Below are 230,686 nucleotides of genomic sequence, written 5' to 3'. Positions count from 1 at the left end.
CACGACATGGCGCTCGGCGGTCAGGGGGCTCCGTTAGTGAGCATGTTCCACCAAGCCTTGTTTGCCAAAGGCGATTTGCCGGCTTTGGTGCTCAACTTAGGTGGGGTGGCAAACATCACCTGGCTCGGCCCGAACAACGAAATCATCGCTGGCGATACCGGTCCTGGCTGTGGTCTGCTCGACGAATGGGTGCAGGAAATGGCTGGGCTGCCACACGACAAGGATGGCGAACTGGCCAAGCAAGGCCAGGTGCATCAGTCACTCGTCGACGAAGCACTTTCGACGGAGTTCTTCCAGAAGCCACTGCCGAAGTCGGCCGACCGTTTCGACTTTGATCATGTCGACGTTTCGGGGCTGAGCGTCGAGGATGGAGCAGCTACGCTGTGTGCGGTGACCGTGCAGGCCATTGCCAAGGCTGTTGCTCTGATGCCAGCTCCCCCCACGCAGGTGTGGGTCACCGGCGGCGGTGTTCATCACCCCGTGATGATGGAGCAGTTCACCGAGTACTTCAAAGTAGTCAAGTCGGTCGATGAGCAGGGCTTCAACCCTGATACGCTGGAGGCCGAGTGCTTTGCCTGGTTGGCGATTCGCCATCTGAGGAAGCTGCCGCTTTCGATTCCCGAGACAACCGGTTGCAAGCAACCTGCGTTGGGTGGGCTCTTAGCTTGCTAAGCGAAGCAATGGCGATGCCTTGCTAACTTTGAATACTGAATGGGGCGGCAAATACTTGGCGATCAAGTAGTTGGCGACAAGCGGTCATGCTGCAGTCGAGTTGTTCGACGGGACCGTGATGCCCTAGCACTTGAAGGGCTTTTTCGAACTTGCCCCAGACCACCTCGCCTGCGGTGAGGATGCCGCCGGTTCCGGAGATGCTGATCGTCTCCCAAGGAGTATCCACCATCGACGCCGCCCGCCGAGCCAGGCTGGCCAGCGACGTCGCAGCCCGGTCGAGAAGGTGATCGCACTCGGGGCTTCCGGCCGCCTGTAACTCGATGACCGTACGCGCCACGGCGGCAATCGATCGTCGGGGAGGTTCGCCACCGTAGACGTAACGTTTGATGTCGGCCGCACATTTGGCCTGCACCATCCCCAGCACTCGATCGGTGAGCGGCGAGATCGGCACGCCCGTCTCCAGTTGCATGAGAGCCAGACGCAAGGCTTCGCGCCCAATGGCGTAGCCACTGCCTTCATCACCCAGCAGGTAGCCCCAGCCCCCCACCAGGGAGTAGGTGTTAAGCGACTGGCGAGCGATCGCTACCGAGCCTGTGCCGGCGACGACCGCAACCGATTGCTCCACATCTGGCCCGTGAAGGGCGTAAGGCAGTACATCGGGAAACACGCGGCAGGCCTTCGCCGGAAAGAGCGCGGCCAGTTGCGTTTCCAGTTGACTGCGGATGGTGTCGTCCAGGGTACCGGCCACAGCCAGGGCGGCTCGATCGATTGCTGAGAGATCGCTAATGCCTGCCTCGGCAGTCGCCTGGCGAATCGCAGCCAGAATGGCCCGACCCGCGGCTTCGATACCTAACTCGGCGGGATTGCATCCGGTCGTGCTGCCGACTCCCAGCACCTTGAACTCCGCTCCCTGTTGCCGAAGCATCTGGCAATTGGTCTTCGTGCCCCCTCCATCTACCACCAAGCAGAGGCTGCTCTCCGAATCACGAGAGGTGTCGTCGGTTGGGTTTTTCAAACTCGCAGAATCCATGCAGAAAGCGTTGTGGTTGCTCGCCCTACTTTACAGCGACACCATTGGTCGACGAAGCGGTGCTAATCGCGTGTTGCAGGTGTCCGTCGTTGGCAGCCAGCAGTTCTCTCGCCTTTTCGGGAGAGTGGTTGGCCAACGAGGCCAGGATGGCGGTCTTCACCTCGCCGTTGCACTCGTCGAGTAGTTTACCAGCTTCTGACTCCGATAGATTGGTCGAAGTCGCGACGATTCGTTTCGCGCGGGCCAGTAGCTTTGAGTTGGTGGCTCGCAGGTCGACCATCAGGTTCCCGTAGGTCTTACCGAGTCGGATCATCACTCCAGTGCTGATCATGTTGAGCACCATCTTCGTCGCGGTGCCAGCCTTCATGCGGGTAGAGCCGCTAATGATCTCGGGGCCGACCACCGGAATGATGTTCAAGTCGCATCGCGTGGTGAGTTCCGCATCGCGGTTGCACGCCAGGCCGATGCAGTAAGCACCAACGGTTTGGGCGTACTCCAAACCGCCTAAAACGTAAGGAGTGCGTCCGCTGGTAGCGATTCCGATTACCGCATCGTTGCTCGACAGGTTCAGATTCTCCAGGTCCTTGGCTCCCAGCGCGGGGTTGTCTTCGGCACCTTCCACCGCAGTGGTGATGGCTTGCTTACCGCCAGCGATGAGACCGATCACTTGCGACGGATCGGCATTGAACGTCGGTGGGCACTCTGCAGCATCCAACACGCCCAAGCGGCCGGAGGTGCCAGCGCCGAAATAGATCAACCGCCCGCCGTTTGCTAAACGGGGGGTGACCATTTCGATCGCCTTAGCAATAGACGTAGCTTGCTCTGCGACCGCCGATGCAACCTTGGCATCCTCGGAACTAATGAGCTGCACAATCTCTAGGGGCGAGAGAGAATCGAGCATCTCAGATGCAGGATTTCGTGCCTCGGTTGTTAGATGATCCAGCATGCCAAACGATTTCTCCGCCTGGAAGATTGTAAAAACTGTCGAACGTGTCTCAGTGTAAACAAATAATCGAGAGCGTTCACTGCCAATGCGCAAAACAGATATACGTTTGCGCTTGCTCAACTATGGACCCGGCTCTGGCACCCTTTTATGTTGGTCCTAAGTGGGACTCAGCCAAAGGGATAGGGCGAGTCCCTTGGTGCAGTGAGTTCCGGCGACACTGCGAGGAATGTTAACCCAAAGTCTCGACTGCCATCTCCTGGGCTGTTTGCCGCATGCATGCCATTGATTACTGGGTTATCGCTCTCTATCTGCTCTCGACTACGGGGTTAGGGATTTGGCTCGGGCGAGGGCAAACCTCGCAAACCGACTTCTTTCTCGGGGGACGCGAGTTACCCGCGTTTGCCTTGCTGCTCTCGATCGTTGCAACCGAAACCAGCACCGTGACTTTCCTGAGTATTCCGGGAAAGTCGTTTGTAACGGGGGGAAACCTGTTTTACCTCCAGTTGGCGGTTGGCTACATCGTCGGCCGTTTAATCGTGGTGGCCATCCTATTACCTCTGCATTTTGCAGGACGACCGGTCACCGCCTACGCGATTTTTGAACAACGCTTTGGTGTCCGCACCCGTCAGGCAGCCTCGGCGATTTTTCTGCTCGCCCGCACCGCTGGTGATGGACTGCGACTGTTCCTCACCGCTTTGGCGTTGCAGCAGACCATCGGCTGGCCAGCAGAAGTATGTGTTGCTGTCATCGCGGTGGTCACCGGCTGCTACGCCTTGTTCGGCGGGGTGAAGAGCGTGGTCTGGAACGATTGCCTGCAGTTTGTGGTTTATACGATCGGAGCACTGATTGTGCTCGGAATGATTGTAAATCGAGTTCCTGGCGGTCTATCGGAGATCGTCCAATTCGCCAACGAGACGGGCCGCTCTCGGCTGCTCGATTTTTCGTTCGATCCGAATGCTAGCCATATTACGTTCTGGTCGGGGTTGTTCGGCGGAGCCTTTCTGACCTTGGCTACGCATGGGGCGGACCAATTGATCGTGCAGCGATATCTTTGCGCCAAAAATAAACGCTCCGCTGGCTGGGCGCTAGCGCTCAGTGGTCCCTTGGTGATGGTACAGTTTGCGGTGTTCCTTTGCGTCGGTATCGGGCTGGCCTGTTACTTCTCGCACTTCGATTCCGCGCGATTAAATCTTGCCGGCGACCAGGCACTTGCCAACTTCGTAGTGAACGACGTCGGCATCGGTGTGCGTGGAGTGATCCTGGCCGCGGTGTTTGCGGCTGCCATGTCGACTCTTTCGAGTTCGGTGAACTCGTCGGCCAGCTCTCTGCTCGACGATCTAGCCGCGCCTTGGACTCGCGGAATGTCCGACTCAGCAGGGCTCATGGCGGCTCGCGTGACGACTCTGTTCTTCACGATCGCTCAAGCGGGAGTGGCCCTGCTGGCTTACTCTTGGGTAACCGACATGGCGATTGTCGACCAAGTGTTGGCGATCGCCGGATTCTCGGCCGGATTGCTTTTAGGCCTTTATTTCTTGGGGCTTTCGATGGGTACGGCCAAGAGTTGGCAAGCCATCGCAGCGCTGGCCGTAGGGGGCTGTGTGACCGGAACAGCCCTGTTTAATGGAGTAAACGGATTCTGGTTTCCTGTCATTGGCAGTGGAACCACTCTGCTAACGGGCGTGCTTTTAATCAAGCTTTCGCCTTCATCTTCGGAGACAGTTCAATCATGAACCAATCATATAGACGACGCCCGCTACATTGGGCGGCAGCAGTTGCTGCCTTGTTACTCGTAAGCTCCCAAGCCAGCGCCGAACCGCTGCCGCAAGCGGCTGCTTCGGCCGTGGCCATGCGACCAGGCTTTTCGGCCGACATCGATCGCGCCGTCGCCGAGCAGCTAGAAGCGAAGAAGATGCCAGGTTGTGTGGTGGTGGTCGGCCGCCATGGCAGCATCGTTCACAAGCAGGCGTACGGTAACCGCAGCCTGCAGCCTGAAGTCGAGCCGATGACGCTCGACACCGTGTTCGATATGGCGTCGCTCACCAAACCAATTGCGACCAGCACTAGCATCATGCGATTAGTAGAGCGCGGCGATGTGCGACTTCGTGACAAGGTCACCAAGTACTTTCCCGAATTCGCAGCCCACGGGAAGGATGACATCACGGTCGAGCAATTGCTGATCCATGCTGGTGGGCTGGCGCCGGTGATTGCTACCGACAAGTTCACCGACGACACCATGGAGTCGATGCTCAAGATCTGTGAGATGGAGCCAGTCGCCGAACCGGGCGAAGTCTTCAAGTACTCTGATCTTGGGTTCCTGATGCTAGGAGCAATTGTCCAGAAGGCGTCGGGCCAGCCGCTCGACGAGTACTCGCGAGAGCAAGTGTTTCTGCCGCTCGGCATGCAAGAAACCATGTTCAATCCGAACGAGCAGCTCTGCCAGCGGGCGGCCATCACCGAGCAAGTCGATGGCACCTGGTTGCAAGGTGTGGTGCACGATCCGCGGGCTCGCAAGCTCGGCGGAGTCGCTGGCCATGCAGGGCTGTTCAGCACGGCCGACGACTTGGCCATCTACGCCCAAACGTTGCTTAACAACGGCCAACGTAACAACGTGAGTGTCGTGTTGCCACAGACCTTACGGGAGTGGACTACCCCTCGCGAAATTGCTGGCAACAAACGTGGCTTGGGGTGGGACATGGGCAGCGTCTACTCTCGCAATCGTGGCGAAACCATGAGCCCCAAAGCGTTCGGCCACGGCGGATTCACTGGCACCTCGATGTGGATCGACCCCGAACTCGATTTGTTCGTCATCTTCCTTTCCAACCGGGTGCATCCCAACGGCAAGGGCGAGGTGAACGACCTGGCTGGACGCATCGGAACGATTGCCGCTTCGGCCTGCCTCAACTCCACCCCAGAAGCACCGGCCGAGTCTTCGGAGGGCAAAGTGGCCCAGGGGCCGGTAAAACTCGGGATCGAGGTCTTGGCCGCTAACCATTTCGACGTGCTCGAAGGAAAACGCGTGGGATTGATCGCAAATCACACGAGTTGTGATTCGCAGCGGAAGTCGACCATCGAGATTCTGGCCGAAGCGCCCGAGGTGAATCTGGTCGCCCTCTTCAGCCCAGAGCATGGATTGAAGGGAGTCGAAGATCACGCCAACATCGGCGACACCACCCACGAGGCGACCAAGTTGCCGGTTTACAGCTTATATGGTGAAACCCGAAAGCCGACCAAGGAGCAGCTCGATGGAGTCGATGTCATCGTGTTCGACATTCAGGACATCGGTTGCCGGTTCTACACCTATCTCTCCACCATGGGGCTGGCCATGGAGGCCGCAGCCGAACAAGGCAAGACGTTAGTCGTGCTTGATCGCCCGAATCCCATTGGAGGCAAGTTGGTCGAAGGGCCAGTGCTCGACTCTGGCAGCGAATCGTTCGTCGGGTTTCATCCCATTCCCGTGCGTCACGGGATGACCCTCGGCGAACTGGCACAAATGATAAAATCGGAAAAATCGATCGACGTAGAACTCATCGTCGTAAAGACCGAAGGCTGGCACCGCGAGGACTATCAATACTCGACCGGTTTGCCGTGGATCGATACCTCGCCAAACATGCGTTCGCTCACCGAAGCAGTGCTGTATCCCGGAGTAGGGCTGTTCGAAACCACGAATGTTTCAGTTGGCCGAGGCACTGACACGCCGTTCGAAGTGCTCGGTGCTCCCTGGATCGACGGCAATCAGTTGGCCGAGAAAATCAACGCTTACCAACTCGCCGGAGTGCGGGTACTACCGGTGCAATTCACTCCCACGGCCAGTAAGTTCGAGGGAGAAAGCTGCGGCGGGGTGAACTTCGTCATCACCGATTGGGACGAATTTCGCCCTGTCGATCTGGCTTGGGCCATTGGATCGAGCCTTGTTGAATTATACTCGGAAGATTGGGAATCCAAGCGATTCAATCGTCTGCTCTCCAATCGGGCGGTGCTCGATGCACTCGTCGGCGGCGCAGGTCCACAAGAGCTCAAGGGTATTTATGAGGCCGATTTGGCCGAGTTCCAAAAACGACGTTCACAATTTCTCGCCTATTGAATCGCAAGGTCGAACCGTGATTTTTTCGCACTTGAAAACTCGATTCTTAGCTTGGATGACTAACTCAACTTCATTGGTATTTGCAATCGCGATTTTAGGCGGATCGTGGATTGCAGCAGACAAGGCACTTGCCGACACCTTTACGGGGTCGAAATACGTGGTTGCGACGGTGAACCCCATCGCGACCGATGCTGCGACCGAGGTGTTCGAGGAAGGTGGCAATGCCATCGATGCGGCGATTTCCGCCGCGTTAACACTTGCCGTGGTCGATGGTCACAACTCGGGCATCGGCGGCGGGTGCTTAATCCTCATTCGCACAGCCGATGGCAAGCTTGTCGCGATCGACGGTCGCGAACGCGCGCCCGGCAAGGCCTCGGCCGATATGTTCATGGTCGACGGAGTCCCAAATGGCGAGGCGAGTCAAACAGGCCCGCTCGCAGCAGGCGTGCCCGGCGCGCTGGCGGCCTACGACAAGGCCCGCTCGCTACATGGCACAAAGCCCCTGTCGCGATTGCTCGAGCCAGGCATTGCTGCGGCCACCGATGGCTTTGTGATCGACGAACATCTGGGAGAAGTGCTGCGAGCCAAAGAAGCCAAGCTCAAGTTATTCGAAGGCACTCGGCAAGTCTACTTCAAGCCAAACGGCCGAGTCGTTACTACCGGCGATCACTTCAAGCAGCCCCAGTTGGCTCACACCATGCAGTCGGTGGCCGACCATGGAATCGAGTGGTTCTACAAGGGAGAGTATGCCGAACAAGTCGAAAAGTGGATGGCCGCTAACGGTGGAATGCTCTCCGCGGCCGACTTCGCCAGCTACGAAGCGGTGAGTCGCCCGCCAGTCATGTCGACCTATCGCGACTACAAGGTCGTCGGTTTTCCGCCGCCGAGCAGCGGTGGAGTGCATGTTGCTCAGTCGCTAAATATGCTGGAGGAGTACGACCTGAAGGCAATTGAAGCACGTTCGGAAGTCGAGAAGATTCATCTGGTATCCGAGGTCTTCTCCCGGGCGTTTGCCGATCGCGCGTATTGGCTCGGTGATGCCGACCACGTGAACGTACCCAAAGGCCTGATCGACAAGCAATACGCCAGCGAATTGAGTGAAACGATTGATCTCGACAAGGCGGTAGCCGTACCGAGCCATGGCACACCCCCTCAGTGGCGGCAGGATTTGTTCGGCAGGCACACGACTCATATCACCGCGGCCGATAGCGACGGAAACTGGGTCGCAATTACCGCAACCGTGAACACGTCGTTCGGCTCTGGCGTGGTAATTCCCGGTACCGGTGTGGTGCTGAATAACGAGATGGATGACTTTTCCATTCATCCAGGCGAGCCCAACGCGTTTGGCTTGCTTGGCTCAGAAAATAACGCAATCGCACCCGGCAAGCGACCACTTTCTAGTATGAGTCCGACTATTCTGCTAAACCAAAAAGACGAGCCCGTGATGACGATCGGCGCGGCCGGTGGTCCGAAGATCATTACCCAAGTGGTTTTGGGGATCATTCGTTTTGTCGATTTTCAGTACCCGGCCGAGGAAATACTCAGCGAACCTCGATACCACCACCAATGGCGTCCCAACCAATTGGGAGTGGAAGACTCGATGCCACGTGAATTGGTAGAGGAACTTGCCAACCGTGGTCACGAAATCCGGACACTTCCCAGCGGGGGAGTTAGTCAGGCCATTATCAAGAACGGTCGAGGACAACTTACAGCAGTTGCTGATCCACGCGTGCCTGGAAAGGCAGCGGGCAAGTAACGAGCAACAGCGATAGAGGCGGCGAGAATGCGGTTCCATTCACTGAGTCCCCATAACCTGATAGCGGAAGCAATGCGGCGAACCCAATTGCTGTTCACGACCATTTGCCAATCAATGGCAATTGTGGTTTCCTCTCTATTTACCGTTGGTTCCACTACTAGTGCTGCAGGGTCGAGAGATCGAAAGCCAACGATCGAACCATTGGAGTCGCGTTTGGCTCTCTCTGCACTCGGGGTGACAGAGACTGCCTATACTCCCACCGGCGGTCTCGATGGCAAGATTGTCTACATCCACGGCGGTCACGGTTACACCGACGATGGATCCGGCTGGGGATTTCAGCGCCCTGAAGAAGTTAGCATCGGTGGTGGTACGGTCATCGATTCCGAGATGATCGAAGACCTCGGCAATCAGGATCAGATGACCCTGTTTGCGAACTACCTGTTCAATGCGGGAGCAACCGTCGTACCGCTGCGACCAATCGGCAACCAACCGAACGAGGCAGTACTCGACAACGACGACGCTGGCGTGTCGTTCATCGGCACCTGGACCGATTCCAACTCATCTGTCTACTACGGCGATGCTGGCGACGTGCCGTATCGGTACGCCTACACCAGTGAATTCGAGACCTCCGTCGCCCGCTACCAGCCCGATCTTCCCGAGTCTGGTTATTATCCGATTTACACCTGGGTGGTCGCTTCGACAAATCGCGCAACCGATCAGCTCTACCGCATTCATTACTCCGGCGGCGAAGCGGAAGTTACCGTTGATCACAGTCGCGTTGGGAGTGGCTTAGTTTATCTTGGCACGTACTATTTCGAAGCGGGATCGAGCGGCCATGTGGAAATCAGCAATCAGTCGAGCGAGCAGGGAAAAGTAGTTGTCGCCGACATGATTCGCTTCGGCAATGGAATGGGGGACATCGACCGCGGGAATGGTGTTTCGGGTCGATCACGGGAAGACGAAGCGGGACTGTACTGGGTGGAATGGCACGTCGAACGCAGCCAGGGCATCCCAGAGAGTGCTTATCGAGCGTCTTCCTCCGATCGGTCGGCCAGTGTATCGCTGGCACCACGTTACGCTGCGTATATGAACAACGAGGATGTTGGCACATTATCCGATCGTGTCTTCGTAAGCTTCCATACCAACGCCGGTGGAGGGAGCGCGCGTGGAGTCATCGGACTCTACAATGGCAACAACAGTGCGAGTTCAGAAACTCCCAACCAGTATCAATTAGCGTTGTCGCTGGCGTCGGAAATCAACGACGACCTCGTGTCGCTCGATGGAGAGTTTGAACACGATTGGTACGATCGTGGGCGTAGCGTAACGCTCGATCGTTCCGACATTGAATTTGGCGAAATCAACAACAACTACATCGACGATGAGTTCGATGCGACGATCGTTGAAACGGGATACCACGACAACGAATTAGATATCGAGTTATTGCGCGATCCGAATGTTCGTGACGCGATTGCTCGGGCGACTTACCAGGGGTTGGTAGAGTATTTCCGCACGGTCGATGGTAACTCCACGTCCGCCACCGTGTTGCCGGCAGCGGTCGATGGAGTATGGGCCACCAGCGACGAGGCAGGCAGTGTCACAGTGCATTGGAATGCCGCGGAAGTATCGCAAGCCCTCGGCGACGCAGCCACCGGGTATCGTGTCTATGCTTCGAGCAACGGTTATGGCTTCGATGGCGGAGTCTATGTTTCTGGTGGTAATACGCTCGACTACACCTTCACGGGACTCGACCCCAAGCAAACGTACTACTTCCAAGTCGTAGCGGAAAACGAAGGTGGAGCCTCTCCTGGCTCACAGGTGGTTGCTGCCAAACCGCTGGCTGCAGAAGAGCGGGTGCTCATCGTCAACGGATTCGACCGTCTGGGGAGATCGCAGAATCCCATACAAGACTCTCCGTACACCGACTCGGTCCAGCGTGTACGCCCCCAAGAGAGCAACTCCGGCGACTACCTGGTCACCGTAGCTTCAGCCATTCAGCAAAGTGCAAGTACGCTGGCAATCGATTCGACCAGTAACGAAGCAGTGATCTCTGGCCAAGTCGATCTGACCGATTATGACGCGGTGATCTGGATGTCGGGCGAAGAATCGAGTGCCGACGATACCTTCAACCAGACAGAGCAAAACCTCGTATCGCAATATATCGCTGGTGGTGGGAACTTCTTCGCTTCAGGCTCCGAGATTGCTTGGGATCTCGATTGGCTCAACAATGGACGCGACTTTTTCGAGAACGTGCTGAGAGCTTCCTACGCGGCCGACAATGCGAATACGTACGTCGCCTCTGGAGTTGCCGGGGGATTGCTCGACGGTCTGGACCTGAGCTTCGACGATGGCTCGGAGTTCTACGATGTCGACTACCCCGACGTGCTAACCACCAGCAGTGGATCGACCTTGATTGCCACTTACTCGACTGGTGGGGGAGCTGGCACCTACGCAGCAGGTTCCCGAGGTTCCGGCGACGTTGTCGTGCTTGGCTTCCCGATCGAAAGCGTGATGTCGGCAAGTGATCGCACCGAAGCGATCCGTCGAATTCTCGCTGCGTTTGGGCTATCAACCGTGGCCGATCAGCAGTTTGAGGAGTCGCTCGATAACTCGAGTGCCAATCCCGAGTTCACTTCGTCTGGAAGCTGGTCGACAGTGCGTTCGTCGCAGGCAGTCAACGCGACTTTCCAGTCCGCCGCGGCAGAGCCTTCGAATGCGGCGACCTGGCAATTCGATCTCGACGCTTATGGGCAGGCGGAACTGTTGGTCCGTTGGGTCACCACCAGCACCAGTACGACGCAGGCTGTCTACACGATCGATACGGGATTCGGCCCTCAGATTTTTTATGCCAATCAGTCGATACAAAGTGGGCAGTGGGTCTCACTGGGATCATTCCCGATTGCCGCGGGCCTACACGAAGTCACCCTAACAGCGACTTCGACCGAGTCGGGGAAGACTCTCTCGGCCGATTCGGTGAAGTTGGTCGTCTCTGGAGCCACGACTTCGCTGGCCGACTTCAACGACAATGGTACCGTGGGACTCGGCGATTACACCGTGTGGCGCGACCAGCTTGGAAGCATCGTGGTACGAGGCGACGTTGCCGATGCGAACGGCAACACCATCATCGACATCGAGGACTACGAAATCTGGAAGAGTCAGATTGGCATGGTCATCGCTCCGCCAGCCAGCGTGGCTTCGCCTGTAGTTAGCGGAACCCAGGCTGGAGACGAAGAGCAAGCGGTGGTCGACATCGCCGAGGATAGCGACTCGCAGCAAACACCAGTTGCACCATTGTCAGCCAATGCCGCGCCTGAGGCTCCAGTTCCCAGCCTGGCGGTGAGTACAAACGCAAGCAAATCCACCAACAGCTCATCTCAGCCTGCAGCAGCATGGGCTTCTATCGCGGGTGTCAAAAGCCGCAGGTTGTTTTCCGCTTCCACCCAGGCTGGGGATTCCGAGCAAGATGTCGCATCAACGCGGAGTGCCGCGGTTCGGTTGGAGGTGCTCGACGCGGTTTATTCCACTTTGGCAACAAAGCGCGACTCCATCGAACTCGTATTGGAGAGTGATTCAGGGAAACAGATCGAAGCGGAGCACGCTACAGTGGATTCACCTCTTGCCAGCCCGTGGAGAATAGAAAATCAGCTTACTTCAGCGATGAAACGCTTCTCTATGTAGTCGGCGTAGAGGTGCTTTTCCCGGATAATCCTCCCTGGAAATCCCGATGGTTTCGACACCGATCATGGCCGGCGGTGTCTCTTTCAACCAGCAACTCACGAAGTGCGCACTGCTGCATGGATGCGGTGTAGCGCATGCTGTAAGAGTGATTCCACCAACAAACTGTCACAAAACGTGACTCTCGCTGCTCTGCGCAACACCAAGTATTTAAGACTTGTGACGCAAGATAAAGTGTTGCTTGAAGAGGCTGGAAAGCGACCGATCAACACCAAAGTCACAACGGCAGCAACCCGCAAGGAACTGCAGCAATCCGTGACTATTCGTTGTCTGGCATGCGGTTTTTACTTAAGGCTTACCAGGGGAATGCGGTCAACCTAGGCCCGCCCTAATGTTTTGCGCAAAACAGATAAACTAATGCGTGAGAAGTGGTGCTTATTCTGTAACGTTGCGATTATTCTAATTTACATGTTCGGTTGGCGGGCGTCCTATTAGTCGTTCACGGCTATCTGATGCTACTGAACACACAGGCATAGCTGAACCTCCGTGATTCTGTCTTGTCGACTTCTCAATTCTTAGACCATCATCTAGAAGGGACGACCCAATGAAATTGAGTTACTTTCTCTCTGCGCTGTCGGTTGCAGTGCTTAGTTACTTGCCCGCCTCGGCGGAAGTGATTTTTACCGACTCTCTCGATGCCGAGGGTAGTTGGACTGTTAATGGAACTGCTGATACCGCTTACGAATTCGGCTACGACTATAGTGCCGATGGCATTCCTGAAGCTCCCAACAGTGTTGGTGGAGCTGCTACCACGGGCTTGAAACTTCAGGCAAACATGAGTGCTGGTGCGGCTAACATCGTTGCAGCCAGCCCTGGTCTCTCGCTGAGTGGTAAGTACACCGTTCAGTTCGATATGTGGATCAACGCGAATGGTCCTTTCCCCGGCGGTGGCGGCGGATCGACCGAGTTCATCGGTGGTGCAGTCGGTCACGATGGCACGACAGCCGGTGTGGATGGTGCCTCGTTCCTAGCCTCCGGTGAAGGTGGCTCGAGCAGCGACTGGCGTCTGTACAAAGAGGGCGCATGGCTCGATTACGACTCCAGTTCTCCGGAAATTACTGCTACTTACGGTCCTTTGGTCACTGGCGATAACAGCGCCAGCGATCCTTTTGTAACGGAGTTCCCTGGCGTTGCACCTCCTGCGTTGCAGCAAGCCAATTTCGCTCAGCAAACTGGTTCTACTCAGGACGGTGCGGCAGGCTTCCAGTGGCTTACTGTTCTGGTCACTGCTGACGCTGACGCGGGAACTGCCAAGTTCGATATCACCAGCGAATTGGGTGGTTCGGTAACCCTGGGGACGATCGATGCGAGCATCGGCGATACCGTTTCGACTGAAGGCGATCTGGCCCTGCTTTACGCTGACCTGTTCAGCTCGGTGTCGGACAATGCCGCTTTGTCGTTCGGCGTGTTCGACAACGTAGTGGTCAACACGGTGCCCGAGCCATCGTCGGTAGTCATGCTGTTGGCCGCTGCCGCTGGTACGGTACTGGCTTACCGTCGCAGCTGCTAGTTCGCGTGTGATAAGACCCGCATGTTTTCATTCCAAGGGCCTGTGGCCTGGGTAAAACCTAGCTGCAGGCCCTGGTTTAGAAAGCTATGTGAGATTTTGTGTGCGCAATGCCGAGAAATAATCACGCATTTTACGAGAGCGGTTTTTGAACGGACAAGATACACTGGAAGTTGAAACAGGCGCTTTGAATCGATAGCTACAACCAGCCCGCTCTCAACCAGCTAGGCGAAGGAAGTTATGACGAAACACACGCTTGATTCGCACGACGGTAGAAATGGATCGCCCGCCGGATTCACGCTGGTGGAACTACTTGTCGTCATCGCCATCATTGGCATTCTTGTCGCATTGCTGTTGCCTGCGGTGCAGTCGGCTCGCGAAGCGGCTCGCCGCGCTCAATGCCAGAGTAATCTGCGGAATATCTCGTTGGCTGTGCTTAACTACGAGTCAGCCAATGGCCACCTTCCCGCCGCCATGGAGTTTCCGAACGTGGTGGACGGTCTCATTTCACCCAGCATTCAATCCAATACAAACTTCGGCGAGAGTTGGGTGATCTCAATCTTGCCCTACATGGAGAATCAACCGCTGTTCGACTCACTCACACTTCGCGACGATTCGACGGGTGAAGTCGTACCGATGAAGTCGGCGGTGAATTTGCAACAACGGGGTACCGAGATTCCCGTCATGCTTTGTCCATCGGACTCTGGCAACAACCGCACGCTCTATATCGGTCATGAAGGTAACTGGGCACGTGGCAACTACGCTGGCAGTGTCGGGCTGGGGCCGCTTTATAAGGGCTCGGTAAACGCCCAGACCAATGGTCAGCTGATCACAGGACCCAATAGTCCCGGCTGGAATGGTCGCAACAGTGGCAAAGGACCGGAAGAATCGATCCATCACCTTGTGCGAGGCGTCATGGGACCCAATGCTTCGATCAAATTGCGCCAGGTGACCGATGGTACCTCCAATACGATCATGGTTGGCGAAATTCGGGCCGGCATTAACGAACGCGATCCTCGAGGTGCTTGGGCTTTCGGGCACGCCGGTGGCAACCTGGTAGCTCACAACGGATTCAATAGCGACGACTCAGGGCCAAACTACTGTGGCGGAAACGCCGACGACATTGCCGGCCAAGGTTTCAACTGTAGTAGCGCCGAGGCCTTGAACGAGTGCATGCCCTGTTATGGTGGGAGCAGCACCGATGCCATCGATCAAGCGACTTTCCGCAGCTTACACACAGGCGGCGTTTTTGTAGCTATGGTGGATGGTTCAGTATCATTCGTCGAAGACACCATCGAAACGAAGGCTGGCATTGGCTCGCGTTGTTGCTCGCCTTGGGATCACATGGTCGCCAGCGCCGATGGAGGAGCCAGCGATACCCAAACCGTAGTGGTTCGTCCTCGCCCTGGCGGGTAAGCGAATGCTCAGAACTGTTTTGGATAACGCCAGTTTATTGCGGTAATTGTAACTTATGCGAACAATCAATTGTCTACTAATGCTGACGCTAGTTGCTGCCCTCGGTGGGTGTAGCGACAACCCCATGGCCTCCGTTAGTGGGCAAGTGAAGTACGCCAGCGGCGAGCCCATTACGGGAGGAGTCCGCATGGTTCGCTTCGAGCCAACGGACGATTCGCCTGCGGAGATACGCAAACCGGCTACTGGCGAGATAAAAGATGATGGAACTTTCGAAATGTTCACGCTCCGACCAGGAGATGGGGTGTTTAAAGGGAAGTACAAAGTGGTCTTCACCGTAATGACTTCCCCCATGGGAGGTGAATGGTTGATTGCTCCCGAATATCGGCACGCCGAGTCGACTCCTTACGAGATTGTGGTCGACGGACGGCAAACAGAGTTGGAATACGAAATTAAGAAGCTTGCATCTCAGTAGTGCTTGGTCGAGATGCTTGGCAGAGTCATTTGTTTGTTTGTGATTGGAATGGATGTTCAGTGAGCGTGTAGATAGCTCTGAATGAAATTCGAGGCGGCGTTCAGATAAACAGGCTGAACTGGCAACAAAAATAGATTTTCGTCTTAGTGTTTTACATCGGAAAGGTCATGTGTCATGAAACTCGCCTCATTTGCTAGTGCGATACTCTTAGTATTGAGTGTATCTCAAGTCGCGAACGCACAGGTGCTGTTTCGCTCGAATATGGAAAGCGACGCAGCTTTTGGTCAAAACAATCTGATTCGTTCCAGCAGCACTGCCGATCCGTTGAACAATGGTGCCACGTTTGGTCTCGATTACAGCGCGAGCCCTTACTTTATTCCCGAAGCACCGAATACCCAGCCTGGCGACGCCCCTACCACTGGATTGATGCTCGAAGCGAATGCTAACTACAGCCCAAACTTTGACTTCGGTGCAGCAAACGCAATCTCAGTGTATCCCTTGGGGCAGTCGTTCTCGGGTAATTTCTCCTTCCAGTTTGATCTGTGGATGAATACTGTTGGACCTTTCCCCGCCGGTGGTGGTGGATCGACCGAGTACGCCGGTGGTTTCATTGGTTATGATCCCAATAACGACAACGACAACGATGTAGGTACCGACCCTGTCGCTCTCGACGGTGCTGGTCTGCTGGTTAGCGGCGAAGGTGGTGGTTCGCGTGACTGGCAAATGTATGGCGATGATGAGCAACAATGGTACACAACCCATAACTTCCCACTGACTCTTACAGGCGACCTCAACGGTGACCGCAAGGTAGACCTGGGGGATTACACCCTCTGGCGTGATAATCTTGGCACCGTCGTTGAAACCGCCGGTACTGGATTCGATTTGGATTCGAGTGGAGTTGTCGATGCCGGAGATTACGACATCTGGAAAGAGAACTTTGGCAATACTCAGGTGAATGATCTCTACTACGAAGAGCTATCGACTGACAATGCGGACACCAATACTTATCTCGAAGAGATCTTCCCCGGTGTAAGTCCTCCAGCGGGACAGACCAACTTGTTTCCCGACAAGCAAACCGGTACCACGAAGGATGGCACACTGGCATTCCGCTGGGTCACCTTTGAGTTTACCGTCGACACCGACGCGGGTACTGCATTGGTCGAAGTGACGGATGCCGATACCGGTGTGACCGCTCAAATTGGTACCTTCACCTACGACAACACATACGTGAATCAAGATTCAATTACGGAGAAGATCGTTACCGACTTCAGCGGCAACGTTGCTCTCACGTATATGGATCCCTTCAACTCGATTGCCGAGACTGTGGGGCCAAATGGTAGTCTCGTGTACTACTCGTTTGGACTTTTCGACAACATGGTTGTTACGCAGCTCTCCGGTGGCCTTGCTTCGGCCAATGTGCCCGAGCCAGCTTCGGTATTGGTCTTGGGTGGATTCTCGCTGCTCGGTTTGGCTGTGGTTCGCAAGGCCCGTCAAGCCAAGTCGTAGTGCTTTAAGTTTTGAGAGTTGTGGGTGGTCATCTCGACCCCCCACGGCTCTATCGTTTTTTAACTTGTGTTCAAGCATCGCGGCGACGCTTAGCCCCGCGCAACTCGGATGCAAGTGCCGCGAGTGATAGTAGAGGAACGTAATGGATAGAAGACGGGGAAATGACCTGCGTGGTTTCACTTTGGTGGAACTGTTGGTCGTGATCGCGATCATTGGAATCTTGGTCGCGCTGCTGTTGCCCGCTGTGCAGTCGGCACGCGAAGCAGCACGGCGCATTCAATGTTCGAATCAGGTCAAGCAGCTAGCACTCGGATGCTTGTTGCACATGGATACCCACGGCGCCCTCCCTTCGGGTGGTTGGGACTACGACTGGACCGGCGACCCTGACCGTGGCTATGGCGAGTCGCAACCCGGTGGCTGGCCCTACAGCATTCTTGCTTACATCGAGCAACAATCGTTGCGTGATTTGGGGAAAGGACTCACCGGCAACAGTGGTCAGTGGCAGCCGATGAGCATTCAGTTGCATCAAACTCCTGTGGGCACTTTCAACTGCCCTTCGCGTCGTACCCCTCGCCTTTACACATCGCTTTGGCTTTCAGTTCGCCAGCAGAACTGGTTGGCCTCCATCTCGCAAACCCAAGGCGTCGCCAAAAGCGACTACGCTGCGAATGCAGGCACAAGCCGGTACACGGATGGTCAAACCTATACGTCTTACACCAGTAGTGGGGGCGAACCGACCATTCGGCCGACCACTCGCTGCACCCCTCCTACTTCGCCTCGAGATGGTAACGCGTCCGACTATCTTAACTGCCAACGCGGGGTGATTCACATCGCCAGCGAGATCAAGCCCGCTCAGATCACCGATGGTACTTCTAATACCTACCTGATCGGCGAGAAGTTCCTCGATCTCAATGCTTACGAAGGATCAGGCACCGACACTGCCCAGCTGGACTTTGGTGATAATCAATCGCTTTATGTGGGCTTCGACTGGGACACGATTCGAGTCGCCTATCGAGAGAATGTGAGCGCCGCTGCGGCTGCGAATTACCAACCAACACAGGATGCAGCGATCGGCCGACACAGCCCGCAGTATCGGTTCGGTAGTGCTCACCCTGGCGGCTTCAACGTGTCGATGTGCGATGGATCGGTGCAAACCATCGCGTATGATGTGGAGCCGGTGATCCACGCGAACTTGGCGGAGCGATTCGATGGTAATCCTGTCGAAATGCCCTAAGTTGGCGAGGCCAGTTGCCTAATGCTGGCTGACCCTCAATGATATCCATGACCAGCAGGGCTTAGCTTCTTCGGGAGCTGAGTCCTGTTTTTTTGTTGACGCTTCTAGGAGTCCTCAGTGCTGATTGATGCAAGCATTGAGTCGCCCCATGTAGCGGTCTCGTCATTGCAGGCCACCGTCAGGGGCTTGTACCTACTATTCGCGTTCGAGCTAACTCGAACGCCAAGCAACCAACAAGAAAGGCGGATCTGCTTCTGGAGGAAGCAGATCCGCCTGGTTGTGTTTTAGCCAGGGGCGGCTACTTGCCACTCATGGCTCGAATTGGATGTCGACCAATGTTTCAACTAGTGGGAACCGAATTAGTTCGTGAGCTTGTAGTCCAAGAAGTCTTTGCCCAGGCCCTCAGCGTTAGGGCCGATTTCTTGTCCCAAAGTCGTTTCGGTGTTGTATTTCGCGGGAATCGTCTCTTTGCCATTCACCACTTTCGAGATTTTTACTTTATAGAAACCGACTCGCAGACCGCCAAACAGTGGGTTGGGAAGATCGGCTTCCGGCAGCGACGGATTGGCAATGCCATTGGCATCGGTCACCGCACTGCCTGCTTTGATCGCCCCGTCGAAGATCGGCTCGGGCTCAAACGTCACGGTTGCATCCGATAGTGGTCGGCCATTTTGGGAGACTCGACAGCGAAGGCTCGAAAGACCAAGCTTCGAGCTAGTCCACTCGCTGACGCGACTTGAGATCTCGCTCTTGCTTACGGCCCCATCGCCATCCTTGTCCAGTTGGGTCATCGCCGCTTTGATGCCGGAGGCTTTATCGAGTTCCGCTGCTTCGAGACTGCCGCTGCCATCGCTGTCGTACAGTTCCATCGCTTGTGAAGCGGCGCCAGAGGCACTCAGGCTAGGCGGTCCGATTTGGGTTTTACCCGACCAGCAGCCCGCGGAGAGGCTTAAGCTTGAGAGAATGCAAACGCAAGAAATGGGCAACCTAAGCGACATTCGAATACTCCTGAAAAACAATGGTAAGCACTACCTTATACACCATTTCACGCGAATCGTTCTGAAAAACAAGGGCCAGTGCCGAGGTCCGCAGGAATTATAAGTGTTGGATTGTATCTCTCCCAATCGTCTGCGCAGGGGAGTGGAAGGTATGCGCAAATGTCATGGCATCGTCGTGGCGGCCTTGCTAGGATGCTGAACACCTGACAGGGATTTGCATGTGAGGCGGGCAAATCCATTCGCGGCCATCTTATTGAATGGAGTAGCGTCGATGTCTGCACGACCTCGCCTCAGTTCTACGAACCGATCTTATCCCAAAAATCGACTTTCACAACGCCAAGCGTTTACGTTGGTTGAACTGCTGGTAGTGATTGCCATTATTGGCATTCTTGTCGCTTTGCTCCTGCCCGCTGTGCAGTCGGCTCGCGAAGCAGCCAGGCGTGTGCAGTGCCAAAGCCAGCTACATAATTTAGCGCTAGCGGTGTTGAGCTACGAATCGGCCACCGGAAGAATGCCCCAAGCGACCGACGCAGAAGAGAACGGGCGAGGGGTCACTTTGCGTTCCGGTACGCAGGCGAGCTGGATGGTGAGGATTCTTCCCCATCTTGAACAGCAAGCCTTGTTCGATCAATTCGATTTGGAGTTGCCAATTTTCTCGCAATCGGAAGCTGCCCCCCAGTTGGCTCAGCCTGAAGTGCTGCTGTGCCCTTCCGATCAAGCACGTGGGCGGACGTTTGTGATCAACGGGCCTCGCGGATCGACGACTCCAGTAGCCATGCTGGCAAAGGGCAATTACGCAGCCTACGTGAGTCCCGAGCATGCTGAGTGCATGAATGTCGCCAAGGGAGCGATGATCCATAAGCAGCAGCCGCTAAGTAAGATCGACGATGGCACCTCGAACACGGTGATGATCACCGAGGTTCGCACTCGCGAGAACCAGGAAGATCAGCGTGGCGCCTGGGCCATCGCCTGGGTCGGGGCGAGCATCCTGGGAGCCGACGTGCATGGCACCGATTCCAACGTTCGCATCTGCAACCAGGGGTCGTCGCCCCCCAGTTACTTTCCGAATCCAATTTGGGCCAGGTTTGCGTTGCCTCCCAACGCAGGTGTGTCGCCTAATATTCCGCGTGACGACTTGTATGCTTGCCCAAGTTCAGCCGAAGCCGATCTCGAGGGAATGCCTTGCTGGACTCGTGGCGATACCACGGCCGCTCCTCGTAGCCAACACATCGGTGGCGTGAACGCTGCGAACGTCGATGGTAGTGTTACCTGGTTGGCCGACGAAATCGACGCGGTGGCCCTAGGAAGCCGCGTCTGTATCAACGATGGATTGGTGGTGAGCGAAAGCAACTAGTTCACTTCTTCTGTATTTCATTTCCCCCTGCTTCTCGGTGTATATGAAGACGCTCTTACCTCCCATCGCAGTGATCGTAGGCATTCTTTTGTTGGTTCTGAGTTTCCTCTGGGGCACTCTGGCGTCTGGCAGTAGTGCTTGGACCGAAGAGAAAAGCCAGCAACTCTCCGATCTCGGAGCAGAGACAAACATGCTGCAGTTTCAAATCGAAGCGGCCAAGCAGAACCCTACTAGTGACCCTCGGCAAAGCCCTGAGTATCTACAGGCTCAGTATGAGAAGAAGCTTGAAGAATATAACCAGTTGAACGAGGAGTTTGAGAGCGCACGAGATTCGCCCGGAACGATTTCGGCGATCATGCGTTACAGTTCCATCGCATTGATTGGTGTCGCGGTGGTCGTTTTATTGGTCGCCCGCAACGAAGAGTAGGTAGTAGGGCAGGGGAGGCTACTTGGTAACGGAGTGGTCTGAGTGGCTTTGCCTGGCAATTGCTACTAACGTAATCAGCAGGGTTGCCAGCGCTAAGCTTTGCGGTTCAGGAACATTGGCACCTGCTATTGCCGTGGTGCCATCGTCCGCGCGGTCTCGCCACACGACATAGTCGGCGAGATTCACCACGGAATCTCCATTTCCGTCTGCACGCAAGTCGGTGGCCGATCCAAACGACTCCTTCCAGACATCGTAGTCAGCCAGGTTCACCAACCCATCGCCGTTGTAGTCGCCTTCGATGGCAGGGATCACGAGACTGCCAAATGGATTGAACGCAATCGTATCGAGATAGATCACAGCGTCGCCGGTTCCAAAGAACTGAATGGAGTCCAGCGTGGCGGTTGTTCCATCGATCGTGCCATCTCCTCCGACCCATCCTGTCCATTGTTCTTCGTCGGAGAGATCCCATTCGTAAAGGTGCCATTCCCCGTCGGAGAGAATCGCCTGCTCGACGCCCCGCTCTCCGGTTCCTGGATCATCGAATACTGGTGCGACCGTAAGTCCGGGGGCGTCGGTCTTTAGCCAGAAGCCAAAGAAGCCCTCGGTCGGAATTGGCGTGTTGGCCGCAGGAGACCCCACGCCTGAGAGATGTCGCACGAACCAATTCTGCGAGCCAGCACCATCAATCACGAGTTGCTGCGAGTATTGGCCGAGATGAGCTTCGGCGTCGGTGCGATCGGCGGTCGCCGAGTTCACTCCGGTAGTGCTTCCCGACAGTGTGGGCGAGGCGTCAAAGGTGCCTTCGTCCAGTTCAAAGTCGACCAGGATGGTTGTGTTGGGTGAGAGCGAAGTGGGGCTCTCCGGGATTAGCGAGTCGTAGAACACCGAGATCGCCGTGCGGCGTTCACTCGCCAGCGGATCGCTGCCAAACAGCGAGGAGTAGGAGAACATCGAAGCCCCGTCGGCCCCGTTGTCGTAGAGTCGTTGGAGTTGCGAGATGGTTAGCGGGACACCACCGCTGGAATCGTCGTGAAGGTAAACGCCCAATCCCGGAGCCACTCTCGTGTTGCTGTTGATATCAAGCGTATTGAGCAGGTTGGGAAGAAACAGGTGGTCGTTCGATTCGGTCAAATAGATCATCGGCATTACGATGTCGAGCAACTCGTTCTCCATCCACGTGCGATAATCTTGCAAACGATCCGATTCCGCAACATCGGGATCACGCCACACTGCGGCCGACAGGTCGATCGACCGCCCGGTATTGGTTTCTACTGAGTCGATTGAAGTCTTTAGTGAACCGACCAGATCGGTGATCCGATCTTTGATGAAGTTGCGATAAGTGCTGGAATTGCGCGAGTTGCCGGCATCGAGACCAGACGAGTCCAAGAACAACTGGTGCGATTCGGCATCGTGCGGAAGCGTATCAAACGTTTGGCTACCGATCCAGCGAATGTAGTCCAAGTGAACGCCATCCACTTCGTAGTTCGAAGCGATATCGGTGATCACGTTGTTGATGTGATCATGGACCTCCGGCAGTATCGGGTTGACACTGGCATACTCACCATTCGTGGGATAGGCCGTGCCATCGGTTGGGCTCTCGTAGTTGCCATCGATGTCCTGGCGACGAAAACTCGGATCCGTATTGTAGTAGGGGTGGTTCGAAGAGTCTGGCAGCGAGGAACCTCGCCAGAGCGGCATCGTGTTGACCCAGGCGTGCAACTTTAGCCCGTTGGAATGAGCTGCAGTGACTGCTGTATCTAGTGGGTCCCAGCGACCAGTGAGTCGCTCGCTGCGCGGCTCGAAACTGCTGTTGTAGTAAGCGTCGGATTGCCCACGCACCTGAAACATCACATCGGTGAACCCGGCGCTGGCCGCGTTGGCCATGATCTGCTCGACGCTTGATGGATCCGACATGCTGTATTCGTAACGCGATACCCACAAGCCGCGAAAGTCCGAAAACTCTGCTCGCGCGTTGAACGCCGGTAACAGCAAGAGAAATCCAAGAGGCATCGACTGCTGAAGAATACCTCGGACGCGATCACTGCTAAGTACGCGAACAAGCTGGTCAACAACTTTCTCTATCATCAAAATCTCAAAGTCGCAAAGAGTCGAAACATCGGGCGCGAATTGTCTTCTTGGTTTGCACCCTGTTAGTCCGCAACATAAACGCTAGAAAGCAAAAACGTCCCGAACACTCAATGGGAGTGCTCGGGACGTGCGATATGTGCCAGAAACCCTTGAAAACTAGCTCTTTCGCGAGCGAGCCAGGGCCAGGGCCGAGCCACCAGCCAAGAGCAACAGGGCAACGCTGCTCGGCTCGGGAACCGGCTGGGCGGTCACCAACGAAATGTTATCGAACGAGGCCCCGCCACCTGCGGACGACAGACCCGACGCACCACCGAAACGGAGGTCGACGAACGGAGTTGCCGAAGGGCTACCAACGGAAGTGATCGAACCATCGATCGTGCCGTCGGCCCCTAGTACGTCGTCCCGGAAGTCATTTCCTATAGAGTTCAGGGAAGACGCGTTTGGCGTCTTTTCGATGGAAGGTCCAATTGATTTTGATTTTCTTCCGATTGCGGTCGCGTGAACAGTGGGAGAGTTCGCTTTGAACCTTGTCGAGCGAAGCCAACCGACGTCCCAGGCATTGTCGCTGTATGGCCGAGATTTCGATCTCGGCCATGTTGAGCCAACTGGCATGCTTGGGGGTAAAATGCCACACAATCCGCTCCAGCATTGGCCGAGCCGCCTCCTCGCCAAAGGTTTCGATCAACGACTTCTCGTTGTGCGTGTTGAGGTTGTCCATCACCAGATGAACCCGCTCTGCGTCGGGATAGCGCTTCAAGAGGTCGCGGACGAACCGGGCGAAGTCGGCTCGCTTGCGGTGACGCTTGGCCTGAACGAATCGCTTGCCCGCCTTCGGCTCGACCGCCACGAACACGCTGCAGGTTCCGCAGCGGCGGTACTCGTAGTCCTGCTTCGCGATCTTGCCGGGTGCCGCGGGCTCGGGCGGCCGCGCGTCGTCGACCCTCTGATAGGGCTGCTCGTCGAGGCAGACGACCGGCTCGTTCGGGTCGAGCGGCTTCTCGTACTGCTCGAGGACGTCCTCCATCCGCTCACAGAACTCGTCGTTCAGCTTGGGCACGCACCAAGTTTTTTTCGCCACGGCTTCAGGTCGTGTTCCTTGAGCCACAGCGAGACCTCCGTCACGCTGAGCGAATCGACGAAGCCTTCCTTCACCGCGTGCTCGCACAACAATTCCAGCGTCCAGCGAGCCCGTCCCTCGGGCGGCTCGCTGCACGCCAGGGCGATTACCTGTTGCTGCTGCCGCTTGGTGAACTCTGGGGGGCGGCCCGAGCGAGGCGCATCGTACACCGCCCGCTGGACGCCCTCTTCGCAGAACCGCTTTCGGACGGCTCGGACGTTGCGCGTCGTGCAGCCCACATGCTCGGCGATCTCTTCGTCGGTGCATCCCGAGTCCGATTTCAATAATATCTGGCAGCGACGCACCACTTGCGCCGCGCGGGCGCCTGAGCGTGCTAGCTGCTCCAAACCTCCACGGGCCTGGTGGTCCAGGCAAACAATGTGCTTTTTCATTCCGCAGCATATAGCAGCGGAATGGATTTCAGGAAAGACGTACTAGGTCGATCGTCACGGTCAGGCTGGTATCAGTGAAAGTAGCTTCGTACCGGTTCCACCCAGCTGGTTGTCCGGAGGATGCGATAAGACCGTCCGAGATAGGTACCCAGCCTTCGTTGCCATACATGTTCAGAATGCGAACTGAATAATGAGCACCGGAATTGTAGTGGCCCATTTCAAACAATGGATTGGCACCATTGCGAAGTCCAACGGTCATCCGTTCGTTGATGCTGGTGCCATCGTCGTAGATGTCGGCCGTTAGTACGATCGATTCATCGGCAGTTGGCGTAAGCGAGAAAGCAGATTGCCAGCTGCTTACGGCACCACCTGTGTGCGAAGCCGATTGGCCAGGATTGCCGGTTACTGTATCGAGAGTGGCGGTTTCGTTGACGCCCCAATTCGCCTGCATGGCAGCCGTATCGGCATAAGTCTCGAAGTCTTCCATAACGATCGTTGCAGCGTTCAGCGAACGCGGCATCAGCACCGAAGTGCAGGCAACTGCACCGAGTGCGAGTAGGGTCAATCTCAGTAATCTCATGAGGCTACTCCTGCTAATGAAGCTCTAAACAAGATGATGGTGACTAATAATCGATAACCAAGAAGTGACTAGTGCTACAAGGCTGTTGATGCGGTGGAACTAGTCCCCTCCCCATTAGCCAACATAGCCAAGTTGTACTTGGAATGGCATTTAATATTGCGGGAAGTTTGCTCCGTTTTGCGTAGAGCGTACTCCAGCCATGCGATAGTGCTTGAACGCGCAGGTTGTACAGACATGAATGATGTTTGCGCGAAACGATGAAAAAGGTGCGCCAAGTTTACTCGGAGCAAATGACGGAAGTAGTTACGATTGCTGGTGTGGACCGATCACTTCGGTTCTCAGTAAGCAACGCAACGTCACCCTGCTGTTTCTTCGCTTGCTGTACTGTCGATCGTCAGGCCTTTCGTCTCCGCTTGGGGTAATGTCATGAGAACCTCTTTGCTTTATGCGTTTCTAGTACGTCGTCCCGGAAGTCATTTCCTATAGAGTTCAGGGAAGACGCGTTTGGCGTCTTTTCGATGGAAGGTCCAATTGATTTTGATTTTCTTCCGATTGCGGTCGCGTGAACAGTGGGAGAGTTCGCTTTGAACCTTGTCGAGCGAAGCCAACCGACGTCCCAGGCATTGTCGCTGTATGGCCGAGATTTCGATCTCGGCCATGTTGAGCCAACTGGCATGCTTGGGGGTAAAATGCCACACAATCCGCTCCAGCATTGGCCGAGCCGCCTCCTCGCCAAAGGTTTCGATCAACGACTTCTCGTTGTGCGTGTTGAGGTTGTCCATCACCAGATGAACCCGCTCTGCGTCGGGATAGCGCTTCAAGAGGTCGCGGACGAACCGGGCGAAGTCGGCTCGCTTGCGGTGACGCTTGGCCTGAACGAATCGCTTGCCCGCCTTCGGCTCGACCGCCACGAACACGCTGCAGGTTCCGCAGCGGCGGTACTCGTAGTCCTGCTTCGCGATCTTGCCGGGTGCCGCGGGCTCGGGCGGCCGCGCGTCGTCGACCCTCTGATAGGGCTGCTCGTCGAGGCAGACGACCGGCTCGTTCGGGTCGAGCGGCTTCTCGTACTGCTCGAGGACGTCCTCCATCCGCTCACAGAACTCGTCGTTCAGCTTGGGCACGCACCAAGTTTTTTTCGCCACGGCTTCAGGTCGTGTTCCTTGAGCCACAGCGAGACCTCCGTCACGCTGAGCGAATCGACGAAGCCTTCCTTCACCGCGTGCTCGCACAACAATTCCAGCGTCCAGCGAGCCCGTCCCTCGGGCGGCTCGCTGCACGCCAGGGCGATTACCTGTTGCTGCTGCCGCTTGGTGAACTCTGGGGGGCGGCCCGAGCGAGGCGCATCGTACACCGCCCGCTGGACGCCCTCTTCGCAGAACCGCTTTCGGACGGCTCGGACGTTGCGCGTCGTGCAGCCCACATGCTCGGCGATCTCTTCGTCGGTGCATCCCGAGTCCGATTTCAATAATATCTGGCAGCGACGCACCACTTGCGCCGCGCGGGCGCCTGAGCGTGCTAGCTGCTCCAAACCTCCACGGGCCTGGTGGTCCAGGCAAACAATGTGCTTTTTCATTCCGCAGCATATAGCAGCGGAATGGATTTCAGGAAAGACGTACTAGCAGTCACTTTGTCCGTCTACTCAAGCCAGGCGATTGCTGTCGTGATCGTCGACGAAGACTTTGAGTCGTACGCGAGCGACGCCGAGTTTCATAACAATTGGGTTGGCGTAGCGGGTACCTATTCGCCTGGCACGCAGACCGAAGTCGAGGCTCAATTTCAGCTGACACAACTTAATGATCCCAATGCCGACTTTAACGGCGACAGCATCATTAATCTCGCCGACTACACGATCTGGCGCGACAACCTTGGTGCGACGGGTGCTAGCCAAGCGATGGGCGACGCCAACCTCGATGGCACCGTCGACTCAACTGACTACACTGCCTGGAAGTCGAGTTTCGGCAGCGGACCTCCGCCAACTGGGCAGGGCAACGTGGTCGAGCATCTGATCAACTACAGCAACACGGATTCTTCTGCTGGTCCTACAAAAGTGCCGGATGGCATCGTTGTTTATCAGCAGACTCTCAATCCGAACAATACGGTGGATGGGTCCGTTTATCCATCAGAGACCGAGCCTGTAGTGGTTGGCGTCGACATGTTTGTCGATTCCGGCTTGCAGCGTAATACTCTCGGTCTGCGCAATGTTTATGAAGGTTCCGGCGATCTCGATTTGGTGGAACTTGGTTTATACAACAGCGAAGGCCGTGGTTTTGCCATGCGTGCCGCGCTCTGGCAGGGAAGTAGTCCTGGTTGGCAGTACTTTGATTTTGACCCTTCCTACGATCTAAATGAAGATGGCACGGTCACTCAGTCGGAGATTCGCTCTGAATTTGGCGATGCCTGGCATCGCTGGGAAGCGACCATCACCGCGACCTCGATCACAGCTACGGTGGACCTAAACCGCGACGGCATTAACAACGCTACCGGAGAACCTGGTGTCGATGCAACGCTTGTCTTTGATCAGGAAACCAACGCTGGTTTTGCCTTAAATTATGGCTTTAACAACCTGCGTTTTGGTGGTCCTTCGTCGCTCTACACGACAGCCCACACCTACTTCGACAACATCTATCTGGAAGGTCCCCAGGATGAGCTGACGGGCGGAGCGGTCGTGGCCAACGTGCCAGAGCCCTCCACGATAGTTCTTTTGGCATTGGCTGTCGGCGGAATATGGATCGGCCGTCGACGGTCGTAGTCTTCCGCGTAGTCCATCCATTTTCTTCCATCGAGGTAACCTGTGCACAGAACGCCAAAGGATTCTGTTCGACGCTCCTTGGGTTTCACCCTGGTTGAGTTGCTTGTAGTCATTGCGATTATTGGCATTCTGGTAGCGCTTTTGCTGCCAGCAGTGCAATCGGCTCGCGAGTCGGCTAGACGCATCAGTTGCGTGAACAACCTAAAGAATATCGGACTGGCTTGCCTCAACTACGAATCGGCGAAAGGGCATTTGCCACCTGGTGGAGTGAATGCTGCAGGTCAGCAGCAGAGTGGATTGGGCTGGCCGGTCTGGATTCTCCCTTATTGCGAAGGGAGCGTGGTAAGCGAAGATGCCATCGACGTGTTCGCCGCCAGCGGCGACGCATATGGATCGGCCATGGATCAGCTTAATGCGTTGATTATGCCGATGTACTACTGCCCAAGCGATGGAGACATCAAGCAGCAGCAGGAGAAGTACCTCACCGCTGATCGCCGGCAAATGAGTTACGCCGGGGTTTCAGGTTCCTACTACAGTCGCACCGGCGAGTGTTTCAGTAGCAAAAAAACGGGAGCTTATTGCGTTGGTGTTTCGGATCCGACCTTTGCTCAAAACAATTACGATGGTTTGCTAATTCAGGACTGGCCCGTCAAGTTGCGCCAAGCATCGGACGGGTTAAGCAACACCCTAATGATTGGCGAGCGTTGGTACGGTGTTCGCGCTTGGATGATTGGTTCCTATTGGCGAAGCCCCACCGACCCGCCGCAAGGTCGCAACCGGGCGGCCGGTGCACCCGATGGACCTCAGCCGACGACCGCTTTGTTTGCGATGAAGAACATCACTGCAGCGGTTCCACTTAATCACGACTTAAACATCAGTTGTTACGTGGGACACAACAATGCAACCGATCGACCCGATGTGCTTGATACTTCGGCGCGTAGCATCTCGGTGAACGACCTGCCGTTCGGTAGTTTCCACCCAGGGGGGGTGAACTTTGTTTACGGAGATGGCAGCGTCGCGTTCTTGCCGGATGAACTCGATCTGGATGTGTACGTGGCCCTTGGCTCACGGAACGGCGAAGAGGTTGTCAGTGAGTAGTCGCTTAAGTCTGTTCTGTTATCTGCTTTCCTTGACTTTGCTGGCTGGCTGTGGGGCCGATAGTGCTTCGACCAAAGTGAGCGGCACCATTAGCGTATCGGGGCAGGCGATGGGCACCGGAGCGGTGACGTTCTTTCCCACCGACGAAGGGCAGCCAATCGGCGTGCCTGTCGACGCGTCGGGCAGCTATACCGCCTCGGTACCGCCTGGTTCTTATAGCGTGGTAGTAGTCACTTCAACGCCACCGCCGGAGGGTTGGAAGGAAGGTGACCCACTGCCACCTCCACCGGTAAAGGTGCCAAGCAAGTACACCCAGCCACGCTTCACCCCGCTAAAGCTTACTGTGGGGCAAGAGAACCTGAGTAAGGACTTTAACTTGGAGTAGTCGAAGGGTGTCTTCTTGATGGCTATCGTGGCGGAGGCTTCGCGCGGTTTCTCATCATCTATCTCTATGGATAGCTTTTGCACGATACAACTCTCTGTTCGGTAGTGCTCCGGGTGCCAGTTGGGGCATACTCTTTTCTGCATTCGTAGCGAACCTCCACTGGTGCCCGTGTGTCAGTCCCGTCGTGTCGATGAACCGGCCTTTTGCGTACCAAGAAAGTGAGGTGTGAAATGTGCTCCTTTCATTCATGCGAAGCATCCTTTCGAGATCATGAGCAAGCGACGCCGCGGCTATCCTTCCGAGACGAAGGTTAAAGCAGGCGTGCGAATCGTACGTGGCAGCAAGCTCCTTGAGGAGAAGCTCGGCCGCAACGATCTCTGCCCCTGCGGCAGCAGACGACTCTTCAAGCGTTGCTGCATGCAAAAAGGCCGCTTTTGACGGCTCGAACCGCGACCACTACTTTTAGAGATGAGTAGTGGTAAATAACGCTGACTAGTCTGAATTGGATCGGTAGCGGCAAAATGCGGGCGCCTAGTCTCCTCGATTCCCAGCAAGTCAAAGGTCTGCCGATTGATCTCGGTGGACCTTTCTTTTGTATCTTGCTGTGGGACTGGAATGAGCCATCCATAGCCTCTGCTTTATTGGAAATTCTCTGGGACACTGTGGATACTATGGGCCGCATCGCAGAGTGGACTTGAACAACCTAGTTGTTGGGCTTCTCTTTAGGACGCTGTTTGAGAATCTGGACAAATGGGGATTGCCTTCTAAATGCGGCACCGGGTAGATCGGGCGACCGCCGACATGCAGGGCGTTAAGGTGTAGCCAAGAGGGATGTCCGTATTTCTGAAGGACTAGCGTGTAGATCATCTTGCTGAATAGTCCTGATCTCGCGGAGAACTACATCTTGTGATTGCCAGCGTTGAATGCCCATATTATCTGCAATCAGAGACTCATCTTGGGAGGCGTCTCATCCAGAGCACGCAACTATGTTTGACATTCACTGTTGAAGAGTCGCAATATAAGAGGCTGATTCGATTGTATGTGGAGAAGTGAAGTTTACAATTAGCTGATCTGGGGGGCATGTTGCCTCCATAATCCGCCCCTACCTTCGAAGATTACTTACAGGAAGAAGTGAATGGTATTTCTACCTCGACTTAAGACTGAAGGCTCTCGGATTGTCGATTTGGACGGCAACGATATCGTGCTGAAGGGCGTCAACATTGCTGATCCAGAAGTTATTTATCGGGATCGGCACAGAGTTAGTATCTTAGATGTTGTCGATCGGGTTTTCTTCAACCTGGGGTGCAAGGTGGTACGCATCCCCGTGACTCCTGAGGACTTTTACGGGTACGGGTATGGGTTTCTCCACCAACAAGACTTGTATTATCACCGCTATCTCAAGCCTCTGGTTGATTACTGCGTTGAAGTTGGTCTCTACGCAATCATTGACATGCACTACGTTGACGGTGAACCTCTTGTGGATGGTAACCCATCCTTTGGATACTTGGACAAAAAGAGTCAGGCCTTCGAATTCTGGGATTATATAGCGCCAAAGTTCAAGGATTACTCCAACGTCATCTATGATATCTACAATGAGCCTGTTCAGCCGCTTCCAACCGATTTATGGGAAGGGCCGTACGACTGGCTGATTTGGAAGGATGAAATGGCTCAGCCACTCGTCAATCGCATTCGACTTCACGCTCCCGAGAATCTCATACTAGTGGGTGGCCCGAACTACTGTTTAGAAATGGCCGGGGCGGCGTCACATCCTGTACAGGATCCGGTAAACGATCCACCTTCAATCGCATATATTACGCACACTTACCCGGGCCACGACCGAGGACGTAGAATCGCCGACGTCCTCGATCCTATTGTCGATCATGTCCCCGTATTCGTATCAGAGTGGGGATTTGAGCAAGGGGCTGATCGCGTCGTACACGGCACGGCCGACGAGTTTGGTACTGAACTGATCGAGTACGTGGAGAGGCACAAGCTGGGATGGACAGCCTGGGTTTTTGACAACGTTTGGACAAGCCGCATGGTTAATGCAAAGTGGTCGCTGCTTGGCGAAGTAGGCCCAAATACGGATGACACCGAGGTAAACGGCAGAATGGGTGGGGTTGTTAAACGCCATTTATGACATACGCGAACACCAGCACCCGTAGTACAGCAGCGCCGCAGTGGTTCTTTCTTCTCTATTCTTGCGACAATGCATTGCTCACGCACCAGCGGCTAACTTCTTGACATCTTCAGTGCTCAGTGGATTGCCACCGATGCCCCAGTCGCCGCTTTTTACTTCTTCAACTACTACCCACGTAACAGGACGCATGTTCTCACCTTCGATCGAGACCATCGCATCTGTGACCTTGCGAATAATGTCCTGCTTCTGTTCGGTGGTAAAAACACCTTCGATTACTTTGACGTTTGCGATAACCCAAGACTTTCGGACAGTGGCGGGAGCCGGAATAATGGTTCCCATAGGAGGTCCGAAATATGGACGAGCAAGCGAAGCGGCAGCGGCCGACGTATAGCGATGAGTTCAAGCGAGACGCGGTGCGACTGGTAGTTGAGGAAGGTTATTCGTTCAAGGCAGCCTGCGAGGCGGTGGGGGTATGCGATGCCACGCTGCGGGCCTGGCACGCCAAATTGGCTCCCCCGCCGGAGCCGTGCGGTGACGACGCCACGGTCGAGGAGATGCGAGCCGAGATCGCTCGGCTCCGCAAACAACTCAAGCGGACCGAACTGGAACGAGAAATCCTAAAAAAAGCCACGGCGTACTTTGCGAAGGAGTCGACATGAAGTACGCCTGGATTAGCGAGCACCGCGACTCCTTTCCGGTGGCCCTGATGTGCCAGCTCCTTCAGGTCAGTCGATCGGGCTACTACGACTCGGTCGACCGTCCGCGAAGTAAACGCTCCGAGCGGACGGCCAAGATTCACGAGTCCGTACGGCAGGTCTTCGAGGCAAGCGACACGATCTATGGTCCCCAGAAGATCGCTCACGAACTCCAGCAACACGAGGAGTTGGAGACGGCCTGTCGTAACACGGTGGCTTCTGCGATGAAAGAAATGGGCCTGAAAAGCCGAGTCCGTAAGCGGTTCACGCCGACGACGACCAAGGCGGATCCGTCCAAACAGCAAGCGCCGAACGTCTTGGATCGGGACTTCGATGCGGAGCGTCCGAACCAGAAATGGGTGACCGACATCACGTACTTGCCGACGCTGGCTGGTTGGGTGTACGTGGCGGTCGTCGTTGATCTGTTTAGCCGCAAGGTGGTAGGTTGGTCGATGAGTCATTCGCTGGCCACCCCGCTGGTGAGCGATGCGTTACGTCAAGCCATCGAGTCACGACAACCACGTACTGGCGAACTGCTGCATCACAGTGATCGCGGTTGTCAGTACACGAGTGAGAGCTATCAACGGACCTTGCAGACACTTGGCATCGAGTGTTCGATGAGCCGCCGGGGCAACTGCTACGACAACGCGGTTGCCGAGAGGTTCTTCTGGAGTCTGAAACATGAGTGGACGAAGCACTATGAGTACGCCGACCTTGAGTCAGCACGCCTGAGCGTATTCAAGTACATTGACATGTTCTACAATCGCCAGCGACTCCACCCGTCGCTGGGTTACACCCCCCCTGAAGCATTCGAAACCGATTACGCCCCGACCGTAGCGGCGTAACAGAATATGGCTCCCGCCGCTGTCCGAAAGTCTTGGGCTATCGCAGTTCACCAATGGCATTCGAGGTCTCCCCAGCTTCGATAGTGGTGTGTAATTGGAATAGGAGCGTAAGCCCTTCGCAGTATTACGCTGCAGTAAGATATGAAACATAGTAGTAGGTTGCAAGCATAAAGCGTGCAGATGGTCTTCTCGCTATTCTCGTATTTGGACAGCAAGTGAGAGAGTTGAAGAAAGGGAGGAGGGCTCTTCACTAATTTTGCGACCGCTGAAGCTGGGCTCGGCTAAGTATCGCGGGCATCGAAAAGAAGGCTGCGGGCTGTGTGTCCCGCAACCTTCCTTTTGAAGGCGACTGCAATCAGGTTCTTGCCGGTCACGCCTGCCGAAGTTGGCAGGAAGCCCGGTCGAGCTCCTCGTCTCTATCGCTTAGAGTCGCGATGATGCGAGACAATGCAGGTCTGAAAACAACTCAAGTGGAGGCGGCGGGAATCGAACCCGCAGACGGAGTGCCACTTCACCCTAGAAAACAAGGGCTTTTGTGCTTCGCAAAAGGGGCTGGCAGCGGACTGGCAGCGGTCCGATTGTCAGTCTGGCGAGTGCCCCGATACAAGCCTCGAACTGACCTGGGAACTCCATCAACTCCATCTGGCATGGCCAAATCTACCTGCCGAATCCCGACGCGAGATTCTTAATTCCATCAAACTCATCATGTGCCTTTCGTGACCGAGCCCGACACGAGGTTCGAACCAGACCTGTTGTGCATATAGCAAGACCTTGCTCTTTGCGGATTCGAACCGCAGCAGTTTCGGTCGCCTAGTCGGATTAACGGGCTGACGAACTTGGGGCATTTGTTGCCTCCGGTTCGTGCTACTTCTCAGCGATTCAGCAGCAAAGGAGCCATCATGCCCTTCTGGTCCGGAGTTGACGTATTAGCCGGGTTGCCCACGCCCTCTCCTCCGTCCAAGCTTCCCGACAATAGCAACCCTTCCATAAGTGCCTCCGCTGTCCGTAAGCGTAGTACGGCGTCCAGGTAGTTGCTGTTGGTTTGGGCGAATGTACGCTGGGCAGTGAGAACGGCAACGAAGTTGGATTCGCCTGCCTGGTACATCTTGCGGGAGAGCGTGAGGGCTTCATTAGCGGCGGGGAGCATTATTTCTCGATAACGTTCTACTTGATTGCGGGCCACGGCATACGTCTCGTAAACCGCCGCCAGTCGTTGTTGCAGGCTTAGCTCCACTTGGTCGATTGCATTGCGAGCCGCCGCTACTTCACGCTCAGCTTGTGCAATCGCACCTTGATTCCGATTGAACAGTGGTATGGGAATCGAGACCGCCACGCCGCCGTCTGGCTTGCCGCCGATGCCGTTGTCTTGCCAGTTCACCAAGCCGAGCACCGTGACATTGGGAATCGGTTCGGCTCTTGCTCTATCCACCGCGAATCGGGCACGCTCCAATTCGGCAAACGCCGCACTCACTTCAGGGCTCCGGTTCTGCAACTCGGTAAGAACGGCCTGGAACTGCATTTCGTTGGAGACTGCCGCGGGGTTACCAAGCAAGGACTGTTGGTTGAGATTAGGCTCCCCAATGACCGCAGTCAGAGCTCTCCATGCGGACTCGTATCGATTCTTTGCGGCGTGGAGCGTTATCTGTGCCTGCTCGGCTTCTAACTGTGCTTGGAGGATATCGACTCGCCCCACCTCAGCGGCCTTGTACAAAGCATCAACAGCACGTGTCCCTTCAGCACTCACACGTATCAGTTCTTCGGCCAGATTGATTTGTCGTTGAGCGACGAGGACCTGGTAGTAAGCGAGCCGAACATCCGTGAGTACACGTTGCCTTTGGGCGGCGAACTGCTGCTCAGCCAACTCGATACGTTTCCGGGCGACTGCACGACTGAGGCGAAGCTTGCCACCGGTCACAATCTCCTGCCCGAACGCGACACCGTGCTGCTCGGCCAACCCTCCACTCCCAAGTTGCTGTCCGTCATAGCCGAACGATGGATTCGGGCCTAAGCCCGCTTGAACGAACGCACCTCGTGCAGCTCCCACTAAATCGGCAGCACGGGCGATGGAGGGGTTCCGCGATAGAGCAATCGCTTCCAAATCTGCTAGCGTCAGACCCTTCTCTGAGGCATCGACGGGAATGCTATCATGGGGTGGAAGCCTCTCGATTGGCGAAGGCGTCATGCCCAGCGGGTTTTCTAGCCGCAAGGGTACGTCCTCAGACTGCCCCCAAGCAGGTTGCACCACTGCAGTAGCCAACAGCACGGCAACGAGCAGCGTCCGCCGCCGTAGGCGGTCTTGATACTGGTTCTTATTCAAAGGTGGGGCTCCTTCCCCTTGTACGCATTACACCGCTTCTTCCTTGTGTATCGACGGTATCACTTAATCACGCACTAAAAGCGAGCCAGCTTCCGACTGTAATAGCTGCAAGGACTATTCCGGCTAGGAAGGCGGCGTAAAAATTCCAGCCGTAATGGGAAGCCAGAGCCAGCGGAACGAATAACGGCAGCCCGAGCGGCACGAGAATCAGCGTGTCCTTGGCGAGCTGTGAGACTGACACCAAGTCGTGATGCTGCTGCCAACTAAAGCCGAGAGCGAGAATGCTGGTCAGCGGTAGCGATAACAGCAGTGCACCATACCGTGGATGAGTTTTTGACAACTCCGATACTGCCACGATGGTGACCACCGCTATCGCTACCCGCAAAATGTACCCCATCATATTGAGCTGCCTCTCAATGAGAATGCCCCTCCCCATCCGCGTGCGTATGGGGCACTAGCGTGAACTGCTCTGACGTGTAATTTACGCCGTCGGCACTCAAGGAAACCGTCACTGCCGACTTGAACTGCTTCCCCATCAACCAGCTCGGGTCTTGCCCGGAATCGCCTGGGAAGATGAAGTAGTTGGTCTTGCCGTTTCGCAGATTCGGAGTCCCGTCTTCGTCTTCATTCTTTTCTTTGTTTCGCACGCTTAGCGTGACGGTCTTGTCACCAAAGTCCGCAAAAGTGACCTGTACTTCGGTATCCACTGGGAGGTCCATGGGCTGGGTGATTTCGCGGTCCTTTGCGAGCCAAAGTTCCAAATCCCCTTTGTCGTCGTGCAACTTCAGTTCGACGAAACCAACCGTGGAACCGGCCTCATTGAGCAGAGCCGCGACCATGCCGTCGTGTGGGGTGTGGGCGTGCCCATGCCCTCCACTCGCACTTTCGTCGAACTCGCCGCTGGCGGGCTTTCCGTTGACCTGGCCAGAAACCTTCCCTGCAAAATCCGCGACATTCGCGATTCCGGGGTCGGTTCCGATAAACTCAGCCGCTTTGCCATCCACCGGGTCGACCGGTTCCACAATGATGGTCATTGGTTCCACAATCGTGCCGTCGGCGGTTTTCGTCTCGGCAATACGCACCACAAACTCGGATGCGGCAACCGGCAAAGGGGTTTTCTCATCGGGTCCAAGGATGAGAAACTTGCAAGTCTGGGCATCGTGGTCGACGGTAAACTCAACGTGATGGCTGCCGAGGTCGAAGACCACGCCGCCGTTCGGCCCAGCACCATGCGTGTGCTCCCCTTCTGGTTTGGATTGCGTTTGGGCGACAGGTCCCGTCGTGGGGGGCGTCGGGGTATCAGGCGACTTGGAACAGCCCACGAATGCAAGCAGACCAACTGCTAGGGCTAACGAAACTGACATGCAAAATCGCTCCATTTTCTCACTCCTTCGATTAGAGGAAACAAACATCTAGGTACATCGATTGCACCATTTCTCATTCCGAGTCTCGTAATAGGTCGGCATCGGAGCCTTCACTTCGCACCAATCGCTCCGCATCTTTGCCACTGAACTTCCAGAACAAGCCGGGGTGCAGGAAGAATTCACAGAAGGTCGAAGTCAGCAAACCGCCGACGATTACCGTGGCTACCGGATAGAGGATTTCTAAGCCCGGTTTATGTCCACCTAGCACTAATGGAAGAAGTCCAATGCCAGCTGTAATCGCAGTCATTAGCACGGGTGACAATCGTTCCAAGCTGCCGCGTAGAATTGTCTCGCGTGAAAACGGCAGCTCTTCTTCCTTCAATAGGTAGAAGTAGTGGGTCACAAGCAGAATGCCGTTGCGTACTGCGATACCAGCAAGCGACACAAATCCGACGAGACTGGCAACGGTGACCGTTTGCCCGGTCACCACGAGGGCCATCACGCCCCCGATGAATGCCGTTGGCACTGCGTTGAGGACTTGAAGCGTGATACGAGTGGAAGGAAACAGCATCATCAGTACAACGAAGATGCCTGCCAGCGAGACGCTGGCCAGTCCCGTAATCATCAGCGTCGCTGACCGCTGTGCCTCGAACTGCCCGCCGAACTCAACAAAGTAACCTTCTGGAAGGTCGATGCGTTGACGGACACGCTCTTCGATTTCGTCGACAGCACTCGCTAGGTCGCGACCGCTGACATTGCAGCGAATGACTTGCTTACGCTGAACGTTCTCGCGGTTGACGAGATTCGGTCCGCTAGCCGCTGCGGGGAAGTCGGCGACGTCCTTCAGGCGGACTTGTCCCTGCCCACTGGGAAGGTCGAGACGCAACTCCTTAAGAAACTCCGGGTCGGAGTGGTAAGGTTCTTGAAGGCGGACGACGAGGTCGAATCTCCGCTGCCCTTCCAACACCTGTGAAACCGCTTCGCCCTTGAGGGCCGTCTGCACAAACTCAGCAACGTAGGCACGGCTCAGCCCATATACCGAAAGGTCGTCGGGACGCAGAACCACGTGCAACTCGTCGACACGTTGCTGCGGGTCGACAATGGGCGGGGTGACTCCTTCAATCTCTACAAGAGCATCGCGGGCCTCCTCTGCCAATTCCCGCAGCTTATCGAGGTCAGGCCCGAAGAACTTAATCGCTATCTGGGCGTTGACCCCGGAGAGCATATGACTGATGAGGTGCGAGAGAGGCTGCTCCGCATCGATTTCCACTCCCGGAACTTCATTTCGCAAATCTGCGATGACTTGTCGCAAGAACTCGTCGCGACCGATGCCCGAATGCGGGTTCATCGTGAGGATATACTCCCCAACGTTGACCGGCTGGGCGTGTTCGTCCAACTCGGCTCGGCCCGTGCGACGGGCGAAATGCAGCACCGGTCCGTCAGGATTCTCGGGCGACTTCTGCATCGCCATGAGTTGCCGGTCGATGACCGCCGCGACATCATTCGACGCCTTGAGTGAAGAACCGCCAGGGAGTGCCACGTTGATTTGCACGCTTCCTTCGTCGAATTTGGGCAAGAAGTCCGCACCCAACTGAGTAAGTTGCCACGCACTAAAGCCAACCAGCCCCCAGGTTACGACGAGCAAAATGCCCGCGTACCGCATGCTGAAGCGAATCAGATAACTCGCCCCCCACTTCAGCACGCGGAGAAGTAAGCCATCTTGGTGACGATGAGTGGCCCGCGATTGGGGGAGCAAGTAGTAGGAAAGGACCGGCGTGACGGTCAACGAGACCAGAAGCGAAGCGAGAATCGAAGTGATGTACGCCAGTCCCAAGGGAATGAAGAGCCGACCCTCTACACCAGAGAGGGCGAACAACGGCATGAACGCGAGAATGACCACTGCCGTACCGAACACGATGGCGGAGCGGATTTCTCGGCTCGCCTCGTAGACGACAACGAGCGAAGGACGTGGATTTTCTCGGGCGTTGTTCTCGCTCAACCGACGGAAGATGTTCTCGACGTCGACGATGGCATCGTCCACTAACTCGCCCATCGCAACGGCGATGCCGCCCAGCGTCATGACGTTTATTGACAGTTCTGTATCAGTGAGAAAGCTAATCAAACGAAACACGATGGTCGTCATTACGAGCGACAACGGAATCGCCGTGAGCGTGATGAAGGTGGTGCGAAGATTCAGGAGGAATAAGAACAAGACGATGACGACTAGCACCGCACCAACTACTAACGCTTCCTCGACATAATAGATGCCACGGTCTATGAAGCTCTTGAGTTGAAACAGGTCTGTATTGAATACGACGTTAGCCGGAAGAGTCGACTCTGTTTCGCGTAGTGCGGCTTTCACTTGGTCGGTCAACAGACGTGTGTCGGCGTGCGGCTGCTTGACAATGGTAATGACTACTCCTGAGTGGCCATCAATGCTTGCGTCACCCCGCTTAGGGGCAGGCCCTTCGACCACTTCCGCGACATGGTGAAGCAGTACGGTCCGGTCGGCGTTCGGCTTGACCGGGATTTTTAGCAGCTCGGAAATCACTTGCAGCGGAAGCGGACCGAGGCGACCGATGACTCGCACCGGGCGTTCACTTTGACCTTCTTTCAGAAATCCACCGCTCGTATTGAGGTTATTCTCCTTTATCGCCTGCTCTACTTCCTGCAGCGTGACGTCATATTCCTGCAATCGACGAGGGTCGATGAGCACTTGGTATTGCTTCACCTCGCCCCCCATGATGATGACCTCTGCGATGCCGGATAGCTTTCGCAACCGCGGACGGATGACCCAGTCGGTCGTCGTCCGCAGGTCCATCTGTGACTCAAGCGGTGTCTGAAACGTCGCGGTAAGGGGAGAGTTGCGGACAACGAACCTCGCCGTTGGACGTTCAGCAGTCCCCTCCCATTGCAGCTGGTCGTAAGAGACCCGTTCCCAAGTAGCAAGGTCGTCCCGCTCAAGTGGATTCCAGACCGATAGCTCACTCTCGTCGGTAAGCTCGGCGAGGAGGTCGGTCCCCACAATCGGCGTCAAACGACCTCCCTCTGGTCCGTCTCGGTGGTGAACACCAACGTGCAGGATTTGTCCCATAATCGAAGCGGGGGGCGTCATCTGTGGGCGGATGCCCTCGGGCATCGGCACCGTGGCCAACCTCTCCATGACGACTTGTCGTGCCGAGCGAATTTCGGTCCGCCAGCCAAACTCGACGTAGATAACGTTCATCCCCTGACTCGACTGGCTACGCACCGCCTCCACCCCGGATGCTCCCAGCAGGGCCGTTTCGATGGGGTGAGTCACCAGCGTTTCGACTTCCTCGGGCGAAAGGCCAGGGCACTCGGTGAGAATCACGACGCGGGGTCGGTCGAGGTCAGGAAAGACGTCGATAGGAATCGTGGTGGTTAAGTAGCCACCGTAAACCAACACCCCTATCGCGATGACGAGCACGAGGGTGCGTTGACGAAGGGCGGTACGAATGATTGCGTTGAGCATAGGTGTCCTTACCGGTCCTCGTCTTCGTTCTTGTGGAGGCTGCCGTCGGCGTGGATATGATATCCAGGGGGCAAGCCATCCGATTTTGTCTTGGTCATACGATTCAGTTGGGCTGCTGCATTCTGAGCGACTGCGGCGAACGTCTTCTGCACACCATCCCGCTCATAGGTCTCCAACGCTCCATCGTTGGCTATCACCACAGTTTCGCGGTCTCGATGGAGAACTCGCACACTGACTTGCTCGAACGTGTTCACGTTTTGCGTGAAGATGTAGTTCTCCAGCCCGTCGGCAACAACAGCATCAGCGGGCACGACAAAAACGTCCTCCATCTTTTCGACGCGAACTTGAAGCAGCACCTTTTGTCCAGGACGGAATCGCCATAGCAGTCGCGAACGCCCATCCCGCTCGACAACCTTGTGCTGATTCTCTAACAACGCCAGAAAGCTGAATGTCCGATTGACCGGGTCAATCGAGTTGTCGATGTAGCTGATGGGAAGTAGCGGGTCGAAGGTGGGCCAAGCCGTCGTTGCTCCTTCGCGAAAATCGACTTCTACCGGCCAGCCTTCTTCGAGGCTTCGCTGTAGCAGGGCTGTCTCGTCGCGAAACGCCTTTCCTTCGACAGCGAGAAGTTGGTGGTTGGCAAGATTACAGAGCGTCGCCCCCGCCTGCACCTGCTGACCCATTTCTACTAGCAACTCATGCAGCTCAAATCCCAAAGCTTCTGCCGACTTGGGTGCATCGCCCGCAAAGTCGAGTCGCGGGGCAACAATCGAGAGTTCGCTTAGTAATTTGCCACGAGCAATGCCGTCGATTTCGGCGTTGGGGAGACCGCGATTGAGCAACTCTTGGCGATACCCTTGGACGGCAACTTTGAGGCGAGCGATTTCGCTTTCCGCTTCAATGACTCTTGCTTGTGGGATTCCCTCGCCACCCCTCACTAGACGCTGCCGCTTGGCCTCGGCCAGCTTGATGTTCTCGCTGGCCTTGAATAATTCGGCCTGAGTCTGCTGAAGTGAGTCGCTGGCAAGTCGAATCGTGAACAGTCGCTCGCCCGGCTGCACCAAGTCACCCGGCACGTGGTAAATCTGAGTGACGACTCCAGCGGCGGGCGTCACCACGTCGCGGTCGCTCGTGCCGGGGCGGTCGACAATCATCCCCGGCAGCGTGATGGTTTTCCAGTACACGCGGGTCTCCAGCGGCTTGGCCGTGAGTCCCAAGTTTAGTTGAGCACGGTCGCTGACGATGACTTTGCCGTCTTCGGTTTTCACGGCACCCAGGGACGCCTCCTCGACCGGTGATGAAGCTGCGGGTTCCGACTGCCACTGCTGGTAGCCGAACCAGACCCCTACGCCCACCGCTGCGATGGCACACAATGCGGCTAATGAAACCAGCAACCTACGAAACATCACACTCTCCAACGAAGAATGCCCAAGCGGATATGGCCGATAACCAGCCAGAGAATCGACTCAGAACCTAATGCAGACGTCTCACGAAAGAGTGTGAGACGAACGAGCAGTCGTAGGCGTCGACCTAGATACGCAGAGTGCGTAGCGAAAGATAGAGAGCGCAGCCGCCAGCCCGGAGCGGTGGTCTATTCTCAGCAAACCAAGGTTCCTCCGCCAGCTGGGCAGGAACTTGCAATTGGTCGAGCGATATCAACATCACGGTTGCCGCAAGCCAATTAACGCCAGCGTCATCTCGCAAGGTTGTCGTCGTTAGATTGGGCAGGTAGACGGCATCGTCATCATGCTCAGCCGAACTGGCTGCAACGCTAATCGAACCGAGTGTCTGACTGTCCGGTGAGTTCGCAGCTACCTGGTCGGCTTCGTGGCTATGCCCACCATCATGGTAGTGGCCTTGATGAGAGTGGTCGTGTCCGTGGCCATGCTGACGATGACTATCATCAGCTAGCGAGGCCAAGTGTATGTGGGGCGTTGACCCATGATTGTCGCTCCAACCACCTTCGTGTGCGTGCGGTAACGCTGCCCATTGGGCACCGGCATAGGCCGCAAGTACAAGCAAGGATATGGAACGACGGAACATCGGAGCTTTACGTAAGACCAGGCGAACTGACAACTTAGGGAATATTAGTGCGGTGGACCTCGACGGTCAACAGCAGCCCAGCAGGAAAGGGCGGCCCTATCCCCTTCGGTATCGGCAGATTCAGCGTTAACTCTGCAAGAAACGATTGTCGGTGATAGCAACCGGAGACCTATCAGGCGACACCTTGGTCCGTTGCGTCCATAAGCTTCGCTGCGTGCCCAAACTAACCCCCTCAGTCGTGAGCAGCCTACGCAAATCGCTTGTTCACTGCGTTCCAGTCTATGTGTTCGATGAACTTCTCGACGTACTCGGCCTTCCGATTTTCGTAGTCAATGTAGAAGGCGTGCTCGTAGGTATCGATGACGACCAGGGGAACTGCCATCCAGAGAATGCCCATCGCGTGTTCGTCACTGACGACGTTGTAAAGCTTCCCATTTACTGGATGTTTGACCAACATCGCCCAACCCGCGGCCTCCTTGGCAGATGCGATGAAGTCTTCCGCCCATTTTTCAACCGAGCCGAATCTGGCATCGATTGCTGAACGAACGTCAGCAGCCGGTTCCATGGTGGTCGGCGTCAATCCGTCAAAATACATCTCATGCAGTACGACGCTATTGCCCTTGCTGTTGATGATTCGCTTCAATGCTCCATAAGCCGCCGCGTCGAGTTTTTCGCCGCTCTTGACGGAGGCTTCAATGGTCGCATCCGCAGCTGTGTAACCCTTCAGTGCCCCACCATAGTGAGCTGTGTGATGGGGAGCGATTTGCTCTGCACTGAGAAAGCCCGGAATCGACTTATGCTTCAGTGGCTTCGGCTGCCCCGTGACCAGTCCTGAATGCGAGAAGTAGAATCCCTCAGCGTGTGCCTCTTCCGCCGTTGCAAGTCCCGGCAGGACCATATTTCCAATTGCCGCGCCTGAGGACAGAAACACGAAGTTGCGTCGTGAGAAGTGGCTCATCAGAGTGCTCCGTCGGCAAGGGAACGATGACTGATTTATTCGATTATTATCCCCACTCCCTCCAGCGGCTACAAGCATAGCTCGGAACTCCCTACCGCCGCTCTTGCGTAGTGGAAACGTAAGAGGTTAGACAACCCGACGAAGAAGAATCGTTGCGTGCCGAATTGCACGCGATAAAGTAAGACCTCGGTATTTTCGCGACCATTCCGGAGACAACGCTGAAGCCTCAAAGCCAGGGCTACGGGTTTCGTTTCCCGCCGCCGAGAGTGAGGACTTGGGGCAAACAAAGAGAATGCGTAACGCGATATTCACCTGCTCTAATACGCATTCTAATTTAAACCTGCGCGTTTGAGCCGCCATCAACATACGGGGCGGCACAGACGGTTTTGATGAGTTCTTCGTTGAGCACGGCGGTCCGCCATGCGGTCATGGCCGCTTCTTCCAAGTCATCGTAGTCGTCGTAGGCCCGGTTGCTCCAGAAGTGGCTTTTGAGGTAATGCCAGAGGTTTTCGATTGGGTTAAGTTCAGGGCTGTAGGGCGGCAGTTGCACCAGCGACACGTTTTCTGGGACCTGAATTGCCTTGCTGGTGTGGAAGCCGGCGCCATCCCAGATCATCACGGCGTGCTCGCCCTCGGGGATCGTTTCGGAGAACGATTCCAAGAACGAGTTAATGATCTTCGTGTTCAGTTGCGGGCTCAGCAGGCCCTCGGCGTGTCCGGTTTCCGGGCAGACCGCCCCAATCACCCACAAGTATTCGTATTCGGTTTGACGGACGGCGGTCGGTCGGGAGCCCCGCTCGGCCCACAGGTTGGTGTTGGTCCCCTGCTGTCCGAACCGTGATTCGTCCTGGAAGTAGACCCGCAGCTGTTTATGGGGATGCTCCGCGGCGATCTCCTTGATTCGCTCAGGCCACTCCCGCTTGAACGCCTCGATCTTTTCAGGGTCTGCTTTGCGATGACGCGGCCTGGGACGCAGGTAGCTGTAGCCCAATCGGTGTAGCAGCCAGTACACCGCAGGCAACGACCGCCTCACGCCGAACTCCTCGGCCAAGATGCGTTGGAAGTCCTTGCCCCGCAACGAGCAGACAAGGTCTTCGCTCGTTGGCCCTGCCGCGAGACGCTCACGAAACGTCTGCTCTTGGTCGGCTGTGAGTGGCAGGTTCAACGACCCACCGCGGTGGTCGTCCAGCCCCGCCAGCCCGTGTCGATTGTATCGGGCGACCCACTCCTGGCACGCCCGTCGCGATAGCCCAACAGCGGCTGCCACAGCGGGGGCCGTCCAGCCCTCGTGACCTAAGATCAGAATCCGCAACCGCTTGGAGCGATTGACGTTCTTCTCCACACGCTCCAATCGCTTTAACTCCGCAAGCGGAAGATGCCCCGCCACTTTCATCGCGACCTCCATGTTCTCGGAAAGTCGCATTATGATGGGGGGAATAGGAAAGCGCAATAGAAAGCGCGCAGCTCTTCTTTAGAATGCGTATAATAGAACCCGCAGTCCGCCACGCATTTCACCCTAAAAAACAAGGTGTTTTGTGCACCCGAAAAAGGGCTGGCAGCGGTCCGATTGTCACTGTAGCGAGTGCTCCGATTTCGACCTGCAAATCATCCGCGAGCTGCACCTGCTTCACAATGTTTGGCCGACGCTAGACTCGAATACCAGGCACGCGATGTTGCACGTAATTCAGGCATTCAAATGGCCTTGTTGAACAATTAGTCACAAACCTCCGTAAAAACTAACGTGGAATGGAACCACGTACCTTTTTTACGGAGATCGAACATGGCTACGAAAGAAAAACGAACCTACAAAGTCACGAACTGGAAGGAGTATAACAAGTCGCTCATCGAGCGTGGAAACATCACTATTTGGTTTAGCGACGAGGCGTTGGAGAACTGGGAACATCCTAACGACCAGACAAAAGTCGGTCGCCCTTTTGTCTTCAGCGATACGGCGATCGAGTGCTTGCTGACGATTCGCGAACTGCTGAAACTTCCCTATCGGCAGACTGAGGGATTCGGCCGCTCGCTGGTGGCGATGTTGGGCGTCGAGGCAGCGATTCCCAATTATTCTTCGCTCGCCAAGCGAGCCAGCAAGCTGAATGTTTCGCTCGATATCGCTAACAAGAGGGGCGACATCGATATCGTGGTGGATAGCACCGGCATGAAAGTGTTTGGCGAGGGCGAATGGAAGATGCGGACGCATGGCAAGTCGAAGCGGCGGACATGGCGGAAGCTGCATTTGTCGGTGAATCCTGACACCCGCGAGATTGTGGCGGAGATTTTGACCGAGAACAGTTGCCACGATGCCGATGCGGTTCCCGAAATGCTGGAGCAGGTGGAGCAGCCCGTAAAAAAGTTTCACGGCGACGGTAGTTACGACAAGTGGAAGGTTTATGAAGGGCTGGAATCCGAAGGCATTGAGCCGGTGATTCCGCCGCAGCACAACGCCAAGATCAAACAACATGGCAACTCTGCGGAGGAGCCTTTGCCCCGGGACGAGGCAATTCGTCAGATTCGACGCAAGGGGCGTAGGAGTTGGAAAGAGGAAGTGGGCTATCATCGTAGAAGCTTGGCGGAAACGACCATGTACCGAGTGAAACAAAGCTTTGGGAGCCATCTCAAAAACCGAGTATTCGAAAACCAACAAACGGAAGCCCGCTTGCGCTGTAAAATCATCAATCAATTCACCCAACTCGGGCTTCCACAGTTCGAGTGGAGTTAGTCAACAAGGCCGATTGATATTGAAAAACTCTTACGGCACAGTCACATCCGTCGACACGGTGAATCGTGCGTACGAAGTGAAGTTTGACGGCAGCGAAAGAACGCACCGCGTTACCGCCGACGAGTCACCCGACATTGAGTTCGCGTACGCCATATGGAAGAAGAAACTCCGCCGCCGCAGGCACCAAGAGGCCATCGGAGACAGCATTCTCGTCAATCCGTTGAACTTCGAATCAGAAACAAGACCTCGTGATTCATCCCAACCGGATTATTTTCAATGGCAACCATCGCAGCCGCAAGCTCCCACCATTCATACGCCTCCCAACCAGGTCTACACTGGTCTCGATGGCTTGTCGCTGTTTCCTGCCACTACAACACACGTCTTCCAGCAATCCAATCCAATGACGCAGCATCAGGCCGCGTGGCACCAGCAAGTCCATGACATCAACCTGAACACACACTGGTCGCAACGCGAGGCACAGTACCTTCAAGAAATCGGCCAGTCGACTACGCAAACCCAAGTCGACGCACGGCATGTGCGTCGGGACGTATGGGGGAGTTAGCATTGCTCTATAAGCTCTCGAATGAACACGGCAAGCCTTACGATTACGGAGACACCGAGTTTTGGGAGTCACTAGGAGTCTTCTCTGAACCGGCACAGGCTTTCGCCGAGGGTTTTCCAAACTACTGGCGTGACGTCGCCGGGTGGTATAGCAAGAAAACGCGAGAACTGGCTGCAGCTCAACGCCAAAAGAACTTCTTCAAGCTGGCACACACAAGAATATGCCCTTGTGCGGTCACGAATTCGCTTGTCCTTCCCTTCCTCAAGAACAAACGCCCCAGGTTCAGATTCGAACGGTCCGCCACGGACCATACGAACCCGCAACGCAACCCGTTTGCCTTCGCCTACCAAGGAGGAGCTGAACCATCGATGGAATTATGGAATGCTCTGGCGGACTGCATCACCGAGAGCCTCCAAGACGCGGACATTCCCAAGACTCCGCTGCCTCACGGATATAAACAGCGAGAACGACTCCCCAACGGGGATGTCTTCTGCAGCGGCTCTAGGTTGGCTCAGCAAGAGATTCTCGAATTCTCCTCAGAAGCTTCCCCCGATGACGGCATCCGTTGGGGACCGCTACGCTACCGATTGTCCGATGCACGGAAGAGCCATTTTCTAGTGACGGGGACGACCAGAAGTGGAAAGACTACCATCCTTCGACTCTTCCTACAAAGCATGTTTTTGAACCCAGCGGTCCGCACGGTTGTCTATGACTTCAAGGGCGACCTGCTTCCGCTGCTTCACCCCTCCAGCAAACGAAAGACAGCCACGCATTTCTATTACCTGCTTAACGCCTACGACTCGCGTGGAGTTGCCTGGGACATTGCCAAGGACGTCGATGCTGAATCGGCGAGCACCCTCGCTGGTATCTTGATACCTGGTGACGGTCACGCACGACGTGACTACTTCCTGCAAACGTCGAGGCAGCTTCTCACGGCGGTGATACGCACTCTCATTGAGTGTGCTGGTGACCGCTGGACGTTTCTCGACCTCATGCTTTCCATCAAGCGGGAGAATATCCGCTCGGTGCTGTGCTCCACAGACGAAGGACGAGGTCAATACTTGACCCACATTCAAGGAGATGGCCAGACTCAGCAAAACGTTCTCAGTGACCTGGACGCGTGCTCTCAACGCTATCTGAACGTCGCCACGGCATGGTCCAGAGCCAGTGCTCGACTCAGCTTGAGTCATTGGGTCAACCATCAATCCAAAGGGCTAGTAATTGGCAACAGCCTTCGCAATCACGCGGACCTGCAACCCATCAATCAGGCAATTCTCTATTTCTTGTTCCATGAATTGCTCGACAACGCCCGCACCCGAAAACACCACACTTTCATGATTCTCGATGAGTTTGCACGGCTTGGGCGACTTCCCGTCATCGAGCACGCCTTGGAGACTGCTCCCGGCCTGGGCCTCAGTATCGCCCTGGGCATTCACGACATTGCGACCCTGTCGGACATCTACGGCAAGTCGGCGAACGGCATCCTTGGGGCATGTGGGTTCCGAGCCTACTTGCGTGTAAAAAGTGCAGAGACGGCACGATGGATGTCCGACCAAATCGGTGCCCAGGACGTTCTAGTCGAACTCACTTCAACTTCCGAGTCTCGGTCCAAATCACCCGCGATTGAACAAGACGCTCCTTCCAGTCACAGCGTTGGCACTTCAAAGACGAAGTCTTTCCAACGACTAACTCGACCTGCCGTACCAGCAGAAGTATTTATGCAGCTTCCTTTGGCATCCGCCGACCGGGAAGTACCGCAATATGAAAGTGGTGTGTTTGGTTACTTCGATGTACCTATGCATCCGCCCTATCGGGGCCATTTGCCGCGTGACGTTTACTACGGCAACACCCAGTTCCATTCTCCCAAGCAACTCGACGAACGCTTGTGGAGTGCGACGGAGATTTGCTACAAGGTCGCCGGTCAAACGTTTCGCTTTTCAGAAAAGGACGTCTATCCTACTCCCAAAGGCCGGTTCCGCCCTCCCAGGGACTTGTTTGGCTCTTTACAAGCACTCGGCTTTCAATTCGATGGAGACGACCACACCAGACCTCTCCCTCCCAAAGCGACTTCAACTCCGCCAGCCCCTGCGGCGGCACCTCAACCTGAAAGCCCCGTCAGTCTTCGCGGAGGAGAAGCTGCTACTCCTCTCCGGCCTCGTCCCGCAAAGCCGAACGAGCCAGAGACGCCCGAGCACCAAGGCCGTGAAAAGAAGCATGACCTCAGCAAGATGCTCTGGGACGATGAGGAAGAGACCTTCTATCTACCCGACCAAGACGATGAGGGCGATGAGAACTGATGTTACTCCCCCGCCCTCATCTTCTTGCTACGCCTCCTCGGCTATAGCATCGCAAACTCCTCCACGTAACCAATGACAATGGCCGCTTTGCCCTGCTCATCGCAAAGCTCGACCCGCAGCGGCTTGACGCATTCGCTGCCCCAGTCGTCTTCGGTCGGCAGGAAGCATTGGAAGTTGGCTGCGTCTTCACCGACTTGTCTGGCCCGGTGCATCGCGTAGGCCGCGAGCCACAACACGTCATTGCCGCGACCAACTACCGTTTGCCACACCTTGGCCAACGGTGAGATTCTCACAATGGTCTTCCATAGCCTAGCGGTCACGGCGATTTTCACGTTGTAGCGGCTGGTGCCAAAACCCATCTCGTGCCGCACCCAACTGGTCACATTCACCAGCAGCCCATTGGCTAGGGCTTCTTCGAACGAGTATTCGCTCACGTGCTGGGAGAGACGCTCTTGGGAGAGGTCGATAGCCGAGTTGTCGAACTTGCGAGTTGTCATGGTCGTTTCCTCCATTGATAAGTCCGTCCGCGAATCGTTCAGCGGGCGGCTTTGACGCTTTCCCGCCGGCCACCCGGCCCGCTGCGGCAAAGCCGTGCCCGCCTGACATCTGAGCGGACCTTCTCTCGGGGCGAGGATGCGACCTAGCAACATCACGTTCGGCCTCTACCCGCCCATAACCTCTCGAAACGACCGAGGGGGACCAGGCATGAGACGATACAAACGCAGAGAAATCATCAATACTCACAAGCGGTTGCAGACCGCCCGCCTCGCGGGCCGTCTTATTGACTGTAGCGACGTCGCTCGCGAGGCAGGGTTTCGTTTTCGTTGTGAGGTCAGCGTGGACTTGTGGAACAGCCTCTTCTGGAAATACCCGTCGGCGAGAGACCACGATTGCGTTGACCTGGTGAACGTGCTCAATAGCACCGCGATGCGGGACCTGCTCGAAACGATAGACAATCCGTTTGAAGACAAGCGGAAGTTGCCCCACCACCTCTTTGTGCGGCCCCCGAATTCGCCCTGGTGGGTTGGACCTCGCTTCTTCGTCAAACTGTTCTTGCTTTATCGACGCGGAGAGCTGGACCTGGTGGTCGTGGTGCCCGAGACCGCGACGCTCACCACCCTGTTCTCGAATTATCAGCCTCCATTGCCCGCGACCCTGTTAGTCAAGCTGCTGTTGGCGTGTCGGGGCCTGCACCTCATTGCTCGTCAGTCAGAGCACGTGAGCATCAGCTCGCTTCAGGACACGGTCTTTGAAATGCTACGGATGAGTCCCTTGCTCGATGAAATCAAGGAGTACCACGAAACGCTCGACCAGCCGGTTGTGCCCGCTGGCTTTACGGTTGAGGAATATCGGGAAGTCTTGTGTCGCGAGCTGTTTGAATTGCTGGGAATCGCCACCGCCGTGGCGGAGATAACGAAGACCGACTTTCGCATGTCGGCGTGGAGTGTGCTGCGTTTGTTGGCCACTCTGGTGAGCATGATGCCGCTGCAGGCGGCTACGACGATTGCTCAGAAGACTGCCCTCTTACACTAGACGCATTGTGAACGCACCATCGTGTCCAGGTGGATGTTACTCACCAGATGTCTACGCCCGGCGAACTTCAATCGGCTCGTTCATGCACTCAACGTAAAGATAGTGCCGACCACCACGGCGAATGACCTCTGCCTTGGGGCGATACTTGTACCGGTAGCGATATCGGTATCGCGTTTGCTCCCAGCGTTGTCCGTTTTCGAGTTCGTAAGTGCCGTTGCCCTTCCAGCCCTCGAAATTGCCGCGAATGCGACTCTTTGCTACTACACTCATCGCTTCATCCTTCTAACCAATTGTGAATTCCTTCCAGCGAACTGCATCGAGCGGAACGTTTTCCATAAACTTCGCGATGTCTTGACGACCGTAATAGGTCGGCGTACCACGAGAATCCTGAGCCATCAGAATCACCGGCATCCCGGCGAAGATTGGGCGGCAGGCCTGAATCGTCTCATCTGCGGTAGTGTGGTTCTGCACGACGTTCTGCTTGACCACGACGATGGCGAAGCGAACGCCCTGCTCCTCAATAATTGCACCTTGTAACTTCATTTCAATAACTCTCCTAAGGACCGGAATACAGCCCGAACCACCCCGACTCTGTCGGGGCAGGTCCGTTCTGCGTGGAGCGAGATGGCTTCTCCAGGCTACGGCTTGGACCGCTTGTGCGGTCTCACGGGCACAGTCTTTGGCCCAGGTTTCCCTGGCCCATGACACGTTTTTCCCGGCGTCGACCGCTTGTGCGGTTTGACCGGGACCGTTCTTGGGCCGGTAGCTGGTTTGCCACCACAGTGCTTTTTGGCCATATTTCAGGTCTCCAATAAAGGGATACTTTGGAAGGCAGCCGGTCTGCTTTCCCTATAAGTGATACTGCGACACCTTAACTCGGAGCCGTTGTTTTTTGGGGCGAGACCCCGTACTCGGCGAATTCATTGTTCGTGATACTCGGGACCTTAACTGGAAATCGCTTCTCCAGGCCGGTTAAGGTGCGATGGTATCACCATCGGAGGCCTCGAAATGCGACTACAGTTGGCAAAATGGACATGACTGACGACGAAGAAGATGACCTCCGAATCATGGTCAATCTTACGGATGACCTAGACGAAGTGAGGGACGACGCGATACGCGACCTACTCCGCAAGCATGGCGGGGTCGTAAAAGGAATGCTCCGAAAGGTATTTCGGAACACCTTGACGGAGAACGAGGTCCAGGAAGTTCTCCTCAGGACTGCAACCAAGGCATGGAAGCACGCAGACAGCTATGACGATGCCAAAGCGAAACTCAGCACTTGGCTCGTCGCGATTGCCCTCAACGAGGCGAGAGACCTCATTGCAGAGAACCGTGCCGACTTTGCTCTGGTTGATGAGGAATTCCTGGCGGTGCAGTTTGCCAAGGCGGAGAGCGAGGACGAACCCACCAAGCAAGAAAAAAAGGTGGTCCGCGACTTCAAGGTTGTCCTATCACGACTGCCAAAGCTGCAAAGGGCCATCATCGAAGCTGACCTAGCCTGTGGCGATATCGCTGACGGCGAGAGACTCGCGGAATTGCACGGAACCTCGAAAAACTCGATTTACGTCTCACGCAACAAAGCACGAGCGACGATTGAGCGAGAATTGAAGAAAATGGGTCATTTTGACCCTCAGCATATAGCGGAGTGAACCATGAGCGAAAAGCACAACTCAATTTGGCGTGAGCTTGTCCGCAGATATCAACGTGTCGAAAAGACATTTCCTTCTGCCGCTGAATTGGAGCGGCAGATTGAGGCGGTCCAGCCGGAGCCACTTACTGAGAATGAAATAGACGCCATTGTGCATGCTGTTAGCAGTGGCGAAAGCCATGCTTCTGAGCCAGAGCCTCTGTTCGATTGGCTTGCTGATGTCGACACGTCGAGCGTTGAAGAAGGGGTGCTTCAACTTAATCGCAACAAAGGGGACAGCGACGAAGAAATCAAAAAACGGATGGATGAGTTTCGCAAGAAAGCACTTGAAGAACACGACGATGACGAAAACGACTTGGAATCTGATTAACTCGCGACTTGGGCACGCGGAACGGAAAGGCGAAGAAGTCGCGGAAGTGGCACATCAAAATGGTTTGCCAATAGACCCGTTCGCCATTGCTCGCTCCGAGCACCCTTTGCTCAAGTTCACTCTAGGCGACTTCCACGACGCCTTTGACGGACAGCTTGAGTATCATCGCAAGCACAACCGGTTTCTAATCTTCTTGAACACTAAATACGACATAGGCCAATTCCCCGGAGAACACCATCCACGCACTCGGTTTTCGATGGGCCATGAACTTGCCCATTATTACCTTGAACCACACCGTGCTTATCTAATTGGTGGCGGTAATTCGCACGGCTCAGAGTCCGAATTCAAGAGCGACGAACTTGTCGAGCGGGAAGCCGACGCATTTGCCGCAGGACTCCTCATGCCGAACTGGCTGTTCTCCCCAAGGGTAAACAAGACCGAACCAAGCTTCGACCTCATCCAGCAGGTAGCCTCAGAATTCCAAACATCCATGCTGAGCACTGCTATTCGTACAGTGCAACTATCTCATTTTCCTTGTGGACTCGCTTGCGTCCGGCAGTCGTCACTTGCCTGGATGTTTTGCTCCACTCCGCTCATCGAAGCGGGCTGCTATCCAGGTGAACGAGGTAGCAACCTGCCTGAAACTGCATTATTGGCTTGGAAAGAGCATGAGAATGGTAACTTGTCAAATCGCACGAAAGACGGCGTCGTCGGAGATTGGTTCAGAACCTATGACGCAACAAGCCTTGAGTCGACGTATGTCTGCGAGCACTACTTCTCGATACCGGTGATGAATAGCCTGCTCGTGCTGCTCACCGTCGATGAAGATGACCTCGCCGATGAAGAAGAGTGACGACAATCTTCAGTCGATGTCTACGGGGCCAAATTCACCTCTCGTGACGATTTCACATGACTTGGCTGACGAGGACCTGCGGGACTCGCGAACGACAAAAGCAGGGGGTGGCAGGTGTATCCGCCGCCGCAGTCGCCGTCGGTCCCAGACGTAGGGTGAGGACCAACGGCGACCGGGCGGCGGAAGCAGAAGCCGAATCAAACAGAGCAGTAGCGGCAACTGCAGGACGGGTTTGGCACAGAATATGCGGTACATCTGTATACGTAGTAATCTGCCGCCATTTTGGCAGACACGATGAATCTGAAGCAAGGAGCGTTTCATGGTCCTCAAAGAGTACAAATGCACACGCTGCGGATGTCGGTTCGAGAAGGAAGTATTCGAGGAAGGAGAAGCCGAGCGGCTTGTTCTTCCCACCGCACCCGTCCGTTGTCCTGAGTGTCACAGCGAGTACATCGAGCCAGGCCGAATCCTTCGCCACGTGGCACGACGCATGTAAAGCCCCGCTAACCAGGTGCTCCACGGAGGGAACTCTCCAGATGAATGAGAAGAATGTTTTCATTAGCTCTGTGATGAGGGGCTTCGCCGCAGAGCGGGCAGCCGCTCGCCGGGCTGTCGAGACCCTCCGCCACCAGCCGGTTATGGCAGAAGACTTTGGTGCCACCGCCTCCACCCCGCAGACGGCATGCCTGGAGGGAGTACGCCGGAGTCACATCTACGTCGGTATCTTCGGTCAACGATACGGCAATCGCGTCGAGTCGGGGCATTCTCCCACAGAGGAAGAGTTTCGCGAAGCAGAGAGGCGAGGCCTTGATATGCTCTGCTTCGTGATGAAGGGAGCCCTGGACGACGACCAGAAACAATTTGTCGACTCCATCAAGAGCTATGAGCATGGCAAGATGCTCGCATTCTACGAATCGACCGACGAATTGAAGGACTTGATAGTCCAGGCTCTCAACGACCTCTCGCTTGCCTCCCTGGGTGGTGGGCTTGATGCGAGCGTCGCACAGAAGAAGTTCGAGTCAAGAATAAGTAGCGACGAATCGAGCCGTCGCAGTGAGCCTGAATGCCGCTTGGCCATTATCCCCGAACGGCAGGTCGACGAGTATCTTTCACCGCACGACTTGAGTGAAGCCTCCTTCCGCGAAAAGCTCGAACAGCTTCTTTTATTTGGACCACAGCCGCGACTATTTGACCGTGAGAAAGGTGTTCGATGCCGTGAAGGCGAGGATTTCCTCTGCCTGTGGCAGGGTCGCGACGAATACGACTCTCCTGACACATCGGTGTCCATCTACGCAGACGGCACTATCATCCTTGCCGATTCCCTGACTTCCCAGCACCAGCGGGACCGCTTCTCGCATGGCTTGCTACGGAGTTTTGTCGTCGACGAGCAGAATGTGTTGGACCGTGCATCGGGCTTCTTCGCCTTCTCTGAGAGCGTTTACTCCTCACTCGAAGCCTTCAGGCAGGCTTCCGCCTTCTTCACCTGGTTACAACTCGCGAACATGCGTGATAAGTCGTTTGGTCGCATCCCGTCGTCTGAGCCAAACAGCTTTCAGATGCCAAGTCATTCATTGGATGACCCGGTCTCCTCTCCGCCGGAGCCGCAACGTATCGTCCGCAAGCAGTTGTTGGACCATCAGTCGCTCGCCAACGACCTCATTTCCCGGCTTATTCGAAGATTTAAGGCCGCCGGTGGCTACTACGAAAGCAGTGAGCGTTTGCATTGACGCTGTCTTATCAAGCTGCCTGCCGCTCTGCGACCAGTTCAGGCAAGCGAATCAGTTCTAGCGACGTGCCCAGCACTTCTTGCACGTCGCGATGCACCAGTTTCCAGTTGTATACCGGCAGGACCTCGCCGCTGCTGACCACCGAGAAGATTCCCTGCAGATAGGCGATGCCTCTTTCCAATTGCAGAGCCAGGCGAGCAATCTTTGGCATCCGTCGTGATTCGGCCCCAAACGTCTCGTCGATGTCGCGAATCGAGCGAATGTCTTCCACCACCAGGTCCAGCAAACCCGAGTACTCCGCCAGCATCGCGACTGCCTGCTCCCGGTCAACGCTGAGTTTGCCGTCGAGCCGGTCGAGCATCTCGGCCACCTCTTCGGCCCGTCGCATCAGGCGACTACGCTGCTCCTCGCGGCGTAGTTCAGCGGCGTATTGAGCCATCTCACTATCGAAGAGGTCGACGACCTCGCAGTTAGCTTGTTTGTTCTCGATTGCTATCGTTCCCATGTTTGTCCTCCATTATGCGGCTAGTCGAATACTCACAGGCTCGAATGGTTTTACCGCCTTCCGTTTGACTCGCACGCAGGAGCGAGGGACGGGCGAAAGCCCAGCGGTCTTTCGAGCTTTGTTTACCGCCTTCAGGAGGGCGAACATCTGTCGCGTCACGCCCCCGTAGGATTCAAAAGGAGAGCGGCGGAACTCTTGCTCCAGCCGGTCCGTGGTGCGATGAAGGCAAGCAACTTGAAGAAACTGCTCTTTCAGTTCCCGATACGCTCGGCGACTAAGACGCACCGACGCTTTGCCATTATGGCCAATGGTGTATCCACCGAACACAACCGGCGTCTGGCGAACGTCTTGATACTGGCGAATCGTGGCCAGCCCGCCAGGTGCAAGTTGGACGTGTTCCTGAAAGAAGCGATGATAGCCCGCTGTGGACAGTAAGACCCAGAAATCGCGATAGCGAATGTATTGCACGTTGGCCAGCGGTCTGCCGCCCGGACCGGTTCGCTTCGTTCGTCGGTACCGTGACCATTTGCTGATTGCCACGCCATACTTGTCGAGCAACCGTGCGTCGTGCTCTTGAGGCGTAAGACGCTTGGGAACGCGACCACTAACATAGAAGAAGTAGCGGCGGGCAACGTAGCCCACGGCGAGTTGTTGAATGAAGCCTTCGAGCGTCGTGGCTTCGCACTTGTAGGTTGGACCTCTTTTTTGCACTCCTAACATCCCGTCATGCCATCGCGGCATTTGGCATGTTATGGAGCATCTCCAGCAGATGTTGCACAAGAGTGTCAGCCGCTCTGAGTGCCGGGAGCCACGACTGCGAAATAATCACCTACGTGTATGTTCATTGTTGGAAGTAGCCAGGTAGAAAAGGTAGCGGCCGATTGCCCCGTAGTCGGAGTTTGGAATGCTAATTGGAAACTACTGGAAAGGTACGTTATCGTGACGAACACGAGAAAACCAGACGATTGTCGTACGACAGAACGCATCACGTCGTGTGAACACACGGTCAAGCTCCGATTACATGTGCCTGGACCTCAGTACCCTCGCCGCAAACACAAGCAGTATCGACTATTGACCGTCGAAGGCGAAATCACTTTGCCCTTCGTCCCGTACTCCGGACTATACCTGACGTTCTCCAAACCGCATTGGAGGAAGAAACACAAAGACCCAGTAAAGCTGCACCTCCGCATTCGCACGGTTGAATGGCAGGTCTCTGAGCGATACTTTGAGTGCGTCGCTGATGAAACCTTTGCAAGTGAGCCGGGCTTTGAGCTACAGGAAGTACGTGGTGCCCCACAAATCGAGAAGCATTTCGTCGAATTGCATAAAACATTCGAGCATCTAGGATTCAATGTATCAACTGAAATGAACGCAACCCTGTGGGCACTGCACAAGGAAGCAGATGGAACCGAGGTTGGCTCGCGTGAGGACTATTTCGACCCACGATAGACCTTGAACTCGTTCAAGACCCACGCATGCTCGTCAAGAGGATGATTTGTTGTCAGGCACAAACCATCCGAAAAGCCCGCTAACCTTGGAAGACAAAACCGTGCGAGAACCACTTCCCTAGGGAAGTCGCCCCTATCACTGCCTTCAACCCGCTAGCCGTGTCGCTGCAAATACGTCACACCAGCAGCGGCCAAGCCGCTCGTGTGACGTTAGCACCTTGAGCTTCCACCCAAGGAAGTGGCGGCTTGCTACCAAAGTAGCCAGCCACCGCGACTTTCTTGGACAGGCACAAAGCCCGTCGCCGCTTTCGTCGTTGGCCTGGTCTCTTGCGAGACCCCTCGGTGGTTACCAGCCACCAAATTCCAAACGAGCCCGTACTGCCTTGCACGGAAGATTGTCGAGGCAATCTTGATGGGCCTTCGCCCGTCGCATCGCTCCGCCCGAGGGCAGACTACCTACTTGCGGCACACTCCCACTCTTGCGGTTTTCAAGCACCTGGTTGACGAAACCAGACACCGGGAGCTAATCCCCGGCCCCGCAAGAGCTTCCCTCTTTAGCTACAGACATCGACACAGAGTCACGTTGGTGAGCGGCCCGCAGGCCGCCGCTTCTCAAAGCTACGTGCCCGCCGCCAGGCGGGTCGCAGTTTCCAGCTACTTCTTTGGAGTAGCTGATTTCCCCGTACGAACATACAAGCTCAGGGTATCCCGCTTTGAAAAGTTGTCCCGGTTCGGCACCGTCTCTCTGTTGACTTACGAGCAAGCGATTTCTCGCCTTTCATGGTTGAGCTATTCCCCGCCTGGTTTCCCAGGACGCCGGAGCTTGTCATCACTCCGATGCCGCGTGTCGCCACGCAGCAGGTCCCCACGCTCGCGACGTTGCACCGTCCGCCAATGGCGGAATCAGGCCCCGTCGACGGGATTTGCACCCGCTTTGCCTGCAGCAACCCAATGTGAAAAAACACACCAGGCTTTTCAGAGTCGCCCCTATTCAACGCCTAGCATCGGATAGAACCGTGAGATTACTCTGCTGTGTGGCGACGTTCGATACAAAGGAACGACGCACACGACAGGATTACTTCACGGAGCCTCCGTCGTTCCGGACAAACACCTCTCGGCGTATCCGGCTCTACGGACAGGCAGCATGAGAAAAGCAACGTTCTCCCCTTAGCGTGGTTGGTAAGGCCACGTTTACCGGGAGCTACCTCCTATCCAAGAAGTCGCTCTGCAAGGTTTGCAGTCGGCGACGAGATTCTTATGGCGACCGCTGCTCCCCGTGTGACACAATCTTGCCAAATTAAGTCACGCGAGTAGGACGCCCCCCATAACAGGCGAAATGCTCACACGAACGACATCGTCAGTCGGCAGCCGCGAGTGAGGAAGTGCCGCTGTCGACCGGCGATGTATTTTGCTCAACAACGATGGAGAAGCAACTATGTCACAGTTACCTTGCAAACGATTCTGGGAAGGCCCCGTGGGAATCACGTTGATGCCGAGAAAACAACAGAGCGGCGAATATTTTTGGACGTTCGCGTTCACGCGAGCCTTCAAGCGGACGGGCAAAGACAGTTGGGAATACACCGAGTTCTTCGGGCAGAAGCATGCGTCCGCGTTGGGCAAGGTGATGAGCCGGGCGATTCAATTCATGGAACAGAACAATCCCGGAGAGTTCACCGAGAAATGGATGGAGCAGCACGCCGTTGCAGAAAGCAACAAAGCCTCGCCACCCAGCACGGATTGCAATTTGGCCGAGGCTCACATTCGGCGAGCCGCTTCGGCAGCAAACTGACTTCGCTTGCTCTTTCCCAATTCGTATCGAGTAGAAGGTCACCAGTCCACTGGCCGCATCAGGCGAGTCGCTCGCTTGATGGGACCGGTGGTGCAGAGGCTCAAGCGAAGGATTTTCATCCACGCACTCTTTCCAAGTAGAGAGGAGACTCAAAATGGTGAATTTGACCCGAGCGAGTCGAGAGTTGTTTAGTCGCACTCCCGACGAGCGGTTCAATTCGTTCGACAGCTTGCTCGCTCACTGCCAAGCTAGGCGTGAGCGGTCGAGCGAACACTGGCAGCTTTCGCAGCAACTTTGCATTGAGCACACGCCTGAGGGCTTGCGGATGCAACTGGAAGATGCGGAAACTCCCAATCTGTCCCTTAGCGACTGGAGCTTTACTCAGCTCTGCAAGTTGTGCGGGGTCCAAAAGGACACCGTCAACAAACTCACTTCCGAGACGGCGTCGCGTGTCTTTCGAGACACGATGCCCCACTCCCGGGAGCCCCTGCAGGTGTACGCCGCAGCCGACACCGCCTTGGCGGTTCACAGCTCGACGTACTCGCGTCTGTTTGACGCGGAAGTTCTCCAGGCGGTCCGCGAGGCCGCCCCCGATTTCACGCCCCCGCCCACTGGCATGGGTGGAGCCACAGGACTCTATGCGGGCGAACAAGATATGTTCGCCTTCGGCATCGACCCCGACGGCTGGGTAGAAATTGGTGGAGAGAACTTCGCTCCGGGCTTCTTTGTGTGGAACTCGGAGGTAGGCCGCCGCAGCGTCGGCGTCCAGACGTTCTGGTATCAAGAGATTTGCCAGAATCATATCGTCTGGGACGCCATCGAGGTGGTCGAGCTGAAGCGTCGCCATATCGGCAACGTCCAGGATGCCTTGGACGATGTCCGGTTGGCGATTGCCCAGTTGGTGAAGAAACGCGACGAACGTCGCGACAGCTTCGCCAGCGGCATCCGCCAGGCGATGGCGACACCCTTCGGCGAGGACGCCGAAGAAGTCCACAAGCTCTTGGCCAAGCAAGGCGTTAGCTCCCGCATCGCGGAGCAAGTCGTGCAGTTGGCCGGTGAGCGGACGCCGTACACCGTGTTCGGCGTGGTGGACGCACTGACGAGGATTGCCGGTCGTTATGAAAACGCCGGTGACCGACTTGTTATGGACCAGAAAGCGGCGTCGTTGTTGAGCCTCGCCGCCTAGGTCCTGTTTGTTCCGTTATTACTTTGTGACTCAACGAGTCAGAAAGGAGATGATACGATGGCCGAAAATAATCGACCCGTTCATCAAGTCCGAATCGGACGCATCAAGGCCGCCGTCTTTGAGAACGGCGACAACGCTCCTCGCAAGGTCCAGTTCACCGCCCTCTACAAGGACGGAGATTCGTGGCGAGGTTCGGCGAGTTTTGCTCGCGAGGACCTGCCGCTCCTCATCAAGGTAGCGGACCAGGTTCACTCGTACTTGTACGAGCAGAATGGCCAGAACGGTTCTTCCGAGGCCGAATAAGGTTCCTTGAGGCCGACCTGCACCACCGGCCTCCCAGCCAACGCGATAAGCGGTGGCAACCAGCGACTGCCCTCCAACTCTACGTGACGAAGATGGACTTCCTACGGAATGTCCGTGCTGGGAGAGCGATACCCGAACCAGGAGACCTGACCGAGGGTCTACTGCATACGGACAGTAATGAACCCGCAGTTGTTTGCCTGTACAGATGCCTGAGAATCCCGAACTCACGACTCAGCAAGCAGCCGAACTCATCGGAGTGTCTCACGCGTTCTTGATTCGGCAGCTTCACGCCATTCCCTGCAGACACAGAGGGAAGCATTGCGTTGTCTTCTACAAGGACCTCATGGAGTACAAGCACAGCATCGACCGGGAACGCAAGCGTTCTCTCGATGAGCTGGCACAGCAGGCTCAGGAACTCGATATGGGCTACTGAGAATGCCCATAAGGCTAATCGCCCTCACATGCTTTGCAGCCGTCCGCTTCCTCTTCGAGTTCCGCTCCGCACCGGCTGCAGTGCGGCACTGTTAGGTCGGCCTTGCAGACCTTGCATTCAAGTGCATCCACGGCATTCCAAAGGCCGCACACTTGGCAACGCATGAATCCAGCCGGTGCGTCCGCATTAGCATTTACTGACGCCTCACCCGCGAGCCTTCGTTCTTCCCAACCCTTCTCAGGGTCGAAACTGTATTCCCAATTGCCTGTGTCTTTCGAACTGAACACGACCTGCGTTGGCCATTGTCCGCGAGCGAACTGCATCTTGCCGCCCCAGAAAGTCATTTCCGAACCTGCGAGAATCAGGTTAACAATAGCCCTGTCATCGTCGAGCAGGCAGAGTTGCCCGCTTCCATCGGATTCTATAAACCGCCCCTCTGGCAACCGGATGTTCCCCCCCGGCAACAGCACAAATGGGCCGATGTCGAAAGGCAGCCTTTCTGTGGGGAATCGCCGGTACACCTCGCCTTCGACTGCATCCGGTACTCCGTCATAGAATGGCGAATGACGAAGATACTTTATCAAAGAGTCACTGTCGTAGTGGTAAATGAGCCGAGAGACCAACCTCGGCACCACGATATCATTCAACGAGCCGTCGAATAGCACGTAATGCAATATGTCGCCAGCTCCATGAACCCATCGGAATAAAAAGTAATCGGCAAGCTCGTCACCGGCTTCGAAGGCGTGTATCGTGAGTTCTTCACGACTGTCATGCTGTACGTAGTCGTTCTGATGGTATTCTTCAACCAAATGCCGTGTCGCGAATAGGGGCATGCAAAGCTTGCCTGCCACTTCCTTTGAGAATTCAGTCAGGTAGACTTCTGATTCCTCGCGGTAGCCACTACAACCTGCGAAGCAAGGGAAGGTAATTTCCGAGTCATAGTCGGCCATGCTCACATTCTCTTCCCCCTTCATGTCTCGCGGCGAACGTTGCTGCCCGTCCAGCCAAAGCTCGAATTGCTCTTCATGGCCGAGCAAGCAGAACACTTCCCGACACAACTCCTCCGGGGTCACTCCGAGTTTGGCGAGCACTTGTGTTGCAAGACAATCGGGTAGACTGCATATCGCCAAGATGCAATGTTCGGTGCCCGCGTAATTGTGGCCCAGCCAGTCTACCTGAGCTAAGCAGCGGGACTCGAACTCCTCCAAGGAAATGTCGGTGCCTTCGCGGTGCTGTTCGCAGGCTTCACGTACCTTGTTGGCATCGACGTCCTCGTGTTTCAGGACGCAACCGGCGACGCCACTTCCTTCACGAAGCATGCCAAGCAGCAAGTGGGCTGAGTCGACGTAGTCGCAACCTAATTGCGTAGCTTCTTCCCTGGCGAAGTCGACGATGCGGCGGGCACGTTCTGTAAACTTGTCGAATGCCATCGAAAGAGCCAAGATGAGCGGTTCAGGGAGCGTTGTACTCCAAGTCGAACAACGCTTCGCTCATTGTAGCGTATTTGGCCGCTCGTCGTTCAACCCGTTGCCTGCAGTTTCTCTGCGGGATTCAGGAGAACACCATGCAGCAGAAGCGATGGATGACTGTTGAAGAGATACGAAAAGAGCAGCGAATGCGTCGCGACACCGTAGTTGCAGCCATGTTGGCCGGAGAACTCCCTTACGAGCAGCGGGGACGCATCCGCTATGCCCGCCGGTGTGACGTCGAGGCATGGGAGTTGTCTCGGCTAAAGCCGAAGCAAGAGAAAAAGCGGATTCTGATACATCCCGCCCTCGCCGATTTGCTGTAGTGACAAACCCATCGGGCGAGTGCTACTGTGACTCTGAACTAACGCGTGCGGCGGATGCACATTCCGTCGCCAACAATTGGAGTCACTTATGAACAAGTAGCGTCGACCGCCACGACAATGGTCAACACACTGGCAAATGCGTTGGAACGACTGTTCCGGTATCCCTAAACCGACAGTAGCAGGAATCTCCACGCATAGTCAACGGTCAAACGGCACAAGTCGTACAAGACCGGTGCGTCTCTTGTAAGGCGGCACGGCGAATCGCATGGAGAGTCATGGCACGAGGAAAACGAAACAAGAGCAACATTCGCTATTGGCAGTTTGAAGGTGGTTACGCCCGAGTCGAAGAGACGCAACTTCGAGCCCTACTCGAAGGCTACCGCTTAGGCATTTTTCGCCGCAACGAAGTACGCGTATTTGCGGCACGCCTAGAGTTTGCCGCTCGTCATCCCAACAGCAATCGGCTGCAACTTGCTCGCATTCTGAACTGGAACTCGCATCGCAAGGGGAATCGCCGTCTTACGGCTGGTCAAATCGGCGACGCAGCCCGAGCACTCAATCGGCATCTTCCTAGGCTCCAGCTAGAGTTGAACTCCCAGTCCGAGCACCCTGCCGCGTCCTCCCATGAAAAGCCCGTCGCCCGCAAGGTGCTGCGTCATATCGCTTCAGGTGGAGCGACCACCGTTGAGGCGTTGCTTTGCTTCGCCTATTTCATGCGTCGCATCCCGCAACGCAAGCCAATGACCAGGCTAAAGTCCGAAGAACAATACGCCCGTTTCACATACGCTCAGTTTCAGGAGTGGACCGGCGTTCACCGTGCATCGCAATGCCGAATGATGCGTCGACTGATAGAACGCGGTTTTCTGAATACGGTTCCCGTCGTGAAACAGAATGAGAACGCCTACGGCCAACTATTTGTCGACGGCCAAGCAATCTCTTTGGTTCGTCGCGACCAATCGGTGCGTCGGACTCAAGCCCGACGGTCATGCTGCAACAAAAAATCAACGCCCGTCCGAGGAAAGGTCAACGCTCCCAGGGTGAAAAAGTCAACGCTAAGAAACGTAAATCCTAAAAAGGAAATCGAAGAACAGGAAAGATTTGTCTCGGATTTGAAATCGGGCTACTTGGGACGTCACGGCGACCCGGCACTCAGCCGTATCGCAGCAAGAGCCGCTCAGATGGTCGAAAACTGTCTCCGGCAGGCGGCGTAGCCGTCACCACGGCTTGAGTTCGTCGAGCAGGTCGGTGAGAGCAATCGCCCGTATCTTCTTTGCCATGTCGAAGGAATGCTCGCCCGCGTGGACGACGAACAGGCGTTGAAGCTTGAGGTCCGTCAAGGCAGTTCGCATCGACGGGGTGATGCTGGGAGACGAGGTCCGCTTTATCTCAAACCCCCAACGCTTTCTCCCTCGCACAACCAGCAAGTCGAGTTCTGCCCCCGCATGAGTCGCCCAAAAGAAGCACTCGCTTGGCTGAACATTGAGCAAGGCTGCAACCTGAGAGATTGCGAACCCTTCCCACGAAGCTCCCAGCTTGGGGTGCCCCTCGATGTCCGCCTTGGAGTTGAGTCCCAGCAAGGAATGAAGTATCCCGCTATCTGTCAAATAGACCTTGGGAGATTTGACCTGACGTTTCTTGAGGTTCTCGTGCCAGGGTTGCAACTGACGGACGACGAAGGCGGAGGAGAGGATATCCAAGTAGTTTCGCACCGTGTTGTCGGCGACGCCAAACGACCGACCAAATTCGGAGGCATTCCATACTTGGCCGTGATAGTGGGCTAGCATGGTCCAGAATCGCCTCAAGGTCGTGGAACTGACTTGGATTCCTAGCTGAGGAATGTCGCGTTCAAGGAATGTTGAGACGAACTGCTGACGCCAAGTCTGGCTCTTCGCATTGGACGTCGCCAGAAACGAATCGGGGAATCCGCCCCTCAGCCAGAGTTTCTCATGGTTCGTCACGCCGACTTCGTCTAGCGAGAACCCGCCAAGCGAGTAGTAGGCGATGCGTCCCGCAAGCGATTCGTTTCCCTGCCGAAGCATGTCTGGGGACGCACTGCCCAGTATCAAGAACCGTGTGCGTATCGGTCGGCGGTCGGCGAGAACTCTCAACTCGGGAAACAGATTGGGGAGCCGCTGGATTTCGTCAAGGACCACAAGGCCTTTGAGAGGGCCGAGGGCCAGTTCGGGGTCCGCTAAGCGTCCTACGTCTGCCTGACGCTCCAGGTCAAACGAATGACACGGCCTTTTCCAGCCCTTTTGAATCGCTCTGGATAGGGTCGTTTTGCCAATCTGCCGGGCTCCTAGGATGCCAACGACGGGAAATTGGCCTAAGAGGCTCGTGATTCTAGCTAGATGGGAGGTGCGTTGTATCATGCTTCAAACCTACCTTGAAAAGTGGCAGGTGACAATCGAGATTTCAAGGTGTAGAATATACCCGCTGGCCCCTCCGCACGCCAGGAACCGCTCCGCCGACCTAACCGGAGCCAAACTCCGTCGCTAGAATCAAATCCACCGTTGCCATTCCGACATTGCGAGCCGACGAGGCCGTTATGGCAGAGAATCGAGAACCTGCACACGAGCACAACGACGACTCGCTAGAGCGGGCTACGCCGGATTCGCTCCAAGATGCCCCTATGATGATGACAGCGGAAGAAATTGCCCACTGCCTTCAGGTATCGGTGCGGACGATTTGGCGTCTCAAGGCGAAAGGCGATTTACCCAAATCGGTCAAAGTAGGGCGTGCCGTCCGTTGGCGGCGGAGCGATATTCTTACGTGGATAGAGCAAGGTTGTCCTGCAACCGACTCTCTCATCAACAAGCTGATGTATGCCGTGTTCACGCGGCCTTTGTACAAGCTCATGGGGAGGTTGTAGAGATGGCATCCGTATTCAAACGAGGCCGTGACAAAGGGAAGAAGAACGCCGTCTACTATTTCTCGTACGATGACCACGAAGGTAAGCGGCGAACCAAGAAAGGATACACCGATAAGGGGCTCACGCAGCAGCTTGCAGCGAAGTATGAGCGAGAGGCGATGCTTCGCAAACGCGGGCTTATCGACCCAGAAGATGAGCGGCGACTGAAAGTCAAAATGTCGCCTATCGAAGAGCATCTTCAAGAGTTTGAGGAGAGCCTATCAGACAACACTCCCAAGCACGTCAAGCTGACCATAGGTCGCATCCGTCGCGTAATTGAAGCGGCAAACGCGACAACGCTTAGCAGCCTCCGAGTCGACACCATCGCGTCGGCTCTTCGCCAAATGAAGCGAAAACAGAAGTTTGGTAACCGCACATACAACCACTACGTGCAGGCCATCGACGGCTTCTGCAACTGGCTGGTCGATATGGGCAGATTAGACCGCAATCCGCTGGTCGCCCTGGAGCGTTTGAACACGCAAGTCGACGTACGACACAAACGGCGGGCACTCACTCCGGATGAATTCGCCAAACTCCTTAAATCTGCCCGTGAAAGCACAAAGACCGTCCAAGGCTATCCGGGACCAATGCGGGCACAGGTTTATCTTTTGTCCTATCTGACAGGCCTTCGCAGAAAGGAGCTTGCCAGCCTGACCAGCAGGAGCTTCGAACTTGAGGTCGACCAGCCCGTCCTGCGAGTCGAGGCGGCTTGTTCCAAGCACCGCCGCGAAGATGTCCTCCCGCTGCATCCGGAGTTGGTCGCATTGCTAGAGGTTTGGCTCGATGGAGTTGAGCCTGATGCACTGTTGTTTCCGAATCTCGACCGCAAGAAGACCTGGCTCATGGTCAAAACCGACCTTGAGGCGGCAGACATCCCGTACACGAACGAACAGGGGACAGCCGACTTCCACGCGGCGGGCAGACACACCCACATCACCGAACTGCTTCGCAACGGAGCTACGTTGGCCGAGGCCCGAGAACTGGCCCGTCACACCGATGTTCGGCAGACGATGAAGTACACCCACATCCGGCTCCCAGACCAAGCGAAGGCACTCTCGAAGCTGCCACTTCCAAATGTCCCGGAGGAAGCAACCGAGGGAAACTGGCAGCGGATTGGCAGCGGAACAGGCGTCTCTTCGAGTCAACCAGTGTCAAATAGTGACAATGGCGAAGATGAGGAGGATGAAGAGGGTGAATTAAAAAACCCCTGCGATTGCAGGGGTTACGTCATCTCGCGACAGCCAAAGTCATCCTCTGGCACGCAAAATGATAAGTGGAGGCGGCGGGAATCGAACCCGCGTCCCGTAATATCTCCACGCAAGCTTCTACGTGTGTGTCCTACGAGTTTTGATTTCGCACGTTGGGCGCCTCGCGGGCAGGGCTACCAACGCACTAGCCAAGAACTTATTTAACCGCGAGCGTGCTCAGCAATGACTCGCAGCGGTCCGGAGGGGGTTATACGTTCGGTCAGCTGCTTCCGGCGAGCTGCTGGCAAACGGGCAGCCTAAATCTAGGCAGCCAAAGCGTAGTTACCTTCGGCAATTGAAGGTTGCGATCGGCTTTTTACGTGGGCCACCGATCAACCACGACACGCCACTTACGCTTCGCCTATCCGGTCGAACCCTGTTCGCCCCCAGTAAGGTAGAAGCCCTCGCACATGTGCGAGCACTGTATTCTATGCCATGAAGTGCGTTGGGGAAAGGCAATAAAAAAGCTTGGAGCAGTGGGGATACCACTGCTCCAAGCGTGATTTGCAGTCTCTTGTGTTGGCAGATGCCAAAATCGCTTAGCGACGCAGGCCGCGGTAAGCGAGGGCCAAGCCACCCAGGCCTAGCAGCACGATGCTCGAAGGCTCAGGAATGTTGTTTTGGTCAACGGTTTCGCCGCTGATGGCGAAGATACCAGTCGCGGTACCCGCGTTGGCGGGACCGGAGCGGACGAACCACATCGAAGCGATTTCCTTCGAAGGATCAACCGGGACGATGGTTTCGAACAAGTCGGGGTTTCCAGCAGGATCGTCGAACGATGAGCTGCCGGCCACAGCCTGAACGCGGCCAATGCCTTGCAGGGCGTAGTCGTACTCGTTGCCAGCACCAGTGATTCCACCGGTTCTGTTGAACCAGTCGGGGGCACCGTAGTCGCTCACCATGGCGGAGCCATCGGTGTACATCACCACCATCGAACCCATGGTACCACTGTTGGTCGAACCAGCCAGCACGTGAATCGAGGTGTAAGCTTCAGGGGTATCGAGCATCAACTGACCGACTGGGAACGTCGAAGTCAGCAGCAGGGCGTTGTTTTCGCTGTAATCGGCCATCTGGAACGAAGTGCCGTAAGTGTCGCTGACGAAGCTACCACCAGCAGGCAAACCAGCAGAACCGCCAGCCAGGCCCGACTCATACAGAGCCCAGTTGTTGGGCACGTCGAAACCAGATGCATCGTCGTCGAAATCGGGAGTAGCGGTCGCTTCCACTACTACGTCGGCGTTGAAGCCGGAAACCGATACAGGGATGGTCGCACCAGTCGCGGTGCTACCGGAAATCGCGGAGAAGAATAGAGCGCTAGCCATGCTAAGGAACATGGCAGATAGATTGCGAGTCATTAGTCTTACCTCAAAGTTGAGAATCTAGCGGTTGCTTCCAAAAACTCCGGCCGACAACCGTATTAGTGCAAAAATCAAAGGTGAGTTGGGTGGGCGGAATGATCCCCCTCCCCCAACTACAGGTGGCAGTAATATCTCATATCTTGCCATAACTGTCCATTCTTACAAAGTGAATAATCGGAATTATCAACTATTGTGCGGCAAGCCGCTGCTAGCGGGTCGCAAGCTGACAGCCGGCCCGGGGCTTCCACTACTCTTCCGACCCTGGCTGCATCGCCGAAAAGCTACTGTATTTACCGTAGTCTCCGACGCCCTGTCCCCCGGGTAGCCCTAGGCTCACGATTGCCGTCCGCCACGAGGTGCAGGCGGAAAATAAATCGGTCATGGATCCCCTCTGAGGAGGGGGGGTGTAAAGGCGTTTTGGGCTGGCCGAAATCTGGATTCCCGCGAAAGCGGGCCTAAGTCGTCGTCCGGGGGAATAGATTCCCAATTTACCCACCGATGGGAAAATTGAATCGGCACGCACGCTACAAAACCAGTGGTTTTCGCACCCGAATAGATTCCCATTCTCCAAAACGCATCGAGTGGGAATCTATTTTTGCGGTGGGAATCAATCGCAAGTCGTTTGACAGTAGTGAGTTGCATCAACACCTCCGCGATAGTTGCCCAAAATAGATTCCCATGGGTGGGAAACTATTTCCGGAGGAGACACGATTGGGGATTTGGGATTGCGGATTGCGGAATGTCATCCTGACGGGAGCTTCCAGCGACCGAAGGATCTAGCCCACCGCTTTGAAACCGCGCAGCAGCGAACGCCAACACAAAGGCCATCGCGGTCAGAGACCGCTCCTACAGCGCGCTTGCGTGGTAGATGGTTTCAGCGAATTTCATGTTCACTCGGTTACATCTTTCCATCCTCCAACAACGGACTACTGACGACTAACAACGGACAACACAACACCTGTCCATTAGAACACCGCAGGTGGCCAATTCCCAGCGAAAACTGGTGATATAAGAAGAATCGTTTAGCCCGCAGCCGAAGGCGTCGGAGAATGTAGCACCACTCTCCGAGTGGTATGCAGTACGCAGCGGCCTGGCATACTTAAGGGCTCTGGATGCAATGCCTCGCTCAACTTCCGACGATTCGGAGAATCGTGCTACGATGGCTCCCGCCAGCATCTGACAGGCCTCCATGACGAAAGGTGGGCGAAGCCAAACAGGCTAACCCATCCGTGATGATCGGTGTTCGTCCGTGGCTAGAAACCGCTACCCACGTCCTAGACTACGCGCTACCGCAGATCTGTAGCCGGGGGTTGTTGGCTGCTCATTTCTTCGAGTGTCGTGACGCCCCCCACCAAACATCCAACACACTGCTGGTCATTGGGTAACGTGGCGGATCATGATCGTGCCGTTGATCCTGCCATGCGATCTGGCAAGGTCGTCCGCGACAAGCCAGCAGTGGCACTCAAAAATGAATGGCTAACAGTGCCACCCAGCCGGTGGTATACACTCATCAGCTTATTGGAAGGTGTATAAGATCGTTGATGGAGTAAAAACCGTCTTTGGACGTATTGCTCCGAACGGCTTCATGAACTTTGACCAAATTATTGACTCTCCGGTATTCGTCGGCGGCCAGTTAGTTAACTAATGAATAGCGAATGGCCTTGTTGAACAATTAGTCACAAACCTCCGTAAAAACTAACGTGGAATGGAACCACGTACCTTTTTTACGGAGATCGAACATGGCTACGAAAGAAAAACGAACCTACAAAGTCACGAACTGGAAGGAGTATAACAAGTCGCTCATCGAGCGTGGAAACATCACTATTTGGTTTAGCGACGAGGCGTTGGAGAACTGGGAACATCCTAACGACCAGACAAAAGTCGGTCGCCCTTTTGTCTTCAGCGATACGGCGATCGAGTGCTTGCTGACGATTCGCGAACTGCTGAAACTTCCCTATCGGCAGACTGAGGGATTCGGCCGCTCGCTGGTGGCGATGTTGGGCGTCGAGGCAGCGATTCCCAATTATTCTTCGCTCGCCAAGCGAGCCAGCAAGCTGAATGTTTCGCTCGATATCGCTAACAAGAGGGGCGACATCGATATCGTGGTGGATAGCACCGGCATGAAAGTGTTTGGCGAGGGCGAATGGAAGATGCGGACGCATGGCAAGTCGAAGCGGCGGACATGGCGGAAGCTGCATTTGTCGGTGAATCCTGACACCCGCGAGATTGTGGCGGAGATTTTGACCGAGAACAGTTGCCACGATGCCGATGCGGTTCCCGAAATGCTGGAGCAGGTGGAGCAGCCCGTAAAAAAGTTTCACGGCGACGGTAGTTACGACAAGTGGAAGGTTTATGAAGGGCTGGAATCCGAAGGCATTGAGCCGGTGATTCCGCCGCAGCACAACGCCAAGATCAAACAACATGGCAACTCTGCGGAGGAGCCTTTGCCCCGGGACGAGGCAATTCGTCAGATTCGACGCAAGGGGCGTAGGAGTTGGAAAGAGGAAGTGGGCTATCATCGTAGAAGCTTGGCGGAAACGACCATGTACCGAGTGAAACAAAGCTTTGGGAGCCATCTCAAAAACCGAGTATTCGAAAACCAACAAACGGAAGCCCGCTTGCGCTGTAAAATCATCAATCAATTCACCCAACTCGGGCTTCCACAGTTCGAGTGGAGTTAGTCAACAAGGCCATAGCGAATTCTAAATGGAACTACAAATTGATTTCACAGCACCCATCTTACCTGGGTGTTCAGTTGCTAACATCTGCATCGGTGACGACCTTCAGATAATTCTCGATCGATTGGTTTCCCAGTCCATGCGCTATGAACAATCTTCTTATTCGACTGGCGGACAGTGGTTTAGCCATGTGATAGTGGAAGGCGGAACGATCGGAATCATTGCAAACGATCTCAAACATATTGTCCGACTCTGGTGTAGTCCACCCTACTCTGGAAAATGGAAAGGTAGATATTTGCCAGGAATGACTGTGGGGGAAGTAGTGCAAGCCTCACAAAAGCAACTTGCTATACATGGTGTCCTTGTGCTCGATGGTGTATTGGGAATCGGCTTTACCATTCCAGAACAATACAATGGAAGATGGTATGATGACATTGATTCAGTCGAGCAACTACCAATGGATATGAGGCTAGACGAACTAAACGTGCTTGAAGACGAGTGGTGGAGTTAACAGAGCCATCAAGATCTAACGCTGGCGACGCCACCCGCCGCAATAACACTCGCCGACAGCAGTACCATCGAAAGAATTAGGTAGTGGCGATTCATGTAGTTCTCGTAGGCTTTGGAATGTTTGTCATAACAGTGCTTTCCAGTCCCGGGCTGAACCTAGATCTCAATCTACCTTCAGCAGTTCTTGCTCTTGCACAAGCACTCCCTCTGTGTAGGTTTCAATCGCTGTGCGCCGGCCTTCGCGATCGAACACCCAGCCTTCCCCATGGGCCAGCATCCCCTCCATTTGTACCATACGATGGATACTGCCATCGTCGTAGAGGTAGTATTCGATGCCTTCGCCGGTGTCGCCCCAATGCGTGGTGGCCACTTTCGTTCCATCTGGCTTGTACCATTGCGACTTCGATAGATGCCCCTGGTCGTACCAGTCGCGACGCTGAATGTGAGTCGTTCCATCATAGGGGTAGCTAACCGCACCTGTTCCGTGGTACTCGCCATCGGGAGTCTGAGACAGTTGCTCCGTGCTGCAACCAGCGACACACACAACGCTTCCCACCATGCAGGCAAGAATCCATCGAGATCGATTGGGCGCATGTCAAAAACTCCAGATTGGCACAAGAATTATTCTGTCATGGTGCGTACACACTACCTAAGTGTATAGGGGCAACTGCAGTTCGACCAGACTCTCCGCGCGACTCCCCGCTAATCTCACTGCAAGAGTGCCTGGATGGTGAGCAGGCAGCCGACGAGTAGTACGATGCACCCGGTGCCAGTGCGGACCCAGCGTTCGGTGGCGGTGATCGCGTTGAACGTCTCCCCCAGTTTCTTCGAGCCGAGGGCAATCAGCAAGGCGAAGCCGAGCACCGGCAGGGCGGTGCCGACGCCATACAGCATCGGCAGCAGCACCGTGGAGCCGACCGTGAGCGAGGCGACGATATTGCCAAAGAACAGCGCGGCCGACGTGGGGCAGAACGCGAGGGCGAAAAGCACACCGAGGAGCAGGGCGCCCCAGATGCCTAGTCGATCGACCCGCTGCTTGACCGACTCGGAGAGGCCCTGCCCGCCGAAGCGGAGTTCGATGAGCCCAAGCAGGAACATGCCGACCAGTACGAGCGTCGGCCCCAGGATCAAGTGCATGTACTTCTGCAAAAACTGCGCGACGCTTGGCACCGACAAGGCGGTCTGCAGTAGCAGGCTCGCCAGTCCGACGTAGGCAGCCACCCGCCCAATGGTGTAGAGCAAACCGGCCAGCAACACGTGTCGCGTGTTATCGATGCGACGACCGATGTAGCTGATGGCGGTGATGTTTGTCGCGAGCGGGCAGGGGCTTATCGAGGTCAACACGCCTAACCACAAGGCGGTGGCAGCGGCAACAAGGACCTCCGTCATTTCTCCGACTCCAATGACTTCTGATATTCCTGCTCGGCGTCTTCCTGCGACTGTTTCAGGTAGCGAGTCACTCCGTCGCTGACGTATTGCTCGAACTCGGCTGGCTTGCCAATCAGTTGCCAGACCTTCGGCATGGCGGTCCAGCAAGCGGTCTTGCCTTGGTGCACGTTGACCAGCACCAGCGTTGGCGAAGTAATATGGTAGCCCTTGGCAAGCTTCGCGTTCTTCTTGTCTTGGAAGTCGACGTACTGGAACCTCACCGCGCCGGTCGCTATCTCCTTTGCGAAGTTCTGGTCCACGGCACCTTCGGCGAGCGAGCCAATCCGCTTGCAGGTAGGGCAGCGCTGGGTGCGATGGAAGTAAATGGCCACGACTTCGTGCTCCGCGACCTCGGTGGCTGGTTCTTCGGTATTTGGCTCTTCGGCGGCCGGCTCGTTATCGGCTGGAGTCGTATCGGTCGGGGCGTCGGTAGCCACCGCGCTTCCGAGTGCAAGAAGGAAGGCGAGTAGAAGGGATGTCGGCATAGTGTTATTTCCTTGTTAGATCCCCGGATGGCAGCTCGACGAGGGGGCGAGCATGTTGCGGGTTTCGGCGACGACGTACTCGGTAAACGCTTCGCGATCGCCGACCAGTTCCCAGACACGCACCAGGTTTTGCCAGTCGGCCACTTTTCCATCAGCGGTACGTACCAGGACCACGGTCGGCGATACGAGTTCGTATTCGGTCGCGAAGTGCGCGTTCTCCGGCAGTTCGTAATTGACGACTTGCCACACCACCGCGTCGCTCGCCAACTCTTCATCAAAAGTGGTGGTTATCGCATCGTGTGAATAGCTTTCGATGCTTTCGCAGGTGGGGCAGCGGATGTTGCCGTGAAAGTAATAGACCACCAGCGCGTTGTCAGGCAGCGACGCGGCGGCCGCTGGCGACTCGCCCGGCGAGGACGACAGTTCCTTCGACACGAGCATCACCACCGAGCTGGCGACAAACAGTAACAAAACGACCGTGATGATCGACTTGAGTTTCATCGGTCGATCCCTTTCAGGTGAGGGGCTATGGATGCAAGCTGGCGAACATCACGGGTGCGACTCGTCGATGTCGTGGCACGTTTGGCAACTCATGTGGCCGTTGGCGTTGGCCATGTCTTCTTTGCCATGGCAGGCGACGCACGAGGCAACGGCGGGGCTAAGCGTGGGGGCCGGCGCGGCAGTGCCTTGGTGCGCGGCGTTGAGCATTTCGACAATCTTCTTCGCCCCGTCGGCGGCCAGGCGTCGGCAGCGTTCTTTCTTTTCGGGCGAGAAGGCTTCGCAGCCGCTCTCCTGACACCACTTGGCGACCGACACGTGACAGAGCACCGAACCCGAAACCGCCTTGGGCACCGGGCAGTCGAGCAATGGCTCGGCCGGCGAAAAACTCGGCAGCGCGGTGCTCTCGTACCACTGGCAGAACTCGCTGGCCAAGGCCTCGCGGCGGGGCTTCTCTTTCTCGCTGCAGAACATGCCCGCCAGTGCCATGGCTCCGTTCACGACCCCGCAGAGCGAGCCCCATTCGCCGACCCCGCCGGCCCCGTAACGCATCATCTCGCAAGGAAACGAACGGAACGGCTCGCCATGAAGTTCCGCTAGCTGGCGAATCACGCTGGTGACCACCGCGTACATGCAACCACCATCCGCGTAATACTGATAGGCGAGGTCGCTCGTGGCTTGCGGATCGAGCGGGGTGTAGTGCCAGGTGGGGGACGAAGCGTCGGCCGGCTGACTGTCGGCCCCACCGGCGCCTTGGTGCACTCCGAGCGCGGTCGCTCCGCCGGCGATGCCGAGCGTAGTGAGTAGGGTGCGTCGATCGATAGTCTTCATAACAACCTCACGAGAGAGCGCGATGCAGTGAACGGAACGCGCTCGAAAAGTGAAAACAAACGAGAGTACTGATGCCGGCTTTAAGGCGCATCAGGCAATCGCGGCTTTGATTTCCTCGGGCGTGGCGACTTTGCCCACGATCTTTACTTCGCCATCCACGGCCAACGCGGGGGTCGACATGACGCCGAACTGCACGATGTCGTTGATGTCGTCGACTTTCACGATGTTGGCTTCGATGCCGAGTTCGGCCACCGCAGCTTCGACGTTCTCTTTCAGCGAAACGCACTTCTTGCATCCGGTGCCGAGTACTTGAATGGTGATCATCTGCTTGTCTCCAAGGTTTGAGTGGTAGAAATCGTTGTCGCGGCCAGGGTAGGGCCGTCGGTGGGCGTGGTGGGATAAAGGCTGCCGAAGCCGGCGCCGGCGATCGTTGCCATGACAATCACCAGGGCGACGAACACGGCGGTCTTCGCGTTGCCGACCACGCTGCGAATCACCAAGATGCTCGGCAGCGAAAGCGCGGGGCCGGCCAGCAGCAAGGCGAGCGCCGGCCCGTTGTGCATGCCGTTTCGCATGAGGGCTTCGAGAATCGGGACCTCGGTAAGCGTGGCAAAGTAGAACAAGCAGCCAACGACCGAAGCAATCAGGTTGGAGAGCAGGCTGTTGTCGCCCACCAGCGTCGCGACCTGCTTCTCGGGAATCAAAGCTCCCAGGAATCCAACCACGAACACGCCGCCAAACAGGAGCGGTACGAGCTGCTTCGAGAACTCCCAGGTGTTGCCCATCCAGTCGGCAAAGTCTTGGCGACTGAGCCATGCCAGGCTCATCGCAGCGACCAGCACGCCCATCGCTCCCGCTAAGTACCAGCGATAGTGGTGGATGCGAGTGACCCAGGTATCGACATCGTCGATGCTGGCAATTTCGGTCTTCGACAGTCTGACGACGTCGGAGCTTTCGTGACCAAGCACCGCCTGCTTCAATCGCAAGTCGTAGCTGGTTTCGGTTTCGTACTGCATCACCGCGGCGAACTGCTGCCCGTCGGCGAGCTGCACGATCTTGTCGCCAGGGTTGAACCAATCGCTGAACACGAGCAGCGCCAGCATGGCGGTCAGCATCAAGGCGTTCTTCCACAGCGGGCGGGACGACGCGGGGGGGCTGGGCTGGGCGAGCGTGATGGTGCTGCGCTCCTCTTCGCTACGTCGGAACAGTAGCGCCATGAGTAGCCCGATCACGACGCCGAACACCATGGCACCGATCACGCGGGCGACGCCGAGTTCGAAGCCGAGTACGCGGGCGGTGAGAAAGATGGCCAGCACGTTGATCGCCGGCCCGGCGTACAGGAAGCAAGCAGCCGGTCCCAGGCCTGCGCCGATGCGGTAGATGCCGGCGAACATCGGTAGCACGCTACACGAGCAAACCGCCAGCACCGTGCCCGCAACCGACGCGACGCTATAGGCTTCGGCCTTGTTAGCTTTGGGCCCCAAGTGTTTGAGCACCGCTTCTTTCGACAGAAAGGTAGTGATCGCACCAGCAATGAACAACGCCGGCACCACGCAGGCGAGCGTGTGGTTGCGGGCGTACCATTGCAGCAGCAGGAAGGCCTCGACGATGGCCGCGGTGATCTTGGCCGCCAGCGGATCGGCCTGGCTGTCGAACTGCGGAGTCGCGAGCGGCACAAAATACGCGAACAGAAACACGCCGAGAAACGCGGCAAAGATCCTCCACTCTCGATTCATGTCGCCACCTGTTCTTGCGTATTTGTGGGATTGTGCAAGTGTTGGTTTAAAAAAATGCTGGGGTCCTACGAGAGCACGTTCAACTGCTTATCGACGTTGCACTTCACCACCGACTCGATGCAGCCGAACAGGCTCTTCAGGCACTTCACCCGCAAGCGGTAGAAAACCATCTGCCCCCGCTTGTCGCTCTCGACGATGCCGGCGTTCTTGAGTTGGGTGAGGTGTCGCGACACGGTCGACATGTCCATGCCGATGGTCTCGGTCAAATCGCAGACACACACTTCCTCGTGCTCGGCCAGCACGTCGACCAGCTTCAAACGCGCCGGGTGGGCGAGCGCCTTGAGCACCTTGGTGCGTGTTTCGTACTTGTCGCGTTCGGCTCGGTTCATGGGGGATAAAGCGTGCTCTTGGGTATTTGCAACGTTATGCAAGTATAGGTCGGCATTCACCCGCGGTCAAGTTAGTGATAGTCGCGAAAAGAGGGTGCTAGCTGCCAACCGCCTGATCAAACTCGAGTTTAGCCAGGCACAGGCGGTAGCAATGATCGAACTCCTCGCACGCCAGGCAGTCGTCCCACTCCTGTTGGTCGACAAACGTCTCGCGCTTGGCCGCGCAGATACCGATCGGCGGTTGGCTCTCGTAGGCGAACACTTTGCCGCTCACGCGCCGATCCGCGGGCGGGTTGTCCATGTCGGAGGGAAACATCTGGCCGTAGCAAGATTTGTGACTCATGGCTTCGACTCCGCTTGTTGCTCGGCAGCGAAGTACCGCCGTTGAAACCAAAACGCGACACTCACCAGGCCGATCATCACCGGCACCTCCACCAGCGGGCCTATCACCGCGGCAAACGCCGCGCCCGAATCGATGCCGAACACCGCCACGGCCACGGCGATCGCCAGCTCGAAATTGTTGCTCGCGGCCGTAAACGCCAGGGTAGTGGTCTTCGAGTAGTCGGCACCAATCTGTCTCCCCATGAAGAAGCTCACCAGGAACATCACAACGAAGTAAATGAGCAGCGGGATCGCAATCAGGAGCACGTCGCCTGGGATGCGGACGATCTGCTCCCCTTTGAGACTGAACATCACCAGGATGGTAAACAATAGCGCGATCAACGTGAGTGGACTGATCCGCGGAATGAAACGCTGCTCGTACCACTCTCGCCCCTTGGCCTTGAGCAGCACCAAGCGTGTGATCATGCCGGCGAGGAAGGGGATGCCGAGGTAGATGAACACGCTCTGGGCGATTTGGCTCATGCGAACTTCCACCACGCTTCCTTCGAGCCCCAGTTGCGGAGGAAGCCAGGTAATGAACAGCCAGGCGTAGACGCTGTAGAACAGCACTTGGAACACGCTGTTGAACGCCACGAGTCCGGCCGCGTACTCGGCGTCGCCTTTGGCGAGGTCGTTCCACACGATCACCATCGCAATGCATCGGGCGAGGCCAATCAGAATCAGCCCGGTCATGTACTCCGGGTAGTCGCGTAGGAACAGGACCGCCAGCACGAACATCAGCACCGGGCCAATCACCCAGTTCTGCACGAGCGAGAGCCCCAGCACCTTCCAGTTGCGAAAGACGTCGCCGAGTTCCTCGTAACGCACCTTCGCCAGCGGCGGATACATCATCAGGATCAAGCCAATCGCAATCGGTACGTTGGTGGTGCCAATCTGAAACCGATGGATAAACGGCTCGACGCCCGGAGCGAAACGCCCGATCGCTACGCCGATGGCCATCGCCAGAAAGATCCACAAGGTCAGAAACCGGTCGAGAAAACCAAGCCGACCTGGCGGGCAGGCTGCTGCACTGCAGCTTTCGATAGGGTTGGGGTTACTCGCCATCGCCTGCTTCCTGCAGCGACTCGGGCAGCGTCGCAACGTAGTCGCGAATCTCATCCCGCACCCGGCGATAGTGCTCAAGGGCTTCTTCCTCGGTGGCGGCGTCGCGAGCCAGTCGCGGTGGATCGTCGAACGAGTGGTGCACTACCTTCGCGTTGCCACGAAACGTTGGGCACGACTCGGCCGCGTTGTCGCACACGGTCACCACGTAGTCGAACTCCACATCGGCCAATTCGTCGACGAGCTTCGAATGCTGCGAGGCAATGTTCACGCCCGCTTCGTTCATCACCGCCATCGCGTGAGGATTCATACCATGGGTAGCGATCCCTGCGGAGAAGGCGACGATCTCGTCCCCCTTCAGGTGTCGCGCCCACCCTTCGGCCATTTGGCTGCGGCAGGAATTACCGGTGCAGAGAAAAAGGACTTTGATCATTTGCAGCTCGCCTGTTTGCGGCAAAGTTCTTCGGGTTCCAGCTTCAGCACCTGCTTTAGCTGTTGTTGATCGGCCTTGGCCTGCTTGTCTTGCTTCACGCTGGCCAGCACCAATTCGAGGGCCTGCAACGCTTCGCTCGGAGCGTCGCTGTCGGCAAGCCGAAAGTAGGCCCACCGGCCCTCCTTGCGCGACTCCACCAACCGGGCGCGAGAGAGAATCGACATGTGCTTCGACATGGTCGAAGGAGCAAGCGAGAGCACCTCGACAATCTGGCACAAGCAAAGCTCCCGCCCCTGCAAGAGCGCAATCGCCCGCAGACGATTTTCATCGGCCAGGGCTTTGGTGATTGCTAGCAGGTCTCGCATGGTCGCCGGTCCATTACGTCATTTCGCCATATAACGAAATGTAGGAGTTAGCCGGAGCCTTGTCAACTCAGGCTGCGAGCGCGATAGCCATCGGGATAGCGGGCTAGGGGCTCGGCAATAGGCACGTCAGAAATTTGACAATGTACCTGCCAATTCGGAAATGAGCAGGGAACAAGAACGCCAACAAAGCCGCTAGCGCAATGGTAGTGCTGTAGCAGGCCAGCAGTACCGAGCCACCTAGCTGGATGCCGAAGCCAAGGAGGTTGGTGACAATTAAAACGACCCATATCGCCATGGCCAGCGTCGCACCGATCGTGAAAAAACTGGTTCGACAAGCAAGTCGGGCGAGCGTGGAGAGTCCCGACTCCTCCTTTGCCAGGCGATCGAGCGAATCACATAGTGCGCAGAAGCAACCAATTACTGCAATCACCAGGCTCGAAACGAAAGTCGCTTGCGATAGAGCGGCCAGAGCGACCGCCGATAGCAATATCCCCAGCATCAACTCCTGCATGCCAAAGCGATAGGAAGGATTGTTGGAGTTCATTCGGGGATGGGGAGTGGTGCCAGTGCCCGGGGAGGCTGGGCGTGATTGAACGACAGGTAATTTCAACTGTTCAGCTTACAGCAAAGCGGTGGATGCTTTGCACCCCGATACTATACACTAAAAATATCTAACCGCACGCGCCGAGTTGTTCGGCCACGCATCACTGCGGTTCGTTTGTTTCATCGTACTCGGTAGTCGACCGGATGCAACGATGCATAGCGTCAACAGGGGAAACTAACATGGAGGAGAGGCCAGCCAATCACCGCCAAGCTGTTGGGTTCATCTGCCATGTGGGGCGGAAGGTCACCTTAGCCATCGTGCTGTGCCTCGTGGTTATTGGTGGCTGTAACCGTAGCAGTACTTTTTGGGGGCAACTCGGCCTGCGAGCATCGGACTATTTTGAAGGGGATGCTGACCTCGCTCTATGCAAGGCGATAGAGAACAGCGATCTGCATGCCATCGATCAGGCGATCGCTAACGGCGCCGACGTAAATGCGATTGGCAAGGATGGGGTCACGCCACTCATGTGGGCGTTTCCGGATTCTTCCGCTGAAGTCTTCGAGAAGCTCCTGAAACTGGGGGCGGATCCCAATGTCCTCTACACCGGCGAATCGCTACAGACTCGCAAGCTGGCCTTCGGTCAAGGAAAAGCCGTCACTCACCAAGTAACTATTTATGGCGGCAAGAAGTTCTATCTTGTGTTTGAGCATGGTGGAGATGGCAACTTGCCCGCAGGGCCCAACAAAATGGGGATTTCCGGAAGGCCACCCATTGCTATGCTTACAGGTGTGCATTCAGGAGAGAGTTCCGAGGAGACTATCAAACGTCTTCAGGTACTGATTGACCATGGGGCTGATATGAATCCCGCAAGGTATTCAGACGGCTTCTTGCCGGTCGAGGGACAGTGCTATGGCCACAACTTTGCCGTTAGCCTCGCAATGCTCAAAGCGGGGGCGGACCCCCATCGGCGAAACCCCCTGACAGATCGCGATTACTTTGATGTGCTTAACTTCGCGTCCACTGGCAGTAATGGTAAATGGATCAATGCCGAGCAAGCAAAGGAATTGAAAGTACTGCTCGCGTGGCTCCATGAACAGTATCCCGAAGAATCGAAACGGTTGAAAGTCGATGGATCAGCGGCGGTATTTAAGTAACGAGAAAGCGAACTCGCATGCATAGGAAGAGTTTATTCCGATTCATCACTCGTCGAATGGTTTGGTATCCCTGCTTGCTCTGCGCTGGATTCGCGATCGCCGGTTGCGGCAAACCTGGTTTCCAGATCGAGAACGGCAAGCCGGTCATGGTTGAAATGAATGCAGCTGTTGGTAGAGAGTCTACCCCGATTCCTGGGGCCGACCCCAAGACATTCAAGCCGCTCGAATATGGCAAGAACGTGAACGCGATCTATGCCATCGACGCCAATCAAGCCTATATTGGGTACATCAGCAGAGCGATGGCCATTCCCCTATCGGATCCCGCTACTTTCAAGATTATCACGCCAAACGGTGACTATGCCGCGGATGAAAATCGGGTGTACTGGTATGGTGTCGAAGTGCCAGGCGCAGATCCGGCATCGTTTCGGATTCTTAAAACTCCCTGCGCGGTCGACTCGCAGCGCGCCTATATCGGCCTCAAGCCACTAGAGGTTCATTCTCTCGACCATTTCGAGGTGCTGCAAATCGATTTCTGGAATATGCCGATTGGCAATGCCAACGGAAGGTTAATGGCTAAAGACCTAAGGGAGCACTGGGTACCTGCGTGGTCGCGAGATGGTGTTGCTTATTACTGGGAAGCGACAGAACTCGAAGGGGCTGACTACGAGTCGCTGAAGATACTGAATGACGTCTATGCCAAAGACAAGGCAACCGTGTACTTCCAGGGAAAACCTGTTCGTGGTGCCGATGCCGAAACATTCGTGGTGGGAGTCGGAATGAACGGAAGCGACAAGAACCACGAGTATAACACAGGAAGGCGTGTTCCAACGAAGAGCCCTAAACGGTAGACGAGTCGGGAGCTCGGCGAGAGTTGAGAGCGGTCATCGCCAGGTATCCTCATTTCCAGTTTGTAGTCTTGTTGTGCCAGGGCCAATTCTACGGCTGGCGGAAGCCAAAGCGGCACGATTCTCCGAATCGCAGGGTGCAGAAAGGCGTCGCTTCTTTTGCCTTTAGGCATGCCAAGCCACTCCGCCTCATCTAGCCACTCGGAGAGTGGTGCTGCGTTCGGCTGCGGGCTTGCCCGATTCTCTCCACTTTTCGCTGGAAAATGGCCACCGGGGGTGTTCTAATGGACAGGTGTGTTTGGTCCGTTGTTTGTAGTCAGTAGTCCGTTGTTGGAGGATGGAATGGTTTAGCCGTTTGTGAATTCACTTGATTGCCAATTTCGACACGCAGGCGAATGGTTGCTGGCGTGGGCGCTGGCTGCTGCGCGGTTGTCAAAGCGGTTGGTGGGGCTGCGTCGCTGGAAGCTCCCTCAAGATGACATCCGCTTACCACTATTCCGCATTCCGAAATCCCCAATCCGAAATCCCCCAACTCCCATCCCAAAATAGTTTCCCATGGGTGGGAATCTATTTTGGGCATCTATCGCGGAGGTGTTGATGCAACTCATTGTCTACCAACGACTTGCGATTGATTCCCGCCGCGAAAATAGATTCCCACTCGATGCGTTTTTGGGAATGGGAATCTATTCGGGCGCGAAAACCACTGGTTTTATAGCGTGCGTGCCGATTCAATTTTCCCATCGGTGGGTAAATTGGGAATCTATTGCGAACGAGGGGATGCCCGCAGTGCGGATGGGTGCTGCTTGACGCATTGAAAGTGGGAGTCGCACAATCGGGTTAAGCTATTCCTGTTTCTCAAAAAGCTGTGGAAGTCATGAAGTCGTTCAAATTGAGTGCGTTGCATACGTTGGAGTCGATGGAAGTACCGGCGCCGGTGATCGAGCGGGGAACCGATGTGTTGGTACGCATCGGGGCGGTCGGCGTGTGTGGCTCCGATTTGCATTACTACACGACCGGGCGGATCGGCGATCAGGTCGTGGAGTACCCGTTTACGGTGGGGCACGAGTGTGCTGGAACGGTGATTCAGGTGGGCTCGGAGGTCACCCGCGTGGCGGTCGGCGACCGCGTGGCGATTGAGCCTTCGCTGTCGTGCGGCAGTTGCGACCAATGCGTTGCGGGGCGAGAGAACACTTGCCGGAACAATTTGTTCCTCGGTTGCCCTGGCCAGGTCGAGGGGGCGCTCGCTGAGTTGATGGTGATGCCTGAGACGAATCTGTTTCGCGTTGGCGACGAAGTCGATTTCGGCATGGCGACGTTTTCCGAGCCGCTCGCGATCGGCGTCTACACGGTGCAGCAGTCGCAGCTTCGCCAGGAGCACGCGATTGGTCTGTTGGGCATGGGGCCGATCGGTCATAGCGTGATGCTGCCGGCGATTGACCTGGGGTGCCGGGCGATTTATTGCACCGAGAAGGTCGACGCGCGGTGCGACAAGGCGGTCGAGGCCGGAGCCCACTGGGCGGGCAACGTCGATCGCGACGACGTCGTCCGCGAGATCCTCTCGCGCGAGCCGGCGGGGCTCGATATTGTTTATGAGTGTTGTGGCGACCAGCGTGCGCTCGATCAGGCGGTGGAGCTGCTGAAGCCAGGTGGGCGGTTGATGATCGTCGGCATTCCAGAGTGCGACGAGGTGAGTTTTGCACCGCACGTGATGCGACGCAAAGAGATCACGATCGTGAACGTCCGTCGGCAGCGCGGCTGCGTACCGGCCGCGTTGGAGTTGATCGCCAAGTACCCGACGCATGTCGACCGGCTGCTGACCCATCGGTTTGCGTTCGCTGATACGGAAGCCGCGTTTGATTTCGTCGAACACAAACGCGATGGGGTCATCAAGGCGATTGTGGAGTTTGCGTGAGATACAGTGATTCAGATCTGACGCAGCTACTGGCCAGGAATCGCCTGGTCGACTTGCTTGGTAAGTCGCTCGACGAGGGCTGGATGCTGGTCGGCGACGTTGGTGGTTTCGCCGGGATCGGATTGGAGGTCGAACAGCTGCACAGGGTCGGTATCCCACTCGTGGGTCACCCGGTAGCGGGTGCTATCGAGCCCGTGATGGCGGAGCAGCAGCTTCCAGCGATCGCCGACGCACCAGCGGTATTGCAGGGTTGAAAGTGTATCGCCGACCTTGGCATTGTGAGTCGACCAGATGCCGCCGAACACCAGCTTGCGACTCGCGACCGCTTGCGGATCGAGCAAGTTGATGCCAGGTAGGTTTTCGGGCGGCGAGATGTTGCAGGCGGTGAGCAGCGTCGGCATCAGGTCGAGCGAGCTGGCCAGGTGCGGAGATTGTTCAGCCGCCAGGTGTTTGGGCCAGGCGATCATGATCGGAGTGCGAACGCCGAGCTCGTAGGGCGAGGTCTTGGTGCGGGGAGCGTAGTCGAGCCACCAGTCGGCGGGTTGGTCGGAGGAGTCTCCTTCGGCGGCCGGCGCCCAACCGTTGTCGCACAGATAAACGACGATGGTGTTGTCGGCCGCACCCGACTGCTGCAGGTGGTCGAGCAGCTCGCCGCACGATTCGTCGAACCATTCGCACATGGCGTAGTAGCGGGCAACGTTCGCGGGCCGACCCTCCTGGCGGTACTTGTCGAGCAACCGCGCGGGCGGGGTGTGCGGCGTGTGCGGCATGAACGGGGCGTACCAGAGCAAGAACGGTTTCTGCTCAGCGACCGCCTGGTCGATGAACTCGGTGGCTGGCTTCAGCGTGTTGCGACCGATCTTGAGCCCGAGGTCGCCATGCCGGCCGCCGCGCTGCGGATCGCCATGGGTCATGCCGCCGGTGAAACCCGCGTCGCGCCAGGAACCTTCCCACCATTTGCCAGTCTGAAACGCAAAGTAACCATGAGCAACGAGCTGTTTGATCAAACTCGGATGACGATGAAATTGCTCGCGAAGCGCGAGGTCCGACTCGTCGCGGTTCGAGCGATCGACATCATTGCAAACCACACCATGCTGATAGGGGTAGAGTCCGGTGACGATTGAAGCGAGCGACGGCCGGCACAGCGAAGTCGGTACGTAGCCGCGCGAGAATACCAGGCTGCGTCGGGCGAGTTGGTCGAGGTTGGGCGTTTGGATTTCGGGGTGTCCCATGAACCCGTAGTCGGTCCAGCCTTGATCGTCGGAGAGGATGATTACCACGTTCGGAGGTAGCGGTGGTTCGTCCGCCTGGCAAGCCGATGTGGCTACTGCAAACGACAGCGAAACGAGTAATATCGAAGGAAGAGAGTGTGCCATGATTCGGTACTCAAGCTGTGCGAGAACGAAAAGCAACCGCAGCAACTATCGCGGAGCGGGTTGCTGATGCGATATAGTGTAGCGAATAGCGAAGCGTGTTTGTTCATCGAAGCAGGAGGTATATATGAGTCGTCCCTTGGCCGATCAGCGGATTCTATCGTTCGTTGGAGACATTTACGAAGATCTGGAACTCTGGTATCCCAAGCTGCGAATGATCGAAGCGGGAGCCGAAGTGGTGCTGGCCGGGCCGGCGGCGGGCGTGACCTATCAAGGCAAGAATGGCTACCCAGCCGAGTCCGACATCGCCATCGCCGACGTGAACCCCAGCGACTTCGCGGGACTGCTGGTGCCGGGTGGGTTCATGCCCGACAAGCTGCGTCGGGATGCACGGGTGCTGGAGATTGTGCGGGAGTTCGACGCCGATGGCAAACTGATCGCTGCGATCTGTCATGGCGGGTGGATCCCCATCTCGGCCGGCGTGTATCGCGGGGTGCGGGTGACTGGTTCGCCAGGCATCAAGGACGACCTGGTCAACGCCGGTGCGGTATGGGAAGACGAAGCGGTGGTGATCGACCGCCATTTTGTCTCGAGTCGCAAGCCGGACGATCTGCCAGAGTTCTGCCTGGGGATGCTCGAAGTGCTTTGCCGGCAGTGCTAGAAAAAACGCCGCGCCGAGCAAGTCATTAGCCTGCTCGGTACGCGCGCGTTGGTTTCAAAAGCAACAGAGTGACTGCTTACTCAGGCAGTTTCACTTCGAACTTGTGCGTGCCGGGCGGAAGCTCCATTGTCAGGCGGTCCCCCTCGGTGACTTCGATGCGATCCTGCACCGTGCGAGCGGTGATCGACACGACGTCGGACGCTTGGTTCGTCGGCGGCAAGAACGTGGCCGACGTGTTCGGCGGCACGACAATCGTGATCGTCGCTTTGCCGTCTTGCTTTTCCCAACCGCTCGAAGCGAGCCCGTAAGGAGTTTCGAGCGTTGCTTTGGCCGAGTCGAGCGGGCCGACGATCAGCGGTTCGACGATCATGTGCTTGTAGCCGGGGTGCTCGGCATCGGGCGCCAGGCCGGCGACGCGTTCGTACATCCACTGACCAATGGCCCCGTACGCGTAGTGGTTGAACGAGTTCATGCCAGCGTCGCCAAAGCCATCTTTATGGCTGTAGCTGTTCCAGCGCTCCCACACGGTCGTGGCACCCTGGTTGATCGAGTAAAACCACGAAGGATAGGTTTCCTTCAGCAGCAACTCGTAAGCCAGGTTCTGGTGTCCCGTCTTGTCGAGCACCTGCACCAAGTGGGCGGTGCCGAGGAAGCCGGTACGCAGGTGGTTATCGGCTTCGTGCACCAGGCGAACCAGGTTGTCGGTGGCTTGCGGGCGGATGTCGGCCGGAATCAAGTCGTAGGCCAAGGCCAGCACGTAGGCGGTTTGCGTTTCCGGAGCGTTTTGCAGCTTGCCTTCGTTGTTGAAGTAGTGCGCGGCAAACGCCTTGCGAACTCCGGCCGCCTCCTGAGCGTACTTGTCGGCCAGATCGTCTTTGCCGAGCACGCGGGCCGAGTCGGAGAGGAGCTGAGCGCTACGGGCGTAGTAGGCGGTGCCGATCAGCGCGGCCGGCGTGTCGCCGCGGGTTTCCTTCGCGTAAGGCTGCAGCCAGTCGCCGAACGCAGGGATCTCGGTAATCAACCCATCGGTCGCACGCGAGCGATAATGGGCGATCAGCTTCTCCATCATGTCGAGGTTCTCGGCCAGCACTTCGGTGTCGCCGGTGCGAATGTAAACCTCCCATGGCACCACGGTGGCCGCGTCCATCCAGCCAGGGCTATTGCCATCGAACAAGCAGTCGGGAATCACGTGCGGAATCCGCCCGTCGTCGAACTGGTCGTCGCGCATCGAACCGAGCCAGCTCTTCCAGAATGCATGGCAGTCGTAGTGGAACATCGCGGTCGGGCAGAACACCTGGGCGTCGCCGGTCCAGCCGAGCCGCTCGTCGCGCTGCGGGCAGTCGGTCGGGATGTCGAGGAAGTTGCCTCGCTGGCCCCAAATGGCATTGCTGTGCAGTTGGTTAAGCTTGGCATGCGACGACACGAACTTGCCTGTGCGGTCGAGGTCGGTGTGCAGCACAACGCCGGATACCCAGTCGAGTTGCGGCTCCGCATCTTCCGGTACGCCGGTAATCTCGACGTAACGGAACCCGTGAAACGTGAAGGTCGGCTCCCACTTGGCGGTGCCGGTTTCGGCCGCGGTGTAGGTGTCGGTCGACTTGGCCGAGCGATAGTTTGTGGTGTACATGGTGCCGTCCTGGTTGAGCATTTCGGCAAAGCGGAGGGTGACGGTCTTGTCCTTCTCCGCCGGCAGGGCGATGCGGGCCCAGCCCACCATGTTCTGGCCCAGGTCGAATACGTAGTGCCCTGGTTCAGGCTGCGTGATCTTCTTGGCGGCCAGCGTCTCGGTGACTCGCACCGGGGCGAATGGCTTCGGCACCAGTTGGGCCGCGCCGAGTTCGTCGGACACTTGCACGTCGCCCCAGTTACCAACCTGAATGCGGGCGTCGTAGTGCTCGCCATCGTAGATGCTGGAGTCGACAATCGGACCTTGCCAGGTGGCTTGCCACGAGGCGTCGCTGGCAATCACTTGCCGTTGGCCATCGTCGTAGGTGATTTCGAGTTGGGCGAGCAACTCGGGATGATTGCCAAAGATGCCATACTTGCCGGCGAACGCCAGGTGACCTGCGTACCAACCTTTGGCCAGTTCCACTTGCAACGTGTTGTCGCCCGACTTGAGCATCGAGGTCACGTCGTAGGTCAGAGTGTCGAGGCGATTGGGATACGAAGTCCAGCCGTTGGCGAAATGGTCGTCGCCGACTCGCTGCCCATTCACGCTGGCTTGGAACAAACCGCGGGCGGTAATGTAGAGCCTGGCAGTGGTCACCTTGCGGTTGCTATCGAACTGCTTGCGAAGCCAGGCGACCGGCTCCTTGTTGGGATCGCTGTCCTGAGCAGGGCGGATCCATTTGGCTTGCCAGTCGTCGCTCGAGAGCAGGCCCAGCTCGAAGGTGGCTTTATCGCTCGCGCCGGCCTCTTTGCCATCCTGGTCGCGGAAGTTCACTTGCCAGGTGACTTTGTCGCGGGAGGTGAAAGGTTTGCCACCATAAGGAACCAGCGTCGATTGATCCGACTCGACCCATCCGCTATCCCAGGTGTTGTCGCCGGCGGTCGTCGTGATGCGATAGGCCGTCTGTTTCTTGACGCCGACCGGCAGCTTCCAACTGAACGTTGGGGTCGGGTCGTGAAAGCCAAGGGGATTGGTAAAGCCTTCGCTAACAGTGAGTTGGGTGGCCGGCTTTGCCTCGGCCGATGGCATGCCGATTACCGCGCAAACCATCAGCGCAACACCACAGCGGATTGGTCCAAGCATCTTCGTCCTCTGCTGGTACGTGAAACAAGAAGGCAGCACGACACCAAGCGGTCGTGCAAGCTAGTGCAAGTTGCCCATTCCTATGCTTGCGCGGTGGCCGTTCATCCCGCGGTTCACCTGCAACTAGCCGGAATGGCAACGTTGAAACGCGCTGGTGTGACCGCCGCCCTCGGTAGGAATGACGCTACTATCGTAGCACGCGGCGGGACTGGATGCGCCACCCACCTAGGGGATCGAGATTTCCCCAGGTGGGTGGGCATGTCGTTTCATCGATAAGGTCGGCTCAGCAGAGTGCCTTGCAGGTTACCGAGGGGTGAAGTCGGCGTCGGCTGCAATGCTCAAGGCAAACTCAGCGAGCAAGTCGGCACAAGCATCGAGGTCGTCGAGCGAAACCACTTCGACCGCGCTGTGCATGTACCGGTTGGGAACACTCACCAGGCCGGTGGCGACGCCGCCGCGGGCGAGCTGCATCGCGTTAGCATCGGTGCCGGTGCCGCGACCGATGGCTCCCCACTGCAGGTCGATCTTGGCCGAGTCGGCCGCCGAACGCAGGTGGTCGACCACCACGGGATTCATGTTGGCTCCGCGATACACCACGGGACCACCACCAATCTTGATGTCGCCTTCCTGGAACTTCTCAATCGTTGGGCAGTCGGTCGCATGGGTGACGTCGACTGCGATACCAACGTGAGGATTGATGCCATAAGCACTGGTGGTTGCACCGCGCAGGCCGATCTCTTCTTGAACCGTCGAGGCGACGTGCACGCCGACCTTCAGGCCGCCGCGCTCCTTGGCCCGCTTGGCTGCTTCCACACAAACCCACAGGCCGGTCTTGTCGTCCATGCCGGGCGAGTTGGCGATGTTGTTGCGCATTTCCTGGTAGCCGAGTTCCAGCGTGACCGGATCGCCGATGGCAACCACTTCTTGGGCTTCGGCTTTATCCTTCGCACCGATGTCGAGCCACAGCTCCTTGGCCTTCACTACTTGCTTACGCTCTTCGGGCGAGAGCAAGTGAATCGGCTTGCGAGCAATCACCGCTGGCACGGGGCCATTCGCGGTATAGATCGTCATGCGTTGGCCGATGAGCTGCTGGGGATCCCAACCCCCAACGGTGTCGGTATAGATGAAGCCATTGTCGTCGATGTAGGTAACCAGCAACCCAATCTGATCGGCATGGCCTGCGAACATCACTCGCAGTTCTGCATCAGGATTGCACGAGGCAAGCACGTTGCCATGCAGGTCGGTGCGAACTTCGTCGGCAAACTTGCCAACATAACTGCGAACGATGTCTTGGACGGGAACCTCGTAACCCGAAGGACTCGGGGTTTCGAGGATTTTAACGAGGAAATCTTTAGCGGCTTGGTCCATGGCACCTTCGACGGGGTAAAGGGCAAATGTTCGGGAAAACCCGATTATCCCCCGGGCCGCCTCGAAAGCAAAGGGGCAGAGCCCACCGCGGCACGGACCGATTACCGCGGCGCGATCCGAGTGAGATCCATCTGCTCCACGTCGGGCCACTCGCCGAGTTCGAGCAGATTGCCATCGGGATCGTGGATAAAGAGCTGCCGGTAGTTGTGGTCGGGCAGGCGTCGCTGGATCACCGGCACCTGGTGCTCGGCCAGCAGCTCGAGCGTGCGATCGATGTCGGCAACACGAAATGCCAGATGGCTGCGGCGGGTGTTCTCGCGCTCCGCGATCGGCGTGAAGCGATCGTCGTTAATCAGGTGCAGCATCATGCCGAGGCCCTCGCTGTAGAGCCAGCTTCCCGCAAACGAAAAGCTCGGCCGCGGCACTTCGTAGAATCCCAATACCTGGGTATAGAACGCCACGCTAGCAGCGACGTCCGACGCGTTGACCGCCGCGTGATTGAACCGGGAAACCGCGATCGATTCGGGCATGATTCACCTGGTGTGGGGAGTGCAATTGGTCGTTTCCCGTCGATTGTACTGATTTTATCAATCGACGCGGGGGGGCGTGACGATACAAACCACGAAGTATCGGTCCGTGGGGGGCGTAACGATTGCGCGCTTGAGGGCCTAGCCATTCCGATTGACTGTACCAACGAAGGGTGCCACTGCTATGTCTGGCCTCCGTGCGTTTTACGCTACCTGCGCTTCGCTCGTCATGATTTTATCCGTAGGTTGCCAAGCTTACGTGGGAGGAAGTTGCGGTAGCATCGTTGGCTGCGGTTCGGACTGCGGCTGTACTGCCCCGGCGACGTGTGCGGCCGATTGCGGCTGTGCGGCTGAACCTGGTTGCGGATGCGGCGACGCCTGCGGCGGAGCTTGCGGACGTAGCTACGCGTTCCAGCGGTACCAAGGCAACTGCGACTACAAGCCGTTCCGCCTGCGAGCTTGCACCGGATCTGCCTGTAGCGACGTTGGCCCCGGCTGCGGTTGCGAACCAGGCTGCGTTGCCGAGCCCGCTTGCGGCTGCGGACCAACCTGCGGCGATCCTTGTGATCCCTGCGACGGTTCGGTGCCCTGCGAACGCTGCGGCGAAGGCGTCGTGAACTTCCTGGGACGCTTGAAGCACGACCTGTTCGGCCCCGCCTGTGCGGGATGCGACGGCGAGCTTTACTGGAGCGAATGGCACAACGATCCTCCGCAATGCACCGATCCCTGTAATCGCTGTGGCACCTACGTGGGACCTTCCAGCTACAGCGGCTACTCGGCAGGCGGATGCAGCGAGTGCCAGGGCGGTTGCTCGCAGTGCCAAGGCGGATACGCCGGCGAGCAATACACCTCGCCCAACACCCGCATCGGCCAACTGCCGAGTACCGATAGCCCCCGGCTCCGCTAGTCTCTCATGCGATCTTTAGTGCAAGGCTCTTTGTTCATGCAGGCTACTCGTCGATTGCCGTTGGTACTGATGCTGCTGTTCCTGGTAGCAAACGTTGGCTGCGTAACGATGGAACAGCGGTTGTCGGGCTACACCTGCGACCGCCCCGCGAAGGTGATCGATCCGCGTGGGGTGCCGATTGAACCCTGCTGCCATTGCGAACCGATGGCTCCGCGTTGCCGCGATACGAACGCGTGTTGGCAGCTGCAACGAACGCGCGAGACCTTCTTCGACTCGCTGTACGCGTTGATTTGGGAATGCAACGTTTGGCCGAATAGCGATTGCTGCCAAAAGTGCAACTAGAGCACGCTTTGCGTAGTTGAAGGGCGCTCTAAGCTTTGTCGATGCCAAACAAACGCTTTGCATTGGCCGTGGTGGCTTCGGCCACTTTCATCGGCGTGGTGCCGAGCACCTCGGCCAGGCAACTACAGGTATGCACCACGTGGGCGGGCTCGTTGCGACGAATCTTGCGCATCGGCTCCGGCGACAGGTACGGCGAATCGGTCTCGATCAGCATGCGATCAAGCGGTACCGTAGCGGCCACCTCGCGTAATTCGTCGGACTTCTTGTAAGTGACCATGCCCGCGAAACTAACATAGAGCCCCAGCTCGATCGACTCGGCCGCTCCCGCAGCGGTGCCGGTGTACGAGTGCATGACGCCTGCCAACGGCCCACGGGCGGCCGCTTCGCGGAGCATCTCGAGCACGTCGGCCTCGCACTCGCGCATGTGCACGATAAAGGGTAACCCCGTCGCTTGCGAATGCCGCAGGTGCCGGTCGAAGTAATCTTGTTGCACGTCGAAGGGGGCATCGTCCCAATAGCGGTCGAGGCCGGTCTCGCCGAGCGCGACAACCCTAGGCTGCTGGGCGAGTTGCACGATGCGGTCCCAGTCGCCAGGGTCGGTTTCGTGGACGTAATTCGGCTGAATACCAACCGCTGCGTACATTCCGGAATACTGGCTGGCCAGCTCCACGCAGCGGGCGCTCGACGCGGCCGAGACTCCCATCGCCAGAATGTGCGTCACGCCGGCTTGATGCGCGCGGGCGACGACCTCGTCGCGATCGTCGTCGAAGTTGTCCTGGTCGAGATGGGCGTGGGTATCAAAATACACTTGGGCAGGGTCCAGTATCGTTGGGGCCAAAGGTTGTCAGCAGGGCAGGGCACACTAGTACGTCGTCCCGGAAGTCATTTCCTATAGAGTTCAGGGAAGACGCGTTTGGCGTCTTTTCGATGGAAGGTCCAATTGATTTTGATTTTCTTCCGATTGCGGTCGCGTGAACAGTGGGAGAGTTCGCTTTGAACCTTGTCGAGCGAAGCCAACCGACGTCCCAGGCATTGTCGCTGTATGGCCGAGATTTCGATCTCGGCCATGTTGAGCCAACTGGCATGCTTGGGGGTAAAATGCCACACAATCCGCTCCAGCATTGGCCGAGCCGCCTCCTCGCCAAAGGTTTCGATCAACGACTTCTCGTTGTGCGTGTTGAGGTTGTCCATCACCAGATGAACCCGCTCTGCGTCGGGATAGCGCTTCAAGAGGTCGCGGACGAACCGGGCGAAGTCGGCTCGCTTGCGGTGACGCTTGGCCTGAACGAATCGCTTGCCCGCCTTCGGCTCGACCGCCACGAACACGCTGCAGGTTCCGCAGCGGCGGTACTCGTAGTCCTGCTTCGCGATCTTGCCGGGTGCCGCGGGCTCGGGCGGCCGCGCGTCGTCGACCCTCTGATAGGGCTGCTCGTCGAGGCAGACGACCGGCTCGTTCGGGTCGAGCGGCTTCTCGTACTGCTCGAGGACGTCCTCCATCCGCTCACAGAACTCGTCGTTCAGCTTGGGCACGCACCAAGTTTTTTTCGCCACGGCTTCAGGTCGTGTTCCTTGAGCCACAGCGAGACCTCCGTCACGCTGAGCGAATCGACGAAGCCTTCCTTCACCGCGTGCTCGCACAACAATTCCAGCGTCCAGCGAGCCCGTCCCTCGGGCGGCTCGCTGCACGCCAGGGCGATTACCTGTTGCTGCTGCCGCTTGGTGAACTCTGGGGGGCGGCCCGAGCGAGGCGCATCGTACACCGCCCGCTGGACGCCCTCTTCGCAGAACCGCTTTCGGACGGCTCGGACGTTGCGCGTCGTGCAGCCCACATGCTCGGCGATCTCTTCGTCGGTGCATCCCGAGTCCGATTTCAATAATATCTGGCAGCGACGCACCACTTGCGCCGCGCGGGCGCCTGAGCGTGCTAGCTGCTCCAAACCTCCACGGGCCTGGTGGTCCAGGCAAACAATGTGCTTTTTCATTCCGCAGCATATAGCAGCGGAATGGATTTCAGGAAAGACGTACTAGGCGATGCTGCAAGCGGGCACCAGCCAGCATCATAGCACGCACTTGCGAGAGAGACATCGCTCGCCGGGCTAGCGAGCCAGCACCGCGGTGAGATCTTCCAGCGACTCGAGATGGGCTTGAGTCATGCCGCGGATTTCGTCGACCAGCGAACGGAGCGACGCCTGGCGGGTGAGTTGCTCAGCAATTGCGTCGAGCTTCGCCAGGTCTTGCTGCGTGTGGCGAATCGCTCGTTGCAGCAGGAACTCGATCGACAAATCGTTGGTGTCGGTGAACGACAGCGGGAACTCGATATTCGGAATCGGGCAGCCGGATGCTTCCAGACGCTCGGCCACGCGATCGGCCAACAGGTCCTGGTCGGCCAGGATGTCGGTAATCACATCCGTGATTTCGCTCGTCGTTGGCATGCCATACGCGTGGGCGTATCGCAGGTATTGCACGAACGACCGGCGAAGCAGCACTAGCAACTCGGTCAACACAGCTTTCGGAGTGACAACTTGCATGCTAAGGCAATACTCCTGAGGCAGCGGCTTGGGCCAGGTCGGTGAGTGCTGAAGGGAAGATGAACAGCAGGAACAGCGGCAACGTCACCAGCACCACGAACGAGACGGGGGCCAGCGAGATTTCCACCGGACCGCGGCTGATTGGTTCGGGGCGAAGCACCATGGTTCGCACCACTCGCCAGTAGTAAACCAGCGAAACCACCGTGTTCAAACCGGCGACCACCAGCAACGTAAGCATGAGCGGTGTGCCAACTTTCGCCAGCACTGCGAACGCGGCGAACTTGCCGAGGAAGCCAGCCATGGGAGGAATGCCGAGCAGGCTCGCCATGGCAACCACCATGCAAACCGTGATCGCAGGAGCCGAGCGAACCATGCCCGCGTAGTCGTCGATGTTTTCGCTACCGGTGGCGTTTCGCAGGAAGGCGACGATTGAGAACGCGGCCAGATTCATGAACAGGTACACGCCGAGGTAAACCAGCAAGCTGGTGAGCGCCTGCGCGGCGCCGGAGGGCTCGCCGGTCAATGTTACGAGCGCGGCGACCGGCATCATCATGTATCCCGCGTGGGCGATGGTGGAGTAGGCCAGCATGCGTTTGATGTTGGTCTGACCATACGCGGCCAGGTTGCCGAATGTGCAGGTCACCAACGCAACCACGGCAATCAGTGTGGTAAGGTACGTGCGGACCGGCCCGAGCGGATCGGTCGCTTCCGAGTCGGCCACGGTGGTCGCTGCTGTGTTGTTTGCCGCTGTGGGGTTCGAAACGGTTACTACTTGCAGTTGGGTGGGCTGTTCGGCTACCACGGGGGCCGTGGTGTCGATCGGCAGGCACGTGGCCATCACCACGCGCACCAGCAGGGCGAGGGCAGCCGCTTTCGAAGCCACCGACAGGAAGCCCGCGACCTCGGCCGTCCCCCCTTCGAACGCATCGGGGCACCAGAAGTGGAACGGGAAGGCGGAAAGTTTAAACGCCAGGCCGACACCGATCAGCAGACCAGCCAGTACCAGCGCGGCCAGCACACCAAGGTCCTGACCGCCGGCGATCAGCCCCGGCAGATCCAGTTCGGCAAGTTGCCACCCGATAGTCGGCAGGTGAGCGGTGCCCAGCAAGCCAGCCAGCAGGCTAATGCCATACAGCATCATGCCGGCCGCACCTGCTCCGTACACCGCGTATTTCAGGGCCGCTTCGCTAGCGCGGCGATTGTTTCGTACCAGACCGACCAGCACGTACGACGGGACGCTCGCCATCTCGACACCCAGGAAGAGTGTCATCAGATGGTTGGCCGACGCCATGATGCACATGCCGAGCGTCGCGCCGAGCATCAATACGTAGATGTCCTGGCCATCGAACTTGGCGGTAAGGTCGGTAAGCCGGCAGAGCAGCACCATGAGTACTGCGAACAAAAGCAACGCGAGTCGCAGGTAAACGGTCACTCCGTCGTACACCAGCATGCCGGTGAATAGTTCGGTGGAGGGGAGCGTGCCCAGGCTGGCGAAGCCATCCACCGGAGCGGCCGCGGCCAAGGCCAGGCCGGTGCCGATCAAGGCTATCACAAACGGCGGCAACACCAGAGTCAAGCGATCGAACATCCGAACCAGCAATAGCAGCACGATCGTGGTGCATAACACCAGCTCAGGGCAGTAGAGCGGAAGGCTCACGCCAAAGGTGTTGGAAACCAGGTTGTCAACAATCGATTGCAAGGCTGCGGCAGGGAGGTTCGAGGGGAGAAATAGTAGTTAACTGGCCATATCGCTATGAGTCGTTGCAGCGATTTCGGTTTCGGCAGGTTCTTCCGCCTTCTTGGCTTCGAACTTACGCGTCATGGGAGCGAGTTGCTCCACGGTGCGACTCACCGAGGGCTCCATGTAGTCGAGCACTACTCGCGGATACACGCCGAACAAGATGGCCAAGGCCAACAGCGGAGCAGCGATGCGGAACTCGCGGGAAGTAAGCGGGGTAAGGGCTTCGGGGTGCGGACCATTGTAGTCGGCTCCCAGGTAGACGCGTTGCAGAGTCCACAGGATGTAACCTGCGGTCAGGATCACTACCGAAGCGGCAATCACGGCCAGCACGATGCAGTACTTCCAGGTGGAGAGCACCACCATCACTTCGCCGACAAAACCGCACAGCCCCGGCAGACCGAGACCAGCGAAGAAAATGCCAACGGCCAAACCGCTATACACTGGCATGCGGCCAAAAATGCCACCGAACTTGTTGAGGTCGCGATGATGCACTCGGTCGTAAAGCACGCCGACCATAAAGAACATGCCGGCCGAGCTGACACCGTGAGCGATCATCTGGAACATGGCACCGTTCATGCCCCACCGCCAGTAATCGGCATTGTAGTCGGGCGACATGGCACTCCACACACCCAGGCCGAGCACGACGTAGCCCATGTGACTCACCGAACTGTAGGCGACAAGTCGCTTGAAGTCGGTTTGCGCGAGTGCGGCAAACGCTCCGTACACCATGCTGACCACGCCCAGGCTGCAGACCAGCCAAGCCAGATCGTACGCGGCTTCGGGACAAATGGGATAAGCGATGCGGATAATACCGTAACCACCCATCTTGAGCAGCACGCCCGCCAGGATCATCGAAATCGGCGTTGGTGCTTCCACGTGGGCGTCGGGCAACCAGGTGTGCACCGGCACGCTCGGCACCTTAATCAGGAAGCCGATCAACAACAGCAGGAAGGCCCACCACTCGTAGGTCATGCCGGCCAGTTTGCCTTTGAATTGGTCGGTGGTCTGCCCCAGCTCTTGCAGGGCCATGATGCTAAAGGTGTGCTGCGGAGTGGTCGCTTCGTCGATCGCTTCGATCTGAGCGGGGCTGAAGCGGAACTCCTGCAGTTTAGCGGTAGGCAGGTCGCGAACGTCGCTCGAGAAGTAGAGCATCAGAATCGCGATCAGCATCAGCACGCTGCCGAACAACGTGAACAGGAAGAACTTGATGGCGGCATACTCGCGGCGGGGGCCACCCCACACGCCGATCAAGAAGTACATCGGCAGCAGCATTACTTCCCATAGCACGTAGAACAGGAAGAAGTCGAGCGCGAGGAACACGCCGATCATGCCGGTTTCGAGCAGCAGGAACAACACGCAATAAGCCTTCACGTGTTTTTCGATCGGCCAGCTGGCACCCATCGCCAGCATCGAGATAAACGTGGTCAGCAGCACGAGCGGCAAGCTGATGCCATCAATGCCGAGGGCAAAGTAAATGTTGAACGAGGGAATCCAGTCGACAGAGAACAGGTGCTGCATGCTGTCGACACCCGCTTGGAACTGAATGCCTGGCCAGCCGAAGAGCATGCCGATCGACAGCAGGAACGTCACCACGGTGGTCCAGAACGTGGCTTTCTTAATGACTTCGGGATTATCGTTCGGAGCAAAGCACGCAATCGCTGCTGCCGCCAAGGCGGGCAGGAAGACGAGTAGGCTCAGGAAGATGGCGGGGTTATCAAGATTCATTTTTGTTTAGTGCCGTATCACGTTCGGTTCGGCCCGGCGTTAGCCGGCCAAGGCGTATTTCCAACACAGGCTGGCCGCCACGAACAAGCCGAGCGTACCGAGTACCAGGAACAACACGTATTGCCGTAGTCGGCCTGTTTGTAGTCGATGTAGCGAGTTGCCCAGGTTCCAGGTCTGCGAAGCCAGCCCGTTGAGCGAGCCGTCGACCGCACCGCGGTCGACCACTCGATCGAGCAGTTTGGCCAGTACCGTCAGGGTGCGGGCGATGCCGTTGGCCAGCGGGTCGATCACGTAGCGATCGATGCCGGCAAAGAACTTGCTTTTCAGCAGGGCTGTTTTCACAAACATCCAATCGTAGATCTGGTCGAACCACCAGCCGTTTGACAGCAATCGATGAATGGGAGCGAACGAGTCTTGCACTTCCTCGGCTCGCAGCCATCGCCAGACGTAGGTCATGGTTGCCAGCAGCAAACCACCCAACGCACAGCCAAACGCGGCCCAGCCAGCAGGTTCTTTGATCTCTGGAGCGTGACTCATATGCTCGTCGGGAATCGTCAGCCCTGTGAGCCAGTGACCACTCGTGGTTTCGAGCGTACCCGCGGGGCGGGCTTGTTCGAGCACCGCGGGGAGCGACAGCCCGCCGGTGAAAGGTATGCTCCAACCAGCGACCACCGCCAGCGTGGCCAGCAGTACCAGCGGGGCGACCATCGAACGGGGCGACTCGTGCGCGTGTTCGTACTTCTCGATGTTGGCCGGCTCGCCGGTGAAGGTCATGTACCACAAGCGGAACATGTAGCAGGCGGTAATCGCAGCGCTAATTAGCGGCAACCACAGCAGCAAGCTGTAGGTCGGCGACGGGCTAGCGATCGAGAAACTCCACGCCTGCTCGATGATCGAGTCCTTCGAGAAGTAGCCCGACAAGCCCCAGCCCCACATGGGGAAGCCAGCACCGATGATTGCCAGGCAGCCGACCAGCATCGTGTAAGCGGTCCATGGCATCTTGTGCCGGAGCCCGCCCATCTGACGCATGTCGTTGGTATGTACCGCGTGGATCACGGAGCCGGAGCAAAGGAACAGCAAGCTCTTGAAGAACGCGTGGGTCACCAGGTGGAACAGGCCAGCAAGCCAGCCACCCAATCCCAACGCGAGCATCATGTAACCAAGTTGACTAATGGTAGAGAACGCGAGCACCCGCTTGATGTCGTAAGCGGTGATGGCGACCGTCGCGGCCAGGAACAGCGTGATGGCCCCCACGGTCGCGATTACCAGCAATGCTTCGGGCACGAAGATGGGATAGCAACGCCCCACCAGATACACGCCAGCGGCGACCATCGTGGCCGAGTGCACCAGCGCCGAAACCGGCGTGGGGCCTTCCATTGCATCGGGCAACCAGGTGTGCAGCGGGAACTGGGCACTCTTGCCGACGCAACCGCAGAAGATGCCGACGCCGCCGACGAAAAGCAATAAATAGCCAGGCTGGCCTTCGCTCGATTCTTCGGAATCCGCGTGGGCGGACTCGTTGGCCATTTCGTGTGCGGGCGACTCATGCGTTGCCGACTCGCCCACCATGGCGGCGGGGGCTAGTTCATGATGATGTGCAGCCGGGCGAAGCTTCGAGAACATCCCTTGCTCGGCGGGCGTATCGCCAAACTGCAAGGTGCCGAGCGACGACCACAAAGCCATCAGGCCGATGAGCATGCCGAAGTCGCCGACGCGGTTCACGATAAACGCTTTGTTTGCAGCATTCGAAGCCGACCGGCGTTCGAAGTAAAAACCAATCAAGAAGTACGAGCAGATACCCACCAGTTCCCAGAACATGAACACCATGCCCAGGCTGCCAGCGATCAGCAGGCCGAGCATGCTAAACGAGAACAGCGACAGGTACTGATAGAAGCGATGGTACCGACCGGCGCGATGCAGGAACTCGCCGCCGTGGGTGGCGACCTCGTGATCGGTCACGTCGTGCAGTTCTTCATGCATGTAGCCCATCGAGTACACGTGCACGCAGGTGCTAATGAGCGTGACCACGGTAAACATGGCAACGGTCAGCGCATCGATGTAGTAGCCGATGGTCAGGTGCAGATCGCCGATGGAGATCCACGAGTAGAAATCGCCCGAGTAAGCGATGCTGCCCGCGTGCCCGTGGGCGTCGGCTGCGATGGGGTGGTAGGCCAGCCAGATAATGAGCGAGATCAGGCTGAGCACGAAGCTGGAACCGATCGCTCCGATGGCGATATAAGCCGCCCCCTTTTGCACTCCGTAGCCGGGGCGTTTGCCCGCCAGGAACGGAAGCGAGAAGCCGATCCATAGCATGGCGAACGACGCCAGTGGCAAGAGCCAGGCGATGCCGAGTAGCAGTGGAAGCAGGCTTTCAGGAGTCATATCGAAAACAGGACGCGGAGCGCCTTAACCTTTCAGGTCGTCGGCTCGGTCGATATCGATCGAACCAAGGCTGTTATAAAAATTCAAGGCAATCGCCAGTGCCACGGCGGCTTCGGCCGCTGCGAGCACGATCACGAACATGGCCATCAACTGCCCGTCGAGTCCCAGTGATCCCTCACTACCACGCAGGTAAGGGCTGCCGAGAGCCACTAGGTTGACGTTGGCCCCGTTGAGCACCAGTTCGATGCCCATGAGCACGCCGAGCGCGTTGCGCTTGGTGGCCATGCAGATCACACCGCAGGTAAACAGCACTGCTCCCACCACCATGTAGTGGCTCACGCCAATCGGTTCGGTAAGTAGGCTGGCGAGCAGCATCATCCGCGGACCTCGCTCGGGAAATTGGTAACGTCGTCGTTAGCTGCCTGTCGAGCCCGCGCCAGGTAGGCGGCTCCGACCAGCACGACCAACAAGTGGACCGAAACGATCAGGAAGGGGAACAAGTAGCCCGACATCCCTTGGCGAAGCTCGGCGTCGGGTTGGTCGAGTTGATCGACACGGTACCCTTCGAGCGCCATGCCGATCGGGGCGGCCGTAACGACCGGCGTATTCCGCTCGACGGCCGGGGTGTTCGTGGGTTGCCAGGCGGGCACGTTCGTCACGGTGAACGCGAGCACGAACAGCAGCACTCCCCCCACGACCAGCGCGGTAAGCAGTTCGCCGCTCGAGGTCCGCATCGCCAGGAACGGCGTTTGGGCGGTGAGCATCACACCAAACACCAGCAGCACCAGGGTGCCGCCGACGTAGATCATCAACTGCATGGCACCCACAAAGTCGGCACCTGCGAGGAAGAACAGCCCTGCGGTCGCGGAGAGCGACAGCACCAGGTAGAACGCCATGCGGACGATGTTGTTCGACAACACCACCGCGATCGCGAATCCACCAGCCAGCAGGCTGCAAAGCAGGAACAGGAAGCTCGACCAGATCATGGTTGACCCTCCTGCGAGTGATTGGTTTCGTTCTTGGCGATCAACGCTTCCTCGGCTGGCGGGGTCGCGAGCTCGGGCTCGACGAGCGGCTTTTCGGTCACCATGCGATTTGCGGCCGGGGCTTGCAGCAAGCCGAGGAACACGCGGTCGGGCATGGCTACGTGCCAGAGAGCCGCGCCGACGAACATCGCTGCGGCAATCGGCGTGCAGTACTTCAAGCAGGTGGTCATTACCTGATCGATACGCAAGCGAGGCAAGGTCCACCGCACCCACATCATCACGATCACCAGCAGGATGGCTTTCACGAGCACGTTCACCAGGCCGATCAAGTTGCCGATATAGCCGAGCACCGCGATGTCGTTGCCACCGAGACCGAGGAGGTCGCCGATTGGGATCGGACCGTTCCAGCCGCCTAGGAACAGAATCGACGCCAGCAAGCTAACTGCGAGCATCGAACCGTACTCGGCCATGAAGAAGAAGCTCCAGCGGAGACCGGAGTATTCGGTATGGAAACCAGCCACCAGTTCGCTCTCGGCCTCGGCCAAGTCGAACGGGGCGCGATTCACGCTGGCGGTTGCACAGGTGAAGTAAACCCAGAACACCAGGAAGGTGAACGGATCGTGCAGCAGGTACCAGTTGGTGAACCAGCCTTGTTGCTTGTCGCCGATCACGACCAGGTCCATCGAGCCGGCCAGCATCACCGGTATCACCACGCAGAGTCCCAGCGGTACTTCGTAGCTCACCACTTGGGCGGCCTCACGCATGGCTCCGAACAGCGACCACTTCGACGCCGAACCATACCCGGCGAGGATCACGCCGAACACTTCGAGCCCCATTACTGCGAGCACGAAAAACACGCCGACGTTCAGGTGTTGAGCGACGAACGGAAAATCACGCCCGGCAAAAGGGATGGCGATGAATCCTGCCAGCGACGCACAAAAGCTCACATAAGGAGCAATGCGGAACATCATCTGATCGGCGTCGCCCGGCACCAGGTCTTCTTTGGTCAGCAGCTTCAAGCCATCGGCCAACGTTTGCAGCCAGCCAAACTTGCCACCCACGCGAGTGGGGCCCAGGCGGTCCTGGATGCGACCCGCGACTTTTCGTTCGAGCCAGATGAACAGCAGCGATGAGCTGGCAATCAGGCCCAGAACCAGCGATACGTACACCAACGCAGCCAGCACGTATCCGATGGGATGGTTTAGAGGTACAGCTCCTCCAAACCAGCTCAGGATCCAGTCGAATAGTCTGTTTAGCGGCTCAGCCACGATGCTTTCCGTGCCGGTAAGTTGTCAGCGATCAGGTCGCTGATTAAAGCGAAGTTGTCAGTGAATATCGCACACGTTGTATCGAGTGTCGAGGGATTGCTGGTGGTGTTCGAGGTGGACCGAAACAAGACCTAGCGGTCTATTTCTCCCATCACCAAGTCGAGCGAGCCCACGATCGCCGGGACGTCGGCAATCAGGCAGTCGCGACATAGTTCTGGGACCACCGACAAGTTGGCGAGCGAGCTACTACGAGCCCGAGCACGCCAGGGAATCGCATTGCCATCCGAGACAATGCCGAATCCCATTTGGCCGCGAGGACACTCGGTTTCGAGGTAGGCCTCGCCAGCGGGTAGTTTCTGGGTAAGTTTGATCGGCTCGCCGATGCTGCCTTCGGTGGTGCGATACTTTTCGATCGCTTGGCGCACCAGGCGGATCGACTGCACTACTTCGAGCATGCGAACGTAGAACCGATGCCAACAATCGCCGAGCACCGCTTCGAGCGGCACCGCGGGATACTCTTGGTCGGCAGGGTACTGGCCACGGCGCTCGACCACGATCTCGTAGTCGTAGCCTTCGTACATTTTGGTGAAGATCGGTTCGCCATCGCGGCGCAGGTCCCAATCGACTCCGCTGCCACGCAGCACGGGGCCGCTGCACCCGTAGTTGATTGCCAGTTCTGGCGACATGATACCGATGCCCGCGGTCCGTTTGATGAACACCGCGTTGCTGGTGAGCAGCGTGTGGTACTCGTCGATCACCGGCACAAACTGGTCGAGAAACGACAGGCACTTCTCCATCCAGCCCGGGGGCAGGTCGCCGGTTGCACCGCCGACGGTGATGTAGCTATAGGTGAGTCGGGCGCCGCAGACGTCTTCGAATAAGTCGAGTATTTTTTCGCGTTCTCGGAAGGCGTACAGGAACGGGCTGAAGCTCCCCAGGTCGAGCCCGTAGGCGCCCATGCCGACCAGGTGGCTGGCAATGCGGTTCAGTTCGGTGATCAAGACCCGCAGATGGCGGCCCTTTTCGGGCACTTCGATGCCCATCAGCTTCTCGACCACCAAGGCCCAGCCGAGATTCATGTTCATCCCAGCCAGGTAGTCCATGCGGTCGGTATACGGAATGTACTGCCGGGGGGTGAGGTTCTCGCCGATCTTTTCGGCACACCGGTGCAAATACCCGATGTGCGGCATCACTTCACTGACGACTTCGCCGTCGGTTCGCAGCACCAGTCGCAACACACCATGCGTGCTGGGATGCTGTGGTCCCATGTTGACCAGCATCTCGTCGGTACGAACATCGAGTTCGATGGTGTTGGTTGCCGTGGTGTTGGACATGCCGTTGCTTTTCGAAGTAACTCGCGAAGGGATGAACTGCCGGTGAAAGGTGGGGGCGACTCGTGTGGATGGCTAACGACCGCGAATGCCGTGGTACTCCAGCGGCATCTCGTAGTCTTTGCGAAGCGGATGGCCTTGCCAGTCTTCAGGGCAGAGGATCCGCCGCAGATCGGGGTGGCCAGTGAACTCGATGCCCACCAGGTCGTAGACTTCCCGCTCGTGCCAGTCGGCAGTCCGCCAGATGTTCGAAACGGTTGGCACTTGCGGAATCATCTCGGGCTCGTCGTTCTGCCAGCGCGGTAGCATGAGCTTCACGACGAGTAGGTGTTTGTGCTGCAAGCTCGTCAGGTGGTACAGCAACTCGATGTGAGGTTGCCACTTCACCTTCTTTGCTTTCTTCTCATCCGGTTCGCAGTAGTCGACCCCGGTGATGCAGTTCAGGTAGTTGAACGCGAGCGTTGGTTCGTCTTTTAGGAACTGAGCGACGCGCGGCCAGTCGTCGACGCTTACTTCGATCCATGGATCGACCGCCTCGGACACCGCTTGCATCGTGGCGCCCGGGAAACGCTCGGTGAGAACCTTGTGGATCGTAGTGAAGTCAGCCATGGAATCGACGAAAAGTGGTTGAAAGGCGGGGCTCAGGCAGCCCGTATTTGGGTGGAATTGTTCGTGGTAGGCACCGAGCGAACCGCCCGCACCCAGTCGAGGTCGCCCCGTTTCCAGACGTAGGCAAAGCCGACCATCAATACCGCGAAGAACACCGCGATGTCGACGAGCGACGTCCGCACGATGTGCGTGGCCATCTGCTGGGTCGCGGCTTTGGTCTGACCGCGAGGGTCGGTGGTTAGCTGCAACGCTTCGGCTTGTTCGGCGGTGAGCGTCGGCGACGTCGGATGCCGGATGCCAAGTTCGCGAAGCTTCTGCTCCGCAAAGGGCGACAGTTGCGTGGCTGGGGCATCGTAGTTGTCCATGTCGGCCGCCACGATCGGAGCACTGGTGGCCGCTAGTTCGTTCGCTTTGCCAAACACCGTGGCCCAGGGAAAGAAGAAGGCCACTTCGACATCAAAAATGATGAACAGCAACGCGACCACGTAAAATCGGAGGTCGAACTGCACGAAGCTCGAGCCAATGGTCGGCTCGCCGCACTCGTAGATTTCCAGCTTTTCTTCATTCGGTTTGCTGGGCCGGCAGAAGTAGCCGATCAGCAAGTTCGCGAACAAGAAGACACCACCCACCAGCACGAACAGGGCAAGGAAGCCAACGATTTCGGTAGGAGTTGCCATGGGATGTTCGGGGGACGTTTATGAAGCGGAGGTTTGATTCGGCCCGCCGTGGACGGGCGCGATGACTTGTTTGGATTCGTGCACCGCGGTGGGATTGAGCGTGGCTCGCCCCCAAGCGACATCGAGCGGCAACCGCGAGAAGTCCACCAGGCAACCATCGCGCGAGTAGCAGCTCAGGTCGTGGTTTGCCCCCATGAAAATGCAATCCACCGGGCAGGGTTCCACGCAGAGTGCACAGAACATGCACTTGCTGTAATCGATGGTAAAGCCGGTGACCTTAAAGCCTTTGGCTCCTTCGACCCGCTCCTTGCCGATGTAGATGCAGTCCACCGGGCAAGCTTTCGCGCACTGATCGCACGCAATGCACGTGGTCAGGTCGAAGCGGTGGAATCCCCGATAGCGGGCCGAAACAGGCACCGGCAGCTCGGGATACTCGAAAAGCTCGGTAAAGGCTTTACGCTCAGGGCGTAGGGTCCGCACCCACATGCGAAGCGTCACCCACAAACCGTGGGCAACGGTGCTGACCGTCTCGATGATATTCCCTAGCCAGGGCCAGGATTTTTTAATTGCTGTGACCATGGTAGTCCTGCGACTTCCTTGTGAAGTCGGCGATTATAGGGCATGCAAGGCCTTGCCTAATAGCCCCGGCGGGAACGTGCAAAATGGCTGTCGTGAATGCGGGTCTCCGCTGATTCTGGGCCTGGTGGACGCAGGATCCGGGGAATCGGCGTTACCGGCATGCAAAATACACGCCAATCTCTTGCCGTTCGCTTGACTATTGACTAGCTGCTCGTAGAGTGAAGGTAGGAAAAATGTCGTCAAGGGGGGATTCGTCCTTCCGCAGTTTGGGACGGCATGCGTGTAAGACATGAGAGTCGGACAGGTGGCCTACGAGCCGACCCCGGCCACCAAAATGAAGGAATCGAACCATGTTAGTGCTCTCGCGGAAGAAGAACGAGAGTATCGTTATCAACGACGATATCACCATTGTGGTGGTCGAAATCCGTGGCGACAAAGTACGCCTGGGGGTTGAGGCTCCCAAGGAAGTACCGGTACACCGTAACGAAGTGTACGAGGCCATCCGTCGCAGCCAAAATGTTGAGCAGGCTCAAAATGTTGAGCAGACCGGCGATTCGTCGGCCGCTGCTGAGTAGTTTCCTGCCATTCGGTAAACACCGCTCAAATTATTGCAGCGGTTGCTCAATTCTTTTGTGGTTAATTGCCGATACCTGTAGTTCAACCTGCTGGGGTGGGTTGACGATTGGCCGTTAGCTTTCTATACCAAGTTGCTTACCCGAAACGTGGTAACAACAGCTAAGCGGGCACCGGCCTTTCTTAGCGAACCTCCCCGGGTGCAAAAGCCTCTCTTTTGGGGCAATTGCGAATAGACGGCCCCTTCGTCTAGTGGTCTAGGACTCCGGCCTTTCACGCCGGCAACACGGGTTCGAACCCCGTAGGGGTCACTTTTAGTGGAAGCAGACCTCGGGAATCGCAAGATTCCCGAGGTTTTCCGCTTTCTGGGCTGTCGCTTGGTTTTGCACCGCAGTTTCCGGTGCCTTCTTCAGCGAATCTTCAGTGCTAGGTTCCGAGGTCGAAGTCGATATCGAGAGTCTGACGACGGTGCTGGACCGCTAATTGTCTGTTTGAGGATCTGCGGTATCTGTTGCTGGGAATTCATCACCGCCTGCGTTTTGGGCGGACTGCTCGTTTTGGCCTTGAGGCTCTTGGTGCTGGCGGTCGCGAGGAAAGGCAGAACGCAGGCCGTCGATATGTTCGTGCAAATCGGACCGAATGGTGGCCCACATTGGGTCCAGGATAAAGTCAATTCCTTCGCGTCTCGCAAGCTTTGCTGCTGGTACGAAATCGCTATCTCCAGAAACTAGGACTATCTGATCGACCTGCTTCTTGTAGGCCAATGAAGCGATGTCCAAGCCAATCCTGATGTCAACACCCTTCTGTTTCGCATCATAGACAACGTCTTCGTCCTTCAATTCGCTAAGTTTCGTCGAGCCGCGAAGTAGTTTGGTGAGTTTCTTACCACTCAATTTCCACTCCGCCGAATCACCATTAATGTAGCCAAGTCTGATTGCTACTTTTCGCTTCCGTTTTAGCAACTCAAAAAATGAGGTTCGCCAAATCGCTGTTGCGCTCTTACCGAGATCGATTCCCTTTTTCGAAACAGGGTTTTGGATCCTCTTGGTGAGTGGAGCACAGTCGTAATAGAAAATGCGGTACAGGGAGCGTTTTTTGCTACTACCCTTCCCACCCGTCGACGGACTCCTGTCTCGTAGGTGTTCGTTGCACATCCAGACCATGTCTTTCGCTACTTGGTCAGGTGTTGCCGAACCCCGGAGATAGCGATATCGCTTAAGAAAGAAGCTACCGTCTACTAGAATTGCTGTCGGCATAAAAAGAACCCCCTGGTTTCAGCCACCCCGCAATAGATTGGGAGCGCGTACTAGCAGGGGGTTGTTCTTTGAAGTTGGAGTCAATGGGTAATCCCATCAACATACAAATTATGGCATCGTTATCGTCAAATTTCAAACAGTATCCTTTGCTTTGTAGCAAATAATTCCATAAATAGTTGGTGGAAAAGGGTTTGCGTCATTTTGTGCGTTTCGACAGTTGGTGTTTGATACTTTCATTTATTCATGTGACGCTCGCAATTACCACCACCCTAGCCCCCTCCGTAAAGCCGCCCGATTAACCATTTTTCGCTTCGAAATGGCCACCTCATCTGCTATAACGGAGTGGGGTACAAGTGTATATGTGTTGGTTTGGTTTTCGGTGATTGGTTAGGTAAAAAAACAGGGGGAGTCGGATGGATTGCAAGCGTCGATTGCTGAGTGTGAGGCAACAGCGTTCGGCATGGGGCACTTACCCGCCATTTGCCCCCACTCGCTGCCGGGGTGGGGCGAAATGGTGGGACGGCGGTTTCGGGGCGCGCGAAAAAGTGTCGGTAAAACAAGCTTCTATGTGAAGTCCGCCAGGCTGGTGAAGCCAGAATAAAGCCCCCACGAATCGATTTCGCGGTTTTGGGGGCAAAACTCCGGAGCCCTTCACCGGCCCCCGGCGAGCGACTCGCTGCGGGTGTTCGACGGCCAACTGAATCGCTAGAGTGCAGTGCTGCCCCCCCCGTCGCTGGGCACCGCGTATTGATAGGCTCCGTTCCGCGGAGCATGTTCATCTTCGTTCCTCTCATTTCATTGCATCGATCCATGTACGACGCCTTGCTACTGGTTTCGTTCGGAGGCCCCGAGGCACCCGACGAGGTCATGCCCTTTTTGGAAAACGTGTTGCGGGGCAAGAACGTGCCTCGTGAGCGGATGCTCGAAGTCGCGGAGCACTACCAGCACTTCGGCGGGGTCAGTCCCATCAACGAGCAGAACCGGCAGTTGATCGCTGCGCTCAAGGACGACTTTGCTGCCAACGGAGTGGAGCTACCGATCTATTGGGGCAATCGCAATTGGCATCCACTGCTGCCCGACGCGCTGACGCAGATGAAGCAAGACGGGGTGAAGCGGGCGCTGGCGTTCTTCACCAGTGCGTTCAGCAGCTACAGCGGTTGCCGGCAGTATCGCGAGAACATTGCCGACGCGCAGCAAGAGGTCGGCGACGGCGCGCCCGAAGTGCACAAACTGCGGATGTTCTTCAACCATCCTGGGTTCGTCGAACCGATGGCCGAGAACGTTCGCAACGCTTACGCGTCGATCGACGAGGAGCGGCGGGCCGAGGCCAAGCTGTTGTTCACCGCGCACAGCATTCCCATGTCGATGGCCGAGAACTGCAAGTACGAGTTGCAACTGAACGAAGCGTGTCGCCTGGTGGCCGAGCAGGCCGGAGTCGGGGCGTGGGAGCTGGTGTACCAGAGCCGCAGCGGCCCGCCGATGCAGCCTTGGCTCGAACCGGATGTTTGCGACCACTTGCGCGAACTCAAATCGCAGCAGCCTGAGTTGAACGATGTGGTGATCGTGCCGATCGGGTTTACGTCGGATCACCTCGAAGTGCTGTTCGACCTCGATACCGAAGCCAAGCAGGTGGGAGAAGAGCTGGGCGTGAACGTCGTGCGGGCGGCCACGGTTGGCACCCATCCTCGGTTTGTCGCGATGATTCGCGAGCTGGTGCTCGAACGCATGCAGCCGGAGTGCGAGCGTTTGGCCCTCGGCGAGCTAGGCCCGAGTCACGATGTATGCCCGGAGGATTGCTGTCGCTATACGCCGCGTCGGCCGCCAGTGGCCAGTTAGGAATTCAGCCGCCAGTTAGGAATTCAGTAGCCGAGTAGATTATTCGCTGCCAAGTAGGTTGCAAATCGATTGTTTGTGAGGAGTGTGTGATGCCAGTCGAAAGTCGAAAGTTAGGCACCTCGGGTTGCTCGGTGGCTCCCATTGCGCTGGGGTGCTATCCGATTGCCGGAGTCACGACGCTCGGAGCCAACGAGGCCGATAGCATCGCGACGATCCAGGCTTGTTTCGATTTGGGAATCAACCATCTCGATACCGCTTACGTGTATGGCGAGCATGGCGAAAGCGAGAACCTGATTCGCCAGGCGATCGCCGGGCGGCGCGACGAGGTGGTGATCGCCACGAAGGGTGGCATCCACTTCGAGTCGGGCAGCATGGTCAACGACGCCCGCCCCGAGACGTTGCTCCGCGAGTGCGACGAGAGCCTGCAGCGGCTTGGGACCGATCGGGTGGAGCTGTATTACTTGCACTCGCCCGATCGTGAGCGGCCGATCGAGGAGTCGGCCGCTGCGATTGCCAAGCTCATCGAGCAGGGCAAGGTGCTCTCGGCCGGGCTGAGCAACGCGACGCCGGAGGAAATGGAAGCGTTTCACGCGGTCTGTCCGCTGTCGATGGTGCAGCTTCCCTACAACATGCTGCAGCGGGGGATCGAGCAGCGGACGGTCCCCTGGTGCCAAGAGAATGGCATCGGCATCGCGGTCTACTGGGCGCTGATGAAGGGCCTGCTCGCTGGCAAGCTGCCGCGCGATGGTCAGCTGGCCGAAGGGGACTCGCGGCGCAAGTATCCCATGTTCCAGGGGGAGGAATATCGCAAGAATCTCGATTTTGTCGATCGCTTGCGGGAGATCGCCGAGCCGGTCGGGCTGTCGGTCGCTCAGTTGGTGGTCGCCTGGACCATCCGGCAACCTGGCATCACCGTGGCCCTTTGCGGGGCGAAGCGTGCGTATCAGATCACCGAAACCGCGGTCGCCCAGCAGGTGGAGCTCACGCCCGAGGTGCTCCAGGCAATCGACGACGCGCTAGCCGAGCGGGGCGAAGCTTTAACGAATCGGCAATTTGAGTAACCTCACTCGTTTTCAAAGGGGGAAAATATTTGCGATCGCTGGTGCTTAATTTGCTGGCAAAATGCCAAAATGGCGACTAGGCTTTCACTATGCCCAAAGTGCTCCTAACCGCCTATGCACCGTACGACGATTGGTCCGCCAACGCGAGTTGGATGGTATTGCAGGAAGTTACCCGCGACCTGCCGGCCGAAATCGAACTGGTTACCCGCTTGTACCCCGTCGATTTTGCGGAAATGACCAACCGGCTCGGGCAGGATCTCACATCGGACATCGACATCGCGATTCATCTCGGGCAAGCGCCTGGCAACTCGCGCATCGATCTGGAGTCGGTCGCCATCAATTGCGGCAAGCTTCGCGATCAACGACCCGAAGAAGCCTGGCCGCTGGTCGAAGGTGGCCCAGTCGCTTATCAGTCGTCGCTGCCGTTGGCCGAGTGGGCGCGTCAGATGCGGAGCGAGGGAGTGCCAGCCGAGGTGTCGCACCACGCAGGTACCTACCTGTGCAATGCGATCCTGTATATGTCGCACCATCTTTCGGTCGAAAACGCGTTGGGCGTGCAGTCGGCGTTCATGCATGTGCCGGTTGCTCCGGAGCAGGTGATCGCTCGCCGGATGGATTTGGCGTCGTTGCCGATTGCCGAAACGGCCCGCGGCTTGCGCGTGGTGCTGGACGACATTGCCGCTCGGGTGCCTGCACGGTAGGCTGTCGGGATGAGCAAATTCACTGTCATCCTGCCAGCAGCTGGTCGTAGCCAGCGGTTCGGCGATAAGAACTACAAAAAGCCGTTTGCCCCGCTGGCCGATCGGGCGGTGTGGCTGCACACGGTCGAGCGATTCGCCAGTCGCAAGGACGTCTGTCAGACGATCCTGGTGATTGCCGAAGAAGATCGCGAGGCCTTTAACGCCAAGTTCGGCGCGAACCTGGCGTTCATGGAAATCGACGTTGCCATCGGCGGCAACGAGCGAACCGACTCGGTGGCTGCCGCTCTTGAAAAGGTAAGCGACCAAGCGGAATACATCGCCATCCACGACGCGGCCCGCCCGTGCGTGGAGGATAAGTCGATCGATGCGGTATTCGCAGCGGCCGAGAAGTCGGGCGCGGCGATCCTGGCGACCCAGGTGGCTTCGACCTTGAAGCGTGCCGAGGGATCGGGCAAGACGCCGGCGATCGCGGAGACCGTGTCGCGCGACGGACTATGGGCCGCGCAAACGCCGCAGGTCTTCGCCCGCCAGCTCATCGAGCAAGCTTACGCCAATCGAGGTAGTGAGCCGGCCACCGACGACGCACAACTAGTCGAGCGACTCGGTCACCAGGTGACGCTGGTGCCTGATTCGCCGCTGAATATCAAAATTACAACACGACGCGACCTTCGCTTAGCCGAGCTAATACTGAAGACGGCCGCCCCCAAAAAGCCGGATGGCATCGCCCATCCCTTCGCGGGCGACGACCTCTGGCGGTAACGAAGGTCGGGCATCCATTCATCGTTAGATTCGAAACCAACACACAACGAGTTATGACTTTTTTAGACGATCTTCGCTGGCGGAATCTTGTTCACCAAACCACCGACGACGAGGGACTCGGCGGGTGGTTAGAGGAGAAATCTCGCACGGTGTACGCCGGGTTCGATCCCACTTCCAATAGCCTGCACGTGGGCAACCTCGTCGCGTTGATGCTACTCCGCCGGTTCCAGCGGGCGGGGCACAAGCCGATTGCCTTGGTGGGCGGCGCCACCGGCATGATCGGCGATCCCAGCGGCAAAAGCGCCGAGCGTAACTTGCTGTCGCGCGAGGTACTCGAGCAGAACGTCGCTGCGATTCATACGCAGGTCGGCAAGTTCCTGGACTTCGAGTCGGGCGACAACTCCGCCGAGCTGGTGAACAATCTCGATTGGATTGGCAAGTTCAGCTACATCGATTTCCTCCGCGACATCGGCAAGAACTTCCCGGTGAACGTGATGCTGGCCAAGGACTCGGTGAAAGGCCGCCTGGGACGCGACGACGCTGGCATAAGCTACACCGAGTTCAGCTACATGCTGCTGCAAGCGTACGACTTCGTTCACCTGAATCAGGCGTTTGGATGCGAGCTGCAGATCGGCGGTAGCGACCAGTGGGGCAACATTACCGCGGGTACCGACCTCGGCCGGCGGATGCACAGCCTGCAACTCCGCGGCATGACCGCTCCGCTGCTGCTGAAGTCGGATGGCTCGAAAATGGGCAAGAGCGAGTCGGGAGCCGTGTGGCTTTCGGCCGAGCGGACGAGCCCCTACCAGTTCTACCAATACTGGTTGAATGTCGACGATGCCGACGCGGGCAACTGCCTGCGGGTGCTCACCGAGTTGCCGCACGACGAGATCGAAGCCCTCGATGCCAAGCGGGAAGAGGCTCCTGAGAAGCGCGACAGCCAGCGTCGGCTCGCCGAATCGCTCACCGAACTGGTGCACGGCGCCAGCGGGCTGACCTCCGCCCAGCGGGCGACCGAATTCCTGTTCGGTGGCGAGATTTCCGATGTTAGCGATGCGGAGCTTGGTTCCATCTTTGCGGACGTGCCGAGCTGCGAGGTGCCAAGGACCGACCTGGCGGCCGGCATCGGGCTGCTCGACCTGTTGGTGGCAACTCCCTTGGCCAAGAGCAAAGGCGAGGCCCGCCGCACCGTGCAGCAGGGGGGGGCCTACGTGAACAACCGCCGGGTCGAGCAGGTGGACGCCGTGCTGACCGAGGCCGATTTAGCCAGCGAAACGGTCATGGTTCTCCGCAGCGGCCGCAAAAAATACGCCCTGGTCCGATTTGTGTAATTCGTTACCTGACAACGGCTTGGGCCGGTTGCTAGCCCGCCAGCCACGATTTACACTAAGTGGTTTGTCGCGTAGGTAACCGGCCAGCATATTCGGTTCGCAATTGTTCGCGAACCATGCTATCGCCGGGTGCGTATTGCATACCGACTTTTCAGGCGAACTGTCTGAGCTTCTCGCCCCGTTCGGGCGAAGCGGCTCATCCCACGATCCATCACCCCCATCATCGGCCACTCTGACGAGGATTCCCGAATGGCGGACAACGACAACGTAGTGGTCGAAGCGCGTGCCCTCTCCAAGGTTTACCGCGACTTCTGGGGCCGTCAAAAAGTGCGGGCGCTCAAGGCGCTCGACCTCGAAATCTACAAAGGCGAGATTTTCGGACTCCTGGGTCCGAATGGCTCGGGCAAGACAACCACGATCAAGCTGTTGCTTGGCCTGTTGTTTCCCACCGAGGGCGAAGCCCTGGTCTTGGGACAGCCGGCAACGAATGTTACCAAAAACGAGCGAATCGGTTACTTGCCGGAAGAGTCGTACCTGTACCGCTTTTTGAATGCGGAAGAGACGCTCGACTTCTACGGCCGCCTGTTCAACATCTCGCCAGATGTTCGCCGGGAGCGCATCGACAAGCTCATCAAGCAAGTCAAGCTCGGCGACGCTCGCAAGCGTCAGCTCCGCGAATACTCCAAAGGTATGACCCGCCGCATCGGTCTGGCGCAAGCGCTGATCAACGAGCCCGATTTGATTTTCCTCGACGAACCAACCAGTGGTCTCGACCCGATTGGTACGCGGGAAATGAAGGACTGGATTCTCGAGCTGCGAGATCAAGGCAAAACCGTCGTGATGTGCAGTCACCTGCTGGCCGACGTGCAAGACGTGTGCGATCGCATCGCCATTCTGCATCAAGGCGAGCTCAAAGAGCTGGGCCGGGTGGACGACCTGCTAAAGGTCGAAGACGTCACTCAGGTCTCGGCTCGTGGCCTTTCGCAAGATTGCCAGAATGAGATTCGCGACGTCATCGCCCGCCACAATGGCGAGCTATTGTCGATGGAGAATCCGACGACCACGCTCGAAGAGTTGTTCCTGTCGATCGTTCGCGACAGCGAAGCTCGCCCTGGCCGCCGTGTGGTGAAGCAAGACCCGGAGAGCCCACCGGCCGATTCTGCCGCGTCGAGCGACGCCAACGCTTAATTCGTGACGAAGTCTTACTCGTCGGTCCCGCATTTTTGGCCCTAGTTCCCGACCCGCAGCAATGATTCAAGAAAAGCCGCTTCTGCCGTTTGAACAGTGGCTGTTGCAGTTCGATACGGAGCGCTGGGGCGCTTTGTGGCACTTTCTCATAGTGCTCGTGGTGCTTGGTGCCTTGGCCATGCTGCTGGGCCTAGCCATCGGCACCGTGCTGTACGGGCCGGTCAAAGCTGGCGAACGCGTTTACCGTGTGGTTGCCAACGCGCTGCACGAGCTGTTCTACGTGTCGCCCCGCCGGGTGTGGGCCATCGCCCGCGTTGCCATGCAGGAAGCCCTTCGTCGCCGCGTGCTGGTCGCCATGGCGGTGTTTTTGCTGTTAATGCTATTTGCAGGCTGGTTCCTCAAGACCGATCGCGAGCCGGCAAAGCTCTACCTCAGTTTCGTGCTCACCGCGACCTCGTACCTGGGGTTGCTGATTGCGCTGCTGCTGGCGGTGTTCAGCCTGCCGAACGACTTCAAGAGTCGCACCATCTATACCATCGTCAGCAAGCCAGTGCGATCGATCGACATCATCGTCGGTCGTATCCTGGGGTACACCCTGGTCGGCACCGTGTTGCTGTTAATCATGGGTGCCAGTAGCTACGTGTTCGTCATCCGGGCGCTCAACCACACGCATACGATTGCGGTGCAGGAAGAGCTACCCGAGTTCACCAGCTACGACAAAGGGCATCGTCACCTGCTGGAGAAGAACGAAGTCGGCGAGGTGATTGCGGTCTATGAACACGACCACGAGCATACGGTTACCGAGAAAGATGGTCGCTACGTGGTGTCGCCTCCACTCTCGACGATGAAAGCCCGAGTGCCACTGGGCGGAGATATCCGCTTCATCAATCGACAGGGCATCGAGGTCGAACGTGGCGTGAGCGTTGGTAAAGAGTGGGGCTACCGCAGCTTTATCGAAGGCAGTACGCAAGCCGCGGCAATCTGGCGATTCAAAGGAATCGACGAGAGTGTGCTGATTGAAGATGCGGAGGATGGAAAGTATCTGCCAATCGAGCTGATTGTGCGAGTGTTCCGTACCTGGAAGGGCGATATCAACAAGCCGATCGAAGGTATCATTCAACTGCAGAGCACCGACGGCACCGTGAAGACCGAGCCCGAGTTCTTCTACGCCAAAGATGGCTCGATCGATACAAAGTACTTCCCTCGCGAACTCACCGATACGAACAACCAGCCGGTCGATCTGCTCGAAGATCTGGTCGACGACGAAGGGCAAATCGATGTTGTCGTGCAATGCATCGAGCGGGCGCAGTACTTTGGTTTTGCCCAAGGCGACTGCTACATCCACTTGGGGGATGCGTCGCCGGTGTGGAACTTCTTTAAAGCCTACCTGAGCATTTGGGTGCAAATGGTGTTGGTGATTTCCATCGCGGTGACGGCCAGTACCGTGCTGAGCGGTCCGATTGCGATGCTCTTCACCTGCTCGTTTATCCTGCTGGGTTTCTTCCGCGACTTCTTTGTCGGCGTCGCCCAAGGCACCCAAGAGGGTGGCGGTCCCATCGAGGCCCTGGTGCGTATCGTTACGCACATGAATCTGATCTCCGATTTCCGCGATAAGAATATCGCGATTCAAATCATGCGTTGGATCGACGATGGCTTGCAATTCCTGATGGTCTCACTTGCCAGCGTGCTACCCAATTTCAATGATTTCAACGTATCGAATTATGTCGCCTACGGATTTGATATCCCCGCCAATCTGGTTGCCCAGCAACTGGTAACGTGTCTGGCCTACGTGATCGGGCTGGCCGTCGTGGGATACTTCCTGTTGCGTAATCGTGAGGTAGCGAAATGAACAAGCAGGCTTCGTTTCAACGCAAAGTGGCCTACTTTTTGGGCATCGTCATCTTGCTGTTTCCGCTGGCTTTCCTCAGTCGGCCGGCCACCGTTACCGAAGGTGGCGGTTTGCTTTCGCAGAAAAAGCAACAATATGGCCTAAGTCAGGCAAGTTTGGGCGAGATCGACCCGGCCAGCGAAACCATGAAGCTCGCTACGCTCGGGCTCCGCGGCTTGGCGGTGAACCAACTGTGGCGCAAGGCCGACGAGTACAAGAAGAAGGAAGACTGGACCAACCTCACCGCAACGCTTGAGCAGCTTGCTCGCTTGCAACCGAACATCATTACGTTCTGGAAGTTCCAGTCGTGGAACGTTAGCTATAACGTCTCGGTGCAGTTCGACGACTATCGCGATCGCTACTATTACGTTCGCGAAGGAATCGAATTCCTACAGCAAGGTGTCCAGAAGAATAAAGAAAATCGCCAGGTTCCCCAGCTATGGTGGGATCTCGGATGGTTCGTTGGTCATAAGATCGGTCGGGCCGACGAGTCGGTGCAGTACCGCGAGTTGTTCAAGAACGATGACGAGTTCCACGGCGACGATCCCCCACCCGGCAGCGACGAGCGCGACAACTGGCTCGTATCGAAGAAGGAATACAACAACGGCATCATCTCCGTGCAGGAGTATGGCAAGAGCATTGGTAAGAAGAGCGAAAAGATCTTCTATTCCAGCCCGGCCAAATCGCAGATGAGCTATGCCGAAGCGATCGAGAACGAAGGCGAGTTTGCCAAGGGGCAAAATGCTTGGAAGGTGGCTTCCGACGACTGGAGTGAGTTTGGCGATCGTTGGATCGAGCACTCCACTGGACGTCGCTTGCAGTTAGGACACGAGGACGAGCTTGCAGCGCAAGTAAAAGAGTTGGAGGGACAGCTGTCGGATCTGGCTCCCGGACTGCGAGACAAGATGGTGGAAGAACGCCGCGCGCAGTTGAGCGAAGCCCAACGCACCGCGCTCCACACGCCAGAAGATAAACGTACCGATGAGCAATGGGCTTTGGCTGGCGAGGCCGAGCAGGCGATTCAAGTCAACGACCTGCAACTAGCTAAGCGTCTGGAGTCGGAGCATCCCGAGCTTCGCAAGCAAGTCGGCATCCTGGTGCAGAAGTTGGCCGACATGCGGACCAATCTGATCTTTACCGATCGCTATAAGAGCGACGCCAACTACGACTACTGGAAGCTGCGGGCCGAGTTTGAGCAAACCGACACGGCGGTGGAAGCACGTAGCAAGATCTTCGAGGGCAAGAAAGCTTGGAAGGAAAACCAAGACACGGTTACCGCCAAGAAGTTGTACGACGAAGGTTTTGTGTTGTGGAACGAAGTGCTGCAAAACTTCCCAGAGTTGCGAGATCCCGACGGCACGACCGGCGATGATCTGATGGTGTTCATTGTCGACTATCGCGACCTGCTGAATGCCAAGGGGGATGCGTTCCCCGATGATTTCCTGCTGTGGGACATCATCGAGAATTTCGATGTCGAGGACCAATTCTCCGAAGAGCTGGCCCAGCGTGAACGTCGCAAAAACAAGCCCGCTGAAGAGTCGTCCGATGCGGAGCAGGAGTCAGCTCCCGCCAGTGAGGACTCTACCCCAGCAACGGATGAATCGGCTACCGAACCCGCTGCTGAAGAGGAGTCGACTCCGGCCGAAATGACCGAAGAGTCTGCAGGCGAAGAAGCGTCGGCGGAAGAGGCTCCTGCTGAGGAGCCAGCAGAGGAAGCCACTCCGACAAAAGAACCTGGTGCTGAAGCAGCCGAGCAGCCATCGACCGAGGGCGAACAACCCTCAGAATCCGTAGAACCGTCTGACACCGAGTCGGGCGGAGAGGCCGAGGAGGACTCGTCGGCGGGCGAAAATAGCGGCCAATAATCTCTTCTTTTGGTCGAACAGATCTCATGGAAGCGTTTGTTTGTAACGTATTTTTTCCGAGAGATTTTCCGTCCACGCCTGCTTGGGGGGTGGCCCCGTTGCGTTGATACTGCGTCGCGACTACCGTTGTGAATTGTTGCAATCGCGGTATGTACCGCAAACCGAAACCCACGCCATAGGTTGAAGGAATGCGAATTGTTGTGTTGGGAGCCGGAACCGTAGGGTACTCGGTCGCTGCCATGTTGTGTCGCAATGGACACAGCGTGACCGTGGTCGATTCGAACGCTGCCAACATCAAACACGTGAACGAAACCCTCGACGTCCGTGGCCTCAGCGGCTCGGCTTCGCAATCGAGTGTGCTCTTTCAATCGGGCGTGATTGGTTGCGACCTTTGCCTGGCCGTGACCGGCGACGACGAGGTGAATCTCGTTTCGGCGAGCATGGCCAAAGCGATGGGCGCACGTCGAACCGTCGCCAGAGTGTACGCGCCGGTTTTTCGCGATCTTAGTACCTTCGATTACCAGCGGCATTTCCGCATCGATCGGCTCATCAGCCTCGAGCATCTCTCCGCCATGGAACTGGCTAGAGGTATTCGCCATCCAGGGTCGGTCGTGGTCGAAAACCTCGCCCGCGGCGAGATTGAAGTGCACGAAATGCTCGTCTCGAGGGCAGCGAAATGCGTGGGCAAAACCATTCGGCAGTTGGAACTGCCAGGTCGTGTGCGGGTTGGTTCGATTACCCACGAAGGCACGAGTCGCATTGCGTCGGCCGAGGATCGTATCGAAGCAGGCGACCGACTCACCGTGATCGGCGCCCGCAAGGAAGTAGATGGGATCAAGTCGCTCTTTTGTGGTGACTCGCGCGGCAAGCTCAGCGTAGTGATTGCTGGTGGTGGAGAAACCGGTTATCACCTGGCTCGCATTCTAGAAGCACAGCGGTTCAATGTGACGTTGTTCGAGTCGGATCGCGAGCGATGCAATTTTCTGGCCAGCCAGCTGCAAAGCACCACGGTGGTGAACACCGATGCGACGCGTCGCGATAGTCTGCAGGAAGAACGCGTCGGAGCAGCCGATGTGTTTGCTGCCTGCACCGGCGACGATGAGAACAACATTATGGCAGCGGTCGAGGCCCGCGACATCGGCACCAAACGAGTGATGGCCTTGGTGAGCCGTCCCGACTACGCCCACGTGGTCGGCAAGTTGGGCATCGATATCACAGTGAGCCCTCGTGAAGTGGTTGCCAAGCAAATCCTGGGGTATTTGAACAGCGGTCCATTGATCTCCCGCACTTCGCTTGGCGATGGCGGTATCAGCGTGCTTGAGATCGAAGTGCTCGAGAAGGCAGTGATCACCGAAAACGTGCTTGCAAACCTTAGTTTGCCGGAACGCTGTTTGATCGCCGCGGTGATTCGCAGCGAGTTTGCTTTCGTCCCAGGTGGCGACGACCGACTGAAGCCGGGCGACACGGTCGTGGTGATGGTCGACGAAGAGCACGTGGATGCGACCGTACGAATGTTTGGTGACGAATAATCAGGTCAGGTTCCTCTCATGAACTATCCGCTGGTTGCCAAACTGCTCGGCGTACTCTCCTGGCTCATCGGTTTTACGATGCTCGGAAGCGTGCCTTGGGCCTTTGAGGCCGTGGGAGTTGCTCAGCATTTTGAACGTCGGGGGTGTTTTGCGCTGTTGGCCTCGATGCTCATCTGCTTGCTCGTTGGTGCCGTCTTACGCTGGCTGGGACGTAACGCCCAGATGACGCTGTATCGCAAAGAGGCCATGGCCGTGGTCGGACTGAGTTGGGTGCTGGCCACCATTCTTGGTGCGTTTCCTTATTTGCTAAGCGGCACCGCACGGCAGCGAGTCGATGGTGAACCGCTGCAAATGACCGTGGCCGATTGCCTGTTCGAGTCGCAATCGGGCTTCAGCACCACGGGAGCCACGGTGCTTAACGATATCGAAGATCCCGAGTTGGTGCCGCGTTCGATCTTGTTTTGGAGGTCGAGTACGCACTTTCTCGGAGGGTTGGGCATTATCGTGCTGTTCGTCGCCGTGCTGGGGCAAGGTTCGGCGGGGAAAGCACTCATGCGGGCTGAGATTCCCGGTCCCACGAAAGAGGGATCGCAGGAACGCATGCAGCATACTGCCTGGAATTTTGCCGCCATCTACGTGGGCTTGAACATCCTGCTAACGTTTCTGCTGATGGTGGAAGACGTGCACATGTCGTTGTTCGATGCGCTGTGTCATGCGTTTGGAACGATGGCCACTGGTGGATTTAGCACTTACAACGCGAGCGTCGCTCACTTCGACAACGAGCTTGTTGATTACACCCTGTCGTTGTTCATGATCATCGCTGGCATGAACTTCTCGCTGATCTATCTGGTATTGATCGGTCGCTGGGGGGCAATGTTCCGCGACATCGAGTGGCGGACCTACATCGGGGGGATCGCCTTCGTTACGTTGATCATCCTCATCCTCTCCATTGGACAGTATCACGATTTTGATACCGAAGGCCGCATCCCCGTGCTCACGGAGTTGCGAATCGCCTTCCGACACGTGTTGTTTCAAGTCGTTTCGATAGTCACGACCACCGGGTTTGCGACTCATGACTTTGACAACTGGCACGAACTCGCTAGAGCACTACTGTTCCTGCTGATGTTTGTAGGAGGCTGCGCCGGCAGCACCGGCGGCGGGCTGAAGGTGATTCGTCATGTACTCTTTGTGAAGATCCTCCGCATGGAGGTCGAGCGATCGTATCATCCGACGGTTGTCCGACCGCTGAAACTAGGCGACAACGTGACGACTGATTCGGAACTGAAGAATCAGATTCTGCTTTATTTCGGACTGGTGACCTTCATCTTCATGGCGAGTTGGATCACGCTGGTAGCCATCGAGCCCGAGGATACTTGGACGATTGCGGGCCATCCTGTCGAGAACAAGCTCATCGATTCGGCGAGTGCGGTCGCAGCGACCATGAATAACATCGGTCCGGGACTCGGCACCGTGGGTGCGAAGCAGAATTACGCGAACTTCAGTGGTTTCTCCAAGCTGCTGTTCGTGTTTCTCATGATGCTTGGCCGGCTGGAGTTATTTGCCGTGCTGGTGCTTATTTTGCCAGGATTCTGGCGAAGCCATTAGGTGTGCTGGCCTCTAGGTTCCCTCAACCCTCGCTATTCCTCACTCTCCGCGCTTTTCCGCTGCAAGCCATCGAGCTTGATGGCCGATAGTGGAGAGGAGGAAATGTCTCTACCGAGGAGCCTGCGCGCATGGATGCGAATAACAATTCACGACGAAATCAACGAGTGCTAGCATTGCTGGTGATTGCTAGCAGTTGGTGTTCCTGGACACAGGCGGTGGAAATCCCGTCGATTGCCCCTGCGCGGGTGATCCCCTTTGGCGATCCTGACGCGCTGGATGCAAATCCACAACGCAGGACCGCTGTGGTGACTGCGGTGGTTTTGTCGCCGGATAATTCGCGATTAGCGGCCGCTGGCGATGATCACAAAGTCCGGTTGTTCGATACCGCCTCCGGAGAACTTATCCAAGAATTAGATGGTCACCACGATTGGGTGCGGGGACTGAGCATCACCGGTGATGGGGAGACCATCGTTTCGGCCGGTGCCGACTGTTGCTGCCGGTGCTGGAATATCCACACTGGCGATTTGCTTCACGTCACCCAGCAGGGGCACGGTCCCATGCGATGCGTTGCGTTCCATCCGAATGGAGTGCAGTTTGCCGCTGCTGGATTCTGCTGCCCACCGAGCATCTATAACTATTCGGCAGGCAACAGCCAGGAAACACGTATCGCGATGCAATCGCCGGCAACGAAGTTCGATCACACGGCTGTCGTGTTCTCCCCCGATGGTACCCTGTTGGCGGCCACGAGTGCCGACGGAACTTTACGAGTCTGGCGCGTGGCAACAGCTGAGTTGCTGCACGAGATCAAAGCCGACTCGCGTCGGTTGCGGGCAGTAGCTTTCTCGCCAAATGGTCAAACGATTGCCACCGGCGGCGACGGAGCGAAAGTGTGCTTGTGGGACCTGCAGTCGGGCATTCTGCAGCAGGAAATCCCGATTCGCCCAGCAAAAGTCTTTTGCATGAGCTTCGTGAACGACGCCGAACTTGCGGTCGGCGGTACCGACAATCGCGTGCAGGTTTGGCGAGTTGATAGTGCGTCGTTGCTGAAGATTCTTGAAGGCCATTCTGGCACCATCACCTCGCTCGCTGTGGATACTACCAGCAAGCTATTGGTGACAGGCAGCTTCGATACCACCATTCGAGTATGGCATCTGGATCGGATGGCCGAAACGAAAACAGCCACCCGCCCCGTCGAGGCGACAAAGTAATTTCAGACGGTCAATGCGAACGGAATCGCGTTTGGCGTCTACTACGGAGCAGAGCGCATTGTCGCTAACAAGGAGGTAAGCACGTGGGACTTATTCATCATTTATTTGGCCGTCGCCATTCGTCGACCGGTTCCACAAAGCACTCGCGCAAGAAGCAGCAACGAGGAGCCGTTCGAGGGCAAATTGAGTCCCTGGAACCTCGTCAGATGCTATCGGCCGATGGGGTGGTTCCCGAGGTGCTACTCGGAAGCGTGTACTTCGAAGAAGCCACCGGCGACGATAGCCAACCCGACGTCATTCAAGTAACCTTTGTCGGTGGTGCCGAAGGTACCACGCTGAATCAACTAACCATCAGCGGCGACAAACGACTCGATGGCCTGACCGATGGCGATATCTTCTTCGACACCGAAGATGGTGGCAGCGGGGCGTTCAAGGCGGTTGGTCTCTCGATTGTGGACGCCACCGGCATCACCATCGATAGTGTTTCGGTCACCGATGGTGGCACCGACATCGTCATCACCTTCAGTGGGTTCGAAGCAGGAGAGTCGCTGAAATTCTCGGTCGATGTCGACGAACTCCAGTTCGCTGACCCGGAAGGCGATAGCGTAAACTCTCTGGTCGAAGGCGCGGAGTTCGAACGAAGCAAGCTCACCGGCCAGTTCTCTGCCGAAGGGTACGTCGATCTACAGCTCGAAGCCACTTACTGGGATGCATTCGATACGAATATGGCGACTGCTGAGTCGGAAACCGGACTCGATCTCGGTCTGCCGGCCGATGCCTATTCCACGGTTCATGACTACAGCGACCGCACGGCCGGGGCCGTGGTGCACGAAGCGCAGATTCCCCTGGCAACTCTATCGGGCTGGGTCTACCACGATGCTTCGGACGACGGAGTGTTTGATCCCGCGACAGAAGAAGGCATTGGGGGAGTTACGCTCGAATTGCTCGATGCGGCTGGCAATGGAACTGGCATTTACACGACCACCTCTTCCGAACCAGGCAAAGTAGGCTACTACGAGTTCCTCAACCTGCCGGCCGGCACTTATGGAGTGCGTGAAGTGCAGCCTGATGGTTGGCTCGATGGCAAAGACACGGTTGGTAGCCATGGTGGCACGGCTGCCGATGAGTCGACTGGCATCGCCGACAAGATCACTGGTGTCGTACTTGCGTACGGTGACGATGGTGTGCAGTACAACTTCGGCGAACTGCTGCCCGGTAGCATTAGCGGTCGAGTAACGGTGTCGTATGACGAAGCTTGCCACTTCGACCAACCGCAGGACGTGCTCGAAGGCGTGCAGATCGACCTGCTCGATGCGGCAGGCAACGTGCTGCAAACAACTTACACCGACAGCGAAGGTCGCTACTCGTTCACCGACCTGGCTCCCGGAGAGTATCAGGTTCGCGAGCACCAGCCGACCGACTTCTACGACGGCGGCGAGCGGATCGGCACTTCGGGAGGAACGAAGTCGGACATCGGCGACATCTATAGCCTGTTCTCGAACATCCTGCTCGGCTCGAACATCGACGCGACGCAGTACGACTTCTGCGAGCACGTAGGTCCTTCCCTTTCGGGTTGGGTGTACCACGACGAGTCGAACGAGGGTAGCTTCGACCGTGATACCGAAGTCGGTATCGGCGGAGTGGTCGTTGAACTCTTGGATGCCAACGGAGTACCGACTGGCATTACAACGGTCACTTCCACCGAAACGGGCAAGGTAGGTTACTACGAGTTCACGAACCTCGCACCCGGCACCTACGGGGTGCGAGAAGTGCAGCCGACCGGCTGGATCGACGGTATCGACACCGCCGGCACGCACGGTGGCACCGCGGCCGATGAGACCACCGGCACCGTGGATCGCATCACCGGCGCGGTGATCAACTTCGGCGATGTCGCAGAAGAGTACAACTTCGGCGAAGTGCTGCCAGGTAGTATCAGCGGCCGGGTGACAGTGTCGTACGACGAAGCTTGTCACTTCGACCAACCGCAGGACGTGCTCGAAGGCGTGCAGATCGACCTGCTCGATGCGGCAGGCAACGTGCTGCAGACAACTTATACCGACAGCGAAGGTCGCTACACGTTCACCGACCTGGCTCCTGGAGAGTATCAGGTTCGCGAGCACCAGCCGACCGACTTCTACGACGGCGGCGAGCGGATCGGCACTTCGGGAGGAACGAAGTCGGACATCGGCGACATCTATAGCCTGTTCTCGAACATCCTGCTCGGTTCGAACATCGACGCCACGCAGTACGACTTCTGCGAGCACGTAGGTCCCTCCCTCTCGGGTTGGGTGTACCACGACGAGTCGAACGAGGGTAACTTCGACCGCGATAACGAAGTCGGTATCGGCGGAGTAGTCGTTGAACTGCTGGATGCCAACGGAGTACCGACTGGCATTACAACGGTCACTTCCACCGAAACGGGCAAGGTAGGTTACTACGAGTTCACGAACCTCGCACCCGGCACCTACGGGGTGCGAGAAGTGCAGCCGACCGGCTGGATCGACGGTATCGACACCGCCGGCACGCACGGTGGCACCGCGGCCGATGAGACCACCGGCACCGTGGATCGCATCACCGGCGCGGTGATCAACTTCGGCGATGTCGCAGAAGAGTACAACTTCGGCGAAGTGCTGCCAGGTAGTATCAGCGGCCGGGTGACAGTGTCGTACGACGAAGCTTGTCACTTCGACCAACCGCAGGACGTGCTCGAAGGCGTGCAGATCGACCTGCTCGATGCGGCAGGCAACGTGCTGCAGACAACTTATACCGACAGCGAAGGTCGCTACACGTTCACCGACCTGGCTCCTGGAGAGTATCAGGTTCGCGAGCACCAGCCGACCGACTTCTACGACGGCGGCGAGCGGATCGGCACTTCGGGAGGAACGAAGTCGGACATCGGCGACATCTATAGCCTGTTCTCGAACATCCTGCTCGGTTCGAACATCGACGCCACGCAGTACGACTTCTGCGAGCACGTAGGTCCCTCCCTCTCGGGTTGGGTGTACCACGACGAGTCGAACGAGGGTAACTTCGACCGCGATAACGAAGTCGGTATCGGCGGAGTAGTCGTTGAACTGCTGGATGCCAACGGAGTACCGACTGGCATCACAACGGTCACTTCCACCGAAACGGGAAATGTTGGTTACTACGAGTTCACGAACCTCGCACCCGGCACCTACGGGGTGCGAGAAGTGCAGCCGACCGGCTGGATCGACGGTATCGACACCGCCGGCACGCACGGTGGCACCGCGGCCGACGAGACTTCCGGTACCGTGGATCGCATCACCGGCGCGGTGATCAACTTCGGTGATGTCGCGGAAGAGTACAACTTCGGCGAACTGTTGCCAGGTAGTATTAGCGGCCATGTCTATGTGGACGAAGATGGCGACTGCATCCACGAAGAGGGTGAAGGGGTAATCCCTGGAGTCCGCGTCGATCTGCTCGACGAAAATGGCAATCTGCTCGACTACACTTACACGGATGATAACGGAGCTTACTCGTTCACAGGTCTTGCTCCGGGGGCTTACACGGTGTTCGAACACCAGCCCGAAGATTACTTCAACGGTGGTTACCATATCGGTACCGGCGGTGGTTCGTACTTTGGTGTCGACCGGATGGGAGATATCGAGGTAGGCTCCAACGAGCATCATATCGAGTACGACTTCTGCGAAGTGCCACCAGCGACGATATCGGGCTTCGTCTACATCGATGGTGCTCCAATCTTGGTGGTTGGTGAACTACCCGACAACCTGGCCGATCTGCGTGACGGTCAGCGGACCGCCGACGATCAGCCGCTCAGCGGGGTGACACTGGAACTGCGACACGGTTACTCTGGCGACCCCATCTTCGGTAGCGAAACACTCGGAGGCTATTACGGCGACGGGCCGATTCGTGTGGTGACCGACGCCTATGGATACTATGAGTTCTCGGGATTGCCTGCGGGCACCTACGCGGTGGTTGAAGTCCAGCCGGATGGAGTGATCGATCATATCGACACCGAAGGAAGCCTTGGTGGTTTGGTGGTCAATGTGGCTGGAGGTTCATCGAATCCCGTACTGGAAAAAACGGCCGAGCAGCAAGCAGCCATCGAACAAATGCGGGTGATGTTTGGCACCGACGTGATTTTCCGCATCGCCGTCGGAGCGGGGCAGCACTCTCAGGAGAATAACTTCAGCGAGATCACGACAACCAGCATTTGGATTCCGCCTGTGGATCCACCGGTGGAGCCACCTTCGCTGATTACCCCTCCACCGACCTTCGCACAAACGCAGCCACTGTTCCCATTGGTAGCGCCTAAGAAGGTAGCGCCCGAGATCTACGGTGGTGGCAGCCGCGTGGTGGGCTACACCTGGCACTTGAGCTTGCTCGATGGAGGATTCCCGCGGTCCACCATGGCCGCCGAGGAGCTGATGTCGCAGACAACTTCGGTGCAGTTTTCCATGGCTGGTTGGCAGCAGGTGGAACTCGACCAGGGGACCTGGACTCTCAGCGCGAACGACAATCGCGACGACGGCATCGATGAGCTTGCCACGCTGGTCGTGTTTGGACATCCCCGTGGGGTGCCAGTGGTCGGCGACTGGGATGGAGATGGCAACGATGAAATCGGCATCTTCATCGATGGCAAATGGTACTTCGATCTCAACGACAACGGGCGGTGGGACTCGGGCGACTTGATGGCCGAGTTGGGCGATGCTCAAGACCTACCAACTGCTGGCGACTTTGATGGCGATGGCAAGACCGACATTGCCATCTTCGGTCCCGTGTGGGCGGGGGATCCGTGGGCCATCGAACACGAGCCAGGGCTGCCGGATGCAGAGAACAATCCTGGCCCGCTGGCACCGAAAGCCAAGAACGTTCCTCCACGCGTGGACGAAGCCACCTTAGGCCGACGGTTGCTGCAGCATTCGAACGAGGGACAGGTGCGTGCCGATTTGATCGATCACGTGTTCCACTATGGTGTTGTTGGTGATCAACCAGTGGTGGGCGACTGGAACGGCGACGGCATTGCCACGATCGGCGTGTTCCGCGGCGGTGTCTGGAACCTCGATCTCAACGGCGACGGGCGGTTCACTTCCGTCGACGCCGCGGTGACTTTTGGTGGAGACGGAACCCCCGTGGTAGGCGACTGGAACGGCGATGGCATCGACGACCTCGGTGTGTTCAACGACGGTCGCTGGACCATCGATTCCAACGGCAATCGCGAGATGGACGCGGTGGATCGAGTGTTCGAACTCGGTGCAGCTGGCGATGTGCCGGTTGCTGGCGATTGGGATGGAGACGGAACCGACCAACCAGGCGTCTACACTCCTGGTAAGTCAGCCGAAGTACTCGACGAAGCGGCTTAGCGTGATCAAGGGGTAACGCGCACCGACTCGGCTCGGAAGGCGATGGCATGTGTGCCTTCGTTGCCGACCATCACGACTTCGATCAGTGGTGCGACCGCTGGATCGGTCGAAAACCAATCGACCAGGTAGTTCGCTCCAGAACCGCCCGTGGAGTCTTTCTGCGGTACGACAAACTCGATGGTTTGTAGCGGTTTGAGCTGAATGGTGTTGGTTACCGGTTCCTTGACGAGCTCACCGTGGGTATCGAAATACCGCACCGACTCAATGTACACCGACGCGGTCTCGCTCGTATTGCGGATGCTAAGCGTAGCTTCCAGCAGGAAGGGGCGGCCACCATCGAAGTACACGTGTGAGTAAACCGGGACGTAGTCGGAGTGACGTTGAGCAATATCGGCATCGTCGATTGGCTCGGCGGCGTAGTCGTCTAAGTTCGGCGGGGTGTAGCTCTTGGGTGGTTTCTCGGCGATCCTTTCTTCGAGATGCTCGAGTCGGCGATCCAACCAATAGGTAAGCGACGCAATCAGCAGTACTCCCAGCAGGAATACAAGTACGATGGTCTTCAGGCCATGCTTGAACAGCCAATAAACCCAGGCTGGTGCCTCGGGGGAGTCGTTATCGGAACGCGCTGGCATCTCTACCTCCGGAAAATCCCACCAGAACGAGCCCGCAGTGAATCGCTCGATCTGTTGGGGTGATCGTATCGGTTCTCCTTGTAAGGCACGTTGTGCACTTTGCCACATGCTGGCAATTATCTGGCCAATACAAGGTTACCATTGTATCCTTGACCGCGAGCAAGAGGCAGTCCATTTCATCCGTTTCTACCTTAAGCATTACGGCGTGACCGGTACCGTGGTCTAGTACTTGCGGAAGCAGGAATGGGAAGCAACGAATATGGCTCTGGCAATAGTTGAAGCTTAAGCGAGGAGTGGTGCGTTGGATTGGGCCGCCGATGTGATTACCAAGTTTGTACTCTTGTGGGCGGTGATCGATCCCGTGGGAACGATTCCCGTGTTCATTTCTTCCACGGCCTCGCAGAGTCCTGCAGAGCGGCGACGCATTGCGCTGCGGGCGGCCTTGGCGGCCGCAGGCATATTGCTGTTCTTTATTGTCGCCGGTGAGCCTGTGCTACTCGCCATGGGAGTGCCTCTGCTCGCCTTCCAGATATCGGGCGGAATCATTCTGTTCCTGTTCGCCTTGACCATGATCTTTGGCGAGAGCAAACCAGAGGAAGAGTCTCATCTAGTGAAAGACCTTCAAGACACAGCGATCTATCCTATTGCTACGCCATCAATCGCCTCGCCTGGAGCGATGATGGCGGTCGTGCTGCTCACCGAGAACGACGTTCATACCATCGCCGACCAGGTTTCCACCGTCGCGGTGATGCTGGTGGTTGTTGGAATCACCTACGTGTTCATGTTGCTTGCCGGAGCCATTACTCGTGTGATTGGCACCGGAGGAGCCAGCATCATCAGTCGCGTGATGGGCATGATACTGGCCGCCGTGGCGGCGACGAACGTGCTGGAAGGACTCAAAGAGTACTTTGTGAACTAACGCCAGCCGACGTCTGCCAGGCAGGATTGGCTAGCTTGCCTTGAGCTTTTCGATCTCGGCCTGCGCGGCGGCAATCTGCTCTTCGTACTGAGTCACTTCCGCTGGATCGTCCATCTGCTGTTTGGCACCAGCCAGTTGTTGTTGCAGTTGGGTGATCTTTTTGCGGAGGACTTCAATTCGCTTTTTGGCTTTCTTATCCATCGTTTGTTTCGCTATTCTCTTCGGTGATTGGAGTGTCGTTATTATCCGGGCTTGCCTTTTCGTCGGCCGCAGCAGCAGGTGCCGCCTCGGCAGCCAGCGGCACCTTGGGGAAAGTTCGCATAACGGCAGCCAGCACAAAAATCACCAGCACCGCGGCGATTCCCAGCTTTACCCACTTGGTGATGTTCTTCTGCATATCGCTTGCCAGGGCCGATTTGCCCGCAGTGCCGGCAGCAACGTAGAACACAAAAAAGGCCAACAGAAATTTGATGCCGAACAACGCGTGATACAGCGGAGGCAAATCCTCATGCCCGGTCATGTTGTAGTAGTACTGAAGAAACCCGCTCAGGATCAGGAAGGCGGTCGCCATCATCACTACCTTTGCCCACGCGGATCGACGTCCGCGGTAGAGAGCTTCAGCGGGGTCGTCAGCACCTTCGGTGAGTGGAGCGACCATCTGGTGGATGTAGACCAGGCCGCCAAAAATGGCGGCCGCGCAGGTGATGTGCAGCACTCGGATCACGACCAAAAGTGCCCAGCCTACATCGAAGGTGGGTTGAGGAGAGTCGGCTAGAATCGAAACCAGCATGGGCATTGTTCCTGGATGTGTTCTTTGGACGAAGACCCTATTAGAGCAGAATGGCCGCGATTTTCCACGGTGGAGCGTCTATCGCATAAGGAAACATCCGTGGCCACCGCTGCCCATTATCAAAGGCTTTGAGCCATCGCGAGCGCCTCTTCCACGGTGGAGATCTGCTGATTCAGCTGGGCGTCGCGAATCTGTTCGAGTAGGGTGCCGAAATTGGGGCCCGGTTTCATCCCGGCCGCGATCAGGGTCGCTCCGGTTGCCAGCGGAGCAGGATTGAGTTCTTCGGCCGACAACTGTAGCTTCTCCGCGCAGAACCTCACCTCGGGCGAGTCGTCGCCGAGCTTGGCGGTGGCCAGAGTCAGTAGTTCGGCCGCCCCTTCGTGAATCAAGACTCGTTGCAGGCGAGGCCATGGTGTGGAGGTGGCCCTAACCACCAACGGCAAGTGATCAAGCAGCCAGCTCGCGCGGTCTTTGTCGTGATTCGAAAGTTTCCACCGCTCGGCAATTGTGTCGATGCGAGCCTCGCCCGGCGTGTCGATCATCAAGGCGGCCAGCACGGTGGCAAACGTTGGCTCCGAGAGCGAGTCGACCAGTCGTTGCAATTCCTCCCAATCGGCTCCCGTGTAGTTCGCGCATTCCGGCAGCACCAGCGGCTCCAGCGTGGTTTCGCGAAGCAGAGCCAGCGCACTGGCTCGATGGCGATGCAGCAGCATTGATTGCATCTCCGAACCGATGCGTTCTCCGTTAACCTGATTGATCTCGCTGGCGTGCGTTTGGATTGCCGCTAAGGTGTCGGGATCGATCGCAAAATGGAATCGGGAAGCAAAACGAACCGCCCGCAGCATGCGGAGCTTATCTTCGGCGATGCGTTGTTCGGGCACCCCGATGGCACGGATCTTCCCCAGTTTGAGATCCTGCTCACCTCCCACGAAGTCGAGTACCTGTTCGGAGAGTGGATCGTAGAACAGTCCGTTGATCGTAAAGTCGCGACGCTGGGCGTCGTGCTCGGGGGTCGAGTACTGCACCTGATCGGGATGCCGCCCGTCGGAGTATCCTCCATCGGTGCGAAACGTAGCCACTTCGATCTGCCCAGCTGGTTTTGGCCCCAGCACCGTGATCACTCCGAACGAGGCCCCGATTGCCAGAGTCCGCCGCCTGCCAAACACCTGGCGCACCTCGTCGGGCGTGGCGCTGGTGGCAACATCGTAGTCCTTCGGCGCGATGCCTAGCAGGGCGTCGCGGACACACCCACCAGCCCATAGAGACTGATAGCCCGCTTCGCGCAGTTTGCGAACAACCTCGATCGCATAGTCGCGTTGTGGGGAATTGGTCATCGGAAAACTCGAAATATCGGGCGGCGGGGGCTAGCGGCAAAACTTGCCGATGGGACCCAGGAACCACAGGCAAAGTTCGCCGATCGGCAACTTCTGCGCATCTCGACAATCGCTGCTGGCAGTGCTGTCGTCGACGTGTTAATCATTGTAGCGAAACAACTTACGTAAATATGGTGGCGGTCGCAACGAATTGGCACAAGGGGTGCTTTAGTGATGGGCAGTGAGTGCAGGGGGGCATGACGCTAGCAAACGCTTTATACGGTCATGCCATACGGAATGTACATGTCGGCTGAAGGCGCCAAGGTGCAGTCTCGCAGGTTGGAGGTAATTGCCAACAACCTGGCGAACGTGAACACCGTTGGGTTCAAGCCTGATGTAGCCGCGTTTCAGTCTCGCTTCGCCGAAGCGATTCAGCGCGGGCAGGCGCTGGATGGCGATCGCTCGATGAACGATGTCGGCGGCGGTGTCAGCGTATTCGATACAACCACCGATTTCGCCGCTGGTCGGTTGCAGAAGACGGGCAATCAGCTCGATCTGGCAATCGTCGGCGATGGATTCTTTCAGGTGCAGGACGCGCAAGGCGAGCAGTTCTTGACGCGGGCAGGCAACTTTACGATCGACAGCCAGAACCGAGTGGTCACCCAGAACGGAATGTTCTTGCTCGACTCAGGCGGCAGCGAAATCGCTCTTACACCAGGGCTTCCTTATTCCATTTCGGCTACCGGCGATATCAACCAGGCTGGCAATACGGTTCAGTTGGGACTTCAGCGGCCCGGTTCGCTCGGCGACCTCGTGAAGGTTGGCGACAACCTGTTCCGACCACTGGCTGAGGTTCAGCCAGTGGAAGCCGGCATGCGTGAAGTTCGTAGCGGGTTCCTCGAAATGTCGGGAACCAACTCCACGCGACAAATGATGGACATGATTGAAACAACCAGAGCCTTTGAGGCCAATGTGCGTGTGCTGCAGAGTCAAGACAGCATGAGCAGCAATCTGATCGGCAGAGTGCTGTTGAGCTAGTAGCCCGTTCCCAAGACCTCCTCTTTTAGCAAGTCATTATCATGAGTGTACAAACCTTATACACCGCGGCCACTGGCATGGAAGCGCTCGAGACCAAGCTCGACGTGATTGCCAATAATATGGCCAATATCAATACGACTGGGTTCAAGAAGGACCGGGCCAACTTCGAAGATCTGTTCTACCGCCAGATTCGTGTGCCTGGTTCAGAGAACTCGGATGGAAGCATCACTCCCACTGGTATCGAGGTTGGTTTGGGTGTTCGGGTAGCCAGCACGCAAAGCGATCACGATCAAGGAGCGTTCGAAACCACCGAGAATGCACTCGACTTCGCGATCGAAGGTTCGGGGTTCTTCCAAGTAGCGCATCCGAGTGGTCAGACCGTTTACACTCGGGCTGGCAACTTCGGCATCAATGCCAACAACGAGCTTGTGCTTGGCTCGGCGAATACCGGGTACCGCATTGAACCTTCGATTTCGATTCCCGAGGAAGCAACCGAAGTGGTGGTTTCGGCCGACGGAAACGTGCAGTACCGTACATCCGACTCGCCCGATCTGTCGTCAGTCGGCACCATTCAGATTGCGACGTTCATCAATCCCGATGGACTGCTGAAGATGGGCGATAACCTGTTCGCCGAGACCGCTGCTTCGGGTACCGCGACTCCTGGCAATCCTGGTGATCCTGGCTACGGATCGCTGCGTCAAGGGTTTCTCGAGGCTTCGAACGTGGAGCCGGTTACGGAATTGATCGACCTGATCAACACCCAGCGCGGCTTCGAGCTGAACTCGCAAGTTGTCCAAGCGGGTGACGAAATCATGCAAGTGGTCGCCAATATTCGCCGCTAATTATCGTTAACGAGTAAATCACCAAGCTCACTATGAACAACATTCGCCACATCACCGGAACATTGCTTACGCTCCTGCTGCTGGCCTTGAGTGCCAACACCGCATCGGGCGTTGACATCATGCTTCGCGAGAAGGTCACGCCGGTAAAGTCGGTGATTGTGCTCGGAGACATTGCCGACGTGCAAAACGGCTCCTACGCCCAACTGCAGCGTCTCAAGCTGACTCCGTTGTGGGTAGCACCTCCGGTTGGCGAGGTGCGTCATGTAACCCCTCGACAAGTGTTCGACGCTTTGGTGAGTCGTGGATACCAAACTGGCGATCTGAATGTTGCTGGAGCCCCTCGCGTGATGATTGGCTGGCAGGAGAAAGCAGTGGAACCTGTCAAGGAAACCCAGTCGCTACCAACCACCAGTGCACCACCGCGACGCAGCATTGGTTATACCGCAGGTCCTGTGACTGGAAGTTACACTCCTCCGAAAACTCAGGCGCGTCAACAGGTTGGATTGACCGCGGTGGAGCAAGAACAACTCAATCAGGAAGCTAAACAAGCGGTAGTCGAGTATTTGGAAGCTCAAACGGGTTTGTATGGTTTGGTGGAAGTCGATTTGGAACTTCCAAAACGCTATGCCGAGTTGATCGCACAGCGATCGGGAAAGCTGGTGATCTCTGGTGGCCGCGAACCGTGGATTGGCCGTCAAACGATCTCGCTCGAGTTCACCACCGATCGTGGCCCGCTCAAACTGAGCTTGCCTGTTGCTTCGTACGACATGACCCCTGTACTGGTCGCGATTCGCCCGATCGATCGAGGCCAACTGATCACCGCGGCGGACGTCGCGGTACAAACACCCGTTCACAAAGCACGTATCTCCGCTGGACAAACCAAGATCTATCGCATTGAAGAAGCGTTGGGCAAGGAAGCGAGCCGTTCGTTCCGCGCCGACGATCTGGTGACCATGGAGAGCTGCTTGCAACCAACCATGGTGGAACGTAACGCCTTGGTCGAGGTTATCGCCTCTGGCGGTGGCATCACCGTGCGTCGCCAGGCGAAGGCCCTTGGTGCGGCCCGGCTGGGCGACGTGATTGAAGTGGAATTGCTCGACGGTAGCCGCGAGAAGCTCGTAGGGCGAGTGGTCGGGGCTAACAAGCTGGCCACGATCGGCACCCCGCTCTCTTCACCATCGCCGGTTCCCGGGCAGGCAACGGCCGGATATCGCTAACAGTTGCTCGAACGAATCGCACCAGTCTCCCAGCAGCGTCACTAAGTCACACCACCCCAAGAAACTTTGAGCACCATGCCTAAAACCAGCAGCAAACACGATGTCCTCGCCTTTGCCTTGCCAGCCATTCTGTTGGCCTTGGTGGTGCTGGCACACAGCGAATGCTCGGCTCAAGAAGGGAGCCTGCTCGCGAAGCAAGGGGGCACCCAAACGGCTCCCGATGGAACCGTGGTGAGCAATGGTCAACTGACGCTCGAGAACACCTCGTTCATCTTCCGCCCACTTCCCCCCGAGGCACAACGCGAGCTGAGCAAGCAAGATATCATCACCGTGCTCGTCGACTATCGCACCGCGATGAATAGCGACGGCTCGGTACAAAGCCGTATTACGAATAACTACAACGCCCAGTTGTTGGACTGGCTTGGCTTTGATGGTAGCGACATTTACGCTGCTCCTCAAAGCCGAGGCGATCCGACCATCGCTGGTGCGATCAATAGCCAGATTCGTTCGCAAACGGAGTTGGAATCGAACGATTCGCTAACCTTTCGCATCGCTGCGACGATCGTCGATATTCGCCCGAATGGCAACCTGGTGATCGAAGCTCATCGCCAAGTGGAAAACAACGGCGAAACCTGGCAGCAGTCGCTCACCGGAGTCGTCGCCCGCCAGTTTGTGAATCCCGATCGTACCGTGCGAAGCGACGCGATCGCTGAGCTGTCGATCAAAAAGGTCGAGCAAGGGCACGTTCGCGATGCAACCGCTCGTGGCTGGATCGGCAAGTGGTACGGTCGTGTCAAACCGTTCTAGCGAAGCGTGAGTTCGTTCCTCTACTTCCTATCAACCTCCAAAGCACCTTAGTTCTATGACTCCGTTCTCCCTGCTTCATCGCACGATTGTCCTGCTCGTCGCCACGGCACTGCTGTGGTCGGCCAACTCGGCAACGGCGGAAACGAGACTGCGAAATATCTGCCGGCTGAAAGGTCAGGAAGAGAACGTGTTGCGTGGGTTGGGCCTGGTAGTCGGCCTGAACGGCACCGGCGAAGCCGGCGACGCGGCCACCATGCAGGCGATCGCCCGCTCGATGGAATTGATGGGAAGCCCCGTTGGCAACACCGGAGTGCTCGACAACAGCTCGATCAACGAACTGAAGAAGATCAAGAATGCCGCTCTGGTCACCGTGACCGCCGTGATTCCAGCAACCGGTGCTCGCCGGGGAGAGAAGCTCGACTGCACAATCGCTGCGATCAATGGAAAGAGCCTGGAAGGTGGACACCTGACTTTCGCTGCCCTCAAAGGTCCCAACCCCATGGACAACACCGTCTATGCTCTCTGCTCTGGCATGGTGAACGTCGAAGACGTCGACGTGCCAACCGTGGGGCGCATTCATAACGGTTGCCAGATGGAACAGGACGTGTACACTCCGTTTTACATTGAGCGAGCCGGGGCCAAGTGGCTCACGCTTGTACTCGATCGCAACCACGCCAGTTTCCACACGGCAGCGAACATCTCGGAGCGCATCGTCAGCGACTACGGCGACCAGTTCAATGTGTCGAATACGATTCCGGCTGAAAACAGCCTGGCAGCGATCAATAACTATGTGCGGGCGGTAGATGCGACCAACATCGAAGTGCGTATTCCCAAGGCTTACGATAGCGAGCCTGTGCAATTCGCTTACGAATTGCTCGAAATGTACATCAACGAAGAAGACGCAGAAGCTCGTGTGGTGATCAATCCTCGCACCAAGACCGTGGTCATCAGCGGCGATGTGCGAATCGGCGACGTCGTCGTCGTCACCGACAACGTGCTCGTCGAAGCGGGAACCAGCGTTGAGTTTGCCGAGATGCGATCGAGTGATTCTGCGAATCCCAGCTTGGACCGCCTGGTCGCGCAGCTCAAGAATCTGAAAGTCTCCGATGAAGAAGTGATCGAAATCATTCAACGCATTAACACCGCCGGTAAGCTTCATGGCAAGCTAATCGTAGAGTAACACCAAACGGATTTGGTCAAGGAACTCAACCATGAACCTGGTGAATCAAGTAGCAAGCTCGACCTACGACCTATCGAAGGTCGATAGGCAGGCGAACCGCTTTGAGAAGTCGGCTGTGAATCAGCCGAAGTCGGTGGAAGAGGCCCAGGAGCTTCACGACACCTTCAGCAACTTCATTGGCGAGACTTTCTACGGCCAGATGATCAAGTCGATGCGATCAACGGTCGATAAACCGGCATACTTCCACGGCGGCAAAGGCGAAGAGGTCTTTCAAAGCCAACTCGACCAGCAGCTTGCCCAGGAGTGGGCCACCGAGTCGGGCGACCGCTTTGCCGAGCCGATGTTCAAGCAGCAGTTTCCCGATCATGCCAAGGTGCTTGAGGAAGCCCGCCAGGCAGCAGCGGCCGAGTCGCTGGACGATCTGAATGCTCTGCGTCGGTTCTAAACCAATCCCATTCCCGTTCCGTTTCTAGCCTCCATTGTCCTATCTTCCATGACGACAGCTACCACCGACAATACGAACACCAAACCCGCGGCGAACTGGGAAGCTCGCATCAGCAACTTGCTCAGCACCCTGTCGGCTGTTCAGGGAGATTTGCTAGCACTGCTGACGGAAAAACGCAAAGCTCTAGCCGAGGGAGATCTAGAGCAGCTGCAGCAGATTAACCACCGCGAAGGGGAGTTGGTCACCCGACTCGAGGTTTGCCATAGCCAGCGTCAGGAATTGCTGAATGCCGCAGCTGGCCAAGGGTTGCCCGCTGGAAGCGTTCGGTCACTGACAGCATCGCTGCCAGCCGATCAGCGCGAGGTCTTGGAGCCTACAGTAGAGCAAGCCAGTCGCCAGAGCCGATTATTACAGCATAACAGCTTAACGAATTGGGTATTGGTGCAGCGAACGCTCATTCATTTGTCGCAAATGATCGAAATCATCGCGACCGGCGGGCGAATGGATGCGACCTATGGCTCTCGGGTTCCAGCCAGCCGTAGCGGGGCGTTGGTGGACCAGGAAGTCTAAGTATCACGCAAATTGAAATGGCTACCTGCAAGGTTCGTTATCTGGTAACTAATCTCTGATCTCTCACTGTCGCAATGTCCCTATTTAGTTCTCTACAACTGGCGAGCAACACGCTGCAAGCAATGCAGGTGGGGCTACAGGTTGTTGGCAACAACATTGCCAACGCCAATACGCCGGGGTACATCCGCGAAGAGGTGGTCTACGCCCCCGCGCCGGTCCAGAAGCAAGGCGACCTGGTGCTTGGCCTCGGCGTGATGGTCGAGGGCATTGTTCAGAAGGTCGACAAGTACCTTCAGGAACAATTGCGGAACTCGAGCAGCGATCGAGTGAGTGCCGAGATACAGGAAGGTACCTACGGGGACTTGGAACAGATCATCGGAGAGCTCTCCGATACGGACCTCAGTTCTTCGTTCAGCGATTTCTTCGGATCGATCCAATCGGTGCTCGATGTTCCAGGGGACTTGTCGCTGCGCAACCTGGCGGTGTTGTCTGGGCAGAAGCTGGCCAGCGATTTCAATGGCTTCGCCTCGCGGGCTGAAGCTTTGCACGAACAGCTCGATGTGCGAGTGAATCAGATCTCGGGCGAGGTCAATGCGCTCAGCGAAGAGATCCGCAAGCTAAACCTGGAGATCGTGAATATCGAAGGGGGTGGGCTGTCGGGCAGCGACGCGGGTGGCCTGCGAACCCAACGCGACAACGCGGTGGCCAAGCTAGCCGAACTGATTAATATTCGCGTCTCGGAGCAACCGACTGGCTCGCTTACTGTCTCGGTAGGTGGTGAGTATCTCGTGACCGATGGGGTGCGGCGCGAGGTGTTTGCCGATGATTCCAACGACGGCGGCCGCAACGCTTCGATCATTCGCTTTGCCGACACGAATGCAGCACTCGAGGTGACCGCGGGCGAGCTAAATGGACTTTACATGAGTCGCGACCAGATCGTGACCGGCGTGCTGAACGACCTGGATGATCTGGCCGCCAACTTGGCTTTCGAGTTCAACAAGCTCTATTCGCAAGGGCAGGGGCTTGAGGGGTTCGACAGCGTTACGAGTAAAGATCAGGTCATCAGCACGACGGCCCCGTTGGATGAAGCGGGCTTGAACTTCACCCCGGTGAACGGGGCGTTTGAGATCCTAGTGCAGAACACCAACACCGGCAACGTAGAGACCCATTCCATCCGGGTCGATCTCAACGGGTTGGACGAAGATACATCGCTGGAAGATTTGGCTGCCGAAATATCTGCAGTCTCTGGAGTCACGGCAACCGTTGCTGCCAATGGCGGATTGACCATCGCCGCCGATGCTGCGAATACCACTTTTTCGTTTGCGAACGATACAAGTGGAGTGCTTGCCGCCTTGGGCATCAACACCTTTTTCACTGGTAATTCAGCGGCCACGCTGGGGGTAAATCGGGATCTTAATGGCATTGAGAACTCCGCCAAGTTTGCAGCCAGCTTGGGAGGGGTGAAGGAGGACGCCAGCAACGCGGAGCGTTTGGTCGAGTTCTTCACCCAGCCGCTCGATTCGCTCAGCGGGGCGTCGCTGTCGGATAAGTATAGCCAACTCGCCAATAGTATTGCCCAAGGCTCCGCCGCAGCCAAATCGGTTGCCGAAGGCTATCGCACCTTCGAAGCGACGCTAGAAGGAGAGTTTCAGGCCTTGAGCGCGGTGAACATCGATGAAGAAGCGGTGAACATGATTGCTTTGCAACGCGCATACCAAGCTTCGGCCCGATACATTCAGACCATCTCGGAGCTGTTAGACACACTGGTGAACCTATAGTGCCTCGAAGACTAGAAGACAATCAAACGAGCAGGGGCGAGCAACCAGGCTAGCCAATAAAGCATATGGCAATCTATCCCATTCCAACGACGCGTGTGAGCAATCTGTACTCAACCAATCGGTTGACGCAGCAGATTCAAGCCGATCAGCTAGCCCTGTTGCGCGCCCAAACTCAGATCAGCACCGGGCGAAGAATCATGTCGCCCAGCGAGGATGCTCCTGCGTCGCTGCGGGCGATGACGCTGCAGCGACTGTTGGAACGCCAAGATCAGACGCAAACGAGTCTGAACGATAGTATTTTATTTTTGGGGGAAGCGGAAAACTCGATCAATGAGGTCTCGAGTATTCTCAACAGCATCAAGGCGGAAGCTCTGGGGGTTGATTCGACGCTATCCAGCGATCAGGAAATACAAGCAGTCATGGACCAGATCGACCGCGCCTTGGAACAGTTAGTGGATATGGGGAACTCTCAATTCCGCGAGCGGTACCTCTTTGCGGGATCGCGCTCGCAGGCGTTGCCCTACGATTACCAGGATGGCTACGTTCAGTACCAAGGCAATGAAGCCAGCCTGCGCAGCTATGTTGCTGCGGGAACACTGTACGAAACAAACATCCCCGGCACCGACGTGTTCGGCGGTATCAGTGAGCAAATGCTAGGCAATATCGATCTTGATCCTCATGTCTCCGCTGATACGAAGGTGGAGGATCTCAACGGGGGATACGGAGTATCCTCCGGCGCGGTTGAGATTATTCACATCGATTCGACAGGCAAGTCGACAAGCACCGTCGTCGACCTCTCGAACGCGGCGACCTTAGGCGACATCGCCCGCTACCTGGAAGCGGGGGCACCGAGCAATTCGGATATTCAGGTGGAGATCACTGGCACTGGGTTGCAACTCACCGCACCCAGCGGCGAATTCGTGATGGTAAGCGAGGTGGGCGAAGGTCGCACCGCCCGTGATGTCGGTATTTTTACCACCTCGGCGCAGAATACTCTGGTCGGTAGCGATATCACTCCCCGGGTAACCAAGACTACTCCGCTGTCGGAACTGCTCGGGACCAAGGCGTCGGCAACAGTAACCTCTGGTGGCTACGACAACGACATCATTGTGCGGGCAACCCAAAACGGCACGAACGTCGATCCGAGCGATGCTCTCTCCGATCCGCTCAATGGGGTGACCATTCAGTTTGTCGATGGAGGAACCGCCGGCAACGAAACCGCAGTGTACGATGGTTCCACGGCAACGTTGACGGTATCGATCGACGCAGGAGTCTCGACCGCCTCGCAGGTGGTGGCTGCCATCAACGCCGAGTCATCCGGTTTATTCACCGCCGAAATCGACTATAGCGACGCGGAGGATCATACCACCGCTGGTAGCGGAGTGGTGGCTCTCACTTCCACGGCGGTTACGAGTGGTGGTAGTGGAGAAGTGCTCGATACTACTTCGGGGCTGCTGGTGACCAATGGCGAAAATTCCGTTGAAGTCGATATCAGTAGTGCGACTACCGTAGAAGAGCTGTTGAACATCCTGAATCAACAGGAACTCGGACTACAAGTCGAGATCAATAGCTCGGGAACTGGCATCAACATCCGCTCAAGACTCAGCGGTGCTGATCTTTCGATCGGCGAAGTGTCGGGGGGCACGACAGCCACTCAGCTCGGGGTGCGTACGTTGAGCGAGACGAGTTCGTTAGCCGAGTTCAATCGCGGCATCGGAGTACTGCCCGATGATGTCACCACCTTTCAGATCGAGCTAACCACATTGGGAGTACCGACTTCCTATCCGATCGATCTCGACGGCGCGACGACGGTTCAGGATGTGATTGATATCGTTAACACACAGACAGGAGGGGCGGTAACGGTTCAGCTGGTTAGTCACGGCAACGGAATCGAGTTGGTGGACAACACGGGGGCCGACTCGATGACAATTTCTGGGCAACCAGCCGAACTGTTGGGCTTCTTCGAAGATGGGGACGGATCGGCGACGAGCACGACCGGAACGCTTGCTACGGGTGATAATCATACGCTCGAAACCGAAAGTGTGTTCAACACGCTCATTCGGCTGCGCGACGCGCTGGAGGCGAAAGACTTCACCGCGATTGGGAACGAGATCAACCAAATCGATGTCGACCTCGATCGCATCAACTTCGCCCGGAGCGATTTGGGGTCCAGACTTCAAAGCCTCGAGAGCTTGCAAAACCGCCAAGAGGACGAGAATATCGCGCTGCAAAGTGCCCTCTCCGATGAAATCGACGTTGATCTCGCCGAAGCTATCAGCGAGTTCACCAGCCGACAATACGCCTTGCAAGCCTCGCTTCAGGTTTCTAGCTCCATCATGCGGATGACACTGCTAGATTTTCTATAACAGTGGTAACTCCCGCACCTGAAAAGGTTACAAAGGGACGCTCGTAATAGTGGATGTAACTAGGCTGTCGCGGCTCTATAATGGCTTGATCGCACCTTCGTAGGAAGGCGTGCGGAGATCGTGAGCCATGATAGATGAAATGCGAGCCTGTATGTTCCACCGGATGCCCTGCATTCTACTCCCGTTAGTAGCCATTGTATTCGTACTCCCTCACTCGGCAGCAGTTGCTGAGTTGCCATCGCAAGCCACGGTGCTGGAGTGGGGGGATGAGTCGATGGCCGCGGTCGAAGCTGCTTTTCGTGTGGAGCAAGACTACTGGTACCTTGAAGACGTAAGCACTTGGCGGAGCACTCCTCGTGGTAAACCGGTATTCATGTGGGGAGCAGGGGTGCAGCTCTCCGCTCTGGCAGCCGCTACCAGCAATCAGCCAGAGAAGTACCGCGGGCAACTGGATGGCTACGTCAAGGCGCTCCATCACTACTGGCACGAGCATCTGCGAATCGGCGGATACGATGTGTCGCCACACGCTGGTTCGGCCGATCGCTATTACGACGATAACGCCTGGATCGTGTTGGGGCTTGTCGAAGGTTACGAAGTGACGCAGGATGCCAGCTATCTGAAGCAGGCGAAAGCGACGTTCAATTTCGTGATCAGCGGCGAAGACGACCGCCTCGGCGGTGGTATCTACTGGCGCGAGAAGGAACTGTTGTCCAAAAACACTTGTACCAATGCGCCGGCGATGGTGGGAGCGATTCGGCTCTACGAGTTAACGGAAGAGACCGCCTATCTGGAGACGGCCAAGCGACTCTACGCCTGGACCTGTGAGCATCTTCAAGATGAGGATGGTTTGTTCTGGGATAACATCAACATGCGTGGAGAAGTCGATCGCCGCAAGTACTCTTACAATTCGGCGCTCATGATTCGTGCGAACTGCGGCCTCTACCGGATTACTGGCGAGGAGAAGTACAAGCAGGAAGCCGAACGCATTGCCAAAGCGGCCAAGGCCAAATGGTACAATGAGGAGACCGGCGCGATGAACGATGCGGGCCGGTTTGCCCATTTGTTAGTGGATGCCTTCTTGGAGGTCTACGCAACGACTGGCGAGCAGCAATGGCTCGATACCTGTCGCAAGACCGTCGGCTACGTGCATGAAGAATTGCGCGACGAACGAGGCTTTTACCCAGGCAATTGGGGCGACTCACAGCGACGCCGCTCGGGCAAGGCCGCGATGATCGATCAGGCGAGCGTCTCCCGAGTCTTCCAGGCGGTCGCCCGGGCGATGGCCAACTAAGTGCGAGCATCGCAATCGCTCGGTTCGTCGCTACCGTAGCTTGCGAACCCCTTCAGAATTGCCCTTGGAGTCGGCTGCGCGCTGCAGTCGGTTAACCGCTCGGAATACGGTGGTGCTGTTCTTCCACGGACGGGTTGGAATCTCTCCACTTTTCGCTGGAAAATGGCCACCCGTGGTGTTCTAATGGACAGGTATCGGTGGCTGTCGGCTATCCGCTATCGGCTGTTGGCTTTTTAGTGAAAGGAGGTTTGCGAGATGTGATGCTTGTTTGAATGGCAGCCTTATAGCGACGCGCAGGCGAATGATTGCCGGCGTGGGCGTTTGCTGCTGCGCGTGTTGGTAATGCAGGTGATGGGGCTGCGTCGCTGGAAGCTCCTGGACCGCATCCTACGAGTCACTCGTTGGTGACGCGTTCGAAATGACTATCTGAGATTTTTCAGCCGCTGGAAGCTTTATTGGCTCTAGGCTCTAGGCTCTAGGCTGTAAGCGGTAGGCTAGATGCTTCGGGGCGCTGGAAGCTTCCCTCAGCATGACATTCCCCATTCCGCATCCCGCAATCAGAAATCATCATTCAGAAATCATAAATCCCAACTCCCTGACCCCCGAATCCTGAATCCTCCCCAAAATAGTTACCCACCCATGGGAATCTATTTTGGGCAACTATTGCGGAGGTGGTGATGTAAATGCATACAGTTTAACGACTTGCGACCGCCCGGCACTGCGAAAATAGATTCCCACTCGATGCGTTTTGGGAAATGGGAATCTATTCGCAGCCGAAAACCACTGGTTTTGCAGAGTGCGTGCAGATTCAATTTTCCCATCGGTGGGAAAATTGGGAATCTATTCGTGAGCGATGGGAATCTATTTCGCCGTTTTGTTTCGCCGTGCCGTGATGCTGGAGGATCTGGCAGGTCGGGGGGAGTCCCCGTAGGAGGAGAATCACCGAGCCGACGTTTGCCTACGACCGCAACGCTGGGAAGCCGGATCGGTCGGATCCACAAGTTGCCACTGCTTGCAGCGTCTAATAGGTGCCGCGTTGCCAGCTGGCAGGGATTACCTGCATGGGATCGTCTTTGGCGAAACCTGGAGGGGGATTATCCCAATAGACCGAGTCGTAGTTCACTTCGAGCGTCTTGCTAGAAGAAATGCTGAAATCTCCGCAGATCAAACCACCCGAAATGAGTGTATTGCCCGTGACGTGAAGATCGCCCGATACGTAAACGAGTCCAAAGATTCCAGCAGGATAGTAGTCGTTGTAGTCGTAGTCGTCGACACCCATGTAGGGGGTGCCCGGCGGGTTGTAATTGATTCTTCTGTAATCCTCGTAAAGGCCAGAATACCAGTAATCGGAAACTGCTAACGCAAAATCACCATCCACTAGCAATGCAGGATAGTTCGGAACAGCAGGTTCCAACGAAGAACTCACTGGGATGGCCGATTGCGAACCCGGGTTGATCAACACTAGCGTGCCGACGATGCGACAGTAGTTGATTTCAACATTCTTTCCCTGACAGTCAATGAGGTAGATGCCTTCGGGGTTTGGTACGCCGTAGGGATTTGCATTAGGACTCAACACCTTGTCGTTCATCTCGTAGTTGATGCCATCTGATTCAAGGCTGTCCAAGGGAATCCAAGTTCCCGCTGATTGGTAGTAGGTAAGATAGTCGTCGTTGGGGAGTTCGCGTTGTGCGACACGGGAGGTCTTTGTGCCGGTCACATTTCCCGAAGCGTAATCGGCTGCCTCGGCATCCCCGTCAATCTCGCGACTTCCGGTTCCGACCGCGACATCATCGTTCGAAGCGACGGTTTGATTGGTGCGAATGATCGTATGAACCCAGTAACTCCCGCTGGAAAGACCAAAGGAGTCATCGACCAGCATGGCAACTTCCAGACAACTGAGCGGAGTGCCGGTCGGCATGAGCCTGACTTTCTCGACCGAGAGGGCTTCGCCGACCTGCCCGATGCCTTCGATCCAAATGCAGTCGCGGAGGTCGTCGTCGAAATCGCCATCGGGGTCGATCACACGCCAGAAATAGGTGCCGCCATCGAGCTCCAAGTGAGTCGATTCATCCCCACTTTCGAGCGAGGTACGCCATTGTGGATCCTGAGTGACATGAATAATAGCACTTTCACTAGCCGTGCGAGCAAGCCAATGACTGGTGCGCATCGCATCGTGCGAGGCGTCGACGCGTCGTTCGATGCGAACTATCGAAACCGCTACCGAAGCCAGCACAGCCACGGTGAGCGTAACACCAAGCACGGCGATGTACACCGTGCCAGGGCGACCTGTTTTCAGAGATTTGGAAGTCGGTATGAGCATAAAGCAACGCTAATCGGTGCAGTGATTCATGATGTTAGCACCCGAACGCACGGTCTGACCATTGGAAGTAATCGCAATCGTCACGTTGGAGATGATGGTGCGGTCGAGTCCTGTAGGCTGTTCGAGAGCGCCTTGTTCGGTACGAAAGGCAGTAAGCGAAGTGACATTGCCGGTTGGATCTTCCACGTTGACGGTAATGCTGCGCAGCCCATCGTCGAGTTCACCATCGGCGAGAGTTGTCGCAGGATGAGAGTACATGTGTTTGACGACGACCACGGAACGCTGCCAGCCAGAGTACCCATCGAGTGGAATGCCCGCTCGAGTCGTGGGAGGCGATTCACTCCAGCCGTCGTAGTCGTCGATGTCGTCGAAGTTGGCTCGTTCGCTGGGCCCCGAGAGCTCGTCGGCTTCGAGACCGAAGGTAATATTCGCTCGCGGATCGGGATCCTGGTAAGGCATGGACATCACCTCGGCCAAGAGTTCCTGTGCCAGCAGCGTGCTTTTCACGTTGCTAGCCCGATTTCTGGTGCCCAAGGCGGCGCTGCCTGCACTTTCCAGGGCAGCTATCAAGAGCACGCCGACCAGCAGCGTGGCGATGACCACTTCGGCCAGGCTTGTACCCGCGCGGTGTGTGAAGGGAGCACTCATTACTCTTCCTCCTGTTCCGCGGGCATGATTGCCAGGCTTGCGGAGACGAACTCCGTTGCCGATGCGCCGGACTGCAAGGCAAACGAAGCGGTGTCGACCGAGCCTGCTTGGCTCAAGTACTGATAGGCCGACCCGCCCGACGATGAATCCAGGGAACTACTGCTGCTACTCATGTTGATCGAACTATGACCAGAAACGCCAGGAGCCGTAGTGTTAATCGCATTGCTGTTGAGTCCGACGATTCGCACCACCATGCAGTTCTCTTCATTCGTAGCGAGCGAAGGGGATGTCGGAGAGGTCGAGGTGCCGCTAGTGGTGGTCATGGCGTGGATGGGAGCCACCGCGTCGTGCCCGTCGAATCGCATCATCCAACCATAGGCCTGCTCGCTTTGATCCCATTGAAAGGAATAAGTCGCCGGCTCCGTGGACGAGGCAATACGATACCAAATACCGAGTGTACATTGAGCAGTGTCATTGGACTGGCTCACGAGCACGGTCCACCCGTTGACGTTCTGGAAGCTGGTCTGCCCGTCGGTCGCCACCACGGCAATCAGCAGATCTCCGGTCGCATGGCCAGTGGGTACCGGCAGGTTGAGACTGGTCGCATCCGTCTCGGCCAGCGAGTCGCCGTAACCACGGAATCGTACGCGGGGGGTGTTCGGGTCGCCCAGCTCGGCAGCCCAGGCGACCGACTTTTGCCACATCACAAGGCCTTCGGAGGTAAGGTCGGTAAGTCGCATTCTCGAATCAGAACAGGGCAGTTGGATGCGGCGGCCAACAGCGCTCTGGCCAGTAGTAAGTTGACTGCCGACTTCGATGATCGGAAAACAAGGGTAATAGGAACCAGAGTAAAGTGCCGAAGCGGGGAGCTCTGCTCCAGGAGCAATCGGCGAAGCGAGTGCGAAAATTTGGAGGCTACTGGTGACAATCGCTATGTTGCCGGAACTAAAGGACTCGGTGATCGGATGGGTCGTATCATCCATCCGAATGGTCGTACTGAAAGGAAAGTATCCCGCGTCGGTAATGCCGAGCGTGCTGGCGGTGTACTCGCATGCAGAAACCACCCCTCCACCATGGTTGGCAAGCATCCAACCTACGTAACTACCGTTGGACACCTCGCCCGATACGAACACGACTGCTGCATCTTCGAGTGCTGTGGCATATGTCGTGCTCGAAGCTCCCTGCGAAATCAACTCGACACGATAACCCCAGTCGCCGAATGCCGATTTGTAGGAGGATTCATTGCTACTGGGACTGGAGGAGTCTTGCACCACATAGAGCAGTTTGGGACTGTCTTCACTCAAGTTGATTTCGCGTGCAGAGATGGTACGCGTGAGATAGGTGAAGTCGAGATTCTCTACCGACTCGATCAACATACCGCCGCTGGCGTGATTGAGTTCATAGGTAAGTGGATCACCAGGGGTTCCGCTCCAGGCGTAGCGAATCACTTCATCAAACCTGTCACTGTCGCGGTCGGGTACGGTAAATGTAATTGCCTTATCGGTGCGTTCGCTGAATCGCTGCGCATGTTCCAGGTCTCGAACCATTTGATCGAGGGCCAGCGTTGCTTGGCTATTGGTAACCGAGCCGTCCTGTGCCAGATCAAGTGACTGCGAAGCGACGTACACCGACGAACCCATACCGGCCAGCAATAGCGTAGCCGAGGTAGTCGCAACTACCAGTTCCATGAGTGTATGAGCAGGACGACGGCGAAACATGTTACTCGTTATTTTGAACTTGAAAGGAGGTGGTTTGCAGTTATCAGGGGACGTAGGCTTTGCCGGTGACGGGGTCGATGACGACCGACTTTTGGTGGACTCCGGATTGAACCACGATCTGCCCAGACGCGAGCGGGGCGACTGCACTGTCGCCGCACCAGGCGTTTCCGTAGATGTCGAAGCGGAGCGAGCCTTGCGTGGAGTTGCCAAGCGTGTTGGTAAACGCGACCGAAGCGATCTTTACCGGATAGGGCGTGCTGGTCAGGTCGACCCAGTATTCTTCGTCTTCGCGATCGAGATCCGGATCGGAGACCGCCTGGTACCGATGCAGCTCGGGGTAGAACGTGATGGTCTCGCCGCCTTGGCGGCCGATCATCATGCCGCGGGCGCGAACCAGATTGATATCCGCGGCAATCCGTCGAGCGGCAGCATCGCAATTAGCGATCGAAAGCGAATGGTAGTACTTCGGCGCAGCGACCCCTGCCAAGATACCAAGCACCAATAGCGTGGTGACCAACTCGATTAGTGAATAACCGAAGGTTCGCAGTCGGGGCGGCGCGTAGCGGGAGTGACAGTGCATGCTTGCTCGACGGGCTCCATCGTTCGACGGTGTCCGTTGGGGGATTGGATAACTGAGCAAGCTTACGTTTCAGGCGGAAATAGCGCCAGATTGTGACTTTCGCCACACGAAACCTTAGAAAGAGAAAGTCGTGAGAATTGACACAACCACTACAAGCGATCGGCCAATCGGTCGACGAGCAGATTGCCAATGTTCAGCGACGCAGTTGCCGCAGGCGAAGGGGCGTTGAGCACGTGCAGAAAATGTTCGGTTTCCTCTACCAAAAAGTCGTCCACCAGTTGGCCATCCTTGCGAACCGCCTGTGCCCGAATGCCCGCGGGGGCGGCCACCAGGTGCTCGCTGCGAATCTCTGGCACCAGGTGTTGCAGCGCGGAAACAAAGGCCTGTTTGCTGAAGCTGCGCCACATTTCGCCCATGCCGGTTTTCCAGAACTTGCTGGCCAGGCGGCGGAATCCACCGAACGACAAGGTTTCGGCCAGCTCCTTTGGATTCATCTGCCAGCGGGTGTAGGCTTCGCGTCCGAACGCCAGCACCGCGTTCGGTCCGCACTCGACACCGCCGCCGATCATGCGGGTGAAATGCACCCCAAGAAACGGGAAGGCTGGATCAGGCGTGGGGTAGATCAGGTTGTTTACCAACCCGTGGGCTTCGGGCTTCAGCTCAAAGTACTCCCCACGGAAGGGAATGATCTTTACCGAGGGAACCGCCCCGGCGATGGCTGCGACGCGGTCGCAGTAAAGCCCCGCGCAGTTGACTGCAAAGTCGGCCGTGAATTCGCCAGCCTTGGTTCCGAACACAAGCTGATCGCCCGACTTGGAGACCGAAGTTACCTCGGCCGAAGTCACGACGTTGCCGCCTGCGAGCTTGATTTGTTCGGCCATCCGCTGGCAAACCTGCACGTAGTCGACGATGCCAGCTTCGGGCACGTGAATGGCTTTCACGCCTTGAACGTGCGGTTCGAGTTCCGCCAGGCGCTCGGTGCCGATCATCTCGCAACGAACCCCGTTGGCCTGCCCGCGTTCGTAGATGTTCTGAAGCGCCGGAAGGTCGCTCTCGTCGACGGCCACAATCACCTTGCCGCAGATGTCGAACGCGATTTCGTGTTCCGCGCAGAACGCTTCCATGGCCAGCTTGCCGGCGCGGCAGTTGGTCGCTTTCAGCGAACCTGGTTTGTAGTAAATGCCGGAGTGCAACACGCCCGAGTTATGCCCGGTTTGATGCTGCGCGATCTCGGATTCCTTTTCCAGAACCGTCACCGACAGCTGGGGAAACCGCTCGGTGAGTCGCAGGGCGGTAGCCAGGCCGACGATGCCGCCGCCGACGATAATGATATTCCGCTCGGTCATGGGCTACTCAGTAGTTCGCCCCGCTTTTGCGGATATGCACCATCGGCTGACCTTCGCCAGTCATTCCACCCCGCACGACACGGGCAAGGAAGATGCGATGATCTCCGGAGTCGAGATGCCCGGCTGGTTCGCATTCCAGATGGCCGAGTGCCTGGGAGAGCATCGGGACACCTGTGCGGCAAGCAGCGGTCGCAACGCCTTCGAACGCGGGCACGCCGGGCTCGAAGCCTTTGCCAAAATGCTTCAGGAAATCGGTTTGTCCGTCGCCGACCAGATTCAACACAAACGGTTGGCCTTCCGAAAGCCAGTCGCAAACGTAGCGACCCTGCTTCACAGCGACCGATACCATCGGCGGCTCGAAGCCCGCCTGCATCACCCAGCTGGCGAGCATGCCGGTGGCCCGCTCGCCGGTGCCAACGGTCAGGATGAAAATGCCACTCGGTACGCGGCCTAACGGCGAAAGCAGATCGGTATCTGACATGGGATTCACACTTCCAGCGGGAAAGAATCGAAGGGCCGGACTAGCCGCAAACGGCATCTGTTTAGACTACAAGTCTTACACAGACCCCCCAGATTTTCAACGCCGGATGAAGGTCGAGAAATCGGTTTTGCCGTCGTAGAGTGCCGTGCGAGGGTTCAGATAGGCCTGCGACTTGGTCTGCTCGAACGTGCCATGACGCTCGATGAGCCCCTGATCGTAGGCCAGCTTGTCGGACAAGCCGGGAAGCAGCACACGATAGTCGTACGTCAAGCGTTGCGGCTGGACGCGATTGATGTGATCCACAATATTCGTGGTGCAGTTGTTGGTAAGCGTATCGTAGAACTCCGGCCGAGTGGCCAGGCCGTTGACTCGCGCCATCATGTCGACAAACATGCGCTGCGCCTGCTCGGCAGTGGCCGTGGAGCGATAGAGATACACGTCGCGGTCGCGGTAGTTGGTTTGCGACAACAGGCTGTCCCGTTCGTCGGCAACCACGTAGGCGAGTTCGAACTGCCTGGCGCTGCCTTTGATCGGGCCGTACTCCTCTCCGACTTCCTTGCGAACCTCGGCACTCACTACCAGGTACTGCGGAGTCTCGCCAGGGGGAGCAATCTCGAAACTCACCTGGGTGTGGGCCAGCGCTGGGACATCGGGGAACGGCATCAACACAAAGTCGACCGCTCGAATGTTACGGACGTCGATTTTCTTGTCGTACCAGTTCGGGACGTAAGTATCACCATCCAGGTACTTGCAGTACCGCACGTTGCGAATGGTGACCTGCGAGCCGTGGAACTCGGCGGTCGGCAGAAGCGAGTACTGGGGTTGCCAGTTGCGATACTGCGAAGGGGCGACCATCTTCTCCGCCGATTTGCATCCTCCCACCATGCTGAGAGCAAGCGACGCACTTGCAAACGCAATCAGTGCGCGAAGACGTTCGGCGAAAGGTGGTGAAGCTGAGGGCATCGAGACGGTATTGCGGCTATGCTACTAGTCGAATGGCGATTCCCCCCACGGATAAGTCGGCGGAAGATAGGAAATCGTCGCATTCCTGGCAATGCCATCCCCCGCACCGGCTACGCGGCGCGGCGGTGATGTTGGTCCGCTGAGTTTTCGCGGGGAGAGTTGAACGCTAGCACCTTGGGGGTACCGGCGGAGTAGTATCGGTAGACGACCCAGCTCGACGCGAGCAAGCTTCCGTAGAGCAACAGCGTCGCCGCCAGACACATCAGTAGCCCAAGCACCAACGCTTGCGAACTGCCAGCGAGAAAGGGACGCAAAGTAATGGCTGCTATCAGTAGCACGCCGAGTACCTTCAGAATCCGTTCTTGATACCGCATGGGAAAAGCCTCCAAGCTGTCGTGAGCAAGCAACGACGGTCAGCAGGCTAATGGCATCGCTCTCTGGCAGCAAGGCCAAATCACAGACGGCAGTTCTGGATTGTGGTCTCGAGGATCGCTTCGGCCCCCGCGGCTTCCAGCTTCTCCATAATGTCGATCACCTCTTTGCGAGGCACCATCGCACGCACGGCGAACCACCCCGCTCGTTCCAGCTTGTTGACCGTAGGCGAACTATAGCCAGGTGTGAGGGCTTCGACCTTCGCCAGGTTGTCTTCGGCGACGTTGTATTCCAGCAGCGAGTAACTGCGGGCGATCACCACCCCTTCGATCCGGCGGACGATCCGGTCGGCCAACTCCGTATCGCCGACCGATTTGTTCTGAATCAGCTCCGTTTCGTAGCTGCCGATGGTGTCGAGCACCCGCAAACGATTCGCTGCCAGCGTGCTACCGGTTTCCACCAGATCGACAATGCCATCGGCTACCCCGAGGGCGATCATCACTTCCACCGAACCGGTCAGCTTCACGGTATGGCAGTCGGCCCCATGCGAGGCGAGAAACTGCCTGGTGACATTCGGGAAACTGGTAGCAATGCGGGTGCCATTGAGATCCTTGGCCGTCTGGTAAGACGAATCGTCCGGCACGCAAATCGCCAGGCGGCAACCTCCCAAGCCAAGCGCCAGGCGGTGTTCCACTTCCACCTCGGCCTCAATAATCAGGTCGCCGCCGGTGATGCCGAGATCGATGGCTCCCTCGGCGCACAGCACTGGGATGTCGTCGGTCCGCAGGAAGCAAATGTCGATTGGCATTTCCTTCACTTTGGCAAACAAGCTGCGGTCCTGACGGCGAAAACGTAGGCCTGCTTCCTTCAACAACTCAGCCGACGCGTCGGCCAGGCGACCTTTGCTGGGAATCCCGATACGTAGATTGCTCATGTTCTCTTTCTGCGATGGAGAGCGTGCTGGTGACGCTGCTTGATGTGCGGTGTTCTTACTTCAGGCTTATTTTCAGGCCCATCGATTGCTTCATGTGCAGCAATGCTTCGGCATTGCCTTTCGCGTCGTCGACGGGATGGTGGGTGTGGGTGGTTTGTCTCAGGTGTTTGAAATTCACAAACGCGTCTTTCTCAAGTCCCTTATAGAGCGACCCTAGATTCGTCGAACTGTGACCAAACGGATTGTTGCCAAGGAAGTGATGAAAGTACCAGTTGATAAACTGCCAATCAAAGCCATTGTTGTCGGATACAAAAAATGGGCGACCGTTGCTGTGCTGGGTAATCCATTCGCCGAATTGTTGAAACACGGTTTGAGGATCGTCGAACGCTTCGGTCTGCTCGCGGGTGTGTCCGCTAACCTCGAGGGCGGCTGGAATCCATTTTTCGGAAATCGGTTTGCAGCGCCCGTAAAACGTGGTGTCCAGCCGCTGGTTCACGAGTACTGCGCCGAACGAAACGAGCGAGTAGTCTCCCGGAATGGGACCATCCGCTTCCACGTCCACCATGAAGTAACTCATCGAAATCTCAGCCGGAGGTTGGTTCGCATGGTTCGAGGGGAGTTACTTACCTCGCGAGGCCTTTTCTTCCAGCCCCGACATGCCAAATCGTCGGGCGAGTTCCTGTTCGACTTCGCTGAGGGCAATGTCGCGGGCGGCCAGCAAAACCATCAGGTGGTAGAGCACGTCGCCCGCTTCGGCGATGGTATGTTGCCGGCCCTCTTCTCCGGGCTCGCCAGCGGCTTCTACCACTTCGGCGGCTTCTTCGGTGATTTTGGACCCTATTTTCTCCACGCCTGCGACCAGCAATTTGGCCGTGTACGACGACTCTCCGTCGCCGGCGGCTTTTCGGGCGGCAATCGTGGCTTCGAGTTGGTCGAGGGGACGGGACATCGCAAACTGCCGGGGGACTAGGGGGAAGCTAGCCTCAGCTCGCAGGGCGAGAGAGGGTTCGCCGCAAGCGAAACTCACGTGACGCGTGGCGGAAGGGCTGCTAAAGGTTTATCCTAACAGTCTACATAGCGCTCCAGTACCTGACAATGAACCCTCGATTTCCCGTGTCGCACAGTTTTTTCCTTGATGAATGTTGGTTTCTCACCGGTGCCACGGCGGTCGGCAAGACTCGCGTCGGCCTCGACTTGGCTCAGCGGTTGGGGGCCGAGATCGTGTCGCTCGATTCCATGGCCATTTACCGCGGCATGGACATCGGCACCGCCAAGCCGAGTCGCGAAGAGCAGCAGGTCGTCCCGCACCATCTGATCGACGTGTGCGACCCGGCCGACGAGTACAGTGTTGCCCAGTATTTGGATGCGGCCGAGCAGGTGGTTCGCGACATCCGTAGCCGGGGCCGCGAGGCGTTGTTCGTCGGCGGAACGCCGATGTGGCTCAAGTGCCTGATGCGGGGATTCTTCGAAGGGCCTCCGGCCGACTGGCAGCTGCGCGAACAAATCGAGCGCGAGGCCGCCGAACTCGCTCCCGGCGAGCTGCACAAGCGACTCGTCGCGGTCGATCCCCTGGCCGCCGAGGTGATTCATCCCAACGATACCCGCCGGATCGTGCGGGCGCTTGAGGTGTTCCGTTCGACTGGCGAACCAATCAGCCACCAGCAGCTGGAGTTCGAAGACGCTCGCCCGGCCGAGGAGTGCCGAGTGTTTGTGTTGCACCGCGAACGCGAGGAGCAGCATCGTCGCATCGAAGATCGGGTGGATCAGATGCTGGCCGCCGGACTGGTGGACGAAGTGAAGCAGCTCACCGCCGATGGCAAGCAACTGGGACGCACCGCCAGCCAGGCGGTGGGTTACCAGGAGGTGCTCGAGTATCTCGCTGGCGAATGCGACGAGCCGACGATGATCGAGAAGATCAAAACGCGGACGCGCCGCTTCGCAAAACGTCAGGGCACCTGGTTTCGCGGTCTCAGCGAATGCCGGTGGATCGAGCTTGTCGACGACTCCACTCCGGCAAGCGTTGCCGAGCAGATTCTCGCTCAGTTCGATGCTTAGTCGGTTAGCCTTCGACGATCGGGATGATCACCGCGGCCAGTACGCCCATCGCCAGCACGATCACGAGTAATCCGACGAAGATCCAGACGATGATCGAAGTGCGGTACTTGATGTGCGGAGTCAGGCGAACAATCTCTTGATACTCGGGCGAGAATATGTACTTGCCCTTCTGCGATTGCAGCAACCATAAGAAGTAGATGCTGATCAGGGTGCCGATCGGCAACGCTGGCAGCCCGAACGCTGCGAGCACGGTAGCTGGCAATTGAACTTTTGGGTTAAGTTTGCGAAGTCCTAGACCAGTCCAAAGTTGAAATCCACTCAACCCACCAAGAAAGAGGATAAGCAGCGGAATCACGAGGAGTACACTACCAGGAACGTTTTGGTCGGGCCCCATCGCAAACATCACCACCAGTCCGAACATCATGAAGGCCGTGTAAATAACACCTAAGCCCCCACCAAGAATAAACAAGAAACCCATCGATTTGATCGATGCTTCGTGCGAAATATGCTCTTGCCGAATCCTCTCTGCATCTGCCAGGTGAGGGTCTTGAGGCAGGGGAGGGGCCAGGTCGCTTAGGGGAGAGGCAAACGGATTATCCGTTCCCAGGCCTTGATCGAAATCGCTCATGCGTCAGTGTCCCTATGCTTGGGATGGGCGAAGACCAGCGCTTCACCTTACGCTTATCATGCGCAGAATTCGACGACAAGAAAAGCCTGATCCATGCGAACCAAGGTCCTGTCGCAATATTACCGCTGGCGACTTACCACGAAGGTAGCGAGGGTTTCGAGCGACGTTTTGGCGGCCGAAGGTTCCAGGTTCTTGATGTCCGATAGTGCCTGCGAGGCGTATTGCTCGGCCGTATCGCGGGCGAAATCGATCGACCCCGACTCCGCCAGGGCGGCGATCAACTCTTGCTGGTCGGTTTTGTCATCGACCAACGCGAGGAACGCTTGTCGTGGGCCATCGACCCGGGAGTCGCGAGCGTGAATCAGCGGAAGCGTCATCTTGCGTTTCGCCAGATCGCGTCCTAGCGACTTTCCGGTAGTCGATTCGTTGCCACACAGGTCGAGCAAGTCGTCGGCAATCTGGAAAGCGATACCGAGGTTCCGCCCGTAGGAGGCCAGGGCCTCGATGGTTGCCTTGTCGGCATCGGCGTACAACGCGCCTAGGTGGCAGCAGCACGAGCAGAGCTCGGCCGTCTTGGCGTCGATGATCGAGAAATAGTCTTCCACGCCGATTTCCAGATCGCCTTCGGCGAGCGTTTGCTGCATCTCGCCTTCGCAGACGCGATTGGTGCTCTTGCCAATGAGCTGGCAGGCGTCGGCCGAGCCGATAGTGGCCGCCAGGTAGAACGCATGCGAGAACAGGAAGTCGCCAAGCAGCACGCTGGTTTCGTTGCCCCAGCGGGCGTTGATGGTATCGACATGCCGCCGGAGGTCGGCTTCATCAAGGATGTCGTCGTGAACCAGCGTTGCGGTGTGGATCATCTCCACCACCACGGCCAGCGTTTCGTGGGCGTCGTTCAGCGGGCCGACGGCTTTGCCAGCCAGCAGTAGCAGGGCAGGGCGGAGCCGTTTGCCGCCGAGGCGATACCCATGGCGAACCACTTCGTCGACGCGCCCATGGTCGCTCTGCAGTTCCGACTGCAGGCGAGTTTCGACGGTGCTGAGTTCGTCGCGGACCACTGCGAAAAGGTCGCTTCCGGCCATTCGATTCGTTTCGCTTGTGGTTCCGACTCGTGTCATTCTGGGTCCTGTGCGCCCTACTTAAGTGGCGTTGGAGGCCGGGCCATTACCGATCGACCTGTCCTTCACGATTCCATACGCCAGTCTTTCCGCCCGACTTGTGTTCGAGTTGCACGCGCTCGATCACAACACCGCGGTCCGCCGATTTTACCATGTCGTACACCGTGAGGGCAGCGGTACTGGCGGCTACGAGGGCTTCCATTTCGACCCCCGTCTTGCCTTCGGTGCCAACTTGCGAACGAATCACCAGCGTATCGGGTGCTTCTCCAAATAACTCTATGTTTACGCTGCTAATTGGCAATGGGTGACACAGCGGAATAAGGTCACCAGTACGTTTGGCCGCCATGATTCCCGCCAGGCGGGCCACTTCGAGCACATTGCCCTTTTCGGCCTGACCTTGCTGAATTAGCTGCAGGGTCGACGCTTGCATTACCACCCGGGCCGAAGCCACGGCTTGCCGATGCGTCACAGGCTTACCGCTGACGTCTACCATGTGGCTGCCGCCGTCGGCGTTGAAATGGGGAAGTTCGTCCACGGGCGATCGGTCGAATGGCGGGTTTAGCGGGCGTTTTCGCGGTATTCTAGCAAAACAAGCCGGCAAAGTGCCAACCGATTTCCGGCATCAAACCGCCCGACTGCCGAGATGCCTGAGTAAGTCACGCAACGGAATCCGAACGCCTGAGCCGATGCGATCGCATGCCGCACGCTCAAGCCAATTGTGTTGAGTGGATACGACTCTGCCTTAGCAACCTGCCGAGAGGTAGCATCCCGCTGCGCGGAGTACCGGACGCTCGGACTTGGAGTACCGCCGGAACTGTCGGAGGCCAAAGCAGTTCGGGAGCTAGAACGTGACTTCCAGCTCCCGACGATGGCGTATCCAGGGTTCAACCCGCTTGTTTTACGGGTTCGACGATCAGCTTGGAGTCGGCTGCCGGATCTTCGCGAACCAGGCGGAACGACTTCGGAGGATCGCGACGCTCGCGAATGTAGCCGCGGGTGCCGGTTCGCAGGAATGGGGCAAACTCGGCGGCTGGCCCGGCGTCGTATTGCTCTTCAAGGGCTTCGATCAGCTGCTCGAAGTGGAAGCCACTGCGGTAAATCAGATTGTAGGCTTCTTTGATCTGGGTCCGCTCGTGAGGCGTTGCTCCGGCCCGACGCAGACCCACGCGGTTGAGTCCCACCACGCGATTCGATTCGCCATCGACCATCATATAGGGCAGCACGTCCTGGTCGAGTCGAGCAAGGCCGCCGATCATGGCGACTCGTCCGATGTGGCAGAACTGGTGCACCGCGGCTCCGCCACCCAGGTAGGCACGATCGCCCACCGTGACGTGGCCGCCGAGCAGGGCATTGTTGGTGAGCACCACGTTGTTGCCAATGATGCAGTCGTGGGCGATGTGCGAGCCAACCATCAGCAGGCAATCGTTACCGATAATCGTGGCTTGGTCGGGAATGAACGCCCGGTGAAGCGTGACGTTCTCGCGAATCATGTTGCGGTCGCCGATCATCAGGCGGCCGGGATTCTCGGGTTGGTGGAGGTGTTGCGGCAAACCGCCCACGATGGCGCCTTCGCCGATCAGGTTTTCGCAACCCATGGTGGTGCCGCTCTTCACGGAAGCGCGGGCGGCAATCTGGCAACGGTCGCCGATCTCGACGTCGTCCTCCACCACGGCGAAGGGCCCGATTTCGACATCGACGCCTAGTTTGGCACGGGGGCTTACTTCGGCAAGGGGGTGGATTATCACTGCGGGTCCCTCATTAGCAGGGGCCACATCGGCAACGGCGGTCGCGCGCGGGTGGCCTGATTTGGTGGTAGCCGATGGCCGGCGAGTTTGCGGGAATCGCCCCATGGCCAAAGGTCCCCGAGGCGGGGGCCATCATGGGATCGTTATCGGCCGCGCCGATCATGCCCCCTTAACGGAACGTAACGATTTTGCCCATTCGTCCAGATGTGGTACCTGGCGGCCGGGTAGTTCACTGGCCTTCGTCCTGCTAGCATGAACGGGAAGGTCACCGGCCTTGAGCCAAAGTTGTCTGCCCCTCCAACTTTATTCCGATTGCATTATGTCCACTCCGATCGAACTCTATAACGAAGCCGAAAAGCTGAAAGCCGAAGGCAAGCTCGAAGAAGCTATCACCAAACTGCAAGCGGCCATCGAGGCTAAGCCAGACTATTCGTTGGCCCACGCTGCCTTGGCGGTGGTGTACCAGAAACTCGGTAAGCACGACGAGGCCATCTCGCACGCCCAACGCAACTGCGAGCTGGAACCGAACGACCCGTTCAGCTTCGCGGCCATGAGCGTAACCTACCAGCGGGCGTACGCGGGTACCGGCGAAATGAAGTACATCCCCATGGCCGAAGAAGCCATGGAACGCAGCCGGATTCTGCAGATGCAGCAAGGCTAGTGAGAAAAGCAAACGGCCATCGGCCTTCGGTTCGCTGCGGAAGCAACGGTATAACCGAAGGCCAACGGCCGGCTTGGGCGTTTCGCGATAAGTGGTTCGCGATTAGCCTTGCGACTTGGTAACCACGCGCTTTTGCACGTCGGTTTCCAGCACGCCGAAAGCTTGCTCGTGCCGTTGTACCGACATGTGCAATGCTTGCAGCATCCGCTTGGCAGTGTAGTAGTTGGTGACGATTCGCTGCTTCACTTCCACTGGCTCGCTAGGCACCCCGTAAGGCTGCGAGTTCAGGCCGAAGTCCAGAATCAACTCTTCAGGTGTTCCGGTTACGCGGCAGAAGTTCGCATAGCTGCAGATGGCGTCCTTATCGGTTACTTCCACGCGGGCCCGTTGCTGAGCAGCGCCTTCGGCGGGTGGAGTGGTTTCAGAAGCAGGTTTTTCGGGCGTTTCGGCCATTGTGCTGTTCCCCTGGGAAGAGTGGACAAAATTAGTGGTTTTGGTGGAGCTTACGAATCCAGCTCCTACCGCACCAGAACTCAAGTCTAAGTCATGGGATGGAATCGCGTCCAGCGCCCACGGAACTCCCCGGTTTCTTCCTAGTTTTCCGCCGGAGTAATGCTCAGAATCACACTCTCACCAAGTAGGGGACTCTCGTAGCTGGCAAGCCGGCGAAGCTGCAGGCCTTTCATCACGCCGTAATGTCTCGCCTCACCCCGTTCTTCTACCCAAGCTTTCCCTTTTATCAGGACCAGCCGGTCGAACGCATCCCAATGCGGAGCCAGCCAGGTGAGCATTTTCTTGAGCGACGCCACGCCACGGGCGACGAGTGCACCTTGTGTGGTGACTTCCAGCACCTCTTCGGCGCGGGCGGGATAAACCGTGATCGGCAACGCCAGGTTTGCTACCAGGTCTTCTAGCACCCGCGACTTCTTGCCAACCGAATCGCAAAGCGACACCGTGAGGTCAGGGCGTAAGATTGCCAGCGGAATGCCAGGCACACCGCCGCCGGAACCGACGTCGAGCACTCGCTCGCCTTGCTCCAGGTGCTTGGCCAGTTCGACCGTATCGAGCAAGTCGCGGGCGGCGAACTTGGCGAACGTCGTATGCCGGGTCAGATTGATTTTTTCATTCCAATCCCACAGCAGCTGACGATACGCATCGAGCTGGGCGAGTTGATCTTCGGAAATGTCGAGCCCGAGCCACTCGACCGCAGCGGCCAGCGACTCGAATTCGGGGACTTCAATAGGGTTGGGAGTTTCGTTCATAAGGCACATTGTCTATGTTCACTCGAGAACTGACAACGGACCACCGCCCCTTAGACACCCATGTTTGGCATTATCAACGTAAACAAGCCGGCCGGCTGGACCTCGCGCGACGTGGTAAACCGCGTGCAGCGGCTTGTACGACCGGCCAAGGCAGGTCACGCCGGCACGCTCGACCCTTTGGCCACCGGGGTGCTGCTGGTTTGCGTGGGGCCGGCTACCCGGCTCATCGATCACCTGCAGCAGATGCCTAAACGCTATGTCGGCACGTTTCGAATGGGAGTCACGAGCCCCAGCGACGATACCGAGCTAGAGCTGACTCCGGTGCCTAATGCCGCGGTTCCCGAGCTGGCCGACATCGAGGCCAAGCTGCCCGAGTTCACCGGCGACATCTTGCAGCGACCACCTGCCTACTCGGCCATCAAGATCAAAGGTCGCAAGGCCTACGACCTCGCCCGCGAAGGCAAAGCAGTCGATTTGGCCCCTCGACCAGTGACGATCTACTCGGTTCGCGTCGTGCGTTATGAGCACCCCGAACTGGTGCTCGATATCGAATGCGGCAGCGGAACCTACATCCGTTCGCTCGGCCGCGACCTGGCCGAGGCGCTGGGAACCGGGGCGGTGATGAGTGCGCTCGAGCGAACCGCTATCGGTGAGTTCCAAGTGGCCGAATCCTGCACGCCGGATGAGATAAAGGAGCAAGGTCCCGAGCCATTTCTGCAGTCGGCCGTCGGGGCGGTCGCCAAGCTGCCTCGTATCGAATTGACACCTGCTGACGTGGAAACCATCCATCACGGGCGGTCGATCCACCGCGATGGTTCCGAGCACCCGGAATGGGCAGCGATCGACCCGAATGGGCAATTGGTCGCTTTGCTCGTTCCGCGCGGCAACGGGGCCCTCGGTCCCCGCATGGTGTTCAAACCGAAACGGTAATCTGACCGGTTGTATCGGTTGCACCGATTCTTCGCTCAGCGGTGCGCTAGCTGGCGCTGTTGTACTTGCTACGCACGTTATGTGTGTCGCACTGACCACGAAGTGAGTAGCGCCGACGGTTGGAATCTTGGGTGCGAACCTCACGGATGGACGATGAATCTCGATGACTGGATATTGTTGCGCCATGGACCGGCGCTTCCACTGCATCGTCCTCCCCATTAGTCCGCGGTCGGTCCTGTCCCTATGTTTGAGAATCGCAATCGCCAACTCGATGTGGCAGCGCTCGCGCTGGTGGCCATTACGTTGTTGGTGGGCCTGTCGCTTATTACCTACCATCGCAGCGACCCCTGCACGCTCGCCGGGGAGTCGGTAAGTATGGTCTACCCGCCGGCCGAATCGCCGCAGAACGCGTGCGGTCGACTGGGAGCGGTGTTGGCCTACCAGATGCTCGATAAGTTTGGCATCGGTGCCTACTTTGTGTTGGGATCGTTGATTGTCGTCACCGGTTTAACGCTGCTCCAGCGCTCTGTGAATCAGTGGCTCATTCGTTCCGTTGGCTGGGGGCTCACTCTGGTGGCCATCTGCACGCTGGCATCGTTGCTGCTGCCGAATTGGACTCCCGGCCCGGTTGTCGGTGCTGGAGGATACCTGGGAGCAATGGGGCGAGCCTGGCTACAAGTTAACTTTGCCCAGGCGGGGGCCCTGATCTTCACCTTCTCGGTGCTTGCAGCAGGTCTGTTGCTCTGCACTGATTACCTTGTGTTGCAAGTCGCAGCGACTACGACCAAAGTCTCCGGGCGAAGCCTGGCCACCTTGGGGCGGGCGACCACCAGCTCCCTGCGCCCGAAAACCGACCTCGAAAACGGCGTGCAACTCGAAGACGAAGAGGAGTACGAGACCGACGAGTACGAATACGAAGACGAGGGAGAGTGGGAAGAGGACTACGAAGACGAGGAAGAGGAGGATGCCGATTCCGCCCCGCTGACGGTCCGCACGCCCGGCGATAAGCAGTCGGAAGCCGCCGACACCGCTGAGGCCGAAGAACAAGCCGCCAAGTCGGCTACCAAGAGCCCCTTGGGACGAGTTGCCAGCCGCATTGCCTCGGCTTTGTCGGGCGAGGCCAAGCCCGACGAATCGGAAGAGGTGCCCGCCGAGGAAGAAGCAGCCGAGCAAGAGTCGACGCCAGCCGCCCAGCAGGACACCGACGAGCAAACAGGGCCGCGACTCAAGAAACCCCGTCAAAAGAGCGAACGCGAATCGATCATCGAGCAACTCGAAGCGGCCGACATGGGGCACGAGCCCAAGGCCAATTACGAACTGCCCTCGGTTGAGCTGCTGCTGCTTCCGGAAGATATTTCGTACGAAGAGCACGAGAAGGAAGTCCGTCGCAAGGCGAAGATCCTCGAACGCACCTTCAAGAACTTTGGGTTCAACGTGCGGGTGGTCGAAATCGAGACCGGACCTGTGATTGCGCAGTACGAAGTACAGCTCGAAGCAGGGCTGCGGCTTTCGAAGATCACCGGCCTGGCCGACGATCTGGCCATTGCGCTGCGGGTGCCGAGTGTGCGTATCGTGGCGCCGATCCCCGGCAAAAATACCGTGGGTATCGAAGTGCCCAACGAAACCCGGCAATTGGTTCGCTTGCGTGAGGTCATCGAAGAGACCAATGGCAAAGCCAGTCGGATGAAGATACCGGTGTACTTGGGCAAAGACGTGGCCGGCAATCCGATGATTGTCGACCTGACTTCGATGCCTCACCTGTTGATCGCGGGCCGAACCGGTACCGGTAAGAGTGTGTGTCTCAACACCATTATCGTCTCGATGCTGATGAGCCGCGGCCCCGACGAGGTGCGGATGCTGATGATCGACCCGAAGATGGTCGAATTATCGGGCTATCGCAAGTTGCCGCACTTGATGCATCCAGTGGTGACCGACATGAAAAAGGCCGAGGCCATCCTGGCCTGGGCGGTCGACAAAATGGAAGAACGCTACACGTTGCTCGCCCGCGCAGGGGTGCGTCACGTGAGCGTTTACAATCAGCTTGGCGAGGAGGAGCTGCGCGACCGCATTGAACCGACGAGCGAGTCGGAGTGGGAGGAGATTCCCAAGCAGCTTCCGTTCATCGTGATCGTGGCCGACGAAATGGCCGACCTTATGATGACCGCCGGCAAGGACGTCGAGCAGCATATTATCCGCTTGGCCCAAAAGAGCCGGGCGGTCGGTATCCATTTGATTCTCGCCACTCAGAAACCAACGGTCGACGTCATCACCGGTTTGATCAAAAGTAACCTGCCCGCCCGTCTTGCCTTCCAAGTTGCCAGCCGCACGGATAGTCGCGTGGTTCTCGACGAAATGGGAGCGGAAAAGCTGCTGGGCAATGGCGACATGCTGTTCCTCTCGCCAGGCACGAGCATGCTGCTGCGTGGGCAAGGAACCTACTTGTCCGACGACGAGATCACTCGCGTGGTCGACTTCGTCGGCACCGACGAACCACAGTTCGCTGGCGAGCTGATGCAGCTCAAGACCAAAGAAGAGGTCGAAGCAACCGCTGGTAGCCTGAAGAATCGCGATGAACTCTACGAAGCAGCCATCGAGGTCGTCGTGACCGAAGGGCGCGGTAGCGTGTCGCTGCTGCAGCGGGCCCTCGGCATCGGCTACGGTCGGGCCGCCCGGCTGATTGACTTCATGGCCGAAGATGGCATCGTCGGCCAGTACAACGGCTCGCAGGCTCGCGAAGTGACCATCACCATGGAAGAGTGGGAAGCGATGAAGGCGGGCGGCGACGAGTCGAGCGAGCCCCCGCCCGCCCCCGAACCAGCACCGAAGCGGACCAACCGCATTGCGTTTAGCTCCGACGACCAGGCCGAGCAAAACGGGGAGACCCCCGTCGAGCTGCTCGACTCCCCGCCGGCCAAGATTGCGGCCGAAGAGGAGGAAGACGAAGAAGAGTACGAAGAGGAATACGAGGACGACGAACCGTACGACGAGGAAGAGTACGACGACGAAGGAGCCTGGGACGAGGAAGACTCCGCGGACGATGCCCCCGAAGAGGAGGCTTATGAGGAAGAATACGAAGAAGACCAAGGGGAGTGGGAGGAATCTGACGAGGAGTGCGACGAAGCGGAAGACGAACGGGAACCCGTGGCGTGAGCCATCGCTGCTAGCACTACCCGTGGCCGACGTTGACCGCTCACCGCGAATCTCTATACTCCGCATGCTCGAACGCGCAACTTTTTGATTTCGTTGTTTTCTGCCTGCGAGTCCCTCCATGTCTACTGGCTGGTCCGATATCCATTGTCACTTGCTTCCCGGCATCGACGACGGCGCTGCCGACGCCGACGAAGCCTTGAAAATGGCTCGTATTGCCGTGGAGCAAGGCACCTCGACCATTGTGGTCACCCCGCATCAGTTGGGCATCTGGCGACAGAACGAGGCCAGCGACATTCGCCGCCGGACTAACGAGCTGCAGGAGCTACTGAACGCCCATCAGATTCCGCTCGTTGTTCTTCCTGGCGGTGAGATCCGCATCGAAGACGATATGCCTCAGCTGCTCGATGCCGACGTGCTCATGACCCTCGGCGACCACAAGCGGCATGTGCTGGTCGAGCAACCATTCGAAATCTATTTTCCGCTTGAGCCGATCGCCCAGCTGCTTAAACAGCGAGGTCTGGTTGGCATCCTGGCCCACCCCGAACGCAATCGCGGCATCATGGCCCAGCCCGGTTTGGTGGGCGAGCTGGTGGACGCAGGGTGGTTAGTTCAGGTGACCACTGGCAGTTTGACCGGTGCGTTTGGACCCAAGTGCCAGCAACTGGCCGAAGAGTTTGTTCGCTCGGGCTGCTCGCATTTTCTCTCAACCGACGCACATGGGCCAAAGTCCAGGCGGCCGTTGTTCCGAGATGCCTATCAGCGGGCGACCGAATTGGCCGGCGAAGAGGCAGCGCTCGCGATGTGTCGCGACAACCCACGCCGAGTGGCCGAAGGTCGCGAAGTGAATCCCGGTCGTTTGATGGTCAAACCGCCCTCGCGCGGATGGCGATTCTGGAAAAGGGTTGGCTAGCGCATGGCACTTACGCGACGCAAATTCTGCCAAATGGCACTGGCTACCGGTGCCGCTTCGTGGTTGGTGCCCCGCGCGTCGGTTGCCGCACCGACGTGGGTCGACCAGCGCCAGGTAGGCCCGTTTATCTGCCAGTCGGCGTTTCCGCTCGTACAGCATCAAGAACTGCTGGCCGAATTGCCCCCTCTCGAGCGGGAGCTGCAGCGGGTGCTAGCAGTGCGTCCGCTGAAGAGTCCCATCTACCTTTACCTGCTTGCTAGCGAGGAGCAGCACAAGGCTTACATTGCCGAACGCTACCCGCAGATTCCCTACCGCCGGGCGTTGTACGTTCGCCAGGACGACCAGTCGAACATCTTTGCCTACTACGACAAGGAGCTTCCTGTCGACTTGCGCCACGAGTGCACGCATGCCTTGTTGCATGGCGATTTGCCGATGGTGCCGCTCTGGTTGGATGAAGGTCTCGCCGAGTATTTTGAGGTGAAAAAGGAAGATCGCGCCCGGAAGAATCCCCATTTGCGACCTTTGAAGCGGGATCTCGCCTTCAAAGGCATTCCCTACATCAGCGAGCTGGAACGCCACGAGAAGCTCGAAGAGATGACCGCTCGTGACTATCGGCATAGCTGGGCGTGGGTTCATTTCATGCTCCACGGTCCGCGGGCTGCTCATGCGGAACTGGTGATGTACCTGCTCGACATCCGCTCGAACACCGTGCCTGGCAGCCTGGGCGAGCGTCTGGCTCGGGCGGTTCCCAACGTGCAAGCTCACCTGATTCAGCACTTCCGGAACCTCTGAAAAAATAGGCATCTTGCGTGTGTTTCCGCAAATTGCCTCGGTTCAAAATCTCTTTGAAGTATCGTTCGAGGAATGGCCGATACGCCCTAGGAGCAACGATTGTGCGACATGGTAGGCGTCATGCATGCGCAGGTTGCTAGCTGCATCGTGCTTCGTTTACTTGGCGGATCAGAACCGCCTCACCTGATACCCTCCAAGGAAGTCATAGGTATTTGCATGAAACTCATTACGCTACAGCGTTTGGCTGCTGCGATTGCGTGCATGGGAATGATCGTTCCCAGTGCCGCGCTGGCTGCCGAACCCCAAGTTCAACCTGTTCAACAAGTGCAAAAAGCACCCGTTAGCTTGGACGTCGCCCTCGACGCTCAAGGTAACTTCAAAGGCCAGCTGGTCGACGCCCAGGGCGTTGCTCAGAAGGGTGTTGAAGTCGCCATGCTGTACAATGGTCGCGAAGTCACTCGTTCGGTTACCGACGAGCAGGGCAAGTTCGCTGCCCCTGTTTTGCGCGGCGGTCAGTACGAAGTGGTTGCTCAAGGTCAAGTTGCCAGCTATCGCGTGTGGAACGCCGGCCAGGCACCTCCAATGGCTCGCCCTGCTGCGTTGATGATCACCAACGCCGACGTGGTAAACGGCCAGTTCGGCACTCTCGGCTACGGTGGTGGCGTCCTCAATTGGATGCAAGCTCACCCGCTGATCGTCGCCGGTGCAGTGGTTACTGCCATTGCCGTTCCGGTTGCGATTACCGCTTCGGACGACGATTCGAGCAGCTAATGAGCTAGCACTCGTAGCAAATCAGAACAACGCACCCCGTCGGTTGCTTGCAACCGGCGGGGTTGCTCTTTTGGTAAATGGTCTCCTTCGCTAATATCCGCCGCTGCTGAGCCATGCATTGGCTTCGGTTAAGGGGTTGGAGTTAGATCTTTTCTGGAGGCTCTAAGATGATTCGCTCGTCGCGATTGGGTTACACGGTTCGGATAGTTACTGTCATGGCGCTGCTTACCGGGCAGCAGGTCATCGCTGCTCCCCCTGTGGAACAGGCACCGCAAGTCGAGGAAGCCGCTTCTTCGGTGGATGTCGCACTGAGCGAAGGTGGTGTGCTGCAAGGCTACGTGGTCGACGCCCAAGGCGTGCCCGCCATGGGCATCGAAGTCAAACTCACCGCGCCCGATGGCCAGATGGTCTCGACAATCTCCGATCACAAAGGACGCTTCGGCTACCGAGGTCTCGCCGGAGCGGCTTATCAGCTCGAAACCGAAAACGGAGTGGTTGCCTGCCGTGCTTGGACCGCCGAAGCGGCTCCGCCGCGAGCAGCCACCAGCTTGCTGGTCGTGCATGACGATACGCTGGTCCGCGGCCAATGGTCGGCTCCTCCCATGGTGAACCACACTACCGGGCGGTTGAAGCGGGCCTTCACCAACCCGTTCTTCGTTGCCACTGTGGTGGGTGCTGCGATTGCCATCCCCGTAGCGATTCACAACGCGAACGACGACTCGAGCAGCTAACCGCTCACGAGCCAAAACACTCCCAACACTCCTCGCGGAACCACGGTTCTTCGAGGAGTGTTTTTTTCGTTGCATTTTCAATTCTCCCGCACAGCTTAACAGGCGACGGGGGGATTCCGCCGTTGTCCGCCGAAGCGGGCTCGACTTGCGTGTTAGTCTCAGCCGATCGAATTGGTAGGCACCTTCTGTCCACAGTGCCTTCTCAGTTGATGGTCGTCGCAAGGGACTGCGCAATAGGGCCAAGGTTATTCGGAGGGATTCGTTATGGCGGCAATTGGTTGGTTTGGTTACGCACGGCTGGCCTATTTCTCGCAGCCTCAACACGAGCGGATGCTCTACAAGCAGATCCGCAAGCAACCGCCTCAACGCATTGTTGAAGTCGGCATCGGATCGACCGAACGTGCGGTGCAGTTGATTCGTGTGGCCCAGCGCTACCGCACCGACTCGCCGATCTCGTACACCGGGTTCGATTGCTTCGAAGAGCGACCTGCCGGCGCGGCTCCGTTGCCGTTGATCCACGCCCATCGTCAGCTTCAGCTCACCGGTGCGCGGGTGCGACTCGTCCCCGGTTTCCCCGCAGCGACGTTGCCGCAGTTGGCCAACTCGTTGCAGCGGACCGACATGATGCTCATCTCGAGCGATGTCGACGACGCCTCGCTCGAAAAAGCTTGGTTCTACATGCCGCGGATGTGCCATGAGCAAACGCTGGTACTTCGCGAACTTCGCGTGAGCGACGAGCAGTCGCGGTTCGAGTTGATCTCGCAAGCCGAGTTGCAACGTCGCGCCGAAGTGCGCACCAAGCGGGCGGCTTAGGGTTGCTGCCGGTCAAGCGGGCGCGGTTACTTTGCTAGCCAACCCTTCTTTCGATACCAGTCGATGGTGTCGCGATAATGCTCGGCCAATGATTTGGCCGGCGCGAAGGCGGTTTGGTTCATCAGTTTCTCCGGCGAAGCCACCCAGCCCGACGCGGTACCTTCGCGGAATTTGTCGAGGTTCAGCGGCGACTCCTTCCCGCGGAGTCGTCCCGTGAGTTCCCCCACGGTGCCAGCGACGGCCATGGCCCATTTGCGGACCCGAATCACTCGCAGGCGTTGTTCGAGTGCGTCGGCGATCATCTGGCCCATCTCGGTGTAGGACGAAACCGTGGGATCGGCCGCGTAGTAGAGTCCGGTGCCGCGAGGGTCGGTCGGGTCGAGTCGCTCGCCATGGCGGGCGACCAGCAACAACGCCTGCGATAGATCGTCGGCATGCACCAACGAGAGCGGCAGCCCTGGCCGATGCACGATGTGCAGTCCGGTGCGCTGGATGCCTTTGGCCAGCACCAGCCCGGCGCTGTCGCCTTGGCCGAACACCACCGGCGGCCGCACGATGGTCGTTGGCACTTCGGCGGCCCACTCGCGGGCGGCCAGCTCGCCGTCGAGTTTGCTGCGACCGTAATTCGAGATCGGCGCCGCTTCGTTCCGCTCGGTGTGAGCGCCGGAAGCAGGCGAAGGCCCCGCGGCCGCGAGCGAGCTAGCGACCACCAGCACCGGCGGGTTCGCCTGCATCGCACAGGCTGCTGCGATGTTGCTGCACCCCGCGACGTTAACCTGGGCAAACTTCTCGTACGACGGAGCAAACACCCGCCCCGCGAGGTGGAACACGAAATCGACCCCCGCGACGGCCGCGTCGAGGGTTTCGGGTTTCGTCACGTCGCCGGTCACGAGCTGCACGCCGAGCGGCTCCAGTCGGCTCGTGTCAGCCGTTGGCCGCACTAAACAGGCGACATCGCCGCCGGCTGCTTGCAGCACCGGCACCAGCCGCGGTCCGATGAATCCAGTCGCTCCAGTAACCAAACAACGAGGCATTGTATTTTTCGAGTTCGTGTTTCAAGGCTGACATTCCACAAATTGCCCAGTCCGTCTACACTCCGACCATGGCAAACGTAAGCATCATACCGGTTTCCAGTCGCCGCGAGCAGCGCGAGTTCATCGACCTTCCTTGGCAACTCTACCGAGGCGACCCCAATTGGGTCCCTCCGTTGCGGCTCGAGCAGAAGGGGCTCGTCGGTTTTCGCCGGCACCCGTTCTACCAAACAGGCAAGGTAAAGACCTTTCTCGCCCAGCGCGATGGCGAAACCGTCGGCCGGGTCGCGGCCATCGTAAACCAGGTGCACAACGACTGGTACAAGGATAAGCTTGGCTTCTTCGGCTTTTTCGAGTCGGTCGACGATCCGGATGTCGCGGTGCCGTTGCTCGAGCAGGCCGGCGACTGGCTTCGCTCCCAGGGGATGACCGGCGTTCGCGGGCCCACCAACCCCTCGATCAATTACGAGTGGGGGCTGCTGATCGATGGATTCGATACGCCGCCGATGTTCATGATGACCTACAACCGTACCTACTACCCGCGGCTGATCGAAGCGGCCGGCTTCGAAAAAGTGCACGACATGTATGCCTACTACGGCCATGTCAGCATGCTCGGATCGATGAGCGAAAAGCATCGCATGATCGACGAAGGCATTCGCGAACGCTTCGGCGTGAAACTCCGCCCGATGGATCGCAAGAACTTCCGGGCGGAAGTCGAGATGTTTTTGAACATCTACAACAAAGCGCTCTCGGCAACGTGGGGATTTGTGCCACTGACCGAAGCCGAAATGAGTACCCTCGCAGGCCAGCTGAAGCACATGATCGTGCCCGACCTCACCCTGGTTGCCGAGGTCGAAGGAAAACCGATCGGCGTGATCTTTGGCCTGCTCGATTACAACGGTCGCATCCGCGAGATGGACGGGCGGCTATTCCCCTTCCGCTTCCTCAAGCTGCTGACGCGCCGCAAAGAAATCAAACGCATGCGGGTGGTCAGCGCGAACGTGTTGCCGGAGTATCAAAACTGGGGGGTCGGTATCACGCTCGCCCGCGGGTTGATCGAGCCGACGCTCCGCCATGGAATCGAGGAAGCCGAGTTCTCGTGGGTGCTCGAATCGAACGACCTGTCGCGGAAGACCATCGAGAAAGCAGGCGGAAAAAAATACAAAACTTATCGTATCTACGAGAAGTCGTTGGACTAAGTCGCTGCCACCGGCCCACGGTCGCACTGCGAATAGATTCCCACTTTCCCAAACACGATCGGATGGGAAAATTGAATTCCCGCTCCTCGCAGTAGGTAACCTGCATCCAGGTAACGAGTTGCGTCATCGAGCGGCTGAGCGACCCTCGGAAATAGATTCCCAGATGGGAATCTATTTTCAGCGGTGACTTACCAGCCTAGTGGCCCGAGCATCGCTGGCCGCGCGCACCGGTAGCCCTACGCGGCCCGCTTGCGACGCGAGTCGAGTGCTCCATTCTAGTTGATTGTCAAAGAACATTGGGAACATAAGTTCACTAGTGTATTCGATCATATCTAGTGGCCATTTTCAACCAAAATCGGTGCGACTTGGGAGTAAATATTTCCCTCCAAAGCTGTTAGGCGAGTGCCCCCGTGGTATACTGAAGGCTCATCTTTGGTAATACGCATCGCGACCTAGTTTGCCAGTTGGCAGAGGAGGGGGGCTAGTGGATCGGAATCGACTTGTTGGGTGTCTCCGTGGTGGGGTGGCCACGTTCCTTTTGCTTATGGCTGGGAACGCAGTAACAGCAGCCCCCATCTATTCGCTGACCGATCTTGGCGTGATGCCTGGCTTTAACTATAGCGAAGGGATCGACGTCAATAACGCTGGGCAGGTGGCCGTACGAGGGTGGGCGAGCGGTCACTTCACCGGATTTGTCTGGCAGGGTGGCAACCCGACACTGGTCGATTTGCCATACCAGTACAGTCAGCCATTGGGCATCAGCGAGGCTGGCGACGTGTATGGCTATGCCAGCCAGGGCCCTACGGACTCCGAAGGCTTCGTCTGGCGGGCAGGCACTTATGAACTACTGGGCCATGCTTCAGGTGGGCAGGATTGGACCCGCCCAGCCGACATGAACGCTTCTGGCACGATCGTCGGCTATAGCCTGGGAGACCCGTTGAACACTTCGCAAGTGTTTCTCTACGAGAACCGTGTGTTCTATCCCCTGGGAGTATTGCCTGTCGGCTTTCCTGGTACCGACCCAAGTGTGTCGCGACTTAACAGCGAAGCAACTGGAATTAACGACCACGGAGTAATTGTTGGTTACACCCAGAGTGTTTCGAACCAGCCTGGAGTTCCTGATCATCGTGCGTGGGCCTTGCAGAATGGAACCGCCATCGTGCTCGACGGTCCCTTCGATGGTGTCGACTACTCCCGCGCGCTCGGCATCAACAACGAAGGAACGATTTTTGGGTGGGCCCTCGATTCCACTAACAAGACGCACGCGGTGGTCTGGCGCGACCATAACCCCGAAGTCTTGCAGTCGCTACCTGATGCCAGCTACGTCACTCCGCCGGCTGATATCAATAGCGAGGATTGGGTCGTCGGAGCAATGCGCTTAGCGATGGATGGTGGCACCACCGAAGTTGCGGTGGTCTGGGATGCCGAGGGAATCGCTTACAACCTGAACGAACTCTTGGACGAAACCGGGGAAGGTTGGACTTTGCAAAAAGCCAACGGCATCAACGACCGGGGATGGATTGTTGGTCTCGCAACCAATCCACTCGGCGAGTCTCGCGGCTTCTTACTCATGCCGCCAGGGACCGACGTTCCCGAACCCCAGACAGCAGCGCTATTGCTCTCGGCAATGATCGGTGCCGGTTATCTCGGCAGGCGGCGCGGCTAGCAAAGTGTCGAGCGGGCGGGGGCTATAGGTCACCCGTTTGACAATAAAAAACAGGCCTGAGATCGGCTGTGATATCAGACCCGCAGGTCTTCTTTTGGTGGTCTCACTTCGGTGAGCCAGCTTGGTGTTACCCGAAGTAGTCGGGCTCCTGGCCGGCGATCCACTTGATGTTGCAACCGATGCTCGGGTGCTGCTCGTTGGTGGGAGCCTCGCCGCTGAGCACCGCGTCGACCGCCGCCCGCAGATCCTCGCCGGTCGGCTGGCTGCCGCTGTCGGGGCGGGTGGGTGCCACTCTACGCCGTTAACCCTTTCTTTGCCTTAAAAAAGAGGTCTCGATGTAACAGCGTATTTCGGCCATCCTTTCAGTTGAACCAAGGAAGGGGCGGCCATCACTTACCCGAAGGGAATCGGGCATGTTACATCGAGACACTCAAGTGCGGCTGAATATCGTGTGCCTTCGGCAATGTTTGCGTTGGTTGTTGGCGGGAATCTGTTGGCGAACGATCCGCTTCCGCAACGACTGCAGTTGGACTCCTCGGTCACTAATGGCAGCCGCGCTGTTATGGGCCTGGTCGGACGAGCAGACTCTCACCGAGCGTTTTTTCGTTGTGCGTAAGATACTACTCTGCCTCGATAAAGAGCAACAGCAACTGGCCACTTCCTACCAAGCCTTCATAAAAATCCTTCGTCGCTGGACGAAGCCGCTCGCCGCGTTGTTGCAGTCAGTGCTGCAACAACGGATGCAAGCGACGCTGACCGATTGCTGGCTCACCGCGGGATACCTCGTATTCGCGGTCGATGGTAGTCGCCTTGAATTGCCTCGCACCCGCTCGCACGAACAAGCCTATTCGACGATTCGTCACGCACGACGGGTAAAGAACAGTCGCTACAAGAGACGGCAGGCCAAAGATGCGAAGAAAGTCAACTCGCCTCAACTCTGGCTCACAACGATGTGGCACATCGGTACGGGATTGCCGTGGGACTGGCGGGTCGGACCTGGTGACAGTAGCGAACGTGTCCACTTGCGGGAGATGCTCACTAGCTTGCCAGCCGGGGCTTTGATAACGGCCGATGGCGGATTCATGGGGTACGAAGGGCTGCAAGCGATTATCAAAAGTGGCCGACACGTCCTGCTGCGAGTGGGAGCCAATGTGCGGTTGCTGAAACAGCTTGGTTATGTACGGGAATGGACCGGCACGGTCTATCTATGGCCCGATCGGGAATCGAAGCGTGGCAACGAACCGCTCGTGTTGCGACTGGTGGTCGCTACGGATGGCAAGCAGCCGGTCTACCTGGTTACCAATATCCTTTCTCGGCGTGAATTGAGCGACAAGCAGGTGATTGCATTGTATGCACGTCGCTGGGGCATCGAACTATTCTATCGCCATCTCAAGCAGACCTTTCACCGTCGAAAACTCCTCTCTCGCGAAGCCGAGAACGCCAAGCTCGAAATCACCTGGTCGTTGTTCGGCTTATGGGCGATGTCGCTGTTCGCGTTGGTCGAAGCGATGAAGCAAGGCATCACACCAGCAAAGTTGAGTTTCGCCAAGCTGCTGTTGGCGTTTCGCCGCACGATGCGTGATTACCTGCATCCAACGGAGAAAAACGAACGCCTGTGCGAGAGGCTTCGCCAAGCCATCATCGACAGCTACAAGAGAGCAAACAAAACCAGCCGCAACTACCCACGAAAAAAACAAGCCAAACCGCCAGGAGTACCACAACTGCTCACTGCTACCAAGACACAGGCCCTGCGAGCAAAGCAAATCAAACCAGTACTACGAAAAGGGTTAACGGCGTAGGGTGCCACTGTGGACTTACCCAGCAGTGACACCCAACACCGACGAATTGGCAGAAGGCTAACGACGCAGCACAACGATGCCTGTGGCCACCGCCAGCAGCGCAAGCAACGCGGTGCTCGGCTCGGGGATAGCATTCACACGAACATAGAAGTCGTTCGTCCACGTGTAAGTGGGGGTTACTGGCACTTCGCTTAAGTAATACCCATTCTCGTCGACGATCCGAAAGTCGGCATCATACTGGCCCAGCTTAGTGCCTTCGGCGAGAGTGAATTGAAGCGTGTGGTACTCGGTCACACTCAAGTGGTAGACGCCTCCTGGCAGCAGCGGAGTCACAACACCTTCCCGCTCGACGGCCACGCTCAACTCCGGTGCGGTTCCGATCAACTCCAAGTGGAAGTCACCCTCGGGTGTGCTGGGGATCAAGTAGTCCGACTCTGCATCGGGCGAAATGTTCATCGACGCCAGCGTGACCTCGCCATATTCAGAGCTACCTGGCAGGACATCCACCGGCAGTGGGGTGTGTCCGTTCGGATTGGTGCCGTTGTTTCCAAAGTAGACATGGTAGTGACTGACATGATGGTCGCGGAGGGTGATGAAGTTATCGAAGGTGGTGTCATCTTCACGACCGTCGATACCGAACGACAGGTGTATCGGGTTGGCCGAAGCTTGTCCGATGGCGAGGGCGGCAAAGGCGGCGAGCATGCCGCCAACAAACAAACGATTCATTGGTACTACTCCAAGAAAAAAAGGAATGAAACTGTCTGGGAATTGAAGGGGGGCGGGCGTCCCAGATCGCGCCCGCGGAAGTCGTGTCGAAGTTTGTTTCAGAGTGTCGGTTCCCGGATCGGCATCCAACGGCAAGAACGCGCTGACAACGGGAAGTGCCGATGCTCTAGTTCGTGGTAGTCGCATGGGTCGATTCCGTGGTTTCGGCGATTCAGGTGCGAACCATGAGGGGAGGGGGCTCTCGCGATTCGTGACTAGAATGCAATTGAGTTGCAAGTGGTTTTTGGTTGCGTCGCTCTAGTCGCGGTGCAATCCAATTGCAAGTAGGTGCAATATCGAAAATGGAACCTTGGAGATCGCGTCGTCGATTGCATCCACCCAGTCATTTGAAATAGTGGGGAATCCTGGGTGTTTTCTTGTGGAAATTGGCCACTAAATGTGCATTAATGATCACTATGTCATCGCGTGGTCGGTGCGATCGATAGTCGCCGTTGGCCGTGCGATGAAAAGCGAGGAGTTTCGCCGCTGCGCGATGCCGTCGCCTTAGGCTCGGTATGCAACGATGGCGCACTCCGCGAACGCCTGACCTCGAACCAGGAACAACTGACAACCTACGACTGACAACCAACTCACACCCCCGACGCTAGTGCAACTTGCCTATCGATGTTCTGAAGTGGCGGGCGTTTGGCCCGCTTGTCATCAACAATTCGCCGGAATGGCAACTCTGGATCTAGCGGTTTCGGCTTACACCAAAGAAAGGAATGCTACTGATGGATGCGAAGAGAGAATGGGGAGCAAACCCGAAGCTCCAAGCCGAGTCCTCTGCCAAGGGGACTGGAGATACGTATGCAGCCGCCACCACTGCTGACTGCAGCCAGCTTCGACCAGAGGGGGATGAGCATGGTTGTGCCCCCACTTTTTGGAGGCGGGGGCAAAACTCCCGGCGGGCGTTTTTTCGAAGCTTAAAGAAGTGCCGGGATTTACAGGACTTGAGCGAGGTTGGCTGCCTCGGAACGGAAAGAATAAAGCCCCCACGAATCGATTTCCCGATTCTGGGGGCAAAAAAACAGCTCGTAGCCGCGCCGCCACGCGGGCCGTGATTCATGGCAGGGGCGGCCAACCGTGTGGCTAACCGAGATCACATCGGTTGCTGGAAGCGACCTTCGAAGGGGTTCCCCCGCGGAGGTTACTAGGAGGTTCTCCTGTCCCCCTTCCGTCTACCCGAAGTAATCGGGCTCCTGGCCGGCGATCCATTTGATGTTGCAACCGATGCTCGGGTGCTGCTCGTTTGTGGGAGCTTCGCCGCTGAGCACCGCGTCGACCGCCGCCCGCAGATCCTCGCCGGTTGGCTGGCTGCCGCTGTCGGGGCGGGTGGCGTCGAACTGGCCGCGGTAAACCAGCTTCTTATCGGCGTCGAACACGTAGAAGTCGGGCGTGCAGGCGGCTCGGTACGCCTTGGCGACTTCCTGCGTTGCGTCGTACAGGTAAGGGAAGCAGTAGCCGCGGTTTTCCGCCTCGGTTTTCATGAGCTCGGGCGAATCGGCCGGGTGGGTTTCGACATTGTTGCTGCTAATTGCCACCACGGCCACGCCTTTTTCGGTGTACTCCTTGCCGAAACTGGCCAACTCGTCGGCCAGGTGCTTCACGAACGGGCAGTGGTTGCAGATGAACGCGACGACCAGGGCAGGGGACCCGGCAAAATCGGCCAGCGACACGGTGGTGCCATCCACATTGGGCAACGAGAAATCAGGGGCCTCCGAGCCCAGGGGCAACATGGTGCTGGGGGTGAGTGCCATGGGATAACCTTTTGTTGGTTGGAGTGTCTATAAGGTAAGCTTCTCAGGGAGTATTACGGAAGCTTTGGGGAATGGCAACGGCTGCGGCTTGCGTTGACACTAGGGGCGAGCGTCCTATAATCAGGCCAGTTAACAACTTGCGTCAAGGCGGCCGGTTTCCCCTGATCCCCAGGCGCGAACCAAACCGAAAAGCATTTCGTAACAGACAAGTAACAAATAACCCCGCGTGGTCAGGAGCAAGAACCATGGCACTGTTAGAACTCGACAACGACAACTTTGAAGCCGAAGTGCTGAACAGCAGCGAGCCTGTGCTCGTCGATTTTTGGGCTCCCTGGTGCGGTCCTTGCCGTATGATTGCCCCGCTGGTGGAAGAACTGGCCAGCGACAACGCCGGCAAAGCCAAAGTGGCCAAGCTGAACATCGACGACTCCCAGAACCTGGCCGAGCAATACCGCGTGAGCAGCATTCCCACGCTCATGGTGTTCAAGGATGGCCAGCCGGTCGAGACCTTCGTTGGTCCCCAGCCCAAAGCCAAGCTGCAGCAAGCGATCGACGCCGCCAAGGTTTAATGCCGAGGATACGAGCGCGAGCCTGCTAGCACGCCTGGCGATAGCAGCTACCAAGGCCCCTGTTTTGGATGAGTTCCAAGACGGGGCCTTATTTTTTGCCTAATCGGACTAATCCCACACTTTTGGTTTCATGCGGAGCCCGAAAACCGCCGATGGAGAATTTGGGGGGATCATATACATTATTGCGCTTCGTAGAACTTTGCGGCGAAAGGACTCACCGCATGACCGACCAACCCTCCTCATCACCGGCAGACACCACCGCGCGCATCGATGCGCCGCATGCGGTTCGGCCGGCACGCGCCGAAGCAGCAGCCGCCAAGCCGGTCATGGTTGCGGCAGCAGCCAGCGACGATCTGCAGCCGCAGGCGACCACGCAGGAGCCGATCGAACGGCACGCGGCCGAACTGGCCGAGCAACTGCAACGCCGCCAGTCGGACATCGACCGCCGAGCAGCGATGCTGGCCGCCCAAGAGGCCGACATCGAGAGCAAAGTTCGCACCGCCCGCATGTGGTTTGAAGAGCGCGAACGAGAACTCAACGAGCGCGAAGCTGCGATCGACAATCCGCCGCCCGTGGTGGCCGAGCTCGATCCGGAAGTCGCCGCGGAGCTCGAACGTCGCCAACGCGACCTCGATGCCCGCCAGGCATCGCTGTATCAACAGTTGGAGCAGTTCACGCAAGATCGTGCTGAGCTGGAGCAGAAGGTCGAACGGCTCGCCGCGCACGAAGTGCATCTGAAGGAGATCGAAGAGTCGGTCGAGCGGCGGCATCGCTCGCTGGCCGACGAGCGGCAGGACATTGCCGAGCAAGCGGCCGAGCTTGACGACCGTCGGGCGAAGCTCCATCGGCGGGGTGAAGAGATCGAGCATCGCGATGCCGAACTGCGGAGTCGCGAGATGCAGCTCGCTTTGCGACGGCAGGAGATCGAAACCGCGGTGAAGCGATTCGAGCAGATGGGCGTTACCCACGAACGGATGCAGGCCCTTGATGTCCAAGCAGCCGAGTTCGAAACGCGCACCAAGTATCTTGACCAGGCCGAGCAACTGCTGAAGGAAGACTCGCAGAAGCTCGCCCAGCGTCGTCAGGAACTCGACGACGAATATCGCAACGCGACCGAACAGCTGCGGAGCGACCGCCAGAAACTGATCGGCGAGCAGGAGGCGTTCCGCCAGCAGGTGGCTCGCCGAACCAAGGAACTGGATCAACGCGAGGGAGAGCTCGATCAACGCGAGCAATCGCTCACCAACCTACGGCAAGAGCTGGAAGCCAGCCAGCGAGAAGTGCTCGAAATGCGTCTGGCCACCGAAGAGACCTGGGCGCAGCTCACCGGAGCCTTGTCGCCGGCGAGCCTGACGCGAAGCATCGCCCAAACGCGAAATCGCCTGGCCGATCACTACGAAGAGCAGTTGCGCGAGCTGTACGAGCGCAAGGACGAGCTGGAGCAGTTCCGCAACGAACTGTCCGAAGAGCACGTGCAAATAGAAACGCGGCGGACGCAATTCCAGGAATGGCAGCGCCGCCGCGAAAAAGAAATTGAACAGCAGGCCAGCCGACTCATTGCTCGCGAACAGGAGCTTGATCGGCAGCAAATGCACTTCGAGGCGGAGGAGTCGAAGTGGCGACTCGAACGCGACGACTATCGGGCGGAGATCCGGCAGCTACTTACGCAGTTGCGTAAGGGCATACTCGATGCGGCTGCCTGATCCGCGGTAGCCGCGGTTACTTGCTTTCGTAAGTGTCGCCAGGTGTGGTGACTTCGGCTTCGCTCGCCAGGCGGGCAGCTTCGTTGGCGTAGGCGTAAGCGGCCTGTAGCTCGAAACGGCTGAAGTAAGGCGAACGGCTGATGTTACGACGGGTGCCGGTGAGCTTGGCAGCGAGTTCCTGCCACGACAGGTCGTTGTTCAAGTGCCAGGCAGCCGCTTGGGCAGCGTTGTGCTGCAGTTGACCCTTACCGAAAGCCTTGAGCAGTTCGATGACTTCGGGGCGATCGCTCGATGGATCGACGGGACGCAGATTGTAAGGCTTGCTGCTCGAAGGATCCTTCTTGCCGTGGTCCAGGCACAACAGTGGTACTTCGATCTTGGTGATGCGTTCGGGAGCAACGCTGAAAACGCCGCCGCCGCCACCCATGCCGCCGCCGCCCATACCACCGCCGCCACCGCCGACGCTTTGGTTACCACCGCCACCGCCGCCGCCGAAACCGCCACCGCCGCCACCCATGCCGCCACCGCCGCCGAACTGGGCAACGACCGGGTCGCCGACGAACGCTTCGGGCATTCTGACCTTCACGCCGTGCGGCAGCTTGTTGGTGATGAGGATACGGCCTTCGTGATCGCTCTTAGCGATGAACTTCACTTCGATTTGGCCCGCTTCGCGAGCTTCGAAAAGGTCGACAATCGCGTCTTCGGCCACGTCTTCAACCGCCGGGGCAGGTTCCGCTTCTTCGGCGGCAGGAGCTTCTTCGACTTCGGTTGCCTTTTCTTCCACCGCGGGAGCCGCTTCGGGAGCCGTGGTTTCGGCCTCGGTGTCAGCCCAGCTAGGGGAACCGGCAGCCAGCAGAATAGCGGCGAACAGCAGGGAAGTACGGGATAGGTGAGTCAGCATCGATTCCGCTCCGACAGGCAGATATTCAGGGGGTAGGATTGTTCCGGAAGAGGCGTGGAGCGCCAGGCTAAATAGCGGCGCACGTCCACCCTATCTCTCCAGCATAATCTCTCGAACCGCCGGTGCCAAACTATTCCCGGGAGGGAAATCGCAGGAACCTGGCCTCGGGAATCGGGCAAACCGGCGGCGAAAAGCAGGTTTCCGCGGTTCGCAGCGGGGTTAAACTTCGTCTCCCGCCTGGATTTGCATATAGCTCTCGTACCGGCGGAAGTCGAGCCGGTTGTCGGCCACCGCGTCTTTCACCGCGCAGAACGCCTCGTGGGTGTGGGTGCAGTCGGGAAACCGACACTGGCTCACGTACGGGCGGAGCTCGCGGAAAAAGCCGGCTACTTCCTCGGGAATCACGTCCCACAGCTGGAATTGGCGGATGCCGGGCGTATCGATCACGTGGCCGCCGCACTCCAGGGGAAACAGCTCAGCGGTGGTCGTCGTATGACGACCCTTCTGCGACTCGGCACTCACGGTCTGCACCCGCAGGCCAAGGCCAGGTTCGATGGCGTTCAGCAGCGACGATTTGCCGACGCCGCTCTGTCCGGTCAGCACGCTGTTGCGATCGCTCAGCAACGCCCGCAGTTGAGCGACGTTCTGCCCTGTTGTGGCTGAGACCAGCAGCACCTGGTAGCCGAGCTGGCTATAGACCCCCACCAGCGGCATGAGCTCCGCGGGGTCGAGCAGGTCGATTTTGTTGATGCAGACTACCGGGCGGATCTCGGTTTTTTCGGCCGTGAGCAGGTAGCGGTCGATGAGATTCGGCTTGATGCGGGGCTCGGCCGCGCTGGCGACGATGATCATCTGGTCGACGTTGGCCACGAGCACGTGTTGGCGGCCCCGGCTCGTGCGGCTCAGCAGCCCATGGCGAGGCTCAACCCGCTCGATGATGCCCTCGCCATCCCCTTCGGGACGGAACCAGACGTGATCGCCGGCTGCGACCACATGTCGCTGGTCGGTCGACAGGGTCTTGAGTAACCGCCGCGTGGCGCAGCGGAACTGCTGGCCCTGGTCGTCGCGAACGATGCTCACCAGACCCTGCACGCGAAGCACTCGACCTTCGCGGCAGATGGTGGTATCCACATCGGGCAGGATGTACGAGCCTGCTTCGTCTTCGATCAGCTCGCCGCCGGCGACCGTGCGTTTACGGCTTAACGAGCCTTTTCCGCTGATGCGTTCGGCCTTCAGATGGTCTTCGGCGTCGGACTCGCCGAACGAGCGCGTTAGGTCGTTCTCGCGGGTCCGCACCTCGCGGTTCTTGCGAAACGACGCACGGATTTTCTTCTTCTTGCGAGACATAGGTTAGCCGCCGTGCCAGCCGGATTGGTTGGGCGAGGTGCGAGTAGGCGACGAACTAACGACAACCGTCATACGTCTAAACCGGCTTGTCGGGGGTGTCGATCTGTCCGGCATCGTTGTTCGTGGGATCGTACCGGCGCGGCGTGCTCCCGCTTCCGCGCCCGCGACGCTGGGCGTCGAGCCCCGCCCGCGACAACAGCGACTCGCCGAGGATTTCCTGCGACAGATTGTCGACCGGCGGAGGACCCACCGCTCCCAGATCGGCCGGCGAGTACTGCACCTCGTAGCGATGCTTGGCCACCGCCAGCACGTCGCCAGGGTCCAAACGCTTTTCCTGCACGCGGACGTTGTTCACTTTAATGCCGTTGCGACTCCCCAAGTCGCGCACAAACCAGTAGCCACTGTCGACGGATAGTTGGCAATGATGGGCCGAAACATTGGCGAAGCGCAGCACGATGTCGCAGCTCTCGCGGCGGCCCACAAGTAGTTGTTTCTTTTTCAGGGGGATGGTGTCACCACCGCCCTGGGGAATGAGTTCACCGTATTCGGCGTCGGAGCCGTACATGGTTGACCTCGCAAGCAGAACGTAGGAAGTTGGGATACAATAAGCATCCGCAGTATTTATACCAACCCTTTAATCTATTCGTGAACGCAATTGCAGTCAACCAAACCACTTACGAACCACGGCGAAATCCCACCCTGGCGCGAATCGGGACTCCGTTATTACAGTCTTCGCTACCGATTACACGAAATGTTTGGCACACGTGTCCAAAAAGTGAGTATCAACGCTCATTTTACGTGTCCTAACGTCGACGGAACCGTGGCCATGGGGGGCTGTACGTTCTGCGACAATCGCAGCTTCAGCCCCAGCAGGCGGCTTCCCAGGGCGGATGTCTTGGGGCAAATCAACCAAAGTTTGGTCCGCATGCGGAACCGATATGCCGACTGCGAAAAATTTATCGCCTATTTTCAGCCCGGCACCAACACTTACGCTCCCGTCGATCGGCTCCGCCCGTTGTACGAGAAAGCCCTCGAGCACCCCCAGGTGGTCGGCCTCGCCATCGGTACCCGCCCCGACTGCGTGCCCGACGACGTGCTCGCGTTGCTCAACGAGTTAGGGGAGCGGACCTACGTGTCGGTTGAGTATGGTATGCAGACCATGCACAACGCGTCGCTCGATTGGATGAACCGCGGCTGCCATCACGACGCGATGATCGACGCCATGCGGCGGAGCCAGGACCGCAACTTCGAGATCTCGGCCCATGCCATCCTCGGGTTGCCAGGCGAGTCGCACGACGACATGCTGGCCACCGCCCGCGAGCTTGCGCGGCTTAAGGTCGACGCGGTGAAGCTGCACAACCTGTACTGCGTGAAGAACACCCCGCTGGCCGACATGGTCGAGTCGGGCGAAGTCACGCTAATGGGCCAGGACGACTACGTTCGCGCCGTGGTAGATTTCCTGGAGCTGCTCCCGCCGAATGTGGTGGTCGAACGCATCAGCGGCGACGCCCCGCCCGACTACTTCGTCGGCCCCGACTGGTGCCTGAACAAAGGGGCGGTCAAACGCGAGATCGACGCCGAGTTCGCCCGCCGCGACACCTGGCAAGGCAAGGCGGTGCAGCCAAGCGCGTCGATGTAATCTACTGAAATCAGCAGTAATGTGTTTGTGCTGGGGTTCCTGCACCGACCGTCTAGCGACATAATTGTCGTTCCAGGTGTTTCAGCTCCCTCGTCTCATGGAATCGCATCGATGGCCCGTGACAAAAATCGCATTGCTTCAACCCAGAAGTTAGGGGCTTCGGTCAAGAATCGATCCGTAATCCGAAAGTCATCGCGGGGGCTGAAGCGTCGCAGCGTGTTGTTGATGATACCATTGACTATCCTTACGCTTGGCATTTACATGAATTATTGGGTGCATGTAAATGCGATAGCGATCAATCGAAGGTTTGGATGCGAGCAAGTGTCGATGAAGATCGTGTGGGCGTACTGGGCGGTCACCGGTTTCACCTTTGCCTTAGTTACTGACCTTATTCTCACCAAAGTCTATGAACCCCATTTAATCGATTCGATGATGCAGTTTGTGGATAAGGTCCATATTGTCTTCACCCTGATTGTGGCGTTTGCGATTCGTGGAGGTCTCGACGCGATGCTACCAATCGAAGCTCCGAATAACCAGCGTTTTAAGGGCCTGTGGACGTTCTTGTTCAATGTCTTTTACCTGCAGTGGAAAGTGAATCGTCATCTAGAGTCCGGCGTGTTTCAGCCGGCGGAGTAATCGTAGGGCGTAAGAGTTTGGGGGCGCTAGAAAGTAGCACGACTCTCCGAGTCGTAAGTAGTAGGCACACCCCTGCCTGATGGTACACGGTTCGGTGCGATCGACCGTCTCCGATGTCCAACGACACGGAGTGTCGTGCTACAATCCTGTTATGGAAAAGGAACCTATTCAATTCCGGGAATTCGATCCTGCTGGGGACATCCAATATGCCGAGCGGAAGCTTCCCCACTGGTTCCAACCCGGCGTCGCCATGTTTGTGACGTTTCGAACGAAGGATTCAATGCCACGCGCGGTGGTGGATCGCTGGCAATTCGAACTTGACGCATGGGTGCGAGAGCAGGGACTTGGCGATTCAGCAACAATTGCGACATCTCACGTCGAGCAATGGCCAAGAGCAATCCAAAGTGAATACCGCCGGCTTCGCAATCGGCTATGGCAGTTTGCGTTGGACAAGTGCCATGGCGAATGCGTCTTGCGACGTCCTGAATTGGCGTCGATCGTAAGCCAGTCTCTGCTTTATTTTAACGGCGAACGTTACGATGTGGATTGCTTTGTTGTTATGCCAAATCACGTGCACCTTCTGGTCCAGTTCCACGGTGGCTGGTCGCTTGCCAAGCAATCGGAAAGTTGGCTGCGTTTCTCAGGAGGACAAATCAATCAGCAATTGGGGCGACGGGGAGCTTTTTGGCAAGCGGAGCCATTTGATCATTTGGTACGGAGTGCGGAACAATTTGAGTTTTTCCGCTGTTACATCGCTGAAAATCCTCAGAAGGCAAACCTGAAACCAAGTGAGTATGTCTTATGGACACAAACAAGAAAGTAGCACGACTCTCCGAGTCGTAAGTAGTGGGCAAACCCCTGCCTGGTGGTAAACGGCTCGGTGCGATCGACATTCTCCAAGGTCCAACGACACGGAGTGTCGTGCTACAATCGGTTTCGCCAGTCTTGCGAACCGAAGGCCGCTTTCGCTTGTCATCCACCACATGACTCCCGCTCCTCAAAACCCGAACCTCATTTACTCCATCGGCACCCAGGTGGTAGTGCTCAAGAGCGTGCAGGGCTCGGATGGCAAGGCGGTGCACCCGGCCGGGGCGGTTGGCGTAGTGGTGCGGGCGCCGCGGGATCAGCATCATTCCTATCGCATTCGTTTCCCCGATGGCTTCGAGGCACTCCTCGGCCATCACCAGCTGATGTTGCTCTCGCAGTACAAGCAAGGTGCCATCGACCAGGCGAATCCCACGCTCTCTACCCAAGGGCTGTTCGACCGCGTGATCTATCGCTGCGTCGTCGGTTCGCGGGCGTTCGGGCTCGATACCGAGGAGTCCGATACCGACCGCCGAGGCATTTATTTGCCGCCGGCCGAATTGCACTGGTCGCTGTACGGCGTGCCCGAGCAGTTGGAAAACGAAGGTAGCGAAGAGTGCTACTGGGAACTGCAGAAGTTCCTCGTCATGGCCCTCAAGGGGAATCCGAATATCCTCGAGTGCCTTTACACGCCGCTGGTCGAGCACGCGACACCGCTCGCCGAGCAACTGCTCGCCATGCGCGAGGCGTTTCTATCGCGACTGGTCTACCAAACGTACAACGGCTACGTGATGAGCCAGTTCAAACGCATGCAAGCCGCGCTGCGCAATCAGGGTCGCATCAAACCTAAGCATGTGATGCACTTGATCCGGCTACTCCTCTCGGGCATTCATGTGCTCCGCGAAGGTTTCGTGCCGGTCGACGTCGGCGAGCACCGCGAGCGGCTGTTTGCGATCAAGAACGACGAAATGCCGTGGGACGAAGTCGAAGCCTGGCGCAAGCAGCTACACAAAGAGTTCGACCGAGCCAACGCCGAGACCACCCTGCCCGAGCGCCCCGACTACGAACAGGCGAACGAGTTCTTGGTGCGGGCTCGGCGATTGGCCGTGGAGAATGAATTGCCATGAATACCACCACGCTTGTGATGTCGTGGAGAAACACCGTTGACAACCAGATTCTTTGGCGAACCGCCATTCAGCGTGGATGGTCGGTAGAACGGATGCGCGGTCTGCAGGTGCCGGAGATCGATACGGACCGAGTGGTGGTCTACATCGAATCGCTTCTTGCGCCGAGTTTAGCCAGTCAGTTGGGTGTTGAATTGAGTTTGTTAACGGACGATTGGTTGCCGCAGCTTCCCGAAAAGTATCGTCTTCGGCAAGTGGAACTCACAACTTTGGGGGACATCGTTGAAGCCGACTTGCCACGATTCCTTAAGCCGCCAAACGAGAAGTCGTTTCCGGCGAAGGTCTACGAGAAGGTGGACTCGCTGTTAGCCGACTATGGTGAAACGACCACGGTGCTCTCCGCGACTCCAGTTGAGTGGGTAGCCGAGTTTCGCTGTTTCTGTCTGGACTCACAGGTGCGGACTCTCTCTCCCTATTTGAGGCGGGGGGAACTGAGTGCGCTCGATGGATTCACCGCCACTGACGAAGAGTTGCGTGATGCGAAGCACTTTGCCGAGTCCGTACTAAACGACCAGCGGGTGACGGTCCCCAGGGCTGTGGTGCTCGACGTTGGTATCATTGAGGGGTTCGGCTGGGCTGTGGTCGAAGCAAATGCCGCGTGGGGATCGGGTATCTATGGTTGTGATCCAAACGAAGTGCTAGATGTCCTCAAGCAAGCTACGACGAAGTGCAATGAACGCCCAAACGATTGATAACGAGAAGCTCCAGTGTCACGTCGACGCCCATCCCTATCCGCTCGTCTTTGCGACGATCAGCGGCGCGCACTTGTATGGTTTCCCCTCGCCCGATTCCGATTTCGATTTGCGTGGGGTGCACCTGCTGCCGCTCGACCATTTGTTGGGGCTGGAAGTGTCCCACGAAACCGTGGAAAAGTCGGGCGTGTACGATGGCTTGGAGATCGACCTGGTAACGCACGATGCGAAAAAGTTCTTTGGGCTGATGCTCAAGAAGAATGGCTACGTGCTCGAGCAGTTGCTTTCGCCGCTGGTGGTGCATACCACGCCGGAGCACGAAGAGCTCAAGCAGCTTGCCGCGAAGTGCATTACCCGTTACCACGGCCATCACTACTTGGGATTTGCCGCGAATCAGTGGAAGCTGTTTGGTCGCGAGGAGCCACCACGGGTGAAGCCGCTGCTCTATACGTTTCGAGTGTTGTTGACCGGGATCCATTTGATGCGAACTGGCCAGGTCGAAGCCAACCTGCTGCGCCTGAACGAAACCGCGAAGCTCACCTACATCGACGATTTAGTCGCTCGCAAACTCGAGGGGCCCGAGAAAGGGCGACTCGAAACCGGGCAGCTGGAATACTACGAGCGCGAGTATCAGCGATTGCTCGCCGAACTAGAAACCGCCATGGCCGAATCGCCGCTACCCGAACAACCAACCGCCCGCGCGACACTCGACGATCTGTTGGTGCGGCTGCGGCTGCAAGAAGGGGCAGGTCCGTGAGTGAATTGCTTCTGAAAGATGAGAGTTTTCGCTGGTAAATGGCCACTGGGGGTGGTCTAATGAACAGGTGTTGTGTTGTCCGTTGTCCGTTGTCCGTTGTTGGAGGGGGGAAGGATGTAACAGAGAGAGCGAAAAACTAATCGAATACAACCACCACGCCAGCGCGGTGTAGGAGCGGTCTCTGACCGCGATGCCCTTTGCTGAATTGAGGGAGAGAGACGGAATCCTCCCAAGAATACCCGGAGGTCAACCCAGTAGTAACTGGGATGAAGCGTGCGATTGTAGGAACGGCGATCGACACCACTCTAACCAGCGATATCAGGAACTCGTCAAAAAGTATCGGTGATAGAGGCGGTTGCGCGAGTCTTTATCTTGTCGATAATAAAAAGGCCGCTGTAAGCGGTTGCGATGATTGAAGTTACGAATGAAATGAAATAGAAGCTCACATACGCGGTCACCCCGAGCACAAGTCTGATATGTGGTAATAGCAAGATACTTGCGATGAGAAAAAGTATTGCAAGATGCATGAGCCTAAACCGCATTGTGGCTTTACTAGGGATGAACTTTTCGAAGAATCTTCCTGAACAATATGCGACAGTAACGCCAACGCCAGCGTTGGCAATGAGAAGGCCCCATTTGATTGTTAAGAGAGGTGCTTTTTCTAATGGCCAAGGCCAGCAGGTTACGCCTCCCATATCAGAATCGTTACTCTCGATTTGTCGTGTCATGTATGTAACAGGCCATCCGTGCTTATAGACTTCGTTGGGGCTAAGTGAAAAATGCATCCAAGAGTAGGTCGGGTATATTTGCATCGCACTAAACATAAGCAGCACTAGCAATGAACCTTGCAAATGGGCGTGACGCCTAGAAATCTGAACGGCTGACACGTTGTAATTGACCTCATTGTTTGTGTGCAGGCTAAACTATGACTGTTCAGTATCGATTAATTGTAGCAGCTGCAAGCGAATGTGATATGATCGAAACGGTCGACTCCGGCAGCGGAGAAGTGGTCGAATCACTCTTCAACTATTGTCCACACTGCGTCGATGCGATCGCTACACGGATTACCTCCAGCGACATACATGTCTATCTGCACGACGGCAGGCTGGCACTGTCAGCCTAAATTTGTGGGTGCCACTTTACGCCGTTAACCCTTTTCGTAGTACTGGTTTGATTTGCTTTGCTCGCAGGGCCTGTGTCTTGGTAGCAGTGAGCAGTTGTGGTACTCCTGGCGGTTTGGCTTGTTTTTTTCGTGGGTAGTTGCGGCTGGTTTTGTTTGCTCTCTTGTAGCTGTCGATGATGGCTTGGCGAAGCCTCTCGCACAGGCGTTCGTTTTTCTCCGTTGGATGCAGGTAATCACGCATCGTGCGGCGAAACGCCAACAGCAGCTTGGCGAAACTCAACTTTGCTGGTGTGATGCCTTGCTTCATCGCTTCGACCAACGCGAACAGCGACATCGCCCATAAGCCGAACAACGACCAGGTGATTTCGAGCTTGGCGTTCTCGGCTTCGCGAGAGAGGAGTTTTCGACGGTGAAAGGTCTGCTTGAGATGGCGATAGAATAGTTCGATGCCCCAGCGACGTGCATACAATGCAATCACCTGCTTGTCGCTCAATTCACGCCGAGAAAGGATATTGGTAACCAGGTAGACCGGCTGCTTGCCATCCGTAGCGACCACCAGTCGCAACACGAGCGGTTCGTTGCCACGCTTCGATTCCCGATCGGGCCATAGATAGACCGTGCCGGTCCATTCCCGTACATAACCAAGCTGTTTCAGCAACCGCACATTGGCTCCCACTCGCAGCAGGACGTGTCGGCCACTTTTGATAATCGCTTGCAGCCCTTCGTACCCCATGAATCCGCCATCGGCCGTTATCAAAGCCCCGGCTGGCAAGCTAGTGAGCATCTCCCGCAAGTGGACACGTTCGCTACTGTCACCAGGTCCGACCCGCCAGTCCCACGGCAATCCCGTACCGATGTGCCACATCGTTGTGAGCCAGAGTTGAGGCGAGTTGACTTTCTTCGCATCTTTGGCCTGCCGTCTCTTGTAGCGACTGTTCTTTACCCGTCGTGCGTGACGAATCGTCGAATAGGCTTGTTCGTGCGAGCGGGTGCGAGGCAATTCAAGGCGACTACCATCGACCGCGAATACGAGGTATCCCGCGGTGAGCCAGCAATCGGTCAGCGTCGCTTGCATCCGTTGTTGCAGCACTGACTGCAACAACGCGGCGAGCGGCTTCGTCCAGCGACGAAGGATTTTTATGAAGGCTTGGTAGGAAGTGGCCAGTTGCTGTTGCTCTTTATCGAGGCAGAGTAGTATCTTACGCACAACGAAAAAACGCTCGGTGAGAGTCTGCTCGTCCGACCAGGCCCATAACAGCGCGGCTGCCATTAGTGACCGAGGAGTCCAACTGCAGTCGTTGCGGAAGCGGATCGTTCGCCAACAGATTCCCGCCAACAACCAACGCAAACATTGCCGAAGGCACACGATATTCAGCCGCACTTGAGTGTCTCGATGTAACATGCCCGATTCCCTTCGGGTAAGTGATGGCCGCCCCTTCCTTGGTTCAACTGAAAGGATGGCCGAAATACGCTGTTACATCGAGACCTCTTTTTTAAGGCAAAGAAAGGGTTAACGGCGTAGGGTGCCACTCTACGCCGTTAACCCTTTTCGTAGTACTGGTTTGATTTGCTTTGCTCGCAGGGCCTGTGTCTTGGTAGCAGTGAGCAGTTGTGGTACTCCTGGCGGTTTGGCTTGTTTTTTTCGTGGGTAGTTGCGGCTGGTTTTGTTTGCTCTCTTGTAGCTGTCGATGATGGCTTGGCGAAGCCTCTCGCACAGGCGTTCGTTTTTCTCCGTTGGATGCAGGTAATCACGCATCGTGCGGCGAAACGCCAACAGCAGCTTGGCGAAACTCAACTTTGCTGGTGTGATGCCTTGCTTCATCGCTTCGACCAACGCGAACAGCGACATCGCCCATAAGCCGAACAACGACCAGGTGATTTCGAGCTTGGCGTTCTCGGCTTCGCGAGAGAGGAGTTTTCGACGGTGAAAGGTCTGCTTGAGATGGCGATAGAATAGTTCGATGCCCCAGCGACGTGCATACAATGCAATCACCTGCTTGTCGCTCAATTCACGCCGAGAAAGGATATTGGTAACCAGGTAGACCGGCTGCTTGCCATCCGTAGCGACCACCAGTCGCAACACGAGCGGTTCGTTGCCACGCTTCGATTCCCGATCGGGCCATAGATAGACCGTGCCGGTCCATTCCCGTACATAACCAAGCTGTTTCAGCAACCGCACATTGGCTCCCACTCGCAGCAGGACGTGTCGGCCACTTTTGATAATCGCTTGCAGCCCTTCGTACCCCATGAATCCGCCATCGGCCGTTATCAAAGCCCCGGCTGGCAAGCTAGTGAGCATCTCCCGCAAGTGGACACGTTCGCTACTGTCACCAGGTCCGACCCGCCAGTCCCACGGCAATCCCGTACCGATGTGCCACATCGTTGTGAGCCAGAGTTGAGGCGAGTTGACTTTCTTCGCATCTTTGGCCTGCCGTCTCTTGTAGCGACTGTTCTTTACCCGTCGTGCGTGACGAATCGTCGAATAGGCTTGTTCGTGCGAGCGGGTGCGAGGCAATTCAAGGCGACTACCATCGACCGCGAATACGAGGTATCCCGCGGTGAGCCAGCAATCGGTCAGCGTCGCTTGCATCCGTTGTTGCAGCACTGACTGCAACAACGCGGCGAGCGGCTTCGTCCAGCGACGAAGGATTTTTATGAAGGCTTGGTAGGAAGTGGCCAGTTGCTGTTGCTCTTTATCGAGGCAGAGTAGTATCTTACGCACAACGAAAAAACGCTCGGTGAGAGTCTGCTCGTCCGACCAGGCCCATAACAGCGCGGCTGCCATTAGTGACCGAGGAGTCCAACTGCAGTCGTTGCGGAAGCGGATCGTTCGCCAACAGATTCCCGCCAACAACCAACGCAAACATTGCCGAAGGCACACGATATTCAGCCGCACTTGAGTGTCTCGATGTAACATGCCCGATTCCCTTCGGGTAAGTGATGGCCGCCCCTTCCTTGGTTCAACTGAAAGGATGGCCGAAATACGCTGTTACATCGAGACCTCTTTTTTAAGGCAAAGAAAGGGTTAACGGCGTAGGGTGCCACTGCTGGCTTGCCGCGGACTACCTTTCTAGATCGCATGGCAGTAGCAACGGCTGGATGATGATCCGCCATGTTACCGAATCACCAGCAGTGGGCTGGATGCTTGGTGTGGTGTGTTACTACACTCGAAGAACTGAGCAGCCAACGAACCCCGGCTACAGATCGGCGGTAGTGCGTTGCCTTGACGTGTGAAACGGTTTCGTTCGAGCCACGGATGAACACGGATCCTCACGGATCCTCACGGATCATCACGGATCATCACGGATGGCGCGGCCTCTTGGGCTTCGCCCACCGACAACAGGGCGTGGTGCGTTTTGCGAAGTGGCAATGCGTCGTGCGCCCAGCTGTCGGTGCTACCCAGTTGCTCCGCGGGCTCGGCGACTCTCTGCCATGCTGCCTCGATTGTCGTGCCATGCTCTGGTGCCAATCGAAGTCGGATGTGAAACAGTGAGGGGCGTTTTCCGCTTCCCATCTCCCCGGCCCTGAGAGGCCGACCCGTGTTTCTGGAATTGGGCCAGCGGTGGGTGAATTTGGTGCTTCACGGCTGTTTGGATTCTCACCACTTTTCGCTGGAAAATGGCCACCCGTGCTGTTCTAATGGACAGGTGATGAAGGCAGTCGGCTTTCAGCTATCGGCTGTTGGCTTTTTAGTGAAAGGAGGTTTGCGAGATGTGATGCTTGTTTGAATGGTAGACTTATAGCGACGCGCAGGCGAATGGTTGCCGGCGTGGGTGTTTGCTGCTGCGCGTGTGGGTAAAGCGTTTGGTGGGGCTGCGTCGCTGGAAGCTCCTGGACCCGCCCTACGAGTCGCTCGTTGGTGACGCGTTCGAAATGACTATCTGAGATCTTTCAGCCGCTGGAAGCTCCGTAAGGATGACATTCCGCATTCCGCATTCCGTATTCCCCATTCCCAACCCCCAACCCCCAACTCCCAACTCCCAACTCCCAACCCAAAATACTTTCCCACCCATGGGAATCTATTTTGGGCAACTATCGCGGAGGTGTTGATGTAAATGCATACAGTTAAACGACTTGCGACCGCCCGGCACTGCGAATATAGATTCCCACTCGATGTGTTTTGGGAAATGGGAATCTATTCGCGTGCGAAAACCACTGGTTTTGTAGCGTGGGCGGAGATTCAATTTTCCCATCGGTGGGTAAATTGGGAATCTATTCGTGAGCGGTGGGAATCTATTTCTCCCAGGCGAGTGCTCGCCCAGCCGAATGGCTTGGTCTACCGAGATGGATAGGAAGATACGATACTAGTGACTCCGAATACCCGCTTTGCTAGCGTTCCCCATATCCTTCGCACCTTGATGGAAAAAGACCCGATGCAAAATAAGTCTCCCATGCTCCAGCAGCTATGTAGCGGTACGAGTCGCTGCCTGGATGGTTCGATGAAGAAGATTCGTCATTGCCTCGACCAACTGACCGACGAGCAGGTGTGGTGGCGGCCGGCCGACGACATGAACTCCATCGGCAACATGATGTTGCACCTGGCGGGTAACCTGCGGCAGTGGGCCATCGTCGGCATCGGCGGCGGCGACGACCTTCGTGACCGCCCGGCCGAGTTTGCCGCCCGCGAGCCGCTGTCGAAGGACGAACTACTTGCGCGACTGCAAGGCACCGTAGATGAAACGAAGCAGGTGCTGGCCAACGCGACCGAAGAGCAGTTGCTCGCTGGGCAGGTGATACAAGGATTCTCGGTAACTGGCGTTGAGATCTTGTTCGATACGATTCCCCACTTCCAAGGTCATACGCAAGAAATCATTTGCTACACCCGCATGCAAGTCGGCCCGGCGTATCGGTTCTACTGGTCCCCCTCCACGCCCGAAGAGGGAGCGTAAACGATCCACGCTAGCACAGCGCCTGGCTCGCTGGATGCTGTTAGCTAACTTCGATCGAATGGTCCTATCAACTGGTGGTAATTGACAGTCGTTAGCTTGGTGATCGTTGCCGCAACTCAGCGACCCCTCCCTTGCGTCCATGGAAGGTTCGCAGTTGAATGAACTTAGTGATTCGTCTGGTCGGGTGAATACACGGCCCCTGACGAGTCTTCTGCTTATGGTCGATGTCGAACCAGCGTGAAGGAGATGACGTATGCGTCGGAATTCCGCCTGTCGTGACTCACAGCAAGTGCAGTCGTTGGTCGAAAGTGTCAACCAATTTGCTCTCTGGTTGTTCGAACAAGTGAGCAACGATCGCCCGAAGAGTAACTTGGTGTTCTCGCCGAGTAGCATCGCTAGCGTGCTGGCAATGGCCCGGTTGGGAGCGTCCGGCAAGACACGCGAGTGCTTCGATTTTGTACTGGAACATAAGCTCAGCGAAGTCGAACTCGGCGAAGCCTATCGCGTGCTGATGGATGAGATTGCTGCGAGCAGCAGCGATCTTTGCATTGCGAATCGAGTCTGGGGCGACGCTCGATTTGGGTACCATGATAAGTTTCAGGCCGATTTGCTCGATCTGTTCCACGCCGACTTGGAGCGGGTCGATTTTGCAAACGAATCCGAATCAGCGGTGGGCAAGATCAACGCCTGGGTGCGAAAGCAAACGGATCATCGCATCGATCGCATCGTCGATTCCGGGAGCATTTCTTCCGCAACCACGATGTTGCTGACCAACGCGGTCTCTTTTAATGGGTCATGGCTATTGCCTTTTGACCGAAAGGAGACGAAAACACGACCTTTCCATCTATCCGATGGAACCACGACCAGCGTGAAGATGATGTCGCAACGCGAACATCTTGGCATCGCAGGTACTGCCGACTACATGGTGCTTCAGCTCCCCTACAGAGATACCAGCCAAGTCGAGCAAGCCGACGGACAACCACGGTGTCGCTTCGTGATGCAGATTGTGCTGCCAAGGCATCCTTCCTTTACGCTCGATCGGGCGATGGATTGGGTCGTGGCTGGCGGTATCAACGAGCTGCAATTCAGCTACGCATCTGAGGTGAAGGTTTCGCTGCCGAGATTCCGCATCGAGAACACGCTGAGCTTGGAGTCGGCGCTCAAGACACTCGGGCTCTCGCTGGCCATGGACCCCGCGCGGGCGGATTATTCCAACATGTGCGAGCAGGAGACTGGGATGTCGCTCTCGAAGTTGACGCAGCGGGCGATGGTGGAAGTCGACGAAGAAGGCACCGTGGCCTCCGCGGCGACGGGTGCGTGGCTGACGGTAGGTCGATCAGCCACGTTCTGCGTCGACCGCCCGTTCCTGTTTCAGATCATCGATAGGCAGACAAAACTTATCCACTTCCTGGGACGGTGCGAACGGCCGTAAACGATTGAGGATTAACAGAGCTTGCACTCGTGGAAGCTGCGAACAGCCGCTTAAGTCAGCGATGGTACGTTGCAGATGGTGAGCACAGCATTCACGATACCCATAAGACCTTCGCCAGCGATCAGGCCTGAGGCCACGGCAAAGTCGAAGTTGCGGCATGACTGCGGCGACACGGCTTTCCAGATGAGCCAGGCAACCAGACCATACACCATGACCAGCGAGTAATAGGGAGGGACAATAAAAGCGATGCCGAGTGCCAGACCGCTGGGGACGTACGGGGCGATGGTCTTGAACCGTCGCAGCGTTGCCAGCAGTACACCGACCACGGTCGCTCCGCCGACGAACTGCACGCTATACGGGGGGAGTGCTGAGAAGCCGTTGGCCAGAAGCTCGGCCATGGCTTTCCAGGCCAAGGCGGCCGGAGCCGGCAAGCCGTCTTCAGTGCCGATCTCATAAGCGTTGGTAAACAGCACGTAAGCTGGCACCACAAACACCACGCCAGCGAGGATGCCGAAGAGCTGAGCAATGAACTGCTTGCGAGCCGAGGCCCCCAGCAGGTGACCGGTCTTGAGGTCTTGCATCATGTCGGCCGCCTGCGACGCACCCGCGCCGGTGATGGCCGCACACATTAAGTTGGTCGGAATCTGGCCAGGGGCCATCCCACCGAACACCAGCTGGGTGATCTTGCCCATGCCGCCGATGGGATTGATGTCGGTCTCGCCAGTCGAACGAACAGCAACAACTGAAAGGATGGACGATAGAGCAATGGCGATCAGCGAGTAGTACCACATGATGTCGAACACCAACTGAGCAATCACCATCGTGAGAATCGACCCAGCGATCAAACCGCCGATCCACCAACTATTGGGAATGCTGTCGGCCGAGTCGTCTTTGCCACTTTCGGCCGCGGCGGCGACGCCTTGGAAGGCGCGAATGAATGTCTTCCAGCTAAACGCTACGCTGGCGAGGGCCTCGCTCACCATGAGAGCCACGCCCGGCCAGAGAATCCAACCGCGGGGGCCATCGCTGAAGCTGTTGACATCGCCAGGGGCCCAGCCTTGCGACTGGACAAAGGAGCCCAGCACAGCCCACCCAAGAATCGCACCGGCGAGCAGCGACAACACAACCCGCGGGCCAATCAAGAAGCCAGCCCCGAACAGAGCTGGTCCCAAGTAAATTTTAAATCCCCAAGCAGTCGCGGTAGCTAGAATCGCGATGCCAGTCCATTTGTCGATCGGCGGAGACTCAAGTTGCGGAACGAAGTAGTACGACAGCGTAAAGATCCCGGCAAAGGCACCCGACCAGAGCAAGTAGTTCGCCTTGGCGATGGCAACCGATCCATCGCTGAACATCGCGGTAATGGTCTCGGCCGTGGCGGTACCGGTGGGGAACTTGAGTTTATCGATCAGCACCATCTGGCGCCGGAGCGGGACCGCGAAGAACACTCCCAAGAAAGCAATCGCGAGCGACCAGAGTACCAGTTCCCACCACGAAATCGGATTGCCGAGCATGTCCATCGCGGGAATCGCGGCTACCAGTCCAGCGGCCGAAGCCATGGAACCGGCCGCCGAGCCGGCGGTTTGGGCGATGTTGGTCTCGAGCACCGACAGCCGGCGATCAATCATCGCAAAGAACGAAAATCCAAGCACCGCCGAAATAATCGACGCCCCGAAGGTCCAGCCAATCTTCAGGCCGATATAGATATTGGTGCAAGCAATGATACTGCCGATCAGGCAACCTGCGACAACCGCACGGGTAGTGAGCTGCGCTCCCAGGGACCAGTCGGGATTGGGACCAGCCGCAGGTTCTTCGGGAATTTCAGGGGAAGATTGCGGCGACGCAAATGGCGATTGTTCGTCCATCGTAGGCAGATTGTCAGCGGTGAGCGGAGCCAGGCAGGGGAGTCCTGCCCGCAGAAAAGCCCGATTGTAGCAGGTGCGAGCCGGTGTCCCGAGCCCCAATCGGACATCCGACCGCGAACCTCGCGAACCGCCGGGGCCTCTCTTGCAGTAGTTCGCATAATCGTGCAAACTATGAGCTTCCCCGACGGGGAAAGCTGCAAAGCACCACACGCACCCCTAGCTCAACTGGATAGAGCATCGGACTACGAATCCGAAGGTTGCAGGTTCGAATCCTGCGGGGTGTGCTCAAAAAGCCTCTGAGAAATCAGGGGCTTTTTCTGCTAGGTGGCTTCTCCTATCTTCCGGCGTGATGGCAAACACTCAATAAACACTCAATACGATTTTTATGTCGCCCTACGCTTGGGCGGGTAGCTTGGGGCAGTGGATCAGGCCCGATATTTCGGTCTGTCGCATCCGCTCTGCCTGGTTGATGTAACGTCGGGTGGTTGCCGCATCGCGGTGCTGCATCACGTGCTGGAGCACGTCCGCCGGCAGGATGCTAGCGTTATTGGTCGCGAATCCCCTCCGAAGGTTGTGGAATCGCCCTGGGATTTCCACATTAGCCGCTTTCTTGAGCGCCACGAAATCCTTGCTGAGCGTGTCCGGGTGGTTGGTCCACGCGAACACCAGCGGGTAGAAGTCTTTGATCGCAAGCAGGTGGTCGATCGCCATCGGCGTCAGTTGGATTCGAGCATCGCGGTTGCCCTTGGTGGTCTCGGCCCTCGCGAACACGGTGCCAGCTTCCAGGTCGAGGTTTTCGCGCCTCACATCGAGCGTCTGGCCGATCCGCCAACCGGTCGTGTATAGGAAGACCAGTAGGGCACGCCACCAGTCGGCCGGCTTGTAGTGTCGATCTGCTGGCCGCTTCATGGACTCAGCGGCCTTATACAGTTCAGTGAACTGGTCATCGGTGATGAATACCACCTCGCGCTCTGGTTCCTTTAGCAGCTTCACGGTCGGCGCTTTGGTGAGCAGCTCTTCCTCGGCTGCCAGGTTCACCATGGCACGTAAAACGCGAAGCTCCTTATTGAGCGTCGAGACCGAAAGGGGAGGTTTCTCGAGCTTTCGCCGTTCCGACTTTCGCAATTCAACATAGCGATCGATCGCGGTTCGGCTGAGGTCCTCGGCCCGCTTCGGTTTGATAAGCTTCTCGAACTTGGTAACGATCGCCGTGTAATCGATCACGGTTTTATATCGACAATGAGTCTTCGCGTGAGCGAGAAACAGCTCCTTTGCTTCGGTCCACTTTGCGCGGTTGCAGAGCGGATCAACCAGGTTGTTGGCAAGCTCACCTTCCTTTTTGCGTCGGTACTTTTCGGCCATCGATCGGCTGCCGACTTTCTTTGATCTGCGGCGGCCTTTTTCCATCCAGCCGACGGACCAGGGGCAATCATCCTCGCCTAGCTTTCGCTTCTGGCGTGAGTCTTGGAAGAGCCAAGCACGCATCGTTGCACCTCCAGGTAGTTCGGGTCGGGTTGTTTGCTTCCATGCGATTCTGACGCATCCTGTGGCTGCCTTTCTGGCAGTTTTCACTTTCAACGTATCAAGCTGGTAACCTGGTAACACCTGTCGTGGGTTACTTTCAAAATCACGCCGGCCGCGACCGTTGCCGCGGTCTACGCTGCGGCCGGCGTGGGTCGCGCTTCCTTAAATCAAGCCAAGCTCGGCCAGGCTCACTACCTGAATCTCGACGTGCTCGGGTTCTTCCACGTGGTGGCCGTGCCTCCTGCGGATCGCCTCGCAGTGGCGTGCGATCTCTTCGGGGGATGGGTCGGTGCCCTTTCCCTCTGGCCAGATTTGCTCTCGCTGGTAGCCGTGACAACCCCGTGCAACCAGATGGACCGTGGACGGTGAAACGCCGAGCCTTTCCGCTATCGCTCGTTGGGTGCCGTTATTCGAATCGAGTTCTCGCTTGATTCGGTTGAAGTGTTCTCTTGTTATGCGTTCTTGCACGGTGCCCCTCCCTCCTGGACGGACCCGACGATTGGGGGGAGATCGAGGTCAGCAATGCGATTCTTGCTTAGCTCAACCCACTCGCTCTTGGCCTGCTCGCGTTTCGTGTCCGGCTGAGTGCAGACCAGGTTATATAAAATGGGCAGCATGCTTGCGCGAATGCGTTCCCCTTGCGCGACGATCTTCGTCGCTTTGCGCATATTGCAATCGCCTCCATGCACCACACTGCTGGCCATGTTGCCGAAACTCGTGAAGTCTCGCCTCTCCTGCTCGCTAATGACTCCCTCAGCCAGTAAGAACTCGGTTAACCTGTGGATCTGCGGTCGACGAAGCGTTCGCCAGCCGGGGCACATGAGGGCCACGCGCTTAAGTAACCGCTCGACGGCCGTTCGCGACGTGCTGACGGCCGCGGCCCGGTATCCAGCATTCAGCAGGAACATGGCCTCGGCGAACTGATCGCCCGCACAGAACTCGGCTCGGAGTAGTGGCCGGTAGCGGTGGGGCATTCTCCGCCAGGTCCACCGAAACGCTGCGAAGTGAGCCAGCCAGCACTGGAGATTTCGTGTAAGGGTAATTGGCATCGTTGGCACGCCTTCCCTGGTCCCAGCAGATTGCCGGGTCCATAAAGAAAGCGATACCGCGCACAGGCTTTGCTTGGCGGCCGAAGAGCCGCCCGGAGCCCTTACGGGTGCTCCAAACCTGAGCGCGGCATCGCTCTGATTTCTTCGGTAGATTTAGCATTTCTTCGGTCCTCTGGTGTCGAACCACGGCTGGAAGGGGGCAACCAGTTCGCTCGCGTGCTGCTTCCGATGCGGCTTTCGCCTGCCAATCAGATGCAGCGTGCGAGCTTCCTGGTAACACCTGTCGCCGTTGGTTAAACGGGTTTAGCGTCTGTAATCTTACGCACTTCTCCCAAAAGTTCAAGCGTACTTTCTGGGTGTTCACTAGGGATCGGTTTGCGCACCGTTGCACGGACCGATCGGCCACCGCCTGCAGCACCGCCGCCTATGTCGATGGAGCCTGGTAACACCTGTCGAAGTGTTCTTTCTCTCACCCACAAAAGGTAAGGAAACGTTTCCTTACCTTAACGGCGACTCGCTGGTGGGAGCTGGCCGACCTCTTCTTTCAGCATCGCCAACTCCTCACGCAGCACCTTATTCGCGTTATCGATCGACTCGCGAGCGACGGCCTGCACGTCTGGCGGCAATTGTGCGATCCGCTTTTCTGCGACCTCGCTACCGAGCGTGAGCAATTCTTCGAACGTGCTGCACGCCCTGACCTCGTCGACGGTGACCAGGTCTTCAATCAGCCAGTCGATAAACGCCGAGGTCATGTGCTCGGCGGCCTGGTGCATTCGAACATCGATGTGGGGAAGCCCGACGTAGCAATCTACGAAGAGCTTGCGAATGTGTTGGTCGACGGTCATGGTTTCGCTCTATTCCTGTTGGGTGGTGCCGGTGCGAGCGTAGAGGATTTCGCCATTTAGTTCTCCTGCTTCGTCGTGCCGCCGGCCGGTTCACTCGTATTACTATTTTCTTTTTGCTCTTGAATGCCGAGGCTTCTTTTTTGAACTTCTAACTGCTCTTCCAGCAGTGGAATTAATCGCTGTAGAATGATCGCTTCGTTTGCGTTGCCGGGTGTCGACTGCAAAAACTTCGCGTAGCCGAGCCGGTTCTCAATACCGATGTATTCGTTACGCGCCGCGCCTAGCACGATACTGCGATCATAACCTAGCGAATCTTGCGTGTTGGTCACGCCGCGACCGATCGCGGCCATGGTTTGATGGCCGCGACGGAGCCAGGCTGCTTCGATGTCGTTCGCGGCCGCCTCGCTCGCCGATTCAATATCGCCATACCGAAGTGCCGCATCTTTCAACCGACCAGCCGAGCCGGGCACCATGTTTGCCGCGCTTACGCTAGGATCGACTTCCATGAACCGCCGAGCATCTAGGTAGCCATCCGCGTTCGCCAGGTTGCTGCGAATCCGAGCGAAGCCTTCCCGATCGTTCTGCAAGGCCGAGAACGCCATCGCCGCGTTCGATTCGCCCAACACATTGATAGCCGTACTGCCAGCATCTACTTGCGATTGGATGCTGTCGAGCGTTTCAACTAGCGTGCCTTTCGCCAGGCCGCGACGGAGAAGCGAATTATAGAGCGCGCCGAGCTGCGTTCCCGCCTGATCGATGTTGCCCGCTTGCTTCTCTAACACCGCCAGAGCCGCCATTGAAGAGTCGCCGGTGAACTTCAGCTCGCGAGACTGCTGCCCAAACTTGGTGGAGGCTTGGGCGGTCTCAGCCGCCGACACCTGCGTTTCCTTTGAGCTAACGCTGACTCTGTCGGCGATTTCGCGCAATGAATACCGGCCATCGTACAGATTGCCGACTTTGCTAGCCGACTTTCCGAACTCAATGAGCTTGTCGCCAGCGATTTGCCTGCTTTCGCCGATATCGAGGAGCGCCCTCACGTCCTCTTTCGAGTAGCCTGCATTCTTCACAGCGATCGCGAAATCACCGCCCTGCGAGTAATTCTCGAAGATGCCGCGTTTGACCGCTTCCCGAGCCACGCCGAGATTAGCTAGGTAATCTTCCGGCGAATCGCTGACCTGCTGCAGCTCGCCCAAGCTGCCGAGGCTTTCGACTACCGCGCTGCTGGCCGACTGCGCGGTTTGCTCCATTTGCCGAAGGGCCTGCATGGCCGTACTGGCCGCCGAGCCCACGCCCAGCAGGCCAGTCACGCCAGCTGCCAAACCGCTGAGCACCTGCTTACTGAACATACCCTTCGTGGCCGAAGTTGCCGCGTGCAGCTCGCCACGAAGCTGAGCGATCCTTCGGCGCCGCGTTTCGACGCTGATCGCATCCGCCCGGTGCAGCTTGATCGTTTCACGTAGCTGGCGGTTGAACGATTCCTGCGGGGTTTCCAGCGACTGCCTGAGCGTTTCACCCTGCTGCCGCAGCGCCTGCTTGACTCGCTCCGACTCCGCTGCCAGCTTGCGTTCGCTCTCAGCAGCCTCCCGAAGCTTTGGGTCGAGTCTGTCGAGCTGCTGACGCCAGCGATTGGCAGCGGCTTCGGCCTTGCCTTGCTCCAAGGCTCCCTTCTCGACGTAGTGGGCGAGCCGGGCGAGCTTGTGGTTGTACTGCTCGACCTTGTCGCCAGTCGCCGCGAATCGCTCCGCCTCGCTCTTGAGCTTCGCGAGGCCTTTCGCCGCGTCGGCCCCTTGCTGTTCCGACTTGTCGAGTTCCGCGTTGAGCTGACGAATCAACTCGACCGCACCGCGACCGGAACCTTGAAGTTCGAACTTTGTGCCCATGGCTGGAATCCTTTCTAAGAGCCTCTGCAAGTAAGTGATTCGGCGGGGTGTAAGTGCTGGAATCCCAGAGAAAACGCCCTTTTGGGGGCATTCGCCGCGCCGACTTACTTACTTACCCTCTCTGCCTCGAACAAATAAAAGTGCCGCGATTGCGGGCGGAGCCCACTGCGGGAGGGGGGGCGGCAAAGGACCCTTGGCCCCCGGGGGGGGTGGGGGGTGCCCCAGGGCTCGCCACAGCTCGCCTGCCAACGCCTCGCGTTGGCTTTTGCTTTGGCTCATCACCTGAGCCCTTTTCGTCAACCCAACGCAATAGCAGCCCGCTGGTGAATTCAAACGGCAGCGGGTGGCTCACACCTGTCCGACCAAAGCAGAGCCAGCCCGCCGCCGCCACACTCACCACGACTACCGAAACGCCTTCGGGGCAGGCGCGCTGAACGCGTCACACGCAACCCCGCCGTACCGCCTCTTGACCTCAAGGCAAGCCTCGCTCCAGCGGCAGTTCTTCTCCTGCTGGTACGCGGTCGCGATGGCTACCAGCTTCGCCTTCCGGTCCGCTTCAGGGGTAGCTTCGATCGATGCTTTTGTTGGAAATGCAAACATGTCTTTTTTCTCTCTCTGTGTAACAAAGTGGGGGGGAGTGGTTTGTTTTGCTTTACTCGGAGTCGTCGGCGATCATAGACACTTCAAGCCGCTTCATTCTCATCCACGCATGGATCGGCTCGCGAGCTGCCAGCGCTCTTTCGTCGAACTCGGCCTGCAGTTGATCTCTGCGTTCGATCTTTTCAGGCAGCGCCGCTTCGATTTCATTCAGCCAGGCAATCCATACCTCGCCATCTAGCTTGGGGTTATTTTTTTCTCGTTCATCGATCGCTGCCGGGCAATATAATCGAACCGCTTCCCAAACGATCAAAGCGTGGCCGCCGGTACTCGCCCAACGCCGAAGTGATTGCGATCCTTCGATTGAAACCCAACCTTTGTGCTGCTCGATTTCATCTTTCAATATGAATAGCTCGGAGAACTCTGCCTTTAGTTCACGCCGCGTGAACGCGACCTTGTCGCGAAGCGGCTGAGGTGCCCTTTCGAGAAGCCGCTCATAACAACTTTGAACACTCTCAAATGCGGCTCTCTTTTTATCGCGAATCGCTACCAGCTCTCGCAGCTTTTTTGCAAGCGAACTTGCCTGCTGCGCGAGCACCGGCTCGCGCGACCCCTCGGTAACATCAAGGTCTTCCATTTCGGCTCTGGTATTCGCGAGGGTCTTCTCGGCGGCGTCGAGTTCTGCCTTCGCAGCAACGACTGCGTTGTAGTCGCCGCCGAGTTCTTCGAGCATTCGCATGGTGCCTGCTCGCGAGCGAAGCAGCATCGCCAATTCGTGGACGCTCTCGACCTTCCTCTGGAGGTGTTGTACTTGGTGCGACTTTAAAAAGGACCACTCAGCAGGCGTGACGATCAGCTCGCCAGATACAAAATTACCATCGTGACGGTCCACCAGCTCATCCAACAGTTGCTCCAGTGCGACAAGCCTTATCAACTCATTGTGGCGTTCCGATTCGACGATCGCAGTGGCCTCGTCAGTGACAGGCTTTTCTCGTTTGCCGGCGGGCTTGGTTTCTGTTGCGTTTCCCATTCTTCAATCCTTGTAGTGGTGGGGGGGAGAGTGATTTGCTTTTTCTAGTGGAGCCGCCGGTAGTCGTCGGCAGCTTCGGCAAGTGTTGGGTATTTGCGTCGCAAAGCAGCCTCCTGTGATTCACTGAGGTCTGCCAAAAAGTCAACGCCGGGGTGCGCGGCGAGAGCCAGCTCGGCGTACTTGTCGTAAGCATCCTTGCCGCGGAGGTCGGCGTGCTTGTCGTTCGCGAGTACCGCCGCGATGGCCTGCTCGGGGGCTGCCACCTCGTCAACGAAGCCCCGCTTCAACGCTTCCTCTGCATAGTAGGTTTCGGCGGAAATCGCATTCAGTACCTGGTCGGAAGTCATGCGGCGTCGGCTGCACTTGGGAGGCACGCGATTGATGTATTGCAGGAACCATCTGCTAACTTCCTCGACCTGTGCGCGAACCGCTTCGATATCGCCCTCAGTGACAGGCACGCCGGGCATTCCGCGATGCTTCGCATTTGCCGAGGCAACCGGAATCACTTTAATGCCAGCCGCTTCATAAGCGGCGCTCGAATCGGTGAGCACCGAAATCACACCAACGGAGCCCACCACCGTTGAAGGCGAAGCGATGATTGTGGTGGCTTGCGAAGCGATCCAGTAGGCGGCGCTCGCTAGGTACTCACTTGCTATAACAGTTACCGCTTTCGCTTCGCTGAACTCTCGCACCAAGTCGGCCGTTTCAGGCACGCCTGCGACTAGACCACCCGGCGAACTCATGCGAATTATCACATGGCCAACAGCATCATTACGCAGAATCGAGTACAGCCTCTCGCGCACCCGCTCCAGATACCAAGGCGTCAACACGCCTTCGACCCAGCAGGTGGCGACCAGCTTCGAGTCCTCGCGAAAACGCACAACCTGGTGCGTTGGCGAAATCGCCAACGCTTCTTGAAGTTCAGCCGCCGCGGCCGGCAGCACTGCTGCCAATTCGTGTTTCATTGTGAATTACCTCGCGTAACTTCGGTGAACGTTTCGAATGCAAACGCTTCATCTCGGGAAAGCAACAGGCCGAACAACGACTCGGCCAACTCCGCGCCGATGCGATTGTCCCGCAGCCACAACAATCGTTCGCGTGACACCTGCCAGCCGACACCGGGGCCGGGCACCTGGGCGTCGTGCCACCGCCAGCCGGTTGCCAGCTCGGCGTCGAGCGTGCGCGCTGCGGTCATACCAACCGTTGATTCCGGCACGATGAACACTACATCTGCGAGGGTGGCCAACTCGAGCCCGTAGCCGCTACCATTACGAAGCAACAGGCCAACCGGAAGCTTGCGTAGATCTCGCAGCCAGTCGATTTCCTGACGAGCGAACGCGAATCCCTGCGTGGCTTGGGTGGCTGAGTCGAAAACGATAAACGTCGGCCGCGTGAAGCTCTCAATAAGGTCAGCCGCTTCCACCCACCGATCGAAACAAATCGTGCCATTCATTCGAAGCACGTCGAGCGACGGGTGCCACTCCTGAAAAACCTCGCCTGCAGCCTCGCCGCGGGCGAGGTCGCCAACAAAAACGGTTTGTTTGGTTTGTGTATCGCTCATAATTCGCAATCCTCCACAATTCCAAGCAGTGCCGATTCGCAAGCCGGGCCGATCGGCTCGCCAGTCGGCCAAGTCGCCAGCAACGCTTCCGCCATATTCGGCAGGTGCTCGCGTATTAGCCGTTCGGCTTCATCGCGATCGACGCGCTTCGCTCGCTCTCGCGTAGCACGCGAAAACGGCTCGCGCTGGCACTGTTTTGGCGGCCGCGGGTACAGTCTAGGCATTGTTTTCGACTCCTCCATAATTGGGGAGTGCCAGCGCCTCGGCCATTTGCTTTCGAGTTTTCGCCAGCAATCCCAGCGGCTTCCCCTTGTGAGAAAGCTTCGCGACTTCCTCCAAGGTCGGATTCTTCGCCGCACCCACGTAGGCGGCAACGAAAGTTCGCTCCTGCCATTCGTCGACCTTTCGACAAAAAACTCCCCAGCCGCCGACCGCACCGAGCGCGTGAGTCGCCAGAGGGTCGTCTAGGACGCCGCGATAATCGGCGGCGACTCCATGCGTTCTCGCGAGCTGGTCGGCTCGTTTGAAAGCCTCGTGCGCGAGTGCTTGCAAGTCGCGGTCAGCACGCCCGAGAGCAAGCGCTCGGACCTCGGCCGCGCTTGGCGGATGAGTGCCACCTTCGCGGATCGCTCGCATGACTCCGGTTTGAACTTGTGATTCGCTCAGGTCGCCCAAGGCAAGCTCGAATGCCAAGAACGTTCCCGCGGAGCATTCGCGGTTCCACGCTCCAAATAGTGCGGTTACGTGAGTCGAAATAATTTTTGAGCTAGCCACACAGACCCCCTCTCAGCTTGAGGTATTCGGCGGCCGCGGCCTCGGGGGCCATCTTGCGCATACTCACTGGCGTGCTGGGCTGGGATCGCGCGGGCGGCGATCCTCGCGCCGCGTCGAAACTTTTCCACCCGTTCGCCTCGGCTTGCCGGATAGCGGCCAGCACGGCCTCGGTGCCATGCTCCTCCGCTTGCTGCTGGCAGGTCGCAACGAGCGCAGCGAGCGCTCTCGGCTTTGGCGAGTACTTGTGTTGCTCTCGGCGATAGGCGAGCCATTCGCGGATCGCTTCTCGGAGCTGGCGGTCGTCGATCGACGCGATCGGATCAGGCAAGCCGGATTTTCCCCCTGCACCCCCTTTACCTTGTTCTATGCTTTCCTTTCCTTGTTCTATAACTCGCGTTTCGCACGTTCGTGCGATTTGATTTTCGGTAACCGTCGAAGTTGGTTTGCATGTAGGTTGAACTGAGTTGCCACCTTGGTTGCAACTCGGTTCCGGCGTAGGCAGCACTGACTTCGATTCTTGGCTGTGGGGCTTTTGCAGCTCTTCCCATCGAAGTATCTGAATCACGCGAACGCCATCCACTTGGTAGCGGAGAATTAGCGGGCACTCGCCGCCGGCCAACTCTTCAAGCATCTGATCGATGTCGACCGCGTCAGCAGGAAAGAGCTGCATCTTGATTCGCTTAGGCCTGTCCTCAAGCCTACCCTCGCGATCAGCTAGCAAGGGAAGGCCTAGGTAGAGTAACCTGGTTTCGAAGCGATGCTCGACCAGGTGTTCATTCTGGTACGGGTCAGGCCTGAGGATGCGAGTGCGCATTGATGCCTCCCTTCTTATGGAAAGTCAGGGAGCAACCTGTTGCCAACATTCGTTTCATAACGTATGATTCCTTTCGCCAAGTTCGTTTGCCCCGCCGAGGTGTGTTGCACCTCCTCGGCGGGGTTTTTTTTAACTACGATTTCTTGCGAGGTAAGCGATCAGCTCGCTGCGTTCGTACCCGATTCTGCCTCCCACTTTCGTGGCAACGATTTCGCCGCGGTGGCGTGCATCGCGTAGCTGATGGCCGCGGATACCGAGCAAGCCAGCGGCCTCGGCCTCTGGGTACGCCAGGCGATCGGTAGAACCGCCTAGTAAAGCCATCTCGCGCACGACCTCGGCGACGACTTCGCGCACAAGTGGCTGGAGTTCGGTAGCATCGATCGCGAGATTCATTGCTGAGGTGTTCTCCAATTCGCGGCCACAGGCGATCCCAGTAACTTCACGCGAACAACGTCGGTTTCGTTCACGAAAACAGCGGTTCCGATTCGCACGGCGGGAAGGGTTCCGGCTGCGATCATGCGATCGATCGTCGATATCGAGCGATTCAGTCGGCGTGGTAAGTCAAGACGAGGAACAAGGACCGGGTCGCTAGTAAGCATTTTTGCACCTCCGATTGGTTGGTGGAACGATCGAGAACAATAGCAAGGTCGCGATACCTTATCGCTATTTTTGAGCACCTGTGATTACTGCTGAAAATAAAAAAAGCCACCGGAATCCCAATAGGGACTTCGGTGGCTTTGTTAAGTCAGGTGCCGCTGCTACTAAATTGTGCTGTAGATAGTGACGCATGAGAAACCTCGAAAGGAAAACGTGGCCAATCCAATATTGGCCTCTCACGCATCACGCACGTAATATAGAATCAAGCCTAGCGGGCGTCAACGCTCCCCAAAGAGTCGAGCAACATCGACACACTGTGACACTCAATTTGCACTCAATAGGGGGGCGATAGTGGCCTACCATCGCCGAACACGACGACAGAAAACCACTGCAAACCTAGTGGTGAATTGGAGTGAGTGAACGAAAGTGCAGTATGTACAAATTACTACGAATCCGAAGGTTGCAGGTTCGAATCCTGCGGGGTGTGCTTTCTTTTAAGTGCTACGCCTGATTGAGGTTAGGCGGACTTCATGGTTACCTGCTGCGGTGGTTTGCCACTTATTCTCACCCGGCTTCTCACCTGCTAGCCCAGTCGAGACACTTCGGTACGTTGGTGTGTCATGCTCCGGCTATTCTGCTTGGAGCTGATGATATTATCCAAGAGACGATCTGGCAGGTTGTCAACTCGACATAGCAATAGCGCCCATTCTGCTAGCTGGCCGTACTTGAGCAGAGGTTAGTCTGTTTAGTTGACGGAAGCCTCGATTGTCTTCAATAAAGTTGCTTCGGAGATCCATGGGGGATACGTTGTCCTGTTACCAAGGTGGTCTTTGCGTGTGTTCTGATTGGAGTTGCGGTAGCTGTTGGTTTGCTAATCGCCATGCGTTTCGACTGCCAGTGAATCCTTGTGAAACTCAACGTCAGCGGTCTTCAAATCACCATGCGATACACAGGCTACTTCTTCATTGTCGCTGTTCTTGTTCTCTTCAATACGCCGGCCGGTGCCGTTGAGCCACAGGCATCGCCTTATGGTGTCTGCTCGCATTTGGTCGGGCACGAGTTCGATCAGCACGAAAAAACGATGCGGCTAATGCAGACGGCTGGCATCCAGTGGGCTCGGGCCGACTTCTCCTGGTGCGGCGTGCAGCCTGCCCCTGACACTTGGGATTTCAAACGCGTGGATGTGCTGCTTAGTCGTGCTCCCCAGCACAACATTCAAATCCTTCCGATTCTTGATTACAACAATCACTTCGCGGATCCCGCCTGGCAGCATCTCGACGAGTGGGAGCTCTACGTACGAACGATGGTGGAGCGGTACCAAGATCGTCTTCCGGTTTGGGAGATTTGGAACGAGCAGAATGGGGAGGGCTTTTGGAAGGATCCGAACCCCGAGCATTACCTGGCCCTGCTGAAGCGAAGCTATGAGACCATTAAGTCGGTGAATCCTGACCTCAAAGTTGCGGTCGGCGGATACGCGGGCATCCCCTATGACTATATCGAGGAGCTCTATCAACTCGGTGGAGGCCAGTGCTTCGACATCATGAACGTCCATCCCTACAGCCATCCACTTCCCCCCGAGCAGAATCTTGAAGAGAGCCTGCAACAACTTAAGGATCTCATGGCTAAGTATGGCGACGATAACAAACCGATCTGGGCGACGGAGATCGGCTGGCCAACCCATGAGCCGGAATTCACTTCTCCGGGACTATTGCAGGAGGCCCTGAAATGTGTGCTGCCCGAGAAAAGTGCCTATCGAATCGTTTGTATCAAGGATCCCGAAAGCGACCTGCCCGCCGCGCTTATCAAACGGCGGATTGCCGACCATCTTCCCGCGAATGGCGTCATCGAAGTGCTCGACTATGAGACGCTGGCAACAGCTCTCGACCGTGGTGACATCGATGTTGTGGTGATGCCGCCCAGCGAGAACTACTACTTGGATGGATTCGACCGCATTGTTCGCTACGTGAAAGAGGGCGGGACGGTTGTCGATCTGCAAGGGATGCCCTTCTGGTACGGCTTCACGAAAAACGAAAAGGGAGCGTGGGAGAAAACCAACACAACCAGTTACAACAAACTTCGCATTCAGGCAGAGGCTTGGTGGTACAACAAGGGAATCATTCCGGAAGAGATGACCGTCGAGTACGCTGGTCCAGTCGCGAATCTGCCTGACCAACCGAAGAAGATCATTGCCACCCGTTTTCTGCAACCTTATCAGTTTAAGGAGGGAGATCGTTTCATCCCTCTGCTGCGTGGGAAGAACGAGAAATACACCGGAACCGCCGCGGCTATTTTTGATTTCGACAGCGACTGGAAAGGGGCGGTCATCGTCAACGCGCTACGTGAAGGGGAGGGACTTGTTGTCAACCAAAACGGCCAAGCGGAGATGCTTACCCGCTCTCAGTTGATGGCCCGGCGTTGTGGCGTCGAACGCATCTTCTGGTACGAGTTCCAGGCGCCGGAGCAAGACCAGCACGACAAAGAGTCGCATTTCGGCATTGTTCACAACGACTACACGGAGAAGCCGGCTTACTCTTCCTACAAGACGCTGACGAGCCAGTTACCCGCCGGATCCACCTTCACGCACTCCGATTGGCACCGCACCGACAAGTCACTTTATTATCCTCAATGGAAGCTGACGGACGGGAGCTCCGCCGGAGCCATCTGGTCGTATAAAAGCTCGGGAACCATCCGTGTTGAGTTCAGCGGTGCCCGGCCAAGCTTCACCACGCACACCGGCAGCCCGTTGTCCCCCTCGTTTTCCGTCAACACCGCTGTACTGGATATCAGCAGCGCCCCCGTTTACTTCCAAGGTGCGGAAATTAAGTCGATCGATGCCGGGTTCTGAGATTAGGCGGATGATTCACCCACTCCGTCAAGGATGTCCCGCAATTGAACGCAACCAGAGTGGATGCATGCTTCCCAGGACAGCTTGCAAGTGCTGGACGAGAGCTTGTTGGTGAATCGCAGAGAGTTCATTTGGCTGGGGGAGATGTTGTTCGTTTTCGCTTGACGGGGCAGACCTATCGCGTTGTGATGAATCCCGACGAGGCGGAACATCGCCCGTAAAGCAGTTGGGAACCACTTCCGCAGAGCACTCTACCGGGTCTATACGTGGGCTGAGATTGAGCCGATTTACATCCGCTGTGGGCGAAAACGCTGCCAAAGGTGATAGCGGACCAGTAACGTCCGAGACGGATTAAAGTGCGAGCAAACACCCCGCCGCCTTGATGACTTCGGTCATGCCAGGAAACATTAGATCAATTCGACTACAATCGGGGCTTCGTTGTAGGTAATTGGTGTCGTTTTCGCATTGGAAGTGACGTGAGTTGCTCTGGCTTGTAAGGAGTCTCTTGTAGATGGCACGATTGAGCGAGATTGAAATCCGCGAAAGTCCGCTCACGTACACGAATCAGCGGAGTTGGTCATTCCATCGTACGGGGCATCACGTTCGTGAGTTGCTTCGTTACCACCTTGGTCGCGGATACGAACTCGATGGTTCGGCAAAGTTTAGTGTCATTTTTGGGCCGCGGCCCGAGAATGAAAAGCCGCTTAATACAGTGCTCGGCGTAACATGGTGTTACATCGAAGATTTCGACGTTGAAGACTACATGCTTCGCCCTGTCGAAGTACAGCAGGAGTCCATCCTCACTGAATTAACGAAGGCACTTCTCGAAGCCGCTAATACAGTAGGGTCCGATACCGCCGCAATAACTGACGCGGCTAATGCAGTACGTGAGAGTGGCTTTGCGGAAGAAATCACGATCGACAAACTGGCCCGCACGACCGAGGATCGCAAGCTGCGGGTTCGCGTTTATCGTTGTCTCGGTCCACGGGTAGGTGAGTATTGGGAAGCAAAAGTGTTTGATTCCGATAATGCGGTATTAGGCAATGAACCGATGACGGCCTGTCCTCACTACCTCAATTACACTGATAGATTCTCAAAATCGACAATTGGCGAGGCCCTGTACCAAATCACAAGCAATCGGACGGGAGCAATCGAGTACACGCTGAATCTCTCGCCATACTTGGACAACCGCTGACATCCTGCCACATCATTCGTGAGACGTCATCCAACTCCGCCCCCGCTTCCTTGCTCCAAATGGTGTGCATGTCACTCTGAAACGTCAGAGATTTCAGAATCTCCAGTTCGACCAACTCCCGTGCATAAGATTTCAACTGTCGGACCAGCGTTGAAATTGAGTTTGTAGTGAACCCAGTTGGGGCCATCCCACGCCTCACTCTGGTCTATGTGAGCCTTCAACCACTCCGATTCGTGGATCACGTGCGTTGAGTCAAAACGCTCCTCGCGTGATAACGTATACTCCGCAAGTTGGTAGCGCAATCCGATTGTATTCTCAAACCTGACTGACACAGGTTGCTCTCGCCAGTCAGTGAAATCGAGTACCAAGTGCTCCCCGTTGAATCTGAACGATACATTATCGGCATCCGCAACGGAGAAGCCGAGGTCAACTATTTCGGCACGATCTGGCATGATTCCACTTTCACAATTCTCTGGCTGGGCAAGCTAACCCGACAAGCGAGAGTTCAATTCTAACGACTCAACACATGCCGGGCGATGCGAGTCGCATCCCGTCCCCGCATCTTCACTCCGAATGGCACACTGGTCGCTGTGGGGAGAGAACCAGTCTGTGCGAGCTGGGATGTGCGGCCCGCGCCGCTGACGTACTCTACGTCAGTCTCTCCAGTTTCCGATAGGCTCGATCGAGTGCCCTTTCTCGCCGGGGTAGGAACACATTCTTCACCCAATCCCTGTGCGGTGGAAGTGTCTTGTCGGCTCGGGACTTGGAATCGAACAACGGGCGAAAGCCGTGCCAGTGGGCGTGCTTGCCGCTTTCCAGGTACTCTCGTGCCTTAGTAATTGCATCTTCAAGGTGCTCGATACGGTCCAAGAGTGCTTTCGTCTTTGAGTCCATCGCGGTCTCGCTGTCGAGTTTGTTCCCCTTGTTTGACACGAACACGGCCTTCTGGGTTCGGAGGCAGTGAAAGCTCGCTTCATACTCCTGGTTGGTGGATACTAGATTGGGTGAGCTGCTATACTCGTGGTCTCATATGTCGGATCAGCAGGGGGAGGTGACTACGTGTTTAACTGGTTAAGAAATCAATTCAGAAGGCCCACGCAATCCCCAAATGTCCAGATGGAAGATCCGCCAGTGGTAGCGGTCACACGCCCATCGTGCAACTGTCTGAATGCGCAATACAGCGGCGGACGATGGCCTAACCTTGCACTTCATGGCGAGGTGCAAGACGAGCGGGCACCTGCTTGGATTCAGTTGCTAGAGCTGATCGAACAAGCAGCAGCAGATGGGCGTGAGGAGTTCGCACCAGGGCGAGATATCGACCCGCATGATTGGACACAAATCGTTACGTTGCCCGCGTCTATTGCCAAATTGACTCGCGTTCGGCGGCTCACTCTTTATGGCAGTAGTTTAGTCCGCATACCTCCACAGATCGGAGAAATGGCGGCACTCGAAAATTTCACTCCATACACCTCCTATCGGTTGCATTGGTTGCCGTTCGAGATTACCCGCTGCAAGAGACTGATTGACAGCACTGTGAGCACGCGGGCTCTATACGGCAATTACAAGTACCGTCCACCTTTTCCGAATTTGCCCCAATCCGCACTCGATGCAACTCCGGAAACATGCAGCTTGTGTAACAGACCGTTCGGCGACTCGATTCCTCACCAAGTTTGGATCTCCCTCAAGGTGGCGACTGATGTGCTACCGCTGCTCGTTCACGCATGCTCGAAAAAGTGCCTAAGCCACCTCCCTGGCACGCCTGAGAGGTACGTGTCTGGACCACACCGAGGAGGCCCTAATGTTGCCCAGCCGCCAGTTGGGCTCTGCTAGAGCGTTGCAGCCATCGACTTCCACTCGCGGATTTCTAACGCGATGGACGTTTCAGAAAGGCGTGGAAAATTGCGTTGGCTAAAACATTCCACCACCCCCGAAACCACCCCCGAATCCACCTTGGCCCCCGATCCCGCCGGTGTCGCTATCCTCGCGGTTCTCTACTCGCTTCGTTTTGCTCTTGGCGCGAGTATCCCGCTTCTTGTCGTTCTGGTGATGCTCTAACGGAATGGCAAACCGATGTTGCTTGGCGAGTCTCAAGGCCGAGAGGAAATCTTGTATCTCCTGGTGTACTTCTTCTCGGTGCCTGACAATAAACAAGCTGGGCTGCATTGTCGCGATGGTGCCTTCGCCGTTACTCCAGCCATCCACGCAGCAGGTCGCCTTGAGAAGAGTTGTGAGATGGGCGATGTCTTCCGGTGATTGAGCACCCCCTTGTTGCTTGGGAGCAAAATCGTCGTGCTGTTTTACTTCAAGAAGGTCGCCTACCGGATAGATGGCGACCAAAGGCCAGCTGTAAGCTTCATCCTCACTTGCAATCACTACGGTATCGTGCGCGATGATGGTGGTTAAATCGACCTCTTGCAGCATGATCTTTATTGCCGCACCTAAGGGCATCTCGCTTAGGTGTGTATTGATCTTTTCGTCTGGTGAAAGCCCCAAGTCATCGAGCGAGGGAATGTCTAGCAGTACTTTAATCTTGTATTCATTCCGGACGAAATCGGCCACTTCCGATAGCGGAGTGTCCTGAAACTGCAGGCCTTCTTTTTTAAGTGGCTGCGCCAGAACTCGTTGTAATTTGTCGACTGCTGGGGATGCCCAAATTACTGGTACATCCGGCCGATCTGCTCTCGCCGCGGTGTACAACCCCGAAACTCCAAAACGCGCGTCAAGCGTTTGGCCGAGTACTCGCTGACCACCACCGATGACTAAGGAGAGGTTGGCTGGAAAAGGGCGTACTTCCGTTTCGGATCCAGTCTCGTCCAATGCGAGGTTCGGATTGCTTTCCACAATCTTGTCGATTATCTCCCCAGACCGATCATCCTCTGCCCGAACCGAGTCATGGCCTGAGAGCCAATATCCAGCAAGCAGCAAGACCACGCTAGCGACATGAGCGTGCTTCATTGAACAATCTCCCCGAGGAGTCACGAATCGAGTAACAGCCGATGTAACGATTATACACCAAGGGGCGAGATTCTGCGTTCTACTTGGTTTGCGACTGGATTTGTTCCATCGCTTCGGCAATCCAGCTTGCACGCTAGTCGTCCGGTGCGAGTGCGATAAGGCATCGAGCTAAGGCATGTCTAGACTCTTCGTCACCGATGGTTACAAGTACATCGAGGGCCTGTTTCCACACATCGGGGTGTTCATCCATGAGCGTTGACGCGAGGAACGGAATGGTCTTCGGAAGTCGATGTTACCCGATGATCTCAAGTAACTTAGCGCGGTGCTCATGGTTCGTGGAGTAGGTGAGTTTATCGACGAGCAAAGGCACAATTGCATCGTCCGCCTCAACGAGCGTGGAGGAGGGTTTCTCGTCGCCACGGTAATGGGCGACCAGTGTCTCTGCGATTCATGGTGTAAGTGGACACGTCGTCTAGAGTCTTATGTGTGGGTTGGTGTGCAGATTCATATGAATGAGCATGTGTTATACCAATTTGTGAATTAACGCCGGTGGCCAGGCATTCGTTGAACGCGGCTTGGGAATACTCTCCGCTTTGGACGTAGGCGACCTAGTAGCCAGAGTGGAAAGACGATGAAACTGGCGATGTCGAAGGCTGCCGACCAGGGGATCGCTTGGTCTTCCTTGGCTTCTTCGAGTCCGTCGGCAATCCAGACTGGGTCCTCCGTTGCGAGAACCGACGCATACCCGTTGGTATCGAGAAACTGTTGTACTTGCTCGACCGTGGCCAGACTACGCAACGCTTGGTAGCCAGCGTAATCGAAGTACATGCCACGCAGTCCGCGATGCGACAGTTCTTCCAGTAGCGAGTTGCCAAGGTGTGTGCTCATCCTGGGAAAGCCTTATCGAGCAGGCGGAAGGAGTGACCGTGGGAAGACGATGACGACTTTATTTTACGCAGGACATCCGGCTGTGCCTACAGTGCAGAGGGCACGTCGTCGTATCGGTTTGTAGGGAGGAACCCCTCCCGGGAAAGCTCAGCTATCCCAAACCAAGCAGCACTTCGGAGAGTTCAGCGACCGACTGCTGGTCGACCACCCGTAGCTGGCCGGCGGTGAGGCGTTTGAGGTCGCAAAGCTGCGCGGCGACTTCGGGGGGGATGGATTCGTCTTGTGCGCTCGTTGCTGCGCCGGCGTGTACTTGCTGGCAGCCTGTGAGTGTGACGATCTGGGCGACGTTGGCCGCGGTGACTCCGCCGCCTGGCATTACTTCGATGCGACCGTTCGACTGAGCCACGAGTCGGCCGAGGGAGTCGGCCCCGTCGATGGCATTCGCAGCCCCGCCGGTGGTGAGCACCCGCGTGACTCCGAGATCGATGAGCGTGTCGAGCGCTGCCGATGGATCGCTAACCGAGTCGAACGCGCGGTGGAACACCGTAGAATGCTCTCCGGCTAGGTCGACTAGCTCGCGTGTCCGCAGGGAGTCGATTTCGCAGGTCGGTGTTAAATAACCAAACACCACCCCTACAGCTCCTGCATTGAGGGCGAGTTCCGCATCGCGAAGCATGCAGCGATGCTCTTCGGGCGAGTAGCAAAAGCCACCTGCACGAGGGCGGAGCATCACGACCACCGGCAGGTCGACTGCGTCGATCACCTGTTCAATAAGCGCCAGCGATGGGGTAAGGCCGCCAAGTTCGAGGGCGCTACAAAGCTCCAGTCGGTTGGCTCCAGCGCTGGCGGCTGCGGTGGCGTCGGCCAGCGAGCCAACACAAACCTCAAGCTGCACGCGTCGCGCTACTGGGTGGTTCACGACGGGGTGCTCCTCGCTGGTTGCCGGCGATAGGTGGCCAACAGCAGCAGGGCGGCAACCAGGCTCACACTACCGAGCGTGATGCACACCATGGTGTTGCCAAACAGTGCGTAACCGACCGCGAACAAGGCCGCGTAGATTCCAATGCAGCCAAGTACCATCCGCAAGATGCCCAGCGGCAAGCTCTCGCCGGGGCCTGGCCCAGTAATTGGTTGTCCAGCTTGTTCGGCGTCGCGGTAGACCTTGGCCCAGCCTGGTCCGGCGGGGCGAATCAGGCGGCAAAAGCTCTCCAGCGTTTCGCGCGACTCAGCGGGAGTGAGCATGATGGTAAGCATCCAACAGCACGTGGTGATGAGCACGCCTGCGCAGAGTTGCTGCGAGTCGCTCAGCAGGTCGGGACTCCATTGAAAGAACAGAGCGATAGCAAACGATATCACCATCGCCACGATCTCGGCATACGCGTTGATGCGCCACCAGTACCACCGCAGGATATAAATGAGCCCAGTGCCTGCTCCGACTTGTAGCAGGATGGTAAAGCCTTGCTCGGCGGTGTTGAGCCATAGCGCGAGCAGGCTGGCCAGCAGCATCATGATGATGGTCGACACACGCCCCACCCGAACCAGGTTGCGGTCGCTCGCGTTGGGCTCGATAAATCGTTGGTAAAAATCGTTCACCACGTACGACGAGCCCCAGTTCAGGTGAGTCGAAATAGTCGACATGTAAGCGGCCAGCAGCGAGGCGACGATCAGGCCTTGCCAGCCTTCAGACGCGAAGGTGAGCATCGCGGGGTAAGCCAAGTCGTTGCCGAGTTTGTCTTGGGCAATGTCGGGGAAGGCGATTCCCAGATCGGTCACGGTTGGAAAAACCACCAGCGAAGCGAGCGCGACCAGAATCCATGGCCAAGGGCGGATCGCGTAGTGCACGGCGTTGAACAACATGACTGCCCCGACCGCGTGGTTCTCGTTCTTCGCCGCGAGCATCCGCTGAGCCAGGTAGCCTCCGCCGCCTGGTTCGGCGCTCGGATACCACATACTCCACCATTGGACCGAGAGCGGAATGATAAACACCATTAGCAGCGACTCACGGGCGTCGGGGTTCGACCAATCCCAGGCGGGCACAAGGTTTAGTTTGCCAACGACTCGCTCGTGGGTGAGCAAGTTCGCCAGGCCGCCAACATCGGGATGGTTGACTGCAAAGTAGGCCGCGGCAACTGCCCCGCCGATCGCGACGACAAACAAAATGCAGTCGGTGAGTATCACCGCGCGAAATCCGCCGGTGGTGCTAAACAGTAGTGTGGAGAGTCCACCCCACAGCAGGACCTGAATAGGCGTGAAGCCGAACATCACTTGGCCGATCTTGATGGCCGCCAGCGATACGATGGCCATCACAATCACGTTGAACACCACCCCAAGGTAAATGGCGCGAAACGCCCGCAAGGCGGCCGCTGGTGGTCCGCTGTAGCGAAGCTCGTAGAACTCCAAATCGGTGGTCACGCCGGAACGACGCCAAAGCCGCGCGTAGAGAAACACGGTGAGCATGCCTGTGAGAAGCAACGCCCACCACCGCCAGTTGCCGGCAATTCCGTCCTGGCGGACGAACTCGGTAACCAGCCCAGGCGTGTCGGCCGCAAACGTGGTTGCGACGATCGAGATGCCAAGCCAAACGCCCGACATGCTGCGGCCGGAGAGAAAAAACTGGCTCGCGTTCTTGCCGGCCTGACGGGCCACCGCTGCCCCGACGCCAACAGCGACCGCGATCACAGCTAGAATAATCGCCCAATCGATGGTTGTAAGTTGCATGGGCCTCGGCAGGCAATCTTGAGGACGCGTCGCGTGGGTCCCCCCCACGGCGGCAGCAAGTTTAGCACATGCCGAGTTGTGCCGACCACCCCTTCTGGCGAAGAGCAAGTTCTACCTGTTGGTGGATCGAGGGACCAAGCGTCAGGGTTGCAGCAACCCGTAGCGGCCTACTTTTGTTCCATCAAGGTTTGGTCGAGCGAACTGTCTCAGGATTGGTCGACTCGAAATCTAACGGGGGATACGTGGTCCGCTCGAGTGTCCTCCAATCGAGCACCAGGTGTTGTTTGCCGTGCTGCAGTGTTACGCGTTCGGCGGGGAAATCGCTGTGGATGAAACGGTTCTCATAGCGAGGATAGTCGTGCAGCGGAATGGGAGCGTCGTTCTTCAGTAGCGGGCCATCCCAGCCAAACGCAAGCGCTCCCTGGCTCGGCGAACGATAGGTGACCTTGCGATCAGCAACGCTGATCGGCGCGGCGGTAAGACGATCGGCAAACTTCTCGAACGTGCCATCGTGGGTCTTGCAGCCGAGTTCGCAGATCCAAACGCAGTCGCGACCATCGGCGATGAGTTCCCGCTGGTAGTCGTCTCCCAGCTGATCTTGCCAGTGCGTCGGTTGCGACGACCAGAGAGCGAGATACCCTTCGCCGCGACGGGCGAAGACCCAATCGTCGCGCTCAATAACTTCATCGAATCGATCGCGGGGAAGCCAGGCGTGGGTAAAGTCGGCCGTCTCGGGTACGTAGAGCGATGGCGTTTGCTCCAGGTGGTAGATGACAATCACGACGTTCTCGTGCTGGGCGGCCCGCGGCAAGGTACCACTGCCGGTCCAGTTGTCAGGCGTGGCCTTGGCGTTGAGCACCGGATACGTGGTAAAGCACATCGCGTCGGGCCCTAGGGTTGCTTGCCATATGGAGTGCTGATCGCCGCCGAGTCCGGCGCGGTAGTCCTGGGCGGTGCTAAGCATGTAGTCCGCAGTGCGATACGTGTAGATGTTGACCTCTTCACGCAGATTGCGCGAGATGTCGACCTCGTACTGCGTAGCGAGCGCCGAGAGTTGATTGGTGCGTTGGGCCTCTCGAATGACCGCTTGCTGTTTCGCAAATGGTTGGAAGAACTTGTTCTGCCACCAATGGAACTCATCGAGCATGTTCACAAACAAAGGAAGCGTTTTGGGGTGGGCGTAGGCTTCGAGGCTGAGCCATACCATGCCGTCCTCAGGAGTGTCGAAGCCGAGGCCCCACCGCGCGGCTTCGTCGACACGGATGCCCATGCGCTGGCGACTCACCATGCCTTGCTGGTTGGGATCGTTTGCAATCGAGTACAGCACCTCCGGCATCTGGTACTTGGGACTGAGGACCATCGAAACACCACTCATCGAACCGCTGCGAAACTTGCCGGTGCCGAAGCAAAGCTTGTTTACGGTCGAGGTTCCCTCGCGAAGGGACGATTTCTTATGCGACTCGTAGCTTCGGCCATGCGTGCAAGCCAGACTGCCATGGAACTGGTTGCACGCGATATCGGCGAGCATCAAATCGAGCACCATCGTCGCTCGCTGGGCGATCTCTTCGTCTTCGGAGAACTCAATCAGACTGAGCAGGGCGGCCATGTCGGCATCGTAATAGACGTTCGAAAGCCATTCACTGAAGCCGGTTCGATACCGCAAATCGAGCCAACGTAGGACTCTGGGGCGATGCTTGGCCATCAGCTCTTTGCCGGTCCACCCAGAGTTCGTAAATGTTTGCTCGGGATAGAGTTGCCCCGCCAGGTATCCTGCGCTGGCGAACAGGATGTGGTGATTCTCCGACCAGGTGCACATCGAATCGACGCCAGGTTCGTCGGGCCAGTACTTGAAGTCGAGCACCGTGCGTTCGGCCGACCCGATGAGTTGGCGGCTGAAGGCCGGGGAGTCGTGGTACTGGTACAGCATCCGCAGGATGCTATGCAGCGCAAAGTCGGCCGTGTCTTCCCGGCGATCGATGCGAAGCAGATTGCGGTAGATCGAACCCTCCCACACTGGCAGGCCGCGCTCCGCCAGGACGAGTTGACTCCAGACGCCGGATTGTGGGTTCTGCGCAGCGTAGCGGAGGAATGCCTCGCGGCGGGTTTCGGCGAATGCTGAGAACGACTGCTCGCAGAACGTATCGTTGGCATCTGCTTGAGGATAGCCGGCCGGAGGGGGGAGCTTGGCTAACTCGGCATAGCGGTCCGCCTGCGATTGCCAATCGCCAGCCAACACCGAACTGACCAGGCCGATGGCGAAACCAAGTGCGGCCATCCTAGTGATCGTAGTTGACCGCGAGTTCATCGGAAACGAGCGTAACATTATTGCATCCCCACCAGCACTATTCTTTCGCGGGGGTGAGCAGCATCGCTTGCCCGCCGTTGGGGAGCAGCTTGATCGATAGCGATGATTGCGCATCGACGCTCTCTTCGTCGACACGGATCTTAGTAATCGTCTCCAGGCTGGGATCATCCCGATAGATCTTCGCTTGGTACTGCTCGCCCTCAGATAGAAAGTCCATCGGTAGTTGCAGGGTGCGCTCGGTTTTGTTGTTCATCGCTCCCACGAACCACTGCTGCCCGCTACGGCGAGCAATCACCGCGTATTCACCGATTTCGCCAGTTAGCACGCGGGTTTCGTCCCATACGGTAGGCATTTTTGCAAAGAACTCCAGCTCTGGAGTCTCCGCGATGCGACCAGCCGGAACCGAACCCGTGTGCTCGGGGTCGAGCGGGGCGTCGTACCAGAACAAGAACTGCCAAGGAGAGTAAGTGCAGACCGCTTTGCCAAGTTGATGCCCGTGGGTCCAGCTTATGGCCACGCGTTCGTTGAAGTAGCAAACGGTGAAGTCGCCTGCACCAGCCAGGTAACGCGTGAACAACGTGGTAAGTGCCTGACTCCCGCTAGGCGTCTCTTCGTCGCCGCGGACTCCCTCTTGGGTCATCAAGTTGGGATACGTACGGGAGTATCCGGTTGGGCGGTAGTTGTCGTGCACGTCGACCATCAGCTCGTGCGCGGCCGCTTTGCGAATCGCATCGTGCAGCCAGGTGCTCCACCGCTGAGTACCGGTGTTCACGAACCCGTACTTCACGCCAGCGATGCCCCACGCTTGATACAGCGGCAACAGCTCATCGAGTTGTTGCTCGAGCGCCCGGCGGTTGACGTACAGAATGATCCCGATGTCGTGCTGCTTGGCGTACCTGACTACTTCTGGCAGGTCGAGCGGACCCGCGGAGCGTTTGGGATCGACAGTCACGGTGGTTGCGTCCGACTTGTCGTTGTACTCATTGCCATACCAGCCCGCGTCGAACTCAACGTACTGCAGGTGATGCTTTGCGGCGAAGTCGATGCAGCGCTTCGCCCCGGCGGTGGTCAGGCTCACCTCGCGAAGCACCTTGCCCGGCTTGATCCACGAGGTATCGGCAATCGCGCATGGCTCGTTGAGGTTCAGCACCAGATCGTTGCCTTCGAGCAGCTTGCCGGCAGTAGCGGCGACCATCACGACTCGCCAGGGAGTGGTCAGCGGCCCTTTAGCGTGAACCGAACTGCCAAGTTGGCTGACCACGCAGGTTTCGTTCTGTTGGTCACCGCGTAGCGTCATGGGTGCGTAGTCGACGACTCCTGCTTCGAGAATTGCTGCGTAGAGTTGCGAATGGATCTGCACGACGAGTGGGCGTTCCACATTACGGCCGAGTTGACTCAGCGGCACCATGTCGTAGCTCCCCTGGGCAGTGGTGGTCCGCCAGGCGGGGTGATCGCCGACGAAGCGGAACTCGCTATGCTCAGCGGCCAACTCGACCGACGACTGCCCAGGTGTAGGCTCGATGACCGTGCGGAAGGCGATGCCGATGTCATAACAGCGGAACTCCAACCGCAACCGGCAATCGGCAGTGGTATCTTCGTACCTTAGGCAGACTTGTTGATACTGATCGCGAATCTCGCTTCGCTCACCATACACCGGGTGCCAGGTGCTATCCGCGGAACGGAACTCTGCGTCGCCCAACGGGCGGAGGTGCTGGCCGATGGACTTGCCATCCGCCGTGGTGAACGAAATGGCCGAGTCGGCCAGCACTGCTGTCCCGTTGCGAGTCACCGAGTAGCAAACGACTCCCTCGCCCGACTCTTCCTTCAACTCGACCTCAAGCGTGATGTTGCCATCCGGCGAGTGAATCTCAATTGCGTTAGCTATCTGCTGCTGGCCAAGGAGCAGCACCGCCAGTAGGGCAAACGAGTAAAGGGGTAACCAGGGTCGGAGCGAACATCCCAGCAGTATCATCGTTGTCAATCGTAAGTGGAGCATACAAGCGATTCTCTGGGGCCGTTCCCCAAAGCCGCAGTGCACCTAGTATAGCAGCGTTACCAGCCGCAGTGGGAAGCGGATTTGCAGAGCCTGCGTGTGCCGCAGGCTCTGGTGCTAGCGAATGAGAGGACTCCTATTGAGTGACTTCGCCGCCGTTGATGGTGCCGCGGGCGAGGTAGACAGTGGGGTCGATATCGAAATCGACCATGTCGACCGAACCATCGCAGTTCACAAACTGAACGCCGCCGCTGTGGGCACTCCCGAAGATCGAGAAATTCCTGCTGTCTCCGTACGTCAGCGGATCGGAATCGGGAGCCGGCGGATACTGGGTCCAGCGATTGATGTCGATATCGAAACCGAGGTTCCAACCCTGGTCGTTGCCGGACGACGTCGCATTATCATATTGATCGATCGCTACATGTTTCTCACCGAACAATAGGGTGTTGGATGTGCCATCGGTGATCCGGGCCAATCGTACTCCATAAACGGCCAGCACGGGACCGTTGCCGCTGATATCGACATTGCCGAGCCGACCGTTCTTGCGAATCTGTCGCGGCAGGCTGTGGTCAATGAAATTGTCCAAGTAGTCGCGAATCTCCGGCATGCCAGCGTTCGATCGCGGAGCAGGAGGTCCTTCGTAGATCGATCCAGGGAACAAACTACCGCTATTGGCAGCGTAGTCGTTGCGGCCGAGCACTTCGGGGCGTGTTACGTTGAAGAAGTTGTCGGAGTGGACATACGGGTAATAGCCTGCTCCCCGACGCGACGGGCAGTAGAACATCGGTACCGAGGTCGACACGCAAATCTTCGCTTGGTCTTTCTGGGCCGTGGTAAGGCGGGAGTAATTGCCGTCGCTTCCCAGATCGCGAAGGCTGCCATTCTCGGTGAACTCTAGAATGTTGTAGTACCAACCCCCTGGCTGTTTGTCGCCGTATCCGCCATCGGGATCACCGGCCCATCGCCATCCCCAGCCACTGTGTGGTAAGTGCCCTTGGCTGCTTTCCAGGTTAAGGGCGGCCAGTCCCATTTGTTTCAGGTTGTTTTTGCACTGCGACCGGCGGGCGGCCTCTCTGGCAGCTTGCACCGCGGGAAGCAGCAGGGCGACGAGAATGCCAATAATGGCAATCACCACCAGCAGTTCGACCAGAGTAAAGGCTCGCTTGTGATCATGGCGTGCTAGCTGGAATCGTTGTTCACCGAACATCGTTAACTTTCTCCATCGTCGGTTAGCGTATAGCTAGAGCAAGGCGGTCGCACAGGGCTGCCCATGGTCCTGTGCGACCACCAAGCAGGAGGTAAACCTCCCGTCAATGACGAACTTGGCGAGCTCCGATCGCCAGGACACCAACCATGGAAAGCATGATCAGCGTCGAGGGTTCTGGTACCGACTGGTTCGAAGCAACCAGACTGCCCGCCGCTTGGTTGTAGAGCACATAACCCTGGATCAGTTCTTCACCGGACGCATAGCTGATGACCAGGTCTTCGGTACCATCGACACCACCGGTGTAGATGTTGCCCAGCGAGATGGCTTGGCCAGCGGCTAGCATCGATTCGCCGAGCAGGTAATACTCACGCAACTCATTCGGGTCGAGTAGGTCGCCCTCTTCCCAGCCGTTGCCCGAACCATCGCCCACCGGGAATCCGGCTAGACTCTGGTCGGCGATGCTATTCCAGGGGCTCTCGGCCATCTGACCAAAATTGCTTTTCCAGGTATCGTACTGAGCGGTGCCGATGGTGCCGCCGTTCGGGTCGTTGGGCAAGGTGACTTCGGTTGCGCCGAGGTTGTCGCGCCAAATGGTGTAGTCGGCCAGATTCACTTCGCCATCGTCGTTGTAGTCGCCTTCGGCAACCGCGGAAGCGAGTGATCCACTGTTGCTTTTCAACGAGTAACCACTCAGCGGAATGGCAGCACTGGTGTTGTTTTGCAGCATCACTTCGCCGGTGCTTTTGTCAACGATCGCGGCGATTGTCTGGGGAACGGCAAAGATCGCTTCGATCTCGTCCTGGTTGGCAAAGATGAGATTGTCGACACTCAATTGCTCGTTCGTATTCGATTGGATACGGACGGATTGCCAAGCATTGATAATCGGGCTGTCATTGATCGACAGAGTCGTGGTCGCGTTGGGAGCGGAATAGTTGTAATTGTCGACCCACAGATCGTAGGTGTCGAACCCTTCGGGCGTGTTGAAGGTGATGCCGAGGATCATGCGGTGCCAGTCATTATCGGCTGGCAGTCCACTATCCAAGTTTCCGGGATGCAGATCTGCCCCGTAATTGGCATCGCTACCAGGATCGCCGACGAAGATTGCCTCGTTGCCTCCGGCGGGCTCATCGAAGAACGATACCCCGCCCCACGACCCCTTTACATCGAGTCGGAAATCGAAAGCCAGGTAGATGGCTTCCTCCTCGTAAGCGGTGACTGGTGAAGCCAATGCGCGGAATGCCGCGTCGTTGATGGCGGTGCTGGCGATGCCATCTCCCAGATTCTCCCACGAGTCGCCGGCCGCCCAGCCGGAGCCGGAGTCGGACGCGCTGAAGTCGTCCTGAGCGTAAATGACCGCTTCGGCGGGTCTTGCCAGACCGAGCATCACGCCAACTGCGATCAGACAGCCAGGCAGCGCCCACCGGCGACGGGCGAAGAAGCAGCCCGCCAGCCCACCCACTAGCATTACCAGTGTCGAAGGCTCAGGCACTCCGGAAACCATGCTGGCGAATGCTCCTGCCCCATTGGCGGTATCGTAAGCGGTTCGGAAGGCCATGTAATCTTCGAGCGTATGGTCGTAGTCGCCATTCAGGTCGCCGAGTTGATAAGCGGCAACTCCCGACAGTTGGTTGTTCACCAGCGTTTGTCCCGATTTGAACTGGAGCCAATCGTCGACGTCGATGTCGCTGTCGCTGTCGAGGTCGCCCAGTAGTATCTCACCGGTGTACTCCACTTCGACTCTTACAGGCACTGCTTGGCCATTCGACTCGACCATCAGCATCGCGGTCACATCTTCGACCGGAGTCCGAATCCAGGGCGAGCCAAGGTCGATGGCGGTGGTGGTCAGGGTGCCTCCATCGCCAGGCGTGGCGCTCGATACCATTTCGCTCAGTTCGGTTGCACTGCCAGCGGGGCTCGTTACGCTCCAGGTATCGTCGGCATCGAGCGAGCCGTCTCCGGGGCTCGCGTCGTAGTTGCCAGCAACGGTGGTCCAACTAGTGGAGTTGAGTGCTGCTGCGTTAGAAATCAGCGAGTAACCCAGCACATTGCCGATGGGTGCTGCGCTGCTTAGTGCTACCGATCCGGTGGAGCGGTCGATCGTAAGGGTCGCCTTGGCAAGGTCGAGCAACTCTACGTCGGTCGATTCGGTAGCAAGCGTCAGATTGTCGAACACGTCGTGGGCGACATCACTCGACATCAGCCGAACCGTACTGACCGGCAGCAACGCGGGCCACTCTGGATCTTCAGCGGTGAACGTTGCATTCGGGGAATTAAGTGCAAATTGGTCGACCCAGAGTTTGTACGTCACGGTGCCGCTGGCTCCGGTCGTCGTGTCGACCCCGGCGATAATGGTGTGCACGTCGGTGTCGACGGGGATCTGGCTGCTGAAGTCACCGTAGAACTTGGTGGCCACTCCATAGTCGGACATCGAACCAGGCGAGCCGACAAAGAAGATCTCGTCTCCAGTATTGCCTTCCGGACCAGTGAAGAGCGCGACTCCTCCCCAGGTAGCCCCACCGCCGGCGAGACGCTGGAAGTCGAACCGGACATACGTCACCTGATTCGAGACATCGACCATCGAAGACAGATCGCGGAAACTGCCCACTTGATTGATCGACGTGGCGTTTTCATTGGCCAGGTCGAGGGTTTCCCAAGCGTTACCAGCCGCCCAACCGGTTCCTGAGTCGGTCGCACTGAAGTCGTCCTGAGCAATGATCACCGCAAAAGCTGAAGAACTAAGAACCCAAGTAAACGACACGCACAAGACCGCCCAAGTGAAATGTCTGAAGCGCATTAGATTTCGTCCCATCAAAAGAGAAGTTAGGAAATGCCCTGAAACACAACGACTGCCACCAGCAGTGGGCCGGTTGAGTTTCAGATGGTTACACTCACAAACCGCCCGCAGCGCAGGTGCGTTGTACCTACGCCAGGACATGACGCTGTCTTTGAAAGATGTTTCAAAGTGAAAACCGCCAAAGCCCCCGCTGTGGCTGAACAAGGATAAGTTCTACGAAGTTCGCAGCCTGTCGAAGTAAAGTGTGCTTCGCATACCAACCATTGGGTCTCGTCGATGAAGCCAGCGGCTAAGTAATGGAAAAGCAGACTCCGACGTATGGCTAAATCAGAAATCTAGGAAAAGTCGCTGCAAAGTGCGTCGTTAGGCGTTCAGCCTAGGAAAAGCGAAACAAATACCAAGCTATCCGTTCACGCACATCGAAAAGCCGCCTGTTCAGCTGCCCGACATGACTCGTCTCATTAGGTTACCACTGATGTGACACTTTTTTCACCCTTGGATTGGTAATTTTATCGAAACCCTGAGAATAGAGGAACCTCACTAGCGAAGCAGGTGGTGGTTTCCGTTTAAAAATTATGCTTGTTTTCTCGGTTTCGCAGTGAATTGCCACTCGAGCCTTGGGTATATAGGTGTGGGAGTAACAAGCTTTCGGCCAGTGTAGGCGGTAGACTGGCGGCTTTCTCTTCCTATTCCGGCAAGACCGTTATAGCTTCTCATGGCATCAAAACACGACGTTTTCGCCGAGCTTTTCAGCAAGCACCAACTCCGGCTGTTCGGATACGTGTTTGGACTAGTTCGTAGCCAAGCCGACGCCCGGGATATTGTGCAGCAGACAGCGATTACTGCTTGGCAGAAGTTTGACCAGTTCGATACCTCGACCGATTTTTTTCGGTGGACGGTCACCATTGCCAAATACGAAGCGTTGCGATTCCTGACCTATCAACGACGCAGCGCGATTTATTTCGACGACGAACTGATGACCCAACTCGGCGAGGATGCGGCCGAGCTATCGAACGATTACGTAGAGTCGGAATTCAACGCACTTTCGCAGTGCTTGCACAAGCTGACGCCGACCGATGCCAAATTGGTAGAGTGTCGCTATGAATTAGGACTCGGCACTCGGCAGATTTCCGAGTTGCTCGATCGCACTCAGTCGAGTGTCTGCAATTCGCTCAAGCGAATTCGCTCGAATCTCGCTCGTTGTATCGAAATGCAACTCGTACGCGAGGAAAAATCATGAGTCAGCATCCCCACGACAATGAGGTTGCTCCCGAGATCGTATCGCTCATTCAGCGAAGCTTCGACGCGCAGCTCTCGTCCGACGAAGCCGAACAGCTGCAGCAAGCATTAAAGCAGCATGCTGCAGCCCGGGCGCTGTACCTTAAGCAGTCGCGGCTGGTCGCCCACTTGGTGACCGCCAAACAGGTGACGGCCAGCTCGAGGAAGATTCTGGAGAGCATTCATCCCGTTCAAGATTCGGCTGACTCGGCCGATTCGCAGGCCGAACTGCCGATCGTCCGCCAACCACCGGTGCCGAGTCGCCATCGGTTCGCGAATCGCGTATCCGCAGCGATTCTCGCCCTCGGTGTGAGTTTGGGATGCGGCGTCGGCATCCTGGCGGCCACGCTGGTGGTGATGCCGCCAAAGTTTCTGCCGCTCCCCTGGAACTGGCGAGTCGACGAAGAAGTCGTCGCGCGGATTCAAAATACCAAGAATCTGGTCTGGCAGCCCTCGGAGAGCCCTTACTCGCTTCCGACTCGCGGATTGCGGGCGGGGCAACAGATTCGCATCGCAGAAGGCATACTCGAGCTGAGCTACCGATCGGGGGTTGGCATCACCCTCGAGGGGCCCGCGGTGTATGAGTTGCGGTCGGAGCAGGGGGGCAAACTCTTCGTCGGCAAGCTATCGGTGGTGGTCCCTTCAGAGACTGCTCCGTTCCACATCGAAACGAACTCCGGCCGGGTACAGCTGAGTGCCGGCGAGTTTGGCGTGCACGCCAGCGACCACGCTGCCGAGGGCAAAGTGGCCGTGCACGCTCTGGGCGCCAGCCCGCTGAGCACGCCGGTCGCGCGGTACGTCACCAGCAAGGGGCTCCGCCGCGACATCCTGCCGGGCGAGATCTGTGGTTCGATGAAGAAGGGGTGCTGCGCGAGGGCAAGGTCGCCGACGTTCGCGATTTTCCGCTCCACATTCCCTCGGATAACCAGCGATCATTTATGGAGCATTCGATACCGCTGGGTAATCTGTTTGACGACAGCATCGCCTCTTCGCTCCACGACGCGGTAGAGTCCGATACGTTTCAGGCGGCCGCGGAGATCACCGATCTCGGCGTCGCCGCGGTGCACGACGGGGGGCTCGATGTCGATGTCCGACTGGCCGAAGATGGCGTGCTGTTTAACTTCCTGAACGTCGGTGGCGGCGGAGCAGCAGTGCTCGGGTTGCCAGCCAACGATACCTACCGCTCCATCTCATCGGTTCCGATTCGTACAACGGGCGAGAAATTTACCCAGGAGAATTTCACCAGCAAGTTGGAAGATGGCATCGGGATGAGTCCCAACGAATTGCTCACCTTCGATCTCGATGAGCTTCGCACCGCCGGCCGATTGCCTGGCATCGCCATGCGCTTCGTCGTGGAGCGAGCAGGTATTAACGATGCTGATATAGCACAGCCATCGTATTACAAGGACAAAGCCTGCGCGAATCTGTTGGTCATCGTCAGCACCGAAGAGCGGGCCTTGTCGGCTTATGTGAATGGAACGGAAGTATTCCTCAGCAAACGCAACGGAGTGTTCTCCGTCGATACCGAGATGGAGGAACTCGCCTCTAGCCTAAGAGCCGATGGCAGGTTTGTTGCTTTCGACGTTCCGATTCCCCCTCACGCTCGATACTTGACACTGGTCACCACCGATTACGACGGGGCCAACTTCGACCACGCGGTGTTCTCTGGGGCCCGCTTGGAGTTGGCAGCCTCCGTCGAGTGATTCGCTCTCAACGCTCCTGAGACGACTATTGCTGCTGGCAGCAGAATTTCCGCCGGTCCTCACTAACCCGATATCGCCATGAAACGCTTACAAACGTTGCTGGTCTGCCTGCTGGTTCTCGCAGTATGCAGTACTGCTGTAGTGAATGCCGACGAGCCGAGCGCGAACGAGCAGGTCCAGTCCGAGTCGCCAGCGAAAGCTCCCGCGGAATCGGACAAGCGATTGCACTCCGATGGTTCCGCCTGGGGGTACCAACGCCAGGAAACCAGCGATGCTCAGCTCCCCCGCGTGCTGCTGATCGGCGACTCGATTCTCAACGGCTACCGTGGCCAGGTGGTCAAACAGCTCGAAGGCGAAGCCGTGGTCGACGTATGGATCAATCCCTACTACCAGTCGGAGGAATACAATAAGGAGCTGAGTAAGGTGCTCGAAGACGAGACTTACGACGTGGTCCATTTCAACGTCGGCCTGCATGGCTGGCAACGGGGACGGATTAAGCCGGGCACGTTCAAGCCGCTCACGCAGGCGATGGTCGAAGTCATCCAGGCGAAGCAGCCAGACGCTAAATTGATTTGGGCGAGCAGCACACCAGTTACGGTGAAAGGCAACCCCGAGCAACTCGAGCCGGAAATCAATCCGGTGATTGTCGAGCACAATCGCATGGCCGCGGAAGTAATGGACGAAATGCACGTGCCGGTCAGCGACTTCTATGGTCTGTTAGCCGACAAGCTCGAACACGCCCGCGGCGATAGCTTTCACTGGAATGGCCCCGCCTACAAGCTGCTCAGCGAGCAAGCTAGCGAGACGATTCGCGTGGCCTTGAAAGACGACAACGCGGTTTCTGAATAGAAACCTCGGCTCCAGATTGCCAGGTGTTATGCTCAGGCAAGCGATCGCTCGAGCAGCACGTCGCCATCGTCGTGGAAGCCGATGTTGTGGAAGCCCAGTGTTTGGTACAGCGCTGCCGCGGCGGTGTTCGTCGGCTTGTGCATGGTTCGCACCCGCTTTGCGCCGAGCGACTCGATCTCGGCGATCGCCAGCTTCATGGCCTCCCGTCCGATTCCTTTTCGCTGATGCTGCTTGTCGATCATCAGCCGGAAGATCCAGTACAGCTCGTAGTCGAGCGGATCGTCTTCATGGCAGTAAGCGAGCAGGCCGGTCAACGTGCCATCGGCATATATCGCCCGCAAGTGATAGTGCGACTCAAACTTCGACTCGGCGATCGTAAACGCATTGCTGGCAACGTTGCCTTGTTGCGAGTCGCGCAATTGCAGCTGGCTGCAAGCGTACCAGTTGTCGCGGGTGACTGCTTCGAGGGTGACCATCGTCTGCTCGCGTGCTAAGGGAGTAAAAGGCGACCTGCCGCCTGCCCTGTTAATTATCGGCAGCCACCCAGCAAAGTGCCGACTTTCTTGTGGTAATTGGCCACCAATGCTGCTCTAATAGTGGTGTACAGATGACACCTGAGTGGCAGGAGTTAGATATCCGATGAATTTGATTGCAAAAGCACAAAAGGTGCCCCCAGGGTGGGGGCAATTGAAAAGGACTTACGTCGATTCGAGTCACTGCAAACCGAAGGGAGATAAGTGTTTACAGAATGCACGGTCGATGTAAGAATTGCCCCCACGATTGCGTTTCCCGGATTTGGGGGCATTTCCAACACTGCCGATCCTCGTTTCGACGAGCCAATTGTCGCATGGTGTCGGACGACTGGCAATTTGGGTGCCCGATTCGCATTCGAGTTAGGTTGATGTAACTAAATTAAAATGAGATCCATGTGCCCGCGGTCAGCCAATGGCTGCTGGTGGTCCGTTCACACAAATCCAGCGCGTCGAAGTCCACAATCCCGAATGAATAGCGAGATCCGCAGAGTGCCTGCTCGGTTTCCGACCCTATTTCGAAGCGTTCTCGCTGCGCGGCTGCACGTTTGCTCGTTGCTGTTGGTATTTGCTGGCTGGCAGGCGACCGCGATGGCCATTAACACCATCGAGTTCAGCCCCACCGCGGTGGGGGAGTCGAAATCGGTCGGCACCTGGGGAGTCGATACCGCCTGGCCGAATTACGACAACGTGCGGCAAAGCATTGAGAATATTGGGCGGAGCAACGTCGATATCGTGCGCATGCTGGTCTACGTCGACGAGCCGCTGGTGGATCTCGGCAGCGGCAACTACGAACTCAATGCGGCCGCCAAGGCCAAGGTGAATCAGCATCTCGAGCTGGCGCAACAGCTTGGGATCAACGTGCCCTACACGCTCGGCATCGGCGGCAGCGACCCCGACTCGATCGATCCGAGCTACGTCTCGGGCTCCGGCATCAACGTCACCAACTACGCCCGTGTGATTAAGGCAACCCAGGAGTACATCAACAGTCGGCCGAATTTTACTTCGTCGCCGTTGTACGCGGTCGAGCCGTTCAACGAGCCCGATTTCAACTTCACGCAAGCGAATCCCGCGGACCTCAACAGTATCATCGCCGAGCTAAAGACGTACCCTGCGTTCGACGACACGTACTTCATGGCCCCCAGCACGCTGAATAGCGACAACGCCCAATGGTGGTACGACCAGGTGCCAGAAGCCACCGCTGGCTCGTCGCACCTGCTGGCCGGCTCGCTTACGAGCTGGACCAACTTCATCGACCACGTCGAGAACACCGGCAATCCGTTCATGAATCCCGAGCTGCATAGCATGGGCGAGATACTCGCCGGCGCCGAACGCGGCATGACCATGGGCATGGTTTGGGCCGACGTGCTCCGCGGCCGCGGCACGCTGATCCAGGCTTCCGATGGCGACCGGCTCGGCTACGCTGAGGATTTCGGTAATCAGTCGGCCGGCGCGGTGTATCGCGCCCCCGATGGCGAGCTATATGCGTTTGCCGGTGGGCTCGAACGCGACTACACCGGCAGTCCGAGTGTGTATCGGTTCGTCAGCACCGATCAGGACGTTTATTTCAATGGCATCCGCGTTCGTGAATACATGCTGCAAACCAATACCGATCATGTGGTGTCGGATACCGACAACGATTTCGCCAACGAT

Annotated in this window: 207 protein-coding genes, 2 tRNA genes, 1 other RNA gene and 1 pseudogene (2 of these 211 cut by a window edge); 99 read left to right on the top strand and 112 right to left on the bottom strand. The window is 57.3% G+C overall.

Translation table 11 applies throughout. The features are described from left to right. On the top strand, nucleotides 1-672 hold the 3' portion of the coding sequence (locus tag Pan181_RS18130) for an anhydro-N-acetylmuramic acid kinase (RefSeq protein WP_231943633.1). It extends 408 nt beyond the left edge of the window; only the last 672 of its 1,080 coding nucleotides appear in the window; its start codon lies off the left edge, out of view; its stop codon occupies nucleotides 670-672. Between the two features lie 22 nt (nucleotides 673-694). On the opposite strand, the gene Pan181_RS18125 is transcribed toward Pan181_RS18130, so the two are convergent. Together Pan181_RS18125 and murQ are read right to left on the bottom strand one after the other, a co-directional pair. Continuing rightward, nucleotides 695-1,687, bottom strand: coding sequence for an N-acetylglucosamine kinase (locus Pan181_RS18125; protein ID WP_197528482.1), 993 nt, complete (start codon nucleotides 1,685-1,687; stop codon nucleotides 695-697). 40 nt (nucleotides 1,688-1,727) lie between these two features. Further along, nucleotides 1,728-2,648, bottom strand: a complete 921-nt coding sequence (gene murQ / locus Pan181_RS18120; protein WP_145248823.1) for an N-acetylmuramic acid 6-phosphate etherase — start codon at nucleotides 2,646-2,648, stop codon at nucleotides 1,728-1,730. Between the two features lie 272 nt (nucleotides 2,649-2,920). Between murQ and Pan181_RS18115 the strand changes: the two genes are divergently transcribed. The 9 genes from Pan181_RS18115 (at nucleotide 2,921) to Pan181_RS18075 (ending at nucleotide 18,352) form a co-directional block, all read left to right on the top strand. Next, entirely contained in the window at nucleotides 2,921-4,378 is a 1,458-nt protein-coding gene (locus tag Pan181_RS18115) for a sodium:solute symporter family transporter (RefSeq protein WP_145248821.1), read from the top strand. A gap of 50 nt (nucleotides 4,379-4,428) precedes the next feature. After that, a complete protein-coding gene (locus tag Pan181_RS26640; RefSeq protein WP_231943631.1) occupies nucleotides 4,429-6,729 on the top strand; it encodes an exo-beta-N-acetylmuramidase NamZ domain-containing protein in 2,301 nt (766 codons plus the stop codon). A 169-nt stretch (nucleotides 6,730-6,898) separates the two neighbouring features. Next, nucleotides 6,899-8,485 carry a gamma-glutamyltransferase gene (gene ggt / locus Pan181_RS18105; RefSeq protein ID WP_197528481.1) on the top strand — a complete coding sequence of 529 codons (1,587 nt, stop codon included), beginning with the start codon at nucleotides 6,899-6,901 and terminating at the stop codon, nucleotides 8,483-8,485. 213 nt (nucleotides 8,486-8,698) lie between these two features. Continuing rightward, entirely contained in the window at nucleotides 8,699-12,160 is a 3,462-nt protein-coding gene (locus Pan181_RS18100; protein WP_197528480.1) for a golvesin C-terminal-like domain-containing protein, read from the top strand. Between the two features lie 601 nt (nucleotides 12,161-12,761). Next, entirely contained in the window at nucleotides 12,762-13,727 is a 966-nt protein-coding gene (locus Pan181_RS18095; protein ID WP_145248813.1) for a PEP-CTERM sorting domain-containing protein, read from the top strand. Between the two features lie 237 nt (nucleotides 13,728-13,964). Then, nucleotides 13,965-15,140, top strand: coding sequence for a DUF1559 family PulG-like putative transporter (locus Pan181_RS18090; protein ID WP_145248811.1), 1,176 nt, complete (start codon nucleotides 13,965-13,967; stop codon nucleotides 15,138-15,140). 79 nt (nucleotides 15,141-15,219) lie between these two features. Continuing rightward, entirely contained in the window at nucleotides 15,220-15,612 is a 393-nt protein-coding gene (locus Pan181_RS18085) for a hypothetical protein (RefSeq protein WP_145248809.1), read from the top strand. 174 nt (nucleotides 15,613-15,786) lie between these two features. Next, nucleotides 15,787-17,118, top strand: a complete 1,332-nt coding sequence (locus Pan181_RS18080; RefSeq protein WP_145248807.1) for a PEP-CTERM sorting domain-containing protein — start codon at nucleotides 15,787-15,789, stop codon at nucleotides 17,116-17,118. A 142-nt stretch (nucleotides 17,119-17,260) separates the two neighbouring features. Continuing rightward, nucleotides 17,261-18,352: a DUF1559 family PulG-like putative transporter gene (locus tag Pan181_RS18075; RefSeq protein WP_145248805.1), complete on the top strand. Its 1,092-nt coding sequence runs from the start codon at nucleotides 17,261-17,263 to the stop codon at nucleotides 18,350-18,352. Nucleotides 18,353-18,711: 359 nt separating this feature from the next. On the opposite strand, the gene Pan181_RS18070 is transcribed toward Pan181_RS18075, so the two are convergent. Then, nucleotides 18,712-19,221 (bottom strand): hypothetical protein, encoded by a 510-nt coding sequence (locus Pan181_RS18070; RefSeq protein WP_197528479.1) that lies wholly within the window; start codon nucleotides 19,219-19,221, stop codon nucleotides 18,712-18,714. A gap of 478 nt (nucleotides 19,222-19,699) precedes the next feature. Between Pan181_RS18070 and Pan181_RS18065 the strand changes: the two genes are divergently transcribed. Next, entirely contained in the window at nucleotides 19,700-20,704 is a 1,005-nt protein-coding gene (locus Pan181_RS18065) for a DUF1559 domain-containing protein (RefSeq protein ID WP_197529294.1), read from the top strand. 43 nt (nucleotides 20,705-20,747) lie between these two features. Then, complete coding sequence (locus tag Pan181_RS18060) at nucleotides 20,748-21,131, top strand: hypothetical protein (RefSeq protein WP_145248800.1); 384 nt, start codon at nucleotides 20,748-20,750, stop codon at nucleotides 21,129-21,131. An 18-nt stretch (nucleotides 21,132-21,149) separates the two neighbouring features. Here Pan181_RS18060 and Pan181_RS18055 read toward each other — a convergent pair whose 3' ends face one another. The 7 genes from Pan181_RS18055 to Pan181_RS18025 form a co-directional block, all read right to left on the bottom strand. Continuing rightward, on the bottom strand, nucleotides 21,150-23,141 hold the full coding sequence (locus tag Pan181_RS18055) for a family 10 glycosylhydrolase (protein ID WP_261342235.1): 1,992 nt from the start codon (nucleotides 23,139-23,141) through the stop codon (nucleotides 21,150-21,152). Nucleotides 23,142-23,375: 234 nt separating this feature from the next. Continuing rightward, on the bottom strand, nucleotides 23,376-23,471 hold the full coding sequence (locus tag Pan181_RS26210; protein ID WP_231943630.1) for a PEP-CTERM sorting domain-containing protein: 96 nt from the start codon (nucleotides 23,469-23,471) through the stop codon (nucleotides 23,376-23,378). A 157-nt stretch (nucleotides 23,472-23,628) separates the two neighbouring features. Continuing rightward, nucleotides 23,629-24,276, bottom strand: coding sequence for an IS630 family transposase (locus tag Pan181_RS18045; protein WP_145244957.1), 648 nt, complete (start codon nucleotides 24,274-24,276; stop codon nucleotides 23,629-23,631). Then, nucleotides 24,264-24,728, bottom strand: coding sequence for a helix-turn-helix domain-containing protein (locus Pan181_RS18040; RefSeq protein ID WP_145244956.1), 465 nt, complete (start codon nucleotides 24,726-24,728; stop codon nucleotides 24,264-24,266). Before Pan181_RS18040 ends, Pan181_RS18045 begins: the two co-directional genes overlap by 13 nt. Before the next feature lie 28 nt (nucleotides 24,729-24,756). After that, complete coding sequence (locus Pan181_RS18035; RefSeq protein ID WP_145248795.1) at nucleotides 24,757-25,308, bottom strand: hypothetical protein; 552 nt, start codon at nucleotides 25,306-25,308, stop codon at nucleotides 24,757-24,759. 473 nt (nucleotides 25,309-25,781) lie between these two features. Then, nucleotides 25,782-26,429 carry an IS630 family transposase gene (locus Pan181_RS18030; RefSeq protein WP_145244957.1) on the bottom strand — a complete coding sequence of 216 codons (648 nt, stop codon included), beginning with the start codon at nucleotides 26,427-26,429 and terminating at the stop codon, nucleotides 25,782-25,784. Beyond that, the gene (locus Pan181_RS18025; protein WP_145244956.1) at nucleotides 26,417-26,881 is read right to left on the bottom strand and encodes a helix-turn-helix domain-containing protein; all 465 of its coding nucleotides are present in this window, start codon (nucleotides 26,879-26,881) and stop codon (nucleotides 26,417-26,419) included. Before Pan181_RS18025 ends, Pan181_RS18030 begins: the two co-directional genes overlap by 13 nt. A gap of 21 nt (nucleotides 26,882-26,902) precedes the next feature. On the opposite strand from Pan181_RS18025, the gene Pan181_RS18020 reads away from it, so the two are divergent. The 5 genes from Pan181_RS18020 (at nucleotide 26,903) to Pan181_RS18000 (ending at nucleotide 31,680) form a co-directional block, all read left to right on the top strand. Further along, on the top strand, nucleotides 26,903-28,057 hold the full coding sequence (locus Pan181_RS18020; RefSeq protein ID WP_145248793.1) for a dockerin type I domain-containing protein: 1,155 nt from the start codon (nucleotides 26,903-26,905) through the stop codon (nucleotides 28,055-28,057). 99 nt (nucleotides 28,058-28,156) lie between these two features. Beyond that, nucleotides 28,157-29,155, top strand: coding sequence for a DUF1559 family PulG-like putative transporter (locus Pan181_RS18015; protein WP_197528476.1), 999 nt, complete (start codon nucleotides 28,157-28,159; stop codon nucleotides 29,153-29,155). Beyond that, entirely contained in the window at nucleotides 29,148-29,540 is a 393-nt protein-coding gene (locus Pan181_RS18010) for a carboxypeptidase-like regulatory domain-containing protein (RefSeq protein ID WP_145248790.1), read from the top strand. Before Pan181_RS18015 ends, Pan181_RS18010 begins: the two co-directional genes overlap by 8 nt. 270 nt (nucleotides 29,541-29,810) lie before the next feature. Next, nucleotides 29,811-29,978 (top strand): SEC-C metal-binding domain-containing protein, encoded by a 168-nt coding sequence (locus Pan181_RS18005; RefSeq protein WP_145248788.1) that lies wholly within the window; start codon nucleotides 29,811-29,813, stop codon nucleotides 29,976-29,978. Nucleotides 29,979-30,723: 745 nt separating this feature from the next. After that, complete coding sequence (locus Pan181_RS18000) at nucleotides 30,724-31,680, top strand: glycoside hydrolase family 5 protein (protein WP_197528475.1); 957 nt, start codon at nucleotides 30,724-30,726, stop codon at nucleotides 31,678-31,680. Nucleotides 31,681-31,758: 78 nt separating this feature from the next. On the opposite strand, the gene Pan181_RS17995 is transcribed toward Pan181_RS18000, so the two are convergent. Next, a complete protein-coding gene (locus Pan181_RS17995) occupies nucleotides 31,759-32,019 on the bottom strand; it encodes a tautomerase family protein (RefSeq protein WP_145248784.1) in 261 nt (86 codons plus the stop codon). Nucleotides 32,020-32,033: 14 nt separating this feature from the next. Between Pan181_RS17995 and Pan181_RS17990 the strand changes: the two genes are divergently transcribed. After that, complete coding sequence (locus Pan181_RS17990) at nucleotides 32,034-32,339, top strand: transposase (RefSeq protein WP_145245198.1); 306 nt, start codon at nucleotides 32,034-32,036, stop codon at nucleotides 32,337-32,339. After that, nucleotides 32,336-33,220 (top strand): IS3 family transposase, encoded by an 885-nt coding sequence (locus tag Pan181_RS17985; RefSeq protein ID WP_145245596.1) that lies wholly within the window; start codon nucleotides 32,336-32,338, stop codon nucleotides 33,218-33,220. Before Pan181_RS17990 ends, Pan181_RS17985 begins: the two co-directional genes overlap by 4 nt. Before the next feature lie 871 nt (nucleotides 33,221-34,091). On the opposite strand, the gene Pan181_RS17980 is transcribed toward Pan181_RS17985, so the two are convergent. The 7 genes from Pan181_RS17980 to Pan181_RS17950 all read right to left on the bottom strand — a co-directional run bounded on the left by Pan181_RS17980 (nucleotide 34,092) and on the right by Pan181_RS17950 (nucleotide 44,818). Next, a complete protein-coding gene (locus Pan181_RS17980; protein ID WP_231943875.1) occupies nucleotides 34,092-35,402 on the bottom strand; it encodes a TolC family protein in 1,311 nt (436 codons plus the stop codon). Nucleotides 35,403-35,604: 202 nt separating this feature from the next. Next, on the bottom strand, nucleotides 35,605-35,937 hold the full coding sequence (locus Pan181_RS17975) for a hypothetical protein (protein WP_145248780.1): 333 nt from the start codon (nucleotides 35,935-35,937) through the stop codon (nucleotides 35,605-35,607). A gap of 13 nt (nucleotides 35,938-35,950) precedes the next feature. Further along, complete coding sequence (locus Pan181_RS17970) at nucleotides 35,951-36,901, bottom strand: hypothetical protein (RefSeq protein ID WP_145248778.1); 951 nt, start codon at nucleotides 36,899-36,901, stop codon at nucleotides 35,951-35,953. Nucleotides 36,902-36,974: 73 nt separating this feature from the next. Continuing rightward, nucleotides 36,975-40,394 (bottom strand): efflux RND transporter permease subunit, encoded by a 3,420-nt coding sequence (locus tag Pan181_RS17965; RefSeq protein ID WP_145248776.1) that lies wholly within the window; start codon nucleotides 40,392-40,394, stop codon nucleotides 36,975-36,977. Between the two features lie 8 nt (nucleotides 40,395-40,402). Continuing rightward, on the bottom strand, nucleotides 40,403-41,662 hold the full coding sequence (locus tag Pan181_RS17960) for an efflux RND transporter periplasmic adaptor subunit (protein ID WP_197528474.1): 1,260 nt from the start codon (nucleotides 41,660-41,662) through the stop codon (nucleotides 40,403-40,405). A 1,022-nt stretch (nucleotides 41,663-42,684) separates the two neighbouring features. Next, complete coding sequence (locus Pan181_RS17955; protein ID WP_197528473.1) at nucleotides 42,685-43,395, bottom strand: superoxide dismutase; 711 nt, start codon at nucleotides 43,393-43,395, stop codon at nucleotides 42,685-42,687. Nucleotides 43,396-43,729: 334 nt separating this feature from the next. Beyond that, the gene (locus Pan181_RS17950) at nucleotides 43,730-44,818 is read right to left on the bottom strand and encodes an IS630 family transposase (protein WP_145246142.1); all 1,089 of its coding nucleotides are present in this window, start codon (nucleotides 44,816-44,818) and stop codon (nucleotides 43,730-43,732) included. Between the two features lie 357 nt (nucleotides 44,819-45,175). Here Pan181_RS17950 and Pan181_RS17945 point away from each other — a divergent pair, with 357 nt between their 5' ends. The 3 genes from Pan181_RS17945 to Pan181_RS17935 are packed head-to-tail and all read left to right on the top strand — an operon-like array spanning nucleotide 45,176 to nucleotide 48,976. Beyond that, nucleotides 45,176-46,117, top strand: a complete 942-nt coding sequence (locus tag Pan181_RS17945) for an IS5 family transposase (protein ID WP_145244898.1) — start codon at nucleotides 45,176-45,178, stop codon at nucleotides 46,115-46,117. Between the two features lie 19 nt (nucleotides 46,118-46,136). After that, a complete protein-coding gene (locus tag Pan181_RS17940; protein WP_145248771.1) occupies nucleotides 46,137-46,679 on the top strand; it encodes a hypothetical protein in 543 nt (180 codons plus the stop codon). Nucleotides 46,680-46,681: 2 nt separating this feature from the next. Further along, nucleotides 46,682-48,976: a type IV secretion system DNA-binding domain-containing protein gene (locus tag Pan181_RS17935; protein WP_197528472.1), complete on the top strand. Its 2,295-nt coding sequence runs from the start codon at nucleotides 46,682-46,684 to the stop codon at nucleotides 48,974-48,976. 41 nt (nucleotides 48,977-49,017) lie between these two features. Here the strand turns inward: Pan181_RS17935 and Pan181_RS17930 are convergent, their stop codons facing one another. Next, nucleotides 49,018-49,473 (bottom strand): hypothetical protein, encoded by a 456-nt coding sequence (locus Pan181_RS17930; protein WP_145248767.1) that lies wholly within the window; start codon nucleotides 49,471-49,473, stop codon nucleotides 49,018-49,020. A 208-nt stretch (nucleotides 49,474-49,681) separates the two neighbouring features. Here Pan181_RS17930 and Pan181_RS17925 point away from each other — a divergent pair, with 208 nt between their 5' ends. After that, the gene (locus Pan181_RS17925) at nucleotides 49,682-50,509 is read left to right on the top strand and encodes a hypothetical protein (protein WP_145248765.1); all 828 of its coding nucleotides are present in this window, start codon (nucleotides 49,682-49,684) and stop codon (nucleotides 50,507-50,509) included. 51 nt (nucleotides 50,510-50,560) lie between these two features. Here the strand turns inward: Pan181_RS17925 and Pan181_RS17920 are convergent, their stop codons facing one another. Then, the gene (locus tag Pan181_RS17920; RefSeq protein WP_145248763.1) at nucleotides 50,561-50,779 is read right to left on the bottom strand and encodes a hypothetical protein; all 219 of its coding nucleotides are present in this window, start codon (nucleotides 50,777-50,779) and stop codon (nucleotides 50,561-50,563) included. A 12-nt stretch (nucleotides 50,780-50,791) separates the two neighbouring features. Beyond that, entirely contained in the window at nucleotides 50,792-51,052 is a 261-nt protein-coding gene (locus Pan181_RS17915; RefSeq protein ID WP_145248761.1) for a hypothetical protein, read from the bottom strand. 491 nt (nucleotides 51,053-51,543) lie between these two features. Here Pan181_RS17915 and Pan181_RS17910 point away from each other — a divergent pair, with 491 nt between their 5' ends. The 4 genes from Pan181_RS17910 (at nucleotide 51,544) to Pan181_RS17900 (ending at nucleotide 55,107) form a co-directional block, all read left to right on the top strand. After that, nucleotides 51,544-52,158 carry an RNA polymerase sigma factor gene (locus Pan181_RS17910; protein WP_197528471.1) on the top strand — a complete coding sequence of 205 codons (615 nt, stop codon included), beginning with the start codon at nucleotides 51,544-51,546 and terminating at the stop codon, nucleotides 52,156-52,158. Nucleotides 52,159-52,161: 3 nt separating this feature from the next. Beyond that, nucleotides 52,162-52,527: a hypothetical protein gene (locus tag Pan181_RS26205; protein ID WP_197528470.1), complete on the top strand. Its 366-nt coding sequence runs from the start codon at nucleotides 52,162-52,164 to the stop codon at nucleotides 52,525-52,527. Beyond that, a complete protein-coding gene (locus tag Pan181_RS17905) occupies nucleotides 52,499-53,380 on the top strand; it encodes an ImmA/IrrE family metallo-endopeptidase (protein ID WP_197528469.1) in 882 nt (293 codons plus the stop codon). The genes Pan181_RS26205 and Pan181_RS17905 overlap by 29 nt, the downstream gene beginning before the upstream one ends. Nucleotides 53,381-53,916: 536 nt before the next feature. Further along, nucleotides 53,917-55,107, top strand: coding sequence for a DUF4062 domain-containing protein (locus tag Pan181_RS17900; protein ID WP_197528468.1), 1,191 nt, complete (start codon nucleotides 53,917-53,919; stop codon nucleotides 55,105-55,107). Between the two features lie 10 nt (nucleotides 55,108-55,117). Here the strand turns inward: Pan181_RS17900 and Pan181_RS17895 are convergent, their stop codons facing one another. Together Pan181_RS17895 and Pan181_RS17890 are read right to left on the bottom strand one after the other, a co-directional pair. After that, nucleotides 55,118-55,612 carry a hypothetical protein gene (locus tag Pan181_RS17895; protein WP_145248753.1) on the bottom strand — a complete coding sequence of 165 codons (495 nt, stop codon included), beginning with the start codon at nucleotides 55,610-55,612 and terminating at the stop codon, nucleotides 55,118-55,120. A gap of 12 nt (nucleotides 55,613-55,624) precedes the next feature. Continuing rightward, complete coding sequence (locus Pan181_RS17890) at nucleotides 55,625-56,323, bottom strand: hypothetical protein (RefSeq protein WP_145248751.1); 699 nt, start codon at nucleotides 56,321-56,323, stop codon at nucleotides 55,625-55,627. A gap of 360 nt (nucleotides 56,324-56,683) precedes the next feature. On the opposite strand from Pan181_RS17890, the gene Pan181_RS17885 reads away from it, so the two are divergent. The 5 genes from Pan181_RS17885 to Pan181_RS17865 all read left to right on the top strand — a co-directional run bounded on the left by Pan181_RS17885 (nucleotide 56,684) and on the right by Pan181_RS17865 (nucleotide 60,771). Beyond that, on the top strand, nucleotides 56,684-57,061 hold the full coding sequence (locus tag Pan181_RS17885; protein ID WP_145248749.1) for a hypothetical protein: 378 nt from the start codon (nucleotides 56,684-56,686) through the stop codon (nucleotides 57,059-57,061). A gap of 1,434 nt (nucleotides 57,062-58,495) precedes the next feature. Then, complete coding sequence (locus Pan181_RS17880; RefSeq protein WP_145248747.1) at nucleotides 58,496-58,849, top strand: hypothetical protein; 354 nt, start codon at nucleotides 58,496-58,498, stop codon at nucleotides 58,847-58,849. 154 nt (nucleotides 58,850-59,003) lie between these two features. Further along, a complete protein-coding gene (locus tag Pan181_RS17875; protein WP_145248745.1) occupies nucleotides 59,004-60,035 on the top strand; it encodes a DUF932 domain-containing protein in 1,032 nt (343 codons plus the stop codon). A gap of 57 nt (nucleotides 60,036-60,092) precedes the next feature. Further along, entirely contained in the window at nucleotides 60,093-60,338 is a 246-nt protein-coding gene (locus Pan181_RS17870) for a hypothetical protein (RefSeq protein WP_145248743.1), read from the top strand. A 205-nt stretch (nucleotides 60,339-60,543) separates the two neighbouring features. After that, entirely contained in the window at nucleotides 60,544-60,771 is a 228-nt protein-coding gene (locus Pan181_RS17865; protein ID WP_145252303.1) for a MerR family transcriptional regulator, read from the top strand. A 14-nt stretch (nucleotides 60,772-60,785) separates the two neighbouring features. On the opposite strand, the gene Pan181_RS17860 is transcribed toward Pan181_RS17865, so the two are convergent. Next, nucleotides 60,786-62,201, bottom strand: a complete 1,416-nt coding sequence (locus Pan181_RS17860) for a Clp protease N-terminal domain-containing protein (protein ID WP_145248741.1) — start codon at nucleotides 62,199-62,201, stop codon at nucleotides 60,786-60,788. A gap of 134 nt (nucleotides 62,202-62,335) precedes the next feature. Between Pan181_RS17860 and Pan181_RS17855 the strand changes: the two genes are divergently transcribed. Further along, nucleotides 62,336-62,563, top strand: a complete 228-nt coding sequence (locus Pan181_RS17855; protein ID WP_145248739.1) for a hypothetical protein — start codon at nucleotides 62,336-62,338, stop codon at nucleotides 62,561-62,563. Between the two features lie 275 nt (nucleotides 62,564-62,838). Then, nucleotides 62,839-63,774, top strand: coding sequence for a hypothetical protein (locus tag Pan181_RS17850; protein ID WP_145248737.1), 936 nt, complete (start codon nucleotides 62,839-62,841; stop codon nucleotides 63,772-63,774). Nucleotides 63,775-63,777: 3 nt separating this feature from the next. Here the strand turns inward: Pan181_RS17850 and Pan181_RS17845 are convergent, their stop codons facing one another. Beyond that, the gene (locus Pan181_RS17845; protein WP_145248735.1) at nucleotides 63,778-64,935 is read right to left on the bottom strand and encodes an ATP-binding protein; all 1,158 of its coding nucleotides are present in this window, start codon (nucleotides 64,933-64,935) and stop codon (nucleotides 63,778-63,780) included. 176 nt (nucleotides 64,936-65,111) lie between these two features. Here Pan181_RS17845 and Pan181_RS17840 point away from each other — a divergent pair, with 176 nt between their 5' ends. Together Pan181_RS17840 and Pan181_RS27065 are read left to right on the top strand one after the other, a co-directional pair. Next, nucleotides 65,112-65,435, top strand: a complete 324-nt coding sequence (locus Pan181_RS17840; RefSeq protein WP_197528467.1) for a helix-turn-helix transcriptional regulator — start codon at nucleotides 65,112-65,114, stop codon at nucleotides 65,433-65,435. A gap of 2 nt (nucleotides 65,436-65,437) precedes the next feature. Then, nucleotides 65,438-66,490 (top strand): annotated as a pseudogene (locus Pan181_RS27065) (tyrosine-type recombinase/integrase); the annotation flags it as partial. A 255-nt stretch (nucleotides 66,491-66,745) separates the two neighbouring features. On the opposite strand, the gene ssrA reads toward Pan181_RS27065, so the two are convergent. Both ssrA and Pan181_RS17825 read right to left on the bottom strand, forming a co-directional pair. Then, nucleotides 66,746-67,109, bottom strand: a transfer-messenger RNA (tmRNA) gene (gene ssrA / locus Pan181_RS17830). Nucleotides 67,110-67,260: 151 nt separating this feature from the next. Next, nucleotides 67,261-68,076 (bottom strand): PEP-CTERM sorting domain-containing protein, encoded by an 816-nt coding sequence (locus Pan181_RS17825; protein WP_145248733.1) that lies wholly within the window; start codon nucleotides 68,074-68,076, stop codon nucleotides 67,261-67,263. Nucleotides 68,077-69,818: 1,742 nt separating this feature from the next. Between Pan181_RS17825 and Pan181_RS17820 the strand changes: the two genes are divergently transcribed. Beyond that, nucleotides 69,819-70,760: an IS5 family transposase gene (locus tag Pan181_RS17820; RefSeq protein ID WP_145244898.1), complete on the top strand. Its 942-nt coding sequence runs from the start codon at nucleotides 69,819-69,821 to the stop codon at nucleotides 70,758-70,760. Between the two features lie 25 nt (nucleotides 70,761-70,785). Beyond that, on the top strand, nucleotides 70,786-71,268 hold the full coding sequence (locus tag Pan181_RS17815) for a hypothetical protein (protein ID WP_145248731.1): 483 nt from the start codon (nucleotides 70,786-70,788) through the stop codon (nucleotides 71,266-71,268). 162 nt (nucleotides 71,269-71,430) lie between these two features. Here Pan181_RS17815 and Pan181_RS17810 read toward each other — a convergent pair whose 3' ends face one another. From Pan181_RS17810 to Pan181_RS17750, 13 genes are all read right to left on the bottom strand, one after another. Then, nucleotides 71,431-71,826 (bottom strand): hypothetical protein, encoded by a 396-nt coding sequence (locus tag Pan181_RS17810; protein ID WP_145248729.1) that lies wholly within the window; start codon nucleotides 71,824-71,826, stop codon nucleotides 71,431-71,433. Between the two features lie 149 nt (nucleotides 71,827-71,975). Then, a complete protein-coding gene (locus tag Pan181_RS17805; RefSeq protein WP_145248727.1) occupies nucleotides 71,976-72,656 on the bottom strand; it encodes an aromatic aminobenezylarsenical efflux permease ArsG family transporter in 681 nt (226 codons plus the stop codon). Then, nucleotides 72,653-73,180, bottom strand: coding sequence for a nitrophenyl compound nitroreductase subunit ArsF family protein (locus tag Pan181_RS17800; RefSeq protein WP_145248725.1), 528 nt, complete (start codon nucleotides 73,178-73,180; stop codon nucleotides 72,653-72,655). The genes Pan181_RS17805 and Pan181_RS17800 overlap by 4 nt, the downstream gene beginning before the upstream one ends. A gap of 15 nt (nucleotides 73,181-73,195) precedes the next feature. Then, nucleotides 73,196-73,681, bottom strand: coding sequence for a nitrophenyl compound nitroreductase subunit ArsF family protein (locus tag Pan181_RS17795; RefSeq protein ID WP_145248723.1), 486 nt, complete (start codon nucleotides 73,679-73,681; stop codon nucleotides 73,196-73,198). Between the two features lie 48 nt (nucleotides 73,682-73,729). Further along, complete coding sequence (locus Pan181_RS17790; protein ID WP_145248721.1) at nucleotides 73,730-74,509, bottom strand: C-GCAxxG-C-C family protein; 780 nt, start codon at nucleotides 74,507-74,509, stop codon at nucleotides 73,730-73,732. A gap of 90 nt (nucleotides 74,510-74,599) precedes the next feature. Then, nucleotides 74,600-74,833 (bottom strand): thioredoxin family protein, encoded by a 234-nt coding sequence (locus Pan181_RS17785; protein ID WP_145248719.1) that lies wholly within the window; start codon nucleotides 74,831-74,833, stop codon nucleotides 74,600-74,602. Beyond that, a complete protein-coding gene (locus tag Pan181_RS17780; RefSeq protein ID WP_145248717.1) occupies nucleotides 74,830-76,245 on the bottom strand; it encodes a permease in 1,416 nt (471 codons plus the stop codon). The genes Pan181_RS17785 and Pan181_RS17780 overlap by 4 nt, the downstream gene beginning before the upstream one ends. 65 nt (nucleotides 76,246-76,310) lie before the next feature. Continuing rightward, nucleotides 76,311-76,634 carry an ArsR/SmtB family transcription factor gene (locus Pan181_RS17775; RefSeq protein ID WP_145248715.1) on the bottom strand — a complete coding sequence of 108 codons (324 nt, stop codon included), beginning with the start codon at nucleotides 76,632-76,634 and terminating at the stop codon, nucleotides 76,311-76,313. Between the two features lie 97 nt (nucleotides 76,635-76,731). Next, entirely contained in the window at nucleotides 76,732-76,977 is a 246-nt protein-coding gene (locus Pan181_RS17770) for a hypothetical protein (protein WP_145248713.1), read from the bottom strand. Next, nucleotides 76,974-78,080: an ACR3 family arsenite efflux transporter gene (arsB, locus tag Pan181_RS17765; protein WP_145248711.1), complete on the bottom strand. Its 1,107-nt coding sequence runs from the start codon at nucleotides 78,078-78,080 to the stop codon at nucleotides 76,974-76,976. The genes Pan181_RS17770 and arsB overlap by 4 nt, the downstream gene beginning before the upstream one ends. After that, the gene (locus Pan181_RS17760) at nucleotides 78,070-78,510 is read right to left on the bottom strand and encodes an arsenate reductase ArsC (protein WP_145248709.1); all 441 of its coding nucleotides are present in this window, start codon (nucleotides 78,508-78,510) and stop codon (nucleotides 78,070-78,072) included. The genes arsB and Pan181_RS17760 overlap by 11 nt, the downstream gene beginning before the upstream one ends. Continuing rightward, nucleotides 78,507-78,875 (bottom strand): ArsR/SmtB family transcription factor, encoded by a 369-nt coding sequence (locus tag Pan181_RS17755; protein WP_145248707.1) that lies wholly within the window; start codon nucleotides 78,873-78,875, stop codon nucleotides 78,507-78,509. The genes Pan181_RS17760 and Pan181_RS17755 overlap by 4 nt, the downstream gene beginning before the upstream one ends. Nucleotides 78,876-78,978: 103 nt before the next feature. After that, nucleotides 78,979-79,419 carry a hypothetical protein gene (locus Pan181_RS17750; protein WP_145248705.1) on the bottom strand — a complete coding sequence of 147 codons (441 nt, stop codon included), beginning with the start codon at nucleotides 79,417-79,419 and terminating at the stop codon, nucleotides 78,979-78,981. Between the two features lie 239 nt (nucleotides 79,420-79,658). Here Pan181_RS17750 and Pan181_RS17745 point away from each other — a divergent pair, with 239 nt between their 5' ends. From Pan181_RS17745 to Pan181_RS17735, 3 genes are all read left to right on the top strand, one after another. Next, complete coding sequence (locus Pan181_RS17745) at nucleotides 79,659-80,573, top strand: ankyrin repeat domain-containing protein (protein ID WP_197528465.1); 915 nt, start codon at nucleotides 79,659-79,661, stop codon at nucleotides 80,571-80,573. A gap of 56 nt (nucleotides 80,574-80,629) precedes the next feature. Next, the gene (locus tag Pan181_RS17740) at nucleotides 80,630-81,421 is read left to right on the top strand and encodes a DKNYY domain-containing protein (RefSeq protein ID WP_197528464.1); all 792 of its coding nucleotides are present in this window, start codon (nucleotides 80,630-80,632) and stop codon (nucleotides 81,419-81,421) included. An 871-nt stretch (nucleotides 81,422-82,292) separates the two neighbouring features. Further along, a complete protein-coding gene (locus Pan181_RS17735) occupies nucleotides 82,293-83,330 on the top strand; it encodes a zinc-dependent alcohol dehydrogenase (RefSeq protein ID WP_145248699.1) in 1,038 nt (345 codons plus the stop codon). Between the two features lie 26 nt (nucleotides 83,331-83,356). Here the strand turns inward: Pan181_RS17735 and Pan181_RS17730 are convergent, their stop codons facing one another. Continuing rightward, nucleotides 83,357-84,706, bottom strand: a complete 1,350-nt coding sequence (locus Pan181_RS17730; RefSeq protein ID WP_145248697.1) for a sulfatase family protein — start codon at nucleotides 84,704-84,706, stop codon at nucleotides 83,357-83,359. A 124-nt stretch (nucleotides 84,707-84,830) separates the two neighbouring features. On the opposite strand from Pan181_RS17730, the gene Pan181_RS17725 reads away from it, so the two are divergent. Beyond that, nucleotides 84,831-85,364, top strand: coding sequence for a type 1 glutamine amidotransferase domain-containing protein (locus Pan181_RS17725; protein ID WP_145248695.1), 534 nt, complete (start codon nucleotides 84,831-84,833; stop codon nucleotides 85,362-85,364). 76 nt (nucleotides 85,365-85,440) lie between these two features. Here Pan181_RS17725 and Pan181_RS17720 read toward each other — a convergent pair whose 3' ends face one another. The 3 genes from Pan181_RS17720 to Pan181_RS17710 all read right to left on the bottom strand — a co-directional run bounded on the left by Pan181_RS17720 (nucleotide 85,441) and on the right by Pan181_RS17710 (nucleotide 90,014). Then, nucleotides 85,441-88,116 carry an alpha-L-rhamnosidase gene (locus Pan181_RS17720; protein ID WP_231943629.1) on the bottom strand — a complete coding sequence of 892 codons (2,676 nt, stop codon included), beginning with the start codon at nucleotides 88,114-88,116 and terminating at the stop codon, nucleotides 85,441-85,443. A 303-nt stretch (nucleotides 88,117-88,419) separates the two neighbouring features. Next, complete coding sequence (locus Pan181_RS17715; protein ID WP_145248693.1) at nucleotides 88,420-89,484, bottom strand: M42 family metallopeptidase; 1,065 nt, start codon at nucleotides 89,482-89,484, stop codon at nucleotides 88,420-88,422. Between the two features lie 101 nt (nucleotides 89,485-89,585). After that, nucleotides 89,586-90,014, bottom strand: coding sequence for a VOC family protein (locus Pan181_RS17710; RefSeq protein ID WP_145248691.1), 429 nt, complete (start codon nucleotides 90,012-90,014; stop codon nucleotides 89,586-89,588). Between the two features lie 181 nt (nucleotides 90,015-90,195). On the opposite strand from Pan181_RS17710, the gene Pan181_RS17705 reads away from it, so the two are divergent. Beyond that, complete coding sequence (locus tag Pan181_RS17705; RefSeq protein WP_197528463.1) at nucleotides 90,196-90,918, top strand: hypothetical protein; 723 nt, start codon at nucleotides 90,196-90,198, stop codon at nucleotides 90,916-90,918. A gap of 36 nt (nucleotides 90,919-90,954) precedes the next feature. Beyond that, a complete protein-coding gene (locus tag Pan181_RS17700; protein ID WP_145248687.1) occupies nucleotides 90,955-91,260 on the top strand; it encodes a hypothetical protein in 306 nt (101 codons plus the stop codon). A gap of 28 nt (nucleotides 91,261-91,288) precedes the next feature. Here Pan181_RS17700 and Pan181_RS17695 read toward each other — a convergent pair whose 3' ends face one another. From Pan181_RS17695 to Pan181_RS17630, 14 genes are all read right to left on the bottom strand, one after another. Next, nucleotides 91,289-92,068, bottom strand: coding sequence for a TatD family hydrolase (locus Pan181_RS17695; protein WP_145248685.1), 780 nt, complete (start codon nucleotides 92,066-92,068; stop codon nucleotides 91,289-91,291). 74 nt (nucleotides 92,069-92,142) lie between these two features. Continuing rightward, nucleotides 92,143-92,790 carry an IS630 family transposase gene (locus Pan181_RS17690; protein ID WP_145244957.1) on the bottom strand — a complete coding sequence of 216 codons (648 nt, stop codon included), beginning with the start codon at nucleotides 92,788-92,790 and terminating at the stop codon, nucleotides 92,143-92,145. After that, the gene (locus Pan181_RS17685; RefSeq protein WP_145244956.1) at nucleotides 92,778-93,242 is read right to left on the bottom strand and encodes a helix-turn-helix domain-containing protein; all 465 of its coding nucleotides are present in this window, start codon (nucleotides 93,240-93,242) and stop codon (nucleotides 92,778-92,780) included. The genes Pan181_RS17690 and Pan181_RS17685 overlap by 13 nt, the downstream gene beginning before the upstream one ends. A 114-nt stretch (nucleotides 93,243-93,356) precedes the next feature. Further along, nucleotides 93,357-93,788, bottom strand: a complete 432-nt coding sequence (locus Pan181_RS17680) for a hypothetical protein (RefSeq protein ID WP_145248684.1) — start codon at nucleotides 93,786-93,788, stop codon at nucleotides 93,357-93,359. A gap of 1 nt (nucleotide 93,789) precedes the next feature. Beyond that, nucleotides 93,790-95,487, bottom strand: coding sequence for an NADH-quinone oxidoreductase subunit N (locus tag Pan181_RS17675; RefSeq protein WP_145248683.1), 1,698 nt, complete (start codon nucleotides 95,485-95,487; stop codon nucleotides 93,790-93,792). 36 nt (nucleotides 95,488-95,523) lie between these two features. Beyond that, on the bottom strand, nucleotides 95,524-97,254 hold the full coding sequence (locus Pan181_RS17670; RefSeq protein WP_145248682.1) for a complex I subunit 4 family protein: 1,731 nt from the start codon (nucleotides 97,252-97,254) through the stop codon (nucleotides 95,524-95,526). Between the two features lie 39 nt (nucleotides 97,255-97,293). After that, on the bottom strand, nucleotides 97,294-99,636 hold the full coding sequence (gene nuoL / locus Pan181_RS17665) for an NADH-quinone oxidoreductase subunit L (RefSeq protein ID WP_145248681.1): 2,343 nt from the start codon (nucleotides 99,634-99,636) through the stop codon (nucleotides 97,294-97,296). Between the two features lie 24 nt (nucleotides 99,637-99,660). Then, nucleotides 99,661-100,014, bottom strand: a complete 354-nt coding sequence (gene nuoK / locus Pan181_RS17660) for an NADH-quinone oxidoreductase subunit NuoK (protein ID WP_231943628.1) — start codon at nucleotides 100,012-100,014, stop codon at nucleotides 99,661-99,663. After that, a complete protein-coding gene (locus tag Pan181_RS17655; protein WP_145248680.1) occupies nucleotides 100,011-100,622 on the bottom strand; it encodes an NADH-quinone oxidoreductase subunit J family protein in 612 nt (203 codons plus the stop codon). Before Pan181_RS17655 ends, nuoK begins: the two co-directional genes overlap by 4 nt. Continuing rightward, complete coding sequence (gene nuoH / locus Pan181_RS17650; RefSeq protein WP_231943627.1) at nucleotides 100,619-101,890, bottom strand: NADH-quinone oxidoreductase subunit NuoH; 1,272 nt, start codon at nucleotides 101,888-101,890, stop codon at nucleotides 100,619-100,621. The genes Pan181_RS17655 and nuoH overlap by 4 nt, the downstream gene beginning before the upstream one ends. Nucleotides 101,891-102,021: 131 nt before the next feature. Then, nucleotides 102,022-103,224: an NADH-quinone oxidoreductase subunit D gene (locus Pan181_RS17645; RefSeq protein ID WP_145248678.1), complete on the bottom strand. Its 1,203-nt coding sequence runs from the start codon at nucleotides 103,222-103,224 to the stop codon at nucleotides 102,022-102,024. 72 nt (nucleotides 103,225-103,296) lie between these two features. Next, a complete protein-coding gene (locus tag Pan181_RS17640; protein ID WP_145248676.1) occupies nucleotides 103,297-103,830 on the bottom strand; it encodes an NADH-quinone oxidoreductase subunit C in 534 nt (177 codons plus the stop codon). 32 nt (nucleotides 103,831-103,862) lie between these two features. Further along, the gene (locus Pan181_RS17635) at nucleotides 103,863-104,507 is read right to left on the bottom strand and encodes an NADH-quinone oxidoreductase subunit A (protein ID WP_145248675.1); all 645 of its coding nucleotides are present in this window, start codon (nucleotides 104,505-104,507) and stop codon (nucleotides 103,863-103,865) included. A gap of 18 nt (nucleotides 104,508-104,525) precedes the next feature. Then, nucleotides 104,526-105,086, bottom strand: a complete 561-nt coding sequence (locus Pan181_RS17630; RefSeq protein ID WP_145248673.1) for a NuoI/complex I 23 kDa subunit family protein — start codon at nucleotides 105,084-105,086, stop codon at nucleotides 104,526-104,528. A 350-nt stretch (nucleotides 105,087-105,436) separates the two neighbouring features. Here Pan181_RS17630 and csrA point away from each other — a divergent pair, with 350 nt between their 5' ends. Further along, complete coding sequence (csrA, locus tag Pan181_RS17625; protein WP_145248671.1) at nucleotides 105,437-105,661, top strand: carbon storage regulator CsrA; 225 nt, start codon at nucleotides 105,437-105,439, stop codon at nucleotides 105,659-105,661. A gap of 236 nt (nucleotides 105,662-105,897) precedes the next feature. Then, nucleotides 105,898-105,970: transfer RNA gene (locus Pan181_RS17620), tRNA-Glu, on the top strand. Nucleotides 105,971-106,138: 168 nt separating this feature from the next. On the opposite strand, the gene Pan181_RS17615 is transcribed toward Pan181_RS17620, so the two are convergent. Further along, a complete protein-coding gene (locus tag Pan181_RS17615; RefSeq protein WP_145248669.1) occupies nucleotides 106,139-106,915 on the bottom strand; it encodes an NYN domain-containing protein in 777 nt (258 codons plus the stop codon). 810 nt (nucleotides 106,916-107,725) lie between these two features. Between Pan181_RS17615 and Pan181_RS17610 the strand changes: the two genes are divergently transcribed. The 12 genes from Pan181_RS17610 to Pan181_RS17555 all read left to right on the top strand — a co-directional run bounded on the left by Pan181_RS17610 (nucleotide 107,726) and on the right by Pan181_RS17555 (nucleotide 127,231). Then, a complete protein-coding gene (locus Pan181_RS17610) occupies nucleotides 107,726-108,751 on the top strand; it encodes a ferrochelatase (protein WP_145248667.1) in 1,026 nt (341 codons plus the stop codon). Between the two features lie 89 nt (nucleotides 108,752-108,840). After that, nucleotides 108,841-109,812 (top strand): aldo/keto reductase, encoded by a 972-nt coding sequence (locus Pan181_RS17605; RefSeq protein WP_145248665.1) that lies wholly within the window; start codon nucleotides 108,841-108,843, stop codon nucleotides 109,810-109,812. An 89-nt stretch (nucleotides 109,813-109,901) separates the two neighbouring features. After that, on the top strand, nucleotides 109,902-110,513 hold the full coding sequence (locus Pan181_RS17600) for a pyroglutamyl-peptidase I (RefSeq protein WP_145248663.1): 612 nt from the start codon (nucleotides 109,902-109,904) through the stop codon (nucleotides 110,511-110,513). A 9-nt stretch (nucleotides 110,514-110,522) separates the two neighbouring features. Beyond that, the gene (gene ispD, locus Pan181_RS17595) at nucleotides 110,523-111,272 is read left to right on the top strand and encodes a 2-C-methyl-D-erythritol 4-phosphate cytidylyltransferase (protein ID WP_145248661.1); all 750 of its coding nucleotides are present in this window, start codon (nucleotides 110,523-110,525) and stop codon (nucleotides 111,270-111,272) included. Between the two features lie 53 nt (nucleotides 111,273-111,325). Further along, complete coding sequence (tyrS, locus tag Pan181_RS17590) at nucleotides 111,326-112,603, top strand: tyrosine--tRNA ligase (protein WP_145248659.1); 1,278 nt, start codon at nucleotides 111,326-111,328, stop codon at nucleotides 112,601-112,603. Nucleotides 112,604-112,852: 249 nt separating this feature from the next. Next, on the top strand, nucleotides 112,853-113,791 hold the full coding sequence (locus Pan181_RS17585; RefSeq protein ID WP_145248657.1) for an ABC transporter ATP-binding protein: 939 nt from the start codon (nucleotides 112,853-112,855) through the stop codon (nucleotides 113,789-113,791). 61 nt (nucleotides 113,792-113,852) lie between these two features. Next, on the top strand, nucleotides 113,853-115,640 hold the full coding sequence (locus Pan181_RS17580) for an ABC transporter permease (protein WP_145248655.1): 1,788 nt from the start codon (nucleotides 113,853-113,855) through the stop codon (nucleotides 115,638-115,640). Then, nucleotides 115,637-117,544: an ICP22 family protein gene (locus tag Pan181_RS17575; RefSeq protein ID WP_145248653.1), complete on the top strand. Its 1,908-nt coding sequence runs from the start codon at nucleotides 115,637-115,639 to the stop codon at nucleotides 117,542-117,544. Before Pan181_RS17580 ends, Pan181_RS17575 begins: the two co-directional genes overlap by 4 nt. 188 nt (nucleotides 117,545-117,732) lie before the next feature. Further along, nucleotides 117,733-119,073 (top strand): Trk system potassium transporter TrkA, encoded by a 1,341-nt coding sequence (gene trkA, locus Pan181_RS17570; RefSeq protein ID WP_145248651.1) that lies wholly within the window; start codon nucleotides 117,733-117,735, stop codon nucleotides 119,071-119,073. An 18-nt stretch (nucleotides 119,074-119,091) separates the two neighbouring features. Next, nucleotides 119,092-120,678 carry a TrkH family potassium uptake protein gene (locus Pan181_RS17565; RefSeq protein ID WP_145248649.1) on the top strand — a complete coding sequence of 529 codons (1,587 nt, stop codon included), beginning with the start codon at nucleotides 119,092-119,094 and terminating at the stop codon, nucleotides 120,676-120,678. Nucleotides 120,679-120,806: 128 nt separating this feature from the next. Continuing rightward, complete coding sequence (locus Pan181_RS17560) at nucleotides 120,807-121,886, top strand: WD40 repeat domain-containing protein (RefSeq protein WP_145248647.1); 1,080 nt, start codon at nucleotides 120,807-120,809, stop codon at nucleotides 121,884-121,886. An 83-nt stretch (nucleotides 121,887-121,969) separates the two neighbouring features. Then, complete coding sequence (locus tag Pan181_RS17555; RefSeq protein ID WP_145248644.1) at nucleotides 121,970-127,231, top strand: SdrD B-like domain-containing protein; 5,262 nt, start codon at nucleotides 121,970-121,972, stop codon at nucleotides 127,229-127,231. A gap of 5 nt (nucleotides 127,232-127,236) precedes the next feature. On the opposite strand, the gene Pan181_RS17550 is transcribed toward Pan181_RS17555, so the two are convergent. Next, nucleotides 127,237-127,863, bottom strand: coding sequence for a DUF3124 domain-containing protein (locus Pan181_RS17550; RefSeq protein WP_197528462.1), 627 nt, complete (start codon nucleotides 127,861-127,863; stop codon nucleotides 127,237-127,239). A 301-nt stretch (nucleotides 127,864-128,164) separates the two neighbouring features. Here Pan181_RS17550 and Pan181_RS17545 point away from each other — a divergent pair, with 301 nt between their 5' ends. Continuing rightward, nucleotides 128,165-128,782 (top strand): MarC family protein, encoded by a 618-nt coding sequence (locus tag Pan181_RS17545; protein WP_145248641.1) that lies wholly within the window; start codon nucleotides 128,165-128,167, stop codon nucleotides 128,780-128,782. A gap of 30 nt (nucleotides 128,783-128,812) precedes the next feature. Here Pan181_RS17545 and Pan181_RS26200 read toward each other — a convergent pair whose 3' ends face one another. The 3 genes from Pan181_RS26200 to Pan181_RS17535 form a co-directional block, all read right to left on the bottom strand. Further along, nucleotides 128,813-128,983, bottom strand: a complete 171-nt coding sequence (locus Pan181_RS26200) for a hypothetical protein (protein WP_197528461.1) — start codon at nucleotides 128,981-128,983, stop codon at nucleotides 128,813-128,815. Next, nucleotides 128,976-129,572 carry a hypothetical protein gene (locus tag Pan181_RS17540; protein ID WP_145248639.1) on the bottom strand — a complete coding sequence of 199 codons (597 nt, stop codon included), beginning with the start codon at nucleotides 129,570-129,572 and terminating at the stop codon, nucleotides 128,976-128,978. Before Pan181_RS17540 ends, Pan181_RS26200 begins: the two co-directional genes overlap by 8 nt. 119 nt (nucleotides 129,573-129,691) lie before the next feature. Further along, a complete protein-coding gene (locus Pan181_RS17535; RefSeq protein WP_145248637.1) occupies nucleotides 129,692-130,906 on the bottom strand; it encodes a CCA tRNA nucleotidyltransferase in 1,215 nt (404 codons plus the stop codon). Nucleotides 130,907-131,188: 282 nt separating this feature from the next. Here Pan181_RS17535 and Pan181_RS17530 point away from each other — a divergent pair, with 282 nt between their 5' ends. The 10 genes from Pan181_RS17530 to Pan181_RS17485 all read left to right on the top strand — a co-directional run bounded on the left by Pan181_RS17530 (nucleotide 131,189) and on the right by Pan181_RS17485 (nucleotide 142,419). After that, nucleotides 131,189-131,923, top strand: a complete 735-nt coding sequence (locus Pan181_RS17530) for a flagellar hook-basal body protein (protein ID WP_197528460.1) — start codon at nucleotides 131,189-131,191, stop codon at nucleotides 131,921-131,923. A gap of 41 nt (nucleotides 131,924-131,964) precedes the next feature. Continuing rightward, on the top strand, nucleotides 131,965-132,765 hold the full coding sequence (gene flgG, locus Pan181_RS17525) for a flagellar basal-body rod protein FlgG (RefSeq protein ID WP_145248633.1): 801 nt from the start codon (nucleotides 131,965-131,967) through the stop codon (nucleotides 132,763-132,765). A gap of 32 nt (nucleotides 132,766-132,797) precedes the next feature. Next, nucleotides 132,798-133,982 carry a flagellar basal body P-ring formation chaperone FlgA gene (gene flgA, locus Pan181_RS17520; protein WP_145248631.1) on the top strand — a complete coding sequence of 395 codons (1,185 nt, stop codon included), beginning with the start codon at nucleotides 132,798-132,800 and terminating at the stop codon, nucleotides 133,980-133,982. 75 nt (nucleotides 133,983-134,057) lie between these two features. Next, entirely contained in the window at nucleotides 134,058-134,789 is a 732-nt protein-coding gene (locus Pan181_RS17515) for a flagellar basal body L-ring protein FlgH (protein ID WP_145248629.1), read from the top strand. A 55-nt stretch (nucleotides 134,790-134,844) separates the two neighbouring features. Then, a complete protein-coding gene (locus tag Pan181_RS17510; protein ID WP_145248627.1) occupies nucleotides 134,845-135,969 on the top strand; it encodes a flagellar basal body P-ring protein FlgI in 1,125 nt (374 codons plus the stop codon). A 31-nt stretch (nucleotides 135,970-136,000) separates the two neighbouring features. Beyond that, entirely contained in the window at nucleotides 136,001-136,414 is a 414-nt protein-coding gene (locus Pan181_RS17505; RefSeq protein WP_145248625.1) for a rod-binding protein, read from the top strand. A 48-nt stretch (nucleotides 136,415-136,462) separates the two neighbouring features. After that, nucleotides 136,463-136,984 (top strand): flagellar export chaperone FlgN, encoded by a 522-nt coding sequence (flgN, locus tag Pan181_RS17500; protein ID WP_145248623.1) that lies wholly within the window; start codon nucleotides 136,463-136,465, stop codon nucleotides 136,982-136,984. A gap of 74 nt (nucleotides 136,985-137,058) precedes the next feature. Further along, nucleotides 137,059-138,762, top strand: coding sequence for a flagellar hook-associated protein FlgK (flgK, locus tag Pan181_RS17495; RefSeq protein ID WP_145248621.1), 1,704 nt, complete (start codon nucleotides 137,059-137,061; stop codon nucleotides 138,760-138,762). A gap of 65 nt (nucleotides 138,763-138,827) precedes the next feature. Beyond that, nucleotides 138,828-141,128, top strand: a complete 2,301-nt coding sequence (locus Pan181_RS17490) for a flagellin N-terminal helical domain-containing protein (protein ID WP_145248619.1) — start codon at nucleotides 138,828-138,830, stop codon at nucleotides 141,126-141,128. 163 nt (nucleotides 141,129-141,291) lie between these two features. Further along, nucleotides 141,292-142,419: a glycoside hydrolase family 76 protein gene (locus Pan181_RS17485; RefSeq protein ID WP_197528459.1), complete on the top strand. Its 1,128-nt coding sequence runs from the start codon at nucleotides 141,292-141,294 to the stop codon at nucleotides 142,417-142,419. Nucleotides 142,420-143,440: 1,021 nt separating this feature from the next. Here Pan181_RS17485 and Pan181_RS17480 read toward each other — a convergent pair. The 11 genes from Pan181_RS17480 to hisE form a co-directional block, all read right to left on the bottom strand. After that, a complete protein-coding gene (locus Pan181_RS17480; protein WP_145248615.1) occupies nucleotides 143,441-144,739 on the bottom strand; it encodes a hypothetical protein in 1,299 nt (432 codons plus the stop codon). A gap of 9 nt (nucleotides 144,740-144,748) precedes the next feature. Beyond that, the gene (locus tag Pan181_RS17475) at nucleotides 144,749-145,387 is read right to left on the bottom strand and encodes a type IV pilus modification PilV family protein (RefSeq protein ID WP_145248613.1); all 639 of its coding nucleotides are present in this window, start codon (nucleotides 145,385-145,387) and stop codon (nucleotides 144,749-144,751) included. Further along, entirely contained in the window at nucleotides 145,387-147,105 is a 1,719-nt protein-coding gene (locus Pan181_RS17470; RefSeq protein WP_145248611.1) for a PilW family protein, read from the bottom strand. The genes Pan181_RS17475 and Pan181_RS17470 overlap by 1 nt, the downstream gene beginning before the upstream one ends. Before the next feature lie 43 nt (nucleotides 147,106-147,148). Continuing rightward, nucleotides 147,149-147,685: a pilus assembly FimT family protein gene (locus Pan181_RS17465; RefSeq protein ID WP_145248609.1), complete on the bottom strand. Its 537-nt coding sequence runs from the start codon at nucleotides 147,683-147,685 to the stop codon at nucleotides 147,149-147,151. Nucleotides 147,686-147,834: 149 nt separating this feature from the next. Beyond that, entirely contained in the window at nucleotides 147,835-149,031 is a 1,197-nt protein-coding gene (lhgO, locus tag Pan181_RS17460; RefSeq protein WP_145248607.1) for an L-2-hydroxyglutarate oxidase, read from the bottom strand. A gap of 7 nt (nucleotides 149,032-149,038) precedes the next feature. Next, entirely contained in the window at nucleotides 149,039-149,512 is a 474-nt protein-coding gene (locus Pan181_RS17455) for a flavin reductase family protein (protein WP_197528458.1), read from the bottom strand. A gap of 96 nt (nucleotides 149,513-149,608) precedes the next feature. Next, entirely contained in the window at nucleotides 149,609-150,475 is an 867-nt protein-coding gene (locus Pan181_RS17450; RefSeq protein WP_145248603.1) for an Lnb N-terminal periplasmic domain-containing protein, read from the bottom strand. Between the two features lie 110 nt (nucleotides 150,476-150,585). Further along, nucleotides 150,586-150,849, bottom strand: a complete 264-nt coding sequence (locus Pan181_RS17445; protein ID WP_145248601.1) for a hypothetical protein — start codon at nucleotides 150,847-150,849, stop codon at nucleotides 150,586-150,588. An 80-nt stretch (nucleotides 150,850-150,929) separates the two neighbouring features. Next, the gene (gene hisG, locus Pan181_RS17440; RefSeq protein ID WP_145248599.1) at nucleotides 150,930-151,781 is read right to left on the bottom strand and encodes an ATP phosphoribosyltransferase; all 852 of its coding nucleotides are present in this window, start codon (nucleotides 151,779-151,781) and stop codon (nucleotides 150,930-150,932) included. A gap of 55 nt (nucleotides 151,782-151,836) precedes the next feature. Further along, on the bottom strand, nucleotides 151,837-152,358 hold the full coding sequence (locus Pan181_RS17435) for a 3'-5' exonuclease (RefSeq protein WP_145248597.1): 522 nt from the start codon (nucleotides 152,356-152,358) through the stop codon (nucleotides 151,837-151,839). 42 nt (nucleotides 152,359-152,400) lie between these two features. Continuing rightward, nucleotides 152,401-152,730: a phosphoribosyl-ATP diphosphatase gene (gene hisE, locus Pan181_RS17430; protein WP_145248595.1), complete on the bottom strand. Its 330-nt coding sequence runs from the start codon at nucleotides 152,728-152,730 to the stop codon at nucleotides 152,401-152,403. 164 nt (nucleotides 152,731-152,894) lie between these two features. On the opposite strand from hisE, the gene miaA reads away from it, so the two are divergent. Beyond that, nucleotides 152,895-153,836 (top strand): tRNA (adenosine(37)-N6)-dimethylallyltransferase MiaA, encoded by a 942-nt coding sequence (gene miaA, locus Pan181_RS17425; protein ID WP_197528457.1) that lies wholly within the window; start codon nucleotides 152,895-152,897, stop codon nucleotides 153,834-153,836. A gap of 4 nt (nucleotides 153,837-153,840) precedes the next feature. On the opposite strand, the gene Pan181_RS17420 is transcribed toward miaA, so the two are convergent. From Pan181_RS17420 to lpxA, 4 genes are all read right to left on the bottom strand, one after another. Continuing rightward, nucleotides 153,841-154,464, bottom strand: a complete 624-nt coding sequence (locus tag Pan181_RS17420; protein WP_145248591.1) for a hypothetical protein — start codon at nucleotides 154,462-154,464, stop codon at nucleotides 153,841-153,843. A gap of 119 nt (nucleotides 154,465-154,583) precedes the next feature. Further along, entirely contained in the window at nucleotides 154,584-155,546 is a 963-nt protein-coding gene (locus tag Pan181_RS17415) for a polyprenyl synthetase family protein (protein ID WP_197528456.1), read from the bottom strand. Between the two features lie 82 nt (nucleotides 155,547-155,628). Next, entirely contained in the window at nucleotides 155,629-156,117 is a 489-nt protein-coding gene (gene moaC / locus Pan181_RS17410; RefSeq protein WP_145248587.1) for a cyclic pyranopterin monophosphate synthase MoaC, read from the bottom strand. Nucleotides 156,118-156,466: 349 nt separating this feature from the next. Next, complete coding sequence (gene lpxA, locus Pan181_RS17405) at nucleotides 156,467-157,327, bottom strand: acyl-ACP--UDP-N-acetylglucosamine O-acyltransferase (protein ID WP_197528455.1); 861 nt, start codon at nucleotides 157,325-157,327, stop codon at nucleotides 156,467-156,469. 319 nt (nucleotides 157,328-157,646) lie between these two features. Between lpxA and Pan181_RS17400 the strand changes: the two genes are divergently transcribed. Beyond that, nucleotides 157,647-157,988, top strand: coding sequence for a tetratricopeptide repeat protein (locus tag Pan181_RS17400; RefSeq protein WP_145248583.1), 342 nt, complete (start codon nucleotides 157,647-157,649; stop codon nucleotides 157,986-157,988). Between the two features lie 102 nt (nucleotides 157,989-158,090). Here Pan181_RS17400 and Pan181_RS17395 read toward each other — a convergent pair whose 3' ends face one another. Continuing rightward, the gene (locus tag Pan181_RS17395) at nucleotides 158,091-158,441 is read right to left on the bottom strand and encodes a DUF3467 domain-containing protein (protein ID WP_145248580.1); all 351 of its coding nucleotides are present in this window, start codon (nucleotides 158,439-158,441) and stop codon (nucleotides 158,091-158,093) included. A 140-nt stretch (nucleotides 158,442-158,581) separates the two neighbouring features. Then, entirely contained in the window at nucleotides 158,582-159,250 is a 669-nt protein-coding gene (gene rsmG / locus Pan181_RS17390) for a 16S rRNA (guanine(527)-N(7))-methyltransferase RsmG (protein WP_197528454.1), read from the bottom strand. 60 nt (nucleotides 159,251-159,310) lie between these two features. Here rsmG and truB point away from each other — a divergent pair, with 60 nt between their 5' ends. The 7 genes from truB (at nucleotide 159,311) to Pan181_RS17355 (ending at nucleotide 167,347) form a co-directional block, all read left to right on the top strand. Next, entirely contained in the window at nucleotides 159,311-160,180 is an 870-nt protein-coding gene (gene truB, locus Pan181_RS17385; protein ID WP_145248576.1) for a tRNA pseudouridine(55) synthase TruB, read from the top strand. Between the two features lie 243 nt (nucleotides 160,181-160,423). Then, nucleotides 160,424-163,330: a DNA translocase FtsK gene (locus Pan181_RS17380; protein ID WP_145248574.1), complete on the top strand. Its 2,907-nt coding sequence runs from the start codon at nucleotides 160,424-160,426 to the stop codon at nucleotides 163,328-163,330. A gap of 118 nt (nucleotides 163,331-163,448) precedes the next feature. After that, the gene (locus tag Pan181_RS17375) at nucleotides 163,449-164,240 is read left to right on the top strand and encodes a tyrosine-protein phosphatase (protein ID WP_145248572.1); all 792 of its coding nucleotides are present in this window, start codon (nucleotides 163,449-163,451) and stop codon (nucleotides 164,238-164,240) included. Between the two features lie 33 nt (nucleotides 164,241-164,273). After that, nucleotides 164,274-165,032 (top strand): hypothetical protein, encoded by a 759-nt coding sequence (locus tag Pan181_RS17370; protein ID WP_145248570.1) that lies wholly within the window; start codon nucleotides 164,274-164,276, stop codon nucleotides 165,030-165,032. 216 nt (nucleotides 165,033-165,248) lie between these two features. Further along, on the top strand, nucleotides 165,249-165,803 hold the full coding sequence (locus Pan181_RS17365; protein WP_145248568.1) for a carboxypeptidase-like regulatory domain-containing protein: 555 nt from the start codon (nucleotides 165,249-165,251) through the stop codon (nucleotides 165,801-165,803). Nucleotides 165,804-165,970: 167 nt separating this feature from the next. After that, nucleotides 165,971-166,534 (top strand): carboxypeptidase-like regulatory domain-containing protein, encoded by a 564-nt coding sequence (locus Pan181_RS17360; protein ID WP_145248566.1) that lies wholly within the window; start codon nucleotides 165,971-165,973, stop codon nucleotides 166,532-166,534. A gap of 264 nt (nucleotides 166,535-166,798) precedes the next feature. Then, entirely contained in the window at nucleotides 166,799-167,347 is a 549-nt protein-coding gene (locus Pan181_RS17355; RefSeq protein ID WP_145248564.1) for a hypothetical protein, read from the top strand. A 26-nt stretch (nucleotides 167,348-167,373) separates the two neighbouring features. On the opposite strand, the gene Pan181_RS17350 is transcribed toward Pan181_RS17355, so the two are convergent. Then, a complete protein-coding gene (locus tag Pan181_RS17350; protein WP_145248562.1) occupies nucleotides 167,374-168,381 on the bottom strand; it encodes an NAD-dependent epimerase/dehydratase family protein in 1,008 nt (335 codons plus the stop codon). A gap of 68 nt (nucleotides 168,382-168,449) precedes the next feature. On the opposite strand from Pan181_RS17350, the gene Pan181_RS17345 reads away from it, so the two are divergent. Together Pan181_RS17345 and Pan181_RS17340 are read left to right on the top strand one after the other, a co-directional pair. Next, on the top strand, nucleotides 168,450-169,577 hold the full coding sequence (locus tag Pan181_RS17345) for a GNAT family protein (protein ID WP_145248560.1): 1,128 nt from the start codon (nucleotides 168,450-168,452) through the stop codon (nucleotides 169,575-169,577). Between the two features lie 544 nt (nucleotides 169,578-170,121). After that, nucleotides 170,122-171,243: a hypothetical protein gene (locus Pan181_RS17340; protein ID WP_145248558.1), complete on the top strand. Its 1,122-nt coding sequence runs from the start codon at nucleotides 170,122-170,124 to the stop codon at nucleotides 171,241-171,243. A gap of 127 nt (nucleotides 171,244-171,370) precedes the next feature. Here the strand turns inward: Pan181_RS17340 and Pan181_RS17335 are convergent, their stop codons facing one another. Continuing rightward, nucleotides 171,371-171,535 carry a thioredoxin domain-containing protein gene (locus Pan181_RS17335; RefSeq protein WP_197528453.1) on the bottom strand — a complete coding sequence of 55 codons (165 nt, stop codon included), beginning with the start codon at nucleotides 171,533-171,535 and terminating at the stop codon, nucleotides 171,371-171,373. 253 nt (nucleotides 171,536-171,788) lie between these two features. On the opposite strand from Pan181_RS17335, the gene Pan181_RS17330 reads away from it, so the two are divergent. Next, entirely contained in the window at nucleotides 171,789-173,042 is a 1,254-nt protein-coding gene (locus Pan181_RS17330; RefSeq protein WP_197528324.1) for an IS4 family transposase, read from the top strand. 57 nt (nucleotides 173,043-173,099) lie between these two features. Here the strand turns inward: Pan181_RS17330 and Pan181_RS17325 are convergent, their stop codons facing one another. Together Pan181_RS17325 and Pan181_RS17320 are read right to left on the bottom strand one after the other, a co-directional pair. Continuing rightward, on the bottom strand, nucleotides 173,100-173,768 hold the full coding sequence (locus Pan181_RS17325; protein WP_145248556.1) for a hypothetical protein: 669 nt from the start codon (nucleotides 173,766-173,768) through the stop codon (nucleotides 173,100-173,102). A gap of 1,217 nt (nucleotides 173,769-174,985) precedes the next feature. Continuing rightward, entirely contained in the window at nucleotides 174,986-175,564 is a 579-nt protein-coding gene (locus Pan181_RS17320; protein WP_145248554.1) for a thioredoxin family protein, read from the bottom strand. A 245-nt stretch (nucleotides 175,565-175,809) separates the two neighbouring features. On the opposite strand from Pan181_RS17320, the gene trxA reads away from it, so the two are divergent. Together trxA and Pan181_RS17310 are read left to right on the top strand one after the other, a co-directional pair. Continuing rightward, the gene (gene trxA / locus Pan181_RS17315; protein WP_145248551.1) at nucleotides 175,810-176,133 is read left to right on the top strand and encodes a thioredoxin; all 324 of its coding nucleotides are present in this window, start codon (nucleotides 175,810-175,812) and stop codon (nucleotides 176,131-176,133) included. 221 nt (nucleotides 176,134-176,354) lie between these two features. Next, nucleotides 176,355-177,836: a coiled-coil domain-containing protein gene (locus tag Pan181_RS17310; RefSeq protein ID WP_145248549.1), complete on the top strand. Its 1,482-nt coding sequence runs from the start codon at nucleotides 176,355-176,357 to the stop codon at nucleotides 177,834-177,836. 16 nt (nucleotides 177,837-177,852) lie between these two features. Here the strand turns inward: Pan181_RS17310 and Pan181_RS26195 are convergent, their stop codons facing one another. The 3 genes from Pan181_RS26195 to Pan181_RS17285 all read right to left on the bottom strand — a co-directional run bounded on the left by Pan181_RS26195 (nucleotide 177,853) and on the right by Pan181_RS17285 (nucleotide 180,649). Beyond that, the gene (locus Pan181_RS26195) at nucleotides 177,853-178,737 is read right to left on the bottom strand and encodes a hypothetical protein (protein WP_197528452.1); all 885 of its coding nucleotides are present in this window, start codon (nucleotides 178,735-178,737) and stop codon (nucleotides 177,853-177,855) included. A gap of 219 nt (nucleotides 178,738-178,956) precedes the next feature. Then, a complete protein-coding gene (rsgA, locus tag Pan181_RS17290) occupies nucleotides 178,957-180,084 on the bottom strand; it encodes a ribosome small subunit-dependent GTPase A (RefSeq protein ID WP_145248541.1) in 1,128 nt (375 codons plus the stop codon). Nucleotides 180,085-180,160: 76 nt separating this feature from the next. Then, entirely contained in the window at nucleotides 180,161-180,649 is a 489-nt protein-coding gene (locus Pan181_RS17285) for an FHA domain-containing protein (protein WP_145248538.1), read from the bottom strand. A 90-nt stretch (nucleotides 180,650-180,739) separates the two neighbouring features. On the opposite strand from Pan181_RS17285, the gene Pan181_RS17280 reads away from it, so the two are divergent. The 6 genes from Pan181_RS17280 (at nucleotide 180,740) to Pan181_RS17255 (ending at nucleotide 185,796) form a co-directional block, all read left to right on the top strand. Beyond that, on the top strand, nucleotides 180,740-181,723 hold the full coding sequence (locus tag Pan181_RS17280; RefSeq protein WP_261342234.1) for a TIGR01212 family radical SAM protein: 984 nt from the start codon (nucleotides 180,740-180,742) through the stop codon (nucleotides 181,721-181,723). Between the two features lie 225 nt (nucleotides 181,724-181,948). Continuing rightward, on the top strand, nucleotides 181,949-182,359 hold the full coding sequence (locus tag Pan181_RS17275; RefSeq protein WP_197528451.1) for a hypothetical protein: 411 nt from the start codon (nucleotides 181,949-181,951) through the stop codon (nucleotides 182,357-182,359). Nucleotides 182,360-182,510: 151 nt separating this feature from the next. Next, complete coding sequence (locus Pan181_RS17270; protein ID WP_145248532.1) at nucleotides 182,511-183,182, top strand: transposase; 672 nt, start codon at nucleotides 182,511-182,513, stop codon at nucleotides 183,180-183,182. Between the two features lie 160 nt (nucleotides 183,183-183,342). Then, nucleotides 183,343-184,290, top strand: a complete 948-nt coding sequence (locus Pan181_RS17265; RefSeq protein ID WP_145248530.1) for a nucleotidyltransferase domain-containing protein — start codon at nucleotides 183,343-183,345, stop codon at nucleotides 184,288-184,290. Beyond that, nucleotides 184,287-185,039 carry an ATP-grasp domain-containing protein gene (locus tag Pan181_RS17260; RefSeq protein ID WP_145248528.1) on the top strand — a complete coding sequence of 251 codons (753 nt, stop codon included), beginning with the start codon at nucleotides 184,287-184,289 and terminating at the stop codon, nucleotides 185,037-185,039. Before Pan181_RS17265 ends, Pan181_RS17260 begins: the two co-directional genes overlap by 4 nt. Next, nucleotides 185,020-185,796: a nucleotidyltransferase domain-containing protein gene (locus Pan181_RS17255; RefSeq protein ID WP_145248525.1), complete on the top strand. Its 777-nt coding sequence runs from the start codon at nucleotides 185,020-185,022 to the stop codon at nucleotides 185,794-185,796. The genes Pan181_RS17260 and Pan181_RS17255 overlap by 20 nt, the downstream gene beginning before the upstream one ends. A 329-nt stretch (nucleotides 185,797-186,125) precedes the next feature. On the opposite strand, the gene Pan181_RS26630 is transcribed toward Pan181_RS17255, so the two are convergent. The 3 genes from Pan181_RS26630 to Pan181_RS17240 all read right to left on the bottom strand — a co-directional run bounded on the left by Pan181_RS26630 (nucleotide 186,126) and on the right by Pan181_RS17240 (nucleotide 189,704). Next, a complete protein-coding gene (locus Pan181_RS26630) occupies nucleotides 186,126-186,524 on the bottom strand; it encodes a hypothetical protein (RefSeq protein WP_145248523.1) in 399 nt (132 codons plus the stop codon). Nucleotides 186,525-186,935: 411 nt separating this feature from the next. Continuing rightward, nucleotides 186,936-188,189 (bottom strand): IS4 family transposase, encoded by a 1,254-nt coding sequence (locus tag Pan181_RS17245; RefSeq protein ID WP_197528324.1) that lies wholly within the window; start codon nucleotides 188,187-188,189, stop codon nucleotides 186,936-186,938. A gap of 261 nt (nucleotides 188,190-188,450) precedes the next feature. Then, on the bottom strand, nucleotides 188,451-189,704 hold the full coding sequence (locus Pan181_RS17240; protein ID WP_197528324.1) for an IS4 family transposase: 1,254 nt from the start codon (nucleotides 189,702-189,704) through the stop codon (nucleotides 188,451-188,453). 1,522 nt (nucleotides 189,705-191,226) lie between these two features. Here Pan181_RS17240 and Pan181_RS17235 point away from each other — a divergent pair. Both Pan181_RS17235 and Pan181_RS17230 read left to right on the top strand, forming a co-directional pair. Next, nucleotides 191,227-191,808: a DinB family protein gene (locus Pan181_RS17235; protein WP_145248521.1), complete on the top strand. Its 582-nt coding sequence runs from the start codon at nucleotides 191,227-191,229 to the stop codon at nucleotides 191,806-191,808. Between the two features lie 253 nt (nucleotides 191,809-192,061). Further along, complete coding sequence (locus tag Pan181_RS17230; RefSeq protein ID WP_145248519.1) at nucleotides 192,062-193,240, top strand: serpin family protein; 1,179 nt, start codon at nucleotides 192,062-192,064, stop codon at nucleotides 193,238-193,240. A 50-nt stretch (nucleotides 193,241-193,290) separates the two neighbouring features. Here Pan181_RS17230 and Pan181_RS17225 read toward each other — a convergent pair whose 3' ends face one another. After that, a complete protein-coding gene (locus Pan181_RS17225; protein WP_145248517.1) occupies nucleotides 193,291-195,102 on the bottom strand; it encodes an OPT family oligopeptide transporter in 1,812 nt (603 codons plus the stop codon). A 210-nt stretch (nucleotides 195,103-195,312) separates the two neighbouring features. On the opposite strand from Pan181_RS17225, the gene Pan181_RS17220 reads away from it, so the two are divergent. After that, a tRNA-Arg gene (locus tag Pan181_RS17220) sits at nucleotides 195,313-195,386 on the top strand. A 109-nt stretch (nucleotides 195,387-195,495) separates the two neighbouring features. On the opposite strand, the gene Pan181_RS17215 is transcribed toward Pan181_RS17220, so the two are convergent. The 12 genes from Pan181_RS17215 to Pan181_RS17160 all read right to left on the bottom strand — a co-directional run bounded on the left by Pan181_RS17215 (nucleotide 195,496) and on the right by Pan181_RS17160 (nucleotide 205,569). Further along, the gene (locus Pan181_RS17215; protein ID WP_145248515.1) at nucleotides 195,496-196,587 is read right to left on the bottom strand and encodes a tyrosine-type recombinase/integrase; all 1,092 of its coding nucleotides are present in this window, start codon (nucleotides 196,585-196,587) and stop codon (nucleotides 195,496-195,498) included. 201 nt (nucleotides 196,588-196,788) lie between these two features. Continuing rightward, the gene (locus Pan181_RS17210) at nucleotides 196,789-197,094 is read right to left on the bottom strand and encodes a helix-turn-helix domain-containing protein (RefSeq protein ID WP_145248513.1); all 306 of its coding nucleotides are present in this window, start codon (nucleotides 197,092-197,094) and stop codon (nucleotides 196,789-196,791) included. Continuing rightward, nucleotides 197,079-197,600: a hypothetical protein gene (locus tag Pan181_RS17205; RefSeq protein ID WP_145248511.1), complete on the bottom strand. Its 522-nt coding sequence runs from the start codon at nucleotides 197,598-197,600 to the stop codon at nucleotides 197,079-197,081. The genes Pan181_RS17210 and Pan181_RS17205 overlap by 16 nt, the downstream gene beginning before the upstream one ends. 578 nt (nucleotides 197,601-198,178) lie before the next feature. Then, entirely contained in the window at nucleotides 198,179-198,520 is a 342-nt protein-coding gene (locus Pan181_RS17200; protein WP_145248509.1) for a hypothetical protein, read from the bottom strand. A gap of 56 nt (nucleotides 198,521-198,576) precedes the next feature. After that, nucleotides 198,577-200,400: a hypothetical protein gene (locus tag Pan181_RS17195; RefSeq protein WP_145248507.1), complete on the bottom strand. Its 1,824-nt coding sequence runs from the start codon at nucleotides 200,398-200,400 to the stop codon at nucleotides 198,577-198,579. 652 nt (nucleotides 200,401-201,052) lie between these two features. Beyond that, nucleotides 201,053-201,730, bottom strand: a complete 678-nt coding sequence (locus Pan181_RS17190; RefSeq protein WP_145248505.1) for a hypothetical protein — start codon at nucleotides 201,728-201,730, stop codon at nucleotides 201,053-201,055. 341 nt (nucleotides 201,731-202,071) lie between these two features. Continuing rightward, the gene (locus tag Pan181_RS17185; protein WP_145248503.1) at nucleotides 202,072-202,992 is read right to left on the bottom strand and encodes a S49 family peptidase; all 921 of its coding nucleotides are present in this window, start codon (nucleotides 202,990-202,992) and stop codon (nucleotides 202,072-202,074) included. Further along, the gene (locus tag Pan181_RS17180) at nucleotides 202,989-203,588 is read right to left on the bottom strand and encodes a hypothetical protein (RefSeq protein ID WP_145248501.1); all 600 of its coding nucleotides are present in this window, start codon (nucleotides 203,586-203,588) and stop codon (nucleotides 202,989-202,991) included. The genes Pan181_RS17185 and Pan181_RS17180 overlap by 4 nt, the downstream gene beginning before the upstream one ends. Further along, the gene (locus Pan181_RS17175; protein ID WP_145248499.1) at nucleotides 203,585-203,812 is read right to left on the bottom strand and encodes a hypothetical protein; all 228 of its coding nucleotides are present in this window, start codon (nucleotides 203,810-203,812) and stop codon (nucleotides 203,585-203,587) included. The genes Pan181_RS17180 and Pan181_RS17175 overlap by 4 nt, the downstream gene beginning before the upstream one ends. Next, entirely contained in the window at nucleotides 203,805-204,281 is a 477-nt protein-coding gene (locus tag Pan181_RS17170; RefSeq protein WP_145248498.1) for a hypothetical protein, read from the bottom strand. Before Pan181_RS17170 ends, Pan181_RS17175 begins: the two co-directional genes overlap by 8 nt. Before the next feature lie 73 nt (nucleotides 204,282-204,354). Next, the gene (locus tag Pan181_RS17165; RefSeq protein WP_145248496.1) at nucleotides 204,355-205,032 is read right to left on the bottom strand and encodes a hypothetical protein; all 678 of its coding nucleotides are present in this window, start codon (nucleotides 205,030-205,032) and stop codon (nucleotides 204,355-204,357) included. Between the two features lie 273 nt (nucleotides 205,033-205,305). Then, complete coding sequence (locus Pan181_RS17160; protein WP_145248494.1) at nucleotides 205,306-205,569, bottom strand: helix-turn-helix domain-containing protein; 264 nt, start codon at nucleotides 205,567-205,569, stop codon at nucleotides 205,306-205,308. A gap of 1,144 nt (nucleotides 205,570-206,713) precedes the next feature. On the opposite strand from Pan181_RS17160, the gene Pan181_RS17155 reads away from it, so the two are divergent. Both Pan181_RS17155 and Pan181_RS17150 read left to right on the top strand, forming a co-directional pair. After that, nucleotides 206,714-208,618, top strand: a complete 1,905-nt coding sequence (locus Pan181_RS17155) for a beta-galactosidase (RefSeq protein WP_197528450.1) — start codon at nucleotides 206,714-206,716, stop codon at nucleotides 208,616-208,618. Between the two features lie 511 nt (nucleotides 208,619-209,129). After that, complete coding sequence (locus tag Pan181_RS17150; RefSeq protein ID WP_145248490.1) at nucleotides 209,130-209,813, top strand: hypothetical protein; 684 nt, start codon at nucleotides 209,130-209,132, stop codon at nucleotides 209,811-209,813. Nucleotides 209,814-211,721: 1,908 nt separating this feature from the next. On the opposite strand, the gene Pan181_RS17140 is transcribed toward Pan181_RS17150, so the two are convergent. The 8 genes from Pan181_RS17140 to Pan181_RS17105 form a co-directional block, all read right to left on the bottom strand. Further along, nucleotides 211,722-212,768, bottom strand: coding sequence for a hypothetical protein (locus Pan181_RS17140; RefSeq protein WP_145248488.1), 1,047 nt, complete (start codon nucleotides 212,766-212,768; stop codon nucleotides 211,722-211,724). Between the two features lie 540 nt (nucleotides 212,769-213,308). Then, the gene (locus Pan181_RS17135) at nucleotides 213,309-213,656 is read right to left on the bottom strand and encodes a hypothetical protein (protein ID WP_145248486.1); all 348 of its coding nucleotides are present in this window, start codon (nucleotides 213,654-213,656) and stop codon (nucleotides 213,309-213,311) included. Nucleotides 213,657-213,807: 151 nt separating this feature from the next. Beyond that, nucleotides 213,808-214,575, bottom strand: a complete 768-nt coding sequence (locus Pan181_RS17130) for a copper homeostasis protein CutC (protein ID WP_145248484.1) — start codon at nucleotides 214,573-214,575, stop codon at nucleotides 213,808-213,810. After that, entirely contained in the window at nucleotides 214,572-216,374 is a 1,803-nt protein-coding gene (locus tag Pan181_RS17125) for a sodium:solute symporter family protein (RefSeq protein ID WP_145248482.1), read from the bottom strand. The genes Pan181_RS17130 and Pan181_RS17125 overlap by 4 nt, the downstream gene beginning before the upstream one ends. A 181-nt stretch (nucleotides 216,375-216,555) precedes the next feature. Then, complete coding sequence (locus Pan181_RS17120) at nucleotides 216,556-218,649, bottom strand: hypothetical protein (protein WP_145248480.1); 2,094 nt, start codon at nucleotides 218,647-218,649, stop codon at nucleotides 216,556-216,558. A gap of 67 nt (nucleotides 218,650-218,716) precedes the next feature. After that, nucleotides 218,717-220,651 carry a glycoside hydrolase family 97 protein gene (locus tag Pan181_RS17115; RefSeq protein WP_197528449.1) on the bottom strand — a complete coding sequence of 645 codons (1,935 nt, stop codon included), beginning with the start codon at nucleotides 220,649-220,651 and terminating at the stop codon, nucleotides 218,717-218,719. 157 nt (nucleotides 220,652-220,808) lie between these two features. After that, a complete protein-coding gene (locus tag Pan181_RS17110) occupies nucleotides 220,809-221,879 on the bottom strand; it encodes a DUF1559 family PulG-like putative transporter (protein ID WP_145248476.1) in 1,071 nt (356 codons plus the stop codon). Nucleotides 221,880-221,982: 103 nt separating this feature from the next. Further along, entirely contained in the window at nucleotides 221,983-224,673 is a 2,691-nt protein-coding gene (locus Pan181_RS17105) for a PEP-CTERM sorting domain-containing protein (RefSeq protein WP_197528448.1), read from the bottom strand. 715 nt (nucleotides 224,674-225,388) lie between these two features. Here Pan181_RS17105 and Pan181_RS17100 point away from each other — a divergent pair. The 4 genes from Pan181_RS17100 to Pan181_RS17085 all read left to right on the top strand — a co-directional run bounded on the left by Pan181_RS17100 (nucleotide 225,389) and on the right by Pan181_RS17085 (nucleotide 228,503). Continuing rightward, nucleotides 225,389-225,913 carry a sigma-70 family RNA polymerase sigma factor gene (locus tag Pan181_RS17100; RefSeq protein WP_145248472.1) on the top strand — a complete coding sequence of 175 codons (525 nt, stop codon included), beginning with the start codon at nucleotides 225,389-225,391 and terminating at the stop codon, nucleotides 225,911-225,913. Then, nucleotides 225,910-226,959, top strand: a complete 1,050-nt coding sequence (locus tag Pan181_RS17095) for a hypothetical protein (RefSeq protein ID WP_145248470.1) — start codon at nucleotides 225,910-225,912, stop codon at nucleotides 226,957-226,959. The genes Pan181_RS17100 and Pan181_RS17095 overlap by 4 nt, the downstream gene beginning before the upstream one ends. Continuing rightward, nucleotides 226,890-227,654, top strand: coding sequence for a hypothetical protein (locus tag Pan181_RS17090; protein ID WP_145248469.1), 765 nt, complete (start codon nucleotides 226,890-226,892; stop codon nucleotides 227,652-227,654). Before Pan181_RS17095 ends, Pan181_RS17090 begins: the two co-directional genes overlap by 70 nt. Before the next feature lie 78 nt (nucleotides 227,655-227,732). Then, nucleotides 227,733-228,503 (top strand): SGNH/GDSL hydrolase family protein, encoded by a 771-nt coding sequence (locus Pan181_RS17085; RefSeq protein WP_145248467.1) that lies wholly within the window; start codon nucleotides 227,733-227,735, stop codon nucleotides 228,501-228,503. Between the two features lie 32 nt (nucleotides 228,504-228,535). Here the strand turns inward: Pan181_RS17085 and Pan181_RS17080 are convergent, their stop codons facing one another. Continuing rightward, nucleotides 228,536-228,979, bottom strand: coding sequence for a GNAT family N-acetyltransferase (locus tag Pan181_RS17080; RefSeq protein ID WP_197528447.1), 444 nt, complete (start codon nucleotides 228,977-228,979; stop codon nucleotides 228,536-228,538). 609 nt (nucleotides 228,980-229,588) lie between these two features. Here Pan181_RS17080 and Pan181_RS17075 point away from each other — a divergent pair. Next, nucleotides 229,589-230,686: the 5' end (the start) of a LamG-like jellyroll fold domain-containing protein gene (locus Pan181_RS17075; protein ID WP_197528446.1), read on the top strand. 1,398 nt of this gene lie beyond the right edge of the window; 1,098 of the gene's 2,496 nt are visible here — the first part of the coding sequence; its start codon is at nucleotides 229,589-229,591; its stop codon lies beyond the right edge, outside the window.

Origin of the sequence: Aeoliella mucimassa, assembly GCF_007748035.1 — a bacterium.
Taxonomy (GTDB): domain Bacteria; phylum Planctomycetota; class Planctomycetia; order Pirellulales; family Lacipirellulaceae; genus Aeoliella; species Aeoliella mucimassa.
Note: the sequence above shows the minus strand (reverse complement) of the source record. Positions and strands in the feature narration are given on the sequence as shown.

Bases quoted from the DNA above. Each gene is read 5' to 3' on its own strand.
- murQ (WP_145248823.1), bottom strand. From the start codon at position 2,648: ATGCTGGATCATCTAACAACCGAGGCACGAAATCCTGCATCTGAGATG.
- Pan181_RS18115 (WP_145248821.1), top strand. From the start codon at position 2,921: ATGCATGCCATTGATTACTGGGTTATCGCTCTCTATCTGCTCTCGACT.
- Pan181_RS18095 (WP_145248813.1), top strand. From the start codon at position 12,762: ATGAAATTGAGTTACTTTCTCTCTGCGCTGTCGGTTGCAGTGCTTAGT.
- Pan181_RS18090 (WP_145248811.1), top strand. From the start codon at position 13,965: ATGACGAAACACACGCTTGATTCGCACGACGGTAGAAATGGATCGCCC.
- Pan181_RS18085 (WP_145248809.1), top strand. From the start codon at position 15,220: ATGCTGACGCTAGTTGCTGCCCTCGGTGGGTGTAGCGACAACCCCATG.
- Pan181_RS18080 (WP_145248807.1), top strand. From the start codon at position 15,787: ATGAAACTCGCCTCATTTGCTAGTGCGATACTCTTAGTATTGAGTGTA.
- Pan181_RS18075 (WP_145248805.1), top strand. From the start codon at position 17,261: ATGGATAGAAGACGGGGAAATGACCTGCGTGGTTTCACTTTGGTGGAA.
- Pan181_RS18070 (WP_197528479.1), bottom strand. From the start codon at position 19,221: ATGGAACTGTACGACAGCGATGGCAGCGGCAGTCTCGAAGCAGCGGAA.
- Pan181_RS18060 (WP_145248800.1), top strand. From the start codon at position 20,748: ATGAAGACGCTCTTACCTCCCATCGCAGTGATCGTAGGCATTCTTTTG.
- Pan181_RS18055 (WP_261342235.1), bottom strand. From the start codon at position 23,141: ATGCCTCTTGGATTTCTCTTGCTGTTACCGGCGTTCAACGCGCGAGCA.
- Pan181_RS18040 (WP_145244956.1), bottom strand. From the start codon at position 24,728: ATGAAAAAGCACATTGTTTGCCTGGACCACCAGGCCCGTGGAGGTTTG.
- Pan181_RS18035 (WP_145248795.1), bottom strand. From the start codon at position 25,308: ATGAGATTACTGAGATTGACCCTACTCGCACTCGGTGCAGTTGCCTGC.
- Pan181_RS18025 (WP_145244956.1), bottom strand. From the start codon at position 26,881: ATGAAAAAGCACATTGTTTGCCTGGACCACCAGGCCCGTGGAGGTTTG.
- Pan181_RS18020 (WP_145248793.1), top strand. From the start codon at position 26,903: ATGGATTTCAGGAAAGACGTACTAGCAGTCACTTTGTCCGTCTACTCA.
- Pan181_RS18005 (WP_145248788.1), top strand. From the start codon at position 29,811: ATGAGCAAGCGACGCCGCGGCTATCCTTCCGAGACGAAGGTTAAAGCA.
- Pan181_RS17995 (WP_145248784.1), bottom strand. From the start codon at position 32,019: ATGGGAACCATTATTCCGGCTCCCGCCACTGTCCGAAAGTCTTGGGTT.
- Pan181_RS17990 (WP_145245198.1), top strand. From the start codon at position 32,034: ATGGACGAGCAAGCGAAGCGGCAGCGGCCGACGTATAGCGATGAGTTC.
- Pan181_RS17985 (WP_145245596.1), top strand. From the start codon at position 32,336: ATGAAGTACGCCTGGATTAGCGAGCACCGCGACTCCTTTCCGGTGGCC.
- Pan181_RS17980 (WP_231943875.1), bottom strand. From the start codon at position 35,402: ATGACGCCTTCGCCAATCGAGAGGCTTCCACCCCATGATAGCATTCCC.
- Pan181_RS17975 (WP_145248780.1), bottom strand. From the start codon at position 35,937: ATGATGGGGTACATTTTGCGGGTAGCGATAGCGGTGGTCACCATCGTG.
- Pan181_RS17970 (WP_145248778.1), bottom strand. From the start codon at position 36,901: ATGTCAGTTTCGTTAGCCCTAGCAGTTGGTCTGCTTGCATTCGTGGGC.
- Pan181_RS17965 (WP_145248776.1), bottom strand. From the start codon at position 40,394: ATGCTCAACGCAATCATTCGTACCGCCCTTCGTCAACGCACCCTCGTG.
- Pan181_RS17955 (WP_197528473.1), bottom strand. From the start codon at position 43,395: ATGAGCCACTTCTCACGACGCAACTTCGTGTTTCTGTCCTCAGGCGCG.
- Pan181_RS17950 (WP_145246142.1), bottom strand. From the start codon at position 44,818: ATGCGACTTTCCGAGAACATGGAGGTCGCGATGAAAGTGGCGGGGCAT.
- Pan181_RS17945 (WP_145244898.1), top strand. From the start codon at position 45,176: ATGGCTACGAAAGAAAAACGAACCTACAAAGTCACGAACTGGAAGGAG.
- Pan181_RS17930 (WP_145248767.1), bottom strand. From the start codon at position 49,473: ATGACAACTCGCAAGTTCGACAACTCGGCTATCGACCTCTCCCAAGAG.
- Pan181_RS17925 (WP_145248765.1), top strand. From the start codon at position 49,682: ATGAGACGATACAAACGCAGAGAAATCATCAATACTCACAAGCGGTTG.
- Pan181_RS17920 (WP_145248763.1), bottom strand. From the start codon at position 50,779: ATGAGTGTAGTAGCAAAGAGTCGCATTCGCGGCAATTTCGAGGGCTGG.
- Pan181_RS17915 (WP_145248761.1), bottom strand. From the start codon at position 51,052: ATGAAGTTACAAGGTGCAATTATTGAGGAGCAGGGCGTTCGCTTCGCC.
- Pan181_RS17910 (WP_197528471.1), top strand. From the start codon at position 51,544: ATGACTGACGACGAAGAAGATGACCTCCGAATCATGGTCAATCTTACG.
- Pan181_RS26205 (WP_197528470.1), top strand. From the start codon at position 52,162: ATGAGCGAAAAGCACAACTCAATTTGGCGTGAGCTTGTCCGCAGATAT.
- Pan181_RS17905 (WP_197528469.1), top strand. From the start codon at position 52,499: ATGACGAAAACGACTTGGAATCTGATTAACTCGCGACTTGGGCACGCG.
- Pan181_RS17900 (WP_197528468.1), top strand. From the start codon at position 53,917: ATGAATGAGAAGAATGTTTTCATTAGCTCTGTGATGAGGGGCTTCGCC.
- Pan181_RS17895 (WP_145248753.1), bottom strand. From the start codon at position 55,612: ATGGGAACGATAGCAATCGAGAACAAACAAGCTAACTGCGAGGTCGTC.
- Pan181_RS17880 (WP_145248747.1), top strand. From the start codon at position 58,496: ATGTCACAGTTACCTTGCAAACGATTCTGGGAAGGCCCCGTGGGAATC.
- Pan181_RS17875 (WP_145248745.1), top strand. From the start codon at position 59,004: ATGGTGAATTTGACCCGAGCGAGTCGAGAGTTGTTTAGTCGCACTCCC.
- Pan181_RS17870 (WP_145248743.1), top strand. From the start codon at position 60,093: ATGGCCGAAAATAATCGACCCGTTCATCAAGTCCGAATCGGACGCATC.
- Pan181_RS17865 (WP_145252303.1), top strand. From the start codon at position 60,544: ATGCCTGAGAATCCCGAACTCACGACTCAGCAAGCAGCCGAACTCATC.
- Pan181_RS17860 (WP_145248741.1), bottom strand. From the start codon at position 62,201: ATGGCATTCGACAAGTTTACAGAACGTGCCCGCCGCATCGTCGACTTC.
- Pan181_RS17855 (WP_145248739.1), top strand. From the start codon at position 62,336: ATGCAGCAGAAGCGATGGATGACTGTTGAAGAGATACGAAAAGAGCAG.
- Pan181_RS17850 (WP_145248737.1), top strand. From the start codon at position 62,839: ATGGCACGAGGAAAACGAAACAAGAGCAACATTCGCTATTGGCAGTTT.
- Pan181_RS17845 (WP_145248735.1), bottom strand. From the start codon at position 64,935: ATGATACAACGCACCTCCCATCTAGCTAGAATCACGAGCCTCTTAGGC.
- Pan181_RS17840 (WP_197528467.1), top strand. From the start codon at position 65,112: ATGGCAGAGAATCGAGAACCTGCACACGAGCACAACGACGACTCGCTA.
- Pan181_RS17825 (WP_145248733.1), bottom strand. From the start codon at position 68,076: ATGACTCGCAATCTATCTGCCATGTTCCTTAGCATGGCTAGCGCTCTA.
- Pan181_RS17820 (WP_145244898.1), top strand. From the start codon at position 69,819: ATGGCTACGAAAGAAAAACGAACCTACAAAGTCACGAACTGGAAGGAG.
- Pan181_RS17815 (WP_145248731.1), top strand. From the start codon at position 70,786: ATGGAACTACAAATTGATTTCACAGCACCCATCTTACCTGGGTGTTCA.
- Pan181_RS17810 (WP_145248729.1), bottom strand. From the start codon at position 71,826: ATGGTGGGAAGCGTTGTGTGTGTCGCTGGTTGCAGCACGGAGCAACTG.
- Pan181_RS17805 (WP_145248727.1), bottom strand. From the start codon at position 72,656: ATGACGGAGGTCCTTGTTGCCGCTGCCACCGCCTTGTGGTTAGGCGTG.
- Pan181_RS17800 (WP_145248725.1), bottom strand. From the start codon at position 73,180: ATGCCGACATCCCTTCTACTCGCCTTCCTTCTTGCACTCGGAAGCGCG.
- Pan181_RS17795 (WP_145248723.1), bottom strand. From the start codon at position 73,681: ATGAAACTCAAGTCGATCATCACGGTCGTTTTGTTACTGTTTGTCGCC.
- Pan181_RS17790 (WP_145248721.1), bottom strand. From the start codon at position 74,509: ATGAAGACTATCGATCGACGCACCCTACTCACTACGCTCGGCATCGCC.
- Pan181_RS17785 (WP_145248719.1), bottom strand. From the start codon at position 74,833: ATGATCACCATTCAAGTACTCGGCACCGGATGCAAGAAGTGCGTTTCG.
- Pan181_RS17780 (WP_145248717.1), bottom strand. From the start codon at position 76,245: ATGAATCGAGAGTGGAGGATCTTTGCCGCGTTTCTCGGCGTGTTTCTG.
- Pan181_RS17775 (WP_145248715.1), bottom strand. From the start codon at position 76,634: ATGAACCGAGCCGAACGCGACAAGTACGAAACACGCACCAAGGTGCTC.
- Pan181_RS17770 (WP_145248713.1), bottom strand. From the start codon at position 76,977: ATGAGTCACAAATCTTGCTACGGCCAGATGTTTCCCTCCGACATGGAC.
- arsB (WP_145248711.1), bottom strand. From the start codon at position 78,080: ATGGCGAGTAACCCCAACCCTATCGAAAGCTGCAGTGCAGCAGCCTGC.
- Pan181_RS17760 (WP_145248709.1), bottom strand. From the start codon at position 78,510: ATGATCAAAGTCCTTTTTCTCTGCACCGGTAATTCCTGCCGCAGCCAA.
- Pan181_RS17755 (WP_145248707.1), bottom strand. From the start codon at position 78,875: ATGCGAGACCTGCTAGCAATCACCAAAGCCCTGGCCGATGAAAATCGT.
- Pan181_RS17750 (WP_145248705.1), bottom strand. From the start codon at position 79,419: ATGAACTCCAACAATCCTTCCTATCGCTTTGGCATGCAGGAGTTGATG.
- Pan181_RS17745 (WP_197528465.1), top strand. From the start codon at position 79,659: ATGGAGGAGAGGCCAGCCAATCACCGCCAAGCTGTTGGGTTCATCTGC.
- Pan181_RS17740 (WP_197528464.1), top strand. From the start codon at position 80,630: ATGGTTTGGTATCCCTGCTTGCTCTGCGCTGGATTCGCGATCGCCGGT.
- Pan181_RS17735 (WP_145248699.1), top strand. From the start codon at position 82,293: ATGAAGTCGTTCAAATTGAGTGCGTTGCATACGTTGGAGTCGATGGAA.
- Pan181_RS17730 (WP_145248697.1), bottom strand. From the start codon at position 84,706: ATGGCACACTCTCTTCCTTCGATATTACTCGTTTCGCTGTCGTTTGCA.
- Pan181_RS17725 (WP_145248695.1), top strand. From the start codon at position 84,831: ATGAGTCGTCCCTTGGCCGATCAGCGGATTCTATCGTTCGTTGGAGAC.
- Pan181_RS17720 (WP_231943629.1), bottom strand. From the start codon at position 88,116: ATGCTTGGACCAATCCGCTGTGGTGTTGCGCTGATGGTTTGCGCGGTA.
- Pan181_RS17715 (WP_145248693.1), bottom strand. From the start codon at position 89,484: ATGGACCAAGCCGCTAAAGATTTCCTCGTTAAAATCCTCGAAACCCCG.
- Pan181_RS17710 (WP_145248691.1), bottom strand. From the start codon at position 90,014: ATGCCCGAATCGATCGCGGTTTCCCGGTTCAATCACGCGGCGGTCAAC.
- Pan181_RS17705 (WP_197528463.1), top strand. From the start codon at position 90,196: ATGTCTGGCCTCCGTGCGTTTTACGCTACCTGCGCTTCGCTCGTCATG.
- Pan181_RS17700 (WP_145248687.1), top strand. From the start codon at position 90,955: ATGCAGGCTACTCGTCGATTGCCGTTGGTACTGATGCTGCTGTTCCTG.
- Pan181_RS17685 (WP_145244956.1), bottom strand. From the start codon at position 93,242: ATGAAAAAGCACATTGTTTGCCTGGACCACCAGGCCCGTGGAGGTTTG.
- Pan181_RS17680 (WP_145248684.1), bottom strand. From the start codon at position 93,788: ATGCAAGTTGTCACTCCGAAAGCTGTGTTGACCGAGTTGCTAGTGCTG.
- Pan181_RS17670 (WP_145248682.1), bottom strand. From the start codon at position 97,254: ATGAATCTTGATAACCCCGCCATCTTCCTGAGCCTACTCGTCTTCCTG.
- nuoL (WP_145248681.1), bottom strand. From the start codon at position 99,636: ATGACTCCTGAAAGCCTGCTTCCACTGCTACTCGGCATCGCCTGGCTC.
- nuoK (WP_231943628.1), bottom strand. From the start codon at position 100,014: ATGATGCTGCTCGCCAGCCTACTTACCGAACCGATTGGCGTGAGCCAC.
- Pan181_RS17655 (WP_145248680.1), bottom strand. From the start codon at position 100,622: ATGATCTGGTCGAGCTTCCTGTTCCTGCTTTGCAGCCTGCTGGCTGGT.
- Pan181_RS17645 (WP_145248678.1), bottom strand. From the start codon at position 103,224: ATGTCCAACACCACGGCAACCAACACCATCGAACTCGATGTTCGTACC.
- Pan181_RS17640 (WP_145248676.1), bottom strand. From the start codon at position 103,830: ATGGCTGACTTCACTACGATCCACAAGGTTCTCACCGAGCGTTTCCCG.
- Pan181_RS17635 (WP_145248675.1), bottom strand. From the start codon at position 104,507: ATGGCAACTCCTACCGAAATCGTTGGCTTCCTTGCCCTGTTCGTGCTG.
- Pan181_RS17630 (WP_145248673.1), bottom strand. From the start codon at position 105,086: ATGGTCACAGCAATTAAAAAATCCTGGCCCTGGCTAGGGAATATCATC.
- csrA (WP_145248671.1), top strand. From the start codon at position 105,437: ATGTTAGTGCTCTCGCGGAAGAAGAACGAGAGTATCGTTATCAACGAC.
- Pan181_RS17615 (WP_145248669.1), bottom strand. From the start codon at position 106,915: ATGCCGACAGCAATTCTAGTAGACGGTAGCTTCTTTCTTAAGCGATAT.
- Pan181_RS17610 (WP_145248667.1), top strand. From the start codon at position 107,726: ATGTACGACGCCTTGCTACTGGTTTCGTTCGGAGGCCCCGAGGCACCC.
- Pan181_RS17605 (WP_145248665.1), top strand. From the start codon at position 108,841: ATGCCAGTCGAAAGTCGAAAGTTAGGCACCTCGGGTTGCTCGGTGGCT.
- Pan181_RS17600 (WP_145248663.1), top strand. From the start codon at position 109,902: ATGCCCAAAGTGCTCCTAACCGCCTATGCACCGTACGACGATTGGTCC.
- ispD (WP_145248661.1), top strand. From the start codon at position 110,523: ATGAGCAAATTCACTGTCATCCTGCCAGCAGCTGGTCGTAGCCAGCGG.
- tyrS (WP_145248659.1), top strand. From the start codon at position 111,326: ATGACTTTTTTAGACGATCTTCGCTGGCGGAATCTTGTTCACCAAACC.
- Pan181_RS17585 (WP_145248657.1), top strand. From the start codon at position 112,853: ATGGCGGACAACGACAACGTAGTGGTCGAAGCGCGTGCCCTCTCCAAG.
- Pan181_RS17580 (WP_145248655.1), top strand. From the start codon at position 113,853: ATGATTCAAGAAAAGCCGCTTCTGCCGTTTGAACAGTGGCTGTTGCAG.
- Pan181_RS17575 (WP_145248653.1), top strand. From the start codon at position 115,637: ATGAACAAGCAGGCTTCGTTTCAACGCAAAGTGGCCTACTTTTTGGGC.
- trkA (WP_145248651.1), top strand. From the start codon at position 117,733: ATGCGAATTGTTGTGTTGGGAGCCGGAACCGTAGGGTACTCGGTCGCT.
- Pan181_RS17565 (WP_145248649.1), top strand. From the start codon at position 119,092: ATGAACTATCCGCTGGTTGCCAAACTGCTCGGCGTACTCTCCTGGCTC.
- Pan181_RS17560 (WP_145248647.1), top strand. From the start codon at position 120,807: ATGGATGCGAATAACAATTCACGACGAAATCAACGAGTGCTAGCATTG.
- Pan181_RS17550 (WP_197528462.1), bottom strand. From the start codon at position 127,863: ATGCCAGCGCGTTCCGATAACGACTCCCCCGAGGCACCAGCCTGGGTT.
- Pan181_RS26200 (WP_197528461.1), bottom strand. From the start codon at position 128,983: ATGGATAAGAAAGCCAAAAAGCGAATTGAAGTCCTCCGCAAAAAGATC.
- Pan181_RS17540 (WP_145248639.1), bottom strand. From the start codon at position 129,572: ATGCTGGTTTCGATTCTAGCCGACTCTCCTCAACCCACCTTCGATGTA.
- Pan181_RS17535 (WP_145248637.1), bottom strand. From the start codon at position 130,906: ATGACCAATTCCCCACAACGCGACTATGCGATCGAGGTTGTTCGCAAA.
- Pan181_RS17530 (WP_197528460.1), top strand. From the start codon at position 131,189: ATGTCGGCTGAAGGCGCCAAGGTGCAGTCTCGCAGGTTGGAGGTAATT.
- flgG (WP_145248633.1), top strand. From the start codon at position 131,965: ATGAGTGTACAAACCTTATACACCGCGGCCACTGGCATGGAAGCGCTC.
- flgA (WP_145248631.1), top strand. From the start codon at position 132,798: ATGAACAACATTCGCCACATCACCGGAACATTGCTTACGCTCCTGCTG.
- Pan181_RS17515 (WP_145248629.1), top strand. From the start codon at position 134,058: ATGCCTAAAACCAGCAGCAAACACGATGTCCTCGCCTTTGCCTTGCCA.
- Pan181_RS17510 (WP_145248627.1), top strand. From the start codon at position 134,845: ATGACTCCGTTCTCCCTGCTTCATCGCACGATTGTCCTGCTCGTCGCC.
- Pan181_RS17505 (WP_145248625.1), top strand. From the start codon at position 136,001: ATGAACCTGGTGAATCAAGTAGCAAGCTCGACCTACGACCTATCGAAG.
- flgN (WP_145248623.1), top strand. From the start codon at position 136,463: ATGACGACAGCTACCACCGACAATACGAACACCAAACCCGCGGCGAAC.
- flgK (WP_145248621.1), top strand. From the start codon at position 137,059: ATGTCCCTATTTAGTTCTCTACAACTGGCGAGCAACACGCTGCAAGCA.
- Pan181_RS17490 (WP_145248619.1), top strand. From the start codon at position 138,828: ATGGCAATCTATCCCATTCCAACGACGCGTGTGAGCAATCTGTACTCA.
- Pan181_RS17485 (WP_197528459.1), top strand. From the start codon at position 141,292: ATGCCCTGCATTCTACTCCCGTTAGTAGCCATTGTATTCGTACTCCCT.
- Pan181_RS17480 (WP_145248615.1), bottom strand. From the start codon at position 144,739: ATGCTCATACCGACTTCCAAATCTCTGAAAACAGGTCGCCCTGGCACG.
- Pan181_RS17475 (WP_145248613.1), bottom strand. From the start codon at position 145,387: ATGAGTGCTCCCTTCACACACCGCGCGGGTACAAGCCTGGCCGAAGTG.
- Pan181_RS17470 (WP_145248611.1), bottom strand. From the start codon at position 147,105: ATGTTTCGCCGTCGTCCTGCTCATACACTCATGGAACTGGTAGTTGCG.
- Pan181_RS17465 (WP_145248609.1), bottom strand. From the start codon at position 147,685: ATGCACTGTCACTCCCGCTACGCGCCGCCCCGACTGCGAACCTTCGGT.
- lhgO (WP_145248607.1), bottom strand. From the start codon at position 149,031: ATGACCGAGCGGAATATCATTATCGTCGGCGGCGGCATCGTCGGCCTG.
- Pan181_RS17455 (WP_197528458.1), bottom strand. From the start codon at position 149,512: ATGTCAGATACCGATCTGCTTTCGCCGTTAGGCCGCGTACCGAGTGGC.
- Pan181_RS17450 (WP_145248603.1), bottom strand. From the start codon at position 150,475: ATGCCCTCAGCTTCACCACCTTTCGCCGAACGTCTTCGCGCACTGATT.
- Pan181_RS17445 (WP_145248601.1), bottom strand. From the start codon at position 150,849: ATGCGGTATCAAGAACGGATTCTGAAGGTACTCGGCGTGCTACTGATA.
- hisG (WP_145248599.1), bottom strand. From the start codon at position 151,781: ATGAGCAATCTACGTATCGGGATTCCCAGCAAAGGTCGCCTGGCCGAC.
- Pan181_RS17435 (WP_145248597.1), bottom strand. From the start codon at position 152,358: ATGAGTTACTTCATGGTGGACGTGGAAGCGGATGGTCCCATTCCGGGA.
- hisE (WP_145248595.1), bottom strand. From the start codon at position 152,730: ATGTCCCGTCCCCTCGACCAACTCGAAGCCACGATTGCCGCCCGAAAA.
- Pan181_RS17420 (WP_145248591.1), bottom strand. From the start codon at position 154,464: ATGAGCGATTTCGATCAAGGCCTGGGAACGGATAATCCGTTTGCCTCT.
- Pan181_RS17415 (WP_197528456.1), bottom strand. From the start codon at position 155,546: ATGGCCGGAAGCGACCTTTTCGCAGTGGTCCGCGACGAACTCAGCACC.
- Pan181_RS17400 (WP_145248583.1), top strand. From the start codon at position 157,647: ATGTCCACTCCGATCGAACTCTATAACGAAGCCGAAAAGCTGAAAGCC.
- Pan181_RS17395 (WP_145248580.1), bottom strand. From the start codon at position 158,441: ATGGCCGAAACGCCCGAAAAACCTGCTTCTGAAACCACTCCACCCGCC.
- rsmG (WP_197528454.1), bottom strand. From the start codon at position 159,250: ATGAACGAAACTCCCAACCCTATTGAAGTCCCCGAATTCGAGTCGCTG.
- truB (WP_145248576.1), top strand. From the start codon at position 159,311: ATGTTTGGCATTATCAACGTAAACAAGCCGGCCGGCTGGACCTCGCGC.
- Pan181_RS17380 (WP_145248574.1), top strand. From the start codon at position 160,424: ATGTTTGAGAATCGCAATCGCCAACTCGATGTGGCAGCGCTCGCGCTG.
- Pan181_RS17375 (WP_145248572.1), top strand. From the start codon at position 163,449: ATGTCTACTGGCTGGTCCGATATCCATTGTCACTTGCTTCCCGGCATC.
- Pan181_RS17370 (WP_145248570.1), top strand. From the start codon at position 164,274: ATGGCACTGGCTACCGGTGCCGCTTCGTGGTTGGTGCCCCGCGCGTCG.
- Pan181_RS17365 (WP_145248568.1), top strand. From the start codon at position 165,249: ATGAAACTCATTACGCTACAGCGTTTGGCTGCTGCGATTGCGTGCATG.
- Pan181_RS17360 (WP_145248566.1), top strand. From the start codon at position 165,971: ATGATTCGCTCGTCGCGATTGGGTTACACGGTTCGGATAGTTACTGTC.
- Pan181_RS17355 (WP_145248564.1), top strand. From the start codon at position 166,799: ATGGCGGCAATTGGTTGGTTTGGTTACGCACGGCTGGCCTATTTCTCG.
- Pan181_RS17350 (WP_145248562.1), bottom strand. From the start codon at position 168,381: ATGCCTCGTTGTTTGGTTACTGGAGCGACTGGATTCATCGGACCGCGG.
- Pan181_RS17345 (WP_145248560.1), top strand. From the start codon at position 168,450: ATGGCAAACGTAAGCATCATACCGGTTTCCAGTCGCCGCGAGCAGCGC.
- Pan181_RS17340 (WP_145248558.1), top strand. From the start codon at position 170,122: ATGGCTGGGAACGCAGTAACAGCAGCCCCCATCTATTCGCTGACCGAT.
- Pan181_RS17330 (WP_197528324.1), top strand. From the start codon at position 171,789: ATGGCAGCCGCGCTGTTATGGGCCTGGTCGGACGAGCAGACTCTCACC.
- Pan181_RS17325 (WP_145248556.1), bottom strand. From the start codon at position 173,768: ATGAATCGTTTGTTTGTTGGCGGCATGCTCGCCGCCTTTGCCGCCCTC.
- Pan181_RS17320 (WP_145248554.1), bottom strand. From the start codon at position 175,564: ATGGCACTCACCCCCAGCACCATGTTGCCCCTGGGCTCGGAGGCCCCT.
- trxA (WP_145248551.1), top strand. From the start codon at position 175,810: ATGGCACTGTTAGAACTCGACAACGACAACTTTGAAGCCGAAGTGCTG.
- Pan181_RS17310 (WP_145248549.1), top strand. From the start codon at position 176,355: ATGACCGACCAACCCTCCTCATCACCGGCAGACACCACCGCGCGCATC.
- Pan181_RS26195 (WP_197528452.1), bottom strand. From the start codon at position 178,737: ATGCTGACTCACCTATCCCGTACTTCCCTGCTGTTCGCCGCTATTCTG.
- rsgA (WP_145248541.1), bottom strand. From the start codon at position 180,084: ATGTCTCGCAAGAAGAAGAAAATCCGTGCGTCGTTTCGCAAGAACCGC.
- Pan181_RS17285 (WP_145248538.1), bottom strand. From the start codon at position 180,649: ATGTACGGCTCCGACGCCGAATACGGTGAACTCATTCCCCAGGGCGGT.
- Pan181_RS17275 (WP_197528451.1), top strand. From the start codon at position 181,949: ATGATACCATTGACTATCCTTACGCTTGGCATTTACATGAATTATTGG.
- Pan181_RS17270 (WP_145248532.1), top strand. From the start codon at position 182,511: ATGGAAAAGGAACCTATTCAATTCCGGGAATTCGATCCTGCTGGGGAC.
- Pan181_RS17265 (WP_145248530.1), top strand. From the start codon at position 183,343: ATGACTCCCGCTCCTCAAAACCCGAACCTCATTTACTCCATCGGCACC.
- Pan181_RS17260 (WP_145248528.1), top strand. From the start codon at position 184,287: ATGAATACCACCACGCTTGTGATGTCGTGGAGAAACACCGTTGACAAC.
- Pan181_RS17255 (WP_145248525.1), top strand. From the start codon at position 185,020: ATGAACGCCCAAACGATTGATAACGAGAAGCTCCAGTGTCACGTCGAC.
- Pan181_RS26630 (WP_145248523.1), bottom strand. From the start codon at position 186,524: ATGACACGACAAATCGAGAGTAACGATTCTGATATGGGAGGCGTAACC.
- Pan181_RS17245 (WP_197528324.1), bottom strand. From the start codon at position 188,189: ATGGCAGCCGCGCTGTTATGGGCCTGGTCGGACGAGCAGACTCTCACC.
- Pan181_RS17240 (WP_197528324.1), bottom strand. From the start codon at position 189,704: ATGGCAGCCGCGCTGTTATGGGCCTGGTCGGACGAGCAGACTCTCACC.
- Pan181_RS17230 (WP_145248519.1), top strand. From the start codon at position 192,062: ATGCGTCGGAATTCCGCCTGTCGTGACTCACAGCAAGTGCAGTCGTTG.
- Pan181_RS17225 (WP_145248517.1), bottom strand. From the start codon at position 195,102: ATGGACGAACAATCGCCATTTGCGTCGCCGCAATCTTCCCCTGAAATT.
- Pan181_RS17215 (WP_145248515.1), bottom strand. From the start codon at position 196,587: ATGCGTGCTTGGCTCTTCCAAGACTCACGCCAGAAGCGAAAGCTAGGC.
- Pan181_RS17205 (WP_145248511.1), bottom strand. From the start codon at position 197,600: ATGCCCCACCGCTACCGGCCACTACTCCGAGCCGAGTTCTGTGCGGGC.
- Pan181_RS17200 (WP_145248509.1), bottom strand. From the start codon at position 198,520: ATGACCGTCGACCAACACATTCGCAAGCTCTTCGTAGATTGCTACGTC.
- Pan181_RS17195 (WP_145248507.1), bottom strand. From the start codon at position 200,400: ATGGGCACAAAGTTCGAACTTCAAGGTTCCGGTCGCGGTGCGGTCGAG.
- Pan181_RS17190 (WP_145248505.1), bottom strand. From the start codon at position 201,730: ATGCTCGAAGAACTCGGCGGCGACTACAACGCAGTCGTTGCTGCGAAG.
- Pan181_RS17185 (WP_145248503.1), bottom strand. From the start codon at position 202,992: ATGAAACACGAATTGGCAGCAGTGCTGCCGGCCGCGGCGGCTGAACTT.
- Pan181_RS17180 (WP_145248501.1), bottom strand. From the start codon at position 203,588: ATGAGCGATACACAAACCAAACAAACCGTTTTTGTTGGCGACCTCGCC.
- Pan181_RS17175 (WP_145248499.1), bottom strand. From the start codon at position 203,812: ATGCCTAGACTGTACCCGCGGCCGCCAAAACAGTGCCAGCGCGAGCCG.
- Pan181_RS17165 (WP_145248496.1), bottom strand. From the start codon at position 205,032: ATGCAGCTCTTTCCTGCTGACGCGGTCGACATCGATCAGATGCTTGAA.
- Pan181_RS17160 (WP_145248494.1), bottom strand. From the start codon at position 205,569: ATGAATCTCGCGATCGATGCTACCGAACTCCAGCCACTTGTGCGCGAA.
- Pan181_RS17155 (WP_197528450.1), top strand. From the start codon at position 206,714: ATGCGATACACAGGCTACTTCTTCATTGTCGCTGTTCTTGTTCTCTTC.
- Pan181_RS17150 (WP_145248490.1), top strand. From the start codon at position 209,130: ATGGCACGATTGAGCGAGATTGAAATCCGCGAAAGTCCGCTCACGTAC.
- Pan181_RS17140 (WP_145248488.1), bottom strand. From the start codon at position 212,768: ATGAAGCACGCTCATGTCGCTAGCGTGGTCTTGCTGCTTGCTGGATAT.
- Pan181_RS17135 (WP_145248486.1), bottom strand. From the start codon at position 213,656: ATGAGCACACACCTTGGCAACTCGCTACTGGAAGAACTGTCGCATCGC.
- Pan181_RS17125 (WP_145248482.1), bottom strand. From the start codon at position 216,374: ATGCAACTTACAACCATCGATTGGGCGATTATTCTAGCTGTGATCGCG.
- Pan181_RS17120 (WP_145248480.1), bottom strand. From the start codon at position 218,649: ATGGCCGCACTTGGTTTCGCCATCGGCCTGGTCAGTTCGGTGTTGGCT.
- Pan181_RS17115 (WP_197528449.1), bottom strand. From the start codon at position 220,651: ATGATACTGCTGGGATGTTCGCTCCGACCCTGGTTACCCCTTTACTCG.
- Pan181_RS17110 (WP_145248476.1), bottom strand. From the start codon at position 221,879: ATGTTCGGTGAACAACGATTCCAGCTAGCACGCCATGATCACAAGCGA.
- Pan181_RS17105 (WP_197528448.1), bottom strand. From the start codon at position 224,673: ATGCGCTTCAGACATTTCACTTGGGCGGTCTTGTGCGTGTCGTTTACT.
- Pan181_RS17100 (WP_145248472.1), top strand. From the start codon at position 225,389: ATGGCATCAAAACACGACGTTTTCGCCGAGCTTTTCAGCAAGCACCAA.
- Pan181_RS17095 (WP_145248470.1), top strand. From the start codon at position 225,910: ATGAGTCAGCATCCCCACGACAATGAGGTTGCTCCCGAGATCGTATCG.
- Pan181_RS17090 (WP_145248469.1), top strand. From the start codon at position 226,890: ATGGAGCATTCGATACCGCTGGGTAATCTGTTTGACGACAGCATCGCC.
- Pan181_RS17085 (WP_145248467.1), top strand. From the start codon at position 227,733: ATGAAACGCTTACAAACGTTGCTGGTCTGCCTGCTGGTTCTCGCAGTA.
- Pan181_RS17080 (WP_197528447.1), bottom strand. From the start codon at position 228,979: ATGGTCACCCTCGAAGCAGTCACCCGCGACAACTGGTACGCTTGCAGC.